The sequence below is a fragment of the Microcystis protocystis FBCC-A270 genome (assembly GCF_050500235.1).
Taxonomy (GTDB): domain Bacteria; phylum Cyanobacteriota; class Cyanobacteriia; order Cyanobacteriales; family Microcystaceae; genus Microcystis; species Microcystis ichthyoblabe_A.
On the sequence record NZ_CP191407.1, the window covers coordinates 2,653,775 to 2,883,920 of the forward strand.

Consider the following 230,146-nt stretch of genomic DNA (forward strand, 5'->3'; position numbering starts at 1 on the left):
GGAATCTATCGGCGACTACCTCGGCCGATGGCATCAATTCTTTCACCAAATTTTTATAGGGCAACCAAAGGTCTATGCTGACTTCTTCAATTTGCTCTAACACCTCTTTTCCCCACCCTGTAAGCGTTTCCCTCAATTCTTCTTGTGTTCGCTTCTCTAGAATAGCTATTAGTTTTCCCGTATCTAAATTTACTAAAACCGCACAGTAATTTTTTTGTCCTTTGACTAGAGCGATTTCATCAATTCCTAGTCTTTTTAATTTCGATAGGTCTGTCTCTGTAATTTCTTCAGCTATGTCCTCTATCATTCTTTGAATCTCTTCTTCCGTTACGTCATTTCTTCGGCTAACATTTAAAATATCTCCTTCTTTTAATTGTTCGAGTATATTCTCGGCTAGTCTTTTCGTATAGGTTTGTTTCTTGGCGACAAAATCTAACTCTTCGCTAAAGGGTTTCTGACAATTACCGCACTTAAATTGACGACGATTAACTTGTAGGTACACTGGTTGACCTGAGAGCGGTAAATCTTTGACTAAATGTCGATGATTTTGGTGAAGTTTATCGCTCTCTAACCCACAACGAGGACAGGCTGCTTTTTTATTTTTCGATTCGATTTGGAAAACTATACCGATATTTTCTAGGTGTCGATAGCCTTGAATACAGGTTCCTTGTAGGTTCAAAAATTTGTCAAGTATCATAAGTAAAATAATCTCGTTTTTGGCTATTATATCAAATCTTAACTCGATTGTCTATCTTTTGGTATTAACCTATTTGTGCCTTAAGTCCTTTCCTGTATGAATTTCAGCTACTTTTGAGCGTAGTTGCTCTCATCGAATTTTATTTTAAGTTAATTATTTGCATAACAATTCCCGAAGAGCCGCAATCATCTAGGAGTTCTCGTTACTCATGTAGATAAAGCCTCGAAATTTTTAGTAGCAGGATTAGCCAAAAACAAAACCGCATCGGAAATCAATAGAGTCACAGAAAAACTTTTTCAAGAGATTCACCCTGACAAAAGAAAAACCTTTACTTGTGACAACGGCAAAGAATTTTGTGGACATCAAGAGTTGAGTCAGAAACTAGGAGCAGATTTTTATTTTGCTACTCCTTATCATTCGTGGGAGAGGGGATTAAACGAGCATACCAATGGACTGTTAAGACAATTTTTCCCCAAGGGAACGAATTTTAAAATCGTTAAGCCAGAGGAGGTGGAAAGAGCCGTAAACTTGATTAACAATCGTCCTCGAAAATGTCTTGACTATCGTACCCCGAATGAGGTATTCTATAAAGGTAGATCAGACAGTGATGCAATTCAGACTTGAATTGGCCGAAATCCTTTGTCGAAAGGTATTATTTAATCTTTCAATAGGATTAGTTTGACCAGTTTCTTTCCCGACTGGTCGATGACGTTTACTGGGAATTACTGTCTTATATGACTCCCAAAAGTCTGTGTAAGCAACTGCACATTGTCGGTAAACGCCTGGTAAACTGGCCCCAAAGTTTTTTGGCTGATTGACGACTCCTATCTCCGCGCATAGCAGCCAATAATTTCCCTTGTATTTCTATCAATTAACCGCCAAATATAAACCTTTATCGTCTTAGAAAAAACAAAAGACCACATCTCATCACATTCTATAACCAATTTACCTTTTGGTTTGTCCGAAACCTTTATTTGACCGGGGACAGCCGCCAGTTTATTGTTGACATAATTTTGTAACCATGACCAACTTACCCCTGTTACTCTAGCAATTCCTCGCAAGGAAATTCGTTCGAGCAAGAGTTTATCAATTAATTGTTTGGTTTCGTCAGAGACGGTTTTATTAGTGGGATTGATCACAAACTGACGACCACATTCTTTACATTGACGTTTGGGTTTTCCATTATGAATAGAACCATTCTTAATCATATAATGAGAACCACAATTAGGACAGGGGAATAGAGGTGAACTAGGGGGAGGATTTTGTTCGGTGCTAGACTGATATTTCAGTAAGCCAGACAGAAGCCAGAAAAAGATATTTATCAGAAAAGTCATGATCAAGCTAGAGGTTTAAAGACTGATCGGGTTCCAAGTATTTTTATTCATAAATATTTTACACAATTCATACCAGGTAAGCAAGAGAGCTACGCCACTACTACCGAATCATTACCCTAATATTTTAGACTAAATCCAGTTATTAAAAACTCTGATTATCTATCCCCACTTTTGCCTTTTGCCTATTGCCTATCCTGATATGTTACCTATCCTCAACGGATTTAGTATTAGACGGTGTGGCGATGGAAGACTTGTGGCTCTTCTAGGTTCTGTGTGATCAGTTTAACTTACAATATGATCGATCGATCTTTGTGTCCTTTGTGTCTTTGTGGTTCGTTCCACCCCCTCGCTCTTGAGAAATGTATCTTAGAATACATTTTACCCACCAAACCTAGGAGAGCCGACTTGTTGGAGGAGTTGCTGCAAATTAAAACCAGTAAGGAACAATTAACTTTTTCTGTTTATAAATTAGTTAAAACCCTAAATCGTCCTGAAGTTTATGCGGGAGTAGCCACGGTTATTATTGAGCAAATCAGTAAATTATATAGTGATATTGCTGCCGCCTATGACACCCAATTATCACCATTAGAACCAGCAGTTAATCCTAGGTTTACCGCCGTTAATAATGCTGTCAACAACGAGGAAGATAATTCCTTAAGACGGGTGGTTAATAGCCTAGAAAATCATCTAGAGGCGGAGAGAATGCAAAAATTAATGTTTGCCGCCTATAAAAAATGTTGAGAAAATGATCGTATCGAGCTAATCTTAGTCAAGCTAATTTTCAAGCGGCAAGAATGAATTATGCTGACTTAAGAAAGGCTAATCTTTCAGGAGTTAATCTTAGGGAAGCGGATTTAATCGATGCTTTCTTTGCTAGAGCAAATCTCACCAGTGCTGATTTAAGTAATGCCAATCTAACTGGTGCCGAGTTAATGAGTGCTAATCTGATGGGAGTTAACTTCTGCGGTGCAATTATGCCGGATGGCCGGATTAATAATTGAAATTACTAGACAATTTTTTTAGCAGTTATTCTGGTATAATTTAGGGGTAGAATTGAGGGTAGTATTATGGTTGATCCAGCAATTATTACAGAAGATATGGGCAAAATCTACACCAGCATTACAGTTATCAATCGCGCCGATCAAATTTTAGCAGCAGCGGCTGTAATCTCTCCCGATCAAATTCGCTCTCTTACCCTAGAAAATGTCTTGGTGGATACGGGAGCAACCACTCTTTGTCTGGTGCCAGAAGTAATCTCCCGCTTGGGTTTACAGCTTTTAAAAGAAGTAGATGTGGCTACGGCTAAAGGCATAGGAAAAGCGAGAATTTTTCGCGATGCTACCTTGATTATTGCGGGACGGGAAGGGACTTTTGAATGTTTGGAATTACCCGGAGGTCAAAACAATTTATTAGGAGTAATTCCTTTAGAAGCTTTGGGATTAGAACCAGATCTTCTTAGCCAAAAATTGCGAGTTTTACCCACGGAATCCCACGAGACTTATTTAACAATTTTATCGAACCAAATAGCTCTATAAAATCACTTTTTGTCTGACTGTCCCGGCTCTTTCAGCTATAGCGATAACCTCGATTTCTTGACCAGAAACTCCCTTAATCACCCATTCCACCGTACAGCGATAATCTAAACCGTGAGCGAGGCTACTATATACTTTATTTGATCGCCCTTCTAAGTGACCGATTTCCTGCTCTAATTTTCCCACTATTAAACTCACCTCATCGGCCAAATTTAACTTGACTTGAATGGGACGAACGATCTTTCTTTCCAGTGCCTTTTTACTGGTATAAGTGGGTAAAAATCCCTGATTTTCTAACTGTAAAACCATATGATAAATACCATTTCCCTCCGACTTAAGATCAAGACGAGAGATAGCTAAAAGAGGTGACATTAAAGCATGGGCAATAGTAAACTGACATTGTTTTTCACATAAATCTGGTAAATACTTTTCTGGGGCATTTTGCCAGACATTTTTAAAGTCCCAACCGCCAATTTCCACCTCTCCCAATTGGGGATGATCAAAACTTTGCCAATTAATAAAACCCTTTCCCGCCAAATTCTCATCATTCCAATGCTGTAATTTCAATTCATCTTCAAAAGGATGCCAGCGAAACCATTGAATATAATCATCTTTTTTCACTCCTGCTTGGGTGGGTGCATCCCATAACTCCACCGTAAAACCATACCAACCAAAGTGATCGTAACCGTAATCATCCATGGCACCGTTAGTCACTTCTTTGGGATGATAACGAAAATCGTGATAGACAGAAACGCATTCATAACCAGTCATTGCTTTTCCCTTATCGGCAATATATTTATACATTTCTAAGTCTTCCACGGGGAAATATTCATCGGGATGGGTGCTATAGGGACGCAACATGACTGCTGAATAGGTATGATAGGTAACGAAGCCATTAATATTGGTGTTATTTGCCCAAAATTCGGCTTCCGCACGGGTTTCTGGCTCCGAAAAGGGAAAATCTCCGGCCCCCTTTTGTTCCCCTTCAGGAACCCAATAAACGGGATAATTGCGGTTAAAATCCAGTCCCTCTAGGGTGGGGGCAGTGGTAAAATTATAGCCATCGTAATCGCGGATTAAACCTTCGGTGAGCAAAGTGTAAAAAGTTCCCTCAAATTCCTCCGGTTCGCGACGCACCATAATGCGAGGATCTTGTTCGGAAATTTTCCAAGCGCCACAGGTGTCTTTTTGGCGCATTTGTAGGATTAAACCATCGCCGTTAATATCTTCAGGATATAGCCCCGGTTTCTCATCCGTGTGGGGATAGGGGCGAATACTCGATCGTAACATATAGGGAGTGGTGAGATATTTTTCCGCTCCATCCACGGCTAATCGCGGCAAAATATAGACAGTGTAATGGTCAAGAAGTCTGGTAATTTGGGAATTATGACCGTATTGGCGCAAAAGATGAGCGATAGTGTAGAGAGCGACGGCAGAGCCTGTTACTTCCCCCGCGTGGGTGTTAGCATCAATCCAATAGGCAGGTTTTTCTAAATAGGGGCCTGTGGCTTGATTTGTTAGGGTAGTTAACCAGATATCTCGATTTTCGTAGCTTTTACCGATCGAGGTGAGGCTAATTAAATTAGGATAGGATGAAGCTAGGTTTTTCAGGAAAGAAACTAATTCGGTGTAGGGGTAATAGTGGCTAAAATCAAACATAATCTTCTGCAACTAAAAAAAGGAGTCTTGGGTTAATTTGACAAAATATAGGATGATAACAGTAAAAACTATGGATAGTCAAGATATTGCTCGCTATATTGAAGAAACTAACGGTATTTCCAAGCCTTGGCTGTTGGTGCAATTGCGTCTCAAAAAACTGCAAGAACGTCGCGCCAGTCTTTCCCAACAGGAATATATCCAAGAATTGGATGATATTCAGCAAGACTTAATGAAATTGGGCGAATGGTGGCGAGGAATCGAGTCAGAAGTCTTTAAACCCTAAGCGGTGGCGATAATCTGTAATACTCGCGGTAAATCCTCAAATTCGCCGATGATGCGTTTCACCGGTTGCGGCCAAACCCGGACTAAAGTGGGAATAGCAGAGACATGATTAGATTCCGCTTGTTCTGGATGCTTAGAGATATCGATCACTTTCAGGGTATAGGGATGGTGTAATTCTCGTTCTAGAAGCTGATGGATCGATTCTAGGGTGTGTTTAGTATTGGCATTATTACCGGAGACAAATAACCGCAAAACATAACCCTTGGGACTAGGATTGGTATAGTCAGAGTCAGCACTAATCCCCGAAGTCGTTGGGGGGCGCTCCTGATAACGGAGAATCAGATCGTGGGATTGCCAAAGTTGGGGAAACTGCTGACGATAGGTTTCTAAGATAGTGGGATTAGAGGATTGTTCCTGCCAGGGTACAGTAAACCAAGCTCGATCGTCCGTGGCGAAAATAGCATTTAATAAAGGCTGATAGCGACGGACAAGGGGATAGACTTCGGCTCTAGTATGAATACGGTGACTGTAGGGATCTCGCCAGCGATCGATGGTAGCAGTAAAACTAGGAACTAAAAAATGGGGGGGTTCTGGCAACCCTAAAGCGGACTGGAGAGCAGCGCAGAGATTCAGATGCCAATGAGTTTGTTTATCAGGATCGATACAGTAAATTAGATCGCCCCCGGGGGTAAACAGGGCGATGCCTTTAAAAATATCGGGCAACACAATCGTGGAAGTGATCACTTGAGGGGTTCCCCTAGAGAATAAGTAGGAGCTTCTATTTTTCTAGCCTACTAAACTCTTGATCCCTCAAGGATTTCCTTCAGGGTTTTTCTAGATTCTACCCCGCAGCATCATGGCCATTTCATTGGGAACCGGGGACATTTCCAGGGCGACCTCATCGCTAATCCGTCCCTCTTGATAGAGGTTAAACAGAGATTGATTAGTGGTAATCATGCCGTGGTATTCGCCGTCTCTCATTAATTCGATAATTTCGTCATTTTTGCCGCTGCAAATGTAATCTTTGACGGTTTCTGTGTTGACGAGAATATCGTGAAAAGCCGTCCGTTTACCGTCGGTGGTACGACATAAACCCTGGGAAATAATACAAACTAGGGATTCTGCGATCGCCACCCGCGTCGATTCCCGTTCCTCGGCGCTATAAAGAGTTAAAATCCGGTCAAGGGTTTTTACAGCGCTGTTGGTGTGCAGGGTTCCCAGGACTAAGTGACCGGTTTGGGCAGCTTTCAGGGCAGTATTAACGGTGGCTTTGTCCCGCATCTCCCCCACCAGAATAATATCTGGGTCTTCCCGCAAACAGGCTTTTAGGGCATTATCGAACTCATGGGTGTGTATTCCCACTTCCCGTTGTTTGATCAAACTGCGACGACTTTTATGGACAAATTCGAGCGGGTCTTCGATGGTGATAATATGTTTGGCGTGTTCTTTATTGATGTAATCGATCATGGCTGCTAGGGTGGTGGATTTCCCTGAACCCGTCGGACCGGTGATTAAAATCAATCCCTTCTGCACATCGCACACATCCCGAAACACTATCGGTAGGCCCAATTGTTCCATCGTGGGGATTTTCATGGGAATCAGACGCAAAACCATCCCCGGACCGCGCAGACTTTCAAAGATATTAATCCGCGCTCTAGCGAATTGGTACTGAGTCGCACCGTCAAATTCTAGGTCTTTTTTAAAGCGAAGGATTTCTTCTTCACCGAGGATTTCGCGTAACCAACTATAAAAAGTGTTGATGTCAATTTCAGGATAGTCGAGAATAATCATTTCGCCACGATCCCGCATCCGGGGTTGTTCTCCAACCCCGAGGTGAACGTCCGAATAACCCCGCTCAAAGGCAATCCGAACCAAATACTCTAAGGTGGGTTGATTGGAAGCGCGACTTTGGGGAGAACGTGGTGGCGATATTTGACTATTTTGTGGCATATTAGGCACTTTTTTGGACTGCATCGCCACCTTTTGGCTCATTTCTTGATTTATCTCTGGTTTGGTTCCCTTGATTAACTCCGAGGGAGGTATCGGGATGGAGGGAACCGGCAGCGGCTGCAGTGATCGCGAGGAAGAATTGGGATTTTGACTCATGGTAAATAGGGGTTTTTCCTTTACTATTCCCCGATTGTACTAACATCTCATCCTCAATTTCTCAATTCCCCACAGATGTTATACCATTTCTCTAAATGAAAACTACACATCGAATTTAAATCCCCCTTTAAGTTCCCCTTTTTAAGGGGGATTTAGGGGGATTAAACTTCTGTAGTCAGACTTTGGAGAATTGGTATTAGATTGAGGAGTCGGGAGTCAGTAGTCTCCGAGTCAGGGGAATTAAGAGTGAACGGTAATTAATCTATCTCCCTCAGAGGCTATAGTAACTATAATCACCCTTTCAGACCCCAAAATTGTTACAATGGAGGTTTAGGGCTGATAATTTTGACTACTCATTTCTGTTTGATCGTCAGTCTTAGGAGAGGTAAATACGATGAATAGTCTGCAAACTTCAGTCGAACGGGAAAATTTAGGACAATTTTTGTTAGAAAATCTGCAAGATATTACAGATAAACTCGATCAAATTGTCACCGATTCTGATCGGATAATACTGGATAATTTACTACAAGAAACTAAGATTTTAGTTGAGCAAGTTAAAGATAACTCTAAAACTTATCAAGCAAGAGCCGATATATTTTATCAAATTAATCAACTATGGTTTCAGGTATGGGAACAATATAAGAATGAGGTTTCGGCAATAAATTTGATTGAGATTATCAATGAATTTACCGATAGAGTAACTGCCTATGCTAAATTATTTATCAGCCTTGCTCAGATCAATGAGGGAAAGACGGGTGAAGAAAAAGCCGATTTAATCAGAGTGGTGGAAGGTTCACTCCTTCTCTCGGAAACGATAGATGTGTTTATTGATATGTTTGCCGATTCAGAACTAGAGCAAATTTACCAGGGAGCTAAAAATGCTCTATCGGTTTCTAATCGTACTATAACCGAATATTTCCAAGATACTGACAAATCTTTAGTCACCCAACTGAGAGCCTATTATAGTTTAATAATTTTCAGAATTAAAGAGCGATTTAATCCTAGTAATGTATCCTCAGAAAATACCTCTCATTCCCTAACAGATGATTTAAGCGATCTTGATCCTTGGACAAGAGACTTAGTGGGGGTTGTCGATTTAGGATCAGAAGACCCAAAAGAATCGTATATTGATTATTTAGTGGAGAAGTATCGGTGAAACGAGTCCTATTCGATAGTGATGTATTGCTAGATGTTTTGTGTAAGCGTGAACCACATTTTCAAGCATCTGTACAAGCATTAAATACAGTTAAGACAGGTAAAACTCAAGGATATATTTCTGGTCATGCCGTCACTAATATTTATTATATTTTGTCTAAACAAAACGGAAGGGAAAGCTCAAGAAAATTGGTGATAAGTCTTCTAGAGAATTTGCAAGTTGCTAGGGTGACAGATGCAATAATTAGGCAAGCATTGACAAGTCAGATGAAAGATTTTGAAGATGCCGTTACCAGTGCCGTTGCTGAATCAGAAAAGCTAGAAATAATCATAACGCGAAACCTAAGAGATTTTGCCGCTTCCCCTGTTCCCGCAATGGTACCAGCCGATTTTTTATCGATTCTTTAACTAATGCTTCGGTAAACGTAAACCATCCGATCGCATAGGGATTAAAATCTGAGTTAAACTGCGTAATTGTTCGGCCGTTCCCATACAAATTAATAAATCCCCGGCCATTAATTCCGTATCGCCAGTGGGTCCCCCGATTAGCGTACCATCAGCGCGACGTATTGCCAAAACTAACGCCCCCGATCGAGATCTTAAATGTGCTTGACTAAGACTTAAACCCACACAGGGACAAGTCCTCGGATCGATTAAAAATTCCTCCATATAAAACGATCGATCGGTTCCAGTTAAAATACCATCGACAAAATCCATCACCTGCGGTCGTAGGGCTGCGGCTGCTAATCTTCTGCCGCCGGTAATATAGGGAGATACTACCGCATCGGCCCCGGCCCGTTGTAATTTTTGTACTGCTTCCTCGGTACTGGCCCTAGCAATAGCACGAATTTTCGGATTAAGAGTTTTAGCAGACAAAACTGTATATAAATTCTCCGCATCGGAAGTTAAAGCGGCCACAATACAAATAGCGCGTTCAATTCCTGCCATTTGTAAAGATTTATCTAAGGTGGCATCTCCTTGAACAACAATATAATTTAATTCTTTGGCCCGATTTACCTGTAGGGGGTCTGTATCAATAACTACAAAAGGAATATTTTCTGCGTAAAATTCGATCGCTACCTGTCTGCCTGTGCGACCCAAACCACAGATGATATAATGTTCCGATAGTCGATCGATCAAGCGTTTCTCCTGTCTCTGTTTGAGTCCCTCTTGAAAATAGCCTTGAATTAAAGCTTCGGTCAAGCGATTAACAATATAACCGATGCTGACTACTCCCATGATAATCAAAACCATCGTGAATAGTCGTCCCCGTTCACCTAGGGGATTAATTTCGCCAAAACCGACGGTAGCGAGGGTACTAATCGTCATATAGGCCGAATCTAGCAAACTCCAACCCTCGATCAGATGATACCAAAACGTACCCAGCAAAAACACCACGACCAGGGCAAAAATTCCCCCGATTAATTCCTGACGCAGACGACGATATTTATCTTCACTGATAGACAAGCAAAATTCACCCCTAACACTGTCTAGTAACTTACAATGAAATCAGTTTTTAATCTAAATAACCCGTCCTTCTCAGACGGATTTGATTATAATTTCCCCTATGTCTAATCGCGCAGGAGTTCCCCAGTGAGTCCAAAAACCCTTTTAGAACCAACCCTAGTTGATCCCACTCCCAATTTAAACCCGAATCAACCCTTCGATCCAGATAGTTTTAACAGCTATGTGATGAATACTTATGGTCGTTTTCCCATTGCGATCGCAAAAGGGTTAGGCTGTCTCCTCTGGGATACTTCCGGGAAACAATACCTTGATTTTGTCGCGGGAATTGCCACCTGTACCCTCGGTCACGCGCACCCTGCTTTAATTGAAGTGGTTAGTCAGCAAATCCAAAAACTCCATCATGTCTCGAATTTATACTATATTCCCGAACAAGGAGAACTAGCTAAATGGATTGTCGATCATTCCTGCGCTGATAAAGTCTTTTTCTGTAATTCTGGTGCGGAAGCGAACGAAGCGGCGATTAAATTAGTACGAAAATATGCCCATACGGTGCTAGATTTCCTCGAACAGCCGGTTATTCTAACCGCTCACGCTAGTTTTCACGGCCGCACTTTAGCTACCATCACCGCAACCGGTCAACCGAAGTACCAAAAAGACTTTGAACCCCTGATGCCGGGGTTTGCCTATATTCCCTATAATGATATCGAAGCGGTGGAAAATGCGATCGCTGATCTCGATGAGGGTAATCGTCGGGTGGCTGCGATTATGTTGGAACCGCTGCAGGGTGAAGGGGGAGTTCGTCCGGGGGATATCGAATATTTCCAACGTTTACGGCAAATTTGCGACGAAAATAACATTTTGCTTGTCTTTGATGAGGTACAGGTGGGAGTCGGAAGAACCGGTAAACTCTGGGGTTATGAGAATTTAGGAGTGGAACCGGATATTTTCACTTCTGCTAAGGGTTTAGCGGGTGGTATTCCCATCGGTGCGATGATGTGCAGAAAATTCTGTGATGTGTTTGAACCGGGTAGTCATGCGAGTACCTTTGGAGGTAATCCTTTCGCTTGTGCCTCAGCTTTAACAGTATTACAAACCATTGAACGGGATCATCTTCTCGAAAATGTCCAGCAGCGAGGGGAACAGTTACGCAGCCGTTTACGCGTGATTGCTTCTCAATATCCCCATCTATTTGTCGATGTGCGCGGTTGGGGTTTAATTAATGGTCTGGAAATTAATTCAGAAAGTGAGTTGGTTTCATCTACTATTGTTAATGCAGCCTTGGCAGAGGGTTTATTAATTGCTCCCGCAGGTCCGAAAGTTCTCCGTTTTGTACCTCCTTTAATTGTCTCGGAAACAGAAGTAGATGAGGCGATGGATAAGCTGGAAGCAGCCATCGCTAAAGTGGTTTAATTTCAGTTATCAGTTATCAGTTATCAGTTATCAGATGTAAGTTTTAAGTTGACAGTTTCCAGTTATGAGTCAATTCTTTTTGAGCTTTATCCCCCCTAACTGTCACCTTTTCACTGGACTAGGGGAGGATAAATCTACTGTTGTTCGGGGCAAATAAAATGATCACTTCTGAACCTATTTATTCTCTCCCTAAAACCCCTCCTTTAGAAAATGGTGATCAACTAAGTCGCCAGGAATTTGAGCGCCGTTATCAGAACCTTTCTGAAATAAAAAAAGCCGAATTAATTGAAGGAATAGTTTATATGTCTTCTCCTGTACGAGTGCAGAGTCATGGAGAACCTCATTCTGATATTTTAACTTGGTTAGGGGTCTATAAAGCCGCCACAATTGGGGTAATGTCTGCGGATAATACTACAGTGCGTCTGGACGCAGATAATGAGGTACAACCGGATGCTTTACTAAGAATTAAAATTGCTGGACAATCAACTATTAGTGACGATGATTATATCGAAGGTGCGCCGGAATTAATCGTAGAAATCGCCGCTTCTACTGCTTCCTATGATCTCCACAATAAATGGCGAGTTTATCGTCGTAATCAAGTGCAAGAATATCTTGTTTGGCGAGTTTATGAACGTCAATTAGATTGGTTCCGATTAAATGCTGGAGAATATATTAAACTTGAACCCGATAGTCGAGGGATAATTTACTCGCAGGTTTTCCCCGGTCTTTGGTTAGATGTTAATGCTTTATTAGCGGGTAACTTGGGACAGGTTTTGACTGTTTTACAGCAAGGTTTAGCCAGTCAAGAACATCAAGATTTTCTGAAAATATTATCTCAAAAAACTGATAACTGATTTATGTGGCATCCTGACGCTTATCAAGCTTTAATTGCCGAAGATTATCCTCAAGTTGCGGCAATCTACGAGGAACTAATCGATAACAATCCCGAAAATATTTCTGACTATTGGTACTTGGGAGTTGCCTATCTTTTGCAAAATTTAGAAGCAGAAGCGCAGGTAATGTGGCAAAATGTTTTAAGAGGAGGTAATCCAGAAAAAGTCAAGCAATAGCAAGCAGAATTAGAAGCAGTTTTAGATACAGAAGCGCGACGACAACAAAGAAAAGGTGATCTGGCAGCTGTAGAATATTTTCGCTATCATCTACAGGAAATTGTTCCCAAGTCAATTAATAATTTATTAGCTTTATTCGACTTAGCTTTAGATTTAGAAATATTCGATCCAGAAGAACTACTTAATTATCCTATTCAAGACAATCTCAGATCTAATCCCGATCGAGAATTGCTTTTAAATGTAGTTCTCAAAAGTCTTTTATATCCCCATGAATTAACTTTAGATTTAGCTCAAGCAAGTTTACCCTACCTGGAGGAATTAGCCGATAGTTTTATCCCGCAAGCTTTTCAGATAGCAGCACGAGTCACCAACGAGCAACAAAGTCCCACTTTTGGAGTGGAAATTATTAAACTTTGTCTGCAATTAAGACCAAATGATCTGAGTCTTTTGGAACAATTGGTTAACCTCTATATTTTAGCAGAAGACTTTGATAATTCTTTGATAACTGCCTATCAATTCCGAGAAATTTGTCTAACCCCAACCCTAAAGTTATACAGTAATTATCTGATTTTGTTAATACTTTTGCGCTGGGGAGTTTGGCAAGAAATTGCTCATATTTATCAAGAATATCATGATTTATTACAGGAATTAACCCGTCAGAAAAATATCACTTTAGAACCGATTATTAAAACTAGCTTTCTCAATATTTGTAGTCCCCTACCCTACCTAGGCGATCAAGCTTTAGCCAATCGACAATTAACTAATCGCGTCGTTGAGGAATGTTAGTGAAGATTCCCAATGTTTAGTTTAAAATATAGGGGCAAAAGTTGCAACTGGGTCAAGCCAATGATAGTGGGATCACCCCAGTACAGCAAAGAAGAATTTGCTCGACGTGGCAATGAGATTTATTAGACTTAGGTGCGCTCTCAAGTCGAGGAGGGCAATTATGGCAAAATACCAGTATATCCTTTTTCCTTTTTCCCTTGAAACTTACTCTCGAATTATATGAGCTAACGACTAAGGGTGATAATTTTCTGAAAATCCCTTTGAATAATAGCAAAATTTTTATCAGTTAAAAGCGGGACATGAACGAATAAAGCCCTTGGATGATATTTTAAGACTTGAAAATATAATTCTTCGCAGACAAACTGACCGGCATTATCGCTGATATAACTATAGTTAAGGTTTTTAATTAAATCTGGCAAGGGAATTGGTGTCAATAACTTTTTTGTACTACTCTTAGCCTGAGATTCTAAACTTAAACGATAACGACTTTCCGCCATGCCACAACAAATAACTAAATCGGTTTTTTTGTCTTGAATAGCTTTGATAACTCGTTCACTGGCTCGATGAGTATTAACGGGAAGTTGACGCAAAAATAAAAGATTTTTTGGACAATTATCTTGAATAGATACTAACAAATCATCGGAGGAATTACTCTGGTGATGGCATAACCAAGGTGCAAAAGAAGTTAAGAGAATTGTCAAGTTATCTCCTTAGGGTTACAACAAAAAAGCGATCGAAGGGACAAAAATTGCTACACTAACTGACATGACCTCAATTAAAGACGAGATTGATATTCTATGCAACGCCGTAAATTTTTGCTTATTAGTGGCAGTTTAGGCGGTTTTAGCTTGGCAGCTTGCGCTCATCAGATTTTACAGCCTGTTACTTCCAAAAATCCCCCTGAGTCGGCTGTTAAACAAGCACAAAAGGCGAAAAAAGTCAAGATAATCGTGATTAGTGACCTTAATAGTCAATACGGTTCCACTACTTACGATCCCGAAATCGATCGAGCTATCCCTTTAATTATCAATCATAAACCCGATCTGGTTCTCTGTGGTGGCGACATGGTGGCAGGACAAAAAAGCAGCTTGACAGAGGCAGCAATTAACGCTATGTGGTCGGCCTTTGATCACCATATCGCCGCGCCCCTGCGAGCTGCTAAAATACCCTTTGGTTTTACCATCGGTAATCATGACGCTTCTGGAGCTTTATCCGCAGGAAAATTTATCTATGCTAAGGAGAGAAAACTAGCCCAAGATTATTGGCAAAACCCCCAACATAATACAAGTTTAAATTTTATCGATAAAACTGGCTTTCCTTTTTATTATACTTTCACTCAAAATGGTATATTCTATCTAGTTTGGGATGCCTCCACTCATTTAATCTCTCGGAAACAACTAAATTGGGCGGCAAAAAACTTGAGTAGTAGCGACGCTAAAAATGCTAAAATGCGGCTAGTAATCGGTCATTTACCCCTCTACGGTATTGCCGTGGGCAGAAATCGACCGGGGGATTATTTAGCCGATGCCGAGCAATTAAGAGCGTTTTTAGAGGCTCATCAGGTGCATACTTATATTAGTGGCCATGCTCACGCTTACTATCCGGGTAAACGGGGGCAGTTACAATTATTACACGCAGGAGCTTTAGGCAGTGGACCGCGACGGTTATTGAAGAGTGAACAAGCACCCAGAAAAACCCTAACAATTGTCGATATTAATCCCCATCAACAGGAGACAGTTTACACTACCTACGACATGAAAACCCAAGAAGCGATCGATATTACCAGTTTACCTCCTCTGATTATGGCTCCCAATGGGCAAGTTTTACGTCGAGATATTCCATCGGTTAACTAGAAAGGAATTCCCATAATGGCCACTGTCATCAGCACCGTTAATATGAAAGGAGGAGTAGGAAAAACTACCCTTACCGTCAATCTTGCCACCTGTTTAGCTAAATTTCAGCAAAAACGAGTCCTTGTCCTCGATTTAGATGCTCAAATCAGTGCGACTCTTAGTTTAATGTCCCCCCATGAATTTGCTCAACTGCGTCGCAAAAAACGCACTTTAAGCTATTTATTAGAAGCAATTATCAAACCCAATCCCTACAATAAATTAACTATTGATGATATTATTGTACCCTCAGTCTGTGAAATTCAAGGCTTAGATCTACTGCCGGGAGACATCGAGCTTTATGATGAATATGTCGTCTCAGAAACCCTGCACCATCAAGCAATTTTACAGGAAGACTTAGGCTTTGATCATGCTTGGAACAACCTAGAAAGAATCCTAATTCAAAAAATCATTGACCCCATTCAAGACCGTTATGATTATATTATCATGGATTGCGCTCCGGGCTATAATCTTTTAACTCGTAGTGGTCTATGTAGCAGTCATTTTTATTTACTACCCGCCCGTCCCGAACCTTTATCAATTGTTGGCATTCAGCTATTAGAAAGAAGAATAGTTAAACTGAAAGCTAGTCATCAAGAAACTGACCCTATTAACCCCGGTTTACTCGGTATAGTTTTTATTCTTTCCGGTGGTGGTTTACTCAGTCGCTACTATAATCAAGTCATGCGCCGGGTACAACAGGATTTTCAAGCCCATCAAATTTTTGCTAATGCGATTCCTATGGATGTTAATGTAGCTAAAGCTGTGGATATGTTCGTGCCTGCGGTGGCAGCCATGCCCTCTTCTAGTGGTTCTAAAGCTTTTATGAAACTCACAGAAGAATTCTTGATCAAAACCAAAAAATAGGAGATAATTACTATGGTCATCGAGTGGTTAGAATTTCAAGTTAAACCCGAAGCTAGGGAAAAATTTATCCAAAAAGATCAAGAAATTTGGACAAAGTTTTTAGCAAAACAACCTGGTTTTTTAGGTAAGGAAATTTGGATTAATCCCGCCATTGAGGAACAATTAATTATCGTTGTCCATTGGCAAACGAAAGAACAGTGGAAAGCTGTACCCCAAAATTTACTTGATGACACCGAAGCGAAATTTTACTTGGCCATGGGAAAGGATAATTATCAATTAACCAAAGTCAAGGAATTTCAAGTCAGAAAATTCCGAGAAAATTGTCAGAACCATTTAGAATCTATGCAGCCTGGATAAAAAATCAATTCATCTTTTTGTCCCCTGTCAACCTAGCCAAACTTGTCCCCAGTGACTAAAGTGTGCTATAAGCAGTCAGACTCTTTATATGGTCTTTATTCTTTCCGATTAGGTAAATTACTGATGACTGAAGCTAAACGCGCCCTAATTACCGGCATCACCGGTCAAGATGGTTCCTATCTAAGCGAATTATTATTAGAAAAAGGCTATGAAGTCCACGGTATCATCCGTCGTACTTCAACTTTTAACACCGATCGCATTGATCATATCTACACTGACCCCCACCAGCCCGATACTAAATTATTTCTTCATTATGGCGACCTCACCGATGGGACAACCCTGCGGCGTATCCTCGAACAAGTGCAACCGGTAGAAGTGTATAATTTAGGGGCCCAATCCCATGTGCGAGTTAGTTTTGATGCTCCAGAATACACCGTTGATGCTGTGGGGGTGGGAGTTTTAAGATTACTAGAAGCAATTCGGGATTACCAAAAAAGAACCGGCATCGAAGTGCGTTTCTATCAAGCAGGTTCCTCGGAAATGTTCGGGAAAGTCATGGAAGTTCCCCAAAAAGAAACCACGCCATTTTATCCTCGCAGTCCCTACGCTTGCGCCAAAGTTTACGGTCACTGGCAAACAATCAACTATCGGGAATCCTACGACTTATTTGCCTGTAACGGCATTTTATTTAACCATGAATCCCCCCGTCGGGGAGAAACTTTTGTCACGCGCAAAATTACCCGCGCCTTGGCCCGAATTATTGCCGGACAACAGAAAAAACTCTATCTAGGAAATCTCGATTCTAAAAGGGATTGGGGTTATGCTAAGGATTATGTGCGGGCGATGTGGTTAATGTTACAACAGCAAGAACCGGATGATTATGTAGTGGCGACCAATGAAACCTATTCTATCCGGGAGTTTCTCGATATTTCTTTCCAATACGTTAATTTAAATTGGCAGGATTATGTGGAGTTTGATCAACGTTATTTGCGTCCAGCGGAAGTGGATTTATTGATAGGAGATTCTACAAAAGCCAGAGAGAAATTAGGTTGGCAGCCGTCGGTGACGTTCGAGGGACTGGTAAAATTAATGGTAGATGCGGATTTAGCGGCTTTGGGGATTAATCTTAATAACGGTGGTGATAGCGGACAGTTATTAAAAGATTTGGCTTATCTTCGCAATCGTTCGATGACAACTGTGGATTAAAGAGGTAAAAATATGCTGAATTTAAGCGAACAAAGAATCGTTGTCACCGGGGGGGCTGGATTTTTAGGTCGGCAAGTAGTTAATCAATTAATTGCAGCGGGGGCAAATCCCGAAAAAATTACCATTCCTCGGTCTAAAGATTGTGATTTAAGAGTTTGGGAAAACTGTCAACGTTTAGCTAACGAAGAAGATTTAATTATCCATTTGGCTGCCCATGTGGGAGGTATCGGTCTTAATCGGGAAAAACCCGCCGAATTATTCTATGATAATTTGATGATGGGAACCCAATTAATTCACGCTGCCTATCTAGCAGGAGTGCAAAAATTTGTCTGTGTGGGGACAATTTGTGCCTATCCAAAATTTACTCCAGTACCTTTCCGTGAAGACGATTTATGGTCAGGATATCCCGAAGAAACCAATGCGCCTTATGGTATCGCTAAAAAGGCTTTATTGGTACAATTAGAGTCCTATCGTTTGCAGTATGGTTTCAACGGAATTTATCTTTTACCGGTGAATTTATACGGGCCGGAGGATAATTTTGATCCGGGTAGTTCCCATGTAATTCCTGCTTTAATTCGCAAGGTTTATGAGGCACAACAACGGGGGGATAAACAACTTCCTGTCTGGGGAGATGGTAGTCCAACCCGGGAGTTTCTCTACTCCACCGATGCAGCGCGAGGCATTGTCATGGCCAGTCAATTCTATAATGAATCAGACCCGGTTAATCTTGGTACAAATTATGAGATTTCTATCAAAGATTTAGTCGAATTAATCTGTGATTTAATGGGTTTTGATGGCGAAATTGTTTGGGAAATAGATAAACCGAATGGTCAACCGCGACGCTGTTTAGATACAACCCGCGCTCAGGAAAAATTCGGTTTTGTTGCTCAAATGGAATTTAAAGAAGGTTTGCAAAAAACCATTGAATGGTATCGGCAAAACGCCGCCTAGTCTCGATAGCTGGTGTGTTAGATTAATAACTAACACACCAGATTTTTTTAAGCTTACTGACCGGTAAAATCAGAACGAAGGGTTAATTTTAAATCTTCCTTGGGGTTAATTGACAATAATTCCACCGATTCTCCTCGTAATAACCAACCGGCTAATACTTCTAATCCTCCTCCTCGTATAATCTCGCTAACCGGTTGGTCAGAAGTAAAGGAAGCGAGGACAGAAGCGGCGGATTTTCCTAATACTGCACCCTGAATAATTTTATCGGGGTTAACTCCTTTAATTAGTCTTTCTAGACGGGTGAAAACTGCCGAAATAGCATCAATAGATTTTTCTTGGGGTTGACGGGTTTTTAAAAAGATTTTTTGGGATAGAAAACGGGAACCTTGACCGTCAGGTTTAATTTCTCCGATAATCTGACTACCATCGGGAATAATTGTCTGTCCTTGGGAGTTTTTAATATTATCGGTTACGGTCAGAGATAAAGAAAAAGTTTCCTGTTTGGTTAAAAGAATTTTTTCCCCTTGCTCGTATTTTACAGGGATATCTGTGCCAGCAGGAATTAATCGATCATTCCCCAAAGGAATCGGTTTAATCTGGTTAATCGGGGCGAATTGACGTGCGATCGCAGGAGTCAAGGAAAGGGAGACCACAACGAAAGAAGCACTTAAAAGCATTGTTAATAGGGTCAGAGGATGATGACGACCCTGCTTTTGAAAATTTAGCATCTTACCCTTGAGTTTCCTAGTGGGAGCGAGTTAAAGATAGAGACGAAAGCGGAAAAAAGTTTGTTTCCAAGCAAGAAAATGAGGTAAAAAGGGGAATCTTAGCAAAAAATAGCCGATATTTTCTACTAATTGCTAGTTATTAGTTTATTTGGTCTATTGGAACGCCAAAACTCTTGATTTGTCCGCAGTTCTTAGTTTGGCACGGTTAATGGAGAACAAGAACTATTTATGATAGGATTATAGGTTCAATCCTATCAAAAAAAATCACCCGATCGAATTAGAATCTGTGAAAAAATGTAACAATTGTGACAAAAAACTGAAGAAACCTCTGATCGGGTTGCCACCGATCCCAAACTCAGGACAAGGGGTCATCTAAACCTGGCCCCACAGAAACGGCACACCTTCGCTTTCGGTTGAATTAACTCAGCACAATGAGGACAAGGAACCCTATCCCTGTCCTGTGATCGAACAGAAACAGTTCTCTCGCTATTCCAAGTCACGATCAACCCAAAAAGAGCCACTAGCACCCCAACTGCTGGATTAAAGGCCATCATTACAAACCCAAAAATCAGCATACTCAAACCAATAAATTTATCCATAAGCTCCTCTTGTAGATAACCTTGCTCATAAACCCGAACCACCCCCAATGCCTATGAGCCAAATCACACATCGGCCACCCTACCTCAGAAAGATGAGAAATAAGCCAACTAAAGATAGAAATAGAGAGAGTGAAAGATTGCTAGACTCACAGAGGTGGATAGCTAAAAAAGTCTCGCCTCTAACCCCATAATGACACAATTAACTTTAAGTTTTGCGATCAAGTAAGCCAAAAATATTCTCCCCCATCACCCGCGAACCGGATGCTGTTGCTAAAATAATCTTCATAGGGGAGAGCGCGGGAAGTTTCCAAATATCATCCTTTTTGTCCTGTACTTAGGAGTAGATTATGTTTACTAAACTTAATAATTTGTGGAATCAGTTTTTCAGGAGATCAAGAAGGATTAATGATAAACCATTAAATAAAGTAAGTTTATTGGTAATAATAATTGTTGATATTTTCATCTTAGTTAATGTTTTTACAGGATTAGATGATATTAGTAGGTGGCATTTAAGCCCCCAACAAGTATATCCTTGTTACAGCGCATGGCAAAGTTACAAGAAAAATAATAGTCCAGATAGAGATTATGATTTAATTACAACTTTTTTAGTTGATTATAAAAATAATTATCAAGATGAAGAAATAGGACATTTAGGTAAAGTTTCTCCAATTTGTTTGCAATATGCTGATATTAAAAATAAGTTAAATAATAAAGAAAATAAAACTTTATTAAGTAAAATACAAACAAAACAAGATAATATTAATATACTAGAAAATAATAATAGAATTATTAGAAGTCAATATGATTCTACCCTATTAGAGAAAATTGCTGGACAGTCTGCCAACAATTCGATAAACTGGGTAAAAGCGGAAGAGGCAAAACAGAAACTAGAGGAAAATAATAAAAAAATATCAAAAATCAAAGAAGAAATTGTTAAGCTAAAAAATGAACTACTACAAAAACCATCGAGTCAAAATTTACTTGCTTTCATGAGAAATGAAAGTAAATTTAATGATGTGGAAGCTGGTTATAAAAATGCGTCTTTTTGGTATCCTAGCATTCAATTAGGTTTTCAGGTTTTATTTTTAGCACCATTAATAATTATTGCGTTATTAGTGAATCAGTATGCCCAAAGTCGCGGCTATGGTTTAATAGCGTTAATTAGTTGGCATTTATTAGTTATTTTCTTCATTCCTTTAATTTTCAAAGCTTTTGAATTTTTGCAAATTGGTATTATTGCACAATTCATTTTTGATATTATCGGTGCTATCTTTGGAGGTTTAGTATTTTTAGTTCAATATGTTTATATTCTGTTAATCCCTTTGTTCGGTTTTGCTGTTATTAAATTTTTGCAAAAGTTTGTTTTTAATACCAAGTCTCAAGCAGCAAAACGAGTACAAAAATCACAATGTATTAACTGCGCTAAAACGATTAAAAATCAAGATGCTCATTGTCCCCATTGCGGTTATTATCAATATGTAGAATGTCATCATTGCCATGAGTTAACTTATAAAAATTTACCTTATTGTTATCATTGTGGTACTGCACAAACTTATGATAGTTAATAGTCCCCAAGCTACCGAAACGAGCAAAGAGAGAACCGCCACTTTATCAACTAATCAATTATGGATTTACTCGAATACCAAGCCAAGGAAATATTTGCTCAAGTCGGCATCCCCATTTTACCTTCCCAACCAATCCACGAACCGGGGGGACTAAAAAGATTAAACATTCCCTATCCGGTCGTGCTAAAGTCCCAGGTACGAGCGGGAGGACGGGGAAAAGCAGGAGGAGTAAAATTTGTCGCTAATACCATTGATGCGATCGCTGCTGCCCATGCTATCTTTCATTTACCGATCGCCGGAGAATATCCAGAGGTAATCTTAGCAGAAGCCAGGTATAATCCGCAACAGGAGATATTTTTAGCCATTTTACTCGATTATCATCTGCAAAGACCGGTTTTACTCGGTGCGAGTCAAGGGGGGATGGATGTGGACAGTTTACTGGCAACCATGCAAAAAGTGGTCATTGAAGAGAGATTTTCCCCCTATCTCTGTCGGCAATTAGCCGTATCTATGGGTTTAAGAGGGTCTTTGATCGAGTCTATCAGTCAAATTCTCGAAAAAATGTATAGTCTCTTTGTCAGCAAAGATCTCGATATCATCGAGATTAATCCCTTGGGTATCAACGAAACTGGGGAAGTGATGGCCCTAGATGGCAAAATAAGTGTTAATGATGCCGCTTTAGCTAGACATCTCGATCTTCTGGCCCTGACCCCACCCCAATTACAATCCCCTTGGTCGATAATTGATCAAACTGGCCAAATAGCCGTGATCAGTAATGGCCAGGGTTTGATGTCCACTGTCTGGGATGCCTTGGCAGGCAAAGGGGCAAAACTAGCAGCCTGGCTTATACTGGAGGAAAGACTAGAATTAGAGCAATTAAACGAGCAAATAGAGGCCGGTCTGCAACAATTCCAACTATTGGCCGATTTAAAAGTGGTTATCGTTGATATTGTCAGTTATCCCGACTTTGGCCAAAAAGCGATCGAGACTATTAGCCATTACTACCGCAGTTATAGCCCATTATCACCCAGCCGGGGCAGTGGTGAACGAATGATCCGGGCCACCCGACAGGAAAGACAAACCTTGGAACCCCGATCTTTTCTCAATCCCACCCTACCACAAATAATTTTTCGCGTCCTAGCTGACAGCAAAGCGATCGATCTCAGTCAGAGTTTAGCTGATGTTAACTTTCATTGGTTAGAGTCTTTAGAAGAGGTAGTCACTGCAGCCATTAAATTAGCCTAGAATCAGTGATCAGTGATCAGTTATCAGATGTGAGTTTTCAGTTCACAAGGGACGAATCTAAAACCTTTGACTCTTGCCTTCAGAAGCGGATTACTGTTCACTGATTACTGTTTACTGATCACTGATTATTGTTTACTGATTACTGAAACAACTCCCAACACTTAATATATGAAATGGACAGATAAAGATCAGATAATTATGCAAGGGATCGATCGACCCCTAGGCAAATATTATGCGGCACGATTGAAAGCTCAGGGAACCTGTTTAGTAGCCGGGGTGGCTAGTGGCCACGGTGGTGAGATAATCGCAGAGATACCAGTGTTTGATCTAGTGGCTGAGGCCGTTGCTGAAGCCGGAGAAATCAAGACCAGTTTAATTTTAGTCCCCCCCAATCAAGTCCTAGATGCGGCCTTAGAAGCGATCGCAGCAGCCATCCCCCAATTAATTATCGTCACCCCCGGAGTTCCCCCCTTAGATCTGGTGGAATTATTAAAGATAGCTAGTACCACCGGAACATTAATTCTCGGCCCCGGCAGCCAGGGTGTGATTATTCCCAATTATCTTTGGTTGGGTATTTGTGAACCGAATTTTTATCAATCGGGGACAATCGGTCTGATCACCCGCGGCGATCGCATAGGAGATGAAGTGGCGAAAACTTTAACAGCAGCCGGGTATGGTGAATCTATGGCGGTAAATTTGGGGACTGACGGCATTATTGGCTCCAATTTGTCCCAATGGTTGCAGGTTTTTGAGGAAGATGACAATACCGAGGCAATTCTCCTCGTCAGTCAGGTGGGGGGAAAGGCCGAAATCGAGGCAGCCAAATATATTGCCTCGGCAATTGAAAAACCAGTGATTGCCTATCTTGTCGGGTTAAATGCAGCGATTGAAACCAATTTCGGCGATACAGAAACAATTATTTCTAACCAACTTTCCTACTCTGTTGCCGCTAAGAATACCAGAAAAGATAGCTTACGTCATTTTCAAGAAGCTGGGGTGACAGTGGTAGAAAAATTAGCCGATTTACCTGCCTCTTTAGCTAAAGTCTTGTCCTGAATTTGACCCCATTGCTCCAATAATATTTATAATCAGACAATATTCTGTCAAAATAAGCACCTAACAGGATGTTTCACCCCATCCAGGGGATTTTCGATGACAATTCCTGAGAGCTACTATATCATGGTAGATCACCTGTGATTCCTCAGACCGGCCAAGATAAAGACGGCAACAGGCAAAAATTAGGAAAAATCAGCGACAATCGAAACGGCAAGATCAAAAAAAATTCTATTCTAGATTGACCCTTTCAGCAGACCAACTATCCCACCCTTCTAGACAACGACCCTAAGGATAACTTCTATGGCGCAACAAAATAACCTAAAAACCGACAATATACACCAAATCGATCCCTATTGGGGTCTCCCATGGCTCGTAGAGGAACGGGACGCTTGCGGAGTCGGTTTTATTGCCGATGTGCGCGGTTCCGGCAGCCATCAACTGATTGAACAGGCACTTTTAGCCTTAGGTTGTTTGGAACACCGGGGAGGCTGCAGCGCCGATCAGGATTCCGGTGACGGTTCTGGTATGATGACCGCTATCCCCAGAGATGTCCTCGCTCCTTGGTTCGCCGAAAATGGCTTAAATATGCCAGAATCTGAGCGACTAGGAGTGGGGATGGTCTTTCTTCCCCAAGCGGACCAAGAACGCGCCGACGCTAAGGCACACATCGAAGAAATTGTCAATAAATATAATATTAAGATTTTAGGTTGGCGTGCTGTTCCCGTCCGTCCCCAAGTCCTCGGAAGACAAGCAAGGGAAAATCAACCCTACGTCGAGCAAATTCTGGTGACTTCCCCCGATTTAGCTGGTTCTCAATTCGATCGCCTACTCTATATTGCCCGTTCTGAAGTGGGTAAGCAACTGGCCGATGATTTCTATTTCTGCTCCTTTTCCTGTCGCACCCTTGTCTATAAAGGCATGGTACGGGGCGAAATCCTGCGAGAATTTTATCTAGACCTGCAAAATACCGCCTATAGCAGTCAATTTGCCATTTATCACCGACGTTTTAGCACCAATACCCAACCCAAATGGCCCCTCGCTCAACCGATGCGCTTATTGGGTCATAACGGCGAAATTAACACCCTTTTGGGCAATATTAACTGGATGTCGGCCCGGGAACCCGCTTTAGAAACCCAAGGTTGGACCCACGAAGAATTACAATCCCTGACCCCCATTGTTAACCCCGCTAACAGCGACTCCTATAACCTCGATAGCGCCCTAGAATTATTGGTGAGAACCGGTCGCAGTCCCCTAGAAGCGGCTATGATCCTAGTGCCGGAGGCCTACAATAATCAGCCGGATTTACAGAATTATCCCGAAATTATCGACTTCTACGAATACTATAGCGGTTTACAGGAACCCTGGGACGGTCCGGCTTTACTGGTCTTCAGTGACGGGGGAATCGTCGGCGCTTGTTTGGACCGCAACGGTTTGCGACCGGCCCGTTATAGCATTACTAACAACGGTTATATCGTCGTTTCCTCGGAAGCGGGAACTATTCCCCTCGATGAAACCACCATTATCGAAAAAGGTCGTCTCGGCCCCGGTCAAATGATCGCAGTGGACCTAGAAAAAGGCGAAATTAAGCGTAATTGGCCGATTAAACAGGAAATTGCCCGAGCTAATCCCTACGGTGCATGGGTGAAATCCCAACGCACCTTTATTGACAAAGAAACAGCGATAGACATTCCCGCTCCTAGTCATCTCCTTCCCCTGCAAACCGCTTTCGGTTATACTGCCGAAGATGTGGATCTGATTATCGTCCCCATGGCAGAGCAGGGAAAAGAACCGACTTTCTGTATGGGTGATGACACTCCCCTAGCGGTCCTCTCCAGTAAACCCCATCTTCTCTACGATTACTTTAAACAACGTTTTGCCCAAGTTACTAACCCCCCCATCGATCCCTTACGGGAAAGTTTAGTCATGTCCTTGACTATGTATCTAGGACGACGGGGCAATATTCTTAAATTAGGGGTTGATGACGCACATTTACTGAAATTAGACTCTCCTCTGCTCAATAATGCGGAATTAGTCAAAGTTAAAACCTCTAGCTACAAAACAGCCGAACTTTCTACCCTTTATGATCTGACCACCGGCCCCCGGGGATTAGAAACCGCGATCGCTAATTTGTGCGCTGAGGCCGCCAAGAAAGTAGCATCGGGAGCAGAAATTTTAATTCTCAGTGACAGGACTGCTTCTATTGACGAAAAAACTAGCTATATTCCCCCTTTATTAGCTGTTGGTGCCGTCCATCATCACCTGATTCGCTCACACTTGCGTTTAAAAGCTTCGATTGTGATCGATACGGCCCAGTGTTGGAGTACCCATCACTTCGCTTGTCTAATTGGTTATGGCGCTTCCGCAGTCTGTCCCTATCTTGCGTTAGAAACGATCGCCCAGTGGTGGATCGAGCCAAAAACTCAGAAATTGATGGAAAATGGCAAATTAGAAGCTATTAGCCTCGAAAAAGCCCTAATTAATTACCGCAAATCCGTAGAAGCAGGATTACTGAAAATCCTCTCGAAAATGGGTATTTCTCTCCTATCTTCCTACCATGGGGCGCAAATTTTCGAGGCGATCGGATTATCGGCAGATTTAGTTAAACTAGCTTTTAACGGTACTACCAGTCGCGTCGGGGGTTTAAGCATTGCGGAAGTGGCCCAAGAAGCGATCGCATTCCACAGTAAAGCTTTCCCCAATCTTACCGCTAAAAAACTAGAAAACTACGGTTTTGTCAACTACCGTCCAGGGGGAGAATACCACATGAATTCCCCGGAAATGGCGAAAGCACTCCATAAAGCCGTGGCTGCTCACTCCCAAGGTGAAGGATATGACCATTACGAAACCTATCGTCAAATCTTGCAGCAAAGACCCGTTACTGCATTGCGCGATCTATTAGAATTTAACAGCGATCGAGCCTCAATTGCCATCGAAGCAGTAGAATCGATCGAAAGTATCCTGCAACGCTTCTGCACAGGGGGAATGTCCCTCGGTGCCTTGGGCCGGGAAGCACACGAAACCCTAGCGATCGCCATGAATCGTATCGGAGGTAAGTCCAATTCTGGAGAAGGGGGAGAAGATCCGATCCGTTACACCAGCTTAAACGATGTGGATGCAGAAGGACATTCCGTGACCATGCCCCATCTAAACGGCTTAAAAAACGGTGATACAGCCAATTCTGCCATTAAACAGATAGCTTCGGGTCGTTTTGGAGTCACTCCCGAATACTTAATGAGTGGAAAACAGCTAGAGATTAAAATGGCCCAGGGAGCAAAACCGGGAGAAGGAGGTCAATTACCCGGGAAAAAAGTCAGTTCCTATATTGCCATGTTACGGCGATCGAAACCGGGAGTAACTTTGATTTCTCCCCCTCCTCACCACGATATCTACTCGATCGAAGATTTAGCACAATTAATCTACGATTTACACCAAATTAACCCCCGGGCCAAAGTTTCCGTCAAATTAGTGGCCGAGATCGGTATCGGCACAATTGCGGCCGGAGTTGCCAAAGCTAACGCTGATATTATCCAGATTTCCGGCCACGATGGTGGTACAGGTGCATCACCCCTAAGTTCGATCAAACACGCGGGTAGTCCCTGGGAATTGGGAGTGACGGAAGTGCATCGGATGTTAATGGAAAATCAACTGCGTCATCGGGTGATTTTGCGCGCAGATGGAGGACTGAAAACCGGTTGGGATATCCTCATGGCTGCTCTGATGGGTGCGGAGGAATTCGGTTTTGGTTCCATTTCCATGATTGCCGAGGGGTGCATCATGGCCCGCGTCTGTCACACGAATAATTGCCCTGTGGGAGTCGCTACCCAGCAGGAACGTCTCCGCACTCGTTTTCCAGGAATTCCCGCTCATGTGGTCAATTTCTTTACTTTGGTGGCCGAGGAAACGCGGCAATTATTGGCGAAATTAGGCTATCACAGTTTAAATGAGGTGATTGGCCGGGCAGATCTGTTAAAAGTGCGCTCCGATGCTCGTTTAACTAAGACAGAATCCCTCAATCTCGATTGTTTGTTGAATTTACCCGATGGCCGTAGCGATCGCTCTTGGTTGCAGCACGAGGAAGTACATAGTAACGGTGCTGTCCTCGATGACGATATTCTAGCCGATAGCGAGATTAAACAGGCGATCGAGCAACAGGGAACCGTCAGCAAAACCTACAGGATTGTCAATACCGATCGCTCCGTCGGGGCGAGAATTGCGGGGGTAATTGCCCAAAAATACGGGAATGACGGCTTTGAAGGCGAAATTAAGCTCAATTTCCAGGGTGCGGCCGGTCAAAGTTTCGGAGCATTTAATTTACCCGGTGTCAATCTCCATTTAGAGGGAGAAGCTAACGATTATGTGGGTAAAGGCATCTACGGCGGCGAAATTGTCATCTTACCGCCCCAAAACGCCAATTATCAGCCCGAAGATAACGCTATTATCGGTAATACCTGTCTCTACGGGGCCACCGGTGGGGTATTATACGCTAATGGTCGCGCTGGTGAACGCTTTGCTGTCCGCAATTCCACTGCGAAAGCGGTTATCGAAGGGGCCGGGGATCACCTCTGTGAATATATGACCGGTGGGGTAATTGTCGTGCTTGGTTCCGTCGGTCGCAACGTCGGCGCTGGGATGACGGGAGGATTAGCTTATATTCTTGATCCGTCCCTACCGGAGAAACTTAACCCCGAAATTGTCAAGATTCAACGGGTTGGCACGGTTGCCGGTGCGGAACAGTTAAAATCTTTAATTGAGGCCCATATAGAACGCACTAATAGCCCCAAAGGTAAGTTAATTTTAGCTAATTGGGATAGCTATCTCGGTCAATTCTGGCAAGTGGTCCCTCCCTCGGAAGCGGATAGTCCCGAAGCGCAAATTAGCGCGGAGAAAACCTTAACTTCGGTGTAATTTCTTTGGGGTGCGTTACTCTTGGTTAACGCACCCATTGATTAATTTCTTTGATGTCATAATTTGGCAATGACAAACGAAAAACTCAGATTTATCGATCTTTTTGCTGGTATTGGAGGGTTTAGATTAGCTTTTGAGAGCGTTGGTTATGACTGTGTATATTCTTGTGAAATAGACGAAAACTGTCGAAAAGTATATTTCAATAATTTTCAAGAAATTCCCGATCAAGATATTAGAAAAATTGCTATTCATGACCTGCCTGATTTTGAAGTGTTGACAGCAGGATTTCCCTGTCAACCCTTTAGCATTTCTGGAAAACGAGCTGGATTTAGAGATACAAGGGGAACTCTATTTTTTCACATCTGCGAAATAGTAGAATTAAAAAAGCCGAAAATAATTCTTCTGGAAAATGTTAAACACCTAATTCACCTCGACAAAGGCAAAAACTTAGATATTATTTTGCATTCTTTGGAAGAACTGGGTTAAGTAGTCATGCAAAATAAATTTCCTAGTGAAGACAGGCAAGAGGCAATAGGCAAGAGGCAAAAGCTTTATCGAAATGTGTAATTAATTTTGCTTAGGTACTTATTTAGTTGATTATAAGCTCTTAAATGCCAAGGATTTTGGTGTGCCGCAAAATCGAGAAAGAATTATTATTATTGCTACCCAAAATAAAAAATTTAATTTCAACTCATTAAAATATACTTCACCAATACCTAAGTTACGCGATTTTCTGTCTCCTCAAGGCAATTTTGAATACTTAGATAAAAAAGAATATACTCTCATTGATAATCCTACCTTACAACCATCAGGATTAATTTTTGTCGGTTATCGCAATAAAACTATCTGGAAAAAAGGTATCAGGCCAAATACAGAACATTTATCCCGGGTTCATCATCAACCTAACCGAATTTATTCGATCGATGGAGTACATCCTACTATACCATCTCAGGAAACATCTGGACGTTTTTTTATTTATATACCCGAACAAGATCAGGTGCGTAAATTAACTATCCAAGAATGCTATCGACTGATGAAGTTCCCCGATAGCTTTCAAATTCATCCTAACTTAGCTGAGTCTTATAAACAGGTGGGTAATTCGGTTTGTATTCCCATGATTCAAGAGTTGGCTATTGCCATTAAGAGACATATTTTTGAAAACAATTCTAGAGTATCCTTAAAGGAGTTTTCTTTTTCTCGTCAGAATATTCAATTGGAAATTATCGGATTAGATTTTATGAACCATAAAGAAAAGTTATTAGACATTTATGACCAATCCTTAAATTTAGATGATCGGCAACCACTGCCCCCTCAACTCTATCAAAACTATATCCAACAAATTGCTACTAATTGCTCAAAACAAAAGGGAGTTTATACGGTTTTAATAACTTTATTAGTTCATAAAATTCTCTATCCTAATCAAGATATTAGATACCATCAAACTAATTTACCTGGAGGATTTTCAGGAAGAACTATTGATACTCAGTATATTACTCCCACCTTGAAACAATTGGGATTACCAGCTATGGCAGAAAGTGGCTGGCTAACTCGTTCTTTAGAACAACCCTTTCCCTATACTTTAGATTATCAAGGTAAAATTAGTAATCAAAAAACCAAAGATGCTTTTCTGGGTTTAATTAATTTTATTGAAACTAATCCTCAACAAGCTGAAGTTATTTTAAGGCTTTTACTTCATCAAGTTAATCAGATTATCCAGACCCAAAAGATTAAAAAATTTTGAAGATAGATAATCCTGAACCTTTTGATATCAACACTTTGAGCAGTTGCCTAGAAAATCATTTTAGTTTCAATTATCAAACTCGCGGAGCTTCCAAATTACCTGTTTTAGCACTATATGCAATTTATCAAAGGTTAATTATAGAAGTAGAAAGATACAAATCCTGCACATTAAAACCCCTAGGCAGTCACACAGCTTATGATCTAACTTCTGGTAGTGCAGGAGATATTGAGATTTTTGATAAAAATAAACAATTAGTAGAAGTTATTGAAATTAAGCATGGTAAGTACATTGATTTACAAATTCTCCGAATTGCCAAAGATAAAATTATCAAATTTAATCCGAGAAGATATTATATCCTATCATCGTTTGATGTTAAACCCCCAGAAGTGGAGTTAATCATGTCTGAGATTCAAACTATCAAAAACAATCATGGTTGTCAAATAATTACCAATGGTATTATACCGACAATTAAATATTATCTGAGACTGATATCATCTCCAGAAGAATTTGTCAATAGCTATTCCCATCTGATTGAAATAGATTCGGAATTACAAACTATTCATAAATTAAAATGGAACGAAATTTTATCTAATCTTATTTCTCCAATTGAACAAATCTAAACTAGCGAGCTATACTATGGCCAAAATATACCATCGCTGGTGATAGCCTTTCTTAATGAGTAGGTCTAATCAGCAGCGAAATTTCCAAAATTCTTACTAGCAGTTGTCGGCGCTGCTCCAGTGTAATGTGCCTCTCGAACTTTGAGAGAAGAAGTTTTGTGACCAACTCGCCTATGGTTGCGGGACTTTGCAGAATAATAAAGTTATTAATCGCGTATTCTACAGCCAAAGCTGGTGTTGTCGTACTGCTTAAGGCGAAGCTTATAAAGACGTTCGTATCGATAACTATGGGTTCACGATTCATCTACTAAAAGCTCTTCCAACTTCTCATCAGTCAATCCCTGACTCTTGGCATAAGCACGAATTTCATTCACCACTTCCATCAAGGTTTGGGTGGTTTCGTCCTGTTCGTTCCCCGTCATCTCATGATTCTCGATGGTGAAATCGACACACGCATGAGCGGACAAGCCTAACTGCTCGATCGCTGTGGGGATTTCGCTAATTTTAACGTTTCGGATCGTTGCTTTCATATTTTTAAAGTAGCACAAATACAAATTGAATTATTATTCTTCAGCTTGTAGGTTGGGTTGAGCGATTTAATACTTAGGAGAGGAGAAAGGAGAAAAGGAGAAAGGAGAAAACTGCTCAATTCAATGGTTTGAGCGAAACCCAACATTCTTGACGATATTGGTGTGGTTGGGTTTCGCTTAAGCGTCGCTAACGTTTGACAGACAAGAGTTATTATTGCTCAACCCAATCTACGGCTTGCCAGAACATGGCAAACTTGACAATCAAGACAGTCGCTACAGGCGAGGCTAGTGTGCGATGTTTTCAGTATAAGAGTCTCCGATGGATACTCCTCTCATCAAGCTTTCATTGTAAGCTATGTCCTTCCTAATCCTCTCCTTGATTTCATGGGAAAGAGAGAAGATGTTTGCCACGACATCAATACCATGAAGAAAACCCTGTCCACCCAGTCTATCCTTGAACTTTCCTTTTAGCTTTTCATAAAAAAATTTACCTGCTTCTTCATCTAGAAAAAATTTTTTTCCTGTGCGGCTATCGGTATAATCTCTTGGGAAATTTAACCAACTGTAGTATAATTTATATTCTAAATTATCTATTGCCGTCCATCCCTCCTTTCCGGATACCCTTTCTAATATCTCGTCAACTTGCCGTGAAATATATTGTTCTATTTCTGGATAGAATTTATCATACATTTCGTTAATATCTCTACGGCGACGCTCAGCTTCTTGACGGCGACGCTCAGCTTCTTGTTTTTCTCTTTGTTCTTGTTTGTCGAGTTTCTCTAGTTTCGGTTTGACTATAAAATTTAAGTCGGGAAAGGTATGTGCGATTTCGGTTAGCTCGTCCCGAGACATTGAGACATTCGCTAATTCTGTATAGACAATTTTTTTAAACTCCGGCAAAGCATTAATGACCTCAGTTAAACCATTTTGATGTATTAATAGTAATCCATGTCGTTCCACAAACTCCTCGACCGCAAACCGAAAATCTGGGTACTTATCTAGGAGCATCCTAACATCGGCAACAGATAAACCTCCGTCAAGCATCTGTAACCATTGCTGGCGAACAGAATTCCGTTGAACAGGATCAGTAATGTGGTCAAAACAGTCATCGTAGTATGACATATTTTTTTCTCCGAATCACTCATAATCTCATTTTAACCGTTCAGGGGGCGGTTATCAAGCCGCCATTAGTTTTGTAATGGGGATTTATGCCCCGCTCCAAAAACTTTTCGCCTTAAGGCGAGGTTTTAGACCCGATTTTTTCGATAAAAGCAGACCACGGGGGAATTTTTCGCATCACCAAAGCTCTGCAAGAATTATCACTTTAAGCGGTGACATTTTCTGTTTCTACTGGTTGAATTTCTGGCATTTCTACTTTAATTAAACTCACTTTAGCACGATAAAGTAGTTTTTCCCCATGACGATAGCCCCGATAACGCACTAGAACAGGTGTACCTGTTTCCGCTTGACCATCGATCAATTGATGGATTTGCGGATCATAACTAACATGATCACCGACACTGTCAATTGGTTGCACTCCCCAGCGATCCAGTAACTGCATAATCGGTTTAACTAGGGAGAGGATTTTGACGGCTGCTAGGTCGGGATTTTTGCGGGCAACGGCCTCGGCCGTGGGCCATTGAACTAACCAAGATTCGATCGCTTCGATGCTTTGACGTTGAAATTCTGCGGCTAATTCTTCTTTTTGCTGGTCTAATTTTTGCTGTAAATTTTGATACTCTTGTTCGAGAATTTTTAATTCCCCTGAATGATCCTCTGGCCCCATCGTCGGAATTTGAAAATGAGCGAGGAGATCGCTAACTGGCAGCTGCAGCCCATTAGCTAATTTAACCAAAGATTCAGAGGATAATTTAGCGATTAAACCATGGCAAACTCTCTGCAATTGCCAAGAAGATAGATCCGATAACTGACTCAATTCTTCCAGATTTTTACAGCCAATTTCTGCCATTAACTGCTCTAATTTTTGCCGATGATATTTATATAAGGACTCATTCATGGGACTTCTCAGCTTAAGCGATGTGTTTAGCTAAAACGGATTTAGGAGCGCGACGAACTCGACAGAGAATTGTTTCTTTACCGAGACGCTGATGAGCTGCAAAGCGATGGCAACCAGAAAACCCGTAGTAGTTACCATCCACCTCCAAAACATCGATCGGTTCTCGTAATCCCTCCTCAGCGATCGATTGCATCAACTGATTAACTTTTTCGGGATCGGTTTGTCGCGGTAAAGGACGACGAATTTGGGACAGAGGAATATTTTTAATTTCCATAGTGTCTTCACTATAGCACATTTAGGCTAAACTGAAGATAAGTTAACTCGGTTGCTGATGCAGTGGTCTGGCTCCCTACTGGCAGTTTTCTGGCCACAGACAAGATTCTATCACCCAATCCTCTCCTTTTCTGACTATGACTATTCCTCCTATCAATGAAAAAATTATCCGGCAAAATAGCACCAATGCTTCCTATCAGCGCGGTCAATATTATTACGATAGCGGTGCAGTTATTTCTCTTTGGCAACGGGGGCAAAATCTACAAGCTTTAGTGAGTGGTAGTGAGGTTAAACCCTATCGAGTTGCCATAGATTTTAACCAAGAAAATCTTGAGAATGTCTCCTGTTCCTGTCCCTACGATTATGAGGGTTGGTGTAAGCATATTGTGGCGGTTTTATTAACCTGTTCTCGTCAACCAGAATTAATTATTAAAAAAGCCTCTCTAGAGGAGTTATTGACACCGATCGATGAAAGTAAATTAAGAAAATTGCTTAATCATTTAGTGGCTAAACACCCAGAAGTTATCGAGACAATTGATAAGTTTTTAGTGCCAGCTACCCCACTTAATAAAGCGGTAGGGAAGATAACTGTTAATGTCAAAGCTTATCGTAATACTGTCCGTAATGAACTGCGGCAATCCCTACGAGCGATCGAGGAAGATTACTACGAAGAAGATCCAATTTCTAATGAAATTTATGCCCTAGTGGATGAGGCCAAAGATTATTATCAAAAGGGAGAACCAGATAATGCGATCGCTATTTTAGAAGCAATTATTAGCGCCTGTATCGAGGAATGGGATGATTTAGAAGATTACGGTGCTGTTAATGATGATTTAAGTGCTAGAATCGATCGAGTTCTAACGGCAGCAATTTTAAGCAAAGAATTTAATCCCCAAGAAAAGCAAGATTTAAGGGAAAAAATCGAGCAATGGCAGCATGAATGGAGTGCCGATTTTGAGATGAGTTTAGCAGCCTTACAACAGGGATGGGACGATCCAGTTTTAGAGAAGATTTTACGGGGAGAATCGGCTAATTTTTCAGAAATGTGGTCAGGAAATATCCCCTATTATGCCCAAGCATTAACTTCTATTCGCTTAGAAATTTTCGAGCAACAGGAAAAAGATCAGGAGTATTTGAATCTAGCTTTAGCTTCAGGACAAGTGGTAGAATACCTAACTAAGTTAGTCTATCTTGATCGCATTGAGGAAGCGATGGCAGCGGCAAAAAACATGATAACTAAAAACGATGAAGCCTTCTTTTTTGCCAAAGCTTTACGCGATGAATCCGCACCAGAATCCGCTCTCATAATTGCCAGGGGTGGTCTAAATTTCCCTGGAAATTATTATTATCAATTAGCTCTCTGGACAAGTGAACTAGCGCAATCTTTAGGGGATATAGATACAGCTTTAGCTGCTAGAATTAAGGCATTTCAAGACCAACCTTCCTTTTCCCATTACCAAAAAATTGAGTCTTTAGCGGGGGAAGATTGGCCCGATTTAAAACTAGACTTGTTAGATTACTTGCGCGAGTTTAGCGGTGGACGTTCCACAGAGGCTAAAATCGATATATTTCTCCACGAAAATTTAGTTAGAGATGCAATTAAAGTCGTTTCTGATAATTCCTATGTGCAGTCTCACCTAATTTGGCGGATAATGGATGCGGCTGCTACCGTCGATCCTGACTGGGTGATCGATCACGCTCGTCCTCCTGCGGAAAAGATACTGGACGAAAAAAAGGCAGATCGCTACGAAGAAGCGATTAAATGGCTGAAAAAAGCTCGTAATGCCTTTTATATGTCGGGAAGACGGGAAGAATGGCAAACTTATCGGGAAAGTTTAATTAAGGAACACGGACGCAAATCAAAATTTATGGGGTTATTCAAATATCAGGATTTACAATAATTTAAGCTTGTAGCCGTCAGTTATCGGCTAAAAGGAGGCTTTTTTTAGCTTGTAAAGCGGGAATTTGTCCTCAGCTTAAGTCTAGTGATGTTTCGACGCAAATTCTTTTATGCTACAAATTGAAGTGCGGAATGTAGGTTGTAGTAAGTAGTCATGCAAAATAAATTTCCTAGTGAAGACAGGCAAGAGGCAAGAGGCAAAAGCTTGATCGAAATGTGTAATTAATTTTGCTTAGGTACTTATCTTCTCGACTATAGCAGTTTTCATCAGAATGAGGTATGGGCAAGGAGCTTAAACCCTTTGTTGGCAAAACTTGTCGATACCTCAGTAACGTGAAAAGCGCTATCCTTTATCGGGAAATTTCAAATCTGCCTTGGCTATTACAAAAATTCATATTTATGTCTTGTGAACCTGCTACAGCTAAACGCAATGTTAGTTACTGGTCAGTTGTTTCTGGTACTATCGTCACCTCCATCATATTGTCCTTCTGCCCCTTCACGTTAATCTTCCTCACCGTCCTAGAATAAGACGATTGCACCTCACCCAACCCTTTGATACTAAATCCGTTGAGTATAGGATACATATCAGGACAGGCAAAAGGCAGCTGATAACTGCTCACTGATAACTGCTCACTGAAAAGGCTAACGGTTATAAAACGGGGACGGGTAAATAAACCTTTTCTACCGTAGGAGAAAAACCTAGCCATTGACGAGATAAACGAGCAAAAGTGTCAGGATCACCGCTAACTGCGAAGTTAGTAGGTAGGGATGTTTCGGGGTTTTTGAGACCTAATAATTCTAGTTCTTTTTCCGCCGCTCGGACAACGGCAGCGGCGGGATCTACCAAGCGCACGGAACTAGGTAAAAGACGACGTAAAACTGGGGAAAGATGACGATAATGGGTACAACCATAGACCAGAGTATCAATATTTTCCGCCAGTAAAGGCTGAAGATATTCCCTAGCCACTTGTGTGGTATAGGGGTCAAAAATGCGGTTAGCCTCGATCAAAGGGACAAACTCAGGACAAGGAATTTGCCAAACTTGGGCAGTAGGATCGATTTCTTGAATTGCTTGTTTATAGGCATTACTTTTAGCCGTAGCCGGGGTAGAAATCACCCCTATGCGCTTTCCTTGTTTAACGGCAGTTTTGGCACCGGGTAAAATTACCCCCAAAATTGGTAAATCTTTAAATTCGGCCCGTACTTCTTCTAAAGCCAAGGCGGAACTGGTATTACAGGCCATAATCACCATTTTCACCCGGTGCTCGCCCATCCAAGTGAGAATTTCCCGGACAAATTCGATAATTTCCCCTTTAGAACGGGTTCCGTAGGGAAGTCTAGCGGTATCGGCGAAATAGAGAATCGATTCTTGGGGCAGCTGTTTATACAACTCCCTTAAAACTGTCAGTCCACCCACACCACTATCAAACACACCAATCGGACTAAATTGTGATTCTCTCATAGATATCGAGGAAAACGCTGATCTAAAGTAGCTTTATTTGATGATATTAAAACACGGATTTTTTGATTGGTAAACTAATGCTCCAATGATTTAATCATTAACGGAGATTTCGTTGAATATATTCAATAATCCCTCCTGCGATCGCCGCCGCCATTTGTCGTTGAAAGTTGGCATTGGCTAATTTAGCAGCATCCTCAGCGCCAGTAACGAAACCCACTTCCACGAGGGTAGAGGGCATTTTCGAGGTTCTCAGCACATAGAAACGGGCCCGACGCACCCCTCGATCGCGCATATCGACACTGCGGACAATATTGCGATGGATGGTGTCCGACAAACGGCGATCGCCGAAGTAGTACACCTCTAGGCCGTTGACATCCGGTCGTGCTTTCCCCATAGAGTTAGCGTGGATACTGACAAATAGATCGGCATCGATCTGGTTAGCCAGATCCGTGCGACCTTGCAGGGTGACAAAAAAGTCGCTATCCCTAGTTAGACGCACATCGATGCCCTGTTGTTGCAGAATGCGGGTAACTTCTAGGGAAATGGGCAGAATTACGTTTTTTTCCTGAAGGCCACCAATTCCGATCGCCCCCGGATCCTTACCACCGTGGCCCGGATCGATCACCACTAAAAAGCGGCCATTGCGTTGTCGAGGATTATTAGGAGTGGGGTTAGAGGGGCGCGGCGGTGGGTTAAATTGCCCCGTATCTGGGGGTAAAGGGACAGGTATAGTGGTGGAGTCAGGAACCTGAGAAACGGGGCCAGAATTGCGGGAGGAAAGCAATTCTAGGACTAGGGTTTGACCTTCCGACTGATTGAGGCGACCGAATTGAAATCCTGCCGCGGTCTGTACCAAAATCAGCACCTTATTGACACTTTCCTGACGTACCCGTAATTGATAGATGGGACTAGAGCGACCAAAGCGCGGACCGCGAAAAGACTCGGCTAACTTAGCATTTTCGATGCGTAGTTCATAGACCCCATCCCGGTTAACACTGCCGTTAGCTTTCAGGGGTGAATCCCCACGAATTAACAGGCGATCGTTATTACCCGCCAGATCGATCGAGGAGATCGTCGCCAAACGATTGCTAGAAGGGGGATTATTGGCAGTTTTCGGGGGGGGATTATTGGGACGAGGATTGGGATTGGTCGCTCTAGTGGGGGGAGGTGAGGAGATATTATCCACGGCACCCAGACCGCCCCTAGGCAGTAAAACCAAGCCACCAAAACGACTATAGAGAGCTTGCCAATCGGGACTATCTCTATTAACACTTAGGGAAATCTTGGCCCGTTGATTGGCAGTCTGACTGAATTGAATATCGCCGACCCCATAGCGATTGACGGGGATAGTTTGACCGGTGAGACTGCTGGGTAAAGTGGCCCCGGGTAATTCAAATTCGATTTTTTTGCCGTCCCGGCTGCGTTGACTGCGAATCGATCGCTCATCACCATTCTGCTCTAAACGGACAAAAAGACCATTGCGAGTGACTTGAAAATCATCGTTGTTGTCCGTCTGGCTAACTGGAGGTGGGGGAGTGGGACGGGTGGAACCGCGATCGGGGGGAGGTGTGGGGTCAGGGGTAACGGGTGGTTGCGTTTCCTCCCTAATCGGTTGGGGATCTGGCAATTCCACTGTCCATTGGGTGGGCGAAATTCCGCGAATTTTTACCTGTTGAGGATCGACAGTGTAGCCGGGGGCTAATTCAATCACTAAACGGGTAGTTTCCGCATCAAATTGACCGATACGGACACTTCTGACGATATTGCCAATGGGCCGGTTAATATTGGGTTGCCCTAACTTGATCCCGGGCAGATCGATCACGATCCTGGTGGGGTTAGTGATCATTTGCGCTCGCGGTTGCACTCGATTGTCGGTAGTGAACACCAGACGATTCTCATTGGTGTCGAATCGCCAAAAGACGAGCTTGCCAGCCCAAGCAGGGGCCGCCACCAGCAACCAAGTTAATGCGCTTAGGAATAACCAATGAAATCTCACGATCGATGCTCCCGTTGCTCAGTTATCAATTACCTTTTTTCGGTAAAAATGGACTATTTTGTTGATTTTTTGCCATCCATAGCTCCGTTAATGCTCTGAGAATAACTATCAATAAAAACAAGCTTATGGGACGTTGGCATGGTCTGCTATGTTTCTGATCAGTTATCAGTCATCAGTCATCAGTTATCAGCTTCTGAAGGTAAGAGGCAAGAGGCTCCAAAAAAGAATCTGGCAATTCTCCTACCTAAAAATAAGGTTAGAAACTAAGTACATCAAAGCTTTTAGCTTAACAAATTAGGATTTGGATTCGGCCCTTGTTATCAATGAAAAGACGGCACTGTTAGTGCCACTTAATACTGCTCACTTAACACTACCACTGGTAACTGCTCACTGCTCACTGATCACTGATTGAGGGCTGGCGGTAGGTTCTTTAAATACTAACCTTAACAGGGGCGGAGCGATAAAGGTAGTCAAGATCACCATCATAATAATCGCCGCGTCGGCAGCGGGGGACAAAGCACCACTAGCAGCCCCGACTCCAGCAAAGACTAAACCCACTTCACCCCGGGGAATCATGCCAACTCCGATCGCCAAGCGATTGAGTTTTTCCTTACTGAAAACGGCCAACCCCGTCACCACTTTACCCAAAATCGCGACGACAATTAGGAAAGCCGCTAAGACTAATCCTTCTCGATTGCTGGGAATAGTGGGATTAAGCACACTTAAATCGGTTTTTGCCCCCACACAGACGAAAAATATCGGTACAAATAAATCGGCGATCGGGAACACTTGCTCTGCCAATTCCGATCGCTTTTCCGTTTCCCCTAGGACTAGGCCGGCAGCAAAGGAACCGAGAATCGCTTCTAGTTGGATAACTTGGGCAATATAGGCAAGAATAAAGGCGAAAATCAGGGAAACTAAGAGCAATTGTCCCCTAGTTTTCATTCTATTAACTAATTGAACGTAAAAAGGGCTTAAAAAACGACCGATCAGGATCGCCCCGATCACAAAAGTGCTAGAACTAATAACTAGATAAATTACCTTGCTAATCTGCACTTCTCCAGTCTTCACCAAAGAAGCAACGACAGCGAGGACGATAATACCGAGAATATCATCGAGAACCGCTGCCCCGATGATAATTTGACCTTCTTTCGCCGATAACTGCCCTATTTCTGCTAAAACCTTGGCGGTAATGCCGATACTGGTAGCGGTTAGAGCTGCCCCGGCAAAAATAGCGGGAATGGTGGCCAGATGGAAAATGTAGATTAAACCCAAAGTACCCACCAAAAAGGGAACCGCAACCCCCACCACTGCCACAGCAGCTGCCTGGGGACCGACGCGAATTAATTCCTGCAAGTCTGACTCTAAACCAATCTCGAACAGCAGGATAATTACCCCCAATTCCGAGAGGACGGAAATCACCTCACTGGCAGCACTAAAAACGGCGGGAGATTGCTCCGGGGTGAGGGATGAGGTGGATTCTAGGAAATGAATGAGGAGAGAATCCTCGAATCCCGCTCCTCCTTCTGGAAAAACCAGTAATTTTAGGGCAGAAACTCCGATAATCACGCCACCGACTAATTCTCCTAACACGGGAGGCAAGTTGAATCGGACGCATATTTCTCCCCCCAGTTTACAGGCGAAATAAATAACGGTCAAACTCAGCAGCACGCAGGCTAAAACTAAGGCACTATCGGCAGTTTCGGCCGTAGCTGCCGAGGCTAACAGGGTAAGATTAGGACTCCAAGCGGAAGAAAGGAAAGGCTGTAGTATCATCGCTCGCTCAAAATTACTCCCAATACTCTAACAAGCTGGCGGCCTATTCAGTGATTCCCTATTAAACTTTGCCCCTTGTCCAACTTCTACGAGGGTTCAGCCGTGGCCGGGTGAGGATCAGATAAATTGTCAGACTTGCTATTATCGGTGAATAGGAGGCAAAATATACTTTAGACGTTCATAATCTGAGATTTATTAAACTTCTGAAATCGTAGAGTCAGCAAGGAATCCAGTTCTTTTTTATGTTTCAGATGGGCATCATTCAGACATTCATAAATGGCTGAAGAAAAGTCAGAAAAGTTTTCATAATATTTACCATGTAAACATTTCTTTTTGACAAATTTCCACAGCCTTTCAATTAAATTTAGATTAGGCGAATAAGACGGCAGATAGAGTAGCTCTATTGACAAAGAAAGAGCCAATTCTTCAACAATTTTACATTTCTGATAGCGGGCATTATCTAAGACTAGAGTGATGGGAATCATTAGTCCTAAAGCAGCTATTTTTTCAAGAAGTTCACAGACTTGAGTTGCCGTAATATAAGTGTCATTAGTAACTAGAATAACTTCATGAGTTATTGCATTTAATGCTCCTAAAACATTGAAGCGTTTACGCCCGCTCGGTGACTTAACAAAAAGTCTCTCAAAACACCAAACAAAACCGAGAAATGCTCCCATGACGAAGTGAGCGGCATCAACAAAAAAAACAGCCCTTTTTCCTTCTTTAGCCTCATTTAGTCTGGGTTCTAGCTTTTTTTCTTTGTAGTCTTCTTGTTCATCTGGGTCAGCTTTAGAAGGAAGAGAACCTATTTTTAAACATTTCATTCCCAAGGATTTTAAGAATTTCCTCACTTGGGTAGGACTTCGTTTTATCCCTGTCAATTCTTCTATTCTATATACAGCTTCATTTATTGTGGCTGGTGGATTTTTCTCGAAATATTTTTTGAGTGTTTCTCTTTGAGACTCTAATTCACTTTTAGGGCGATAGAAGTTGATTTCTTTTAATTTTTCTATTCCGCCCTCTTGATAATCTCGAAGATAGGTTAATAAGGTATTTGGCGAGATTCCTGCTAACTGACAAATTTTTTTGTGCGGTATCTTTTGGCTTTTTAACCAGAGAACTTCCATCTTCAGTTGAACCCGGGGATGAGGATGATGAAATCTTTCATAATACAGTGAGTTCTTTTCTTCTTCCGTGAATTCTAGGTTAATCATGTTTTTAATGAGTGCTTTGCTTCTAATTATGACTCTTGAACTATATTATTGTCTTTGAGTAAAAAATGCAAGTTATAACCGTGCAAAGTATAGCTAATAGTTGACTCCATATTCCGATTTTTGACGACTACCGCCGCAATCATCGCTTTACCACCGTCTGACCCTTCTTCCGCTGGTTGGAAAATAATTTTTGCAGACCCCTTGACAAGATGCTTATTTTGTGTAATGAGTCAGGAGCCGGTCGTTTCAGGCTTTGTTGCCCTCTTTTTTTGTACCAGTTTATGTACTAAAAGAAGGATAATGCAAGGTTTTTGAGGATCCTAATACTATTCTAGACCTCTTGCATAATTTTTTTATGGTATAATATAAGGTTTTGCTTTTTTCTCAATTCTTAGATTGAAGTGGAAAAAAGAATAAAATGTGATCTTAGGTCAGGAAATCATCTATAGTTTTGCTATGTTTATTAGCAAAATTATGGATTATCAAAACTTATCAGATGAACAATTCAAACGCCGTTTCGGTGTGTACAAACAAACATATAGAAAGATGGTAGAATCAGTAAAAAGTGTTGAAGCCGACTCTAATTCACCATCTAAAAGGGGACCGAAACCTAAACTATCTATAGAAGAACAAGTTTTAGTAACGTTAGAATATTGGCGAGAATATAGAACATATTTTCACATTGGTACAAGCTGGGAACTATCAGAATCAACTATATGTCGGATTGTAAATAAGACGGAAAAAATGCTTTTACAATCGGGAAACTTCCGTTTAAAAGGAAAAAAAGCTTTACTCAATCAAGCAGAGATACCGGTCATAACGGTAATGGATGTAACGGAAACTCCCATTGAACGCCCCCAAAAGAAACAGAAAGATTTTTTTTCGGGTAAAAGAGGTTATCATACTTTAAAATCCCAATTAGTAGCTGATCAAAATACAGAGGAAATTATCTGTGTTTTTTGTGGGAAAGGTAGAGGTCATGATTTTAGTTTATTTAAAAAAAGTCGAGTTCGTTTTCATCCTTTAACTACCAGCATAGAAGACAGTGGTTATCAGGGAATAGCTGCATACCATAGTAATAGTTATACACCGAAAAAGAAATCGAAAAATAGAAAATTAACAGAGTTAGAAAAAGAGTATAACAAGGCTTTAGCCAAAGAAAGGATTATCATTGAACATATAAATAGGAAACTCAAAATCTTTAAAATCTTATCCTGTAAATATCGGAATCGTCGTCGAAGATATAGTTTAAGAGTTAACTTGTTGGCGGCTATTTATAACTGTGAGTTAGGGATAGGTATAGCAGCTTCTTAAAAGTTGCCTAAAGATTAATCAAGTCAAGGAGAATTTATTCTCAATTTTTATAATTGAGATAGTTTGTGCCGCTTAAATAAAGAGGTTTTGATAACCAAATTAAAGCAGCTCTAAAGAGTTTTGAGTTAAAAGTTAAACGGCTCTTCGTTACCCTTTATGCTAAATCAACAGACAAGATGCCAAGACAACATACTTCTAACCCAAAAATTCCGAAAGTTTCTAAAGCCATAGCCTCTCCGTTTTATTAGTTTAAGTTTATTGTTGATTCCCTCGACCACCCCATTAGTTGTCCTTCGCTCGAAATAACTAATGATTTCTCCAAACCAGTTTCGGATTGTTTGACAACTCTTGGTAAAAACACTGGAGGATTTTGCCAACCAGTCCGAGATGGATAGCAGTCCTTCTGTCGGATTCTCTGAGGTTTCATAAATCTTTCTAAATTCTTCCTTTAACTCGTGCATCTTTTTCAAATTTGGGAAATTTTCTTTGATAGCTTCTAGTTTGATTTTTTGGGTTTCCGTTAAATCTTTTTCATTTTTTAACAAGCTATATTTACTTCGCTTTAAAACTTCTAGCTTCGCTTCTTTTTCCGCTTTCTGTTTTTTATTTCTCTGCGCTTCTACGGCTCTTTTTTCTGCTTTTCTTTGTTCGTCTAACTCTTGATTAATTTGTTTCATTACATGGAATCTATCGGCGACTACCTCGGCCGATGGCATCAATTCTTTCACCAAATTTTTATAGGGCAACCAAAGGTCTATGCTGACTTCTTCAATTTGCTCTAACACCTCTTTTCCCCACCCTGTAAGCGTTTCCCTCAATTCTTCTTGTGTTCGCTTCTCTAGAATAGCTATTAGTTTTCCCGTATCTAAATTTACTAAAACCGCACAGTAATTTTTTTGTCCTTTGACTAGAGCGATTTCATCAATTCCTAGTCTTTTTAATTTCGATAGGTCTGTCTCTGTAATTTCTTCAGCTATGTCCTCTATCATTCTTTGAATCTCTTCTTCCGTTACGTCATTTCTTCGGCTAACATTTAAAATATCTCCTTCTTTTAATTGTTCGAGTATATTCTCGGCTAGTCTTTTCGTATAGGTTCGTTTCTTGGCGACAAAATCTAACTCTTCGCTAAAGGGTTTCTGACAATTACCGCACTTAAATTGACGACGATTAACTTGTAGGTACACTGGTTGACCTGAGAGCGGTAAATCTTTGACTAAATGTCGATGATTTTGGTGAAGTTTATCGCTCTCTAACCCACAACGAGGACAGGCTGCTTTTTTATTTTTCGATTCGATTTGGAAAACTATACCGATATTTTCTAGGTGTCGATAGCCTTGAATACAGGTTTCTTGTAGGTTCAAAAATTTGTCAAGTATCATAAGTAAAATAATCTCGTTTTTGGCTATTATATCAAATCTTAACTCGATTGTCTATCTTTTGGTATTAACCTATTTGTGCCTTAAGTCCTTTCCTGTATGAATTTCAGCTACTTTTGAGCGTAGTTGCTCTCATCGAATTTTATTTTAAGTTAATTATTTGCATAACAATTCCCGAAGAGCCAGTTAAACTTCAAGTTTTCATTCAGGACGAATGTACTGATTAACTATTTTTTTGGGGAAAATTAGTTAACCCATCATTATAACATATAATTAATTTGCAAGAGTTCTATTCTTGCACTAACATCGGATTTTAACAGGTCAAAAGCCTTATTTTAAAAGGGTTTTACCATTATTCAGCAAGCCCTAAATAAGTAGGTAGGCGTTAAAAATTGTCAGATACCCCCCTTATGGCTCTCTTATTCTTTGTGTGATAAGTTTAGATTATCTAGAAGCGATCAATCTTTGTGTCCTTTGTGTCTTTGTGGTTCGTTCCAGTTGATTGCCAGCAGGAATGTATCCTATAATACATTTTACCCACCAAACCCAAGAGAGCCCCCTTATCAAGGGGGGATTAAGGGGGGATCAGCGCCCCCCTTATCAAGGGGGGATTAAGAGGGGATCAGCGCCCCCCTTATCAAGGGGGGATTAAGGGGGGATCGAACCTAAAATCCATTTTTAATTTAATTATAACCAGCTACTTACATCTTAGTTTATTTACTAAACACCTAGTTTTTGCAATGTTAGTAAACGTTCTTTACTAAACTGCTCGTACACTGTTTTCAGATGAGCAATATTTTCCTCCTCTGTTTCCAAAGTTTTCCCATCTTTAACCACTTTTTTGCCTTGACTTGCCAAAATTTGCCAGACAAATTGTACTGCATCTTGGTTAGAGGATTTAGCCAAGAGGAATAATTGTTCTAAACGATTGACCACTACTCCAGTCCCAATCAAAGGAGAAGCTAAAAAGCTTAATTCCTCACTATAGACTGCTTTCGCTTTCACTGCATTATTAAAAGCATCAGTAGATGGTTTCCGTTGTTGGCAAGTTTGCTCATTCACAGCAGGATGAATATAGCCAATACCAGTTAAAATCACGAGAGCTTGGTAAAGACCATTTAAGTTAATATTTGAGGTTTTGGGATGATTTTGCAGTTGCTGTAAAGTTTGGGGAGATTCTGCCAAAACTTCACAAATTGGCTGATAAATTGCCTCCTGTAACTTAACTTCTCCCACGGGAAACTGCTGCTCGAACTTGATAATTGCGGGATTAACAATCAGAGCAAACCGGGTTTCTTGTAGTTGTTTAAGCTGTTCTTGGTTGGTTAAACTTAAGGAGCCTCGACTAAAAATATCACGACGGAATTGACTATTAACAAAGAAATCTCGCACCACTTCTCGATAGATTGGGTCGCTGATTTTGGCTAATTTCTCTTGGGCTGCTGGTGAGAGATTGACCATATCAATATGGTCATTAATATGGGCGGAACCCACATATTTAAGTTTAGCATCCTCTAATTCTTTCGCCACTTCATCGAAGTAAAAAGAATTCCATTCCTGATTGAAATACTCGTGAGCTAAATAATAACGATTTTGTTCCTTTAGGCGCTCGTAACGATTTTTTAAAATTGGATTTTGGGCAAAATAACTAGCATTAGCCTCTAATAATTCTCCTGTAAAATTAAGTGCCTGTTCAATGCGGGTTAAAATTGGTTCGGAACTGTGTTGACCATGACGTAACATTAAAGCTTGCATCGGCATCGCTGCTGACCAACCCGGCAGGGCATTATAGGAGATATAAACTAATCCCCCCACCTTGAGATTGCGGCGCATAAAATCAACTATTGCTTGGCGGTTTTTGGCACTAATCCAGCTATAAATTCCGTGCAGACTGATGAAGTCAAATTGAGGTAAATCTCTCTCTAAAAATTCCTCAAAACTATCATCAAAGAAAAGAATATTCTTCATTCCCGCCTTGGCCGCTAAATCTCTAGCTGTGGCGATATGGCTAGGATTGAAATCATTGGCATAAAATTGGGCGTGGGGATAGGTTGCCGCTAGAATATTCGTGGTAAAACCCTGACCACAGGCCAATTCACAATAGGTAAATTCTTGGCTGGAATCGGGGGGGTGAATGGATTTAATCAGAGTGGCTAAACCTAATTTTAGGGGACTTAACTCGCCGTAAAAGCCGCTAGTGTAGTTAACTTCCGATACATATCCTTCTGTCCAACTCATAGATTTTCCTCAAATATAATGACAATTCCTAAAATTAAGACTTGATTATACAGGAAAAGAGCCATGTCCCCTAGATTGGCTCTTTTGGATTTGGTGGGTAAAATGTATTCTGAGATACAGTCCTGCTGGCGAGGGAGTGGAGGGAACCACAAAGACACAAAGGGCACAAAGATTGACCGATCATATAGTAAGTTAAACTTATCACACAGAACCTAGAAGAGCCCTAGATTTTTGTTGGTGACAGCAAGGAGAAAAAATTATACAACGTCTATTAATACTAGAGTATTAACCGTTTAGCCAAATGATTCGGCAACTGCCAATAAACCCTAGAAGCGAGATTTCTCGTGAAAACTGACAGTCTCTTTTACCAAATATTCCTGCGTTTTCCGGACAGTTTCTTTGACTTAATCGGACAAACGCAACCGGGAGCAGCAAACTATCAATTCACCTCCCAAGAGGTGAAACAACTCTCTTTCCGTCTCGATGGCTTATTTATACCACTCAGAGAAGATATTCAGCAACCCCTCTACCTAGTGGAAGTGCAGTTCCAAGCGGACGACACCCTCTACTATCGACTTTTTGCGGAATTGTTCCTATTTTTAAAACAATATCAACCACCTCACCCCTGGCAAATTGTCGTCATTTATCCCCATCGTCGGGTGGAACGGGAACAATCCCTGCATTTTGGCGAAATCCTCAATTTATCGAGCGTCAGACGCATTTATCTCGATGAATTGCCCCAGGTGTCCCATCCCTCCTTAGGAATCGGTGTGATTAAATTAGTAGTAGAGTCGGAAACGGCAGCGGTGAGGACTGCTCAAACCCTAATCGAGCGGACTAGAGAAGAAATCACCGACCAGTCCAGTCAACGGCAGTTAATTGACCTAATCGAAAGTATCATCATTTACAAATTACCCCAGAAAAGTCGCGAGGAAATTGAAGCTATGTTTGGACTAAGTGATTTAAAACAAACGAGAGTCTATCAAGAGGCACTGGCCGAAGGAGAAGAACGGGGTCTAGAACGGGGTCTAGAACGGGGTTTAGAACGGGGTCTAGAACGGGGTCTGCAAGAGGGGGAACGTCTGGTGGTGGAAAACCTGCTCCGAGTCCGTTTTGGTGAGTTAGACCCACCACTGCAAGCTATTATCAGCCGGATTTTACAACTGTCTCCGGAAGAATTTACTCCTTTACTCCTACAGTATTCCAAGCAGGAACTCTTAAAGCGATTTCCCCCAGAAAAGTCGCAGGGAAATTGAAGCTATCACCCCCCTTATCAAGGGGGGAAGGGGGGATCGACACCCCCCTTATCAAGGGTAGGGTTAATTCATGAATTAACCCTACTACTTCCCCCAGAAAAGTCGCGAGGAAATTGAAGCTATGTTTGAACTAAGTGATTTAAAACAAACGAGAGTCTATCAAGAGGCACTGGCCGAAGGAGAAAAACAAGGTCTAGAACGTGGTCTGCAAGAAGGTCTAGAACGGGGTCTAGAACGGGGTCTAGAACGGGGTCTAGAACAAGGTCTGCAAGAGGGGGAACGTCTGGTGGTGGAAAACCTGCTCCGAGTCCGTTTTGGTGAGTTAGACCCAGAAATTCAAGCTATTATCAGCCGGATTTTACAATTGTCCCCGGAAGAATTTACCCCTTTACTCCTACAGTATTCCAAGCAGGAACTCTTAAAGCGATTTCCCCCGGAAAAGTCGCGAGGAAATTGAAGCTATTACCCCCCTTATCAAGGCTGTCCTTTAGTCACATCTTTCTTAACATTTCAAACCTTTGTAGCACAAGGCTTTCAAGACTCGGTTAACAATTTGTAATATTCCTTGTTGACACCCTTACTGACAAAGAAAAAACTGAAATCAAGTCAGGATAAGGGTTGGAGTGCTTACTGCAAAAATTGTTAAGAAAGATCCCTATAAGGGATAGTTATCAAGGGGGGAAGGGAGGGTTTCCTTGGAGAATAAACGAAAAAAGACCACCCTTTTTCTGGGTGGCCTTTCTCTAAACTCTTAACTTAAAACCAATCGGGGTCTAAGCAAAGTTAATCGAGGTCAGCGTCAAGCTACCAGTGAGTTCGATAAACAAATCACCAGCATCGACTACGTTTACGTTAGAGTTATTTGTTCCCAGAACGTAGGTGTTGCCACCAAACTTGAAGGAAGCCAGTGCGTTTTTACCGATCTCTACAGAGGCCTGTTGTGCTGCATCTAGAATATCAACAGGGAGAATAATAAAGGGAGTCACATCGCCCAAGAACTGGGTAGAAGTAAAGCCAACTGCCGTCAGGTCGAGGACATCACCCGCCTCCTGAAAATTGTTGATGGTATCGAAGGCAACGGCACTATCAAAGTTCGAGTCAGCAATACTCTTATACACGAAGGTATCATTGCCAGCGCCACCATCTAAAATGTCGGCAGAACCACCACCAGTCAGGGTGTCATTCTTGGCACCACCTATGATATTGTCTTTTAAAGCTCCACCGATGATATTCAAGGTACCATTGGTTTCGAGGCCGCCATTGTATGTAAGTTTTGAAACCGTGAAAGAGGAGGCATCAACGGTGGCAGACTTGCCACTGGCAACGAAGGAGTCATTGGGTGTAACAAGCGTATTCACAAAAGACACTTGCTTGAGAACAACCGTCTCTACATTCGTTACCTTATCCAGAGCAAAAATACCACCGGCTCCTAGAGTTGCAGTGATGGTATCTTTACCGTCACCGCCGTTGATAGCAACACCAACCAACTGGTCGGTAACTGCCGTCAAGGTGAAAGAGTCATCGGACTTACCACCGACAATCTGTTTGACACTCTTACCGTCAATGATTAAACCGATGTTAGCTAGATCGAGGGTCAGCTTACCGGTTAAAGCACTGGCATCTAATTGAGCGGGGGAGGAGCCAATAGCCATTCGAACGGCACCCTCAATGGTGAGGTTTTTGTCGCCACTGATGACGAAATTAGTATTACCAGCGCTATCAGAAATAGTGGGGTTAGTAGTAGTGTCACTAGCTTTGAGGACACTATCGGCCTTGACCACTAGGTTGATATCACTGGCGTTGTTAAGGTCAACAATTGTCGTCCCCGCTACCGTACCATTTAGGTTAATAGTGGTTTTGTTGTTAGCATTGGCCTGGCTTAAGGTCAAGGTTCCGCTGTAGTCTTTCGCTAGATTCAGGGTGTGCTTTTCAGAGGTGTTAACCTGGAGATTACCTGTAACAACTTCTAAATTCTTGACATCGCTGATGTTGGCAATCTGGATAGCCGCACCGGGGGAACCCGTGAGCTTGATGTCCTCGATCTTACTGATAAAGGGGATGGTTACTATACCCAAGAAATTGGTAACGGGCACGATGGTCGCCGATAAGACATCATTATCGGAGGTACTGGAGTCTTGGATAACACTGCCATCCAAGAAAACTGTACCGTTGATCTTATCGTTAGAGTTGGAGAGAAACTTATCGGCAGGGGAAACATGGGTGGAAGCTTCGTTCGTTAAAACGGCTCCTGTTTCTAACAAGGTAAAGGTAATTCCCGTACCGCCACCACCAGCGACATATTCAGCAATTTGTGCGTTAGCCGCCGTTACGGTAGCGGCATTGGCAGTGACCGTATTCACAATGGCCCAGCCAGCACTATACTGGGCTGAGGTAAAGGTGGACGAGCCAGCAGCCGCCATGGCAATCGCGAAGTTTTCCGATACCTCAGCGCGGTTCGTCAAAGCCTGTTGCCGTGAGGCGGGGGAATACTGATTTAAAACGACCGGAAAATCAAAAACCGCCTGGGGGGAGGACACAAGATAGGTATCAGCCCAGTAGGTTAATTCTGCCGCCGGAATGTCAGCCGCTGCAATCCCGTAGAGATTTTCGAAAGCTTGGGTGACATACTGACGACGAGCGGCCGCATTCTGAGACAGCACCGTAGGGGATGCTAACATCGGATAGGCTGCCTTGGCTGCACTAGAGGTAGAAAATGCCTGCACCGCCTGATTCCAAGAAACTGACTGACCTTCGGGACTCGCCCAATAGGTAAGGTCAGAAGCTGACGGGGGCAGCTTGGTGTACATCAAGGACAGAGCAATGATTGAAGATTGGGGAATAGCCATAATTTTGTTACCTAAAACTCCTCACACTAGGAAACGAGGTCAAAAATCAAAGAAGCTGAAAACGTCTCTGAAGTATCACAACTAATCATAGGAGAGGCATTATCATTTTGTCAAGCAGAGCTATAGCAATGGGAGGTAGAGTTAAATCCACTTTTTTTCGTGTTACCGAAGATACCGGTGCTAGAAATGCTTGCTAACTCATTAAAAAACCATTACTAGCATAGCGCACGGAATTGCAGATTTGAGAGATAGGCGGTCAAATTTAACATTATGTGACGATTTGCCTTAACCCTATTCGATTTGTTTGCACGAAAAAGACTAATAGTGCCAAGCGGGACAGAGCTCTGAGGCCACATTAAGAAAGAGACAGTCCACCGTCGCCAACCCCCCTCCCTCGTCCCGGTACTCATCCCCTAGGTCCCAAAGATGAAAACCGAAGCCTAGTAGCCAATTGGCCAATTCCGTTAACAGAGGTGTCTGGGGTCCATAGCCTCGGTATAACCAACACTCTAACAATAAGACTGAAACCTGGGGGAGGATCTGGACTGCTCCCTTGAGAATAGACCACTCGTATCCCTGGGTATCTATCTTGATGATTTGGGGGATTGGTAACTCTCCCCGCTCCACTAAACCATCTAGGGTGAGAACCGGCACCGTCACGGTTGATAGTGCTAAACCTGACCCCTCCATCGGGAGAGCGGTGCTGGCCACCAGATTAGGAAAAACATTAAGGGTTACAGTTCCCTCCCGTTCTCCTAATGCCACCCCATAGAGGTGAAAATTGTCATGAAGCTTTAAACTTTCGGTCATAAACTGCTGATAAGCCGGCGCGTGGTTCACTAACGGCTCAAATAGATAAAACTGAGACTGGGGAAACACCTCAACAATATCCCTAGACCAGGAACCATCCGAGGCCCCTACATCATAAATAACCTGGGGGGATAGCCCTTTAGCTTGCAAACGCTGGAAAATTTCTAGGTCTAACTGAGCAAACTTTTCCCTCGTTTTATAGGTATCGGCAACGGACTTGTAGGCAGAATTCGTCATGGGTGGCTCTGGTAGTATCAGTTAGGGATTAGTTCTAAACGAGTGTTGTTGACAACAACACAGTCTAGGGCGCTAAGGGTAGCATCGGGGTCACTTAAATCTAAAGCACTACTGGCCACCATATGGGGGAAGATATTCATGGTGACTTCGCCACTTTTTTCGCCTAAAGCAAGGTATAAACGGAGATTTTTTGGGATAATCGCTCGATAGGTGGTATCATAGTTGATTAGAGGCTCAAATAGATGAAATTCCGCCGTGGGAAGCACTTCATGGCTGTCCTTTGACTAAGAGCCATTAGAAGCACCAATATCAAAGTTGACTTGCGGTTGGTAGCCCAAGTTTTTCAGTCTTTGAAATACGTCTAGAGCTAATTGGGCCAATTTGGCTGTGGTTTTATAAGTTTCCCCCACGGATTTATAATTGGTAGCTTCCATAATTATCCTTGAGTATAATTAAGCATAGTGCCAGTCGGGAGTTATTACAGATTTTGTGTTAACAAAAACACAGTCTAGAGTGGCTAAAACACCCTGTTCGTTACGGTAGGGTTCGACCACATCCCAAAGTCGAAAATTAAAGGGTAGTAGCCAATCAGCAATTTCCGTTAACAGAGGTGTATCTGGTCCGTAGCCCCGATACAGCCAACATTCTAAGACTAAAATATCAACACTGGCGAGGGTTTTTTGCGCTCCCTTCAGGATCGATAGCTCACTGCCTTGGGTGTCAATTTTGATTACCTGGGGTATGGGCAAATTTAAGGAAGTTATCGCTTCATCTAGGGTAAACATTGGCACGGGAACTGGTATAGTTTTGATTCCCGTGCTGGTCATATCTAGGGCAGTGCTACTGACGACGCTATCGGCAAAGACATTGATAGTTGTATCACCACTTTTTTCACTAAGGGCAATTTTATGCAAATGAAAAGAAGGATACATTACCAAAGTTTTTTCGATAAATTCTCGATATTCAGAGCAGTAATCAATTAGAGGTTCAAATAAGTAAAATTCGGCTAGTGGAAGGACTTTTTTAATATAACAAGACCACCCACTATTAGAAGCGCCAATATCAAAGATAACTTGGGGATGGTAACCGAGATTGGACAATCGTTGAAAAACCTGACGAATCTCTTTGAGGACTCGCTCGTCACTCAACTTTTCTAATACTTCTTGATAATTTTGGTTAATTTGGACTGGGTTATCATTCATACCAGCTAATGGAGAAATTTTTATGAGTTTTTTCAGTTTTATTTAATGGCTACATAAGTATGAGATACAGATAGAACTTCATCTTTACTATAGCCTTTACTGTTTAATTCTGCCAGAATAGCATCGGTGAGATATTGTTCTCCATCTTGCCAAATATCATTGCGAATAACATAGGAAACATCAAGGGAAAGAGCCGTTTCTATATACCGATTTGAAGGTAGAAAATTAAAGTAGTCAGAGAACATAAAATCTGCTAGATTCTTAGCATAAATGTCCTGGTTTTCTGATTCTAAAGAAGTTAATAACAATCCTTCTTGCTCTAGTATAGCTACCAGAGGTTTTAAATTTTCTAATTGTTTATGTTTTTGCAGATAGAGAAATATGTCATCTTTTGATAGTCTTAAATGAATCCAAGGATAATCGGCAAATAAACCGTATTGATGATGACCTTCGTAGGAATTCCACAGAGGCGCAGCCACACAGTAAATTAATCCTCCTGGTTTTGTCACTCGCCATATTTCCGAAAAAGCCGCTTCAATATTGGGAATATGTTCCATAGTAGCGGCGGAAAAAACTAGATCGTAGTAGTTATCGGGTCTTGTCGTCGATTCGACTGATTCTTGAAAGTAGGAAACTTTTTCATGAGTTAAGCCTTGGCCGATATCTTCGCAAACATCAAGACCGTGAACGACGGCCGCTTCTAGAAAAAAGCGGCAATCCCTGCCATTGTTACAACCCACCACTAAAACTTTTTTGTCCCTTAGCTTGTGGCTGGGTATATATCTTAGGCAATCGTTAGCAAAATAGTTGAGATAATCCATAAACTTTTTCAATATGGGGAGTTTTTTTGCTATAGCCCCGATAGAGCCAGCATTCGAGAAAGAGAACATCGACTTTAGCTAGGGTTTTGACGGCTCCTCTAAGTATAGACAACTCCGAGCCTTAGGTATCAATTTTGATCACTTGGGGATGGGGTAAACCAAGTCGGGCAATTGCGTCATCAATTGTTAACATTTGCACCGAGATGGGAGTGGTGGGCTGACTCTCATCACCAGTCTGCAAGAGACTACTGCTCACCACGTCCGTGGAAACATTCATCGTCACCTCGCCGGAGGTTTCACCGAGGGCGTATTTATACAGATGAAAGGAGGGATAGACTCGCAGGATTTTTGAGATTAATTCCCGATAGTCGCTGCTGTAGTCGATGAGGGGTTCAAAGAGATAAAATTCAGCTTCCTGCAGCACCTGTTTGATATAAGTAGTCATGCAAAATAAATTTCCTAGTGAAGACAGGCAAGAGGCAATAGGCAAGAGGCAAAAGCTTTATCGAAATGTGTAATTAATTTTGCTTAGGTACTTAGTAGGACCAGCCACTATTAGAAGCACCCACATCAAAGATCACCCTCGGGGGATAACCTAGGTTTTGTAACCGTTTAAATACCTGTCGATCCAATTGGAGGACTTGAGGATCTAAGTCATCAAGCATTTTTTGGTAATCAGACCTTAATTGCAGTTTTTCAGAGTTCATATCCTTTGAATTTCTCCAGGTTTATCTTTTTCGGTACAATTTCATCCCATAAGTGCCCGTATCTAACTGTTCTCCTGTATCGTACCACTGGGGGAGTGAGTCGCCAACAATTTCTGCTAATCCGGGATTCCAAGATGCTCTAGCACTGGCCCTAGGATCAATGACAATTAATGAAAGATTATCCCTATCCTCTGGTGTCATCTGCCCATTATAAAGGGGGAAATAAACTCGTTTAGCCCGAGACTTGAGGGCGTAGAATGTTTGAAAATCAGCATAGATGTGATCCTGAGGATTAATTTTGTTATCGAGAAAGTTTTGTACTTTAGTATAGTCATTGTTCTCCCATTTTTGTAAGGTAATTTGCGCTAGGGAAGGTAGTCCTAGTAAGTTGGCATACAATAATAAAACTAAAAAAGCTATACTAATAATTGTCGTCTGAATTTTGCCCTTATTTTTTTCTAAAATATTATTAAAACTCCAGCAGATACAAATGATTAAGGGAAACATCGACATCCAACTATAATAAAGTGGATATTTCCCCAGAAAACACATAGTAGTTGGTATGGTAATAACGGTGATCAAAGCAAAAAAGGAAGGAGAACGCCACCGGAAAGATTTGGTCAATAGTTCATAAAATATCAAGATGATCAGCAGTAGTGACAGTGGTGGAAAAGACGGATGCAAGCAGCCACCACACAGATAATCTTTCTGGTCAAAAAGTTTGCTCACTCTGGAAAATATTATATCAATGACACTTCTGTTAAGGTTGGCATTGGCAACACTATGACCCAAAGTCAGACTAACAAAATCATCCCAAACACCATTGGTTGAGTAAAGTGCATAAAGAAATAATATTCCTAAAATAAATCCCCCACTTAGAGCGACAAATTCCCGCCAAAATCTCTGAAAGTTGAAAAGGAGTAGGATAACGCCAAAAATTGTCGCAAAGACCACTGCTGACAATCCAGAAAGGGGAAAGAAAAATCCAATAATTGTCATAGTAAACCATCGAATTTTAGCATCTTTTATTAAAAAAGCCCCCAAAACCAGTGCTGATAAGAAAATGCAGGAAGTGTCGTACCTTCCCGATGTATAAATAAAGGTAATTCCTGCTGGCAAAAGACAACTAACCACTAGGATAATTCTTAGCCAAGAAAACTTAATTAAAGGCAATTTCTTGATGAATAACCAGATTACAGTGATGCTAAGAAGCATTAACACATAATTAAAAAGCCTAACTTTTTCAATACTAAATCCCAAAACTTTTATCCATAAAGCCAGCAAAACCGTATAAAGAAAAGAAGTGCTAACATGGAATTCCTGAGCATTTTGATGATACCAAGCAGCCGAGGTAAAACTGTCGTATAAAGCTAGATTAGCTGCTGGTTCTGCCAATACTACTTCATCTATCCACACGGGTTGTAATCTAGGTCCAAAGAATATGCCTACTAGCAAAAAAGCGATTCCCAAACCGATGAGAATCAAAATTTCACTGGTTAAGGAAATATTTTTTTTCATAATCATTACTCACCTAGTTAGTTAGTTTGTGAAAAAAATGATTGATGCCTAAGTTTCTAGGCTGAAAAATAAGTAGCTGGCATAACGGAAGCAGACCAAAGTAAGGCTTGATGGAAGACATGATAATCTTGGAAAAAGAAAACATTGCCCCAAGAATTATCGAGGGAATAGGCAGAATTACAGTAATAACTAACGTCGGAACTGCCCCAAATACGATAGATAACTAGATGCCAGTGATAATCTCTTGCTTTCATAGCATTGACTAAATCTGGTAATTGATTCATCGCTCCCGAACGTCCAAAGGGGAAATTTTGATCCCAAAATTCCGCGACTACCACGGGATAACGATAGTTACCCATACCTTTGATTACTTCTAAATCAAAGCCTTCTGTGTCAATTTTAACTAAACCAATATCTTTAGGTAATTCCTCACCATCGTGGAGACTAGCTAGGGTTTTAACAGTAACGGGAATAGTATCGGTAAATACTAAACCTTCCGAGAGAGAATGCTTAGTTAAGCTGTTATAAAAGCTGGCATCTTGATAGGTGTTGTCTGGGGTTTCATCGGTGGCTATATGGAGTTCTTGGGTTTGATTTTCGGAACCGAGAGCAAAGGGAAAAAGCCGAAAGTTAGGATGATCACCGAGGCGATTTTTGAGCTTATCGATTACAGCAGGAAAAGGTTCAAAGGCATAAACTTGATAACCAACTTGTAGGAGACGACTAGAAACATCGCCCCGATTAGCACCAATATCTACTGCAAGACGATGGGGAAGATAGGAATATAAATAAGTCATTAATTCGATGTCTAAATCTTGAAAATATTTTTGATCGATAATGACTTTGTATTTTTGAGAGTGAATATCTTCAAAGATTTGGCGGTTATCTTCGCTAATTTGCTGGAGATTTTCTTGTATTTTTTGTATGGTTCCAAAAACAGCATCGCTTTGCTGTTGGTAAGCTTCATAAATTCTCTGGAAAGAATCGATAATTGTATCACTATGTTTTTGGGAGTCTAATCGCACATCGCTGGCTATTTTTTGGAAAGTGTCCAGAGTTAATTCGTGCTGTTTTTGAGATTGGCTGGCTATTTTTTGGAAAGTGTCGAGAGTTGATTCGTGCTGTTTTTGAGATTGGCTGTGATTTGTCTGGAGTTTTTCCGTCAAGACTTGAATATTTTTAATTATATCTACGGAAAATTTGAGCAAGAAGGCTTGATTTTCCAGTGATAAATCAGCCTTTCGCTTGGCTTCTGCATTTTCTTGTCGGATTTGCTCCGTGGAGTTATTAAGTTGCTCAACCTTAAAATCTAAGGGATCAAGCTGATTAAGTTTCTCCAGTTTCTCCAGTTTCTCCAGTTTTTGGAGTTGGTCAAATTGGACACGACTGAGTGAATCAAGTTTTTCTAGAAATAAATCTTTGACTGCTTTAACTCGCTGAACTATTTTATTTTTGGCTAATAATTGTTTGATCATTTTGGCTAGTAATTGGGTAAATTGTCTTAAGCTTGACTGGGAGAATTTTCAATTTTACGGCTAGTTTCAGGAACTAACAAATCTTGACGAATAAAGACCACTTCTTTTTGGAGAAGTGTGCCATCAATGGGGGATCTCCATTCGCCGGTTTCGTCATAATAACGGAAACCAAGCTGATCCAAAAGATTAAGCATTTCATTGAAAACGAGAGCGTCCTGATCATAGCGAATAAAGGAGAGTTCAGCAACGACTAAATCTACCTGAGCGATAAATTCTTTCGCTCCTTCTAAGACGATATGCTCGGCACATTGCACGTCTAATTTTAATATTCCTCTGCCAGAAATTTGCTCATCTGTCGCCACCTGATCGAGGGTTTTTACTGCCACTGTAATCGTTTCATAGTTTCTAAAATCAGCGGGAGTGAGCAAGGAACTACCGTACAAATCGGGGGAAACTTGAAAACTTAACTGACCAGCTTGATTAGAAATGGCAATTTCTAGTAATTCCGCTTTAGGAATATTACAGATATAGTAATTTCTGGCCGATTGCTCGTATTTTGAGATTAGCGGATCAATGAGTATAAAGCGAGCTTCTGGGAATAATTGACTAGCGGTATGAGACCAAATACCGTGGGAAGCTCCCACATCAACCACAAAATCGGGCTGATATTTTTGCCCTCGTAAACGTCGCATGACTTGATATACTTGAGCATAATCTTTATAAATAATTGCGGGAACGGGTGGTTCAATAAAGTGAACCAAATCGATCGGCGATCGAGGTAAAATCGCTTCAAATCTGTCATCGGCTGCTTGTTCTTTTTCTAGGGACTGCCACACCCATTGATCAATACCTTGATCGGAGAATTTTGCCGCTACCTTAACGGCATTTTCTCGCATTCTTTGCTGATTTTCTGGTTTAAGAACGTAGTCCACGGCTGCTGCCAAACTTTCAGGTGTATAATCACAAACCACACCAATTTGAAAGCGATTAATAAAGTTAGCCGCCGAGGTTTTATTACTGCCTAAAAGAATTACTGGGGTGTTAGCGGTGGCGAGGTTAAAAATAATCCGGCCGGGTAAACTAAGGCGAGATAATTCTGTCCGATCATCTCTTTCGTCCATGGTCCCCGTTGGAACAATAACAAAGGGATATGCTTGTAGTTGTTGTCCTAGTTTTTCTTCGGGATAAAGTCCTCGGCTATAAAGTCCCCATTTTTCTAATTCTGCGGCAGATTCTTTGAGCCAATAATAGTTAGAATTGCCATACCAATCTAGTTTAATTCCTGCTCCTTGAATACTCTCTAAAAGAGATTGGAACCATTGGGGACTCCAAATGCTCCCTAATAAAGCTCCCCATTTTTCTTGACAGCGTTGGGGAGAAACTTCGGCAACTTCACTATTAATGAGACGGTGAGGAACGATCGCCGGTAGGAGCCAAAATTTGTAGCCGTACTTATTTTCGTAAGCGTCGCGGAGTTCGGGATGGGTGGCAAAACGAACGGAACATTTGCCTAAAAACTCTTTCATCAAATCATCGGGAATCTCCTGAACGCAGATATTCTGATCGTCCATGATGTAGGTGGCAAGGGGAACGTTAAATAATTCCTTAATAGCGATCGATGTCAGAATATCGCTGGCGTAATAAGGGACACAAAAAACTTTTTGGACTTGATGGTGTCCGAGAGTTTGTAGAATTGATTGAAATATCGCTGGTCGCGACATTTTCTTGTGGTCAAGATGGAAGCTCAAGACCCCGAATTGTTGTTCACCACCATAGTGATTATCGGAACGGATGGAAATAATCTCGCTATCATCGGGAAAGATTCTTCTGACCAAGGCTCCTGTCCCGTGACTTTGATTGACTTCACTAGCGGTAACGATCACACCGCACTTAAGGCTATTTTTCTCGAATTGTTCAAAGCGATTATCGATGGGTTTTCCCTGTTCTAACGATCTCCAGAGCCAATCATCAAAATGATCGGCTTTTAAGCTTTTGGCTAATTTTTGACTGGAATAACGGAGCCGCAGTTGATTGCTTTCTATTCGTAGTTTCTCTATTTCTGCTAATAAGCTTTGAGCTTTATAATCACAGACAGTTCCTAGGTCGAATTCTTTGACGAACTGAGCGGCGGCACTATCTTCACGACCAACAATAATGATCGGAGTATTAGCAACGGCGGTAATAAAGGGAATGCGGGATGGCAAACTCAAACAGGCGAATTCGGGACGCTCTTGCTCGTTTTCAGAACTGGCGGTGGGAACGATTGCAAAAGGGGCTTGACGTAAGTAGTAGATGAGAGCATCTTGGCTGCAGTAACCTTTAAAGAAGATACCATCTTGTTCTAACTCTGCTTCTTGGAATTGCAACCATTGACGGTTAGGATTGCCATACCAATCTAATTTGATCTGGGATTCTCGACATAATTGCCTGAGATTTTCTAGCCAAGTCTGAGACCAGATATTACCGATCAAAATCCCTCTTGCCATAGAATCGGGTGCGGTAATTTCTGGTGGCATTAAATAACTTTCCACTAGAGGCGGTACAAACCAAATTTTCCTTTCGTATTTTTTGCTATAGGCTTGACAAAGGGGCTTAGAAATGCCTAAAATTAAATCGCTGCTATCGAGTAATTTCTGAACTGCTTCATCGTCAACGCCATCAACATAGACATTCTGATCATCCATCAGGTAGGTACAAACGGGGACTTGAAAGAGAGATTTAATCGCTGTGGCTACATAAAAATCTTCGACAAAGTAGGGAATTACTAAGACTCTTTTCGGTTTTAAATAAACAAATAAATTTTGAATTTTTACTAAAATTTCCCCGTAGGAACAACCGCGCACATCTAGGCAAAAATTCTGGACACCAAAATCTTGATCTCCTCCGTAGAGATTGGTGGTTCGTAGGGAGACTATCCCACTGGTATCAGGGAAAATTCTCTTTAAAAGAACCCCGACACCGTGATTCTCATTGATTTCGTTTGAAGATACTATAATATCATAACTTTCTTGGAATTTGTCGGCAAAACTATTTAAGTCTTGTAACGACAAACTAAGTTCTTTTTGTAGTTCCTGATAAGAAGTGAGCATAATGATTAATTTTAATAGGCTTTAGCTATAGACATTTCATTGACTCTGACAGGTTTTCTCTGAAAAACAAGGTATAAACTCGTTTCGCCTACGGCCTCGTCATTAAGATAACTGCCGTATTTTTTCTTGGTTATCCCTCAAGAAATTTTATATTTTTCGATATACCCTGTCAAGTTCATTCTCATCCATCCCACAAAACCGAGATTGATCCTTGCAGGTCTTAATGTTTTAAGATTGTTCATCTCCTTTTTACTGACTTCGGCAACTGCTCTCACAATGACCTTTTGATATCACTTTTTGTTTCCCCATCGGGAATTATCATCTTACCTTGGCAGACCAGAACTGATGCACCACCCAGAGAAACTTCCGTGATTGACCGGTTGTTTTTCTGAAACTTTAATTGTAAACTGCTGGGTCTGCCCATTTCCACTCCTGAGATTATCTTCCATTGATTCATCCCTTCCCTAGAAGATTCTAATCCCCTTAGTTTGAGAATTCCGAGACTAATTTGGGGCAGTATAGCACTAGGATAATCTTATGGAACCCTTCTGTCATTTTTTGCCAGAAAAGGGAGAGATGAGCCAATAAAAGCCCATCTCTTGGTAATTTATCGCTCTACCTTACTGACAGCCAAGAAGACTTTACTTGTTACCATTACCCTGCATAGCTAAAACCGCATCGCGTAGTTTATCTGGCAATTCTTGCAGGTGATCCTCATCCCACTGGAAGAAACCAACCCCCATAGTCAAAGAACGCAATTCAACGATGAAATCGTGCATTTCCGCTTGGGGGAGATAGGCCGTCACCTGATCCCAACCTTTCCACTCCGCAGAAGCTTCAAAACCCTGAATTTGACCGCGTTTGCCACTGATTAACTGTAAAACCTTGGCGGTGTATTCTGAGGGAGCGAGAACCGTCACCGATAGAATTGGTTCTAATAAGACCGGATGACATTTAGGCAGTCCTTCCGTCATCGCTAGACGGGCCGCTTGTTTAAAAGCTTGTTCGGAACTATCGACACTGTGATAGGAACCATCGGTGAGAGTAACATCGATATCCACCACGGGGAAACCCAAAGGACCATGACCAAGATATTCCCGCACTCCCGTTTCCACCCCGGGGATATACTGTTTGGGGACAACACCACCGACAATGCTTTCATGGAAGTGGAAACCTTCCCCCCGGGGTAAGGGTTTAATATCGAGATACACATCACCAAAAGCACCGTGGCCGCCGGTTTGGTGTTTATAGCGTCCGTGGGATTTGGTGCTGGTTTTGATCGTTTCCTTGTAGGGAACTTGGGGTAAATGGGTGGTCATCGGTAGATTATACTTGCGTGCTAGGCGATCGAGGGCCACTTGCAGATGAATTTCTCCCTGTCCCCAAAGAATCACTTCTTTAGTATCACCGTGTTGTTCCCAGTAGAGGGAAGGATCTTCTTCGATCAGTTTCGTCAAAGCTGAACTTAATTTAACTTCATCCTTGCGATTTGCGGCGGCAATAGCGAGAGCAAAGACGGGTTTAAGCTGTAATCCTCTGGGAAGATCGGGTTTTTGACTGCCGCTGCTCACCACGTCTCCGGTGCCGATTCCTTCCAAACGACCGAGAGCGATAATTTCCCCCGCTTGGGCCTGCTGTAGGGGTTGTTGTTGTTGTCCCATGAGACGATAGATACCACCAATCCGCACACCGTTCAAGGCCATGCCATCGTTAAGGGTTCCCTGCCAGATTCGCGCTAGGGACAGGCGACCGCCCTGGGGAGTAAAATAGGTTTTGAGGATTTGTACCACTGCATCTCCATCCGCACTGGGATCGAGACCGCGACGGTTGGCAGTAATTGTCGGGGCCGGTGTTTCTTCCACTAAAGCGGTAAGGAGATGACGCACACCATAGTCCCGTTCCGCCATACCGAAGAACACGGGTACTATCTGATCGGCTCCCAGTTCTTGTTTTAAGTCTTGGAGAATTTCTTCCCGGGAGGGGTTAATATCTTCGAGGAGTTCTTCTAAAAGATGATCGTCAAATTCGGCGATCGTTTCTAGCATTTCTTGTCGAGCAATCTGTTCTTCTTCCTTGAGGTGGTCGGGTAAAGCTACAGGGTCGGCGGGACTGTTAGCATGGTAATGATAAGCCTGTTCGTTGATTAAATCGATGAATCCGATAATTTCGTTGTTCTGACGGATAGGATATTGCTGGGGAACGAGGGGACGACTAGAAACGGATTTGAGAGCTTGTAGGACTTCGTTAAAGTGACTATTACAGCGATCCATCTTGTTGATGAAGATTAGATGGGGAATTTCCCAATCATCGAGGAATTTTAGCAAGGGAGCCAGGGTGAGAACTCGATCGACCACCGGTTCACAAACGATAATAGCAGCACCGGCCCCGACGAGGGTATTATAGGTTTCACTGGCAAATTCGATCGAACCGGGACAATCGAGAAAGGTAAAATTTAGGTCTTGGTATTGACTATGGGCAACGGAAACTTCTACACTCATCTGTCGATCCCGCGCTTGCGTGGAACTATCACCAACGGTGTTGCGATCGCTAATTTTACCTTTTCTGGTGATCGCTCCTGTGACGAAAAGTAAACTTTCCAGTAAGGAGGTTTTTCCACTGGAGTAGGGGCCGACAAGGGCCACATTACGCGTGTTTGCTCCGATACTTTGATTCATACAGATACCCCCAAGAATGATTTAGTGATTAGTTGCGGCGATTGGGCGATATTTACACTCGATCGCCCTTGGGAAATATACTGTCATAGCACTGAAAATTACTCTCAGGACGTATTTAGAAGTGAAAGGCCTGTCTTGCCATAATTTTGCCCAGTGCTACAGGTGTATTCTTTCCTACTCTTCACCCTAACTCAGTCTCAAGCATTACATCCCATTCTCGCAATCTCTTGTAAAATCTTGCCTACTTTTAGTTAAGGAACTTGAATAAATGTTAACTAAGCTGTTAACTATCGAGAGTCTTTCTCATCAACCGGATTCACAAAAACGAGGGGCAGCCTGATATAGTGAGAGGTCGGGATGATGTTTATCAAGCAATTTTTATGTTAAAAGCTGGAATCGTGGGACTGCCAAATGTGGGAAAATCGACCCTATTTAACGCTCTGGTGGCTAATGCCAAGGCCGAGGCCGCTAATTTCCCTTTTTGTACCATTGAACCGAATGTGGGTGTGGTATCCGTCCCCGATGAACGTCTGGAGGTTTTGGCTAAAATCTCTAATTCTGAGAAAATCGTGCCGACGCGGATTGAATTTGTCGATATCGCCGGATTAGTCAAGGGTGCGAGTCGGGGGGAAGGATTGGGTAATCAATTTTTGGCTAATATCCGGGAAGTGGACGCGATCGTTCATGTGGTGCGCTGTTTTGATAATGATGATATTATTCATGTTTCCGGTTCTGTGGATCCGGCCCGGGATATCGAGGTGATTAATCTAGAGTTAGCTCTAGCGGATTTGGGACAGGTGGAGAAGCGGGTGGAACGTTTACGCAAACAGGCGAAAAATAGCAAGGAAGCCGCCGAAGAATTGGCTATCCTTGAAAAAATCCTAATTTGTCTTAATGACGGTATTTCGGCGCGAAAAGTGGATTTAAGCAAAGAGGAAGAAGAATTAATTAAAAATCTCGGTTTATTGAGTCGGAAACCGATTATTTATGCCGCTAATGTGAGCGAAGATGATCTGGCCACGGGTAATGATTGGGTAGAAAGTGTCCGTCAAATTGCCCAAGAGGAACAGGCCAAAGTTGTGATCGTTTCTGCTCAAGTAGAATCGGAATTAGTGGAATTGTCGGAGGAAGAAAGAAAAGATTTTCTCGGTTCTTTAGGAGTAGAAGAAGGGGGATTAAAATCTTTAATTAAAGCTACCTACGAGTTATTAGGACTGCGTACCTATCTCACCACTGGTCCCCAAGAAACCCGCGCATGGACGATTATTTCTGGTATGAAAGCACCCCAAGCAGCCGGAGTTATTCACTCGGATTTTGAACGGGGTTTTATTCGTGCAGAAACCGTGTCTTATCAGGATTTAGTTAATAGTGGCACGATGAGCGCAGCCAAAGAAAAAGGTTTAGTCAGAAGTGAAGGCAAGGAATACATTGTTCAAGAGGGTGATGTTTTACTATTCCGTTTTAATGTATAGCTAAAAATAAATCAGGTGAGTGTCACCCACCTGATCAAAAGGCTAAACAATTTTACTAAAATAACAGGAGAGCATGACTGAATAAATTCAGTCTTCCTCAATGTTTTGATATAATCCCTCAAGATTTCTGCCCTAAACAATCTCTCAGCTTTTTTCAATCACTTTGGTTAACATTAAACTGAATTTTTTATCTCTTGACATCCTCTAATTTATATTCTATAATCAGGTATAGGGGCAAGTTCTTGTTTAATCAAGATGGCGATTATCTCTGTCCACTAAAAGACTGGTTTGCTAGGAATACAGTCAAGGCTAAAAATAGTCTATCTATTCAACTCTGGGAAGGTTTTTCTCAACAATACAAGACGAAAATATGACCATTTTTGAACGATTGACTAATTTTGTTCACCGAGTATTTAAGACTAATTTAGAAATTTTTCTTGAAGCATTAAAGCACAGCCCTAATGCACAGGGATATGTCAGTGGTTCAATCACGGAGTTGTTGCTAAAAAAGAAACTTGAAGAAGAATATGGATTTGAAGTTAAACGAATTCGTGAAAAATGGGAAGGTAGGAAGCACCCAAATCACCATGGAGATTTTTATTTTCGCAAACCAGAATCTAATCTTTGGTATGTTGTGGAATCTAAAGGCGTAAAGTCAAATTCTGAAAAGTGGCATAAATTGTACAACTTCGAGAAATTAAAAATTTTTCTCATTGCACATTCTGGAAAAATTGATTGGATTGACCAGAATGGCAACATCGAAGAACAAGTTATCGAATGGATACATCGAGAATTGCCAAAGTTTCAAGATGAATTTTCAACAACCATTTATGAATATGAAGAAATTCAAAACTACAACCCACAACGAGAAACGGCAAAATCACGCGCAGTAAAGCCATTGAAGCATCTTTCAAGAGAAGAAGTAAATGCGTTATTTGACAGCCGCCTCAATTATGTTATGTCAAAAATTCGGGTCTTGGAAACTCACTTTGTTTCTGGCAAATCTGCTTCAAGCAACAGAACTCAAGCAACGCCTCGAAAAGATGAATTTAACGTTATTTCGATTGACATTTTTCTTCGGTATTCAGAGCATAAATTTCTTTTTGCCAACCCCCAACACCTAGAATCATCTGGTGAGGATGAAAATCACTTACAGCAAAATTACATCATGGGGTTTGTGTTTACTGATGAATCTGGCAACGCAAGATTAAGTATCACTGATGACTGGTATGAAAATCTAAATGATGTTTACCAAACATTGAAGGAGAAAGATAGTGTCAAAGAAGACGAAATGCAGGTTGATAATAGATATTTAATTACAGAAGAAGCAAATGGAGAGTTGTAACAAATGGACAGAAGACAGCAGCAAACTGGAAAAATGAAAGAGCAAGGATTGTTATTTTCTGAAGACAGCCTGTTACCTGAAAAACTCCCGCAAATTCAGGAATTACGACCTTCTAACAATCTTTCAGCAGTTTTTGAAGAGTGCCATAATTATATTTATGCCAACGAAGGAATGCTCAAAGACAAGATTTTTCACGAGATGGTTAAACTAATCATCATCAAACTTCATGATGAAAAATCTGCCAAGCAATCTGTAAACTTTGGCGTTACAGCAAGTGAATATAAAGCCATCGGAGCAAATAAGTCCGATGAATTTATGGCGCGTCTTAGTCAATTATTTACCTCCATCAAGAATCATTATCGGGGATTTTTCACCGATGACACATTCAAGTTAAAACCTTTGACTCTTGCTTATATTGTAGGCAAGTTACAGTACATTAATTTAACTCAAACATCTGGCGATATAAAAGGTGAAGCCTTCCAGACTTTTGTAAATAGACACCAGCGTGGAGATAGGGGAGAATTTTTTACCCCTCACCCAATTGTACGCCTTGCGGTTGAAATGATAGACCCCAAACCAAACGAAAAAATTATAGATCCTGCTTGCGGAAGTGGTGGTTTTTTAATTCAAGCAATAAACCATGTTCGACAAAATAATCCAGAGTTCGATATAGCAAGTTTTGTGCAAGAAAGTATTACAGGAATTGAATTTAATCCCGATGTCGCCCTTTCGGGAATGATTCGTTTAGTTTTTGAAGGTGGCACAGGTTCAGAAATTATCTGCACTAATGCGCTTATCGAAGATGAAAAATTAAATAATTCCTTTGATGTTATCTTGACCAATCCTCCTTTCGGAAATAAAGGCAAAGTAGAAGACCAGAAAATTCTTAAATCATATCTTCTTGCCCGAAAATGGCATAAATCAGCGTCCAATGGTTGGGAAGTTTCCCCAACCGTTTTAGCGGGTCAGTCGCCCGATATTTTATTTATTGAGAAATCTATAAAATTATTGCGGGCAGGTGGACGCATGGCGATTATTCTGCCCGATGGTCTATTACAAAATATCTCTAATGGACCGATTCGGCATTGGTTGCGCTCCCAAACAAAAATATTAGGTGTTGTTTCCATCCCGCCGGAAGCCTTTGTACCCTACGGCACTGGAATCAAGACATCACTTTTAGTAGTTCAAAAATTACCAGCAGACAATGATTCTTGTTTTATGGCACAAATCAAAAAAATAGGCTATGACGTTAAAGGACAAACAATATATAAGCGCAACGAGTCGGGAGTTATAGCCCGAAAAAAATCAGGTTTGCCAATAGTTGACGATGATATAGATGATATTTCTCAATCTTTTAGGTCATTTATTAATGGCGAATTTGCACAAAACAGCGATTGTATTTATACAGTTAAGAATACCCTGCTCAATTCGAGACTGGATGCCGAACATTATTTACCCAATGACCAAAAATTATTAGAACATCTAAAATCTATTGGGGCGAAACCTTTAGGTGAAATTGCCGATATTTTGAGAGATGCGGCTGATTTTCGTTTAGCTAGGGACAGTAAAATTAGATATATCGCTATTTCCGATGTTGATTATCGTACAATGCAAGTTGTTTCCCAACAAATAATCAAGGCACACGAGGCCCCATCTCGCGCAACTTATAGATTGTACAAAGGCGATATTATTACAGCAATTTCAGGAGCAAGCACGGGAACACCACGCCAAGCAACAGCCCTAATCACGGAAGATGAAGACGGAGCAATTTGCTCAAATGGATTTTCAGTATTAAGAAATATTCAGGGAGTCGAGCCTTTGTTTTTATTAGTATATATGCGAACAGACTTTTTTTTGCGTCAGATTAAAAGGTACATGACAGGTCATGCTATTCCTACTATTTTAGTAGATGATTTGTCAAAAGTTTTAGTGCCTATTCCACCCAAATCCGAACAGCAGAGAATAGCAAAAAGTATGACCGAAATTCAAGCAATTAGAAAAGAAGCGTTAAAAGCAAGTGAGAATGTTGTTAACCAAATGAGTCTTCTACTTGGCCAATTTGAGTAAGGCAAAAAGCAGGTTAAGCTTAGAACAAGTCTTAAGGTGGTTGATTTATCCCAACCTTAAGACAGGACTAGAATAGCTAGGATAAATCAACAGAGATTCTCAATTTGCTCGGGAAATGTGCGTCACCAGGGCCGCCGATTGTAGGATGGGGGTAGTGGTAACGGAATCCGTCGCTAGGGTAAAGAGAGGATTGGAGAGGATACCGGCCAGGGAAGTCGCCACTAGGGAGAGGACAATACCCACCTGTAGGGGACGCATCCCGGTAAGGGTCCAATTGATAACGGGGTAATTTTTCACCGCATCGGACATCTCTTGGGGTTCCTTGACCACCATCATTTTGACCACACGGATATAGTAGTAAATCGAGGCCACACTGGTGACTAAACCAACGAGGACGAGGGCATAAAGTCCCGCTTGCCAACCGGCCCAGAATAGATAAATCTTACCAAAGAAGCCCGCTAGAGGCGGAATTCCTCCTAAAGACAGCAGACAAATGCTTAAACAGAGGGTTAGGAGCGGATCTTTCTGGTAGAGTCCCGAATACTCAGCGATCTGATCGGTTCCAGTTCTGAGAGCAAAGAGAATCACACAGGCAAAAGCCCCTAGGTTCATGAACAGGTAAATTAACAGATAGAAAATCATGCTAGAGTAACCCGCGTCAGTACCGGCGGTTAAACCAATCATGACAAAACCCGCCTGACCGATCGAGGAATAGGCTAACATCCGTTTCATGCTAGTTTGGGCCAAGGCGACCACGTTGCCGAGGATCATACTCAAAATTGCTAGAGCGATAAAGATAAACCGCCATTGTTCGCTCACTAGACCGAAAACCGTCACTAATAGGCGAATTGCTAGGGCAAAACCGGCCGCTTTGGAACCTACCGAGAGGAAAGCCACCACGGGAGTGGGTGAACCTTCGTACACATCAGGAGTCCACTGGTGAAAGGGAACCGCCGAAATTTTGAAGGCGATACCGGCAATTACAAACACTAATGCGATCGCTAAGGCCAGGGACTGACCACCGTTAACAGAGGTTAATTTTTGGGCAATGGCACTTAAACTGGTTTCACCTCCGGATAAACCGTAGAGAAGGGAAACACCATAGAGGAAAATCGCCGAGCTAGAAGCTCCAATTAACAGGTATTTTAAAGCGGCCTCGTTCGATCGAGGATCCCGCTTCATGTAACCGGTCATTAGATAGGAGGAAATACTGAGCATTTCTAGGGAGATGAAGATCATCACCAATTCACTAGCGCCAGATAGGAACATTCCCCCGAGGGTTGCGGTGAGCATAATGGCCAAGAATTCCGCTAGGGAGGTTCCCGCTTGTTCCACATAACGGATAGACATCAGCACTGTGGAGGCGGTAGAAAGAGCAATAATCCCCCTAAAGACGATACTGAGATTATCCCCCTCAAAAGCCCCTAAAAAAGCCACCGGTTTCGGATTGTCCCAGGCAAAATAGAGAGCAGCCACAGCAGCGAGCAGACCAGCGATCGCAACGTAGGGCAGCCAACTTCTGGCACTCCGTCCCACAATTAAATCGCCGATTAAAATCACCATCAGGGTAATAATCAGGATTCCTTCGGGCCAGATAACGCCGGCGTTTAGCTGACTGGCAACAAGACTAGAAAAATCCATATTGATTGAGGTTAAAGGAATTTGAAGTTAAAAAAGGCTTAATACAAGCTTAGGGCATTTGATCAGCGATTCAGTGATTAGTTATCAGTGATCACTGATCCGGTGTCAGTTTTCAGTTCACTGATCGCCGCTATCGGGTTAAAATTTCTAAAAAACCAGATAAATTTGAGATAATCTTAGCTTTTATGGGCATTATAGTTGTCTCTTGTCTTTTTTATCCTCCTGTCTCAGAGTCTCCTCTGCAAAGGGAAAATCTTTGATTTTTGCAGCAGAGCTAATTTCTGATGGTGACAACTTGTCACCGAAATGTATCCAAGTTAACAGGGAAAAAGTGAAAACTCAGGAAATCATGACATAGACTGGCATCGTTAGTTGTAATTGAAGGATTCTGGTAAAATCAAGCTAGGGAAACACCCGAAAAATCAATTGTTTTTGAGCCATCCGCTTGATTTTATTGTGGAAAAACTTTCTAGTTCGCTCAATCCTTTTCCTTTAGCGATCGCTTGAATGAGTAACGAAACCTATCTCAATCATCCTACTTTCGGTCTATTATACAGAGTGTGTCTATTAGAAGAACATCGGGAATTATTCACCACTCTTTATGCCCAACGTCTTTTTTTTCTGGTGACGGTGGGACCCAAAAAAGTCTCGTTCGATCCGATTAGTCGTTCCGATGCTCGTCTTTTAGTGGAAAACCGGCTGCGGAATTTGCGCCGGGGCAGTAATGTGCAAGAATTTAACAGTCTCAACCAAACTTATCAACAAACCTTTTCAGTCTAGTTCATGACGATCGCTAGTCGTATCGAGTCCATCCGTCTTACCCTACCCCCCTGCACGCGTCTGATTGCCGTCAGTAAACAGGTATCAAGCGATTATATCCGTCAAGCTTACCGAGCAGGGGTGAGAGATTTTGCCGAAAGTAAGCTACAGGAAGCAATCTCGAAGCAGCAAGAACTAAAAGACCTCCCAGATATTTCTTGGCACTTTATTGGGCATCTACAGGCAAATAAAGCGCGCAAAGTCCTAGAATCTTTTGATTTAATCCATTCCCTCGATAGTTTAAAATTAGCCCAAAGACTCGATCGCCTGGCCTCAGAATTAGAGATTAATCCCCAAGTTTTGCTACAGGTGAAAGTTGTCCCCGATCCCGATAAGTTCGGTTGGGACAAGGCCGAACTCATAGCAGATCTTCCCGCTTTAGTCAACTGTCAACAGCTAAAAATTCAGGGTTTGATGACAATTCTGCCCCAGGGATTATCGGCTGGGGAAAAGTTAGCCGCCTTTGAAAAAACCAGCGATTTAGCCCAAATCATCGAGAATAGCTCTAGTTTATGCCTGCCTCATCTATCCATGGGGATGTCTAACGATTATCCTCTGGCCGTCAAGGCCGGAGCCACTTTGATCCGGGTGGGAACTGGCATTTTTGGCGAGCGCATTTACTGAACCATCTGCGTAAATTCACAGAAAAAAACCCCAGAAATTTTAATCATTGGTGATAATATATCTTAAAATTACAGCGTCTAGTCTAGAAACTGGTGGTTAGAAATGAGGAATTGACTTTTTCCCAATCCCTGAAAACTATCCCCTGATAACTAATAACTGAAAAGAGGGAACTAACTGCTGCTTCCAGACGACTAAAATGACGAACCCTTAACAAAATAGTTCCCCTGTACCAAGCGAGAGCAAAGATTGTTAAAGGCCACCAAATAACCCCGACTCTAGACAAGACCACCAAAAAAAATCTTTTGAAGGACATTAGACTGTGAACAACATTTTTACCAAGCTCAAAGATTTTGTCGGTATCTCCGAACAACCGGAAGATGAAGATGAAACCGACTACGAAGAAATGAACTGGGAAAAGTCTTCCCCCCAAGATAGGGATCAAAACGAAGAAGAAGAACCCCTTAATCGTCGTCAACGCGAACCTTTAAATCTCAATACAGCCACATCTATGGGACTCAACAGAAGCAACGTGATCGGTATGCCAGGTATTAACAACAATAATGCAGAAGTGGTCGTGATCGAGCCCCATTCCTTCGAGGAAATGCCCCAAGTTATCCAAACCCTGAGAGAACGCAAATCGGTGGTTTTAAACCTCAACGTCATGGACCCGGAAGAAGCACAAAGAGCCGTGGATTTTGTCGCCGGTGGCACTTATGCAATTGATGGTCATCAAGAACGCATCGGTGAGAGTATTTTCCTGTTTACCCCCAGCTGCGTTAAAGTTAGCACCCTTTCTGGAACTATTCACGATATCGCTGATAACCCGAAAATGGCTCGTCCCGTTTCCTCCGCACCTGCTTGGGCAGCCGAAAGCAGTCGATTAGCTCAATGAATCTTTCCATAGTCCTCTCGTCAGGTTTGTCGAAGCTAGAAATCGATCAATTTATCGAGAGGATGCGTTTTTTCTTGGTAGGATAGCTAAATCTCTCTTTTTTACTTTTTACTTTAAAAAATACTGTGTCTATTCGTTTAGGAATTATTGGCGGTGGAGTGATGGCCGAGGCCATTCTCAGCCGTTTATTAAAAAAAAATGTTTATAGTCCGGAAACGGTGTTAGTCAGTGAACCCCAGTCCCAACGGCGCAACTTTTGGGTTAATACCTATGGAGTGCAAGTCAGTGAGGATAACCGGGAAGCTGCTAGGGCAACTGAGGTGTTAATCTTAGCGGTAAAACCGCAAACTTTAGAGCAAGTAGTGAATAGTTTGCTAGGAATACCCGAAAAACCCCTAATTATCTCGATTTTAGCGGGAGTTACCCTCAATCGCTTAGAAATGGGCTTTCCCGATCGCCCCGTAATCCGGACGATGCCCAATACCCCGGCTACGGTGGGACAAGGGGTTACAGCGATCGCATCCGGTCGTCATGCGGAACCGGAACATCTGGCCGTAGCTAGAGATATTTTTGCTGCGGTCGGTTCGGTGGTGGAAGTTCCCGAAGCTTTGATGGACGCGGTAACGGGATTATCGGGATCGGGCCCGGCATTTGTGGCCCTAATGGTGGAAGCTTTAAGCGATGGTGGTGTGGCGGCCGGATTACCGCGAGCGATCGCCTCTCAATTGGCCATAGAAACAGTTTTAGGGACGGCAACCCTATTAAAAGAATCGGCCATACATCCGGGGGAATTAAAGGATCGCGTCACTAGCCCTGGGGGAACCACGATTGCTGGGGTGAGACAATTAGAAAAAGGCTCTTTTCGCTCAACTATTATCGAGGCAGTAGTGGCGGCCTATCATAGATCTAAAGATTTAGGGCGTAGTTCCGAAAAGTAATCTTTTTATCTTTTTTAACCCATAATTAGGTAGGCGTTAAAAATTATCAGACACCCCCCTTATCAAGGCTGTCCTTTAGTCACATCTTTCTTAACATTTCAAACCTTTGTAGCACAAGGCTTTCAAGACTCGGTTAACAATTTGTAATATTCCTTGTTGACACCCTTACTGACAAAGAAAAAACTGAAATCAAGTCAGGATAAGGGTTGGAGTGCTTACTGCAAAAATTGTTAAGAAAGATCCCTATAAGGGATAGCTTATCAAGGGGGGACTAAGGGGGGATCGGCACCCCCCCTATCCATTAGTCGGATCTTTCTTAACAAAAAGAGAAGAAACTTAAAAAAAGGGGAAACGATTGATAGGTATAGTTTTGAAAGAAGGAATTAAGGTGGAGGTAAGCAAAAAAATGGAGAAATGGGCAGCCCAAGAATTACAATATGCAGACCTGGGGGACACCAGAAGAAAGAAAAGGTTAATCAGTATCGTAGAAAACTTGGCCAGCCAACCTAGTACAAGTGTGCCACAAGCTTCGGGAAATCTAGCCGCAGCGAGTGCCACCTACGACTTTTGGAATTCCCCCTATTTTCACCCCTCAGATATAATTGCCGCCCAAGCCAAAAGTACAGTAGAAAGAATCAAAGAACATCCAATAGTTTTGGCAGTGCAAGACACAACAAGTTTAGACTTTACGACGCAAAAAGCCAAAAAAGGAATGGGTTATCTAGATTATAAAAAATCCTTTGGTCTCAAAGTTCATACCACCTTAGGAGTGTCAGCGCAAGGAATACCTTTAGGACTGATTAATCAATATGTCTGGGCAAGAGAAGAAAAGAATTTAGGGATTGCCAAGCAAAGAAAAAAAAGAGAAACCGAAGAAAAAGAAAGTCAAAGATGGTTAGATTCTTTGTCAGAAACACAACAACAAATACCCGAAGAAATTCAAGTAGTAACAATCGGAGATTGTGAGGCAGACATATTTGATTTATTTGCCCAATCAAGAAGTCCTAACTCTCATTTATTAATTCGAGGAACTCATAACCGAAAAGTTAACTATCTCGAAGACAAGCAAAGGTTAGGGCATCCAGAGACTAAATATTTACATCAATCCATCAGAGAAATAAAAGCCTGTGGTAGCCTAGATGTGCAAGTAAAACGCAATCCTAATCACGAGGCTAGACTAGCTAAACTAACAGTTAGATTTGCCAGTTTTGAAATACAAGTACCTAAGCATCACTCGAAAGCGAACCCTCGTCAACCGGTCAAATTACAGGTAATTTTAGCTGAAGAAGAAAATCCGCGTCCTGGAGTTAATCCTATCAGTTGGCTCCTCTTAACTAGCCTAGACATTAGTAGCTTTGAATCAGCGATAACCTGTGTGCGCTGGTATAGTTATCGCTGGTTAATAGAACGCTATCATTTTGTTTTAAAAAGTGGTTGTGGATTAGAAAAACTGCAATTAGAAACGGGTCGTAGAATTGAGATGGCCTTAGCTACCTATTCAATTGTAGCTTGGAGATTACTTTGGTTAACCTATCAAGCACGCTTACACGGAGAGGAGAGTTGTGAAAGTTTTTTGGAAGAACATGAATGGCAATCTTTGTGTGCCACTATTCATAAAAAGAGTCCGCCACCTGAAAAGCCGCCCTCCTTTCGAGAAGCGGTCAGAATGATTGCTTCTCTTGGGGGGTTTTTAGGTAGAAAAGGTGACGGTGAACCAGGTGTTAAAACTATTTGGTTGGGACTGCGAAGGTTACATGATATCAGCCAGACTTGGAAACTATCTCATCAAATTAGTCCCCCCATAGAACCCCCTTGAGCCATCTTGCACACTTTTCTCTTTTTGTCAAATTTTATGTTAAGAAAGATGTGACTAATGGATAGGGATTAAGGGGGGCAGGGGGGATCGAACCTAAAATCCATTTTTAATTTAATTATAACCATCTACTTAACTGATGTCTCGATCTGTGATAAGATACGCAGCAATTCTTGTCCAGAAAAGTTATGAATAGGAAATCTGATCGTTTTGATTTAATGGCATTAATTGCCATTGCTGTTTTTTTCCTAGGGATCGTTTTCTGGAAAGTCCCGCTTGATTATCCCTATATAGTTAATTTTGATGAAGCGGTGGCTCTGGTACTTGCCTACGTCACCAAACAAGGTTATCGTCTCTACGAACAAGTTTGGCACGATCATTTATCGGGTTTATCTCTTTTACTAAATGGTTGGTTAAGCGTGACAGGATTTACTATCCATGCGGCGCGCATTATGGTGCTTTCTTTGTCCACAATTATGTTAGGAATTTTTTATCTAATTCTGAGAGTTAATTGCGGAATATTAGCCTCTTGTTTATCAGTATTCATTCTCTCAACCTGTCCAGTGTATATTAACCTGTCAACGACAATGTTGCGGGAATTACCCTCACTTTTTTTTACAATCTTAAGTATTTTTATGATCTTTAAAGCCGTTCAATCCATGGGTAAGCTTAAGTATGGACTCTATTTAGTCAGTGCCATTGCTTTTGTTTTTTCCCTGCAAATTAAACTTTCGGTGATTACTATTATCCCAACTGTAGCTTTAATTATTTTTCTCAATCAACAGAATAGTTTTATTAAAAGAATCATTGATATTATTATTTGGTCAGTCGCTGTTATTTTAGTCTTTGTCTTGGGTTCCCTGACTATTTTTCCTTTTTCCTACGAAAATGTTATTAAATCTCATGTCAGTGTTGCCGCTAGTTTCGCTCAAGACAATCTCACCTTATGGACTCTCTTACAAAGCGCCCTACAGTACGAACCAATTTATCTAATCGTCACAGCGATAGCTATTATAGCGATGGTTTTTACTCGCAACATAATACCACTTTTACCGCCCTTGGTCTGGTTAGGTTCTAATCTGTTCAGATTTGCTACAGTCGCCCCAATTTGGCCTCATTATTATATCCATTTAATTATTCCCGCCGTTTGGATAATTGCCTTGTTTGTCGAACAGTTAAAAATTACTGATAGCCTCGGAGAATTTAGGCAAAATCGAAAAATAACCCAGAAATTAGTTCTCAAAATGCTAATTTTTCTACCCCTATCTGGTCAATTTCTCTTTAATACCTTAAGAATAATCACCAATCGTGATCCTGGAATTAATGCCTACGTTCAATATAATAAAAAGTATAAACCTCTTTTAGCAGAAGCTGTGTTTGAAAAATTTAAAAACTCCGATAAACTTCTGTTAACCGATAATCCTCACTACATATATAAATATTTCTTGAAAACACCCCCAGAAACGGCTGTCATCACCAGAAAGAGATTTCTCAATCAGAATCTCGATGGGGATTTTATCCTAGAAGTTATTGAAAAAAGACAGCCAGATTTGGTTTTCCTCTATCGATTTGAAAAGGAATTTCTCCAATCACCAAAACTCAAGGATTATCTAGAGAAAAACTATATCCAGTTCCCCGACCAGCAAGAAAAAGGAACTCTCTTTATCAGTCCAAAAACTTGGCAAGAATATCAAAGTAAGGCTAATTAGAAATTGTGGACGGGGATTATTAACGTTTTTTCTTTTTTACCGGTTTTTGAGCCACTTTTCGAGAACTTTTGTAGGCAGATCCGATCCAATCACTACAACTATGACTCATCGCTCCTAATTCTAAACCTAGGAAAATAGCGATCGCTACCCGGGGATACTGTTGCCATAATGCGATCGCTTGCTGCGGCCACAGTCGCCAATCCCAGTCTATACCCCAGAAACTTTGCAGGATCGGAATGATCACGATCGCCGCTAGTAAAAGAAAACTACCAAGATAAAATAACCGAAAAATTGTGCCGATCAGTAAACCGTGGGATAACCAACCGCGATGACGGATCATAGAACGATAGGGTAGCCACAACCAGCGCAGATAACCCCAACGTTTGTATTGTACCGAGTGGATGTCCAGATCTGGCCCAAACAGGAATCCGCTAAACAAATAACTGGCCAACAGTAATAGGGTTAAATTACCACTGCCACTGACCAAAAAACTCGCCCCCGCAATCGGTGGCAACAGAATTAGGGTAATGCGATCGTGAGTTCGACCAGAGGGCATCGGAAAAAAATTAACTCGCTCAAAAAAATAATATACTTTTTTGAAAATATATGTTATACTGAGAAAATACGAAATTGATTCGGGCGTTTAGCTCAGTGGTAGAGCGCCTGCCTTACAAGCAGGATGCCGTAAGTTCGACCCTTACAACGCCCATTTTATTAGATTCTTGCCTCGTCAAGCTCTCACTCCCGATCGCAGGTTGAGATTAAAACTATTGAGGGTAATTGCTGCTGGAACGGGAAATAGGGACTATTTGCTAGTAAGCTAGTCAGTAGGTACTAGGATTAATTCATCGCGGCACACCGGTTATATGGCCAATTGGAAATGTATTAAAAATTGTGGAGCTTGTTGTCAACTAAATCCCGATGAGCGTCCTGACTTAGAAGAATATCTTACTCCCGCACAATTAAGTCAATATCTCAGCATGGTGGGGGAAGATGGTTGGTGCATAAACTTTGATCACCAAACCCGTCTCTGTACCATTTATGACCAGAGACCAGAATTTTGTCGTGTTCAACCCGATATTTTTGCCAAAATGTATCAAATTGAACCGGGAGAATTCGATCAATTTGCGATCGATTGCTGTCATCAACACATTGAGGATCTTTATGGGGAAGATAGCCTAGAAATGAATAGCTATCGTCAGCAAGTAGGCTAAGATTTACCCCTATCCCAGAAATAACTCAGACGGAGAAGAAAATAAGTGGTCTGGTTAGGCTCTTCTAGGTTCTGTGTGATCAGCTTAACTTACCATAGAAGCGATCGATCTTTGTGTCCTTTGTGTCTGTGTGGTTCGTTCCACCCCCTCGCTAGGAGGAATGTATCTTAGAATACATTTTACCCACCAAATCCAAGAGAGTCCTGGTTATTGTCCCGATCCTCTCCATCGCTAAACCAGTGACCCACTTTCCGCACTTCTTAACATTCAATTAATGATTTTACTCAAATATTGCTTACAACCCTTTGCCAGTAAGGATTATAGCTACAATCATCGATTTTTATCAATGTAAAGAATTGTAAACTTCTTTCCCAGAAACAACCAATTATTGAAAATGTTCTCAATAGTAGTTTCTACAATGAAGGTTTTTCGTTAAAACATCTTGGGGAATGTAAAAATATATACAAGTATATGAAGATGTGCGGAATGTCGGCAAAAATTACGGAATCGATTGTTTCCCTGTTGAGGAGAAGTCTATAGGAAACTCAAAACCTCTAGGGGTGCAGAGTTTGAGTTCAGGACAGGGAAAAACTATCATGAAAAAACCAGAAAAACAGCGCCGCAGACGCGGGGTTATCCTCACCTCCACGGGACTAGAAAAAATACTTACTGCTAAACAAGAAGCGGAATATCGGGATAACCGTGGTCATCGTTTCACCCTAGAAGTCCTCAGCGAGAAAACTCTTTTAGGGGTAGATACTCTGATGAAGGTATTTGCTTGTGAATCGGGAGTGGATAAACAAACCCTAAAACATTGTTTTCAGGCTTTTAATTTAACTCTAGAAAATAGCGATTATTATCGTCCTAACTTACCAGAAACTGATACTATTAATCCTCAACTATTGCCTGAGTTACCAGAGGGACAAGTCCCCCTCAATTCCCCCTTTTATATTAACAGAAACAATCTGGAACAGACTTGTTATCAAGAGATCTTGCGCGGAGGCAGTCTGATCCGGATTAATGCGGCCAGAAAAATGGGAAAAACTTCCCTGATAACCAGAATTATTAATTATGCACAACAACAGCAATACCATACGCTTTATTTCAGTTTTCGGTTAGCAGAAAGATCAATTTTTCAAGACTTAAATCACTGGCTGCACTGGCTTTGTGTTAGTATTAGTCGCCAGTTAGATTTAGATAATCATCTCCCAGAGGATTGGGATGAATTCTTAGGGGGTAAAATTAACTGTAAAATCTATCTAGAAAAGCATATTCTCTCCCATCTCGATCGACCTTTAGTGATTGCCTTTGATGATCTTGAATATCTTTTCCCCTATCCACAGCTAAGGGAAGAATTTTTTAGTATTCTGCACCTCTGGCACGAGGAAGGCAAAAACAAACCCCTCTGGCAAAAATTACGTTTAATTGTTGCCTATTCCCCTGCACAGGAGCTTGATAAAACCTCAGATACCTATCAATCTCCTTTTAGTCTTGGTTTACCGATCGAATTGCCTAATTTTACCAGCGCACAAGTAAGAGAATTAAGTCAAAGACAGGGATTAGATCAGAATTTTGACTCCGAAAAATTACGGATATTTCTAGGGGGTAATCCCTATTTAATTCGTCTTGCTTGCTATCATATTGTTCGGGGTGATTGTACCCTAGAAACCATTCTAGCTACTTCTATCGGCGAGGAAAATAATATTTTTGCAGACCATCTTAAACGTTTACTGTGGCATCTGCAATACTTAAAGGGCAATTTAGCGGCTATCTTTGCTAAGGTGGTGATGGCGGAAAAAGACATAGAAATTGACTTAATTGCCGCTTTTCACCTAGAAAGTCTCGGACTGGTTCACCGACAAGGTAAGTTTTGCCGAGTCAGTTGTCCTCTCTACCGTCAATATTTTGGCGAATATTTCCGGCAACGTTCTGTTTTTTTGCCGCAAAAAACTTCTCTCTTCGCCAAAAAAATTACGCTTGCTCACTTTGATACTTCCGAAAAAAGTCGCTATGCCATCTAGTTTATCGAATGTCATTATGAGGGAGTGATACTAAATACTGTTTAAAAAGTATAGGAGAGTGGCAAGGGGGTTTTTAAAGTTCGAGTGGAATAGGCTTGTAGTTCCTCTGTTTTACGAATAAAACTTTTCGTACTCATCATGATCGCCAATCCAAAACCAGGTCACTGTATCCCCTGACAGTACCCCCAAAGCTCGATGACTCTTCGTTACACGCACTGACCAAATATCTTCGTCGCTGTCAATACACTTAAAATGTAACGATGGATGAAACGGATTCTCTACCCATAACCGATATGCTTTCTTGGCTCCGGCTTTGACTGCTGGTTTCAAGTCGCGATACTTCTGCCAAAATGAGGGCAATGTCGCGGAATTCATAGCTGCTCATAATCCATCGGTGCGGACAATCCTGCCGCAATATCTTCTTTGGCTTTCCGTGCTGCTGCGACTAGATTATTCTTCGTCTGTTTAAACGACTGATCCCATCGTTTTTCTTCTTCAATTTCTGCAATATAAGCTCGAACATACTCTACTAACTGCTCTTGAAGCTCATCAGGCAGAGACTCAACCATCTTGATGATCGTGGTAATAGCAGGAGAGGGCATGGTATCTATCAGCGTAGTAGGTTTTCTCTATTCTACAACGTCCACCGCAAACCCAAAATGATATGATCTTTGTTTCCTCTGTGTCTGGAGTGGTTTTTATTAATGAGCCTTGCTCAAAACCAAACAATTCATAATTCAAGAGCGAGGTATTTATGGGTAAAGAAGAAGAAATACTTAAACAATGGCGAGAACTGACACCGGAAAAGCAACAAAAAGTTTTACAATTTGTTCAAACACTGAAATCTAAGTCAGAAACAACAGCACCAATTAATTAGGAGTCTAACCCATGAGCGGCCTCACCATCGAAACCGATTTAGGAAAAATCCTAGACCAGATTAATCAGAATCTTAAAGAGACCAATCAGAAGCTAGACGCGCTCCAGAAAGATGTCACAGACATGAAGATTGTTCAAGTCAGATTTAAGGCCGAAGTCAAGGGAGACCTCAAGGCATTACAGGGAGAATTCAACACCTTACAAGGTGATTTAAAAGAGATTAAAGGCTCCCAGAAAGCCAAAATTTGGGCATTAATCACCATCTTGGCAACAGCAGTTATCGGAACTATTATCCGCTTTGTCATCACTGTTCCCCCTGTTAGCAACCCCTAACTCCCACTGCCGCGGAACAGGCTTCTGGTTCCTGTTTGATATTCAGGTAGAATTAATCATATAATTGGTGCGTTACGGCGGATTATTAATTTTGGTTTTTTGACGGGATTTGTAACCGCCTAATCCACCCTACACTTTACTAATTCTTAAGATTCCCATAGTTCACCTACTTCAAAAATTTAGGAGGCTTGAAAAAATGTCAAAAAGATGGTCGCGCCGTAAAGTTTTAAGACAGTTGGGGTTAGTTACAGCCGGGAGTGTCGCTAGTGTTGTTTCTTCATGTCAGTCTATACTTTAGACGTTCATAATCTGAGATTTATTAAACTTCTGAAATCGTAGAGTCAGCAAGGAATCCAGTTCTTTTTTATGTTTCAGATGGGCATCATTCAGACATTCATAAATGGCTGAAGAAAAGTCAGAAAAGTTTTCATAATATTTACCATGTAAACATTTCTTTTTGACAAATTTCCACAGCCTTTCAATTAAATTTAGATTAGGCGAATAAGACGGCAGATAGAGTAGCTCTATTGACAAAGAAAGAGCCAATTCTTCAACAATTTTACATTTCTGATAGCGGGCATTATCTAAGACTAGAGTGATGGGAATCATTAGTCCTAAAGCAGCTATTTTTTCAAGAAGTTCACAGACTTGAGTTGCCGTAATATAAGTGTCATTAGTAACTAGAATAACTTCATGAGTTATTGCATTTAATGCTCCTAAAACATTGAAGCGTTTACGCCCGCTCGGTGACTTAACAAAAAGTCTCTCAAAACACCAAACAAAACCGAGAAATGCTCCCATGACGAAGTGAGCGGCATCAACAAAAAAAACAGCCCTTTTTCCTTCTTTAGCCTCATTTAGTCTGGGTTCTAGCTTTTTTTCTTTGTAGTCTTCTTGTTCATCTGGGTCAGCTTTAGAAGGAAGAGAACCTATTTTTAAACATTTCATTCCCAAGGATTTTAAGAATTTCCTCACTTGGGTAGGACTTCGTTTTATCCCTGTCAATTCTTCTATTCTATATACAGCTTCATTTATTGTGGCTGGTGGATTTTTCTCGAAATATTTTTTGAGTGTTTCTCTTTGAGACTCTAATTCACTTTTAGGGCGATAGAAGTTGATTTCTTTTAATTTTTCTATTCCGCCCTCTTGATAATCTCGAAGATAGGTTAATAAGGTATTTGGCGAGATTCCTGCTAACTGACAAATTTTTTTGTGCGGTATCTTTTGGCTTTTTAACCAGAGAACTTCCATCTTCAGTTGAACCCGGGGATGAGGATGATGAAATCTTTCATAATACAGTGAGTTCTTTTCTTCTTCCGTGAATTCTAGGTTAATCATGTTTTTAATGAGTGCTTTGCTTCTAATTATGACTCTTGAACTATATTATTGTCTTTGAGTAAAAAATGCAAGTTATAACCGTGCAAAGTATATTACTCAATTTCGTCCTCAACCGATTACAGAGAAACTACCCAATGGAGTAACACTGGAGATGGTGGGCTTACCAGCAGGTCAATTTCTCATGGGATCTCCTGACAGCGATCCCGATGCTGAAAGTTGGGAAAAGCCTCAACACCAAGTTAAATTAAACAGTTTTGCTATTGGCAAATATCCTGTGACTCAGGCACAATATGAAGCAGTAATGGGAAAAAATCCCTCTTGGTTTCAAAACAATCCCCAAAATCCGGTAGAAAAGGTTAGTTGGTACGATGCTCAAGCCTTTTGTCAGAAATTGAGTCAAATAACAGGGAAAACCTATCGCCTACCGACAGAAGCGGAATGGGAATATGCTTGTCGTGCGGGGACAACTACTCGCTATTATTTCGGTGATGATGCTAATCAGTTAGGAGATTACGCTTGGTATGTAGGAAATTCTCGGCAGACAACTCATCCTGTTGGCCAGAAAAAGCCCAATGCTTGGGGACTGTATGACATGAGTGGCAATGTTTGGGAGTGGTGCGAAGACAATGGGCATGATAGCTATGAGAATGCGCCAAAAGATGGCAGTGCTTGGCTGACAAATGATAATGATTATCGAATACTGCGGGGCGGTTCTGGGTACACCATTCCAGATCGCTGCCGTTCCGCTTACCGCTTCAAGGAGGCCCGCCGCGACGACTTCTTCAACTACTACGGTTTTCGGGTGGTGTGCGGTGCTGGGAGGACTCTGTAACCCTTATTTTCTTTTTACCCTTTTTACCCTTTTTTACTTTTTTCAATTTTTCTCTTTTTCCCGCCTAGCGGCGGGTCGATTTTTTTGGAAAAAATTGAGGTAGTAATCTGTAGGTTAAGTTAAGGTTCGTAGTTGCGCTGAATTCGCCAACTTCTGGGGAAAATCGGGCTAGAGCCTCGACAACGAACCTAGTTTTATTACATAGTGAATCTGTGAATGATAATGCTCTCATCGATCAACTCAAACAAGCAGCGATCACCGATCTCGTAAGGTGCGTTAATATTAATGTAACGCACCAGCCAACTTGACATGGTGGGTTACTGTAACCTGTAATATATATAGCGGTATTCAAAGTCATGAAGTACGCCGATTTTCTGGCTTGTTACCTGTTACCTCGCTCCCCATTCATAATTCATAATTCAAAGGACTAACCGCAATGTCATCGATCATTACCGAAGAAAAAACCAAAGAAATCCTAACCGAAATCCTCATTGAAATGATGCAAAACAAACGGGAACTATTTTATGAAATTGTTATCGAAGCCTTAGAAGATATTGGTTTAGCTAATGCTATTATGGAAGGATTAAATGGTGAATTTGTTCCAGAAGAAGAAGTTTTTGCTATTCTCAATGGAGAAGCTGAATGAAAATTCAATTTGTAGCTAAATTTTCCAAAGACTTAAGAAAAATTAAAGATCAAAAACTATTATCTGAGATCAAAACTGTTGTCAATGAATGCAAATTAGCTCAAACACTGGATGATATAAAAAACCTCAAAAAGCTTAAAGGTTATCAGGGTTTTTATCGTATCAAAATAGGAGATTATCGCATTGGTGTTGCAATTATTAACGATGAACTGATCTTTAGTCGATTCTTACACAGAAGAGAAGTTTATAGATTTTTTCCCTAATCCAATCCATAAAATCGTCCATTCTTTGGATAAGCCTGACTCTTTTGATAGCTTGTAGGGTGCGTGTTTGCGAGTACTTAAAGGAAATTTGTTAATAATTAAATTATGATTGCGCCGTAACGCACCATCTTAAGAAAATTGCTGCGTTACGCTATCACTAACGCACCCGACAAGAGCCGCCACTATGCCCTCTGTGTCTGGAGTGGTTTTTATTATGATTATTTAACTGCTACCGAATATCCCCCCGTAGCAATCTCTCCCTAGTAACAGGTTTCTAGTTCCTGTTTGATATTCAGGTAGAATGAATGATATAATTGGTGCGTGGGGCGTGGCTCTTTCGTTTAAAAGCTTGTTACCTGTAGAATATAACGATCTCAGGTTTTTTGTCAAGTCTAATTTTAGGGATTTTGCTCCCGTAAACATCAGCTTTTGGGGAACTCGATACTTAACGATGTTGATGTCTATTATCGCGGAATTTCTAAGTTTAATTTAGGGGATAAACAAGGGGCGATCGCATAATTCTTTTCAACGAGGTTATGAGCTATCCAGCAATTCGATACCCATCACCATCACCTGATTACATTTATTGATTTTTCATCGCATACTATTTCAAAAGAAACGTGCCAAAGACAAAAATCATCTTTTATCAAGAAGCAGAAGGCATCTCACCCGTTGTTGAGTGGCTTCAGAAATTACTCAAAACTGATAAAAAAGGATTTGCCAAATGTATAACCAAAATCGAACAACTTGCCGCACAAGGTCATGAACTGCGCCGCCCTGCTGCCGATTATCTCAGAAATGATATCTGGGAGCTTAGAGCCAAACAGGGAACCATACAATATCGAATCCTCTATTTTTATCATGGTCAAAATATAGCAATTATTGGTCATGCTCTTATCAAAAAAACTTCCGCCGTTCCCTCACAAGACATCGAGAGAATTATCCAAAGAAAAGCACAATTTAAACAAAATCCAGAACTTCATACTTATCAAGGAGAAATAAACAATGCCTAAAACCACAGATGCCGTAAAAATCATTCACCAAATGATTGCAGACGATCCCACAATCAAAGAACAAATTGCCCTAGAATCCCTCAACTCAGAAATCGCACAATTGATTTATGACGCTCGTATGAATGCTGGATTAACTCAACAACAACTAGCCGACCTAATCCATGTTGAGCAATCCGTTATTGAAGATCTAGAAGACGCTGACTATCAAGACAATCCCCTAATAATGCTACAAAAAATTGCCACTGCCCTTAATCAACGAGTCAAAATGAGCCTTGTTAGTAGCTTGTAGGGTGCGTGTTTGCGCGTATTTAAAGGAGATTTGTTAATAATTAAACTATTACCGCGCCGTAACGCACCATCTTAAGAAAATTGGTGTGTTACGCTATCACTAACGCACCCGACAAGAGCCGCCACTGTGTCTGGAGTGGTTTTTATTATGATTATTTAACTGCTACCGAATATCCCCCCCGCAGTAATCTCTCCCTAGTAACAGGTTTCTAGTTCCTGTTTGATATTCAGGTAGAATGAATGATATAATTGGTGCGTGGGGCGTGGCTCTCTCGTTTAAAAGCTTGTTACCTGTAGAATATAACGATCTCAGGTCTTTTATCAAGTCTAATTTTAGGGGTTTTGCTCACGGAAACATCAGCTTTTGGGGAACTCGATACTTGACACTATTTAATTTATCATTTGTTAGAAACCTCACATATATAAAAGCTTTAATATGCCAAAAATACAACTTATTTTTTACCAAGATGAAAGAGGTAATATACCAATTATAGAATGGCTTGATAGTCTTCCTGGCAAAGCTCAAAACAAATGCTTTATCAAATTACAAAGACTGGCAGAACTAGGATATGAATTACGCAGACCAGAAGCAGACTTTTTGCGGGACAAAATTTATGAATTGAGAGTTAATTTTAAAGGAATAAATTATAGAATTCTTTATTTCTTTTATAAAAACAAAGCTGTGGTCATTTCTCATGGTATAATTAAAGAAAAAGAAGTTCTACCACTGGAAATCGAGCAAGCAATTAAAAACAAAGCTAAATTTGAAAAAAATCCCGAATTACACACCTATTTTCAGGAGTTGATATGAATACACACCAAACGACAGCCGATGGCTTACAAATTCTTTACCAACGTTATTATGCTAATAATCCAGAACGTCAATTAGAATTAGAAAAGGCTCGTATTGATGACGAAGTAGCCAGAAAAATATTTAAGATTAAGGAAACACATCATCTTTCAACAAAAGCTTTAGCAGAATTAATTAATACTGATGAATCTATTATTGAAGCCTTAGAAAATGCTGACTATGAAGGAAACTCTTTTTTGTTGCTAAATCTCATCGCTACAGCCCTAAAAATAAAGGTTAAATTTGAATTAGTTTCAGCCTAATTGTTTCAGTAATAAGATTTGACATTTCCCCGACCCGCTCCACCTCCTCAAGGAGGGGAAATCAAGGATATAATAGTATTAAGCTGTAGCGCATTTAAACTGGGTATTAGGATGTTATAAAGCAAACTGCGAAACTCACTCTCTCCCTGCTCCCCCGCAACCTCAAATACCAATTTAAATGATGAACAGCTTATCTCCCTAAATCATCGCAGCCAATTTTCTACGGTTAATCTCTGAACTCTCAGCATATCTGAGTCATCAGAAATGAGGATGAGATTATGGCTAATAGCTGTTGCTGCAATGAGAATATCAGCCATTTGTATGGGGGTTCCTTTGCGCCTTAAATCAGCACAAATTGCTGCGGCTTCATGGACAATTTCCATTGTATCTAATAACAATACTCTTAAATCAGTGCGGCACAAATCCTGAAATCTTGCTAACTTATTCGTTGCTTTAACTGCTAATAATCCAGCCTCAGTTTCTAAATAGGTAATACAGCTTATAAAAACATCATTTCCTTGTAGTCTTACTTCACTTAATTTCTCAACAACTACTTGGTTGTCTTTGAGAATAGCTGTGACGATGTTAGTATCGAGTAGATAACCCACGACTATTTAATATTTTTGTCTAAAACTTGCGATCACTGCGTCAAACTCTGCCATTTGTTCCGCAGTTAAATCCTTCAGCATTCCCGCCATTGCTTGTACTCCCAAAACTTCCCTAATTTTCTGAGTTAGATTTTCATCGGACATCATTTCTAATTCTGAAGAAGAAAAATTTTGGCTTAGTAACTTCATTAAATACGCAACCATTTCGTCTCTATTTAAATCTTCTAATAAGCTCTCATTCTTGATAAAATAATCAATAATTGAGGCGACGCGATGAACGAGCCTAGCCTGAATTTTATCCTCGACCAGATCTGATTGAATAGAGAGTTGAGACATCTTTTCCTCCTTGAGACTGGTGTAGTGAGTTTTTTTAGTTATTATAACAATTTTCTCTCGCACTGCTAAATCGGCACTCGCACCGATACTGTCACTACTAGGGAGTGATACCATCGTTAATCTTCATCTCTCAACCAATAACCCCCGCAGCAATCTTTGTCAATCTGGTAATCACCATTTAATTGATCCCCGTAATATGTTGTAAAATCGTATCTAATTTTTGGTTAATCTCATCACGAAACTCTTCAAAATTCGATTGAAGCCGATCAACTTTATCTTCAAGATGATCAATTTCCTCATAGATCCGATCAAAACTCCGGTTTAGCTCTCTTCCTGTCACTTGGGTATCTTCCAGACGCTCCAGGCGCCGATTAAGACTCCTCAATTGACGCTCCACTTCATAATTTTTATCGTTCGGTTCCTGAGCTTGTGGCATAGGGAAAATCGTTGAATGAGAATGTCTTAACTCAATTATATGTTAACTTATTGACTAAATAAAGGATTCTACTTCTCTTAAATCAGCTTCTAGGGTGTGTTAGGCGCGTATTTAAAGGAAATTTGTTAATAATTAAATTATGATCGCGCCGTGACGCACCATCTTAATTTGTAGGGTGCGTTAATGTTCTCGGTTCTTCTCTTTTTCTCACCTAACGGCTGGTCGATTTTTTTGAGAAAATTGAGTTAATAATCTCTAGGTTGAGTTAAGGTTTGTAGTTACGCTTTAGCGCCAACTTCTGGGGAAAATCGGGCTAGAGCATCGACATTGCTTGTATTCCCAAGACTTGCCTGACTTGCCTTTACTGTTCTTTGTGGCGAGAAAAAGCCAGATCAGCAGTCTCGATCACCTTTAATAGCTGTTCGACGCGGTTTTCCGTTGGGGGGGCCAAACAGGGAAAAACGGCTAAACCGGGGATTTGATTGGCTACCTCGGTGACAGCCACATCAAGGGTGACTAGGGGTAAATTAGCGAGGGTTTCCGACTCGCTCAAGGTTTGCAGATAAGAGTATAAATCTTCTGCGATCGAACTATCAATTAAGATAGCGTCCACCTCCCAGACAGTAGCTAAAAGTTCCGCCTGTTCGCAACTATCGGCCTCGATAAAACGATAATTCTCCCGAACTAATTGATTATTCCAAATCCAGCTAAAGGAAGATAAATCGGAGAAATTGGGGGCATAATGACCGTGTAAACGCAGCAGAGTCGGAGCAGTGCGCCGTTTGCGGCTAGGAACGGGGGAAACGGTCAGATTTAAGCAAGCTTGCAGCGCAGCCGAGGTGATCGGCGGAACCAGAAAACTATCGGCCCCTTGCTGTTGACTGCGGTTGCGCTCGGAATCGGCGGCGGTGACAATAACTTTTATATCTTTGGTTTGGGGATGGGATTTCAGCAGCGTTAACACATCCCAACCGGACAAGAGGGGTAGATTGGGATTGAGAAAAACACAACGGGGTTTTAACTGCCGGGCTTTTTCGATCGCCTCAGTGCCGCTACGGGCGATAATGGCTTTTAATCCCAATTCACTCAAGCGATCGACAAACTGTTCGATCACTTGGGGATTAGCTTCCACCACCAACACCAGACGCTGGGGAGTAGCGGACTCCTGCTCGGCACCTTGGGGATGAACCGGCAGTAGTAAAGTAAATTCACTACCTTCCCGGGCCCTGGAGACAAAGGATAGATCGCCACCGTGACAGCGTGCTAATTTTTGGCTGAGGACTAAACCTAAACCTGCGCCCTCAAATTGACGGGTGAAAGGACTTTCTAGCTGTTGGAATTTCTGAAAAATCAGATGCTGGGATTCTTCCGGAATACCGATCCCCGTTTCCCAGACGGTAAAAGCCAGCCAATTTTCCCAACGATTGACTTTAATGCCCAAATTACCGCCATCAACGGTAAATTTTACCGCATTATCTAACAAATGCACTAACATCTGTTGTAAACGGGTTTCATCGGCCAGGACATAATCTAACCCCGATTCGATGTCAAGACGATAGCTGCTGGGGAGATCAAGACGTTGGGGATACTTATCGACGATGATATCGTACACCCGTTGACAGAGGCGATTGATTTTGACTCTAGATAAAGTTAATTGTAGTTGTCCTGTCTCTAGGCGGGTTAAATCGAGGAGATCATTGACCAGAGCCATCAACTGGCGACCGCTGCGATAGATTAAATCGGCATATTTGGACTGTCGGGGGTTAAGTTCACCGATTTTTTGTTCCCGGAGCAGACTGGAGAGACCGATAACGGCGGTGAGGGGCGATTTAAACTCATGGCTAACACAGGCGAGAAATTCATCCTTAAGACGATTTAAATGGACTAGATCGGCATTTTTAACCGCTAATTCCTGACAATATTGCTGTTGTTCGGTGATATCGGTGGCTAACAGTAACCACAGTTCTGAAGCTTTCTCGATCAAAGGATAATTATCCGTTAAATTTAACGGCACGGACAACAGGCGCCAAGTCTTGGTTAAACCCGATGTCACTGTTTCTAGACGCTGGGGAAACAGGGGGGGAGTGGGGGATGGGAGGGTTAGGGGGTCATTAACCAAAGCAAAGGGAGATTTATCAATATTAGCGGGGAAAGCTGCCCCGATTTGTTGACACCAAGCCTGATTTTGGTATAAAATCCCTGCTTCTGGACTGTAGAGCAGCACCGGCAGCGGTAATTGTTCCAGAAATTCCAGAGGATGATCGCTGCGGGGGGGGGTAATGCGATCGCTGATGCGGAGCCGCGGGGGGGGATCATCGAGAATCGAACGCCCGAGACAAAATTGGAGAAGTTTGCCCGTGTCTAAGCGTCCTAACAGTTTCCCCTGAGCATCGACTAAAATAGGGGCTTTTGCGATCGCTTCTCCCGTCAGGGTGGCCAGAAATTCACTCACGGCCATGCGCGAGTTAAGAGGGATAATTGGACGCAGCCAACCGCTCAGATCCAGACAGTTGGGGGAGGGGTTTCTGGTTTCGGGGTACTGCTGTTGATAGAGGAGGTAAGCGATCAGGGCTTGACTCTCAATCAGTCCTAGGGGACAATACCTCTCATCCACCACCACGATCGCTTCTGGATTGCCGATGTTAATTAAATCTAAAAGACTAGCCCTGTCAATAATTAATTCACAGGCAGTGACGGATTGATTAAAGTGATGGAGACTGAGGGTAACGCTAGGCATGGGGATAATTGGAGGGGCGGTGGCGGTAACTTTAGGGCATAATTAACAAACTGATGGCCAAACTATTAGTCGTCCTAGAACTTGAATTTATCTTGATTATGACGCTCGCTCATCTAGAGAACCGCTCCATTGATTACAATTAACTACGATACCCACTGCCAAAAAGCAAAGTTAACCTTTAACTTCCCTTAGCTGATGGCGGGGGGTTGTCTTCTCAACAGAGAAAGCCTAACCTATTGTTTGTCAATTTCTATCTACCTTGCGGGTGAGAAAACGTTGCCTCCGAGACTGACTATTTATGCTTTTGTCCCAACGGACTCACCCTTAACGGGGGTGAGTTCACCTCTGGGGCTGGTTAATTCTTTGACGGCTTTATTGGCTAATGAACGGTATAATCTAACCCTGGGGTCATCTTCTAGCGAACTATTGGCTAATATCGAGGCAGAGAAGGAAAAAATCGATTGTTTGCTGGTGGTCTTTCATCCTTCCCTACAGCCGACTTTTAATCAACTCTACGAAGGGGGGATTTTACTGCCAGTAGTGATCATTGTCGCTGACAAGAACATCGCTCCTGAGATGAATGACTCTCCCACCTGTCTCTATCATAGTGCCGAATTACAAATCACCGTCAAGGAATTAGACAGCATCACCTCGGTCATCGACCAAGCGATCGCTCGATTTCTCCATTTAGCTCCTAATTGCTCTTTTTCCGAGCGTACTACGATTGTTAACCAACCGAATCCCGTGGAAAATAATCACAGTTTTCTCCTCCTACAACAGCGCCGTTTAGCAGAAAAATTAAAAGAAAGACTCGGCTATTTAGGTGTTTACTACAAACGCAACCCGCAGCTATTCTATCGCAATCTTGCCCCGGAGGAAAAAAAAGAATTACTGCGGGAATTAAGAAGAGATTATCGGGAGATTATTTTAAATTACTTCCAACAGGATTATCCGATTAATCAAGCGATCGATGAGTTGGTTAATAATGTCTTTTTTACCGATCTCTCAGTGTCGCAAATTCTGGAAATTCACATGGAGTTAATGGACGAATTTTCCCAACAGTTAAAATTAGAAGGCAGAAGTGAGGAAATTCTCCTAGATTATCGTCTCGCTCTCATTGATATCCTTGCTCACTTGGGGGAAATGTATCGTCGTTCCATACCTCGCGAGGATATCCCTTATGATTTATTATTGGGAATAGACTAAAATCTCCCCAATAAATAACAATAAACTCCTATCCCCAGCCCCTTTGATCTTAACCTATGAGCGTCTTTAAAAAAACCTATGTTTTAAAACTGTACGTCGCCGGGAACACCCCCAACTCCGTGCGTGCCTTAAAAACCCTGAAAAATATCCTAGAAGAGGAATTTCAGGGAGTGTATGCGCTCAAGGTGATTGACGTGCTGAAAAACCCGCAACTAGCGGAGGAAGACAAGATTCTCGCTACTCCTACCCTTGCGAAAGTCCTCCCTCCCCCGGTGCGGAAAATTATCGGTGATTTGTCCGATCGAGAGAAGGTTCTGATCGGTTTAGACTTACTATACGAGGAAATTCGTGAACGAGAAAATGATAGCTAGGTCTTTGTCCATAGTTGATTAGACGGGTTATATTGATTGAAGAAGAAATGATCGGGGCTTAATATAGTACCTCTATGGGAAAGTCAAGAGTCAATGGAAATCGAGATAGTGTAAAGTGTTTAGTCAGGCTTGATATGTTTCTGTGGAAAAATTAGATAAAAATCCTACTCTTTAAATACTCGCTGGATAAATAATGACTCAATCTAACTCTAATAGCCAATCGAATCCACCGATTAAACCGAAAGGTGTTCGCAAAATTAGAACCCTAATTGAAGGTTTTGATGAGATCACTCACGGTGGTTTACCCATGGGGAGAACTACCTTAGTTAGTGGCACTTCTGGCACGGGAAAAACCCTGCTTGCTGTGCAATTTCTCTACCATGGGATCAAGTATTTTGACTATCCGGGCCTGTTTGTTACTTTTGAAGAATCTCCCACCGATATTATCCAAAATGCCTATAGTTTTGGTTGGGATTTAGAAGAATTAATTGACCAGGGTAAATTATTTATTCTCGATGCTTCCCCGGATCCGGAAGGTCAAGAGGTGGTGGGTAGTTTTGATCTTTCGGCCTTAATCGAGCGCATTCAATACGCAATTACCAAATATAAAGCCAAACTGGTATCAATTGACTCTGTAACTGCCGTTTTTCAGCAGTACGAAGCGGCATCAGTGGTGCGGCGAGAAATTTTTCGGCTCGTGGCCCGGTTAAAATTATTAGAAGTGACTTCAATTATGACCACGGAACGTATCGAAGAATACGGAGCGGTGGCCCGTTTTGGTGTAGAGGAATTTGTCTCTGATAATGTGGTAATTATGCGGAACGTGCTAGAGGGAGAAAGGCGACGCAGAACCGCAGAAATCCTCAAATTACGGGGAACAACCCACATGAAGGGGGAATATCCCTTTACTATCACCAATGATGGCATTAATATCTTCCCCCTCGGTGCGATGCGTTTAACTCAGCGCTCTTCTAATGTCCGCATTTCTTCGGGAGTAAAAACCCTTGATGATATGTGTGGAGGCGGTTTTTTCAAGGATTCGATTATTTTGGCCACAGGAGCAACAGGTACGGGTAAAACTCTCTTAGTCAGTAAATTTCTGGAAGAAGGCTGTAGGCGCGGTGAGCGGGCGATTTTGTTCGCTTATGAAGAATCTCGCGCTCAATTGTCCCGAAATGCTTCTTCTTGGGGGATCGATTTTGAGGAGATGGAACGCAAGGGATTATTAAAATTGTTGTGTTCTTACCCGGAATCGGCGGGATTGGAAGACCATTTACAGATGATTAAGTCGGAAATCTCGGAATTTAAACCCTCCCGCATTGCCATCGATTCTCTATCGGCGCTCGCTCGCGGGGTGACAAATAATGCTTTTCGGCAATTTGTGATCGGGGTGACGGGATACGCCAAACAGGAGGAAATTACGGGATTTTTCACCAATACCACCGACCAATTTATGGGAGCGCACTCGATCACTGAATCCCATATTTCTACGATTACCGACACGATTTTAATGTTGCAGTATGTGGAAATTCGTGGCGAAATGTCGCGAGCGATTAACGTCTTTAAGATGCGCGGTTCTTGGCACGATAAAGGCATTCGTGAATATACTATCAGTCAGGATGGGGCGGATATCAAGGATTCTTTCCGCAATTACGAGCGGATTATTAGTGGTTCTCCGACTAAAATTAGCGTCGATGAAAAGACTGAATTATCGCGGATTGTTCGCAATGTACGCGAAAAATTACAGGATGAATAATCGGGAGTTGACTGATGGAGATTATTTTGAAGAGCGATCGGGTAAAGTCGGTCTTAGGGAAAATAACCACCAGATCAATAAACCTAATATAATCCAGAGAATATCTTTAACCCGGCGAATTACAGAAATCGCTAAACCTAATTCTAGACTGCCGGTTAAGGAAGCACTCAGCAGCACTAAAGAACCTTCTAAAGTACCGATATTAGCGGGAATAAAAAAGGTTCCAGCGCGTACCAATTGGGCAACAGAATCAAATAACCAAGCATCGGCAAAACTGATCGGATGTTGGAGAAACTGCATTAAAACATAGATTTCTAAAACTCCGAGGGGCCAATTGAGAAAACCGACGATCAAGCCATTTCTAAATAGGGGCAGATTCCGGTAAAATTCTCCTAAACGATCATCGACACTGCGAAGATTTTCTAAAGGTTTGGCTAGGCGATCGCCTAAAAAAGAATGACCTAATCGATTAACTATTCGGGAGGATAAACGGAATCGCTGAATCAAGAAAAATATCAGAATACAACTGGAGAATATAGCGAGACTTAATCCAGTAAAAGTTTTAAAAGAATTAGAAAATTTTGGGGAAGCTAGGAGCAGAAAAAAACCGATAATTGCAAAGAAGACAAGGGAAACAGTATTTAACGTTTTTGTCAGAATAATCGAGGCACTGGTTTCTTTATAGCTAATCTGATAGTGAGTTTTTAACATCACTGCTTTAAAACCTTCTCCTCCCAACGAAGCGAAGGGAGTCACGCGATTAAAGGCTGCCCCTACCATGTAAATTAATAATAGGCGAATTGTCCATCTAGGTTGGATAGGAATACTTTTAAAAGTTAGTTGCCAAGTAAAAACATCGGTGAGAAATTCTAGGAAGTAAAAAATAATCACTAATGTCATTCCCCACCAACCGACTAGGGTGATTTGTTGCCAAACTTCTTGCAGATTTGTTTGGCGCAAAATTACCCCTAGTAAAACAAAACCTAAACCCAGAAAGATAAATTTAAGATATTTCATATTAAATTATGAGTTATGAGTTATGACTGATAACTGATAACTGATAACTGAAAAAGCTGATAACTAAAAATAATTCCAACGTTGAATAAATGGCAGCCAATGGGATTCGACTAACTCGATCGCTTTTGCATCTGGGGGATAATTATTTTTTTTATATCCTTGCAGACTGGCGATATATTTCTCAAAGCGAGGCATAGCTATTTTTAAGTCGGGAAGTTGCAGTTGATCGTAAATTTTCTCGATTTGTGCTAGGGGGTCTTTTTCTAAATCTTCAAAACGAATTTCTACAAAACTATCGGCGGGTAAATCGGCACTATCTCGCAGGAGAGAATTGATCATTGGGGGATAACTTTTCAGAATCGCTTGCTCGATGACATCAATAGATAAATTATCGTAGGGTTGCAGTGCTAGTTCCGGTAGGATGCGGGTGAAAAAGTGGCGGGTTGAGGGAAAAACTAGATAGGGATTGCGGTAGATATGAATAAATTTAGCATCGGGCCAGATAGCTCGCAATCTGGCGATGTGTGCCGTATAAACGGGGTTTTTGAGTAGTAATTGTTTGCCTTTTTGATGGATGGAAACTTTTTTTAATAGATGAGTATGCCAACGCTGCCAAGTGGCGATTTCTTTCTCGCTGCAGCCTTGAAAAAAAACCCCTCGATCGAAATGATACTGAAAACGTTGGGGAAAGTATAAACCATGGTAGTAGGAAAGGGGGATCATACTGGCCAGGGCGATCGAGTCTTCTTGGGGGGAATCGGGAGTAACAGCGACGTTATCCACATGGCGATCGCTAGGTAGGGCCAATTCTAGCAGCGGTTGAAATAAGCGGACGATACCGAGGATATCCCAGGGTAATCCCACCGCTAGGGGTGAAATATAGCCAAAATGCTCCGATTGACCGAGTAAATTGTGCAGATGGGTCGTGCCGCTGCGCCAATAGCCGACAATAAAAATGGGTGCTTTTACCTGCACGCGGCGCTCATAAAACCCTGTCATTAAAATTCGTTCTAGGGTAGAAAAAGGCAGTCGCGCTAGGGTAACTGCCAGCGCCAGGGTTGCTGGGGCCAAATTGGGGCGATCGATGCCGCCATTAGTCAAAAATAAACGTAATAGGGTACTAAGATTACTACCGCAGAGGGGATGAAACAAACTGGACATATTAACTATTTTTTGGCGGTTTTTTGGCGGATAGCTTGACTGGCCAAGGTTTTGCCGAATTCCCAAGCGGCCCCTGGGAAGCGATGTGCATCAGCGACCACATCTTTAACGGCGGTGACAAGCCAACGGCAATCCTCATCGGAGAGGGTGAGGGGGGGGATAAACTTGATGATATTCATGCCGTGGCCGGAAACCTGGGAGAGGATTTGATGACGGGTAAAGAGGGGAACGACGATTAACTGGGAAAATAGCCCTTTATTGGCGGTTTCTAGCATTTTCCAGGCGGCTTTTAGTGACCAACTGCTCGGCTCGGCAAATTCCAAGGCGATCATCATACCCAATCCCCGCACTTCCTGCAAACATTCGTACTGATCTACGAGGGGCTGCAGTTCTGCGATAATTTGTTGACCGATCAAAGCCGATCGCTCGACTAATTTTTCCTCCTCAATCACCTGTAAAGTGGCAATACCGGCGGCCATGGCCAGATTATTTTTACCAAAAGTGCTACCGTGAACCACAGAACGATCCATGCGATCGAATACTTTATCAAAGATCCAGCGACGACAGAGAACCGCTCCCACTGGCACAAAACCACCCGAAAGAGCCTTGGCAACACATAAAATGTCCGGTTCTACCCCCCAATGTTCCACTGCCCAAATTTTGCCGGTCCGGCCCAAACCGGTCTGCACTTCATCGGCCACAAAAAGAGTGCCATAACGACGACAAAGGGCCGCCGCCGCCGGGAGATAGTTCGGTTCGGGAATTCTCACCCCGTGACCTTGGATCGGTTCGGTAATAAAAGCCGCTACGTCTTGGTTAATTAGAGCTTTTTCGAGTGCGGTCAGATCGCCGAAGGGTATTTCCTTAAAATCGGCGACAAATGGTCCAAATCCCTGGCGATAATGGGGATCGCCGGTGGCGGAAAGGGAACCCATGGTTAACCCGTGGTAGCCTCCCTGACAGTAAACAATTTGGCTGCGTCCGGTGGCGTAGCGGCTGAATTTAATGGCGGCCTCGACAGTTTCTGTGCCGGAATTAGCAAAGAAAACTCGTTCCAATCCGGGAGGGGCGATCGCTGCTAACCGTTCCGCCAGCAATCCCGCTAGGATAGAAGCATCCAATTGGACTAAATTGGGCAATGCTGCCGTCAATACTTCTTGTAAAGTTTGCACGATCTTGGGGTGATTGCGTCCGAGAGCGAAAACACCAAAACCACTCAGTAAGTCCAGATACTTTTCCCCCTGATTGTCGAATAGGTACGGACCTTCAGCTTTAACGTAGTGGCGATCGTAGCCGATCGTTTTTAGTACCCTAACCATCTGGGGGTTTAGGTATTGTTCGTGGAGGGCAAAGTTCTCTTCTAGTCTTTTTTCTATCAGTTCTAAAATGCTCATAAATTCCAGATTTGATGACTGAAAAAATATTTTTCAAACACCTCAAAACCGATTATGTTGACAGCACATTATCATATTTTTTGGTTATTTAATATTATAAATTATTGAATGTATTTTGTCAAGTATTTAAGAACTTATCTAGGACAATTAAACTAATTCACTCTTGTTGGCTAAAGGTTAAAGCGACTTTTAGATAATTTATTAGTCAGTTTTTATATGGTTGGGGCGCAAGCGATGCGCCCAAAATGTAATATCAGTAAACTGTTTACTGTTCACTGATAACTGATTACTGATAACTGATTACTGATAGCTATAAAAAAACCGACCAACAAGAGAGAATTCCTGTCAGTCAGTCGGTGATGATAGGCTGAATTTTAGTCAGCTTTATTTCTTAGCGGGGGCAGCCTTAACGAGTTCCAATTCACTTTCAGCGAAGTTATTGGTATTCAGTCCACCAGCGCTACCACTAAAACCGTGGTAGTTAACAGTGTTAAAACGGACGATAACGGGATAGAGGATACCACTTTTGTCAACACTGGCTACGGTTCCTACATCGTTGTACCAGTAAGACTCTTTCCGTTTGACTCTAACTTCGGCTCCGCGTTCGATTCCAGGCATAGCTGTTGTTTTTTTTTAAGGGTTTAGTTAACAGGTTACAATCAGAGCGAGTTTGCCGAAAGGGTTTTTACTTTAAGTTTTATTGCAAATCTTGCCACTCCACTGCCACGAAATGCCCCGAACGTCCCCATAGGTCTGCCTTTGGTGCAATGTTAACGATTGTTAAGTTAAAGGGAATAGCCGTAGTCAGGTATTTTTGGGCCGACATTCCCACATCTGGCCCGATTTGAAAAGCGGTGGCAGTGGCTAAACCTAAGCCTAATAACTGAGAAATCGGACCTCTGGGGAAGATAAGATGAGTTCCTAAGACTAAGCCGGCGGTTAAGGCTAAAGTTACCGATAAATTGGTGCCACAACGCGGATGTAATGCCAATTGCCCCTCGCCATTTTTGAGACGACGGAGCGCCTGTTTGGCCGCAATTTGCAGTTCATTTGTATTAATCTGTCCGTAGAGATAAAAACCCCTATCGGTGGACAGTCCCCCCAGGGCCTCGTTATCTGCGGGGGAATGGTCAAAAGGCGATTGACGACGGGCAGCCATTTCGCTTAATACCCAGACGGTGGCGTGTTCCAAAGCGTGAACCTGTCGCAGGGTGAGAAATTCTTTGACACCGGGGATAAAGCCGATTTGTGCCAGTAAATCGCTGTCTTGCTGGGGCGAGGGGTTAAACCAGTCAAAAGAGGGGTTAGAAGGGCTACTAGAGGTCATAAAGTTGCGCTAGGGCGAGTTTTTTCGAGGAATATGAGGGTGCTATCGGGTTGCAAGGCGGTATCCCAGTCGGTGTCTTTAATGGGAATTGACCAGGGTGGTTTCGACAAAAAAGGGAAAATCTGACCACCGGGGAACTGCTGCTAGTTCTTGCTTTGGGTAAGAAGCGAAAGGATTTCAGTTATCTCGATTGCTAGTCTTGGTCATAAAAACTGTAGTCAATTAGCTGTCTAAATAGGCGTTAATGATAGCGAGAGCCACTAAGGGAGCGGTAATTGTTCTCAAAATGCGTTTTCCCAGTGATACAGGTAGAAAATCAGCGGCGATTGCTTGTTCTATTTCTGCCTCCGTCCATCCCCCTTCCGGTCCGATGGCCATGGTTATCTCGGTTGATGTTTGCAATTGAGAAAGTAGCGGGGCCACTGTTCTACGCGTAACACCAATATAACAAGTTGTCTGTGGGTTAGCTCCCCGCTTAAGGATGGCTAAAAATGGCTGTGGTTCTTCGATTATGGGAATAATCTGTCTTTCTGATTGTTCTACAGCTTCCAGGGCAATTTTTCGCCAACGGTCAATTTTTTGAGGACTAGGATTGACTAAACCGCGTTCTGTCAGCAGCGGGATAATCCGATAAACTCCTAATTCGGTGGCAGCGCGAACGATATCATCAAAGCCATTTTTGGGAATTGCTACCATTAAATTCACTTGTACTGGTAGTTCGCTAGTTTCGTTTATCGCTTCTAAAAGATGGGCAGAATTATCAATTATTTCCGCTAACCACGCTTGTCCTTGTCCATTTAGGGCAATAAAACGGTCATGGGATTTTAAACGAACAACTTTTTTAAGATAATGACTTTGTTCGGGTGTTAAGGCAATTAACCCGTTTTCTAGGGTATTAAAATCGAGAAGAAGACGATAATACAAGGCGGTTTAGTATATATTGCTATTGTGTTCAGAATCACTGTCAGCTATCTATTTTAGCTTTTATGGTGTTTTTGTGTAGGGTAGATTAGCCTAAAACCTTGATCATTAACAAACACGGGAATTGATTAATGAATTTACTAGGCATCGTTTTATACTCTTTTACTGGGGTGCTTTTGTTGGGGTTAGCTGTAGCTATCTGGTGGTTGGTCGATACCCTATCTTTATCCCCCACTAAACCGAAAAGAGCTACTTCTAAAAATAATCGTCAAAATTTGCCAATCAGTCAGCAGCAACTTTTCTACTTAGAAAGAGAACTTTTAACCCTCGTGAATGGAGATAAAGCTTTAGCGACTAGATTACTTTTAAGTATTAGATTGAGAAATCCCCAACGTAGTAAAAGCTGGTGTTATGAAAAAGTTATTTATGATCTAAAACGAGATCGAGGAGGAATTTAAATTGCCACTACAACAATTAGACTTATTAGAAGAATACCGTAGTGATCGCCATAATCTCATTGCCGATTTTTATCTACCTTGTTTAGATTGGTACCCGATTGGTGCGTCAGGGAAAAAGAATCGCTCGCTCTAGTTCCTTAGACAGCGATCGAGTTGTGTTATTATCACAGTTGTCTTCGGGAAATACTGACGCATTAGTGACAGTAAAATGTATTGATGAGAGAGTTGATATAACACAAGTCAGTCCAGGAATTATCCTCGCTGCTGATGCTTCTCCTCGTCAATTTATTCAACGTCGCAGCAAAATTATCCCGGCAGCTGGTGGCCAAGAAAAAAGCAACTTGAATCGATGTCTTAACCCTTGGAGCGATAGTGAGGTAAAATTAATTACATCGGAGATCAAAAGAGTTATTGATTTTGCCCGGGCAGCCAGCAATCAAGCTACAGTTATTAACAGATTAGTCCAAGAATTAAGTTACTATGGTCTTACCTACTCAGATCTGTTATAAAATTTCTCCTCATCAAGGTATCTATTGGCCAATAGGAATTAAGACTTGACAATACCCACTCCCCAACCCACAAAAAATTCATGGACATAACTGCTAAAATTGAAGAACTGGCACAAAAATATGAGATACCTCCCCAACTGCTAAAGGAAGCCATGGCTTTAGAAGTAGGAAAAATTACTCTAAAAAATCGGCGGCTATCACCTAAAATTGTCGAACTTATCGAAAAATATACCGACTCCTCACAATAAATAAACTCTATGACTTTGAGACTGAAACAAATTCGCTTAACTAATTGGAAATGTTACCCTAGTCAAAATATTACTTTTAACCTGCATCCCGACAGAAAAATTCAGATTATTTTTGGTAATAATGGCCACGGTAAAACTTCTCTGATGACAGCGATTTTATGGTGTCTCTATGGGGTAGATATTGTATCTAAAGAGACTCTGAAAACCTATTTTTATAGAGGTAAGGATGATTCTTCACCGGCAAGAGAAATGCGGGTAGAATTAAATTTTACTAGAAACGAGAAAAATTACTTTATCAGTCGCACAGCGAAATTAAACGTTAATGGTAGCACTTCTTCTCTCAGCTTAGAGGAAGCATTATTTTATGAAGATGGAACCATAAGAAGTAACTCTAGGGAATATATCGAAGCATTGCTTCCTAAATCTATTCGAGATTTTTTCTGTTTTGATGGCTTAAAAATTGAACAATATACCCAGATAACTCAAACTAAAGAAGCAAAAGAAGCAATTGAAAAAGTTTTAGGTATCCCGGAATTAAGAAACCTGCGCGATGATACAGAAAAAGCCTTACAAGACTTAGAAACCCGTTTAAATAAAGCCAAGGGAACCAGTCAAACTTTTAAAGATAAGCTGCAACAATTGCGAGAATTAGAAGAAGAAATTGATCTGCAACAAGGTCAGCGTAAAAATGCTAAAGATGAGGAAAAAAATGCTAAAATTATCCATCATGATGCTCAAGACAAGGCCGCTCAGATTGAAAGTTTACGAGAAAAACTAGAGGAAATTCATAACTTAGAGAAAAAGCGTATCGGGTTACAAACTCAGTTAAATAACCTACAAAAGTCTATTGATTCTTGGTTAAAAAAAGCTTCGATACCTTTGCTGATTAACTTTGTGCAGGAAATGGCCGATGATTTGCAAGTTACTAGCTTAAAAAGCAACTATAAAACTAATTCTACAGCAATTTTTAAAGCAATACTTGACGACGAAAGCTGTCTATGTGGTCGTTGTTTAGATAAAAGTTCTCGTGATTTTATACTTCAACAAATTGCCGAACTAGAGTCCTTAGAAGTGGACAACACCACCAGAATAGAAAAAGATCAAATTAGAATTGATTTACAGGGAATTATCCGAGATAATGCCAAATTTAGCAATTATAGTCAATTGCTTTTGCAAAGAGATCTTTTAGAAGAAGAAATCGAAGAAATTAATCAAGATATGAGACAGCTAAAACAGGAAACCACGGGAATAAATCAAGACTCGGTTAGGGATATTTGGCGAAAAGTTGACGAATCGGAACAAAAAGTTAAGGAGATTGAAGAAAAGATCGAACGCTTGCAAAAGGACATTGAAATCAAAGAAAAGCAATTAGAAAATTTACGCAAAGAAGTGGAAATTTTAGCTAGTGAAAATCAAACCACACTGATGTTATCTAATCAGGTTAAAATGGCCAGAGGTTTAAAAAATGCCACTAACGAATTAATCGAATGGCATATCGATAATTCTCAAAAAATGATTAATCAAGTAACCAGCGATCGCTATTTACAAGTAACCAACAAACCAGAGGAATATAAAGGAGTAGAAATCACTCCCGAATATACTTTAGGAATCCGTACCATCACGGGAAAATTATTAAATCCCGATGTCTTAAGTGCGGGAGAAAAGGAAGCTTTAGCTTTTGCTTTTATCACTGGTTTAAATCAAATAACCGATAATTGTGTTCCCCTAATTATGGATACACCTTTTGGCCATTTAGACAAAGAACATCAAAAAAATATTATTAACTCTCTCCCTAATTTAAACTCCCAAGTGATTATTCTAGCTACCGATCGCGATCTTCCCGATCCACTTTTAAATCTGCTGCTCCCCTACACTACTGATATTTTTAAAATACACCGTTTAGCTGCCGATAAAGATGCTTCCGTGATTGAAGTGATGGAGAGTTACTAATGCAGAGAATCGATTCCAGTTTGAAGATTTATGCCTCGGAAACTTCCAGAAATTATCTACAGGTACTAAAAGATAATAAAACCTTTGAGCGCATGGTAGATGCTTATTTATTCGCCGCTGCTTTTGCCATTAAACAAGACTTCAGTATCTACGGAACCACTTTGAGCAATCGACAAGATTTAATTAATATTAGCCAAATCGAGCCAGAAGTTATTTTAGCTTTAACTGCCGGAATTTATATTATCTGTAAAAAGAATTCCTATCCTCAACCCAGCGATGGCAAAGAAATTTTAGATAAGATCTGTCAATACGCAGAAGTGGGATTAAGGGAATTAAAAGAACGCTGGCAAGGCAAAGTCAGCAATCAAATCCAAGCTGACATTGAGAGAATTATCAATAATCTCTAAAATTCTCCCTATCTAACTATCTTTTTTAGGGATAACGACAAATTAGATTCTTTCCACACTGCCAAAAAAGACGGGTTCCACGCGAATAGCAACGATACTAGCTGGACGTAAAACCATATATTCCCCTTGAATATTTCTGATCGGAACATTGATAAAATCCCTGGAATCGGCTTTCGGAACTAATTCGTTACTGTACCACTTTTGAAATTCTTGGATAGTCAAAAAACGGACTTCCTCGCGATGTCCACTGCTCAAGAACAAATGTACAGCGTACTCGTCAGCTTTTCTACTCATTTTTTTAACTAATCAGATTGAATTTTTGTAATAAAGTTGCCATTAAAGGCGGAAAAGTGAGACGCAATTCGCTCAGATCCGAGAAGATTAATTTTTGGTAGCTTGGCAGGTCAAAAGCTAGTTTACCCTTTAATTCCGCCCGATTTTGATAGGTTAGCAGAATTTGTCCGCCCTGTTTACAAGCGATCGCATAACCTAATTCTACACCCACTAGGGGACTGGGCAGTAATTCCGTTTCCTTTTGGCTAATCGCCGTAGCATCGGCAATAAATAATAAACTTTTGCGAATTTTGCGTAATTGACTATCACTCAACCGGGTGACATTGCCCTCAGTTCGAGGCGTTTCTTCCATAGTTAAGGGCAAACGGGAGCGTTTATTGAGATTTTCGACGGTTTCGGTCAAAACTGTTTTTAAAGCGGTGCTAGAGTCCTTAAATTGGCTTTGGGAGCTAAAATAAATGACGGGATCCAACCAAGCGCTGAGGTCCTGTTTAGTAAAGTAAATTTCTTGGGAAATCAGGTCAATATTCGAGATGACGTAACCGCCACTACCTTCGAGGTAAAATTCCACCCTTTCCCCTTCTAAATAGCGTTGGAACCAGACAGAACCCTGTATTGTCAGACTATCATCGAGAAAATCGGCTCTTAAACCCGATTTTAAGAGACTATTGCGACTTAAGCGCAAGTCGTGGGGACGTTTGACAACCTCGCGGATAGGTTCGTATTTGTCCAGATACCAAGCTTTCAGAGCGATGATGGCCATAGGTGTGGCGATTAAAGACACTCTCCTATTTTAGCAGTAAGCACCGATATCCTCTCCACATTCATCGGCCAGGTAAGAAAGAGCGCGAAATCTTAACATCATCAGGTTTTCGTAGAGGGGATTTAGCTTGCAAAGGGGGGGAATCTCTAGAATTGTCCAGCTAAATAGGTTAATTTTCCGCGCAAAGGGACATTGAGCCGGAATTAGACGACAAATCCTGTGAGCTAGTTCAGGTGTATTGATTTCTAGGCGATCAATTCGTTGCCGCAGGGGTTGCCATAAATCCCATTTTGGTTGCGGTGACGGATTTTTCCGATTGCCTTTCGACCAAGGGGCGATCCAATTAGAGACAATTATTTTATTTGTGGTATAATCTGATACATCAGCATCGGCCATAGCTTTATCTTCAATTGATTGACTCATAAGGTTCTATCTGAGATTACGACAGGGCAAATGCTCTTTCCCGAAAATCCTCTAGGACGTTCGGACATTTGACCGCTTTAACGATAACATCTCTGGGATAAAATTACTCGTTAAGACTACACAGGAACGCTGGGGCTGCGGAGAGGAAATCTGAACTTTTGTACTAATTCCCGATCTCCGAGTTATCACCTGAAAGCTAATAGGCAACAGACGACAATAAGATAACGTCATGAGTCAGTTTAACTAGATTAATCTCTAAGCTTCCCCCAAAGATATTGGCTCTGATTAGAGCTATATCTAGGTTAGCAAAAAGTCGGGTTTTTTCACGTCAGCATAGTACACTTTTTCTGGGTATAAAATAGCACCCAGTTTTGTCAAGGATACGCAATGCAAGGGGTGTAGGGTGTAGGGTGTAGGGTGTAGGGTGTAGGGTGTAGGGTGTGGGGTGTGGGGTGTGGGAATTATGAATTATCAATTATGAATTATCAATTATCAATTATGAATTATCAATTATGAATTGGGTCGTTTTTTGCTGTCAACTGATAACTGATAACTGATAACTGATTTACATTCTTTCCAAAACGGGAATTCCCAGGAGAGATAAGCCTAATTTTAGGGTTCTTGCCGTTAAATCACACAAAACTAAACGAGAGGTTTTAATCGGTTCTGCTGCTTTCAGAACGGGACAATTTTCGTAGAAACGATTATACTTTTTACTGAGTTCATAAAGATAATCACATAAACGATTGGGTAATAAATCCTCTTCCACGGCACTAATTACTTCCGGCAGTTGCAGTAATTGTTTAGCCAGAATTAATTCGCTTTCATCCTTGAGAATTAGCGGTGAATTGGCACTTAAATCCTGAAAATTAATACCACCTTCGCGACTGATACTCTGGACCCTAGCGTAAGCGTACAGCATATAAGGGGCGGTGTTGCCTTGCAGATTGAGCATTTTGTCGTAACTGAAAACGTAGTTACTATTGCGATTTTGGCTGAGATCGGCGTATTTAACGGCACTTAAACCGACAGTTTCGGCAGTCTTAGCGATAAAATCGCCAGTTTCTTCTCTTTCCTCGCTTGCCAGTCTTTTTTCTAAGTCAGCTAGGGAATAGGCGATCGCTTGATCGAGTAATTCTTGTAATTTTACCGTCTCCCCGGAACGAGTTTTTAATTTTTTACCATCTTCCCCTAAAACTAATCCAAAAGCGACGTGAACCACTGCCACATTATCGGGTAAAAATCCCGCTTTTTTAGCCACCTGAAATACTTGGGCAAAATGGTTAGCTTGTCCAGCATCGGTAACATAAATTATTCTTTCGGCCTTATCTTCACGCACTCGATAACAAATTGCCGCTAAATCGGTGGTAGCGTAATTATAACCGCCGTCGGATTTCTTGACAATTAGGGGCAGAGGATCCCCCTCTTTGTTGGTAAAACCATCGAGAAAGACGCATAAAGCGCCGTTGTCTTCTGTTAGCAATCCCTGTTGATCTAATTCTCTGATTACTGTCTCAAGGTAGGGATTATAAAAAGATTCCCCCCTTTCGGTTAGTTTTATATCGAGAATATCATAGATTTTCTGAAATTCCCGTCGTGATTGTTGACAAAGTAACTGCCATGCTTGACGACTTTGAGGATCACCTGACTGTAATTTTACTACGGCTTGACGGGCAGTTTCTTTAAAGTTTTCGTCTTCATCAAAACGAATTTTAGCCTTTTTATAAAAGCTAACTAAATCCCCTAAATCAAGAGCATCTGCTTGGGTTAAAGCACTAGGATAAGCTTCTTGTAGATAGGTGATTAACATCCCGAATTGAGTACCCCAATCCCCGACGTGATTAAGACGAATTACTTGATGATGACGAAATTCCAAAATCCGAGCAATACAATCACCAATTATAGTCGATCGCAAGTGACCGACGTGCATTTCTTTAGCAATATTGGGACTGGAAAAATCGACAATAATTTTTTGACTGGGGTTAGCAGTGGCAACTCCTAAACGGTTGTCAGTAATTAGGTCTTTTAATTGGGTTTCTAGATAACTGGGTTTAAGGGTAAGATTGATAAAACCAGGTCCGGCAATTTCGGGGGGTTGACAGAGATCATCTATCTCTAGATTTTTTAGTAAAGTTGTCGCCACTTCCCGCGGTTTTTGTTTTAATTCTTTGGCTAAAGAGAGGGAAATATTACATTGATAATCGCCAAAACGGGGGTTACTAGCGGCGACAATTAGAGGATCGGTAGCGGCAAAGTTTTCCCCAAAGGATTTAACTAGGGATTGGGAAAAACGCTCTTTTATTTGTTGGATAATGGCAGTCATAGAGAGAATTTAGCAGTTAGGGATTAGACAAAAATTGAGAAGGAATCAATTAGCTTCCTAGCAGTGACCAGATTATGGGTCGAATTAGCTACTGAAGATGCCGATTGATGGTATTCTTTCAAGACCTTTTTGCTCATCTTTTGTGGTGTATTCATTATAGTTTCGAGCCAACGAGATTAACAATCCAGATAACTTGGGTGATTGACCATCTTACCTGATCATAATCTGAAGGCGAATCCAATGCAGCTGGCTGCTGGGAAACATTTGCTTTAATATAGTAAGTAAGCTTTACCAATAGTACAACCATGTTAGCCAGTTATATTGATCAAGCGATGGCATTAGCTCGATACGAAATCATTGAAGAAGATGGCACTTATTGGGGTGAAATTCCACCCCTTCAGGGAGTTTGGGCAAATCACGCCAATCTAGAAGATTGCCAGCAAGAATTGCGCGAAGCTTTAAGCGATTGGATTGCTTTGCGTCTGTGTTTAGGTTTGCCGATTCCAGTGTTAGCAGGAATAGATCTTAATCTCCTTCCTCAACCCATGTCTTCAATTTAAGATATGTCTAAATTAACCGCCGTATCATGGCTTAATCTAGTTCAAAGACTACGAGAACTTGGGTTTGACGGTCCCTACGCTGGGGGTAAACACCCTCAAATGCGTCGGGATAATTTAACGATAATTATCCCCAATCCCCATCAAGGAGAAATAGGGGTAGGACTGTTAAAACGCATTCTCAATCAAGCGGGTATTACCAGAGAAGAATGGCTGGGAAAATAGCAGGGAAAACACCGCATTTAACCTACTGCTTAACCAATAAAACCACGGCATAAACTGCGATACCTTCTTCTCGTCCTACCGGTCCCAATTGTTCGTTAGTAGTGGCTTTAATTCCCAGCTGTTCCGGATTAATCTTGAGAGTTTCTGCTAACTTGGCTCGCATCGCGCTGAGGTGGGGTTTCATTTTCGGTTTTTCGGCAACAATTACCGAATCAATATTATTAATCTGCCAACCTTTATCGATAATTAATTGATTAACTTGTTCTAATAATTTTAAACTATTCGCCCCTTGCCATTGTGGGTCTGTGGGGGGAAAATAATGACCGATATCGCCTAAACTAAGCGCACCCAGCATGGCATCCATAATAGCATGGGTTAAGACATCGGCATCACTGTGACCCAATAAACCGACAGTATGGGCAATTTCTACTCCTCCTAAAATTAAAGGTCTTCCTGTTACTAATCGGTGGATATCGTAGCCGTTACCAATACGAATATTCATAGAGCAGTCCTCATTGTCGGTGTTTCTGCAAATGTGAGATGCACCCAAATTGCGGTAGAATTTTCTTGGGGATAATCTCCTAAATTCTGACTATCCACTGCCGATTGCCGCAAAGGATAGCCATTTATTCTATCAGAATGAGAAGATATTAAATATGATAACACTTGTGACTATATTTTTCACTGCCTTGCTGGCAGTTACGGATTTTACTTACCAAGTTTTGATTCATTTTCCCATACAAATCCTCAATTCTTTGGGGTCGTTGCTGTCCTATGGAGTAATCGGACTGATAATTTTAGTCCTAGTGTGGATTGTAGGTGACTGATTTCTCGGTAGAAAAAAATGAGAGAATCAGCCTTAGCCAATTCTCCCCAATTTAAACCAACCTTTAATTTTTACTGTTCACTCACTAGCCACTGCTTGGGGTTGTCCTTGCGGTTGGAATTGGAACAGGGAATAAACCACGTTACGACGGATATCAATCATCATTTCTAAAAACATCTCGTAGCCTTCCTGTTTATACTCAATTAGGGGGTCTTTTTGACCGTAACCGCGTAAACCAATCGACTCGCGTAAAGCTTCCATAGCTTGCAGGTGTTCGCGCCATAACATATCGATTTGTTGCAGGATAAAATAACGTTCGGCATCGCGCATGAAACCGGCGCGAATATTATCCACTTGACGTTCTTTAATTTCGTAGGCTTTGCGAACTTCTTCGTGTAGGAACATCTTGATATCATTAACACTCATCTCCTCGATATCTTTAGCGGTAATATCTGCCAACAGATAGACAAATTCCTGAGATTTACTAATCAGTTTTTCTAAATCCCATTCTTCTGCCGGCAGTTCGGGATTAATATAAGCCATGACGATTTCATCCATGGTTTTTTCGGCGTATTGCAGCACCTGTTCTTTTAGGTCCATCCCCTCCAAAACCCGACGACGTTCGGCATAAATAGCGCGCCGTTGATTATTCATCACCTCGTCGTATTCAAACACCTGTTTCCGGGCATCATAATAGAAGGTTTCCACTTTTCTTTGCGCTCCTTCCAGGGAACGAGTTAACATTCCCGACTCAATGGGCATATCTTCTTCCACCCGGAAGGCATCCATTAAACCGGCCACGCGGTCGCCCCCAAAAATCCGCAATAAATTGTCTTCTAGGCTTAAAAAGAAGCGTGTGGAACCGGGGTCGCCCTGTCTGCCCGCCCGGCCTCGCAATTGGTTGTCAATGCGGCGGGATTCGTGGCGTTCCGTCCCGATAACGTGCAGTCCGCCCCTTTCTACTACCTCATCGTGTTCTTTGCCTGTGTAATCTTCATAACTTTTGCGAATTAATTTATAGACTTCCCGTAACTTTTGAATAACCGGGTCATCCGTGGGGGCTTTTTCGGCTGCGATAGCGATTTTTTCTTCTACTTCTAATTCGGGTAAACTTTGAGTTCCGTGGGTATCAACGGCAAATTTAACCGCTTCTTTCAGGGCATTTTCTACCTCTTTCGGTAACTCGGTGGGAAAAATTTCCGCCGAGGCGCGCCAGTTTTTTTTCTTCTTACCCGGGGCGAATCCTTGGGGGCGATTGCGTTCTCCTAAACTGGGTAAACTAAAGGCCAAATTGTCATCCTCGGGCATAACTAATTTCGGCATTAAATACTCGCGAATTTTCAATCGGGCCATATAATCGGAGTTACCACCGAGGATGATATCGGTTCCCCGTCCCGCCATATTCGTAGCAATAGTTACGGCCCCGGCCCGGCCTGCTTGGGCGACGATTTCCGATTCCCTTTCCACGTTTTCCGGACGAGCATTAAGTAAGTTATGGGGAATCTTTCTTCCCTGTAATAACAGCGAAAGCACTTCTGATTTTTCCACACTGGTAGTACCGACTAAAACCGGGCGACCCTGTTCGTGCATTTGTTGACATTCTTCGGCGACGGCGTTCCATTTTGCCTGTTCATTTTTATAGACCACATCGGCTAAATCTTGCCGACGAGAAACGCGGTTAGTGGGAACAATTGTTACTTGCAGGTTATAGACTTTTTCTAGTTCCGTTTCTTCGGTTTTGGCCGTCCCAGTCATGCCAGATAATTTCGGATAGAGTAGGAAAAAGTTTTGATAGGTAATCGTGGCTAAGGTTTGGGTTTCCTGTTGAATTTCCACCCCTTCCTTAGCTTCCACTGCCTGATGTAAACCATCGCCCCAACGTCGCCCCGGTAATACCCGTCCCGTGAACTCATCAACGATAACAATTTCACCACTGCGGACGATATAGTTAACGTCTTTTTTCTGGAGTTCTTTGGCACGAATAGCGTTAGAAATATAGTGCGCCCAGGGATTTTCTTGGTCGTATAAATCAGTAACTCCTAATAGTTCTTCCGCTCTTTTAAAGCCTTCATCGGTCATTAAAACGTTACGGTCTTTTTCGTTAACTTCGTAGTCTCCCGGTCCGTCTTCTACTTTTTGGCGCACTAATTGCTTGGCGATTTCGGCGGCGAGAATATATTTTTCTGTGGGTCGATCGATCGGTCCTGATATAATTAATGGAGTTCTGGCCTCATCAATAAGAATGGAGTCCACTTCGTCGATAACGCAGTAGTTAAAGGGTCTTTGGACAACTTCCCCCATCACTGTAGCCATGTTATCGCGCAGATAATCAAAGCCGAGTTCGCTGTTAGTGGTGTAGGTGATGTCACAGGCATAATTTTTCTTTCTTTCTTCCGGACTCATGCCGGCTTGAATTAGTCCCACACTTAACCCTAAAAAGCGGTGTACCTGCCCCATCCATTCCGCGTCACGACGGGCGAGATAATCGTTAACGGTGACGACGTGAACCCCTTTTCCGGTCAATCCATTCAAATAAGCGGGGAGAGTGGCAACCAGGGTTTTTCCTTCCCCGGTTTTCATCTCGGCGATTTGTCCTTTGTGCAGTACCATTCCCCCCAATAACTGCACGTCAAAGTGACGCATCCCTAAGACTCGGATTCCCGCTTCCCGGACAATGGCGAAAGCTTCGGGGAGGATTTCCTCGAGAATCTCCTCTCTTTCGTCATAATTTCTCGCTTTGTCTAATCTTTCCTTAAATTCGCCAGTTTTGCCCCTTAATTCCTCATCGGACAGGTTTTTAATGTCTTCTTCCAGCAGGTTGATTTCGGTGACGAGGGGCTGAAATTTTTTAATTTTGCGGGCGTTGGGATCTCCGAGTAGGGCTTTTAACATAGCAGTTTTTATTCTCTCGCTTCGATTGGCTCTTGGTCTGTGGTGTTAACAATTGTATCACTCTCGTTGGGAGTAGAGAGTCATTTATCGCTGAAAAGGGACTCTTGCCAGTGGGCAAAAATTAAGTTAATCTTCTCTCACCGGTGGCTTAACTAAAGGGGAAACCACCATATTTATTGATAATTATATCTATAGTTTCCATAATTGCGATCGATTCGCCTAAAATGGAGATAATTTGTTGATAATGTTCTAGGTCATCGTAGCTAAGGTGGCGACCTTTGCGGTCTTTTAGCCACTTCTGACACACTTGATAACCGCCGATATAAAAGTTCCAAATTTGGGGCGGAATCCCCGCAAAATACTGGTCAGAATTAATCGAAATTTGTTGTTTATTTTCGTCATATTTCACCTGCTCGACTAGATTAGAACCCGCCACGGGATAGCTACTAATTTCTTTTCCCGTTGCTTTCATTAGGTGTAACTGCACTAATCTGTCACCTTTTTTGACTAATTCCCAGAATAATTCTTGATTACTGGTGAGAGGAACACGAGGAAAGTCTATTTTTAAAAATTCGGCGTAACGTTGGCGATATTGGGGAGAGTGAAAGACGGTATAGATATAGTTAAAAATGTCTTCCGGTCCAAAGGTTTTCTTTTCGTCTCCTTTGCCATCATTGATAAATTCTAATTCAAGTTTTGCCGAAAGTTTGTTAATAAATTCTGGCGCTAGATTAGGACGGCGACCATTTGGCGAGTTGGTTGCTTCTGTTTCAAATAGGGTTGGGGTATTGGTTGGGTAAAGATAAAGGGGGAAAACATTAGTTCCCCTATCATGAGAACAGGTTTTCATTTCTATTAATAACTCTGTACACATTACATGGTTAAAATTCAGGCTGGTAACTTGACGAGTTGTAACTAAACCTAAATTGTCAAAGTTTACAAAATGATGCATAACTTCTTGTCTTGGACGTTCCACTGCATTTTGATGGTGATAATATTCTCTTATATCAAATGGACGATACAAGCATTTAATAAAATATTGCTCCCACTGAGCATTATTAGATAAAGACTTCCTACTTGGATTGATTTTCCAATCTCTTGTATCTTTTATATTATATATTTCCGCAATTTCTTTGTCGGCGATTTGAGTATTTCTAAAATCTTCTATTCTTTTATAAAGAGATTCAAAATCAAAATCGAAAACAAAATGATCTCTGTGAGTTTTTAAACCTGTTGAATTAACGGACATAATATCAACTACTTTCCAGCCTTTTTCGTACTCTGACAACAAATCTACGTTTCTATCTTTAAATAGATAAAAACTTGCTTCAGGTTTAATAATTTCCCATTCAGTTGAACTAATATCATTTTCATCTAACCAATGATACTTACCCCCAACTAACTCCTTATGCTCTTTAACCTCTCTAACACCCCACAAATCAGCATGATAAACCTTGGCTAAATCTTGCTGACTATCTTGATACTTAATAAAAAACGCAATCGCTACACCTTGCTGAATATCAAACACATTTTGATCGGGTGAACCATCGGGACAAACTTCTTTTTTCTTGCTATTCCCATGCAAATCTAAAACATAAATCTCATCAAAAGTCTGCATCAAATTTTGACGCATTCCCCGAAAAGTGGGATTATCCAAATAACCATGATTTGTAATTAACGCCACAACTCCATAACCAGTTTCCGCTACCCGATACTGAGCAAAGCGAATAAACTTCACATAATCATCTAATAAACCTTTAGGGTTTCTCTCTCCCAATGGTTTTCCATCTAATTGATAATAATCCTTAACTAAATTCACAATCCAAGGGTCAGTATTCATCGACTGATAGGAATAGGGTGGATTGCCTAAAATAACCATGACTGGCATTTCTTGCTTAACATCTTTTGCCGCAGCTGCTTCATCGCGAATGCGATTTAAAAAACCATCAGCAGCGGGAATTTGAAAAGCTTCCTGTAGGGTGTTGGTGAGATAGATTCCTAAGCGTTCATCGGCACTAAAATCATAGCCTAATTCCTGAAGTTGTAAACCTAATTTCATGTGTGCTACGGTGTAGGGAGCCATCAGTAATTCAAACCCAAAGAGACGGGGTAATAAATGTTTACTGACATAACTAGACCACATCCCTTTCTGTTGACGAAAACTATCATAGATATGGTCGATAACAGAGTGTAAAAAAGTGCCAGTTCCCACAGCAGGATCGAGAATCAAAACTTGGTGAACTTCCTGAGTTTCTTGGCTATTATTAGGATTTTTAATCGTAATTTTTTTAGCATCGGCCAAACCTTTAGGAATCTGAAACTTATTTTTTAGAATATAGTCCACACTGCGAACCATGTAAGAAACCACGGGTTCAGGGGTATAATAAACCCCCCTAGACTCACGCATTTTGCTATCGTATTCTGCTAAAAAAGTCTCATAAAAGTGAACCACAGGATCCTGCTTGCGCGTGCGTTTTCCAAAGCTGCTAAGAATACCATCCATGTCGGTTTGTTGTAAAATAGTGGCTAGAGTATCCACGGCCCAAGTAATCCGCTCATCTAATTCTGTACCAGCAATTTGATGAAAAATTCCCCGCAAAAAAGGGTTAGTTTTCGGTAGTCGAAATGCTGCCGTTTCCCGGGAAAAAGAACTTATTTGATCCGTATTACAGCGTGCTGCGAATAAACCATAACAGATTGTTTGTGCATACATATCCGCAAACTGCGCTTCATTGAGATCACTAATTAAAACTCGTTGAAAAGATTGCAATTGTTGCCGCAACATTCCCCCGCAATCTTGATCTTTTAAAGCTTGGCCGATTGCGTCTCTAATTAACTGCGCTAAAGCGGCCATTTTTTTCGCTAATTCTCGCGGTGTTGTTATCTGAATAACTTTTGAGAGGAAAAACTGACAGAACAATTGTTCTACTTGTAAAATACCCTGGGAATCAGGTTTAATTTGCTTTTTTTGATTAAGACTTGCCACGGCAGCTGATAGACGCAATTCTCCCGATACATACCAACGAAATTCTAAATGATCGGTGATAATTAAATTACCCAAAGCCTGTAAATAACGTTTTATTTGGGGAGTATTTTCAACCTTTTTGAGAGAAGTTCCGATATCTTTTGCTTCCAGATGGCCAATTTCTACTATACCCTGATTAATCACAAAATCTGGAGCGCCACAAGCAATCCTTTTGGGTTCATTGAGAGCTTGTAGGTTATTATTTAGGGATTCAATTAATTTTTTTAAAGCAGGACGATAACTGTGTTCTGTGGCCTTACCCTGTTGATAAATGCCTGTGATTTCCTCTAGATATTTTGGCAGTGAGTTACTCATTATCAGTGTTGCATACAAACGTTCTTCTCTAGATAAAATATAACCTCATTTGCCCCCAATGTCCACTGAGATGCCCTCATCCTGCTTTATCCCTATCCTCAAGGATACCAAAATTAGCTAGAATGAAATAATAGGCGATAATCTCATCTCAACAACTTCACCAAAATATTAACGATGGTCAAAGCATCATCTCCCTTATCTCTAGAGCATCTCTATCATGTTCCCACCTACACTATAGCCGATACTGCGCGCTATCTCCATATTCCTTTGCCCACTCTGAGAACGTGGGTACGAGGACGCACCTACCCCACAAAAAAAGGACAAAAAGAGTTTTTACCCCTCATTCAACGACCTAATCTGAATATTCCGCAACTTTCCTTTACTAACTTAGTGGAAGCGCACGTTTTAAGAGTTATTCGCAAAATTCATAACATCCCTCTCGATAAAGTTAGACTGGCCCTAGACTATATTAGTGAACAATTTAACACCGATCATCCTCTAGTTCAAAAACAATTTAGTACCGATGGAATTGACCTTTTTATTGAACAATTTGAACATTTAATTAATGCCTCCCGTTCGGGACAATTGACGATGAAACAATTCTTAAATAATCTCTTAACTCGTATTGAATGGGATGAACAAGATATCGCCACACGGCTTTTTCCCACTATCGACATAAATGGGGAAGACTTCAGCAATAAAGTCCTAAAGATAGATCCTAATATTTCCTTCGGAAACCCCGTGATCACAGGAACAGGAATTCCCACTAAAGTTGTCACAGAACTTTATGATGCGGGGGACTCTATAGAAGATATTGCCAATGATTATAATTGTCAACCTTGGCAAATTGAAAAAGCGATTTTATTCGAGTCCAATTGGCAAGCGGCATGACCTATCAATACACCTATTTTATCGACCGCGCTTTAGGAAAGTCTATCGGTGAAGCTTTGCAAGAAATAGGGGTTAAAATTGAATTTCATCATGCCCATTTTGCGCCAGATGCACCGGATACGGAGTGGCTACCTATTGTTAGTCAAAGAGGATGGATAGTATTAACTAAAGATGTAAACATTGGTAGAAATATTTTAGAAGTTCAACAGATAGCCCGTTATCAGGCTCAAGTATTTGTTCTAGTTTCTGGCAACTTACCTCGTCAAACCATGATTAATATTTTTGTCGAAACAATCGATAAAATCGAAAAAATAGTTCAAGGTAATCAAGCCCCTTTTATCGCCAAAATATACCAAGATTTTCAAGTAAAATTGTGGAAAAATAAAAATGAATTAACCAGAATACTAGAAACTATGTAAAACTTATTAAAATATTTTTTATTCAGTAAAAAATTACAGCTAAATTTGTTGACAATATTCTCACCATTACCTTTGAGGCAATTGTCGAAATTGTCTGAGCAGTGAACCGGTTTAATCAACTTCTTAATCCCCCCACTTGCTGTTAAATTTATCTCCGTTCACTTCACCCAGGGGAAGGGGGGGACTTCTGGCGAGATTTGAGTTAAACTAGAAAGGTTGACTATTGACAAACATCGATCGCACAGGAGTAAATTATGTCTAGAGTCTGTACTATGACGGGGAAAAAGGCCAATAACGCCTATGCGGTGTCCCACTCCCACCGTCGCACCAAAAAATTACAAGAAGCTAACCTACAATGGAAAAGAGTTTGGTGGTCGGAAGGCAACCGTTGGGTAAAACTACGCATCTCCACCAAAGCTATCAAAACCATTGAAAAGAAAGGATTAGCCGTCTTCGCTAGAGAAGTAGGCTTAAACTTGAATTTGTACTAAGCGAGTAGTTCGGAAGTGGAAACGAATCGGCTGTATGGTTGACTCCTCTGCTTTTGATTATTAAGTATTGCAACAGGGCGTGATGTGGGGTGAAAACTACCTTTAAGATTAAAAACTTAAAACGACCTGTTCAGGAGAATTTCAATGTACTCAACCCTATTAATGGCCGCCACCGCCGTGCAAGGTTCCAGCGAATGGAGTCCCAAAGTGGCGATTGTCATGATTATCTGCAATATTCTCGCTATTGCTTTCGGTAAAGCGACTATTAAACAACAAAATGTCGGTCCTGCTTTACCTTCCCCCGCTTTATTCGGTGGTATGGGATTAGGCGCTTTACTGGGTACTACCAGTTTTGGTCATGTCCTCGGCGCCGGTGTCATCCTCGGTCTCTCCCGTCTGGGGGTTATCTAAATATTTTTTGATTTTCTCAATCGGTGGCCAAAAGTCACCGATTTCTTTTGTGAAAAATTAACAATTATCCAATCAATATGACTGGGTGCATCTTATCTTTGTGACTTTCTCTCACATATAGGTTAGCAGCAGAAGTTATTAAAAGAGGGCGAATGCCATTCGCGCCTACAATAATATTATCGTGCCAATGGTAGGGGCGCATCGCGTGCGTCCAAATGTAATATAGATATTTCGACAAAATTGAGATGAACCCATTATGACCTTACCTCAAAAAAACTCTTTTTGGTACGATGAGCGATTTCAGAAGATTTTTTTACAGGTAATTATCCTGCTAATTGTCTGCCTAATTTTCTGGTTTTTGGGTCGCAATTTAGTGATTAATTTCCAACGCTTACGCTTAAGTTTTGGCTTTGGCTTTCTCTTTGATACTGACCGACCAGCCTCTTTTGCTATTGGTGACTCTCCTATTGCCTACAGTCCCACCGATACCTATTTTCGCGCTCTTTTGGTGGGATTAGTTAATTCCCTCCGCATTATGATTACTGGCATATTTTTGGCGATTAGTCTGGGAATAGTCATCGGGTTAGGTCGCTTGTCGGATAATTGGTTAATTCGTCAGTTAGCAACAATTTATGTGGAAACTATTCGCAATACTCCCCTATTATTACAATTATTTTTCTGGTATTTTGCTGTATTTTTGAAACTGCCGAAAATTGAGGAATCTTTAGAGTTTTTTGGCAGGGTATTTTTAAATAACTCAGGAGTCTATTTACCTTTTCCCGCTAATAGTTTCAGGACATGGTTAGCCTTAGCTATCATTATTTTAGGAATAATTATCTCAGTATTTTTATACCTAAAAAATAAACTTAGTTTATGCCTAACTAGCCTACTAATCCTAGTTATAATTCCCCTAATTTGGGGTTTACAATGGCAAAGTCCCCAAGTTAATCCTCTTAATCAAAATATTGACTTCGGTTTACATCTTTCTTCCGAGTTTGCTACTCTCCTAATCGGTTTAACTGTTTATACAGCTGCCTTTATTGCGGAAACGGTACGGGGAGGGATTCAATCGGTTAATCGGGGACAATGGGAAGCAGCTAAAGCCTTGGGATTAAAACCTTTATTAGTAATGAGATTAGTGATTTTTCCCCAAGCTTTGCCGGTGATTATTCCTCCTTTAACTAATGAATGTTTAAATCTGGTTAAAAACTCTAGTTTAGCGATCGCTATCGGTTATAATGATATTTATGCTATCTCTAGTACCATCGCTAATCAGACAGGAAAAGCTGTAGAGATGTTAATAGTAGTTATGGCCACCTATTTATTCTTTAATCTGGTGATTTCCTTGACTATGAATCAATTAAACAAACGGGTAAAAATTCAAGAAAGGTAGCCTAATGCACCAGAATTTAGCGATAAATTAATTAATGAGCATTAGCAGAATATAAAGCGGTGATAATTGCTGTCACCGCAGGACTAAGACTAGATAAAACCACCACAGAAGCGGTGGCAATGATGATAGTAGTAGCCATTCTCACCATACCATCTGTACCTTTTTGATAGGCATCAAATTTATATTCTAAGCGGTCAACTTTTTGACCAAGTTCTTCTCGCAATTGAATCAACGCTTCTCTGATGTCATCATTACTGGGATTTTCGGGAATTTGCATGACCTTGATTAGCAATCAACTAACAACCGCATACATTATAGCAGTTCTTAGCCATAAATTACAATTTTTTATCAGGAGGAGGAGTCAATCGCCAGCGCACTAAAAAACTATCAATACTTTCTAAACATTCCAAGTCATCTTTAGGTAAATAAGAATCTTTTAACAAGAAAGAAAAAGCCTGGCGAAACTCTTGCCTATCAGCTTGAATTGGACTAGCAAAATGACAAGGAATAACCTGTTTAATCGGCCATTGGGCAATTCTATCAACCCATTGACTAACCTCGTCAGTATTGCGATTAAGAATCAAAGTTTGCAAAATTGGCGCGACTATTAACCTACCCTCGCGACGCAAATTTAAAAAAGTCTTTTGCCAATCATCCCCCCATTGAAAAGGGAATAAACCAAAATAGGCTTTTTTACTCTTTTCCTTAGCAGTAAAAGCATCTAGAAAGACCTTAATCCAATTGGGAACAGCTAAAACAGGAGGTTGAAAATAAAGAGCAAAAAGACAAATTCTTTGCCAACCCCGACGGCGATTTTCTGGGGTATCCTCCACCAGATCCTTAGCCGTATTTTTAGCGTGAAACAGCAGCGGATAGGGGTCTAATTCTAAAATAGCGGGAGGATTTTCTGGGATAGAAATAATGCCATCGGTTAGCAGCAGAGTTTGAGAGTAGTGATGAAAAAAAGCCACTTCCGAGAAGTACCCCACATTCAGATCAATTGCGGGTAAAATTTCATAACTAAAATCTTTTCCTAAAGGAGTAGTTGTCGAGTCAGCAGGTAAAATTTCCGTTCGTTTTGCCGGTAAACCCAACCAACTCAAAGGTAAATTAAGAGGAAAACTCCATTGATTAGGAGCAACATAAACTATAGCCTTAGGAAAATAACGGGCAAAAGGACCAACAAAAACCTTATGTTCAATCCCAGAAATCGTAGGCAAAATAATATATTTAACTTCCCCGTGTTCACTTTCCAACTCACGCATTAAGCGAATACATTCCGGAGTCTGGGCCACAGGTGCATAAACAAATAAACCCCCGGATGCTAACCTAATTACCGTCATGCGAATCGGCACAACCACATAGAAAATACCCTGCAATTGCTCAAATGTCCAGAGCGTATCTTTCACCACTTCTTGGCGAATTGTCCGTCTTTGACCGTAGGGATAAAGTGGTACAATTGGCCAAAAAGGCCATGATAAATCTTGCGGAGTTATTGCGGCTTTTGTCATCGTCTGATTCTATTGCTGAAAATCTCTATTTTAGTTATCATAAACCTTTCTAATCCCCATGACTGATAAACTGCCCATTGATTCTTTGGTCAATACTTGGAATAGTCTCACGGGGGAAGTGATGAAAAGACTCCCCATCGACCAGTTGACTAATACTGTCCTCCAGTGGTTTAGTGTTAGTGACACTCAAGTGGCGGAAATTTTAGAAAAAGTCCGTCAAGAATTGCCCACCACCGAGGCGCTGTTAATCGGCAAACCGCAAACGGGAAAAAGTTCGATTATTCGGGGAATAACGGGAGTTTCGGCGGAAATCGTCGGGCAAGGTTTCCGTCCCCACACCCAAAACACCCAGCGCTACACCTACCCCGCGGAAGACTTACCCCTGTTGATTTTTACCGATACGGTGGGGTTAGGGGATGCCTATCAACACACAGACAGGGTAATCGCGGAATTATTAGCAGATTTAGCCGAAAATACGGGACGCGCCCAGGTTTTTATCGTGACGGTAAAAATTGATGATTTTGCCACCGATAGCCTTCTGGAAATTACCAAACAACTGCGGCAAAAATATCCTAAAATCCCCTGTTTACTGGCTGTAACCTGCCTTCATCAGCTTTATCCTCCTAATATCGCCGATCATCCCCCTTATCCTCCCGATTTCGAGGATATCAATCGCGCCTATCAAGAAATTAAAGAAATTTTTAAGGATTTATATGACAATTCTGTGCTAATAGATTTTACCCTAGAGGAAGACGGTTACAACCCTGTTTTTTACGGTTTAGAGGCATTTAGAGACAATTTAGCTGATTTATTGCCAAAAGCTGAGGCTAACACCATCCACCAACTTTTAGATCGGGAAACCAGCGATAAATTAGGCCATCTCTATCGGGACGTGGCCCGACGCTATATGTTAGCCTTTTCCGTGATAGCGGGAACCTTGGCGGCGATTCCCTTACCCTTAGCGACTATGCCCGTGTTAACCGCCCTACAAGTGTCAATGGTGGGGGTTTTAGGCAAATTATACGGTCAAGTCTTAACCCCATCCCAAGCCGGCGGAGTCGTCAGTGCGATCGCTGGCGGCTTTTTGGCCCAGGCCATCGGTCGGGAATTAGTGAAATTTATCCCCGGTTTTGGCAGTGTCATCGCCGCTTCTTGGTCTGCTGCCTATACCTGGGCCCTAGGAGAGGGCGCTTGTGTCTATTTTGGCGATTTAATGGGGGGTAAAAAACCCGATCCTAAGAGGATTCAAAGGGTGATGAAAGAGGCTTTTTCTGCTGCCCAAGAAAGATTTAAAAATGTCGCTACGGGAGGAGATAAAATCTAGTTATTAGCCCCTTAATTGTTGGAGATAAAGCAGCCTAAGACAAGTAGCATATCTTCAAGTTAGCGAGATTTTAGTAATATTTGTCAGCTTTAGCCCCACTGGAAATTTACTTGTGCTTCTGAACCAGATCTATGGTTCAATACAGTTGAATATATTACGTTCAAGTAATAGACAAAATATATCAAAAATGTGCCATCAGTTTCAGTGAGTAGCAGTATAATGGCTTTATGCAGTTTGACTGGGATAAAAATAAGGCAGAACGCAATCTATCAAAGCACGAAGTCTCAATTGAGGAAGCAAAAACTATTTTTGATGATTCTCTCTATGTTGAATTCTACGATACAGATCATTTAGAAGGAGTTGATATTATGTTAGTTAAAGGAATTAAAAAAGGCAAAATTATTGAGTTATTAGAGGAAGTTGATTTTCCCGATAATGAAGAGATATTAGTAGAAATTAGAGAGGTTAATGATTTTTGGTCAGCCTTGCAAGATTTTAGGCAAAGGGTAGATTTGGCAAGTCTTGATGATGATACTTTTGATAATTTACGGGACAAGTCAACGGGGAGAGATGTTCATTTATGACTCTCAAGTATTTACTAGATACTAATGTTTTGTCAGATCATGGCTCTTATACCAGTTATCTTAGCCGTTGTTGTAGTACCTTGAACCCTATACTTTACCCACAGTTAAAAACGAAAGGAAAAAGGCAGTAAATCCGAGAGATTAAAACAATAATTTTGCTGGGTTCCACAGACAATAATCTCTGCTTGCGGTGCTAATTCGGCTATCCATTGACGACAGGCTCCGCAGGGAGTTAACTGACTAATATCATTCTTCCCATCGATACAGGCTATAGCGATCGCCCGTACTTCTCGATCGCCCGCTGCGATTATTTGCGCTAAAGTTGCCCTTTCCGCGCACAAACTCAAGCCATAACTAGCGTTCTCCACATTAGTACCAGCATAAATCTTTTTATTTGTCAAGACCGCCGCCCCCACCCGAAAACGGGAATAGGGAGAATAGGAAAGTTTCGCCACTTCCCGAGCAGTGTCACAGAGTTGTTGTCTTTCTTGTTCAGATAGGGTCATCGGCTGCCGATAGCAGGGAGTGGGGAATTGGGGAATTGTGGAAGTGGGGTGTGGGGTGTAGGGTTTAGGGTGTAGGGTGTGGGGAGTTTTCTCAGTGAACTGATAACTGATAACTGATAACTGACTCCTAACCCAATGGTAGATGTTGGATTGTTGCGAGAGTTCTATTTTCCGACAAAGATAAGCAAAAATTATTTATTGACTGCAAAAACTTGAGAATATTTAAATTAACATTCCGCAATATTTATAAATTCTTAAGAATTAATTGAGAAAGATTTTTATTTAACAACGATGTTATCAAGGTTACAGCGATTTGATAGAATTTCATAATGGGTTTTTCTGTGCTTTTTTGGGCAGCAGTGGTTGAAACCCTTGCCATACCTAGAAGGTGATCCTAATCAAGACGGGTAAATCAGTCAATTTCACCCACAACGATGATCTTTTTTTTATGTAGTTTTATTGCAAAAAAAAAGTTTTTTTGACAAAAAGCACAAAGTATGATATTAACCCAACGTATTTCTGGCTGCGAGTAATTATTGTAGAGAGGGGAGAGGGGAGAATAAATAAAAATAATCCCCTGACTCGGAGAATACTGACGACCGACTCCTAACCCCATCAACAAACTTTTTCAGCCAACCCTAACTTATCACTTAACATTTCCCTGACGATTTTAGCGGTAGCAGGGGCCAATAAAACCCCGTTGCGGTAGTGTCCCGTGGCCAGAATAACGTTATCGTATCCGGGCAAATATTCGATGATGGGAGCGGATTTTTTCTCCGGTCGCGGTCGCTTACCGGACCAAGTACGCACGATCGCACCCGCAGCCAAAGAGGGACAAAAAGTGATCGCCTGTTGATACACTTGCTCTAATAGGGCAGTATCGGCGATAATTTCGCCCTTTTCGTCCATAAATTCCACCGTTGCTCCAATCCAGTATTCTGCTCCGGCCAAAGGCAGAATATGCAGGTCATTTCCCGTTAAAATCGGCTTAAAATCGGAACTTTCTAAGGTTTGCGTCAATTTTATCTGTAAAGCTTGCCCTAAAACCGGTCGGATCTCCACTGGATGGGTAAGAGTTTCAGTTAAAGCAGTGGAACCGATTCCCGCAGAAAGAATCAAAAAGTCGCTTTCCTCTATACCATTAAAACTATAAACGTGGGTGCATTGCCTCAAATTAGAGCCATGAAGCTCTGTCTTCCCAAAATTTTCAACTTTTACCCCAAATTGACATTTAACCCCCCTTCTTGCCGCAGCAGTGACGAGAGCCTCCGTGAGCAGGACTGGGTTAATTTGATGATCACTGGGAGAATAGATAGCACCCTGGAGATGATCGCTGGCCACTTGGGGACATTTTTGGTTTAAAGTCTCTTTATCCCAGATTTCTAGACAATATCCCTGTTCTTGGCGTATTTGGGCTAACTTGCGCCAATTTTCTTCGTCTTCGGCACTCGATCGCAGTAGGACAATACCATCACGGTTACAGGGAATAGTCAGTCCGGTGAGGGATTCTAGCTCAGGAAGGAGGGTTTCGTAACGTTTTAAACTTTCTTGCCGCAGTTTCCAGGCTCTACCTTTAGTTTTATGGCTGATAATCCCCATTAAAATCCCTAAAGCTGCCCCGGTTGCTCCTTGTCCCGGTTTTTTTTCATCGATGAGGGTAATTTCTAATCCTTCGATGGCGCTTAATTCGTAGGCAATGGTAGCCCCCACTATCCCCGCACCGATGATGACAATTTTAGTCATAAACTCCAGAGGCTATTTTTCTAGTGGGAATAGGACTAAAAAAGGGTTGAACAGGTTTCAACCCCGATAATTAATTACAGAACCCGGAAAATAAAAGGATAACGGAAAACCTTATAAGCATCTTTCCAGACTTGCAGGATAGCAAGAATGGGAAGAACAATATTCACCACAGCAAGAATCGGTAAGAGCAAATAACCGATTAAAACCCAAACCAGAATCCCAGCAATTAGGTAGTATAACCACATATTCAGGTGAAAGTTTAAAGCTTCTTTGGCGTTTTCCTTCACCGTTCCATCATCAGAATTGACATCCTCACCGCCGTAAACGGACGGCGATTCCCAAACCTCACGATTTGAGTTTCTGCTTCTTTCCCGAAGGATTTTTCGCACCTGCCTTAACAGATTTACTCTGTTCTGGTCTTATGGTCGCTCTACAGACTGACACCGCAAGCCCTGCGGCCAAAATATTTTTACTGGCGTTAATATCTCGGTCATGGTGTGTCCCACAGTCTGGACAATCCCATTCTCGAACATTTAACGGCATTTTCTCAGCAATATACCCGCAATTACTACACCTTTTAGAGCTAGGAAACCATCTATCTATTTCGATGTAATTTCTGCCATACCAACGGCATTTATAGGCTAATTGTCGAGTGATTTCTCCCCAACTAACGTCAGATATTGCCTGAGATAACTTGGGGTTTTTGACCATATTCTTGACGGCTAAATTCTCAACCACAATCGTTTGGTTTTCCCGAACTAATTGAGTGGTTAGCTTATGTAAATGGTCTTTTCTGCTATCGGTGATTTGAGCGTGAATCTTGGCTACTTTGATTCTCGCTTTTTCCCGATTTTTTGACCCTTTCTGTTTTCTAGAAAGGCTTTTTTGGGCCTTTCGCAGTCTCCGATAATGTTTCTTAAAATGCTTGGGATTAGATACTTTATCGCCATCGCTGGTAATCACGAGGCTACTAATTCCTAAGTCAATTCCAATGGCTTTATCTGTTACTGGTAATGGCTTAATTGTTGGGTCATCAAATCTTATTGAGATATGCCAACGTCCACAAGGATGTAATCTGACTGTTACTGTACTTGGTTCACAGCTTTCTGGGATTTGTCTTGACCATCGAATAGGTAAAGGTTCTGTGCATTTAGCTAAATAGATTTGTCTGTCTTTAAATTTAAAGGCTGACTTGGTAAATTCGGCACTTCCTCCCTGATGTTTTTTCTTAAAGTTAGGATACTTAGTACGACCAGCAAAGAAATTAGTAAAAGCTGTTTGTAGGTGTCTTAACCCTTGTTGTAAGGGTACACAGCTAACTTCGTTTAAAAACTCTAATTCTTCTTGTTTTTTCCAATCGGTTAGCATTGAAGAAGTTTGAGCGTAGCCTACTCTTTCTTGCTTTTCGTACCATGCTTGTGTTCTGAGATGGAGAGCCTTATTGTAAACTAATCTTACACATCCCAAAGTGCGCCGCAATAGCGACTCTTGTTCGGGTGTTGGGTAAAATCGGTAAGAATAGGCTTTTTCCATGTCTCACATTTTAGCATATATCGTGTAAATGCGCTAATATTTAACGGTAAAGCCGTCGTAAAACGGCGGGGTTTCAGACCCAAATTTTCGATGACAAGCCACGGATAGGAGTCTTTTTTTGGTTAAATCTTCACTCTTGACCATCGGGTTTATCCCCCTAAAATTGGCGGAGAAAGCGGATATCGCTATTATAACAACGGCGAATATCGTCTATCTCATGTAATACCATAGCAAATCTTTCCACGCCAAAACCAGCAGCAAAACCCGTATAGATTTGGGGGTCATAACCGACTGCTTTTAAGACATTGGGATCCACCATACCACAGCCCATCACCTCCAACCATTTGCCTTTCCACTGCACATCTACCTCGGCCGAGGGTTCAGTAAAAGGGAAGTAGGAAGCGCGGAATTTAACTGGTAAATCGGCCCCAAACATTTGCTTAAGAAATTCTTTAATTGTTCCTTTCAAATCCGTAAAAGTTAATCCCCGGTCCACCGCTAATAATTCCACTTGATGGAAAACCGCGGAATGGGTTGCATCCACGGTATCGCGACGATAAACCCGGCCCGGGGCCACAATCCGAATCGGGGGTTCGTGACTTTCCATGTAGCGAATCTGCACCGGGGAGGTATGGGTCCGCAATAAACGACCATCCCTCAAGAAAAAAGTATCCTGCATATCCCGGGCCGGATGGTCAGCAGGGATATTTAAAGCCTCAAAATTATAATAATCGCTTTCTACCTGCGGCCCAGTGGCGATGCTGTAACCCAGACCGACGAAAATATCGATCATGCGATCAACTGTGCTATTTAAGGGGTGAATTCGCCCTAAAGGACGGCTAAGAGCAGGTAGGGTGACATCGAGGGTTTCCGCCGCTAATTTCGCCTTAATTTGGGCATTCTGGAGACTTTCTCGCTGGGATTCCAGCAGCGATTGTACTAATTCTTTTACCTCATTAGCGATCGCACCGAGGCGCGGTCTCTCTTCGGGGCTTAATTTGCCCATTTCGCGTAAAATCTGCGATAATTCTCCTTTCTTACCGAGATAATTCACCCTTAGCTGTTCTAAGTCTTCTAGGGTTGTTGTTTGTTCGATGGAATTTTCCGCTTTCCCTGCCAGGGTTTTTAGGGCAGTTTCGATCGGATGGGGGGATAAACTCATAATTAGGGCATTTTATAGGGCAGCATTCTAGTCTAGTTTATCTGCTCCGGTGGCGGGAGCGGCAGCATCGATCAAAGCTAATAGCTATGTGCTAGGATGGAAGTTGAGAATAAAAGTCGGCACTGCGGCTCGTTGTCAGTATTAATGGTCAAAGCGTTTCTGTTTAGTATTGGTTCAGCTAGTTCCCGAAATCTTCGTTCTCTACAAATCTGTTGTTTTTATCTGTGCAAGGATAGGTTTTATGTCAATTTATGTTGGTAATCTCCCCTTCGAGGTTGACCAAGACGACGTAGTTGAGGTTTTTAAAGAATACGGTAAAATTAAGCGCGTTCACCTCCCCATGGATCGGGAAACGGGAAAAAAACGCGGGTTCGCTTTCGTGGAAATGGAAACCCCAGAGGAAGAAACGAAGGCTATTGCCGCTCTTGACGGCGCTCAATGGATGGGGCGAGAATTAAAAGTCAATCAAGCTCGTGAAAGAGAACCCAAATCTTCCTTCGGTGGTGGCAATCGCAATCGAGATCGTCGCTACTAATCCCCAATCGTAACCATTCTAGGCTATGATTACCTAACTTCTTTTCATTGTCAACAGGGGAAGCGATCGCTCGTTTCCCCGCTTGTCTATCTAATATCCCAAGGAGATTCTTGTGGCTAAACGTCGTAATTTGAAAAAAGAAAAAGCTGAACGCAACCGTGCCTACGCTCGTCAATTCCGGGCTGCTTCTAATCGTACCACCACCAGAGGAGGTAGAGGCGGTTATTCCAGCGATCAAAGACAATCTTCGGAAAATGAAGGGGCAGCCGATACCTAATCTGCTGACTTAGTTAGGGTCTGCGGCAAAAAGTTTTTCGTGGGGACAGGGTGTAGGGTGTGGGGTGTGGGGTGTAGGGTTTTACCGATTCTCATCTGGTCAATTACCTAATTTTCAGAGAAAAAGTCCCAGAATTTTCCCCCTATCTCTCCCACAACTGGTACTTTTTGATTGACAAAAAGTCTAAAAGTCTTACCCAATAAGGTTTTTAGATTTATTCAGCAAGCCCGAGTTAATCTAGCAATAAAAGCCATAGCTTCGCTTTTATTGCTGACCATTCCATCTAAAGTCGCCCCCAATACCGCCGCAAGTAACGATTTAAACTGGGGACCCGGTTGATAACCCAAAGCTTTTAGGTCATTGCCGTCGATAGGAGCCTCAATCTGCGACCATTTAGTTAAATATTGCCAGATTAAACCCCGAATCCTAGTCTCACTCCTCACCGCCACCAATAACAAACTAGGAACCTGATAACCATTGAAAAAGCTGACAATTTGACTAACGGGTCGATCATAAGCAAAATTATTGCTAATCTCCCTTTCCATAACTTCTAGTTTTTGTAAACGCTCCACAGTATCTTTAGGCAATTGTAAATTATTAGCGATCGCTATTCTTTCCCCCACAGCCAGAGAAGCGATTAATAATTCCAACCGCATTAACCAAGCATTCACCGGCAATTCCAGACTTAAACAATCTAACCAACGACTGAGACAGCGCAATTGTCGCCATAAAGCCCGATTTAAACTTAAATCCCCGTGTAAACAGTGCAAAGCCCCCAAATCGGCCAACTTTTCTAAGGCACTTTCCCAGTAATCCGCCTCTAAAATATAATTCAACTCCGCTTTTAAACGGGACTGTAAAGCGGGTGCATTCTGATTTTGTTGCCGTGAGCGATCATAAACTCCACTTTCGATCGCATACCTAATATAGTTTTCTGTCAAGGGTTCAATAACAAATCCTAACCGAGTGGCAAAACGCACCGCTCGATAGATGCGCGTCGGATCCTCGATAAAACTATTAGCGTGTAAAACCCGGATATTTTGGGCGCGTAAATCCAACATACCGCCAAAAAAGTCGAGTAATTCCCCCTCTTTCGGCGAAGTTAGGCGAATTGCCAGAGCATTAATTGTAAAATCCCTTCTATACAAATCCTGTCGAATCGAACTAGCCTCCACTTGGGGATTACTGGCAGGATAGGGATAGAATTCCGTGCGTGCCGTGGCGATATCCACCCATAACGAGCCAAAACGCTCATCTTTGTGCCATAACAAAGCCGCCGTCTGAAATTCCCCGTGAATCGATAACCGGGCCCTCGGATAAATTTCCTGTAAACAATTAGCCAATTCTACCCCCGCACCCACACCGGCGGCGCGATGGCAGCCATCCACCACTAAATCGATATCCTGTAACAATAAAGTATCCCTTTCTGTGGCTAACAATAAATCCCGCACCGCACCCCCAACCAGATAGAGATGCCAACCGCGTTTTTGAGCGGCAGCGGCGGCAGCTTGCAGGAATGACCATAAAATCGACTCTAAACGCTCTTTAATCGCTGGTAAAAGACAGGAAACCAAAGCAAACCCTTCAAAACGCACCCGCTCATTTTGATGAATCTGTCTTAATACATCTGTACGAGTGACGATACCGACTAACTGCCCGTTTTCTAGTACAGGTAAACGCCCTAAATCATACGTTACCATCAGCGACTCGATTTCCTGAAGAGAAGTGTCGGGGGTAATAGTTTTCGGATTACAAGTCATGTATCCCTTCACAGGAGAGCGAGAAAAGCCGTGATGGAGAGCTAAATCGAGGTCACGACGAGAAATCACCCCAACTAAGCGATCCTGCTCATCTACCACCGATAACCCCGAATGGCCGTAACGGAAAAGGATGCGCTCGGCTTGAGATATGGAAGTATCGGGACGAATTGTCCGCACCGGAGAAGACATTAAATCCCTAGCAGTGGGAGAAGGAGGAATTTGAGCAATTAAGTCCCCCAGCAGTTGGTTTAACTGTTGAACTGGCTGAACATCGCGAAAACTTACCGAAGCGGCCTGAGCATGACCACCGCCGTTATAGGGGGAAAAAAGCTGACATAGATTCACTCCATCGATTCTAGATCGACCAATCACAGTTAAACGCTGTCGGGACTTATCTTCCTCGTCTTTACTATAACTATGGCCGAAAAGTAGTGCATCACTATCGGATAATTCCAGTAGGCGCTCGGCCACACTAGACAAACCCGGGATAAAATCGGCAGTATGGAGAAGAACGTGGGCGATTTTACGGTCATGGATCGTTTTAATCTCTAGATTTTCCCAAGCAAGGCTAAATAACTCCTGTAAGCGCGGGGAAAAACTCGGTTGACAGTATTGGGCGATCGTTTTAATGTTAGCAGCACAGGTCATTAACCAAGCCAAAGCATAGGCATCCCTGGGGGTACTACTGGCAAAAGTCAGGGAACCCGTGTCAACGTGAATACCGAGTGCCATTACCGTCGCTGCCATCGAGTTTGGTTTAATCTGGGCTTTTTGTAAAGCTTCGACAATTAAAGTCGTGGTGGCTCCCACCGCTTCTAAATGGACGCTAGAGGCATGAATATCACTTTCACTATCCAAATGATGATCATACAATTCGATCGCCTGTAAATGCCCTAAATCGAGCCACTGGGAGGCTTTTCCCAGACGCTCTCGCCACTGATTATCAACGATAATTAAAGAGCGAATCTGGGACGGATTGACACTACGCATTTCAATTAAAGCGAATTCATCCCGATGCAGGGCTAAAAATTCCCTTACTGTTGGGTGCGCTCCCCCCGTTAACACAATGCGACTACCCGCTTTCAGCAACGATAAACCCACCGCTGCCCCCAAAGCGTCAAAATCCGCCGTTTGATGACATAAAATTAAATCCATATTTTTTAGTAAGGAGAAGTTATCGGGATTTTTTCTGTATCTATTGTTACTAAATGCTCGGCAATAACCGGGTCAAGAACTATAAGTTAGCAAATCATGACTGAGAGAAACCGATGTTGTTCAAAATTTTAGTAATTCTCCACACCCTAGGGGCGACCGTCTGGGCCGGTGGGCATTTATTGTTGGCAGTCACCGTTCTACCCCAGGCCCTCAAAAACCGAGAACCAGACCGAATTCGTCAATTTGAGCAATATTTTGAAAGTTTTGGGTTATCTGCGCTATTGTTGCAGGTAATAACAGGCCTGGGACTGACTTGGATTTATTTGCCCGGATTTCGTGATTTTTGGTCATTTGATAGTTTTTTATCGGTTTATATAGGAATTAAGTTAGCTTTACTGTTATTAACTCTCATCTTGGCCCTTCATTCCCGCTTTTTTCTCATTCCTAAACTGAGCGAGGAAAACTTAAATGTCCTCGCCCTGCACATAGTCGCCGTCACCACTCTAGCAGTATTGTTCGTCATTTTTGGCGCTGGCATCCGTTTGGGGGGCTTAACCATTAGCTTTTAGCAGTTCAGCAGTCTGGACATCTTTCTAGGGCAGCTTTGGCGAAAACGCAAAAATAGGGTAATCTGAGCAGGGTATCACAGAGAGTCAATTCCCCCACCTAACCCTTGCCATGCTGCTTTTGACAAGGATAGACACTGGAAAAAAGTTTTCAGCCCCGCTGGGGCTGGGTAGTCACTGGCAGTAAAATTAAAATGCTCGTGGATTCAGTCTGACAGGGATATCTCCTGGGAAACCCTGATTCAGGGAGGACTTAGAGAAAGGATCGTCCAGTTAAGTTGAGTGGAAGCGAGGCTCTTCCATACAAGTATCAAATCTGGGAGAATTATCTAGATAAAGATCAACTGCTTTAGGAGAACCCAATCATGTCTATTGTTTTTCAATTTTTTCTCATTGCCTTAGTTTTATTTTCCTTGCTGATGGTGATTGGTGTCCCCGTTGCCTATGCTTCCCCCCAAAACTGGGATCAATCGAAACCCCTTCTCTATGTGGGTTCGGCAATTTGGGCGATTTTAGTCGTTGCCGTCGCTATTTTAAACTTTTTAGTGATTTAGTCTTGATCAGGGGGACGGGGGACAGGAGTCAGGAGCCAGTCGTCAGGAGTCAGTCGTCAGGAGTCAGTATTCTCCCCACACCCCACACCCCACACCCCACTTCTCCCCAACCCCTAACCCCTTTTACCTATGACTGTTTTTGAGGGAAATTTTACCGAGGATATATCGTCCTTGCACTTTGCGATCGTGATTGGTCGTTTTAATGATCTGGTCACTGATAAACTGTTATCAGGCTGTCAAGACTGTCTCAAGCGTCACGGGGTTGATGTCAATCCCGATGGCACCCAAGTCGATTATATCTGGGTACCGGGTAGCTTTGAAGTGCCAATGGTAGCCCGTCAAGTCGCTCTTTCCCACCGTTACGATGCCGTTATTTGTCTAGGGGCAATTATTCGCGGACAAACGCCCCATTTTGACTACGTTGCTGCCGAGGCTGCTAAAGGCATCGCTGCGGCCGCTTTTCAGACAGGTGTTCCCGTTGTCTTCGGTATTCTCACCACTGATACTCTACAACAGGCCCTCGAACGGGCCGGGATTAAAAGTAATTTGGGCTGGAATTATGGCCTATCTGCCCTAGAAATGGCTAGTCTCATGCGTCAATTGCGCCCCCGGGATGAAGATAAACCCCTAGAATTATTGGAAAATAATCCCCCACAGGCACTGATGGAAGGCTAAGAAAATTCCCCCAGCATTTAGGGTTTTAGTTGTCCCCACTCCCCGCTGTCGAGAGAATCAAGACTCTGGAATTAGATTTAGAACCAGAGGGGCCGATTACGGCAGCTTTTGAGGCTATGGAACGCCCTATCACTGAAAAATTCGCCGCCATTGACAAGTGCTTTGATCGCTTGCAACATCAGTTCAACCGACTACAGGCTAAGATAGAAGTGGTTCTCGAAGCTATTACCGGTTTGGGGGATTGGCCAGAAGATGAATTATTGTAAAAAAATGCTCCAAACCACTTGACAAATGCTCTGAGATTTGGGATGCTTAGGGAAGTGTAAAAAAACGGCTTGCGGGCATAGCTCAGTGGTAGAGCGTCACCTTGCCAAGGTGAATGTCGCGCGTTCGAATCGCGTTGCCCGCTTGAAAAAATCTTGAAATAGCTCTTAAGATTAGTAGGAATAATTTAGGGATATCCCTTAAGATGGGAATTATCCGTGAGCAATAGGGTTGAGGATTTTGGGCAACCATTGAATCCCTGAGCTATTGACCACGAGCGACTAAAAACAACCGTTTATAAACAAAAATTTAGCTTGTGCGACCGCATAAATATACCAAAATCGACCTACACCAAGACTATCCTTGTCCCTGTCGTCGGAAAGGGACATTATGCCCGATTTTATTGACCGATGCCTTTGGCTGCGATCGCTGTCAACAGATATTTGTGGTACAGGAAAACGGCCAAATTATCGAACAATTAGCCCCCCACTATCCCTATAAACGCAGTTGGCGCTGGACGGGATTTCGTTGGGTGAGTACGAATCGGCGCCTTGCACAAGAGGTATTACCCCTGATGGTGGGGATAATTCTGTTATTATCGGTCGTCTGGCTACCCTTAATTTTAAAATCACCGCCAGGGGTAAGCGTGATTTTTGGGGCAATTCTAGTTATGCTATTAGTTATTTTGCCCGCGTTAATCTTTTGGTTAGCCTATCGACGCTAGACAAGAATCTATGATCGAAAGTTCCTCCATCCCCCCCCTGACGATCTTTAAGCAAGCATACAATGCTTTTCTGGCTCTAGGTCAATTTAATGGCAATGAAAGAAATCGCGGAGTAATTGCGATCGCTAATGCCATTAAAACTGGCTTTGATCGTATTTTAGAAGCCAATACCCTCGATTTAGAAGTCAGTCGAGAGATGGCTGTCTCAGAACAAATGATTCGCTGGCTACGGTTAACTCCCGAACGTTTAGAGACGACGGTGGAGGTATTACAACAACTAGCGGAAGCATCGGATCCGCTGCAACAGGTAATTAACGCAGCCTATCAACTCAATCCTTCCCAAACCTATTGCCAAAGGATGCCTTTAGGAGTGATTGCCTTCGTCTATGAAGGTTTTCCGGAATTAGCGATGGTAGCGGCGGGATTTTCCCTAAAAAGTGGCAATAGTTTGATTATTCGCGGTTCCAATGCCTCTAGTCATTCCGATGAGGTGATTACGGAAATTATCCAAGAAGCATTGGAAGATGTGGGTTTACCCGTGGATTGTGTGAGTGGTTTACCCTGTGATTCTAGTCCCTCCCTAGAGGAGTTGCTGACCCAGGAAAATTATGTTAATTTGATTATTCCCTACGGTCGCCCTAGTTTAATCGGTCGCGTGAGTCAATTGGCTACCGTTCCCGTTTTGCGTGCGGCCATGGGAAACTGTTATTTGTACTGGTCTCCTAGTGGCGACTTGGAGTTAGCTCGTCAGGTAATTATCGATAGTCATGGCAGCATACCAGATCCGGTTAACGCGATCGAAAAAGTTTTAATTAGTCCCCATCACAATTCTTCAACTTTAAGTCGTTTGTTTAAAAGTTTGCAGGAAAAAGGCTTTAAATTGCGGGGAGATACCCGATTAGCGGCGGATTTTCCCGAACATTTAACTATTACTACCGATAATGATTGGCAAAGACCCTATTTAGAAAAAACGGTGGCCTTTAGGTTAGTGGATACCCTCACTGATGCGATCGCTTGGATTAATAAGTATAGTAGCGGTCATGCGGATTGTATTGTCACCGAATCCTATCGAGAAAGTCGTCAATTCGCCATGGAGTCCGATAGTGCTTTAGTTTATATCAATTCTTCACCCCGATTTGATCGCAATCCCAAACAGGGAGAATCGGTATTTTTGGGCATTTCCAACCAAAAAGGCCAGCGCCGGGGGTTAATCAACCTAGAAACCTTTACCACCCTTAAACAGGTAGTGCAAGGCTAGTTTTTTTCAGTGTTGCCAAAGGCACGGCGTAGCCGTCCAGTGAACAGTAAACAGTAATCAGTGAACTGAAAACTCACATCTGATAACTGATAACTGGTAACTGAAAACTGAAAACTGGTAACTGGTAACTGAAAACTGGTAACTGGTAACTGATAACTGATAACTGATAACTGATAACTGATAACTGAGGGATCGAACTTGCCTCGACCGTACTTTTTTAACAGCAACCGCCCCCATTATAGTGCCAAGTGGACTCGGTGATGAGGATATCTTGGGGAGACAAACGAGCTAAGTTGCTCGCAGTTTTATCACAGACGGCCACTGGTAATCCTTTGGCTAAAATATGCCCAGCACCATCATCAAAAATTGCCTCCGTACCAGTATAAATAGCAGTTTTGCCGGTAAAAATACAGGCCCCATCTTCGGGAATAGCTACTTTAAAAGCAACGGAATCCAAACTTTCTAAGAGGAGCGGCTTGGCTAAATTATAACTCTGACAGTCCAGTAAACGATAGGGACGACGGGCCCGAATTTCTACCTGACCAAAACCAGCAGCAATCAACTGTTGAATATAATCATCGTAGGTCAAGGCCCCCGATAGACACATAGCCCTTAAACGCTGATCTTCTTGCAAATGTTCAGGAATTGGACGAGGGGCGATCGGATCACTCATCAGTAAACGTCCTCCCGGTTTTAAGACGCGAAAAGCCTCGCGTAAAGCTAACTGTAAATCGGCTGGTTTAAAGATATTAAAAAGACAATTCTGCGCCACTACATCGACGGAGGCATCCTCCACCGGCAATTCAAAAGCGGAACCATCTTTAATTTCCACAAAATCGAGACTAAACCAGGGATTTTCTGGCAGTGCTTCGCCGAGATTTCTTTGGGCTGCCCAACGCATTTCCGGCACTGGATCCACCGCAATGACTCCCCCCGGACGACGGGAAAAATAGGCGAATTGCAGTGCTTCTAAACCACCACCCACACCCACATACAAAACCCTGGGAGAATTGCCCAATTCATTAACCTGCACCGTCGTGCCACAACCATAGTTCATCTCCTGCATAATGGCGGGGATTTTTAACCCCGGCAGTTGCAAAGGACTGCTTTGAACACAACATAGCCCCACTTCGGGAGCTTGGGCTACTTCGCTGTAAAATTTGGCAGTAGCTTCCAGATAAGTCATTTTCATCCTTTAAACTCCTTTTCTCTGATCAATTCAAGGACTTACTTCGCATCCTCGCCCAACGCTATCTTAGCAGGGTAGATCGGCACCCCCCTGATCAAGAGCGGATTTCAGGAGGGATCGAACCTAAAATCCCTTTTTAATTTAATTATAACCAGCTACTTAGCTGCATATCGAGGGATTTCTTCATCCCCAAACCGATCGAGAAGTTACCGGGTTAATCTAGGATTAGCTCCTGTTGACGGCTGTAGAGAGGACAGAAATATGATACTGACAATAATCGATCGCCTTACGGAAACCAACCCGCAAATTATGCGAGAATGGCAAGGAAGATTAACCCCGAAAAATATCTCGATCGCCTCGATTATCTCCCTTGTTGGTCAATTATTAGTTTACTTGTACTATCAAAATCTCTTGCCAGTAGGAGCGGGATTTAGTCGTTACTGTACCGCTAATCCCCCCAATAACAACGACTATTATCCCTATAGTGGGCTTAAATACTGTATCCAAGACTTAAATGGTCAATGGATGATTATCTCCCGGTTATGGTGGTTAGATATCTTCACTTTTCTGAGTATTACCGGCATTTTCGCTCTTTTAGTGGTGGGAACCTATCAATTAATTGCCGATCTTTCTGGGGAAGAGCGCCGAGGTACACTTAATTTTATCCGTCTGAGTCCCCAACCCGCCAAAACGATTTTTATCGGCAAAATTTTCGGGGTTCCCATTCTCCTCTATCTCGTCTGTCTTCTCGCTTTACCCTTTCACTTGGGGGCGGGTTTATTAGCAGGTATTCCCTTGTCGTTAATTTTAGCCTTCTACGCGGTTCTGATCGCTAGTTGTGCCTTTTTCTATCATGCTGCCCTTAGTTTCGCTTTAGCCACGCCATGGTTAGGAGGATTTCAACCCTGGTTAGGCAGTGCTACAGTCTTAATCTTTGTGTTTTATAGCAGTATTTTTACTTTATCGGGCTATGGCGGTTCCCGTACCCCCTTTGATTGGTTAATTCTCTTTAATCCTAGTTTTTTCCTTCCCTATCTAGTTAAATCTACCTTTCTCCCCCCCGATGCGGTACGCTATCTAGGAATCTCACAAATCTTCGATCTGCGTTGGTACGGTCAATCTCTCTGGCAATCGGTTATAATGGGTATTGGCTTAATTTTGCTCAATTTCGCCCTCTGTACCTACGGTTTAACCAGAATTATCCAGCGTCGCTTCCATAATCCCCTCGTTACTCTTATTAGTAAACCCCAAAGTTACTGGATGATGGGCTGTTTTAGCGCCATTAGCCTAGGTTTTGTCTTCCAAACTCTGGAACCGAGCTATCTTTTCGATAATTTTGTCATTCTTAGCGTTTTTGTGGCAATTTTTGGCTTGTTAATCCTTTTTGCCCTCACTCCCCCCCGTCAAACTCTCCAAGATTGGGCGCGCTATCGTCATCTGCAAGGAAAAACGGGCATTAGTCTGGGGAAAGCTCTAATCTTTGGCGAAAAAAGCCCTTCTACCCTAGCCATGGCTGTTAACGTCGCCATTGCCATTTTATTCATCCTTCCCGCTATTTTTATCGCCCCTCTCCATCAATATAAACTAGCCACTGCAGCCGGGTTTCTCTTGGCAATGAACATGATTTTAGTCTATGCCGCTATCGCCCAATTATTGATGTTAGGCAGCACAAATAAACGCGCTTTGCTGGCAGCCACTAGCATCGGCATTTTGATTATTTTCCCCTTCCTCTGTTTCGCTGTCCTGCGAGTTGATCCCAGTCAATCTCCGCTTTTATGGTTTTTTACTTTTCTTCCCATTGCCGCTACTCAATACGCTACACTTCCCTCTTTCGCTTTGGCAATCTTCGGTCAGTGGTTGGGTTTAACCCTCCTCGGATGGCAAATTAATCGGCAATTAAATCGCCTTGGTGCCTCGGCAACTAAAGCGTTAATGCCAAGCTGAAAAATACCGACTCACATCGGTTAAATTTTTTTCCAAAAAAGCTTGACAAAACCCCACGACTTGACAGATAATTTCTTATAGAATGGGAATCCGTGCCTACCTGCGAACCCCTTATTTTCAGGTCAAATAAAGCCCCAAAAAATTAAGCATTGTTAGATCAGAATAGGAAAGATGCAGTGCAATCCTTAGCTATCACAGTAATTTTAGTTCCGGTGCTGATTCGGAGCATCTTTCAATTTGACAACGCCTATTGTAGGGCTAATTCTGGAATTAGCCCTACACCTAGTAATTTCAGTGGTCAGTAAACAGTGAACAGTAATCGGTCAACTGATAACTGATAACTGATAACTGATTTAACCCACCACCGATAAACTATCAACAATTAGCGAGGGGGTATAACAGGAACCATTCCATTGATTATCGGACCCCAAAGCGATTAAATTCTGCAAAGCGGTATAAACATTTCCCGTCACCATTGTATCTTTAACTCGTCCGGTGATTTTGCCCTTTTCTATGCGATAACCCAGATCGATATTGACAGAAAAATCGCCCGAAATATCGGCCCCATGACCTAAAATTTGGTCAATAACTAGACCTTCATCTATTTGCGAGATTAAATCCTCTAAAGTTCCCTCTCCCGGTGCCACGATTAGATTAACTAAATCTGGCATAGGATAAACCCCTAACCCGGGACGAAAACCGTTTCCCGTCGGAGTAGTTTTTAATAGTCTGGCTGTGGTACGATCGCTATAGAATTCTTTAACTCTACCTCGTTCAATTAAAGATAAAAATTTGGTGGGAGTTCCCTCATCATCAAAGGGACAACTATAGGGTTCTCGCTCCGGTTGTTGAGATAAAGTCAACTGTTCTGACATAACCAATTGACCGATTTTATCACTCCAGGGCGAGGATTTTTCTAAGATCTGTTTACCATTTAAAGCCATCGCCACCGTACCCCATAACAGGGTAACTGCATTAGCAGTCAATAAAATTGGTAATTTACCTGTGGGACTATCCACATTATTGGCGGCCCATTGTAGTCGCTGCAATAACTGTTTAATTACGGTTTCGGGATGAGGTGTACTGCGAGTATATTCCCCATCATAAACCGCGAGAAAATCCTCCCCCCGCACCCATTCAATCCCCAGATAATAACTCAAAGCTGTATCGGTATATTGACAATATAAACCCTGGGAATTAACTAAACGGGTGATTTCCCGTTCACATTCCCATTCACCACTACAAATAACCTCAGGATAAACTTGGCGAATTTGGCCAATCATTTGATTACCCATCTCGATTAAAGATTCTACCGCCACATCCTGGCCAATCGGGTCATAAATTGCCTGTCGTGGTGCCGAAAATTCGATTTCTTCGGGGGCATTGAGATAGGATAAATTTAACGCTGTTTCTACTAAAATTTCCGGTTCCACATCACCATAACCCACCGCTAACCCCGGACAACCCTCGCGCCATAATCTTAAGGCAGTTCCCACAGATTCGGAACTTTCTAGCTGTTTGAGACGATTAGCCTCAAAAAAAACGGGATGGGAAAGGGAGGAAGATTGATAAACTTCGGCTGCCACTGCTCCCGATTTGAGAGCCAGTTCGATGAGTTGTTGCGGATCGATCGTCATGGTGATAGTTTTTGAGATAATGGCTATCTGATTAGCGAAAATTTGGGTTTAAAACCCCTTCGTTTCACGACAGTTTTTCTTGATCTCTAATATAGCACTTAAGAACTGCCAATGGCACACCTCCCACAGAAGAAACAAAATAACTAGGAGACCAAAGAGCATCTTTCCCATCTGATTTAGGATAAGCAGCTTGTTTATATCTGCGACTAGAAACCGCTCTTTCTACCTGCTCTGGTTTAAGGATTTTCAAATTCGTTCTTTTGGCAAAAAATTGTCTCAATAGTCCATTGGTATGCTCGTTTAATCCCCTCTCCCACGAATGATAAGAAGTAGTAAAATAAAAATCTGCTCCTAGTTTCTGATACCATTTCTCTAAATGAAAACTACACATCGAATTTAAATCCCCCTTTAAGTTCCCTTTTTTAAGGGGGATTTAGGGGGATTAAACTTCTGTAGTCAGACTTTGGAGAATTGGTATGACTCAACTCTTGATGTCCACAAAATTCTTTAACCTCGTCACAAGTAAAGGTTTTTCTTTGGTCAGGGTGAATCTCTTGGGAAAGTTTTTCTGTGACAAGGTTTGATTTCCGATGCGGTTTTGTTTTTGGCTAATCCTGCTACTAAAAATTTCGAGGCTTTGTCCATATATGTAACGATAATTCCTCGATAATTTCCTCCAATCATTGTGTCACTTTCCCAATAACCGATTTCGGTTTTATGGTCAGCAATTGCTGGTCGCTCGCTGATATCTACACGACTAGGATCAATATATTTTGAGTAAATACCCAGAAAACATCAAGAAGGGAGTCAGGTTTAAACCTTGTCCGTCAACTATCCATTCCCCTATTCTGGCGCTCCCCGCTTCAACGTGGGGGACAAAATGAGGTAAGGTAAAAAAGCTGTGCCTATAACCGAGACTATGAGCGTTGAATGGCAATCCGTCAAAACCTACGAGGATATTCTTTACCATAAATGGGGGGGAATCGCCAAAATTACCATCAATCGCCCCCATAAGCGTAATGCCTTCCGTCCGAAGACAGTTTTTGAGCTTTACGACGCTTTCTGTGATGCTCGCGAGGATGCGCGCATTGGGGTGGTATTGCTCACGGGTGCAGGTCCCCACAGCGATGGCAAATATGCTTTTTGTTCCGGCGGCGATCAGACGGTGCGCGGTCAGGCGGGTTATATTGGCGATGATGGCGTACCCCGGCTCAATGTGCTGGATTTACAGAAATTAATTCGCTCCATCCCCAAGGTAGTTATCGCGCTGGTGGCAGGTTATGCGGTCGGGGGCGGTCATGTTTTACACTTGGTTTGTGATTTAACCTTAGCAGCGGATAACGCCATTTTTGGCCAGACCGGTCCGAAAGTGGGCAGTTTTGACGGCGGTTTTGGCTCTAGTTATCTGGCCCGGGTAGTCGGTCAGAAAAAAGCTCGCGAGATTTGGTTTCTCTGTCGGCAGTATAACGCCCAACAAGCGTTAGCAATGGGTTTGGTTAACCATGTCGTCCCGGTAGAGGAATTAGAGCAGGAAGGGGTTAAATGGTCCTTAGAAATTCTCGAAAAAAGTCCCTTGGCGATTCGCTGCCTAAAATCGGCTTTTAATGCTGATTGTGATGGTCAAGCGGGTTTACAGGAGTTAGCGGGTAATGCCACTTTACTCTACTATATGACCGCCGAAGGGGCTGAAGGTAAACAGGCTTTCCTCGAAAAACGTCCCCCCGATTTTAGTCAATATCCTTGGCTACCCTAATCAGTGAGCAGTAAACAGTAAACAGTAATCAGTGAAAAGAAAGCAGAAAACTGCCCTATAATACTGCTCACTTAATACTCCCTACTCCTACTGATAACTGATCACTGATAAGCTATGCTAGTTTAGAGAGAGTAGTTAGGTTCGGTAGCAGCATTGGTTTCAAACAGAAGTGGTTTTTCCCTGATGGCCTTGACTGGGTTGTGTCCGATCTCCTTCTCGAAATGGCTGTGATATTGGGAGACAATCCATGACGATTTACGTTGGTAATCTGGTTTATGACGTCACGACAGATGACTTGAAAGAGGTATTCGCTGAATACGGCACGGTTAGTCGCGTTTACTTGCCCGTAGATCGGGAAACGGGTAAAATGCGCGGTTTTGGTTTTGTGGAAATGTCCTCCGATGAGGAAGAAGCAAAAGCGATCGAAACTCTTGACGGGGCCGAATGGATGGGACGACAGATGAAAGTCAACAAAGCTCGTCCCAAAGAAGATAATTTTGGCGGTGGTGGCGGTGGTGAGCGCAAAAACTTCGGGCGCCGGGAACGTTAAACAGATTCTTGGAAAATTCCAGAAGCGGTTATTTCTGATAACCGCTTTCTTATCGATAATTAATAAATCTGCGTTTGTTTTCTAACATCCTAATACCCATTTTAAATGGGTAACAGCTATGAATGATCAATCCATTGCTCTGACCTCGTCCTCGCTCGAGGATGAACCGCTCCACCGCACATCGGAGCTGCCGATCTGGCTCGATAATTTCGCTAATCTGGCACAGGCCTACGAGGGAAAGCTCAACGAGTCCGATCCCGTAATAGAGCCTAACGATCTTCGTCTGCATCTATTAACCACATTGCTCGGCACGCCTCCTTCAGAGGCCTATTATCTCGTGCAGGGTTTAGCCCGGTGTCGGGAGGTAGAGGGCGATGTGTGCGAGTTTGGTGTGGCGCAGGGAGAAACCTCCGCACTGATCGCCAATGAAATCGCCGGAACAGACAAGACCTTACATCTATTCGATTCCTTTCAAGGTTTGCCCGCCCCCTCGGAAAAAGATCACTTGCTCCACGATATTTTCGATTTGGGGAATATGGAAGCCTATAGGGGAAAAATGCGATGCCGTGAGGGAATGGTTCTAGAGCGATTACGGAAGATTTCTTTTCCCGAACATCGCTATGTAATTCACAAAGGATTTTTTGATCGAATCCTCGAGCGAGGGGAAAATTTACCAGCGAGGGTTTCTTTCGCCTATGTGGATTTCGATCTGTACGAACCAATCAAACAGGTACTAGAGTTTCTCCACCCGATCACCCCCCCCGGAGCGATTATCATCGTCGATGACTACGGTTTCTTTTCTTCGGGCCCAAAGACGGCTGTAGATGAATTTATTCAAGATAAAAATGATCGGGAAAAGGTCTATGAGTACATGATTCCAGATACTCGATACGGACATTTCATCGTTTTGACGAAAAAAGGCTAACAGACGCAAAGATATCCGTTCGTCTGTACCCGTAAATTGCCTGTGAATATCCGATGTGTCGGGGGTAAATACAGAACCAAACCCTATTTAGGGTTTGCGGCAAAAAGTTTTTCGTGGGGGTAGGGTGTGGGGTGTGGGGTGTAGGGTTTTACCGATTTTGAGGGGGTCAATTACCTAATTTTCAGGGAAAAAGTCCCTGAATTTTCCCCCCGATCACTCCCATATTTGGTACTTTTGGATTGACAAAAAGTCTAAAAGTCTTACCCAACAAGGTTTTTAGATTTATTCAGCCAACCCTATTTAGGGTTGGCTGAATATCAGTTTAAGCCTTGCTATAAAATGGTTTTGGGACTTTTTTGGCTAAAAAAGTCCCAGAAACGAACGTTGAGAAATGGGAATGGGGACTCAAAACCCTTGCACTTTCGCTCTTCGATTGGGAAGGGTTCCACTTGCAGACGTGCGAGGTCATTCTGTTATTCTGACTTCCCCTCCCGACGACCGGCTACTGACGACCGACTCCTGACCCCAGCCTAGTACTTTTTCAGCAAACCCTAGGTAGTTGGGGAATCTGCCACAACCAATCGATATTCCGACGCAACAAACGCACCAGCTCCCCGTCATGGCCTTAAACCGCCGTTTTCCGTGACTCAAGGATGGGGTGAATAATTGTCCAGGCTAGGACGATAATTAAAGCCAAGATACCAAAACGAGCCATAGAACTGACTAACTGGTGCAAGGGGAACAAACGGCCTAAAAAGAAAGACAATGTCACCATAATCGTCGCCCACACCGTCGCCCCACCGAGATTACAGAGGAAAAAGCGACCGTAGGGCATTCGGGCAATTCCCGCCATGGGACCGGCAAAGATTCTTAACAAAGCCACGAAGCGACCGAAAAAGACCGCCCGGGGTGCATTTTTACTAAATTGATCCTTGGCTAATTCTAGTTTTTGAGGCGGAATCCGAAAGAATTTGCCAACTTTTAACAAAAACGGCCAACCTCCAGCGCGACCGAGCCAATAGCCAAAATTATCGCCCAAAACTGCTCCTGTAATTGCGCTGACTAAAACTAACCAATAGTTTAAATCACCGCTACCGGCAAGGAAGCCGCCGACAATGGTGATGGTTTCTCCCGGGATGGGAATCCCCGTATTTTCCAGGGTGATGCCGATAAATACTGCCCAGTATCCGTATTGGTGGGCGATTTCTTCAATATTTTCTAGGGATAATAGCTCTAGGGACATGGAGCGCTTTCTTAACAAAGGTTTACGAATATTCTAAGATATTTTTACAGTATTTAACCGTGGCTGAACATGACTTTTCCCAGTATTGATTTATTAGCAATTCGTCAGGGTGAGATAAAAGATTTAGCGGGCATGAACTTGGCAGGGGCTGATTTAGCGGGTGCAGACCTAGCAGGGGCGAATTTACGCGCAAATTTACGCGGTGCTGACCTCACAGGGGCAAATTTAAGGGGAGCAGATTTTCGTAATGCCGATTTACGCGGGGCAATTCTCCTCGATGCGATCGTGACTGGGGCAAGTTTGGCCGGCGCTTTTTTAGCCGGGGCGGTTTTTAATCATCTAGATTTGTCCGGGGCGGATTTTCGCGGTGTCGATGGCCGGGGAGTGAGTTTTGTCGGGGCGATTTTAACCCAAGCGGATTTTACTAGCGCTAATCTGTCCGGGGCAGATCTGTCGGCTACCGATTTAGAGGAAGCAATTTTTTTCGGGGCGATTTTACGCGGAACAAATTTTACTGATGCCAATCTTCTTTGTGCTAGTTTAGCCTCGGCAGTAACCACGGGGGCAATTTTCGATCGAGCTTGTTTGGAAGGGACAGGATTAACCTAAATGGCTGATAGATAAAAGAAGATGAGTTTCTAATCGGTTGCTATCTACCTCCATAGCTCCAGCTATTCTGAACCATTTAACCCCTTTTCTACCCTAAGTCTTCCTCTTGGCCAAATTGGTCAAGTTTTTGCCATTCTCCACCAGAAAATTTAGTTTAATTGTCTGGGTAATCAGTGCAGTTATTGAAGAATTTTACCCAACCAATTAAGCAATCAACCCAGTTCCTTAAGAGAACCTAGTAGAAAAGATTATCCTCAAAAATGATAGGATTGATCGATACCTAGCTGCCGTTAATCGCCCTCGATGAGATCTTTACGCCAACTTTACCGCTATTTAAGTTTATTTTGCCTCTGTCTTCTTCTGACCGTGGGCTGTCAGTCCACTAATTCCAATTTACCCCAGGGGAATAGCGATCGCCTGATAATTGGGACAACCCTAAAACCACGCTCGATCGATCCTGCCGATAGTTATGAGTTAGCGGGACTTTTTATTATTTATAATCTCGGTGAAACTCTCTACACCTACGCCGAAGGAACCACTAATTTAAAGCCTCTCCTAGCCACGGAATTGCCGCAAATTAGCCCCGATGGTTTGACTTATACTATCCCAGTACGTCGAGGAGTTATCTTTCATGATGGCACGGTTTTTAACGCAGAGGCGATGAAGTTTTCTCTAGAAAGATTTATCAAAAATGGTGGGGAACCTTCCTTTCTTCTCCGGGATACAATTGATAAAATCACCGCTACCAAAGAGGACGAAATTACTATTAAATTAACCAGACCTTTTGCCGCTTTTCCCGCTCTTTTAGCTTATCCCGGAGCCTGTGCGGTTTCACCCAAATTTTATCAAATTGGCGAAGGTAAATTTAAACCCGAAGAATTTATCGGCACAGGACATTATCGATTAAAAGCAGTTACCAGCGATTCTTTTAGTTTAGAAGCCTTCGATCGCTATTGGGGAGAACCGGCCAAAAATAAGGGAGTTAATGTGCAAATTTATCTCTCGAATCCTGCCAATTTATTTAACGGTTTTCAAACAGGTGCGGTGGATATTGCCTATCAATCTTTACTGCCTCCTCAAGTGAGAAAATTACGCACAGAAGCAGTCCAAGGAAAATGGCAAGCGATCGAATCTTCTGGGGCAGCAATTAACTTTATGAGCGTCAATCTCAAAAGTGAACCCACCGATAATATTTTAGTGCGACAAGCAATTGCTTCTCTAGTCGATCGAGATTTACTTAATGATCGCATTTTACAAGGTCAAGGCATCCCTCTTTTTAGTCTCATTCCTACTACTTTTTCCGAGTCACAACCGGTGTTTAAAGAGCGCTATGGCAACCATAATATAGAACAAGCCAAACAATTACTAAAAACTGCTGGTTATAGTCCAGAAAAACCAGCAATTGTAGAAGTTTGGCACTCCTCGGGATCGATCACTTCCAGCAGCGTGGCGGCAGTGATGAAAGCTCTAGCAAAACGGGATTTAGATAATATGATTCAATTTGAACCCAATAGTATCCTAGGAGCAGCCTTTTTCCGTAATATTAGCCGGGGACTTTATACCACTGCTCTATCCAATTGGTATCCCGATTTTTTGGATGCAGATAACTATATTTATCCCTTTTTGGATTGTGCTAAAGGTTCCCCAGAAACTGGCTGCGAAGAGGGAGGATCACAAAGTCAAGGCTCATTTTTTTATAGTCAAGAAATGAATCAATTAATCGCCCAATCCCGTCAGGAAAGTAACCCAGCCAAAAGAAAGCAGATTTTTGGTAAAATTCAAGAAATTCTCGCCGATGAAGTTCCCTATATTCCCCTTTGGCAAACCAAAGAATATGCTTTTGCTCGCCATGGCATCACGGGAGTTATCATCAATCCCAGTCAAACTTTTCCCTTCTGGACAATCGCCAAAAAATCCCGATAATTAATCATGAGTCAGCCGTCAGCTTTTGGTCCCTGCCTCGCCATGCTGGTAGGGGGTTTTATCTGTTAAAATTTCTTATCGTCGTGAGGCGAAAACAAACTGTTCTGGCCTTGCCTCCTGTCTTACAATAGTTAAATATAGGTTGTGTAGATAAATCGCCATGAAACACACATTATCCGTATTAGTTGAAGATGAAGCGGGAGTTTTAACCCGTATTGCTGGATTATTCGCCCGTCGCGGCTTTAATATTGAAAGTCTAGCCGTCGGTCCTGCTGAACAAATGGGAGTTTCTCGCATTACGATGGTAGTGCCAGGGGACGAGGACAGCATCGAACAGTTAACCAAACAACTTTACAAATTAATTAACGTCCTCAAGGTGCAGGATATCACCCAAACCCCTTGCGTGGAAAGGGAATTAATGCTGATTAAAGTTAATGCTACCGCCGAGCGCCGAGCAGAAGTGATCGAATTAGCGCAGGTATTCCGAGCGCGAATTGTGGATATTTCTGAGGAAACCCTGACCATCGAAGTGGTGGGGGATCCGGGTAAAATGGTGGCGATTATGCAAATGCTGAATAAATTTGGCGTTCGCGAGGTGGCGCGTACCGGTAAAATTGCTCTGATTCGCGAGTCGGGAGTCAATACGGAATACCTGAAAGCTTTAGAGGCTAAAATGTCAATTTAGGGATATTGGGGATGAATTGGGGTGTTAGGGTGTTAGGGTTTTAGTTGAAATTCCCCACTTCCCCGCTTCCCCTATTGCCTTCAGAAGCTGATAAAAACTATGTCTAACCAGTCGCCGAAAACCCAAATTAGTCAACTTGTCACCGTTGCCGTGCAGAAATTGCAAGGAAAGGTAAATTTTCAGGCGGTAAATCTCAAAAAAGGGGCGAGAGTTCCCGAATTACGCCTTAAAAACGAGAATGGCAGCGGGGAAAGCAAATATCCCCTCATTGGCGATCGCTATTTGTTAGGCCGTAGTTCCAGTTCCTGTGATATTACTATCCGTAATAATGTGGTGAGTCAGATTCACTGTTCCCTGCAGCGGGACCCGAAAAATCCCCATCATTTCCTGCTCACAGACGAAAACTCCACCAACGGGGTTTATATGGGTAAACGTCGTCTGAAAAGCGTTTCCCTGCGTCATGGTGATACCTTTACCCTGGCCCCCCCAGACTTAGCCAATTGTGTCACCATCTCCTATTACTGTCCCCCTCCCCTGTGGGCGCGACTTTTGCGCTATGGTTTCTACGGTGCGGGGGGTATTTTCAGTTTATTGGTTCTAGGGATTATCTGGGAAAGTCGCAGAGTTAATGTTTATCCACTCCCTTCCGGGGTGAGCGGTCCGGTGGTGGTTTACCCTAGGGATGGTCAAACTCCCCTCAATCCCATTCGACAGGAAACTCACCAAGAATTAGATAATCTGGGCGATTTTTCTCCCTATTTGCCCAAGGCGCTTGTCGCTTCCGAAGATAGTCGTTTTTACTGGCATTTTGGCGTTGATCCTTTGGGGATTGTCCGGGCTGTTATGATTAATCGGGAACGTCAAGGCATTCATCAGGGGGCCAGCACCCTGACTCAACAGTTAGCGCGTAGTTTATTCCCCGAAGTCGGTCGCCAAAATACTGCGGGTCGCAAAATCCGGGAGGCTGTGGTCGCTTTACAATTAGAGGCGGTGTATAGTAAGGATACAATTCTCAAAACCTATCTCAATCGAGTTTATCTCGGTCTGGCCGGTTACGGTTTTGAAGATGCGGCCCGCTTTTATTTCGATAAATCCGCTAGGGATTTAGATATCTCCGAGGCTGCCACCCTTGTGGCTATGTTACCCGCTCCGAATCGATTTAATCCCATTCAAGATTACGACACTTCCGTACAATTACGCAATCGTGTCATCGATCGCATGGCCCAATTAGGCATGATTTCCCCAGAAGAGGCGGCCAGCGCTCGCAGATCCCGCATTGAAATCAGTCCCCAAGCCAAAAAATCCCTATCTAGTACGATTGCACCATATTTTTATAGTTACGTTTTCGAGGAATTACAGGATCTTTTAGGGGAAGAAGTAGCGAAAGAGGGCAATTTTATCGTTGAAACCAGTTTAGACCGCCGGCTGCAAGCGATCGCAGAAAAAAGCTTAAAAACTCATATTTTAAACCAAGGCCCTCGCTATCGATACTCCCAAGGTGCTTTAGTTACCCTAAACAGTCAAACTGGGGAAATTCTCGCTTTAGTCGGGGGAGTTGATTATCAAAAAAGCCAATTTAACCGCGCTATCCAAGCTAAACGTCAACCCGGTTCCACTTTTAAGGTATTTGCTTATACTGCCGCCCTAGAAAAGGGAATATCGCCCTATAAAACCTATACCTGCGCTGGACTCTCTTGGCAAGGACAGGCCTATTCTCCCTGTGAACGCAGTAGCGGGGCCATCAATATGTTTCAAAGTTTAGCGCGATCGGAAAATAGTGTCGCCCTTCGCATTGCTCGTGAGGCAGGATTAAGCAATGTGGTCAATGTAGCGGAACGTTTGGGGGTAAAATCATCTTTAAATGCTGTACCGGGGCTAATTTTAGGACAAAGCGAGGTAAATGTCCTAGAAATGACCGGCGCTTATGGGGTTTTTGACCATGGTGGACGCTGGAATCGTCCCCACGCTATTAAACGCATTCTCGACGCTTCCGACTGTGAAAATGTGGAGGATTTGAGTACCTGTCGGGTTATTTATGACTATGGCGAGGATAGCGAGAGAAATCAGCAGGTAATCTCCCCTAAAACCGCCGAAACGATGAATAGCCTATTGCGGGGGGTGATAACTAATGGTACAGGAGGCGCTGCCAGTGTTGGTATGGGAGAAGCGGGTAAAACGGGAACTACGAATAATTATGTGGACCTCTGGTTTATCGGTTATCTTCCCCGTCGCCACTGGGTGACAGGCATTTGGTTAGGGAATGATAATAATTCTCCCACTTCCGGCAGTAGTCAACAGGCAGCCCGGTTATGGGGCGATTATCACCGTCAGTTAATCACTACACAAAATTAATCCCAATAAGTAGTCGTGCAAAATTAATTTCCTAGTGAAGATAGGCAAGAGGTGGTTAGATATGTGTAATTAATTTTGCTTAGGTACTTAGGGTTTGCTGAATAAATTTGAAATGTAGGCAAAGTAAAGGTTTTGGGGCTTTTCTCGCTCCCACAGGTGCAAGATTTTGAGAGAATCGTCGTTCAAAACCTTGCGTCTTCATCGGCCCGCGTCCTGTAGGGGCGAAGCATTCGGACAATAACCTATCGGTGAAAAGGTAGATTTTCTATCCGAATGCTTCGCCCGTACTTATTCAGCAAACCCTACTTAGGACTAGCTACCGTTGCCGTTGCCTGTTCCAGAGTTCCCTCAAACCAGAGACTTCCTACATAATAAGGGTGTCCTAGTCCTAGCTAACACACCCGCAAATATTATTTCTGGTGGCTTGATTTTACCCCAAAAATCCACAACTGCCCAACCCACCGCAGGGGAGGGACAGGCATAGATTAGGCAATAACCTCAATCCTGGCTGCAGTTAGGATCGGCGAAAGATTAAGGGTTGCGATTGTAACCAGACCACCAGAATTAGCCAGGTCTGAGTCAAACGATAAAACACCAGCACTGTAGATAAATTTGGCAGTGCCACCTTCAACTGTCGCGAATAGGCTAGGAGTCAAAGTACCGCCAACGGTAGTCAGTCCACCACCGAAACCAGCGGAAGAAACTTGGATAAAATCCTGAGAGATGTTAAAATCCGCGATCAAGTCACCGCCTTCGTTGGGATTGTTGTAAACAAAACGGTCATTACCATTAGCACCATTTAGGGTGTCGCTTCCTAAGCCACCGATTAGGGTATCCGCTCCCCCGATACCGGTTATTCTATCGTTACCATCGCCACCGATTAGGGAATCGAAACCATTACCACCATCTAGGGTATCGTTACCATTACCACCAATTAGGGTATCGGCACCCTCGCCACCATTTAGGAAATCGTTACCATCGCCACCATTTAGGAAATCGTTACCATCGCCACCGTTGCTCGTGTCATTGCCAGCAAGACCAAGGATGACATTGGCGGCGGTGCTACCAGTCAGGTTATCGGCAAAACCAGAGCCGGTTAGGTTTTCAAAGTTACTAATGGTGTCGCCCGCAGCATCCCCACCGGATACGGCACCGGTGGCGAGGTTGACGCTAACAGCCGCTACAGAACTGGCATAGGTGAGGGTGTCAGTGTCAGCCCCACCGTTGAGGCTGTCAGCACCAGCGCCACCCTCGATCGTGTCATTGCCAGCCCCACCATCGATCGTGTCATCGCCAGCAAGACCAAGGATGACATTGGCGGCGGTGCTACCAGTCAGGTTATCGGCAAAACCAGAGCCGGTTAGGTTTTCAAAGTTACTAATGGTGTCGCCCGCAGCATCCCCACCGGATACGGCACCGGTGGCGAGGTTGACGCTAACAGCCGCTCCAGAACTGGCATAGGTGAGGGTGTCATTGTCAGCCCCACCGTCGAGGCCGTCAGCACCGGCCCCACCCTCGATCGTGTCATTGCCAGCAAGACCAAGGATGACATTGGCGGCGGTGCTACCAGTCAGGTTATCGGCAAAACCAGAGCCGGTTAGGTTTTCAAAGTTACTAATGGTGTCGCCCGCAGCATCCCCACCGGATACGGCACCGGTGGCGAGGTTGACGCTAACAGCCGCTCCAGAACTGGCATAGGTGAGGGTGTCATTGTCAGCCCCACCGTCGAGGCCGTCAGCACCAGCCCCACCATCGATCGTGTCACTGCCGGCGCCACCGTTGATGGTATTGGCATTGCCGTCGCCAGTCAGGGTATCGGCAAAAGCGGAGCCGGTTAGGTTTTCAAAGTTACTAATGGTGTCGCCCGCAGCATCCCCACCGGATACGGCACTGGTGGCGAGGTTGACGCTAACAGCCGCTCCAGAACTGGCATAGGAAAGGGTGTCAGCACCAGCCCCACCGTCGAGGCTGTCAGCACCAGCCCCACCAAGAATGCTGTCATCGTCAGTGCCACCATCAATGGTGTCGTTGCCATCCTGACCGTCGATGAAGTCATTGCCAGCCTCACCAGAGATGGAGTCATCGCCAGTCGCCGTATCTTCCTCAAACCCAAACGCACCAAAGAGGGTGTCATTGCCACCCCCACCAGCGAGGATGTCATTGCCAAGGCCACCATAGATGATATTTGCCCCACCGTCGCCAGTCAGGGTATCGTTATAATTGGTGCCATCCAAGTTTTCAAAGCCAGCAATGGTGTCGCCTGCAGCAAACCCCGATACGGCACCGGTGGCGAGGTTGACACTAACACTAACACCATTAAAAGAGTTGCTATAGCTGAGAAGGTCAATACCAGCCCCACCGTTGAGGTTTTCAGCGGCAGCTCTTCCGTAGATCTCGTCATTGCCATCCCCACCATTGAGGGTGCTATTGCTGGTATCCCCACCACCGAGGATGTCATCGCCAGCCCCACCATCGATGACGTTATTGCCAAACCCATCGATGATGTAGTCATTGCCATCCCCACCAAAGAGGGTATCATTGCCATCACCGTCAGTGATCGTGTCATCACCATCCCCACCATCGACCGAGTCATTGCCAAACCCAGGAAGGATACGGTCATTGCCAGCCCCGCCAAGGATGGTGTCATTGTTTAATGCACCAAATGTCTGCGTAGTGCCACCGTTGAGGAGGTCATCACCATCCCCACCCTCGATGAAGTCATTGCCATCGAAACCCAAGAGGGTGTCATTGTCAGCCCCACCATTGAGGCTGTCTTTGCCAGCCCCACCATTGAGGCTGTCTTTGCCATCCCCACCGGTAATAGAGTCATTGCCAGCGCCACCGGTAATGGTGTCATTGCCCCCCTCACCGTTGAGGATGATGCTGGTAACGCCGGAGGCTGTGGTCAGCCCGGCTGCGCTGATCGTGTCATTGCCATCGCCGGCGTTGACGGTCAGCGTGGTATCAGAAAAGTTGCCATTGGGAGTGACTGAGCCGGATGTGGCGGTGATGTTGTAGCCAGGGACTAATGGGGTGCGGTTCTTAATGACGATGTTGTCATTGCCAGTGCCGCCAGCATGAGTTGCCATGTTTTTTTTTCTCTAAAGATACAGGTGAAGGTGATCGAGGCCATGCACGGGCCTCAGTCTTGAATATTAAATCAACCCATCAGCAAGGTAGGCTTACCCTCCGGCTGGGGCCAGACTAGAGTGACCAGTGGCGACTACTGAAGTTAAGTGATGTGATCAGTCGAGTTACCTACCCCCCACCTGTCGCCGTCCCCCCAAAAGGGGGACTATAGGGACTGGACTCAAGCGGTTTGCTTAGAAGGTGAAAAGTAGATGGATTTTACATCCCTAGTACATTGATACCGCTTCGCCGGTCGGGTTTACACCGTTGCAGATGCCGTATCGATAAAAGTAGAAACCAAGGACGCAAGATAGCCACCTTGTTAGGGCGTTCTAAGAAAACTCTAACCTAGGTAAGGCGATCTGCCTTGGCATCAAGAAATCAAAACTCATACATCAAATATTCACAATTGACGGTATTTTACCAATCCCCAAAATTGGGGAAGCGATAAGAATTTCATGAAATCTTTAGCACATTAGGATTGATTGTAAGCTATCGGGATAGGGAAATGTTTGCCATACCCCTCATCTTTTATAAAAACTACACAATTGCTATAAAAACTACACAATTGCTATAAAAACTACATAATTGCCCGGATTCAGCTGGTTGGAAGTACTCAGCCCCGCCTCCCCCTTTTACTGTCCCCCTCCCCTGTGGGCGCGACTTTTGCGCTATGGTTTCTATGGTGCGGGGGGTATTTTCAGTTTATTGGTTCTAGGGATTATCTGGGAAAGTCGCAGAGTTAATGTTTATCCACTCCCTTCCGGGGTGAGCGGTCCGGTGGTGGTTTACCCTAGGGATGGTCAAACTCCCCTCAATCCCAGGCGACAGGAAACTCACCAAGAATTAGATAATCTGGGCGATTTTTCTCCCTATTTGCCCAAGGCGCTTGTCGCTTCCGAAGATAAGAACTCTTGCAAATTAATTATATGTTATAATGATGGGTTAACTAATTTTCCCCAAAAAATTAGTTAATCAGTACATTCGTCCTGAATGAAAACTTGAAGTTTAACTTTTAACTCAAAACTCTTTAGAGCTGCTTTAATTTGGTTATCAAAACCTCTTTATTTAAGCGGCACAAACTATCTCAATTATAAAAATTGAGAATAAATTCTCCTTGACTTGATTAATCTTTAGGCAACTTTTAAGAAGCTGCTATACCTATCCCTAACTCACAGTTATAAATAGCCGCCAACAAGTTAACTCTTAAACTATATCTTCGACGACGATTCCGATATTTACAGGATAAGATTTTAAAGATTTTGAGTTTCCTATTTATATGTTCAATGATAATCCTTTCTTTGGCTAAAGCCTTGTTATACTCTTTTTCTAACTCTGTTAATTTTCTATTTTTCGATTTCTTTTTCGGTGTATAACTATTACTATGGTATGCAGCTATTCCCTGATAACCACTGTCTTCTATGCTGGTAGTTAAAGGATGAAAACGAACTCGACTTTTTTTAAATAAACTAAAATCATGACCTCTACCTTTCCCACAAAAGACACAGATAATTTCCTCGGTATTTTGATCAGCTACTAATTGGGATTTTAAAGTATGATAACCTCTTTTACCCGAAAAAAAATCTTTCTGTTTCTTTTGGGGGCGTTCAATGGGAGTTTCCGTCACATCCATTACCGTTACGACCGGTATCTCTGCTTGATTGAGTAAAGCTTTTTTTCCTTTTAAACGGAAGTTTCCCGATTGTAAAAGCATTTTTTCCGTCTTATTTACAATCCGACATATAGTTGATTCTGATAGTTCCCAGCTTGTACCAATGTGAAAATATGTTCTATATTCTCGCCAATATTCTAACGTTACTAAAACTTGTTCTTCTATAGATAGTTTAGGTTTCGGTCCCCTTTTAGATGGTGAATTAGAGTCGGCTTCAACACTTTTTACTGATTCTACCATCTTTCTATATGTTTGTTTGTACACACCGAAACGGCGTTTGAATTGTTCATCTGATAAGTTTTGATAATCCATAATTTTGCTAATAAACATAGCAAAATTATAGATGATTTCCTGACCTAAGATCACATTTTATTCTTTTTTCCACTTCAATCTAAGAATTGAGAAAAAAGCAAAACCTTATATTATACCATAAAAAAATTATGCAAGAGGTCTATAGTCGTTTTTACTGGCATTTTGGTGTCGATCCTTTGGGGATTGTCCGGGCTGTTATGATTAATCGGGAACGTCAAGGCATTCATCAGGGGGCCAGCACCCTGACTCAACAGTTAGCGCGTAGTTTATTCCCCGAAGTCGGTCGCCAAAATACTGCGGGTCGCAAAATCCGGGAGGCTGTGGTCGCCCTACAATTAGAGGCGGTGTATAGTAAGGATACAATTCTCAAAACCTATCTCAATCGAGTTTATCTCGGTCTGGCCGGTTACGGTTTTGAAGATGCGGCCCGCTTTTATTTCGATAAATCCGCTAGGGATTTAGATATCTCCGAGGCTGCCACCCTTGTGGCTATGTTACCAGCCCCGAATCGATTTAATCCCATTCAAGATTACGACACTTCTGTACAATTACGCAATCGTGTCATCGATCGCATGGCCCAATTAGGCATGATTTCCCCAGAAGAGGCCGCCAGCGCTCGCAGATCCCGCATTGAAATCAGTCCCCAAGCCAAAAAATCCCTATCTAGTACGATTGCACCATATTTTTATAGTTACGTTTTCGAGGAATTACAGGATCTTTTAGGGGAAGAAGTAGCGAAAGAGGGCAATTTTATCGTTGAAACCAGTTTAGACCGCCGGCTGCAAGCGATCGCAGAAAAAAGCTTAAAAAATAATGTCCTAAAGCAAGGACCTCGCTATCGATACTCCCAAGGGGCTTTAGTTACCCTAAACAGTCAAACCGGGGAAATTCTCGCTTTAGTCGGGGGAGTTGATTATCAAAAAAGCCAATTTAACCGCGCTATCCAAGCTAAACGTCAACCCGGTTCCACTTTTAAGGTATTTGCTTATACTGCCGCCCTAGAAAAGGGAATATCGCCCTATAAAACCTATACCTGCGCTGGACTCTCTTGGCAAGGACAGGCCTATTCTCCCTGTGAACGCAGTAGCGGGGCCATCAATATGTTTCAAAGTTTAGCGCGATCGGAAAATAGTGTCGCCCTTCGCATTGCTCGTGAGGCAGGATTAAGCAATGTGGTCAATGTGGCGGAACGTTTGGGGGTAAAATCATCTTTAAATGCTGTACCGGGGCTAATTTTAGGACAAAGCGAGGTAAATGTCCTAGAAATGACCGGCGCTTATGGGGTTTTTGACCATGGTGGACGCTGGAATCGTCCCCACGCTATTAAACGCATTCTCGACGCTTCCGACTGTGAAAATGTGGAGGATTTGAGTACCTGTCGGGTTATTTATGACTATGGCGAGGATAGCGAGAGAAATCAGCAGGTAATCTCCCCTAAAACCGCCGAAACGATGAATAGCCTATTGCGGGGGGTGATAACCAATGGTACAGGAGGCGCTGCCAGTATTGGCATGGGAGAAGCGGGTAAAACGGGAACCACTAATAATTATGTGGACCTCTGGTTTATCGGTTATCTTCCCCGTCGCCACTGGGTGACAGGCATTTGGTTAGGGAATGATAATAATTCTCCCACTTCCGGCAGTAGTCAACAGGCAGCCCGGTTATGGGGCGATTATCACCGTCAGTTAATCACTACACAAAATTAATCCCATTGACTCTCAAGCTCAGAGGCATTTTAACCGTCTATCCTTAAGATTGGTGGCAGGAACCACAAAGACACAAAGGACACAAAGATTAAACTTATCACACAAAGAGTAAGAGAGCTGCCGAATCTCTCCCCAATCTCTTTACTGTTGCCTCTTGCCTTATCTCAACCAGCAATTTAAATGGTTCACAGTAATAAGGGTGTCCTAGTCCTAGCTAACACACCCGCAGAGATTATTTCTGGTGGCTTGGTTTTACCCCAAAAATCAACAATTGTCCGACTCACCGCAGGGGAGGGACAGGGATAGATTAGACAATGACAATCTCAGTATTGGTGATAGATGGCGCACCAGTGAGGATTGCGATTCCGAGCAGACCACCAGCGGCAGCAAGGTTTGTGTCATACTGTAAAAGACCAGTACCACCATTGTAGATAAATCTGGCAACGCCATTTTCAGCTGCTGCTAATTGGTCAGCAGCCAAAGTACCGGTAGGCAGTCCACCGAAAGCAGTGCCAGTAAATTGCAGACGATCATTTTGAGCGATGGTAAAATCGGTGATGCTGTCAGTACCCTGATTGGAAGCAGTGTAAGCAAAATGGTCAGCAGCAGCACCACCAGTTAGGGTGTCGTTCCCGTCGCCACCGATTAGGGTATCGTTGCCGCCGACACCAAGTAGGGTATCGTTGCCGCCGCCACCAAGTAGGGTATCGTTGCCGCCGCTACCATCTAGGCTATCCTCGCCGCCGCCACCATCTAGGCTATCGAATCCCGAGTTACCCAATAGGGTATCGTTCCCGTCGCCGCCGATTAGGGTATCATCTTCACTGCCACCATCTAGGGTATCGTTCCCGTCGCCGCCGATTAGGCTATCGGGTTCGCTGCCACCATCTAGGCTATCGTGGCCAAGGCCCCCATTTAGGGTATCAGCTTCGTTTAAACCACGTAGGGTATCGTTTCCGTCGAGACCGGATAGAATATCCGCTCCATTGGCACCGGTTAGGTTATCGTCGTACGCAGTACCTGTAATGCTATGGGATTCGTCGAGGTTGAATGTTCGGATTCGATTTGATGTCGTACGCGACGCTTTCGTGTTAATAATGCCGCCGCTTAGTTGATAAGTGCCGGCAGCCCCACCTCTAACAAAGATAAGGCTATTTGCTGGCAGGTCAAAGGTCTGAGGTGTAAAGCCTCCACCGTACCTGGAAAGGGTTGCGCTATCAGCAATGCCTGCGTTGGTTATTCTCCAAGCTGTAGTACCGTCGAGTAAAACGCCTTCGGAAGTGAGATTATCGCTTGGAAGGGTTGTTGCTGATAATATAGCAAAGGCGACAGTAGGATTGTCCGTCAGGAAAGTGCGAACTGACGTAGCAACATCGAAAACAACACCAGTGTTGGCACCAGGGAAGATTATAGTGGCCATGGTTTTTCCTTTGTAATGATATGTTTGAATGTGAAGAGTCTGATAGTCTTCCTCCCGATTATTATATACCGAGAAAAAAAATACAACCCTGTTTTCTAGGCTTGTTTCTGGAATTATTGCTAATGGTTAAGTTTTTATCAATTCTAGGTTAATTTTTGGCTGGGTATGATATAAATCACCCCAGAAATTAAAGTTAATGTTACTGATAGCCAAAAAGCCCCCTGAGCAATTAAATTATATTCAGAAGGCAAGGGAGCGATTAAGAGAGCGATAGCAATAATTTGGCTGACTGTTTTGCTTTTTCCCCACCAATTAGCCCCTTTTATGTCGCTATTTCCCGTTAAATTGGGATTAATGCGCCAACCAGCGATCGCTAATTCGCGAGCAAGAATCAAAAATACTCCCCAAGCGGCAATTACATCCATTTCAATGAGAGCTAAAAGAGGAGCGAGAACCAGCAATTTATCGACCAAAGGATCGAGAAATTTCCCTAATTCGGTGATTTGATCCAATTTTCGCGCTAGATAACCATCGAGCCAATCGGTACTGGCAGCAATCAGAAAGATAATTAAACTTAACCAGCGATCGATTTCTGTGCCTTGATGCAACCAGTATAAAATTAATGGCAGTCCCAAGAGTCGCGATAGGGTAATCGAGTTGGGTAGGTTCATTTTTCAGTTATCAGTTATCAGTAAACAGTGATCAGTAATCAAGCTCTCTTAGGTTTGGTGGGCAAAATGTATTCTAAGATACAGTCCTGCTGGCGAGCGAGTGGAAGGAACCACAAAGACACAAAGGACACAAAGATCGATCATATAGTAAGTTAAACTTATCACACAGAACCTAGAAGAGCCAAAACTGATAACTGAAAACTGAAAACTGATTTTAGCTGGCTAATTTGAGATCGAAATTACTTTGTTTATTGCCTAATTGCCTGAGCCAACGATAATTATAAGTTAAAGCACCCCAGCAGGTGGGATAAACGGCATAATTAACGCCAAATTCTTGGCAAACTTCCGCTAAAATTGGGGCAATTTTGGGGTAGTGAATATGACAAATTTGTGGGAAAAGATGATGAACGACTTGATAATTTAATCCCCCTAAATACCAATTTAAAAAGATATTTTTAGGGGCAAAATCTACGGTAGTTCGCACTTGAAAAATTGCCCATTCGTCTTCGATTTGATTAGCTGTCGAGGGTTGAATAAATTCGGCGGGTTCCAAAACGTGAGCTAACATAAATACATGACAGGCAAGCACTCCATAGGTCATAAAAACAATGAGAAAACCGATCGCTATTTCTAGGGGACTATAACCAACTAAGAGAGGAATGCCAATAAACCAAAAGAGATAAACAACTTTTCCGCTCAATAAAACAAATAGATCGATCGCTTTAGGATTGGGAATTTTAATCTCGCCAAAACGATGACGAAAGAGGATAGAGCGCACATCGGAGAATGACCAATAGATAGGAATTATGCCGTAGAGAATCGGGATAAATAAATGTTGATATCGATGATACCATTTATGCTCGGCATGGGGAGTCATTCGCACCACACCATCGCCGTGAATTTCCAGATCGTACCCTAAAACATTGGTGTAGGTATGATGGAGATAGTTATGACGAAAACGCCAGAGATAACTGGAAGCGCCGATGATATAATCGTAGGTCATGCCAAGGAGGGAATTAACCCATTTTTTACTAGAATAGCCGCCATGGTTGGCATCATGACCAATGCTAAAACCAATCCCTGCTAATCCTGCTCCTAAAACCAGACAACCGATGATTTTTAGCCACCAGATATCCGGACCAAAAAGCACAAATAACCAAGCGGCAATTACCCAAGTTAAAATCGTGATTGTCTTCAGGTACATGGCCAAATTATCTCTGGTGGGGATGCCGTTTTCGGTAAAATAAGCATCAACCCGTTTATTCAATTCCTTTCTAAAACCCTGATTTTCGGTAAAGGTTACTCGCATTCCTATTTTTGTCCTAGAAGTTGGTATGACGGCAATTTGTGGCAGCTCAGAGTGAATTTATGAGTCTTTGACTGGTTTGCTAAGGCTGTCTCACTACAACTGACAGTTTCTCATCAGTCTCTCATCTATTGTCAGAGAAAGAGGTGCGCTTGGCAAGGGAATCGCTCAATTTCTTTGCTACGCTTGCAAAAAATCCTCGGTTTTTACCTAATCAGATAGCAGATACCTGTAGCCGGTGATAGGGATGAGCATTAGGTACTTTTGTACTAGGGACTTGCGCTTTGATAATGTACCTTTTGGGCGAACGCAGTTCGCCCCTACATTGTGGACAAAATCCGTTACTGTAGGGGCGCAATGCTTGCGCCCTCCGATCGCTCAGGTTTGCTGATCACCTTAAGTAGGGGGAGAGCCTTCGAGGTGTTAGGGACTTGCGCTTTGATAATGTGCCATCTGGCTGGTCTGGTTCTTCTACAGAGCGATTTCTGGCTGGGATATTATTCCTACGCAAGTCCCTAAGTAGTCGTGCAAAATTAATTTCCTAGTGAAGATAGGCAAGAGGCAAGAGCGGGGTTAGATATGTGTAATTAATTTTGCTTGGGTACTTATTTTGGCTCTTCTAGGTTCTGTGTGATAAGTTTAACTTACATAGGGCTTGCTGAATAAATCTAAAAACCTTGTTGGATCAGACTTTTAGACTTTTTTGACCTCAAAAAGTGCCAGCCGTTGCGGGGATCGGGGGGAAAATTCAGGTACTTTTTCCCTGAAAATTAGGTAACTGGCTACCTCAAAATAGGTAAAACCCCACACCCCACACCCTGCCACCAGGAAAAGCTTTTTGCCGCAAACCCTACATAGGATGGATCAATTTACTTCATCGAAAATATTGCCAGATAATTTAACCAACACCAATTAATGAACCCTGGAATATAACATCGTCGCTATTCTTGGATATATCAGCTAATTGACTAATATTTTCTAACTCAATTGCGGGAGCAGTTCGTTTAATTAAACCAGTTAAAACCTTACCTGGACCCACTTCGATCGCTTTCTTCACACCCACATCTGGCAATCTTAACATAATTTCTCGCCAGCGAACCGAGCTAGTCATCTGCCGGATCAGATATTTTTTTAATTCTTCCCCGTCCTGGGTAGGATTGCTGGGATCGACATTAGAAATCACAGGAACTTTTGCAGACCGAAAATTAACTAATTCTAAAATTTGCTGAAATTGAATAGCGGCATTTTCCATCAAGGGAGAGTGAAAAGCACCGGATACTTTTAACTGGATAACCCGCTTAACTTTCACTTGACCTAATACTAAATCCACCGCTTCAGGAGTCCCAGAAATCACCACTTGTTCAGCACTATTATCATTAGCAATAACTACATTTTCCGTCTGATTAACCACTGTTTCTAGACTGGTGCGATCAAATTTCATTAAGGCGGCCATTTTACCACCTTCGGCCGCATCCATCAAACGGGAACGGTTTTGAACTAGATTTAATCCTGTTTCAAAATTAAACACCCTGGCCGCATATAAAGCGGAATATTCACCAAGACTATGACCGGCAACTAGATCGGGAAAATGACCTTTTTCTTGCAACAAATCCGCTAAAATACTCTCCACCACAAATAAACAGGGTTGAGTATAAAGAGTACGAGATAGGGTTTCTTCATCCCCTTGACATTTTTCTAAAACCGACCAACCAAGGATTTTTGCTGCTCTTTCTAATCTCTCTTGGCCAAGTGCGCTTTCCGCTAAATCTCCAATCATTCCTAACGCTTGCGATCCTTGTCCCGGGAATATCCACGCTGTTTTCATAAGTTCTTAAAATAGATAGATAGTTGTGTTTTGGTCAGTTATCAGTTATCAGTTATCAGTTATCAGTTATCAGATGTGAGTTTTTAGTTTACTGGTTACTGGTTACTGGTTACTGAATTAATCTCCCCAACGGAAGATAATCCCACCCCAAGTTAAACCGGCACCAAAGCCGGAAGAAGCAATAATATCACCTTTTTTGACCTTACCACTCCTGACAGCTTCATCGAGGGCTAGAGGAATCGATGCCGCGGAAGTGTTGCCATACTCGCTGAGATTGCTGATCACTTTTTCGGGAGACAGTTTCAGGCGATCGCTCACCGCGTCCATAATTCTTTGGTTAGCTTGGTGCAGAACTAACCAATCGATGTCACTGGTGGTTAAATTAGCCCGATAGAGGGCTTTTTCGATGACCTCTGGCACTTTCGCCACGGCAAAACGATAGACTTCCCGTCCGTTCATCGTTAGAGGCTTATAGGTCCCTTTTTGAACCCTTACCCCCTCCTTAAGGGGCAATTCTTCCCCCTGATAGGCGAGATTAAGAGAACCATTCTGGCTGCCGTCGCTATGGAGTTCAAAACCGAGAATGTTATCTTTTGTATCATTTGCTTGACAAAGAACCGCCCCTGCCCCATCACCAAAAAGGACACAGGTAGCGCGATCGTTCCAATCCACCCAACGGGAGAGAACATCGGCCCCGATAACCAAGACATTGCGGTAAGTACCAGTACGGATAAACTGGGTGGCGGTGACTAATGCCACCAGAAAACCCGAACAGGCGGCGGTGAGATCAAAAGCGATCGCCCGATTGGCCCCGATCCGACTTTGAACCTGGGCCGCACTACCGAACAGATCATCGGGGGTAGAAGTAGCCAAAAGAATCAAATCGATGTCCCTAGGCGACACCTGAGCCATTTCTAGAGCCTTAATAGCCGCTTGGGACGCTAATTGGCTCAAAGACACCGATTGATCCGCTAAATGGCGTTTACCGATGCCAGTACGACTTTTAATCCACTCATCGGAAGTCTCGACAATTTGGCTGAGTTCTTCATTACTGAGAAATTGCCTTGGTGTGGCCGATCCACAACCAGTAATGACGACTGCTGCCCCGAATCCGTTCAAAATATTCCCCCTTTTTCAGTTATCAGTGATCAGTTATCAGTTATCAGTGGGAAGTGGGAAGTGGGAAGAATAAATAAAAATAGTCTCCCGTCTCCCGTCTCGGAGTCTCCTGACCGCTTCAAGATGGCTGACGGCTTAATCTTCACCGTTCACCGACAACTTTTTTAATTGATGATGTCAGTTATCAGTGATCAGTGACCAGTTATCAGTTATCAGCTCACAGCTTAATCTTCACCGTTCACCGACAACTTTTTTAATTGATGATGGTGGTCATTGTAGGCTTGAATGCGCTCAGAAACGCGATTATCGACGGCATTTTTCGCCTGTCGGATGGCGTTAAAAATCGAAGGCGCTTGGGAACTGCCGTGACTGATCACGCAGACCCCATCGACTCCAAATAACAGCGCACCACCGTGTTCCGCGTGATCCATGCGTTGTTTAATCTGTTTAAGATTGGGTTTAATTAAAGCCGTCCCGACTTTACCCTGTATCCCCCTAGGTAATTCCTCTTTGAGAATTTGTAGGATAACTCCTCCCACCGCTTCGGCAAATTTTAACAGGACATTACCGACAAAACCATCGCAGACGATCACATCAAATTGTCCCGATAGCACATCCCGGCCCTCAGCATTGCCGATAAAGGGAATTTGCTGGTTATTTTCCAATAATTCGTAGGTTTTTAGGGCGAGATCGTTACCTTTGCTGGCTTCTTCGCCGATATTGAGTAAACCGACTTTCGGATCTTCAACCCCCATAACGTATTTACTGTAAATTGTCCCCATTAGGGCAAACTGCTCTAAATATTTGGGTTTACAGTCCACATTCGCCCCGACATCAAGGATAATCACCGATTTACCCGCCAACATCGTCGGCAGCACCGCACCGATCGCCGGGCGATCGATTCCTTTTAAACGACCTAAACGCAGTAACGCTGCCGCCATGGCTGCCCCGGAGTGACCGGCGGCCACCACCGCATCGGCGCGATTTTGTTTGACTAAATCCATGGCCACATTAATCGAGGCCGCCGGTTTACGACGGATAGCGGTGATCGGCTCTTCGTCCATAGCCACCACTTCCTCCGCGTGGACGATCGTGAGATTCTTGGGACGGGGATGATGCTGGAAATAAGCCTCAATCCGTTCAGAATCGCCGACTAATAATACTTCTACATCTAATTCTTCGGAAGCTCGCATCGATCCCGCGATAATCTCGTTGGGAGCGTAGTCACCTCCCATCGCATCTACCGCGATTCTTGCCCGATTTAATGCCGTTTCTGCCATTGAGTCAGTGGGATAGAAATCTTTAATAAGTTGAGCGGCAGCTCTTGAGAAAAGCTGGCCGATCGAGGATTAGTGTTTTCTGATCGAGCAATTGTTAAAAATTACCAATCATTTCTATACAATAAGGCATCATTGCGATTAAGGAAAAGATGTTCTCAGTTTTTAATTTGGCAGTTTTCGGCTTTCTCTTGGGTTGGCTGGGGGGGCAATCCCAACCGATCGCCAATATTCCCCTAATTTCTTGGCAAAATCAGCCTATTTTTGACCTTCCCACCGCTCCCGATCCCCGGGTGGCGGCGATCGTGGCCGATTATTTGCAAGACTTGACTAAAAAAGGTTTAAACTCTCGTCAACAACGGGTCTTAATTGAGACGGAATGGGCTGATTTAGCCGATCATCAGGGTAATCTACCCGCTTCGGGGGCTTCGTTGACTAAAATCGCCACTACTCTCGCGGCCGTGGAAACTTGGTCTCTCGATCATCGTTTTGCTACTCGTTTTTACAGCACGGGAGAGGTAAAAAACGGGGTGTTAGAGGGAGATTTAATTATTGAAGGGGAAGGGGATCCGCTTTTTGTCTGGGAAGAAGCGATCGCAGTGGGCAATGGCCTCGATCAATTAGGCATCCGTCAGGTCAAAGGCGATCTGATCATTACGGGTCAATTCGCCATGAATTTTCAAACCGATCCCCTCAAAGCGGGAGAATTGCTAAAAATTGGGCTTGATCAATCGAAATGGTCAAAAGAAACCCAAAAAGCTTTTCAGAGTCTTCCTGGCGGCACACAAGCCCCACAGGTGAAGATTTTGGGCATGGTTCGAGCCAGTCAAATTCGCCCCGAAAATGCCCGATTATTATTGCGTCATCAGTCCTTAACTTTAACGGAACTGTTGCGTCAAATGAATATTTATAGTAATAACGTCATGTCAGAAATGTTAGCGGAACTGCTCGGTGGCCCCGCGGCAGTGGACGCAATTAATACTAAAATTACCGGGGTAGGAGCGGAAGAAATTCAATTAATTAATGGTTCGGGATTGGGGGTAGAAAATCGCTTGTCTCCCCGGGCAGTTATTGAGATTCTGAAAGCATTGGATCGCAAGTTAGCCAATCAACCGATCAAAGTAGCTGATTTATTTCCGGTGGGGGGACGCGATACCAAAGGAACTATGCAGTGGCGGGCCATTCCTAAAGGAGTGATGATTAAAACTGGAACTTTAGCCCAAGTTAGCGCCTTAGCTGGAGAAATTCCCACCCAAGAAAGGGGTAAAGTTTGGTTTGTAATTATGAATGCCGGTAGTAGCAATATCGAGGGATTCAGAAATCAGCAGGATCGGGTGTTACAAGCTTTAGATCAACACTGGCAAATTCTCCCAGAAGCGACTCAAGGATCGATTTCTGCAAGGGCCTTTCTAGGTGATCCCAGTCGAATAAGTCAAGGTTTCTAGAATTGATTGGCTAAGAGGTTATGGTGATGAGCGAATCTGATCGAAGGGAGGGCGTACACTATGGGTTCTCACCAATCATACTGGCTGCAATGTAGGGGCGCAAAGCTTGCGCCCAAGCCGAATTTTTAAGGATAAAAACACATTTGCGGTAAACCAAGGGATTCTTCCCAACCCATCATGAGATTGAGACATTGTACCGCTTGTCCCGATTGTCCCTTAACTAAATTATCGATCGCTGACATCACTATCACTCGATCGGTTCTCGGATCCACTTCAATACCGAGATAACATAAATTAGTACCACAGGCCCACTTAGTTTGTGGATAGACTCCCCCTGGTAGGATTTTGACAAAGGGAGAAGTGCGATAAAAAGCATTGTAGATAGTGATTAAATCATCCCGCACCAGATTGGGATCCCGCAATGTTGCATAGACTGTGGACAGGATACCCCGAACCATGGGCATTAAATGGGGAGTAAACTGAACGCGCACCTCATGACCAGCTAAATCGCTGCAAATCTGCTCAATTTCGGGAGTATGACGGTGTTTTCCCGCTACATTATAAGCCCCGATCGAATTATCTGCTTCTGCCAATAACATATTAATCTTAGCTTGTCTTCCCCCTCCCGAAGTTCCCGATTTGGCATCAATAATCGTGGTTTCCGGGAGAATTAAACCCTGTTTTAACAGGGGAGAAATCGCCATTAAACTAGCAGTAGGATAACATCCGGGGCAACCGATCAAAGAGGCATTTTTAATCTCTTCCCGATAAAGTTCCGGCAAACCGTACACAGCCGTAGATGCGATCGCTTGATCCTGACGTTCCTTGCCATACCATTTACTATAGGTTTCTAGGCTAGTAAAACGATAATCTGCCGACAGATCCAAAACTTTACACCCTTTAGCGAGCAAAGGAGGGGCTAAATCACAGGCTAAACCATTGGGTAAACCCAAGAAAACCACTTGACAACGGGAGGCAATTATCTCTAAATCGATCGCCTCCACATTAAGATTAATGCTATGACCGAGATGGGGATATAAATCACTGTAGGGTTTTCCGGCGCTACTATCGCCCCCCAGATAGGCTAATTCTACGAAGGGATGTTCTTTGAGCAAACGTACCAACTGTACGCCACCATATCCGGAAGCGCCGACAATACCCACTGAAACCTTCTGTTCTTGCGTCATTTCCCTTGTTCCTAAAAATTCTGATCGTTAATATAACGCTTTAGTATGGCTGAATTTTAGCCTAACCGGCAGGATTTAAATCAAAAAACTTCCTTTAAAAACCTAGTATCTCGGCCGGGTTGTCCATAAACCGTCAATTTCTTTTGATCAATAGGCAGTTATCTTAATGATGAGGTACAAGGTTTTCCTTTTATGATGCCAAATTAAGTTAAACTTCATCCTTAGGAGAAAGGCTGTAATTCAATCCCCCATATTTAAAATTTTGAGCGCACCGTAAATTCATAATCTCCTCCCGGTTCTAATTGATAATCGTAGCGTTCTAAAAACCGATTCAAGGGTTCAAAAATCAAAGCCCTACCTAGGGAAGGTTGTACTAATAACTTGCCTTGAAGAAAATGCCACTGAAAACGCCATTGATATTGTTCCGTCCGCACTTCTCCCTCTAATTTCCCCGTTTGCCAAGATTGCTTAATTATCCGCACATAAGCCGTGCTTTCTGGTCGATTGCCGCCACTCACCTGAACCCTACCTATAGATTAAATATCAAACATTAAGATAGCGAATTAATCCTTGTTTGTCATTACTTCAGCCAATTTTCTCGACGCTATTCCGGGGAAGTGACTTCATTAACCTTAGAAACCAAGACATTTAATTGAAAAGGTCGCCCCATTTCCTTAGTAATAAATTCTTCCAACAATTCTACCTGTCTGGGGGTAATACTTTCCGCAGTTCTTACGACTAATCTCACCCGGGGAGGCTGCTTGAGCCAATTAATCGAAGATTCCAATAATTCTGCCCGTTGAAAAGTAATCGTTCGTTGTAATAAAGCTTTTTTGATCAGCCTTTCTAAGCGAGCTTGATTAGCCAGAGTTGCAAAACTTATTCCTAAGGGAATTAGCAAAACCGCTGTCAGGATAGAAGTCAAAATTAGAGCGTTACGCGCCCGATGAAAACTAGAATAACCTGCCAGCAAAAAGACCAACAAACAGGCGAGAGCAATGCCTAATAAATTGGTAATATATAACAGAGTCGCCCCCAAACTTAGGATCCAATTGCCTTGGGATAATCCTAAACCAATCGTGCAAACTGGTGGCATTAAAGCCACGGCGATTGCTGTTCCCGCTAAAGTACCTGAAATTTTCGGTTCTATTTTGGCATAACCACTGATTGCCCCTGCCGTAATTGCCACTCCTAAATCTAAAAGATTCGGTTGAGAACGGGCTTGAATTTCACTACCAAATTCAGAAATTCCGATTAATAATCCTAGCAACCAAGCTATCGCTAAAGCGATAATCGTACCAACTAAAATCGCCAGGGCTGACTTACGAATTAATCGCCAACTACCAATTAAACCACCAAAAGCCAGACTACGAATCGGCAACATCAAAGGGGCAATAATCATCGCTCCAATAATCACGGCTGCACTATTGGCAACTAAGCCAAAGGTAGCGATCGCACAAGAACTAACAATCAAAGCTAGATAGGGAAAATCGAGGGACGCTTCTAACCATAAATCGCGCCACATGGCCCGCGATTGTTGCCAGGTCAAGGGTTTTCTTGAGAACCACGAGTGGGGCCGTTCTTTTCTCGTCATTGTGCTGAGGAAGATGGACTTTTATTTTACCGAAATAACACGGGAGCATGAAAGCCATTGTCTTTTTAAGCAATGGATGAAATGCGACTTTTCTAGAGAAAGATAGACTCTCTCTCACTAGCCGAGAAATCCTTTGTCGATAGGGAAGATATAGGAAAAGAACAATTAGCGATCTTTGAAAAGAGGGCGAACGAGGGGACTCGAACCCCCGAGTGGTGGAACCACAATCCACTGCCTTAACCACTTGGCTACGCTCGCCGTACACTTTTCCAAGTATAACACAAGACGAATGGTTGACAAGAGGTTTTTTATCCTAATTCAGGCTATGGTTAGGGTAAGTGAGTGATGATTTGAGAGCTTATGAAATTGGCGCGGTTAGGGGGAATGGTGTTAGGAGTGGTTTTAGGGGTAATTGCGGGTATATTGCTGACAACTAACCCTAATCGTCAAGATTACGAACAATACGCTTCCCAGAGGTTAACTAGCTATCTTAAGGATAATGTCTGCGCTCGGGCGCAAGCTTCCCCCGAAGTGCAAGCTCTCTTACGCGGTTACTGTAAAATGTTGGTGGATACGGGTCATCCTTTTTTACAAGAAGCGATCGCCACTAACACCACTAGAAAGAATTTTCTCATTTTCAGCGTTTATCAAACAGAATTATCGTTCCCTCCCCCTTTACCTAGTTATCAATTCAGCAGCGTCGGTTTTTTGAATAAATTATACATCTACGAAGCTTTAGAACTGTAGTCAGATAATTGAAATTTTCTGAGAGTAAATCCTGATGGTAGTGATTTTATTGTAGCTCAGTGATTGGGATTTCCTCCATTTACGGAAAAAAGCAGACTTTGCCATTCCAAAAGTACAGGAGTCGGGATAGTGAGAGCGCGGGGATTGTCTAGGGGTAGGGAAAGCTCGATCGCTTCGGTAACGGGTAGCTGCGTTAAGATATCCTGCATCTTGTATTGACCAACGTTAGCTGCGGGTGATTCTTGGGCAAAAGCATCCTCAGCCGCTAAAATTTGACCTTTAGCAGTGGTTATCGTTAATCTTTCCGGGTGAAGAAACTCAATCCCCTCTGGAAATCCCACCAAGCGCAAACTAATTTCTACCGTTTCCCCATCTTTAACTCGTTTGAATAACACCACCTGCCAAGGACTACCGACATCATCGCGCAAACTATGACGGGATTGATACAACAGCTGCCCCGGTCCTTCTAGCTGTTGTCGAGTTAGAGCTAGTGCGGACAAGGAAAAATCGATTTTAAGGCTGATAAATAGCAAAAAACTGACGAGAACACAAAATAATAACAGGAATCGTTTCATAACTTTATTGACATTAGCTAAAAAATATGATACGAGCTTCGGCACTTGAGCCAAATTAACATAATTAGGGTTTGCTGAAAAAGTTTGTTGGTGGGAGCAGGGTGTAGGGTGTAGGGTGTAGGGTGTAGGGTTTTACCGATTTTCAGGTAGTCAATTACCTAATTTTCAGGGGAAAAGTCCTGGAATTTTCCCCCTGAGTACTCCCGGTCTCGGCACTTTTGGATTTCAAAAAGGTCTAAAAGTCTTATCCCACAAGGTTTTTAGATTTATTCAGCCAACCCGAAATAAATCCTCGCCCTGCCATTGCCTTGATTCTCCCTGATAATTATGGGACTTTTTGCCCGTTACCAAAACCTCCGTCAGTGGTTTAAATCCCAACACTTCGGACGTAGCGCCACCGATAGTCGTTATGCTTTACTGGTCGCCTGTTTAATCGGAATTCTCTCCGCCCTTGCCGCTATTATCCTGAAATTGGGCATCGGTTGGTTAGGTGGTTGGCGGGTGCATCTAGTAGCCAATTCCTCTCCTTTCCTAGTTTTGCCCCTCGGCGGTTTTCTGCTTGGTTATAGCGCCGGCTGGATTGTGGAACACTTCTCCCCCGCAGCCGCCGGGGGGGGTATTCCCCAAGTAAAAGCAGCCCTAGCTAAATACCCTTTGCCCCTGTCTTGGCGCGTCGCCGTCGTAAAAATGATCGGGGCGATCCTGATCCTTGGCGGTGGTTTAACCCTTGGTCGTCGGGCCCCCACGGTACACATCGGGGCAGCCCTGGCGGCCCAATTAAGCGTCTGGCTGCCCACCAGTCCCGATCACCGTCGTCAGATGATCGCAGCCGGGGCAGCCGCCGGGTTAGCGGCCGGTTTTACTACTCCCATCGCCGGGGTCCTGTTTGTGATCGAGGAATTAATGCGCGATGTTTCCAGTATGACCCTAGAAACGGCGATCGTGGCTTCCTTTACCGGGGCCGTGGTTTCGATGATGCTGCAGAATACCCCCTCGATCATCACTGAATATGCCAATATTAGCTTCTCTGCCCAAGAAATACCCATTTATTGCCTTTTGGGGGTTTTAGCGGGCTTATTGGGGGCTTTATTCAATCAAGGCATCCTTTTTTGTAGCCAGATGCAGCGGCGTTGGCGGTTATCTTTAGCTTGGCGCATCGGTCTGGTCAGTTGCTTATCGGGAACGGTAGTGGCTTTTTTACCCGACTTTTTTCGAGATAATACCGGTTTACGCGAATTTTTGCTGGCAGGGGAATTAAGTTGGCAGAATACCGCCCTCGCTTTTGTGGTCTATTTTTTCCTGACGATGATTTCCTATAGTTCCGGCGCACCGGGAGGACTGCTCGCCCCTGCTTTGGTGTTGGGCTCCTGTTTGGGGTTTCTGGTGGGGGGAATCGAGACGAAAATTATGGGTTTCGGCAGCGAACCTAGTTATGCTTTAGCCGGTATGGGGGCCTTTTTTACGGGAGTAGTCAGGGTTCCGGTAACGGCGATCGTGATTGTCTTTGAACTGCATCACAATTTTAATGTTGTGCTGCCCCTGATGTTGACCTGTGCCGTTTCTTATATCACTGCCGAAAGCATTCTACCCGGTTCTCTCTATCAGCATTTACTTTCCGCTAGTGGTATTATTCTCAACGAGGAAACCCCTGCTAATGATGTGTTGGCCCATCTGTCGGCTATAGATGTGATGCAATCGCAGGTGGAAATTCTGCCGGCGGATTTACCCCTAGGGGAAGTGGTGAAAATTATGTCCCGTTCCCATCATCGCGGTTTTCCCGTGGTGGAACAGGGGCGACTATTGGGGATTTTTACCCAAAGTGATCTGGATAAATGGCGATCAAAAAACAGTCAAACTGTCCTGCGGGAGATCATGACTCCCAATCCGATTACTGTAGCTCCCCAAGCAGCTTTAAGCGATGTTTTATTTCTGTTAAATCGCTATCAGCTTTCCCGTTTACCCGTTACCGATGGTCAAAAACTGGTGGGGATCATCACCCGCACCGATATTATCCGGGTGGAAGCCGATCAATTGGGGGGGGTTTGTCAACTGCCTCAACCCACTACCCCTTCCTATGTGGTTTATCAAACTCGTTCTCCGGCTGTGGGAATAGGCCGGATTTTGTTACCTATTGCCAATCCCGACACCGCTACCGCTTTGTTTAAAATTGCCGCTGCTGTCGCCCGTGAACGCAATTATGAGATAGATTGTCTCTATGTGATTACTGTACCTCGTCTTAGTTCTCCGGCGGAAGTCCGGGTAGATACGCGGGAAGGACGCAAATTACTTCATCGTCTGGAAAGATTAGCGCGACAGCAGAATATCTCTGTTCATACACAAATTTCGGTGGCTCAGGATATCGCCGACGGGATTTTAGCCACGATTCGCGAACGACACAGCAATTTATTAATTATGGGTTGGACGGGGGAAAGATCCACCACTGGGGCGATTTTTGGGTTTTTAGTCGATACTTTGATCGCCCAAGCTCCCTGTGAAACCATTTTGGTAAAATTGGGTACAAAGGATTGTTTTCCCAATGATCCTAACCGGGAAAGGATTTGGCTGATTCCCACCGCCGGCGGTCCCAATGCCGAACGCGCCTTAGCATTATTGCCTAGTTTGCTGTCCTTGTCCGAGTCTTCGGATTATCCCAAACTTTGGTTATGTAAAATCTATTCTCCGACGGAGTTACTGCCAGATCTGTCTATTTTGGAAGTTTTACAAGCATCTTTACAGAAAGCGATCGCACAGCCGATTGTGCCTTTACCGATTCCTTCGGCCTCTCCAGCTGAGGCAATAATTAATCTGGTGGAATCGGAAGACTGTTCTTTGGTGCTTTTGGGTGCATCTAGGGAAAGTTTGCTCAATCAGTTATTAAATGGCAATATCCCCTCGACGATTGCCCGTGCGGTTAATTGCACTGTGATTCTCGTGCGAGGGGAATTATCAGATTAGGTTATTAGCTAGGCGGAAGCTAAAGTTAAACCGAAGGGTACGGTATTGTCAATTTTCGCCCCTTGACTTTCCCCTAGGGAATGGGGGTAGAATATTTCCCCCTCTAGTTGACCGTCGGAGTCATCGTCATCCCCATCGCTGATATAAAGGCGTTCACAGGGGATATTATCGGAAAGGATGGCACTGGCCATCATCCCGGTATGAATCTCTAAGAAAGCATCCGCTAGGGTCTCAAATACTAAACGCTGCCCGGGGAAAACCACCCTTTCAAAATACCAGTTAGCAATATTGGTGATGCGAACAATTTGAATATGATTGGTCGCATTGACATAGCAACAAAGAATACTATTTTTCTTGCCGTTGGGGAGGGGATCGAGAATCTGTGCCATAGCAATTGAGGTGATCTTAAAGTGGATTTGTCATCGCTCCTTCACCCTAACATCCTTTGATCCCCGATAGTTGTAAAGATGATTACATTACTCGGATAAAAATCTACCGATAGCTTTTTCTGGTGATAGAAGGCGGTTTTTATTAAAAAATCATTAAATTTAACTAATGCCTAGTTTTGGCTATTTGTCAAGGGGGTAACTGCGCTTTTTTGCTGTTTTTCTCAATTTTTTGCCCAGCTATTTAGGGTCAATCCTAATTTTCAGGGAAAAAGTACCTGAATTTTCCCCCTGCTCACTCCCAGCTCTGGTATTTTTTGATTGACAAAAAGTCTAAAATTCTTACCCAACAAGGTTTTTAGATTTATTTAGCCGGCCTTAAGTATGCGCTCTCTGATTCTATCTTTTCGTCCCTGTTCGGTAACAATATCAACTACATTGTCAAGTTCACTACCGTTTAGCGGACTAAGCTGCACTGAATTTAAACTGCGTATTGAAAATTTAGTACAAATGCTCTAACTGCCTCTCCCTGCTCATAGACAGTCTTAACGAGTAATTTAGATAGTCAACAGCTTACCACCTAAACTCGGTAGCTGGAAAAAGGTTAATTGTCTCAGTTGCTGATTTTAGCCTCTAGATTAATCATCGAGAATTGAGCAAGCGATCGCATTTATGATCTGATTTTAATTTATTGAGGGTCAGTAAGAATAGCGATAATTGACATTTCTTAATATCTTATCTCCGACCACTGATAATTAACATTAAGATAGAAAAAAACTTTCTAAAATCTGCTTAGATAAAGATAAATATTGACATTTGCCGTTAAATTAGTCAGCTTATCGCGCCAAATTTGCTAACCATGCCTTCCAGCAATCAAACCCCAGAAAACCAATCGCGTGAACTGATTGACGAAAAATTGCGTCAAGCGGGATGGTCTGTCCAAGATAAAAAAGAAATCCACTTCAATACCAGTTTAGGGGTGGCTATCAGGGAATATCGAACCGATACTGGATTCGCTGATTATGTCCTGTTTGTGGATAGAGAACCCGTCGGTATTATTGAGGCCAAACGAGAGGAAAAAGGCTTCTGTTTAACGGTGGCGGAGGAACAATCAAACAAATACGCTAATAGTAGGCTGAAATATATCAATAACCGGCCCCTTAACTTTATTTACGAAAGCACAGGCAAGCTGACGCGCTTTACCAATCGCCGCGACCCGAAACCTCGTTCCCGTCTTGTTTTTTCCTTTCACCGACCGGAAACCCTGCAAGAATGGCAAGATAAACCCAAAAGCTTGCGGGATAAACTGCAAGATATTCCCCCCCTTGACCCGAATGGACTGAGAGAATGTCAAATTAAAGCTATTACCAACTTAGAAGCCTCCTTTAAGCGAAATTTTCCCCGGGCCTTGCTGCAGATGGCCACGGGAAGCGGCAAAACCTTCACCGCTATTACCGCTATTTATCGCCTCCTAAAGTTTGCCGATGCCAAACGGGTGTTATTTCTAGTCGATACCAAAAACTTAGGAGAACAAGCTGAAGGGGAGTTTATGAATTTTGTTCCTAATGATGATAACCGAAAATTTACCGAACTTTACAACGTTCAGCGATTATCCTCCAGTTATCTGGCCAAAGATGCTCAGGTCTGCATCTCAACCATTCAAAGACTGTATTCTATCCTTAAAGGCGAAAGTCTCGATGAGGCTGCCGAACAAACCAACCCAAATGAATTAGTACAAGGGAAACAACCCGTCTCCGTGGTCTATAATCCGAAAGTTCCTCTTGAATTCTTCGATTTTATCGTCATCGATGAGTGTCATCGCTCGATTTACAACGTTTGGCAACAGGTTTTATTATATTTCGACGCTTTTCTGATTGGTTTAACCGCCACTCCCGACGTGCGGACATTTGCCTTTTTCCATGAAAATGTGGTTAGTGAATACAGCTACAAACAAGCGGTAATGGACGGCGTAAACGTAGATTATCAAGTCTATATTATTGAAACGGAGATAACCAAGAATGGCGGGCGTATTCTCAGGGAATACATCGAAAAAAGGGAAAAATTAACCCGTGAAAAACGCTGGGTACAACCGGACGAGGATATTGTCTATACCGGCAAGCAACTTGACCGAGATGTGGTCAATCCCAGCCAAATACGCCAAATTATCCGCACCTTTCGCGATAAACTGCCAGAATTATTTCCCCATCGCCAAGAAGTCCCGAAAACCCTGATTTTTGCCAAGGATGACAGCCATGCTGACGATATTATTCAGATAGTCCGGGAAGAATTTAGCGAAGGGAACGATTTTTGCAAAAAAGTTACCTATAAATCGCCAGAAGACCCGAAATCTGTGCTTTCTCAGTTCAGAAATTATTTTAATCCCCGTATCACCGTCACAGTCGATATGATTGCCACGGGAACCGATGTTAAACCCCTTGAGTGTTTAATTTTTATGCGGGATGTCAAATCTCGAAACTACTACGAACAGATGAAAGGACGAGGTACACGCACCCTTGACCATGATGGTCTCAAAAAAGTCTCTCAATCGGCCCTTTCTGCCAAAACTCACTTTATTATCATCGATGCTGTCGGTGTGGAACAATCAGCCAAAACCGATAGCCGGCCTCTGGAAAGAAAATCCAGTGTCCCCTTAAAAGACCTGATGATGGGCATTATGATGGGAACAGACGATAGCGATGCCTATATCTCCCTAGCCTGTCGTTTTGCGCGATTAGAACGACAAATCACGCCAAAAGAAGCTGAAAAGATAAAAGAAATCACCGGAGGGGCAACTTTGGGAGATATGGCCAAAGCCCTGCTTAATGCCACAGACCCCGATAATATTGAGGATAGGGCCAAAGAAACCTATCAAACCACAAATCCGACCCCAGAACAGTTAAAAGCGGCGGAAAAAGCCCTTACTCGTGCAGCTGCTGGCTATTTGACTGGGGAATTGAGTCATTACCTTGAGAATGTGCGGAAAGTACACGAACAGTACATAGATACTCAGAATCTGGATAGGGTGACATTCTCAGGATGGAGTGAAGCGCAACGGATAGACAATCAAGCCCTAATAAATGACTTTACAGCCTTTATTGAGGCAAATAAGGACGAAATCACCGCCCTGCGTATCCTCTATAACCTGCCCTATCAACAGCGTCCCGTCACCTATAAAATGGTCAAGGAAGTCTTAGATATTCTCAAAAAAGACCGCCCCAACCTAGCGCCGGTGAGGGTATGGGCAGCCTATCAACAGATAGAAGCGGTGCCAAGCAATCCCACCAGTGAGTTAACGGCGTTAATTGCCCTAATCCGGCGTGTTATTGGCTTAGATGAGGTTTTAACCCCCCATGAAAAACGCATCGATAAAGCTTTTCAAACTTGGGTTTTTCAAAAACAGGCGGGCGCATCAGTAAAATTCAATCAAGAACAGATGCAATGGCTACGGGCCATCAAGGAACATATTATCAGTTCTTTTGCCTTAGAGCGAGAGGATTTGGACTATACCCCTTTTGATAGTATGGGGGGAATCGGTAAACTCCATCAGCTTTTTGGCGATGAGATGGAGGCTATTATCGAGGAATTAAACACCGCTTTAGTGGCATAAAATACGAAATCAAAAGGACTCCTAAATCATGAAACATAAAATCATTCTCTATCAATCCGAAGAAGGCTGCATCGTCTGTTGTCCGGGGTTGCCCGGTTGTTGGTCCCAGGGAGAGACAGAGAAAGAAGGGTTAAGCAACATTCAAGACGCAATTACTGAATATTTGTCAGTTATTGAGGAATTATTTCCTACAAATTAAGGAGTAAATATGACCTTACAAGATGTGATGGAATTAGCCAAGCAATTATCGCCGATGGATAAAAAATGCCTCGTTGAACAGCTTTCCTCTGAACTGAAACCCGAAGAAGTTAAACCGAAAACTTTAGAGGAAATCAAAGCAATTTTAATCCTTTATAAGCCCTTTTTAATAGAGAGGTTTAAAATCCTTGAATTAGGACTTTTTGGTTCCTATGTCAGGGGAGAACAAACTAAAGATAGTGATGTGGATATTTTAGTAGAGTTTTCCCAAGTCCCCACCTTATTTGATTTAGTAGAAGTTGAGTATTTAATTAGTGATAAACTTGGTCTTCCTGTGGATTTAATTGATAAAAAATCCTTAAAAGCTGCCCTTCGTGAACAGATTCTCAATGAGACAGTTTATCTATGAAAAGGATTGTCAAAAATTATCTAGAGGATATTTTAAAATATGCTAAAATAATCCAAGAACAAACCATAAATTTATCTTTTGAGGAATTTGAACAAAATGAGGAGAGAGTTTTATCAGTGATGATGGCTTTGGCAATTATTGGGGAAGCGAGTAAAAATATTCCTGATGAGTTTCCCTGTCTCTATCCACAAATAGAATGGCGGAAAATGGCAGGAATGCGAGATAAAATTATTCATGACTATTCAGAGGTTAGATTAATCACGCTTTGGCAAACATCCCAAGACAATATCCCTGATTTAATTGCAAAAATGACAACTATTATTAATCATCAAGAGGAGTGATTTTTATTAATTATGACTGATTCAAACTCAAATTATTCAGATTTACCCCAAGGATGGAAGTGGGTAACATTAAATGATATCGCCAATATTAAATATGGGAAGAATTTAGCAATTAAAAGTTTATTAGAGAATGGAAAACATCCAGTATTTGGAGCTAATGGAATTATCGGCTATTATAATGTTTATCACTATGAAACTGAACAGGTATTAATATCCTGTAGAGGTGCTTACAGTGGAACAATTAATTATTCACCTCCTAAGTGCTTTATTACTAATAACTCTCTAGTTTTGGACATAATTAATAGAGATACTTATAAAAAGTATCTCTATTATAGCCTTCAGTCCATTGATAAAACAAAGCTTGTTACTGGAACTGCACAGCCTCAAGTAACCGTTCAAAATGCTTCTCATTTACTTGTTCCCCTCCCTCCCCTACCTGAACAACATCGAATTGTCGAGAAAATTGAAGAATTATTCTCGGAATTAGATAACGGGGTTGCATCCCTGAAAAAAGCGCTAGAACAACTAAAAACCTACCGTCAAGCGGTGTTAAAATGGGCATTTGAGGGCAAATTAACCGAAAAATGGCGCAACACACATCAAGACAGTCTAGAGGATGGTGATACCCTATTAGAACAGATTAAAGCTGAAAGAAAACGCCATTATCAGCAACAATTAGAAGACTGGAAACAAGCGCTTAAAGAATGGGAAAATAACGGCAAGGAAACCAAAAAACCCACCAAACCCCAACAGCCAAAAGATTTACCTCCCCTCACCAAAGAAGAATTAAGCAATTTACCCAGTTTACCTAATGGTTGGATGTGGGTGAAATTGGGTTACATGACGATAGGAACGGAATATGGAACATCATCAAAATCACAAAAAGAAGGAAAAATTCCTGTTCTTAGAATGGGTAACATCCAAAACGGAATTATAGATTGGTCTGACCTTGTTTTTACAAGTAATGAAGACGAAATTAGACAGTACCTTCTTCAGGAGAATGATGTTCTATTTAACCGAACAAATAGTCCTGAATTAGTAGGAAAGACAGCTATATACTCAGGAAAAGTACCTGCTATTTTTGCTGGATATTTAATTAGAATTAATCAAATTAACTCTATTGTAAATGCTAAATACTTGACTTATTTTCTTAACAGCACAATAGCCAAGAATCATGGTAATAAAGTAAAAACCGATGGGGTAAATCAATCCAATATTAATGGTGAAAAATTATGTAACTATCCTTTTCCTTATATTTCCCTCCAAGAACAAACGCAAATTGTGCAAGAAATCGAGTCAAGATTATCAGTATGTGACCAATTAGAAGCCACCCTCACCGAGAACTTAGACAAAGCAGAGGCATTGCGCCAAAGCATCTTAAAACGGGCCTTTGAGGGGAAACTCGTACTATGATTAGGAATGATTAAATGAGGACTATGATTGAGGGATTGATGGGGTGATAAAGTGGTCAAAAAATCTGATACTTGTAGTAAAATCTAATCATAGCCAATCAAAAAATCACATAAATCACAGTACGGGTGGTTAGAAAAATTATGCGACCCGTAGTAAAATCTAATCATAGCCAATCAAAAAATCGTATCAAGTCAATAGCATGAGTTACGTTTCTTCTCAATATCCAGACAGCGAATTAACAGGTAAAATAATCGGTTGTGCCATGGAAGTACACCGCATACTAGGAAACGGCTTTCAGGAAAAAATCTATCAGCGCGCCTTAGCCATAGAAATGACATATCAAGGAATTTCCTTTAGTCAAGAACACGAAATGAATATCATTTATAAAGGAACACATATCGGCACAAGACGAGTTGATTTTTTCGTAGAAGGAAGGATAATGTTAGAAATCAAAGCCGTCATTAAACTTGAAGATGTTCACCTCGCACAAGCCATTAATTATATAGAAATTTATAGACTTCCCATCGGTTTACTAATTAACTTTGGCTCAAGAAGCTTAGAATTTAAACGAGTCATGAAACCAAAACCAAAACTATGATTAGGAATGATTAAATGAGGACTATGATTGAGGGATTGATGGGATGCTCAATTCAAAAACTTTTGATATTCGTAGTAAAATCTAATCATAGCCAATCAAAAAATCACATAAATCACAGTACGGATTGATGGGGTGATAAAGTGGTCAAAAAATCTGATACTTGTAGCAAAATCTAATCATAGCCAATCAAAAAATCACACAAAATATAGTACAGAAATGGCACAAGCAATTCGTCAAACCACCTTCGTTCAATCCGATGGAACAATAAAAATCGACACCCCCCAACTTCCCCAAGGGGCAAAAGTCGAAGTTATTGTCATCCTCGAAGACAATCCTCAAACCCTGTCAGCCGAAGCTTTAGCTATAGAAAGACTGCCCCAATTAGATAATCCCAGTCAATTAATTACTCTTATCCAAGCAGACCAAGAAATTGACGAAGATGAGCTAAAACAGTGGGTTGCCAATGAGCAAAGCTAAAAATCCTTATATTGTTCAAAGCGTCAAAGAATTACAAAATGACATCTCGCAATTACCGCCAAAACTGCAACAAAAATGGCAAAACTATCAAAAAATACTCGCCTTAGACCCCTATCAAACGTTAGGATTTCCTAGTCATAACTTAACAGGAAAACTCAAAGGATGTCGTGCCTTAGAAATCGATTGGAATGGAACCCCCTACCGTCTTGTTTATCGCATCCATGACAAACCTTCTCCTAAACGAGTGGTTATTCTAAGCTTTGCTGAACATGACCCTGCTTATGAAAAAGCCAAAAAACGCCAATAAAACCCTAATAAACAAACCAATGTCATGAATACCGCCTCAATTGTCTCAAAAGTTTGGAGTTTTTGTAACACCCTGCGGGATGATGGGGTCAGTTATGGGGACTACCTTGAACAACTCACCTACCTCCTATTCCTGAAAATGGCTGATGAATACGCCAAACCGCCCTATAATCCCAAAATCGGCATCCCCTTTGAATACGACTGGCAAAGTCTGCGGAGCAAACGAGGGGCCGACCTCGAAGCTCATTACCTCGGCATATTACGCGAATTAGGGCAAAAAAAAGGCTTATTAGGGCAAATCTTCACCAAAGCTCAAAATAAAATCCAAGACCCTGCCAAACTGCTCAAAATCATCACCATGATAGATGAAGAAAACTGGGTGATGATGGAAACGGATGTCAAAGGCGACATATACGAAGGACTTCTAGAAAAAAACGCCGAAGACACCAAAAGCGGTGCCGGCCAATACTTCACCCCCCGGCCCTTGATTTGGGCCATGGTAGAATGCTTGCGTCCCCAACCCATGGCAACTATTGCTGACCCTGCCTGTGGAACCGGCGGCTTTTTTCTGGCAGCCTATAACTTTTTGGTCAAAAATCATCCCTTAGACCGAGAACAGAAAGAATTTCTCAAAAAAAGCACCTTTCACGGTAATGAAATCGTCGCCAATACAAGACGCCTGGCATTGATGAATATGTTTCTGCATAATATCGGCGATATTAACGATGAGCAATGCTTTATCGCCTCCACCGATGCTCTGATTGCTCCTTCTCCCCTTAGCGTCGATTATGTCCTTGCTAATCCCCCTTTCGGCAAAAAAAGCAGCCTAACTTTCACTAATGAAGACGGGGAACAGGACCAGGAAGACTTAACCTATAATCGTCAGGATTTTTGGGCAACCACTTCTAATAAACAACTCAACTTCGTCCAGCATATTCGTTCCATGCTCAAAAGCACAGGACAAGCTGCCGTGGTTGTCCCCGATAACGTCCTTTTCGAGGGTGGCGCCGGGGAAACCGTCCGCAAACAACTATTATCAACCACCGACCTGCATACTATCCTCAGATTACCCACCGGCGTATTTTATAAACAGGGAGTGAAAGCCAACGTCATCTTTTTTGATAATAAACCCGCCGCTAAAGACCCTTGGACAAAAGCTATCTGGTTTTATGACTTTCGCACCAATATTCACTTTACCCTCAAGAAAAACCCCTTAAAACCCGACGATTTACAGGACTTCATCACCTGTTATCATCCCCAAAATCGTCATCAACGCAGCGAAACCTATTCAGAACAGAATCCCGAAGGACGTTGGCGAAAATTCACCTATAATGAGATTATCGCCAGGGATAAAACCAGCCTCGATATATTTTGGCTGAAAGATAAAAGTTTAACCGACCTTGACAACCTGCCTGACCCCGATGTGTTGGCTTTGGAGATTATGGAAAACCTCGAAGCTGGATTAGAAAGCTTTCGGACAATTGTGGACAGTTTAGAAGTCACCGAGACTTAATGCTTCCAACTTCCATGGGGGAAGGTGAGAAATTCTCGATTAATACACTTGTTCGCACCATTAATTCTACCAAAAACCCCAGAAGGGAACCGTCTATCTGGCCACAAGCGATCGAGATTTTCCGGTATTGTAAAGTTTCAATCCAATTTTGATGGTTTTGCCATTGCTATTTTAGTCCCCCAGACGGGAATCGCCCTACATAATCTTGCTAGTGGTTTTACCCTCGAATTGGGTCATCCTAACCCCATTACCCCCGCTAAACGCCCTTTTCATCTGATTATCCCCAGTTTTCTCCGTTGGGATGATGGCAATTTTGATGGGTGCGCCGATGCAACCCCAAGGCCCCCGATAAATGGCGGTAAACATGGTTAACCATCATTTCAATCCTCAAACCGCCCTTGATGCCCCTAGATGGCGATTTTTACGGGGAAACAGCGTACTTTTAGAAAGGGGTGCAGCCCCCGAATTACTGCCCGGATTAACCCCCAGAGGCCATCAGGTAGCGATCGCAGATTCCTCCCATTTTGGCAAGGGTCAAATTATCCGGCAAATTGCGAACCTCGGTCCGATGGGTTAGCTTTGGGATATTGAGATAACGAAGGCGGTCGGCAGGGTGAGATTCAACATCAAACTAGGATATCTCTACACTCTAGAAAATCAATATCTTCAGAGCCACCGAATCAAAGAGAATTAAATCAGTCAATTTTGATGATATTTTGAATGATTAATCTAAACCCAGTTTCTTGGCGAAATTTTTCCATCCTCTCTGTTTGTGAAGTCTGAAAGGTAGGCTTTTTGTTATTGGCAATGTAGGCTTTTCTAGATGAATAATCCTCTATACCATGATTTTCAATAAATACCCGAATTGTGTTTCTTAGTTGCTCTTCTCCGTCTCCTACCCACCCCGAATTTTTCCCCTTTCGTTCTTTTAATTCTACAAAAATCAAACAATTGGCATAGGTCAGCATTCCATCACAGCGTTTATCCATACCACTACCATCGACTTTTCTAATTTCAATACATTTATCAATAGCGGTAAATGTCACTTCAATTTCTTGAGAGTTTTCCACAATAGCAATCCAATCCCTGGGATTTTCTGTATCTAAATAAGCGGGAGTTTCTGGGGGAGGTGGCTGATCACAAATTCCAAATTTATGCCGAGGGGTTTGACTCTGACATTTTTTATCAAAGAAATTTATCTTCATAACTGTTCTTCGATTTCCAGTAAATCATCAAAAAGCTGATTTGTCTCTCCCAGGGAAAGATTGAGATAATTTTCATCAGAAGGTAAACCATTATATGTAGCAAGTTCTCGGATTTTTCCTTGCTCTGTTAATTCATATACAATAGCATCTTCTGCCGCTATACAAGAGGCTTTCGGGACAATTTGGTTGAGCTTTTCTTGGAGATAATCGGCGTTAGAAATCGCTGATGATAGGATTTTTTTGATAACTTTATCCGCTTTGATAGCTAGGGTTAGATCGTTGATAATATAAGGACTATGAGTAGTTAAAATTAGTTTATTTCCCTGGGTTAAATTGGCAAATTCAAATAATTTATATAAAATCTTTTTCTGCGATTGAGGAAATAGATTCTGCTCGATTTCTTCCACAATATTTACAAAACACTCGTTGCGGTATTTAGAAGATAACACTTCTAGTGCTGCCCTTTTTAGGTCATCGGAAAGATTATCATTAGAGATAATTTTCTCGATTTCCATTTTTAATCTTTTTTGCTCCTCTCCACTGAGTTCATTGCCGGAAGTTTCTTGAGTTCGATTAATCGATAAAGCAATATTTCGAGAAACGAGAAATAAAGGAACAAAAGACTGAAAACCACTGGAAGCTTCTGATAGATTTAGTTGATAATCACTACCCACAATCTTGGCCAGTCTATTGAGTTTATCAAATTCCAATTTGACCTCACCTACTGGCAAAGTCAAACTGCCAGATAATTCCTGTTGTGAGCGATCCAATTCTTCCCAGAAAGTATATAATGATTCTGGCAGTCCTTTGAGTTTTTCTGGCCATCTTACTGCACTCAAAAAGTTTCGCTCTGCTGGTACATAAATAATTTTTGGTACTCGATACTTTGAATTATCAGTACGCTCGATCGATAATTTAGCATTTTCAAAACTAATTCGATAAACATCTCCATTGTATTCAATTTGGGTTTCGGGTAAAAAGTAATTGGTTAAATTTTGGTATTGACAAAAAGATTTAACAAAACGATTATATTTAGTCACATATTTTTCCTCTAAATTTCCACGATATAGAGCTTTTTCCAACCAGCTTAATGTTGATATTAATTTAGCAATGCTACTTTTTCCAGTTCCTTGATTACCGATAAAAATCGTTACTTTCCGAACGTCGATAAAACCATCATTTTCTACTAAACCCGCCTTAATTGGACCGAAGTTTTTAACTTTAATTTGGCTCATTGTTATCCCCTTGATTGACGATGATAAATTTTGGCCAGTAATTTGTCCTGAAAAAAAGCTCGTGTTAAACACGAGCTAAATTAACTAACTTCAAGGACTAACTAACCACCGACCTTAACTACTGGTTTAAAACTGGGAACAACCAGTTCACTATCCTGTTTAGTCAGCTTATTGTATAAGCGTTCCGTATTGGGGAAATTAGCAGCCGGTAGAGTTGGGAAACGACGATAGGGAACCGTATCTTCACCAAATAATTGTAGGTATTCCATGCTATTAACCATGGCACCAATAAAGGCCTTTAATCCCTTAGTTGCCAGAATTTGGTTATATTTCTGGATTTCCTTTTGATTCAAGGGAGCGCGACCTAAGAAGTGCTTGGTTCCCAATTCAATTACTTTCGTATTCGGATAGGGAGCATAGAATTCTTTCAGGTAAAGATCCGAACCACCTAAACCCTCAATAAACTCTTTCACCGTGATCTCAGCATTGCTTAATTTACTCTCTAAAGCGGTAAATTCGGCATTGATGATATAGGGTTCGAGATCCCGTTCAAAAATCTGACGATAGGCAGCGCGAACAGTATTTTGTACGGCAACTTTATCCAGATTAGTTAACAGTTTAAAGATCTTAGTTTGTTCCCGTTGAACCGTGACACCTTGACCGACACGAGATTGAATATCCGGTTCAGTGCGAATCGAACTCGACGGTGTACCCAATTCAATAAAGCGCGGGGTTTCCTCTTTATCAACTCTTTGGCCGATATCTTCGCGGAGATTGCCCAAACGCACCATCCGTAACTGCATCCCTTGGGGAGTTAGATAGCGCTCGTAGGGAACCGTATCTTCGCCAAAAGCTTCCGTATATTCAGGACTGTCGATAATGGCATCGATTAAAGCATAGAAGCCTTTTTTCGAGCAAAGATCGAAGTATTGATTCATTTCCTGACGACCGTAGGTGGGACGACCGAGCAGACGACGGTGAATATATTCGATCGCTTTCACCACATAGAGAGGAGTCCAGTAGATTTTCCGGAAAGCCTCCGATTTAGCTAGGGTTTTGATAAACTCGCGCAGAGTAATATCGCCATTTTCTAACTTAATCTCGGCCACGGATAAACGCTGACCTTCGTAGGGCATTCGACCGAAAACCTGACGATAAGCCGCTAAAATGACTCTTTGGGTGGAACTTTCGCCAAATTTAACGCTTACCCCATTGCTAGAACCGGGTAACTCGTTATTGAGACGGAAAACTTTCGGTCCCAAAGTACCGGGGAATTCACCTCGGGCGCCGGGGTTGCTATTTTGGTTATTAGTCGCCGGTCCGCGGTGGATGAGGATACGTTTGGTATCCTTACTGAAGGGAGCGGGACTAGAACTAGGTTCGCGGGTTTCTTTCGGGAAAATTGCCCCAAATTGGATTTCTAGGGGGTCATTTCCGGAACCGTAAACGTGCTGATCCGGTAAGGGGCGATCGTATTTAGCAAAGGTGGTGATAAATTGGGGAACTTTGCGGAAAGGTGCGCTGTAGTTAAACAGGTCGATCTGCATCCCCCAGTTACGACATTCCTGTGCTTCTGCACCCAAACCCCGGAGATAGGGAACGGTTTCTTCGCCGAAATAGTCGGAATACTCCTGAGAATCGACTAAAGCATCGATTAACGCCCCTAAACCGCCGCTAGAGACGATCGAGAAGTATTTCTGCACTTCTTCCCGGGAGGAAGGACCGCGACCGAGGAAATGACGGAAAGCCAATTCTAGAGCGCGACTATTGATAAAAGGTTCAAAGAACTGTTTACGATAGAGAGGCGATTTACCGAGACGACGGACGAATTCTTTCATCGAGATGTCGCCGTTTTTCACCTTCGATTCTAGGTCAGAAATGGACTGACTATAGGCGCGGGTGATGTCCCGTTCAAAAATTTGTCTGTAGGCTGCCTTAATAATCGAAGATTTTTCCGACTCCGATAAACCGGTTTTCATGACAAACTTTTGCCGTTTTTCGGCGCCATTGTAGTAGCTTTGGGGAAGACTTAAACCCTGTTGGTCACTACTGGGACGCTGACGCAGTTTATTAGAGGGGGTGGGGGCCTTTAATTCCCCCAGTAGGATATTGAAATAGTCACTGATTAAAGTGGCCGCATCCTTGTCTCTTTGGAAATACTCGATCGAAGCGGCCCGCATTTCCTGTAGGGCCACGATGGTGGCATCAATAGAACAGGCATTTTCGAGAACTTCCCTTAAACCGCGGGTATTAACGATCAGGATACTGGTATCACCGGCCACGATCGCGTATGTAATATAACGCAGGAACCAGGATAAATCCCGGAGGGACTTCTGCATATTGCTCGGACCGTAACGAGAGACGTTAATCGGTCGGAATCCGGGGGGAATCGGGCCGCTAGAGGCGAAAATCCCTTTTAAACCACCAAGGAAACCACCACCGCCACCAGACCCGCTTTCAGCGTAGGTAACGGTTCCTAATTTCATCCCTTCCTGGACGTTGATCATTTTACCCGCACCCACCAGGGCCAATTCTTCCACGGGGGGTTTTTCTAGGTAGGCCATGGGGGAACCACCGGTAAAAATCCGGTTAGCTGCCCGCGAGACGATCAAATCGGAGTTCCGGGTGAGCGTTTGGGCAATATCTAAACGCTTGCTCCCCGATTGGAAGTAGGCGATCAGTTCGTTGAGTTCGGGTTTATCGAGAAAGCGGTCTTGTTGTTCTGCTTGGGTAATGGCAGATACCGGGACGGTTTGATAGAGTTGGGGACGCGCTAAGGAGCTGCCACCGCTTGCCTTAAGACTCATTGGATTTTAACTATCTCCCTTGACGATGTGCTGAGTTCTCCAATCGTGGAGGCGATCGGTCTTAAAACCAGATGTTTAAACATTTAATCAGCATCTAGATTAAAACTTTTTGCGCTTCCTGAGATAGTTTATTAAGAATTATATAGATTTTTTTCGCTCAAGTTGCCGATTGGTCTATTCTGACACCCCACTGGTATGGGAGGCTAACCAGTCTAAATAGGTCTGAGAACCCGCCACAATCGGTAAAGCGATGATTTCTGGGACGGCATAGCTATGAAGTTCCTGTATCTTCGCCGATAACTGCTCAAACTGCTTTAAATCGGTTTTAATCACTAATTGCCATTCGCGCTCGTTTTCAATCTGTCCCTGCCAACGATAAATGGAACGCATCGGGTAAATACTGACACAAGCGGCCAGGCGCTCGTTAAGTAAGGCGATCGCTAGGTGTTCCGCTTCCGTTTCGCTGGCCGTTGTCACCAGCACCACTCCAAAACCGGTTAATTTTTCAGTCATAAGTAGTCGTGCAAAATAAATTTCCTAGTGAAGATAGGCACTCATGCAAAAGGCAACAGGCAACAGGCAATAGGAGGAATAGATAATCAGTCTTTAATAACCAGATTTTAGTAGGATAACCGATAACTGATAACTGATAACTGATAACTGATAACTGATAACTGATAACTGATAACTGAATTTAGGCGATCGCTTTTTCTAAAGCGGCCAGATCGGGAATACAGAGAGATTCCTGCTCTCGTTGAATCAGGCCTTTTTTCTCCAATTTAGTCAAGGATCGGGTCACGGTTTCCCGGGCCAGTCCACTAATACCACTCAATTCCCGGTGAGGTAAATTAGGAATTATCGCACCCTGACCGCTTTTTTCTCCTTGACCTTCGGCTAAAAAGAGTAAAGTATCGGCGACTCTGGAGAGACTATCGGCCTCGCGCAAACGTAAACGCTGGTTAACTTGACGCAAACGCTTGGCCATTAACTGAGAAAGACGAATTCCCGCTAAAGGCTCCGATTTGAGCAGATTAACAAAATCTTGGGCGGGAATACTGCTAATTGTGGCCGTGGTTAAGGTGATAGCATCGGTGGAGCGGGTAGATTCTTCTAAAGCGGCCATTTCTCCGACTATTTCCCCTTTACCGAGGATATTTAAGGTGACTTCTTTGCCATCCATATTGTAAGTACGAATTTTCACCCAACCATCCAGAATAAAGTAAACTGACCCCCCCCAATCATTTTCTAATAAAATCGCCCGATTAGGGGGATGAGTGCGGGTGACAACATGAGAAGTAACTTTATCGATGGTTTCAGGGGGTAAACCGACCAATAAGGTGGCTGTATCCAATAATTTTTGAATCTCTGCCGATTTTTCGGCAGGATAGCGTTTTTCTTCCATAGTTTAATATTTAAATTTTGTTCGTTTCAAGTGAGTGATTCTACAATAGACAGTTGTGGGTATTTTTATTTATCTAGTGACCGATAAACAGGATTTTTCCTCTCTACTGACCGAGATCGATCGGATTCTTGCCAAGGTGATTTCATCTCTAGTTAACCCGCAAGAAGTTACTTCCGAGACAATTATCGCCACTCGTCAACATTTAGAATCGGCCAAAGCGCTTCTTTTTCCTTTATTATCCCCCGATCGAACCCCTGAAGTTGTCCGTTGGTCCCTGGGAATGGAGGTACAACCACCAGGGGTGAAAATCGTCTTTTTTCGGGAAAGCCAAGGATTGATCGATTTTTATCCTCTTTCTTGGAGTCTGGCAACGGGAACAAGCGATCTCTTACCCTGCTCTCAGGTGGAAGAATATCTAATTAGCTGGCTATCTAATCGGGATTTTAGCACCGATTCTTGGCTCTGGGAAGCCCTAGAGCGATTAGAAGCTATTATTATTACCGATGACGGGGAAACCCCCACGGATGACCTAAAAAAAGCCCTTCTCACAGCGCAACTAATACCCCCCGATCGCCTCTCTAGTCTGGAAACAGCGATCGCTACTGCTCTGGCCTATATTCCCACTAGCGACCAACCCCAACCCCAAACCCTACTGGTGATCGAAGGTAAACGAGAGACTACCACTTTAGCGCTGCTGGAAGTACCACGGCAAACTTGCTCTTTATCCCGTCAAGCGATCGCTCTAAGCCATTTTAACTACGGGGAAAACACCTATGAACAGGCCATACTCTCTCAGTTAATTTATCCTCTCTGGCGTTCTTTTTTACCCCTTTCGCTCTCCGATCTCACCGATACTAATCCCTTTAAAAAATCTTTACTGGCAGCCGCTAGATTAACTAAATTAATCCTGCAAGAAGAAAGCGAATTTACCTCCTCTCTAGCTGGTCATACTTGGACGGTCAGTCGCCTGGATTTAAATAAGAAGGTCATTATGCCATATCTAGATAATTTAAGACAAAAAGTTAATGATTTGTTAGAAAAACAGCAAAAAAGTCTTAAAGATATCGATCAAATAATTTTTAGCGGTAATTTTTTCTTAACCATTTGGCCCTATTTTCTAACAGAAATTCAGCAAGAATTTGCTGGCTGCCATCTAGAGGCACCCAGTCAGGAAAACTTCTCACCAGCAATCTTGGGTTTAGGTCGTCTCTGTTTATTTTCGGCTCTTAGAGGTGAGAAGGTCAATAATGCTTAAAAAATCGACCTCAGCCTTATTTAAAAGTCAGAATTTAGGGGTGAATAGAATTTTTAGGGTAATTGGGTCGAATACTCAACAAAGGCGCTGGTAATTCGGTAGCAGTGATGGTGGTTTAATGCTTTGCCAGTTGGACATTATAAGCTAAGACGCATTTTAACCGCCTATCCTTAGATTAGCAACAATCTCCCCCAATCCCTTTACTATTGCCCCTTGTCTCATCTCAACAAGCAGTTTAAATACACGGACAGCTTATTATTCATAGCAGATAACCAATCATGGCTCTTCTAGGTTCTGTGTGAGCATGGTATATAATAGTAAAACAGAACAGGAGGTGGGTTATGTGGATAAATTTTGATCAACTCCTCGATTTACCAAATGTAACAGTGGTCAATTATCAAAAAATTGCTCAGACAATTTTCCTAAAGCTTGCTCTTTTAAATGAAACAATTGAATGTCCGATGAAATACAATTGCAATTTGCTTTATCCAATGGTCGCGTGATTTTTACTCAAGATACTGATTTTTTAAGAATCAATCAACTAGCACGTTGCTTCAAGTCAGAAAAATTCCCCTCTATCCGTCCCAACCTAATCGAGACTATTGGTCACTGGCTAAATAACGCGATCGCCGAACCATAAAAAAATGCCTGCCAAAGATATTTTCCATGATTGTGTAAAACACGCCCTAATCAAAGATGGCTGGATAGTTACCGATGATCCCTTAAGTCTTAAAATTGGCAAAAAAGACTTGTTTATTGATCTAGCAGAGGAACTGTTAACACAAATTGATCCCCCCTAGTCCCCAAAAGAAGAATCTCCCCATGAGTAACCCTATTATCATTGAAACTGACTTAAAAGATATTCTCGCTAAACTTGACAATCGGTTAGAGCGAATCGAAACAAAACTAGAAGTATTACCGAAAATAGAGGCCGAAGTTTCCCAACTCAAAGAAGATGTCAAAGACTTGAAAGAAAGGGCAACGGCTCAAATATGGGCTTTGATAGTCACTGTTATCGGTGCAACTGTTGCAGCAATTATCAAATTCGGTTTTCTGACTAAAACTTAAATCATCCCTAAAAACTAAGTTGGAACTAGACAAGTTCCAACCAGTAACAAAAAATTGACCTTGAAGATTAACGACGGATTGGTGCCATCGCACCGTCGGCAGCAGCACGAAAAGGTTCCACTGCCTCGCTATAATCGATCGGTAAAATAGCCACCACGTTATCATGAGGACGGGGAATAATTACCCAGGTTTCTAAAGCTGCCCCCTCGGTTTTATTGACGGCTTCAATGCCGGCAGCCATAGCGGTTTTTACCTCCTGTACATCCCCACGAATATTGAGGGTAAAACGGGCGCTTCCTGCCCTTAAATAACCAACAATCGTGATCCGTCCTGCTTTTACCATCGCATCGGCGGCCGCTAGAATACCGGGGAAACCTTTGGTCTCGATCGATCCCACCGCGGGTTGGGCTGTCATAAATTAACTCCTAATAACAAAAATCAGATAAGTTTAATTGATAGAATCCAATCTATTTTCCAGTCTTTAACTATAGTCTAGTTTGGGGCTAATCGCTAGGGAAATTAACTGCGAAAACGGTCCGACTTAGGCGTATGCTGCACTGGTAAAACCGCCAGTACATTTTCTGGAGGATTCGGTACGATGTAATGACTGACCACATTACCACCAAAAGCGGTCATCGCCGCCGCTAATCCTGCCTCTACTGCCGGTTTAACCTCGGAAATCGGACCGCGAATCGCCACCAAAAATTCGCCCCTTTCCGCTAGATCAAAATAAACTAGGGTGACTCGTCCCCCTTTAACCATGGCATCCGCCGCCGCTAAAACGGGGGGAAAACCCAACGTTTGAATGACTCCGACCGCCTCGGGCATTTTTCCTGATCTCCTGCGAAAGCAACTTTACATTATACCCCGAACCTGTATTTATATTTTCTTCTGGAAATCCGCGACCGATCGAGCCTGTTTTTTCTCCAAATACTGTTGATGGGACTGATCGGCCAGATAATAATCTCCTGCGGGTTCGATCAAAGTAACGATATCCTGCTGAAACTTTCCCGATAGTTGTAGTTGACGCTTGGAAGCAGTGGCGATTAACTTTTGTTCCGGGGTGTGATAAAAAATAATCGATCGATATTGTTCTCCTCTGTCCGGTCCTTGGCGATTTAACTGAGTCGGATCATGAATTGACCAAAAAACGGCTAATAACGCCTCGTAGCTTATCTCTTGGGGATTATAGGCAATTTGTGCCACTTCCGCATGACCGGTAATTCGCGATAAGACATCGAGATAACTAGGATTGGGAAAATTTCCCCCCATATAACCCACAGAAGTGGCTAAAACACCAGGTAAACGCCGAAATGCGTCCTCGGTTTTCCAAAAACAGCCGGCCCCAAAGGTGGCTTTTTCGCCGCTATTCATTTCTCCTCACATCCTTGGCAAATTCTACCACTGCTTTTGTAATTGTCTCGCTTAAATTAGCATAAACTTTGGCAAAAGGGGGAGCTTTTTCGGTTAATCCTAGGATATCCGCCGTTACTAACACCTGACCATCACAATCTTCCCCCGCACCGATACCAATCGTCGGGATAGTCAATTTATCGGTAATAGTAGCGGCTAAATTGGCGGGAATATGTTCCAAAACCAGGGCAAATACTCCCGCTTTCTCCAAGGCTAAAGCTTCCTCGATTAATCTTTGTGCCTCCGATGGAGTTTTTCCCTGCTGACGGTATCCTAACCGATGGACCGACTGGGGAGTTAATCCGATATGACCCATAACAGGGATGCCTATCTCGGTTAAACGGCTAATAGTCTCGATCATAGCGGGATAACCTCCCTCTAATTTTACCCCTTGCACTCCCGCTTCCTTTAACATCCTTCCCGCCGAGTGAATTGCCTGACTGACACTTTCCTGATAGCTGAGAAAAGGCAAATCACAGACAACTAAAGCTTGTTTTACCCCGCGAGACACGGCCGCCGCGTGGTGAATCATCGCCTCTAGGGTGATCGGTAAAGTGGTAGGATAGCCCAAAGCGGTCATAGCTAAGGAATCACCTACCAAGATAATATCAATTCCTGCCCGATCGAGCAGTCGCGCGATCGGATAATCCCAAGCTGTGAGGGTGACAATCGCGCGTTTTTGCTGTTTCCACTCGATTAATTTGCTGGTGGTGACTGCCATTATTTATTCACTGCGGACAGCTTCGAGAATACGGGAAAAATAGAAACGAGTGCTAGTCATACTCGTCCGTTCAATTTTAAAGCCATTTTCGTTTAAAGCGGCGATAATAGTTTTTTCCTTGTGTTGATAAGCGCGAGTGGTTTTACTCGGACCGGGGAAAAATTGACCAATTTTCTTGAGAATGGTTAATAAACAGGTTTTAGGGGCAAAACTGAGGATTAAACGGGATTGAGCTAGGGATCCCAAGTGTTTAATCATGCCTAAGGCTTCTTCTGTGGGATAGTGAATGAGAACATCAAGACAGATGACTGTGTGATATTGGCCGGTTAATGCTTCTAAATCTTGAACGGCAAAGGTGAGTTTACTGGTATCTGCTAACTCTTTGGCCGCTCTTTCCTTGGCTTCTGTCACCATTTTCTCAGAAATATCACTGGCGAAAATAGTTGCGCCCGCTTGAGCAAGGGGAATACTAAGACTACCGACTCCACAACCGGCATCACAGATCGAGAGATTAGGCAAATTGTCATCACTTTCTAACCAACCGATAACGGTATCGATCGTCTGTTGATGACCGATGCGAATATCTTTTTGTACTTTGTTAACTTCGCCATCCCCATAAATCCGGCGCCAGCGATCGAATCCCGTGGCGTTAAAATAGTCCTTGACTATGGCTTTATCGTCTAATGTGTTGGTCATAAGGAAATCTAAACGAGCGGAGATGGTTATTAGTTTATCCTACCGTGAAAGCTCTCAACGGTTGCTGCTGATAGCTGACTCCTGACTGCTCAGGAGAGGACCGGGAGCGATGGCAACTCTGTGGAAAAGCTTAATTTGTTTTTCGCTTCACCGTTAGTTAACCTAAAGTGAATATCATGTAATCGTCCCAAGATCGATTAGTAAGGGTTCCATGTCAATTATTACCCATAGAACTAAGATCGTAGCCACGATCGGCCCTGCCAGTAATTCGCCAGAAGTCCTCAAGGAAATGATCGGTGCGGGGATGAATGTAGCGCGGCTAAACTTTTCCCACGGTAGCTACGAAGATCATGCGAGAGTTGTTAGCCTTTTACGGCAAATTTCTCAAGAATTAGACAATCCTATCACTCTCCTGCAAGATTTACAAGGGCCGAAAATTCGCGTCGGTAATCTCCCCAATGGTTCGATTACCATCAACGACGGCGACTATCTCACCCTTGTACCCATGGATGAGTATCGGGGAGAACCGAACACCGTTTCGATCGATTATCCCTATCTGGCCGAGGAAGCACAGCTAGGTGAGCAAATTCTCCTTGATGATGGCTTATTAGAGCTAAAAATCGTTGAAATTAACGGAAAAGATCTAAAATGTCAAGTATTGGAGGGAGGAATTCTCAAGAGTCGCAAGGGAGTTAATCTACCCCGTCTCAATTTGCGCTTACCTTCCATGACCGAAAAAGACAAACAAGACCTAGAATTTGGTCTTGCTCAGGGGGTTGATTGGGTTTCCCTTAGTTTTGTTCGTAAAGGAGAAGATATCAAGGCGATTAAGGCATTTTTAGCCGAGAGAAATCATGGGGATGTGCCAGTGATGGCTAAAATTGAAAAACCGCAAGCGATCGAAAATTTGGAGTCAATTATCGAGGAATGTGACGGAATTATGGTGGCCCGGGGCGATTTGGGGGTAGAATTAAGTCCCGAAAAAGTCCCCATGTTGCAAAAACGCATTATCAAACTCTGCAACATGAAAACTATTCCCGTCATCACTGCCACCCAGATGTTAGAAAGCATGATTCACAGTCCCCGACCGACTCGGGCCGAGGCTAGTGATGTGGCTAATGCGATTATCGATGGAACCGATGCGGTGATGTTATCGGGGGAATCAGCAGTGGGAGATTTTCCCGTCAAAGCTGTGGCTATGTTGGCCAAAATCGCCCATGATGTGGAAGCGGATGTGAAGTTTGATAATGCTCCCCCCAATCAGTCCGATGAAACTCACGCTCTCAGTGAGGCTTTAGTGGCGATCGATCAAACCCTTGATCTCCGTTATATTGTCACTTTTACCACCTCTGGCTACACTTCGCTACTGGCTTCTAAGGAACGTCCCTCGGTTCCTGTCATTGCCATGACTCCCAACAAACGAGTCTATCACCGTCTCAATCTAGTCTGGGGTGTGATCCCGATTCTTCTTGATCATCAGGTGTCCGTCTTTGAGGATGTGTTAAAGCAAACGGAATCAATTCTGCTTCAGAAAAATCTAGCCCAATCCGGCGATAAAATCCTGATTATGGCGGGAATTCCCATGCAGAAAACTAAAGGCACTAATTTCCTCAAAATTCACAGGATTCCCTAAGTTCTAGGATTCGGGAGTCAGGAGTCAGGACACAGGAGACAGGAGATTATTTCTATTTATTCTCCCCACTTCCCCAAACCCCACACCCCACACCCCACTTCCCCACTTCCCCAAACCCCACTTCCCAAGAAAACCCATGTCAAAACTTGTATTAATTCGTCACGGCCAAAGTCTTTGGAATGCGGCCAATAAATTCACTGCATGGGTCGATGTTCCCTTAAGTGAACGCGGTAGGGCTGAAGCCTTGACATCCTCGCCGCCCTAAAAGTGCGGCGATTCCTAAACCTCACGATTTAAGTTTCTGCTTCCACCACCGTCGCATACCACAGTTAAAAAACCATGTACTGTCTTACACAGAGTCCACAGACTTTCGCCCCATTTCAGAAGCCCGATTCCGTGTGTCCCACGGTACGTTGACCGCCTATAGCTTCTTGTACTTGTTGCGCGCGACTTTTTACCCGGCCAAGCTTTTCTGGTCGGAACCCCCTAAGCCGAGTTTTCAAGGTGCTGCGCCGTCCACTTGGTTTTCGAGACTGGCCTTTTAATTCTAACGTAAAGCCAACCTAGAACGGCGGGGTTTCAGACCCAAAATTTCCGATGATCGCTGCCTGTAAACTGAAAGAGGCCAATATCACGATCTAGGGTTTGCTGAAAAAGTCCCCAGGGGGAATTTAGGAGCCACACAGTTGGCAAAATGGTAGTTTCGTGGCTTAGTTTCTCAATTTCATCTGGCGAGCGCTTTGCGTTCGTCTCCGGAAAGTGCAAGGTTTTAAAGTCCCTCGGATCGATTTCTCAACGTTTGTCTCTGGGACTTTTTTGACTAAAAAAGTCCCAAAACCGTTTTCTAGTAAGGCTTCTAGTAATTTTCAGCCAACCCTACTTAATTAAGCAGTTACTACCGGGGAAGCTAACCGTTTAAAGGTCAATCTTTCATCGGCCACATCGACAAAAATCGTGTCTCCCCCTTTAAATTCGCCGCGCAGAATTGCCTTAGCGATCGGAGTTTCCACATATCTTTGTACTGCCCGTTTTAGGGGTCGCGCACCGTACACTGGATCGTAACCAATTTCTGCTAGATAATCGAGGGCAATATCGGCAAGTTTCAGGGCTAATTTTTGTTCCATCAAGCGATCGCTGAGATTGGCTGTCTGTAGTTTGACAATCGATCGCAGTTGCGCTTTTTGTAAACTATGGAAAATGATCGTTTCATCGATACGATTGAGAAATTCGGGACGGAAACTATTCCGCATTGCTTCCATCACTCGTGCCTGCATTTCCTCGTAACGAGACTCATCACCAGCCACGTCTAAAATGTATTGAGAACCGATATTACTGGTCATAATAATGATGGTATTTTTGAAATCAACCAGATGACCTTGAGAGTCGGTTAAGCGCCCATCGTCAAGGATTTGTAACATAACGTTAAAAACGTCGGGATGGGCTTTTTCAATCTCATCAAAGAGGATGACAGAGTAGGGACGACGCCGGATTGCCTCGGTTAATTGGCCTCCTTCATCGTAGCCGACGTATCCCGGAGGCGCACCCATGAGACGGGAAACGCTGTGTTTTTCCATGTATTCCGACATATCGATGCGAACTAGAGCCTCTTCCGTGTCAAAGAGATTGCGTGCTAGAGCTTTCGCTAATTCTGTCTTACCAACACCCGTCGGACCGAGAAAAATAAAGCTGGCCGTGGGACGGTTGGGATCTGATAAACCAGCGCGGGAACGTTGAATCGCTTCGGCTACGGCTGTGACCGCTTCCTCTTGACCGATGACACTTTCGTGTAATTCGTCTTCCAGATTGAGGAGTTTTTCTTTTTCCGATTCGATTAATTTATTGAGAGGAATTCCCGTCCATTTCGAGATAATTTCGGCGATATCCGATTCGAGAACTTCTTCCCTTAATAAACTTTTACCAGTGGTTTGTTTGTCGGCCAATTGGGTTTCTAGGGCGGACATTTGCCGCTGCAGATCGGTTAATTTTCCGAACTTTAATTCGGCGGCACGATTATAGTCATAATCTCGTTCGGCCTGTTGAATTTCTAGATTAACTTGTTCGATCGCTTCTTTAACTCCACGAACTCTATCGATAATCTCTTTTTCTCCTTGCCATTGGGCATTTAATCCCGATTGTTCTTCCTTGAGGTTAGCCAGTTCTTTTTCTAACTTTTCTAACCGTTCTCGCGAAGCTGGATCGTACTCCCGTTGTAGGGAAAGTCTTTCCATTTCTAACTGGAGAATTTTGCGATCAATTTCATCGAGTTCTTCCGGTTTAGAAGTGATTTCCATTTTCAATTTGGCCGCTGCTTCATCAACTAAATCAATGGCCTTATCGGGCAAAAAGCGATCGCTAATATAACGATTAGAAAGCAGTGCCGCTGCCACTAAAGCATTATCAGCAATTTTTACGCCATGATGCACCTCATAACGTTCTTTAAGACCGCGAAGAATCGAAATAGTATCGACCACATTTGGTTCATCTACTAAAACCTCTTGGAAGCGTCTTTCTAACGCCGCATCTTTTTCGATATATTTGCGGTATTCATCGAGGGTAGTAGCCCCAATACAACGCAATTCACCCCGGGCTAACATTGGTTTTAATAAATTGCCCGCATCCATTGCCCCTTGAGTGGCTCCCGCACCGACAACGGTATGAATTTCGTCAATAAACATGATGATATTGCCTTGGGAATCGGTGACTTCCTTGAGGACAGCTTTTAATCTTTCCTCAAACTCTCCGCGATATTTTGCTCCCGCAATTAAGCCGCCTAAATCGAGAGAAATGAGAGTCCGATCTAAAAGAGATTCTGGCACATCGCGGTTAATAATCCGCTGGGCTAATCCTTCGACAATGGCGGTTTTTCCTACTCCCGGTTCCCCGATTAAAACCGGGTTATTTTTAGTCCGACGCGAGAGGATCTGAATGGTGCGACGGATTTCGTCATCTCGTCCAATTACTGGGTCTAATTTACCTTCCCGTGCCAATTGGGTTAGATCCCGTCCGTATTTTTCTAGGGCTTCGTATTTGCCTTCTGGATTCTGATCGGTCACTTTTTGACTACCTCTGACTTGTTGAATAATTTCTTTGAGTTTGTTTTCGGTAAGTCCGAATTCTTGAAAAATATTTTTCCCGAAGCGATCATCTTTAGCGTAACCTAAAATTAAATGCTCGATCGAGATAAAGTCATCTCCAAATTCTCGGCGATAATTTTCCGCTCGATCGAGTAAACTATCTAAACTACGACCTAAATAAATCGAGTCGCCGGGGTTAGAGATTTTCGGTTGACGACGGATAAAGTCATCGGTTCGATCCCGCAAACGGGCTAGACTAATATTAGCTTTACTAAAGACACTGCCCGCTAATCCCTCCTGTTCAAGAAGGGCTTTCATTAGATGTTCGCTTTCGATTTGTTGCTGGCTGTTCTGTTTGGCAATGTCCGGCGTTTTGACGATTGCCTCCCAAGCTTTTTCTGTAAATTGTTGTGGATTGGTTGGCTGCATTTTCTATAAGAGATTACTTTTATACTCTAGAGATTATTCTAGATTGACCAGTTCGTCGGCTCCTAGGGGCTTACCGTACCTAGTTAAGGGGGATTTCCCCTCAATGGTGCGATTTAAGAGGCTAAAGTTTCAAGTTTATAAGCTGTCAGGGATTTAAACTGCGTCTTGGAAATTTTAGTACAAATGTTCAAACTCTCAACCAAGCTAAAATCTTAATTATTGAAGATGTCCACTGATTACTAGAGTTCTTGCATAATTAATTTTGCTTAGGTACTTACTAAATCCGGTTATTAAAGACTGATTATTTATTCCTCCTCTTGCCTATCCTGATATGTAGCCTATACTCAACGGATTTAGTATTACCTAGCACAGTTGAGACAATCACAGTTACAGTAGCGGCTGCAATTAAGCTAAATGCTAACTGAACTACCCATTGTGTAGCTTTTTGATAGTTATCGAATTTTTAGTTAAATTGCTCAAGTTACTTTTTTAATTCTCGTAACTCAGTGAGTATCTGTTGTTGGTTGTCTTGAGTATCCTCAGTTGTCAATGTCATGGGAAATTCAAGGGTTTGTACTGTTTGCTATTTCAGATCATAATCTATCTTGATTGATAACCCACGATGATTAAAGTTAGCGGTGCGTTACACTACGTTAAAGCACCCTACAAAATCGGCGATCGCAATTTTTCGATAATAATCGCATAACGCACGATTTCTATTCCTCAATTATTTGATTTAATTTTTCCTTGAAAATCGTTTCTATTTCTTTATAGGACATCGTTTGAGGTGCGGGATAGTTAAACCCGTCTTTTTTTCGGCTTAATAATACTTCTAGTGCTTCACTAAAAATAGCTTCTTCGTTTCGATGTTCCGAAAGATACTGACGGAGTTCTGCGTTAGTCATTTCCGAAGGTGATTTTTTCATAATTCAAAGTTCCAATTTCCCTGTTCATCGATTAAAATGATTAGAAAGTAATTGACAGATAAAGATAGCGGTATTTTTCTATCAAGGAAAAGTTTTGTAAATTTCTCTACGATGTGCGACTCGTTGACAGATGATGGTTTGATTGGGTTTATCAATAGTCAGGCCAATCCTATAATCTGCAACTCTAATTTTATATTTATCTTTATGTCCTTTCATTTTATCGAGATAGTCTAATTCAAAAGGATTGTCAGTTTCTAACTGGTAAAATACGATCAACTCAATACGAGATTGTATGTGCTTTGGCAAGGAGGTTAATTCTTTTAAAAATCTCTTGTTGTATTCAACCTTCCACATTTTTCTTTTTAAGCGATTCTAAATATTGTAAGGCTTTTTCTTTGTCTAGGATTTGATCATTTTCAACTTCTTCGATGAGTTTTCCTAGTCCGTAATCCTCTAGGATTTCTTCGATTTTTTCAAATTCAGCAATGGGAATCTGAACGGCAATCGGCTTTTGATCTTTGTCTAATACATAGCTTTTGTTAATTTCTAGCATTTGGTTCTCTCAATAGTATCATTTTCGCTATTTTTTGTCATGTTTTGGGCGGTATTTAACCGAACTAATTTTCTACCACTTTTCGCTTGTCTCTCCCTCCAATCGGCGCAAATCGCTTTTATATCGTAGTTGAAAGACTTGGCGTGTTCTTCTCTAATCTTATGAATTTCTTCGAGTATTTCATCTTCGCACATGGCTCATTCTCCCATTAACTCGTAAGGTGTACAGATTAGCGGTAATTTGTAGCCGAAATCCGCGCATATATTGAGAAGTTTTTTCTGAATTTGAGCATTAGTAATATGTTTACAGTTCCATGTTAACAGATAAAAGTCGCGGACAGGATGCAGGTGATCGGTTACGCTTCGATATACTGGCAATAGGTGGCTGGTTGGGGAATTGGCAGCCCTTCCTCTTGTAATCCATCTAGATGAAATTGAATTGCTTCTTTCATATTTTCTGCGATTTCCTCTAGGGTTTTACCTGTAGTAACACAACCGGGTAAATCAGGAACATAAGCGGAATAGTTATTTTCAGCTTTTTCGATAATAATCGCGTAACGCATTAGTTATTGTCTCCTTCTTCTAGATATTTATTCAATTGAGCTTGTTTGAAAATACTCCGTAAAGTCTTAATCGCTAAATCATCGGATGGCTTACCCGGAACAGTAACTAAACCTGATTTCAGAGAATGTTTGAATTGTCGGTGGCTTCCCCTTGTTCTCGATAAATACCATCCATCTTGTTCTAGTAATCTAATTACATCTCTAACTTTCATGTTATATCTGATTCTTAAAAATTGGCTGTTACCTTTATATGTTACATTTTACAAGTCTCGACGCGAGAGAAGAAATCCCAAACCCGCCGCAGTACAAACCCACGCATAACACACCCGGGAGGTGTCCTAGGGGTGCTTTTAGGTCAAAAGTAACATCTTTGTAGTATATCCAGATATTATTCACTCGCCAGCCTACTCTATCTCCGAAAGCGTTCCAAACTCTTTCATTATACTCCCGCGTCCCACCGAGTTCGCGGTAGATTTTCGCCTGCACGGAAAAACCAAAGCGACCGCCACTATATTTAACCCATAATTGGTCAATGGTTCGCAAATCCTCGCAGGGAAAATTATCGATATCCTCTCCCTGTAGCCATCCCTCTTTTGTTCTATTGGCAGCCTGTAGCATCACTGTTGCGGTTTCTTCGTCCGCTTGCTTCCATTGCTGCCGTTTTAATAAATCTTCTAAGTCTCGATAATCGATTCCTTTGGCGCTTTTTAGTTCGATTTCTGGCGGTGCTGCGGGTTTCGGGGTTTCTGTTATCGTTTTCGCCGACTCACCATTTATCGGTTCCGTTTTAGGGGAAGGTGGTACGGGTTGTTGTGCTAATTTTCGATTAATTCTGTCGTAATCTTGCCAGTATTTAGGTCTGGTTGTATCCAAAGCCAGAACTCGTCTCATCAACTGTCGCGCTTCCTCTAGCTTTCCCTCCACTTCCAACTCTAAAGCTTCCACTCGCAATAACTCTATATCGGGAGTCTTTGCCTGTTTCGGTAACAGAATCAGATGATTTTTATAATGCGGTTCGACAATAGAATGGAGGGTTTGCGGGGGTTTGTTGTGTTGTCGGTTGATTTCTGGAATCCTTTCGCGGAGACGATTACAGAGTCTTTCTACCGTAGCGCAGTTATTTTCCCCTTGGATTCGTAAAGCCTCTAGAAGTGAATAGGTAAAGGAACCCTGTTGTAGTTCGGGAATTTCGTAGGATTCCTCCGTCGGACTACAGGAAGCGATGGTTATCACTCCCTGTTGCTTTTGCCAGCCTACGGATTTATTGCTAAAATCGTTCTCGTTGCGACAGGCATCGAGAAAGAGAATGATATTATCTGCACCACATCTCCGTAAACGTTGGGTAACGTAATTGAGGGGAATGGTCGTCTGTTCGATTAAGGTCGGGTGTCCCTCGCTGGGAACGAGGTAATCCTGTCCCTGATGGCGTAATCCGTGACCACTGAAGAAAAACCAGAAATTATCGCCGGTTTCTAAGCGTTGCGACTCGAAAAAGTCTTGCAGGAAAGCCATTAGGTTTGTGTACGTCGGTTTCGTCTCCTGTTGGGAACCATTCGGCGCGGTTATTGGGTCAGACTCATCGGTAAACAGGAAAACTTCGTCAAAATTAATTTCGTCACGACAATAACGCGCCATCTCTACCGCGTCCTGCTTGGCACATTTGAGCGGTTTCAAGCGTTTGTATTGATTTATCCCGATAAATAATCCCCAGTTCGTCATTAGTCTGCGGTCGGTGTGTTTTTCTCGTCTCGCTTGAATTTTAAGGTTAATCCGCCTTTGGTGCCGGTCTTAATCCCCGTCCCTAATAATTTTACTTCACCTTCCCCGGTAATCTCTACGCAAAGCTCTACTTCATCGAGTTTAAAGCCGGTTTGTTGGTTGACCTGTTTCTGTGCTTGATTGAAGACTTTGCCGATAAGCTGGAGAAAATGGGATAGTTCTGTCTCTAGCTTCTCTATGCTCACTTTTACGCCACGAGTCGCAGCTTCGGTGATAATTTTCTTCGTGTCCCAGGGATTGTCATAGGTGTCGTTTCCTTTGGCATCTTTATCGGGGGTGACGGGGGTATCTTCTGCGGTGATAATCCAAATAGTTTCTTCTGGCATAGCGCTCTCGTTTTTCGGCAATGGTTCTCCTTTATTATTCTAGTTACCCATTGCTAACTCACCTATAGAGATAGGGGTTAATAGTCCCAAAAAAGGCCGACGAGTGTAAAGTGCGTTAGAAGGCAACCAATTCTTTTAAAAAACCAACATTAACAATCCGCACCCCACCCAGCAACTTTATTGTTAAATTTATGTTTCTGTCTTGGCTTATTTTGTTAGCAAGAACAGCCGAGAAACCTATTTTCCGCTACAATCGGAACAGCGCTGTACTGCTTGCTCAATCAATGCTGACCCTCAAAACGAGTAAACTAACCCTTGCGGATGTTCAACGTCATCTCCATTTCCAAGAAAAGCTTGAGGATGTTTCATTTACAGAGCTTTTAACATTGGAAACCGTCAGCGACGCAGAAAAATTAGAACTTGTTCAAATCCGCAACGATTTTCGACCCTATTTGATGGAAGATAAAGCATCAGAAGGACAAGTTAAAGTTTTAACCCTATTTCCCCTATTGTGGTTAGCGGGTTTTTATCGTTATCCGATTAAGATTAGGGTTGAAGAAGGGATTGATAATATTATCCTTGTGGATGAAGATAAAACTATTAGCGGATGGTTTGATATTGTCACGGTGAATAATTCGATAGCAACTGTCAATGATATCCCTTTTTGGATTTTAGTCATTGAAGCTAAAGAGAGTGGAATCGAAGTGCGTCAGGGATTACCTCAATTATTGACTTATGCCTACAATAGCTTAGAAAGACAACCCTCAGTTTGGGGATTAGCGACTAATGGCTTACAATATATGTTCGTCTATCTCAGACAAGAAACTAACCCCACTTATCAGATAATGCCAGAACTTAATTTAATGTATCCTGAATCAGCAATTAATCTGCTCCAAATTCTCAAGGCAATGGGTCAGCTAATTTTAGAGATATAAATTAGGACTCAAACAAGCTATAATCTCCTAGTATTTTACTGTCTATATAGGGAATTAAAAGCGTCTTGAATAATTACCACTATCTAAAACTCCTAAGTCAAAAATAAACTTAATTAAGGTGTCGATTGAACGAGAATGAATTAGTTGATGCTTGCTCAATATCTAACCAAGACTCGATTACAGAATTAACCACAGCAGCTACGCAGGAAATCGCTACACTATTACCGGTTAATTTTCGCATAGTTTGATAACTGCCGACAATTTGATAATCATCGGGAAAACCTTGTAAACGGAGCATTTCTCTTGCTGTTAAGCGTCTTTTCCCATCCACTAACAAATAATTATAGGATGCTCCTGCTCGCAAGGCACAGGAATAGGGATAAGCGCTGACATTTCCTCCTTTATTTTCGTGCCAGATAGTCGGTTCACTATAAGGTTTTTTTCCCTCTCTTTTCAGCAGGCGACTTTTTTGAATTTTTTCGGAAGCATAATAAAAATCCGAAACATTTTCCTCTAAGATTTCTGTTAAACTTGTTCTAGATAAAGCTGGTTTTGGCCAGATAAAACCCCTAGTTTCTCGGAAACCAACGATAAAAATCCGTTCCCGTTTTTGCGGTAAACCAAAATTAAGCGCATTCAAAACCCGATAATCGGTATAGTAATCTAAATCTTGTAAAGTATCGAGAATAACTTGCAAGGTTTTTCCCTGTTGATGTCCCTGCAATTGCTTGACATTTTCCAGAATAAATGCTGCGGGTTGTTTGGCTTTTAAAATGCGAGCAATCTCAAAAAATAGCGTGCCTCTGGTATCTTCAAATCCCTTTAAATTACCACAAATACTAAAGGGTTGACAGGGAAATCCCGCCATTAAAATATCATGATTGGGAATATCTAGGGCAGCGATTTCGGTAATATCTCCCCGGGGTTGGTCGCCAAAATTAGCCTGATAAATTGCCTGAGCATCTTTATCTATATCACAGGAAAAAACACAATCAGATTCTAAGTTTTTTTGGCGACAAACTTGTTCAATCGCCACTCGAAACCCTCCCAAACCACAAAAGAGGTCAATAAAACGAATTTTTTTACTATCTTTCAGGAGATTCATCGATAGTTGAGATTGTAGCGATAGGGATATTATCTTTGATTTTAACTTATTCAAATTTCACCAAAGAGCGGACGGTAAATATTTCATTGGCGCTTGAGAGTAACAAACTGAAAACAGTCGTCATCCCTGGAGACATACACAAAAAAATGATGGTGGGTTAAGCTTCTTGAACCTCAGTTTTCTAGGAAATCACAGCGAAGAATAACAGAATTATATAATTTGAAATTCATCCTGTTTAAGATTTTGAATTGATTCAATCTTGGAAACTTCTACAGCGATAACTGTATAGGCTTTTCCCTGATTATTTAACACTTCTAAAACATAGCCATCCTCTTGGCCTTCGGGTCGAGGACAATAATCCACGATAATCGCGTGAGTGCCACGAGACAAATTAGATTCTGGCAAATCTTCGGTTAATTGAACTTCGGAAAACATATCAAATTTCATAGTCTAACTCTTTTAATCTGGTAATAAAGTCACAAATCTTGTTTCTTTCGTAAGTGAGTCGATAATCCAATAGGTAGAGACTCGTAAGTTTATCCCGTTCACCCCTTGTAAAAGTCCTTTAATTTCATAAATATCACCGAACTTTGTTTGTTTATTTAAGGTGGCCTCGTTGAGAAGAATACGTCTTAAATCTTGTTCCAATACCTGCCAGTTGTCTAAATTATATCCTGCTTGTGCCAGAAAGCCTGATTTATCATCTTTGGGTTGTAAAACTAGCAAATACCGGGTTAATTTAGCTGGTGGGATTGTCGCATTGGGATTTAAATAAGGCATTTATATTGTAATTTAGCCAATTTCTTTATAGACTTCTATAAAATAGATTTTACAGTATATGCGGGCAGTATTGCCAGGCTTTTTCTTTGTCTAGGATTTGATCATTTTCAACTTCTTCGATGAGTTTTCCTAGTCCGTAATCCTCTAGGATTTCTTCGATTTTTTCAAATTCAGCAATGGGAATCTGAACAGCAATCGGCTAGGGATTCTAGATTTGATAACTGCGGTGGATGATTAGCATTCCATGCCAGAGCTTGATCTAATTTTTCTCGAAAAGGCGATCAATTTATCCAGTCTTCATTTACAGGAGAGCGATCGATTAAATTTTGATAAAACTCATTCCACAGTTGACCCCATTCTTTTATATCGATAACAACTGCTGTTTTTTCTCCTGTTTCATCGACAATATACTGAATACCTTTCATGATTTAAATTGTTGTGAGATGGATATTAATCGATAACTATATTTTAATCGATTCACGAGAAGATATGGATTTTGCCAGTTCTTGTCTAGCATCTTCCGATAGAGAACAACCAAAATCTAGAATCTCGATTAAAACTAACTGATCGTCCTCGGAATAATGTAATATTGTTTTCCCTTCCTCCTCTGCGTAAGCAATTGGATTATTGTTTAACTCAATTAATAAAGCATCCACATCTGGGCTATAGTGTATCTTGTTCATATCGGGATATCCTACCAGGGTAAAGGGTGATGATTAAGAAAAAAGCACTGAATTCTCGATAAACTACTCGAATCACTAAATTATCATTGAACTTTTTTTGTGCGATTCGCTTGTTGTCTTCAGAGATTTCTATTTTGTCAGGAAATTGTACAGTTTCGAGGATAAATTCAGGAGTGATAAAAATTCCACGAGCGGATAGCAAATTCAATTTGATTCTAGAATGCTCACTAAATCGAACTTCTTTCATTTATCCAACCAATATTATATCGGCAACCTGTGACAGGCATCGAAACCCTATCAATTTTTTCGATAATAATCGCATAACGCACGATTTCTATTACTCAATTATTTGATTTAATTTTTCCTTGAAAATCGTTTCTACTTCTTTGTCTGACATCGTTTGAGGTGCGGGTTCATCGAATTGGAAGTTTACGAACACGCACAGAGTCATCGCTGATAGTAATTGCCGCACCTTCTGTCAGTTCCGTTTCCACAGTCAGTAAAACATCTAGAAGCCTTTGAGCAACTACATCAGGTCTGGCAGAAGATAACCGTAATGTAATCAAGCTAGGCAGTCCATAATTATTGAGGGCTACCAGCAGGGAAAAGTCTAAGTCTTGTGTTAAAATAACTTGACCTTCCACTCTGGCAAGTTCCAAAATCTCCGCGTCGGCAGCAGTGGCAGGTAAAAAGTCTGTAGTGCGTACTATGTCGTAGCCCTGTAACCTTAAAGCCGCAACTGTCAAAGGGGAGATATGAACATCAGCCAGTAAACGCAGACTACTCATGCCGAAGTGAAGCTAACGATATAATCGGATACAGCCCAAGCTGCATAATTAAGAGCCTGACGAATATCTTCCTCCTCTAACTCTGGATAAGCCTCTAAGACTTCCTGAATAGATAACTGACTAGCCAACAGTTTCAGAACAAATCCCACAGTGATACGCATTCCTCGAATCGTTGGCTGTCCAAGACATATTTGTGGATTAACGGTAATACGGTCTAGCTCTTTAATCACTGTGGAACTCCTGAGATAAACTCCTCTTATATTGTTACATACAGCAATGAATTGTTATCGCTTTAACTCTTGTGTCGGCAATGAATTGGCAATTAATCAGAATTAATCTCAGGTGCGTTACGCCATCGGGCGCACCCTACAAAATCGGCGATCGCAGTGTATTTTAGGATTTAGGGCAGATTTCAAAAACAAGTTGTGAACGATAGAAGCAGACATCAAATTCTAGAAAAAAATTCATCCGACCCAGTAGTAAAGGTGTATCATCAGACAAGCTCCAAGCAAAAACCAGCCGAACTGGGTTGAAATTACCAATCTGTGCCGAAACCAGTAAACCTCGCGCCTCGATCGAAGCCAAATTACCAGCTAAGATGACAGAGGTTGTCTGCTCTTCCCAAATCGCACCAAGTTGAACTCCAGCGCTGTACGGTAAGACATTAACACTTGCACCCGTGTCTAACAGTGCTGAAAACTCTACCGATCTATCTTGGTATGTCAGAGATATAGGTAGTTGAGGCAAGGCATCGGGGACACCAAACCCATCGAATCCTTCGGTAAAGTTAAATCGTTGGGCGTTACGCATTGTGCGTTGCTTGTTCCGAATCTAGGAGTTGAGCAAGTTTCTGCGCCGCTGCGTGTGAATTAAGCGGCGACGAGAGTAAATATGTTGCTCCTGGCTGTAGGCTTGGCTCCTCGTCTTTACTTAGTTCTGCGATCAGAAATTGCATCACCTTCAACTTGTCTGCACGAGGCAGACTTCTCAAAGTAGGGAATAGCTCTGCTATAGTCATCTGGCTTAGAGGATTGCATTACCTTTCCATTTTCTCATAAAGCTATCTATTCACCGTGGAAATTTATCATAACTGAGCCATTTTCGATCCAGTATTGTTTCGTTCCACCCCACCTACAAGATCTGAATTTGAGCGTTGGCAATATGTTTACAGTTCCATGTTAACAGATAAAAGTTGCGGACAGGATGCAGGTGATCGGTTACGCTTCGATATACTGGCAATAGGTGGCTGGTTGGGGAATTGGCAGCCCTTCCTCTTGTAATCCATCTAGATGAAATTGAATTGCTTCTTTCATATTTTCTGCGATTTCCTCTAGGGTTTTACCTGTAGTAACACAACCGGGTAAATCGGGAACATAAGCGGAATAGTTATTTTCAGCTTTTTCGATAATAATCGCGTAACGCATTAGTTATTGTCTCCTTCTTCTAGATATTTATTCAATTGAGCTTGTTTGAAAATACTCCGTAAAGTCTTAATCGCTAAATCATCGGACAGCTTACCCGGAACAGTAACTAAACCTGATTTCAGAAAATGTTTGAATTGTCGGTGGCTTCCCCTTGTTCTCGATAAATACCATCCATCTTGTTCTAGTAATCTAATTACATCTCTAACTTTCATGTTATATCTGATTCTTAAAAATTGGCTGTAACCTTTATATGTTACATTTTAAAAGTCTCGACGCGAGAGAAGAAATACTCCTTCCCCCCCCAGCACCCAGCAAAACACCCCTCCAGCAAAAACACCCGCAGGGAGGTGTCCTAGGGGTGCTTTTAGGTCAAAAGTAACATCCTCCAGTGATATCCAGCTATCATTCACTCGCCAGCCTACTCTATCTCCGAAAGCGTCCCAAACTCTTTCATTATACTCCCGCGTCCCACCGAGTTCGCGGTAGATTTTCGCCTGCACGGAAAAACCAAAGCGACCGCCACTATATTTAACCCATAATTGGTCAATGGTTCGCAAATCCTCGCAGGGAAAATTATCGATATCTTCTACCCGTAGCCATCCCTCTTTTGTTCGGTTAGCTACCTGTAGCATCACTCTTGCAGTTTCCTCGTCCGCTTCTTTCCATTGCTGCCGTTTCAGTAAATCTTCTAATTTCCGATAATCGATTCCTTTGGCACTTTTAAGCTGAATAGATGGGGGAGTTTGGGGAACGGAAATAACGGGATTAACGGGTTTTTGAATAGTTGTCTGGGGTATAGAAACCGATGTTTTTATCTGCAAAGCTTGCAACACTTCCGAAGCGGATTGATAGCGTTTTTTCGTGCCAAACTCGATTAATTTATCCAGAATATTCCCTGAATCATTACTAACAGGATTATTAACCAACCACTGTCGCCATACCCATTGGTGTTCCCCCCCATCGAATAAATCAAAGGGAGATATTCCAGTTAATAAATAAATGCAAGTTACACCCAAACTATACAAATCACTGGCATTAACTGCCTTACCATTTCCCTGTTCTGGTGCGATGTATTCCGCAGAACCGATAATTGTTCCCGTCATGGAACGATTTAAAGGACTGACAAATTTTGCTGCGCCAAAGTCCACTAAAATCAATTTATTATCGCTTTTTCTGCGAATAATATTTTCGGGTTTAATGTCGCGATGAATTACTTGTTTACTATGAATAAATTCTAGAATCGGTAAAATCTCTGACAAAAGATGTTTAATTTTGGCTTCGTTAAATACTCCTTCCTCTTTTAATTCTTGTTCGAGATTTTGTCCTTCGATATATTCCTGAACGAGATATTGTCGCCCGTCATTAGCGGTAAAATAGGCGTAAAGTTCGGGGATTTGTGGGTATCTTCCCAAACTATCTAAACGAATCGCTTCTTCTTTAAATAATTCTGCTGCTTTTTGTAAAGTTCCTGTTCCCTGTGCTGACGGGAAAAATTGTTTAATCACACAATAGGGTTTTGAAGGTTTATCCTCATCTATCGCTTGAAATGTTTTACCAAAACCCCCTTGACCGATTAATTTTAGCGCTCGATAACGTTCTCTGAGCAGTAATTGAGAACCGCACTTATGACAGAATTTATCCGTGGGGGTGTTTTTGTGCGAACAATCGGGATTGAGACAGAGACTCATAGCCGTTTGACAAGTATGGGAAGATTAACACTTATTATAGAAAAAGAGGTGACAGGTAGCAATTATTGTAGGTTGGGTTGACGCAAGGAAACCCAACAAAGAGTAACCTTTGGGGTGGTTGGGTTTCGCTTTTTCAGTCGAATTAAGCCATTTTCGACCCAGTATTGTTTCGCTCAACCCAACCTACGAGGCTCTATCTTATGACAGAATTTATCCGTGGGGGTGTTTTTGTGCGAACAATCGGGATTGAGACAGAGACTCATAGCCGTTTGACAAGTATGGGAAGATTAACACTTATTATAGAGTAACCTTTGGGGTGGTTGGGTTTCGCTTTTTCAGTCGAATTAAGCCATTTTCGACCCAGTATTGTTTCGCTCAACCCAACCTACGAGGCTCTATCTTATGACAGAATTTATCCGTGGGGGTGTTTTTGTGCGAACAATCGGGATTGAGACAGAGACTCATAGCCGTTTGACAAGTATGGAAAGATTAACACTTATTATAGAAAAAGAGGTGACAGGTAGCAATTATTGTAGGTTGGGTTGACGCAAGGAAACCCAACAAAGAGTAACCTTTGGGGTGGTTGGGTTTCGCTTTTTCAGTCGAATTAAGCCATTTTCGACCCAGTATTGTTTCGCTCAACCCAACCTACGAGGCTCTATCTTATGACAGAATTTATCCGTGGGGGTGTTTTGGTGCGAACAATCGGGATTGAGACAGAGACTCATGGCTGTTTGACAAGTATGGGAAGATAAGCCCTATTATACAAAAAGAAAGCAAGCTAGGGCGACTCTAGTGGGCAAATTTTCTCTGATAATTGGTTGAAAATATCGATAAAAATAGGTGAGTTAGCAAAGCGTAACCCACCCGATATCTATTTGCGGTTTTAAACCGTTTCTACCAAGGGACGGGTTAACTTATCCAACTGTTGGGTTAACAGACTCAGGAATAAACCCACATCGGTGACGATACCCACGGATTCTACAGAACCTCGATCGCTTAATTTTGTCACCACGGCCGGGTTAATATCAACACAGACCATTTTCACCCCCGCCGGTGTCATATTGCCCACACCGATGGAATGGAGCATACTAGAGAGCATGAGAATCATGTCTGCACCTTGAATTAAGCGCGAATATTCTTCCTGTGCTTTAATTAAATCCATCTCCGTATCCGGAAGCGGACCATCATCGCGAATTGAACCAGCTAGACTGAAGGGGACATTATTCTTGACGCATTCATACATTACACCTTTTGTCAATACCCCGGCCGATACAGCTTTGGCGATGCTGCCGTGGCGACGGATGAGGTTGATAATCTTGAGGTGGTGACGATGGCCACCGCGCACGGGGATGCCTTTCTGCATATCTACCCCTAAAGAAGTACCCATGATCGCCTGTTCCATGTCGTGAACTGCGATCGCATTTCCCCCCAGTAAAGCGTGAACGTAACCATCGCGGATTAAACGGGAGAGATGTTGCGCTCCTCCAGTGTGAATGACCACGGGACCTGCCGTTACTACCACTTTACCGCCCTGGTCGCGAATTTTACGCATTTCCCAGGCAATCTGCTCCACGGTTAACTCGACTCGGCGCTCGCTGGAAACCCCCGCACCCATAAAGGTAAATTCCTGGGTGCTGTTGCGTTGTTCCCTGGATTCCGCCTGTCGGATAGTACGGATGCCCTCAACTCCCACCATAACGCGATCGCCAGCTTTTAAATCCCGCAGCAGAGTACATTTCGCCGTTTTGCCTTCCGGACTTTCAGTGACGACGATGGCTGCATCCATGCGTTGATTTTCCACCCGCACCCATTCACAGTTAACCCGCACTTCCGTGGGATAGATGGTGCTGACATAAAAATCATCGGGAGCGACCCCATCTTGAGCGACAATGGCGGTATTGACATCACAGATTTCTTGGGGACGAGCGGCCGCACCGAGGTCGATCAATTGTACCATGATCTCCTCCATTACCTCGTGAGAGGGTGCAGAAACGCGCACTTCGGCCGAGGAGGTACTTTGGCGCTCAATCCCTAAGGTGAAGTTTAAAACCTTGAAGCTGCCCCCATTTCCCACCACAACATCGAGAGCTTTATTCATAATTCCCGCGTCGAGCAGATGACCTTCTAGCTGGAGAATGCGACTTTCAATGGTGACATTAGCGTGATGGTCTGGAATTAAGGGTTCGGTGGTACGCAGGGTTAAACATTTGGCGGCTCCTCCTGCTTTTAAGAACTCCGTCAGGGGAGTTTGTACCACTTCAAAGCTTTTTGACGCTAACTTATGTTGTAAATCGTCACTAATTTTATTCATGACGATTACTTGACCAATATTTACTGCATTACAAGCAAAGTTAACCGCATCGGCTTCTTCAACGATAATGCGTTTTTCTTCGGGAATTTTTAACTCAATTAACCGATTAGAATAGGCATCAAAAGCATCGGGATAGTAGAGTAGATAACCGCCACTAAGGGGACAAAAACAGGTATCAAGGTGATAGAAACGTTCATCGATTAAACGTAGGGATAAAACCTCGATATCGAGCCATTTAGCGATTAAAGGGTGGGAATCTAACTCAGTTCTGAAGCCATATCCTGCCCATAACCAACGTCCTTCCCGATCTAATAATGCGTCTCCTGCACCTTCAAAGGGTAAATCTTTGGGCAGTTCGTGAACTGTAAAACCGTTATCTTCAAACCACTGTTTAAAATAGGGTTCTTCTCCCTGTCTTTCTTTGTGTAAAAAGCGACTGAGAACGACTATTTTTTCCAGAACTAAACCTGCATTAGCGGTAAAAACCATGTCGGGCCAGCCTTTTTCTGGTGGGACTAAATCCACGAGCGCCCGATCTTTGAGAACATGATAAAGCTGCTGCCATTGTTGCCTAGCTTTTTCCTGGGAAGATTTGTGAATGTTGCCCTCCATCCAAGGATTAATCACATAATCCACATCGTAATGATCGGGAGAACACATCAAAAAGCGAATAGTTTCAGTCATATTTTTTGACAATGAATATTCAGTATAAGTAGTCTGGAGATAAGTTTAGACCAACCTTCCATTATACTCCACTTTGCCCCGAAATGTCACTAGGCCTAAGATTAGGACAATTCCCGTTCTACAAGCTAAAAACAGCCCGGTTTTAGCCGATAACTGACGGCTAGAAGCTTAAATTATTGTAAATCCTGATGTTTAAATAACCCCATAAATTTCGATTTGCGTCCATGTTCCTTAATTAAACTTTCCCGATAAGTTTGCCATTCTTCCCGTCTTCCCGACATATAATCAGCCATTTAATTGCTTCTTCCTAGGGATCAGCCCTTTTTTCGTCGAGTATCTTTTCCGCAGCAGGACGTACATGATCGATCAACCAGTTAGGATCGACGGTAGCAGCCGCATCCATTATCCGCCAAATTAGGTGAGACTGCACATAGGAATTATCAGAAACGACTTTAATTGCATCTCTAACTAGGGTTTGCGGCAAAAAGTTTTTCGTGGGGGTAGGGTGTGGGGTGTGGGGTGTGGGGTATAGGGTTTTACCGATTTTGAGGGGGTCAATTACCTAATTTTCAGGGAAAAAGTCCCTGAATTTTCCCCCCGATCACTCCCATATTTGGTACTTTTTGATTGACAAAAAGTCTAAAAGTCTTACCCAGCAAGGTTTTTAGATTTATTCAGCAAGTCCTAACTAAATTTTCGTGGAGAAATATATCGATCTTAGCCTCTGTGGAACGTCCACCGCTAAACCGGTTGGGTTGACCCAAGGAAACCCAACAAAAAGTCATGAGAGCAGGGGAATAGCGATCGCCATTCGGGAGAAGAATAATGTCTGGGGGAAGTTCAGTTATTAACCGAATTAAGCTGTTTTTGCAGTGCCACAATGCGATCGCTTGTAGCCGGATGGGTGCTGAGAATTGTCGGGGTAGAACCCCCCTGTTGTGTTAATTTTTGCATAAAGGAGATCATCGCCGTGGGTTCATAACCAGCCCTGGCCAAATTTGTTAAACCCAGTCGGTCCGCTTCTAATTCATCCTTGCGACTATTGGGCAGATTATAGGCGAGATTAACCGCCAATTGTACCCAAGTTTTTGTCTCTAATCCCGCCGCACTGAGAAGTCCTTGGGCGAGGGCAGTATTGCGTAATTGGGTGATAGAATGACGACCAACGATATGGCCGATTTCATGGGCAATCACGCTGGCTAATTCGGCCTCATTATCAGTAGTTTTAATCAATCCCGTGTGTAAATAGACAAATCCGCCCATAGTTGCGAAGGCGTTAATGCTATTGTCGCGCACCACTTGAAAAGTGTAGGGAAGGTCAGGGCGATCGCTAGTTGCCGCTAATTGCTGCCCGATTTCTTGGACATATTGGTTAATTCTGGCATCTTTGGACAGTTTCACCTTACCTGATTCTAATAAACCTTGATTAATCTGCCTACCGATGGCGACTTCCTGCTGAGGAGAAATAGTGGAGAGTTGAATAACTTGCACACCCCGAAAAAGTAAATCCATCCACGAGAGCGCGGAACTGTTTTGGGGATTGATAATCCCGATACTCAGGCTGAGCAGCAGAGAAATTATTGTTAATAGCCAAAAACGGGAGAAAATAAGGCGCATAGACGATTCGATCCCATAAAAACCTCATTCTTATTCTAGACATTGTCTATCACCCTTTGTCTGTTACTGTCCCCGATTGGTTTGATAGACGTAAAAGTTAAATAAATCGAATAAACTGCCAACAAAAGCAAAAGTAACAGCGATGGTTAACATTCCTTGTAGGGGATAACCGTCACCGAAAATGGTTAAAAATTGCAGAATTTGGCTAAAAACAGTCTGAGAAACCCAAGTAAAGCCGGGGACGTGACTGGTGGCGAATAAAGCAGTTAAAATCGAACCCACCAGGAGGACGGGAGCAACAAAACTTAATAGGGTGGAAAATAGCAGAGAACGGAGCAAAGTAAGCATGGGTGCTGATCTCCAGAGAATTGGGGGGCGATCGAACGGGAATAAGAATTTATACTCGCTCCCCTCTAGGATATACGTTCATCTCAGCTAGGGGCGGTTTTTTAAAAAATCTTAAAATATCATTAAGATTCTTGGTTAAGAAAAATATAGCAGAGGAATTCCCCACAGGAGCGTACACCGGTATGGATGCAGCGACTGCCTCCTTTCCGCTTGCTCAAATCCCGTGCTATAACGTTGACCATTAACTGCCCGAAGCGGATAAAACCAGAGGATGATAGAAAAGTTAGAATTACCCTTTCATCTATGACCCTAGATATTATCCCCGAAGGGGAAGAACGCAAAGTAGAAGCTGTCAGTAGTGCCGCTATTGATGGGGCGCCGATCGCCTATATTGTCGTCTTAGCGGCCATTGTCACTACCCTTTCTTTTATTCCCTTCTCCATTGTCCTCGCTTCCGGCGGTAGTATGCCCCTCAGTCAAGCGGTTTTTCCCCTTTTGGGTTGGTTACTCGGCCCGATCGCTGGGGCGATCGCTAGTGGCATTGGGTCCTTAATTGGGGCTTTTCTTGCCCCCTACACGGCAGGAATTCCCGCTATTTCGGTCTTTGGGGCAATTATAGCCAGTTTTGTGGCGGGAACGATGGTTTTAGGCAAAAAACGCCGTTATTGGTGGTTAGGATTGACGTTAATTTTTCTGATTCCCCTGTTTATCTACGCTAACCGGGCGATCGGACTGAACGGCATTTCGCCACAAGTCTTTATTGCTGGCGCTTTCGTCGATTGGTCGGCTTTGGTATTATTTATCCTACCGACCCGGACTCTTTTTCCCCATTGGATCAAAGGTAGCAATTTAGCCCTAGTAGCGGCGGGAATTTTTGGGGGTACCTGGACCGCCAGCGGCCTCTCCCATTTAGGAGCCGTCGCCATTACCTACTCGATTTTTAACTGGCCAGAAGAAGTCTGGATCGCTTTAATTGGGATCGTTCCCATAGAAAATCTGATTCGTTCCCTCGTCGGTATGGTGATCGGTTGTGGTGTCATTGCCGGTTTACGGGCGATCGGTCTGGTTAAATCAAGAGAGGCGATCTACTAAAATGGAAGTTTTCCCTTTGGGGAGTAGGGTGTCGGGGCGGACACAACGGTAAGAATTCTGGGGTCGCGTCCAACCCGACACCGAAAAAAAAGAGAACTAGCGTTTTAGCCAACTCATCATCGCCCGCAGATCTTGGCCGACTTCTTCGATCGAATGTTCTGCTTCTTGACGACGCATAGCGGTGAAACCCGGTTTACCAGCTTGATTTTCGAGGACAAACTCTCTGGCAAATTGTCCCGATTGAATTTCCAGGAGGATTTTCCGCATTTCGGCCTTAGTTGCTTCCGTCACCACCCGCGGACCGCGAGTGTAGTCACCGTACTCGGCTGTATTGGAAATACTATCGCGCATTTTGGCTAAACCGCCCTCGACGATCAGATCGACGATCAGTTTTACCTCGTGTAAACACTCAAAATAGGCTAATTCGGGCTGATAACCGGCTTCTACGAGGGTTTCAAAGCCAGCTTTAATTAAAGCACTTAAACCGCCGCATAATACTGCTTGTTCGCCAAAAAGGTCGGTTTCTGTCTCCTCGCGGAAAGTGGTTTCCAAAACCCCGGCCCGAGTGCCACCAATACCTTTAGCGTAGGCCATTGCCCGATCGCGTGCTTGGCCGGTAGCATCTTGATAGACGGCGAATAAACAGGGGACTCCTTGACCTTGTTCGTAGGTGCGACGGACGAGATGGCCCGGTCCTTTGGGGGCAACCATAACCACATCGACATTATCCGGGGGAACCACTTGACCGAAATGAATATTAAAGCCGTGGGCAAAAGATAACACCTTGCCTGCGCTTAAATTCGGGGCAATTTCGTGGAGATAAATCGTTTTCTGCACTTCATCTGGTAAGAGGATCATGATCCAGTCGGCAATTTTAGCGGCTTCGGCCACATCATAAACCGGAATACCGGCTTCTTTGGCTTTGATGGCCGATTTACTGCCGGGATATAGACCAACAATCACATTAACGCCACTATCCTTGAGATTTAATGCGTGGGCATGACCCTGGGAACCATAACCAATAATAGCGATCGTTTTCCCCGCTAATAAGTCTAAATTGGCATCCTCATCATAGTACATTCGTGCCATCGAACTCGCTCCTTAAATTTTTTTGTCACTGTGCAAACTCCTAATTATACGCGAAAATCACGCCCGTCAGAAGCATTTGATCGCCTATTTCTAGGAGTCAAGAAAAAATAGTGTCGAGAAAATTCAAATTTTCTCGAGATATTTGGGTACTCTAACTAGGGAAAGCTGACTTGATCTAGTGGAGCAGAAGGGGGGGATAATGGCCAATTTTTAGCTTGGACTTGGTTCTTTCACCAAAATTGATTACAATATCATCATCAATAGCTGCTTCCTCTGCTCCTATCCAGTTAGGATTAACCTCGGTCTGAACACAGATAATCAGGTTAATATTAGTGCAGAAATAGCTTCTCTCCCCCTCGATTTTCACCTGTTCTGGGTAAATTACCCAGTTAGGATCGTTTATAGACTGATTTACTGCCTTGATCGATACTAAATAAAATCAGGTGAAAAGATCAAGATTATTGGCTTTGTTGATCACCAATTCCCTTAGACCTGCCCCAGAAAATCTATGGTAAGTTTTTTTAAGAAGCTATTGACAAAAAAAACTCAAGGTATTGGGTTAGAGATTACCCCAGAGCGCCTTAACGTGGTTCAGATCGCCAAACAGAAACAAAATTATAAATTAGTTAAATGTTGTTCGTCGGATATCCCAGAAGGCATCTTTGAGGAGGGAAAAATCGTCGATTCCGTCGCTTTAGCGGAATTAATCCAAGAAGTCCTCAAGGAAAATAAAATTAACAGCAAACGAGTCGCTACTGCTGTCCCCATGCGCGAGTCAATTATCCGGATTATCCCTATTCCCTCGGAATTGGACGAGGAGGAATTGCGCGATCTGGTCTTAAATCATGAAGCTAATTTATACCTTCCCTATCCGCGGGAGGAAGTGGATATCGACTACCAAAAACTGGGCTACTTTCAGGATGAAGACGGCATCGAAAAGGTGCAGGTTTTGCTGGTAGCTACTCGTCGGGAGATCACCGATGCCTATCTGGAGACCCTGCAACGGGCAGGATTACAGGTAGATGTGCTAGAAATTAATAGTTTTTCCCTAATTCGGACGATTCGCGATCAGTTGCGACAGTTTAGTTCCAATGAAGCTACCGTTATTGTCGATATAGAATTTGATAACACGGAAATTGCCATCGTGGTGGACGGCGTTCCCCAATTTTCCCGCACTGTCCCCATCGGCACTTTCCAGCTACAAAACGCCATTTCCAGGGCGATGAATTTGCCCACCCCCCGCAGTCCTGAGATTCTTTTGGGGATGACAATCCCGATCACTGCCTTTGATAGTCTTGACACCAATACCGGTGCTTCCAGAACCTTTACTACCGCCGGGATTGCGGCACTGATGCGGGTTTTAGGGGAATTAACCGATGAATTGCGGCGATCGATTAATTTCTATCTTAACCAAAGTGATGAACTGGAAATGGAAATTGTCCAGTTACTTTTAGCCGGTCCCGGGGGCGGTTTAGCGCAACTAGACGAATATTTTACTCAACGTCTCAACGTCCCCACCACGGTAATCGATCCCATCACATCACTGAACTTAGATACAACTCAAGAGATTCCTAATGCCGAAAGACCTGGTTTAGGAACAGTCCTCGGTTTAGGATTGCGGGAGGTTGACAATTAGCTAACGTTTTGTTAACATACACTTACATACGCTACTAATTAGGGTTGGCTGAATAATAGTAAAACCCTTTTAAAATAAGACTTTTGACCTGTTAAAATCCAATGTTCATGCTGCGAAAATCGGATTGGGACATTCAAAAACCTGGCCTTATTCTTTTTTTAGTAGATAAACTGGTACAAAGAAGCAGGGCAACAAAGTCTGAAACTCCCGACTCCCGACTCCTGACGACCGGCTACTCACTCCTAACCCCACCAACAAACTTTTTCAGCAAACCCTAAATAAAGAGGTTTTGACAACCAAATTAAAGCATATCTAAAGAGTTTTGGGTTAAAAGTTAAACTTCAGGTTTTCATTCATAACAAATGAACTAACTAATTTTTTGGGGAAAATTAGTTAACCCATGACCATAACATATAATTAATTGGCAAGAGTTCTTTTGATGAAAGGCTATGGGTATCAGCATCCTGAGAATCTGGGCAATCGCAGCTAACAGTTTTCGCGAGGTTATTCGCGCTCGCATTCTTTACTTTATCGGGTTTTTTGCCTTGTTGATGGCCTTCGCTTGGCGTTTATTACCAGAAATTGCGGTGGGAACCCATCAGAAAATCTTTCTTGACTTGGGATTAGCCGCTATCGGACTATTAGGGGTAATTGTCGCGGTTTTTGTGGGTACAGGGCTAATTAATCAGGAAATTGACAAGAGAACTATTTTAGTTTTGATTCCTAAACCCCTGAGTCGGGCCGAATTTATCCTTGGTAAACACTTGGGTTTGTCCGGGGTTTTAGCGGTGATGTTGGGGGTAATGTTGGTGATTTACCTGCTGATGTTGCTGGGGATGAAAGTATCTTTTCAAGCTTTACCCCTGATTGTCTCGGTTTTCTATCTCGGTTTGGAATTAATTCTGATCGCAGCCGTGGCGATCGCTTTTGGGGTATTTACCAGTTCGATTTTAGCCACGCTAATGACTTTTGGGGTCTATCTAATGGGTCACATCAGCAAAGACCTGATCCAATTGGGTATAATCAGCAAAAATCCCAATATTCTCGCTATCACCAAAAATATTTATCTAATTCTCCCAGATTTGGAAAGATTAAATTTTAGAAATGAGGCCGTTTATGGTTTGCTCCCTAGTGCTGATGTCTTAATCGCTAATGCCCTCTACAGTCTCGTTTATACTGGTCTATTATTGGGTATCTCCATCCTCATCTTTTCACGACGACAATTTTAAATGGGGTTGCCGAATGTCATCGCCATCGATTAGTTTATAGAGATGATTAGCCATGAAATTAAAGGCCCAACTGCATATTTTAAGTCGAGAAGCGGTCAATTACGGACTGGCAACCGTGGTCATGGACGAAGCGGTTAATCCCGTCCTTGCAGCTTTTGCTAGACAGTTAAAACATTTACAATACTATGTAGTTCAGAATAGCCAAGGTGATTGGTTACTAACCACCTTAGCTCATCGGCAGCAGCCAGAACAGGAAAAAAGGGTGATCTATGCTTTTGCTACGGAAAAAATGGCCATATCTGCCCAAAATACTGCTAATTCACCCCTATCAACGCTCCTGATTCCTGTAACCCATCTTTTATTCCAATTATTTGCCGTAGAAAAAGTAGATAGTATTATTTTTCTGGAAAATGCACACACCGCTCAAACAGGAAAAGAAATCTCCCGGATCCAATTAAAGGCTAATATTGAAAAACAACTACAAAAACTGGGGACAATTCCTGCCAATCTTGCTTAATTAGTTATCCTTAATCAAGGCGAATTAGATGTCATACTAAATCCGTTGAGTATAGGCTACATATCAGGAGAGGCAATAGGCACTCTTGCAATAGGCAAAAGGAGAAATAGATAATCAGTCTGTAATAACGAGATTTAGCATTACCACCAGAGACTTTTTAAGCTGGCAACTTGAGTCTAGCCTAATCAGGGAGATTATTTAGAGCCGATCGTATAAACAAGCACCTGAGCCAAACGGCTAGGAGCATATCGGTTACTATAGAGAGTGTCTATTTTCTCAAAACCGACCTATGCTGCGAGAAGATCTTAAGAAAGAATTAGATAAACTAAACGATGATCAACTGAAAAAGATTGCTGATTTCATAGCCGACCTTGAGTTTCAGTCTGGACAAGTCCCATCGTCTGTTCCGCTTTGGCAAAGAGCAACACCATCCCAGAGAGCTAGGGAATTGCGTGAATGGGTGTTACAACTTCCCAAAGATAGTCCGAGTCTAGGAGATGAAGCCTTTAGTCGCGATAGTATTTACGAATGATGACGAGATATTTACTTGACACTAATATTGTTATGCGATTGTGCAATTGTTCCGACCTACAGCATAAGCTGGCAACCAATGCAGTTTCTCGTCTGCTCATGCAATCAGATGAATGTTTCCTTGCGACACAAGTAATAATTGAGTTTTGGGTTGTTGCCACCAGACCAACTGAAGTCAATGGTTTGGGTTGGTCTGTAGAACAAACCAGAAGCATGATAGATCAACTTCTCGCTCGTTTTCCAGTCTTGGCAGAATCTCGGCAGATTTTTACAAATTGGCTGAACTTAGTCACAACTAACAGAGTGATGGGTAAACGCACTCATGATGTTCGTCTCGTTGCGGCTATGCTTGCCAATGAAATGACACATCTGTTGACCTTTAATCCCAGTGATTTTGCGGGTATATCAAGTATTACCCTAACTCATCCACAAGATTTGAACCCGTTTGATACTAATGAGCCATAGTGTTGGCGAGCGCCGCATAACTCAATCGTTATCAATAGGGAAAAGTTAATTATCTGCAATGGCCTTTTTTACTCTTACTCAGATTACCATGACCGAGCCAACCCGATTAAACTATCACGATACCTATTCTTGTCCCGTCTGTCGCCATGGTAAAATTGCCACTTTACCCCTAATGGAAGCCTATGCTTGTAACTTTTGTCAACACATTTTTACTGCTAATTTAGAAAGACAGCTTTTAAAAATGGCCGATAGTCAATTACCCTTAACTTGGTATTGGAATGGTAAGTATTGGCAGGGTTTACCGAGAGAAGGAATCGAGATGGCAGGTTTTTACTTAATTATCGGTTTAGGATTTGTGATTTTTCCCACAGCAATTGTGGCTACGGGAGCCTATCTTTTTCCTCCGGTCGAGGGGAGTCCTTTGTCATGGGTGCCTCTATTTTGGTCGATTTTAACCTTTATTTGCCATGCTATTTGTTTACTCTGGTTAATTATCGAATATTATCAGTTTCCCGTTAATATGTATCTGCGGGCCATAGCTCGTCGTTGGCAAAATTCTTTTGTTACTAGATTATTATCCTAGGGTTATTTAACTGCTCCAAAGTCTGACTACAAAAATTTGCTTCCTCTAAATTTTCCTTTTTAAGAGGGACTTAGATTCAATCTGTAATTTGCCTAGAGAGAATTGGTATAAAAGAGTGATTAAAGACGGCAAAAACTTAATCAGAAAGGCTAAATTTTACTCGACATTGACTAACCTTAAAAAGGTTGAAAATAATTGACAGATTTTTTATTGTTAGGAGCGATTAAATAATCGTACAGATATACTTTATCGAAAGAATCTATAGTTGAATTAGTCAGGGGTTTAAAGGAAAATTTCTTAGCTCCTGCAACAATTGGGGTAGTTGTGCGGACAAGTTTCCCATCTTTTTCCTGTAACAAAATAATTTCCGAAGTTTTAACTTGGCGAGCGGGTTCCCAGGGATAATAAAAGAACAATAATCCATTGTCGTTATTTAAAGCTATTTCTCCATTGGCAGCGATTTTTAGCTGCCAATCAGGATTGAGTTTATATAGTTTAGGAACGTTTTTCCATTGCCAAGGAAATTGATAAAGTTGACCGACTACACTGGGCATAGACCAAGCAAAAGGATACAACTGACTTCCCCAAGGTAGACTAGGAGCATCGACTAAAATAACTTGTCCATCGTTCAGATCGGGGGCTAATTGTATAACATCAGCCCAAAAAGCTTGCTGATATTTCCAACTTAGTTTATTTTGCTGTTGCACGATAATTCCAAATCCAATCAACAAAGAAAAATAAGTCGCTAAGAGGAGAGCCGCAAGATTTTTTTGCCGATAACTATTGGCTAAATAAACAATCAAATAGCCAAGAATTCCCCCAAGAATAGAAGCTCCAACCACGGCAGCCGCATGAACACGGGAATCACGTCCACTAATGAGGGTAGCAGGAACGGTAAAAGTTAAGGGATAGGCCAAGAATAAGAGACTTATCCCCAAAAGGCTCAACTGTTTAATTATCGGCCAATTTTCCCCACTATTCAGTCCCGAAAAACGAGAATTTTGTAAGAATAGCCATAGCAACATAAGTAATGAAAGAGGCACAAAAATTAACAATTCTCCCCTGAGATTGTGCAAAGTTTGCCAAGGACGATAGACAAATGTTCCTAAACAGACAAATGGTCCGGTAATTATTTGACGAATCGGAGTAGAAATAGCGGTTGCTATATCTAAGTCTCCAACCCGGCCATCACCAGTCAACTTTCTGAGAATTAAAACCACTAGGAAAATCGTACCTAAGATGAATAGATGTTTAATTAATTCTTTAAATATCTCCGACTGAGGCTTTTTGGTTAGAAAAGGTGCGGTGATGAACAGCAAAAAACAGGTCTCATAACTAAGAAAAGAAGCAGTAATCAATAGGTAAGACCAAAATTTTTTATCGTTTAGATAACTTAAAAAAGCTAGTAAAAGAAAGGTTAAGGCGGGCAAAATGTGAATATGAGTGAGAAAAGCCCTAGTGTTATCGGCAGGAAATAAAGTAAATGCAAGGGTACCCGTCAGGACAAAAATAGGTTGATTCCAGAGACGTTGGAGAAATAGATAAAAGAGGATATTATTGGTTAATGCCAATAGATAGGCACTTATATAAATAAGCGGCAATCCTCCCAATTTTCCAGCAAAGTATGCAGAGAAGAAGAGGATGTTAAAGCCGACAACTCTACCTTGAAAAAATGCTAAATTCATGTTCTTAACAGAGTCAACAAATCTGGAAAAGTCCATGGTGAGTATGTTACCGATGAAAGCGTAATCATCTTCGTATAGACCCAAGTGATTAAAATACCAAAAGTGGGCGATCCAAGTAATCAATGCAATGGTTAAAAATGTAGTAATTTTCAATGATTTATTATTCAATAACGTCATTGATTTTCCTATAGCTTGTGTAGTCATAAATAAATATTTTATGTGAAATTTACAGCTTCAACAGGCTGAGCAATTGAATTACCTAGTGGTTCTTCGGTTTCTGTTATGCAATGTACGGGGGTTATAAGGGACGGAACCCTTATAGAGAAAAACGTTTGGCGATTTTTGTCAATTGTTTTTGATCTAGAGCGAACTAATCAATTAAATCTCTTGCCAGATAAGGATTTAGTTTATTTATGCCACCCTATCGAACCATAAAAAGTAACGAAGAGCCTACCTAGTTAAGCTTGCTTTCTCTTGTTGGAAGAATTATGGATTCTTTCTGATAATATATCAGTGTTTAAACTCTGTCAAGGCGAGATTGTACTAAATCCTGTTTAAAAGGTATAAGGTACAGGGGAGAAGGGAGCAGGGGAGAGGGGAGATAGGAGACAGGAGATAGGAGTCAGTAGTTAACTGTTCAGTGAAAACTCAAATTTGATAACTGATAACTGATAACCGATAACTGATTACTGTTCCCTAAATTGTCCCTAAAGGACAAAATTGACCCGATAATTCTAGTTTATTGTTTTGCAGCAGATATAAACCGTACTCAATTCCTTCTACTACTGCTTGATAGGAAGCTTCTAAAATATTACTAGACACTCCCACAGTAGTCCATCTTTGTTGACCGTTACTGGACTCGATTAAAACCCTAGTTTTCGCTGCCGTCCCCGAACCACTATCGAGAATTCTCACTTTATAATCGGTCAGGTGAAAGTTAGCAATTTCGGGATAGAATTTGACTAAAGCCTTTCTTAAAGCCCGATCTAAAGCAGCCACTGGACCGTTACCTTCGGCCACTTCTAATAAATCTTCCTCTTTTACCTGTACTTTAATTGTCGCAATCGCATTACCACTATCCCGGAGCATATCACAATAAACTTGGAATCCTTTTAATTCAAAAAGGTGACTTCTCTGTCCCAAAGCTTCCCGCATTAATAACTCAAAACTAGCTTCGGCTGCCTCAAATTGATAACCCTGACTTTCTAAGATTTTTAAACGTTCCAATATTTGCCGACAGGTGGGATCATCTTTATTTAAATCGATGCCAAAACTGCGCGCTTTCGCTAAGACATTACTTAATCCCGATTGGTCAGAAATGACGATGCGGCGCTGATTCCCGATCGCTTCTGGATTAATATGTTCGTAGGTGAGGGGATTTTTCGCCACCGCAGAAACGTGAATACCGCCTTTATGGGCAAAAGCGGAACGTCCGACGAAGGGAGCATGATCATCCGGGGCTAAATTGACCATTTCGCTGATTTTTCGGCTAGTTCCCGTCAATCGGCCTAATTGATTTTCTTCTAGGCAAGAAAAGCCCATTTTTAACTGAAGATTGGGAATTAAAGTACATAAATTGGCATTGCCGCAGCGTTCCCCATAACCGTTAATTGTGCCTTGAATCATGCGTGCGCCCTCGTTAACTGCCGCTAAAGAGTTAGCTACGGCGGTTCCTGCATCATTATGAGCATGAATGCCTAATTGAGGCGCATTTTCCTCATCAGGATCGATACCCAATTGCTCCCGCACTTTCTCCACAATAGGGGCGATTTCTTGGGGTAAAGTGCCACCGTTGGTATCACAGAAAACTAACCATTCGGCCCCGGCATCCCTGGCGGTTTTGAGGGTTAAAAGGGCGTATTCGGGGTTATTTTTGTAACCATCAAACCAATGTTCGGCATCATAAATGACTCGTCTTCCCTGACAGCGTAGATACTCGATCGTATCTCCTATCATGGCTAAATTCTCCTCCAAACTGGTTTTTAAGCCCTCTGTGACGTGCAGATCCCAAGATTTGCCGAAAATTGTCACCCAACGGGTTCTAGCTGCGAGAATGGCGGTTAACATCGGATCTTCTCGGGCTTCGACATGGGGGCGACGAGTGGAACAAAAAGCGACTAATTCCGCTTGTTTTAGGGGTTTTTCGTGCATTTTCCAGAAAAATTGACCGTCTCTAGGGTTTGCGCCCGGCCAACCGCCTTCGATAAAAGGAATACCCATCCGATCTAATTCCCTAGCGATTTTAATTTTGTCTTCTAGGGAGAGGGAAATACCTTCTCGCTGGGCCCCATCCCGGAGAGTAGTGTCATAGACCCAAATGCGCTTACCATTGTTCATAGAAATAGTCAATAGGTGTTAATATTAATTAATAACTGTAGCGACTTAAAATCACGCCCCTAATGCCTAGAATAACAGTTTACGGTCAAACAATCACCTGCGATCGAGGTGAAAATCTCCGTCGTATATTATTAAAACATGACATTTCTTTGTATAATGGCGGTTCCAAGTTAATCAATTGTCGCGGCATCGGCAGCTGTGGAACCTGTGCGGTGGCAATTGTGGGCGAAGTTTCTGCTATCAATTGGCAGGAAAAAGCTCGTTTTTCTTTACCTCCCCATAACCCCAATAATAACCGTCGTCTTGCTTGTCAAGTCAAAGTTTTTGGTGATATTGAAGTGACTAAATACGATGGTTTTTGGGGACAAGGAGACTCAGTGATCAGTGATCAGTTATCAGTGATCAGTGAGCAGTATTAAGTGTTAAAGTGTTAAAGTATTAAGTGGCAAGTTCGGAGCCTTCTTTTCACTGATTAATGATTACTGTTTACTGTTTACTGTTCACTGTTTACTGTTCACTGTTTACTGTTTACTGATTAAGGTTATCAAATGAACGAGACAATAACTTTTCGGATATCACCAATAATTCGGGTAACTTTATTAAGTTTATATGTGGCGTTAACCATCCCTTTACCCTTTTTAGCAAAAGTCACTAATTCCCCCGTTAATCCCAATTTTCTTTGGTTAGGAATCAGCTTAGGATTAATCGCTTTATACGGAGCTTTAAGTGAAAGAGTGATTTTATCAGAAACAGGGATACAAGTTACCTATCCCCAATGGTTTCCTGCTTTTCTTCGCTCTGGTTGGTGGTTAAATTGGACAGATATAAAAGAACTTAAATGTCGCAGTACAGGACAGGGTGGTTTAGTTTATTATTTCCTTGATCGCTCCGCAGAAAAAGCCTATTTATTGCCGATGCGAGTGGTGGGATTTAATCGCATGGTCAAAATAATCGAGGAAAAAACTAACTTGGATATGACCGATATTCGCCCCCTTTCTCAGCCTTGGATGTATGGAATTCTTTTTATTCTCACCCTATTTTTATTATTAGTCGATGGGTGGACTATTGCTACGGCGAGAACTATTATTCCCTAATAAATTCGGCTCAAAACGTAATCCACTAGCTCGATTAGCACCTCTTTTGAGGGAGAAGAAGCTAAACAGTCAAGGTGTTTTAAGGCACTTTGACCGTATTGACTGGCTAACTCTTTTGAGCGAGGAATCCCTTGGCTAGAGTGAATAAAATCAAGAGCTTTTTCGATGTCTCCTTCCTGACTAAATTCCCGTTCGATTAACACTTCTATATAGGGATTTTCCTCCATAGCAAAGAGAGCGGGAGCAGTGATATTACCACTGATCAAATCGGAGCCAGAGGGTTTTCCTAATACTTCCGTGGGGGAGGTAAAATCGAGAATATCATCGACGATTTGAAAAGCTAATCCTAAATTGCGACCATAATTATATAAATGATGATTAACTTCAGCCGATTGCTCGCTTAATACCCCAGCGGCTTTGGCACTATTGGCAATTAAAGAAGCTGTTTTGTAGTAACTTTTTTCTAGATAAGCTTCCAGGGAGATACTGGTATCAAAGCGATTAATTCCCTGTTGAATTTCCCCTTCAGCAAAATCGCGAATCACTTCTGAGAGCAATTTTACCACTTCTAAATTATCTAAATTAGCTAGATACCAAGAGGATTGAGCGAAGAGAAAATCCCCCGCTAAAACCGCCACGCGATTGTCAAATAAACTGTTAACGGTGGGAACACTGCGCCGCAATTCTGCCTCATCTACCACATCATCATGGACAAGACTGGCAGTGTGAATCATCTCCGTGATTTCCGCTAATCGACGATGACGGGGAGTGATATCCCGGTCTAACATGGTAGCGCGAGATACCAGCAACACGATCGCCGGTCGAACGCGTTTACCACCGGCCTCGAACAAATGTTCTGCTGCCGCCGCTAAAATGGGATGACGAGCGCCGACGAGATTTTTTAAGTTATCGGTCAAAAGACGGAGATCATCGTCAACGGGTGCGAATAAAGAAGTTGTTGGGATCATTGGTTAGCCAATTGGCGAGATAGTTACGAAAGTTTACATATCCTTACATTTATTTTAAGCTAACCGTCCAGACTAGGGAAGGGGAAGCATCAGTGATCAGTGATCAGTAAACAGTGAGGGGTTGGAGGTTGGGGTTTTGGGGTATTAGTTGAAATTTCCCCATCTCCCCCCACACCCCACACCCCACACCCCACACCCCACACCCTACACCCCACACCCCACTTCCCTCATCCCTAATTTTTTTCCTGACAAAACCCTTGTCATTGTCAAGACTCTAGGGTAACTTGTATATAAAAATTAATAAAGCGAGAAGTATTAGAACGATGTTGAGACTAATTAGCGACTTTGACGGCCCGATAATGGACGTATCGGAGCGATATTACCAAGTTTATCAATACTGTTTACAGAAAACCGCCTATAAAGGTCAAATTATCGGGGAATTATCGAAAGCGGAGTTCTGGCAGTTAAAACGGGATCAGGTTTCTGAGAAGCGTATCGGGGAAATGTCAGGATTAGATGAAGATCAAGCGCGTAAATTTGCCCATCTTCGTCGTCAAACTGTTCATACTTTACCCTATCTTGTCCACGATCGCCCGGTGGTTGGTTCTTTGGAAACTCTCCAGAAAATCCAAGAGTTAAAGATCGATTTAGTCGTGATGACGATGCGGCGGGTATCTGAGCTAGATCATGCCTTTAATCGCCACGATATCGGTCGTTTTTTCGCCGCTAATCGTCGTTATTGTCTAAATAACAATTACACCAAAACCAACGACGTGCGCGACAAAACCCTGCTTATGGCTAAGGCCGCTAAAGAACTGCCGGCGGCTGCCGATACTTGGATGGTGGGGGATACGGAAGCGGATATTGCCGCCGCTAAGAGCCAAAATATCAAGGTTATTGGCGTATTATCGGGGATTCGCAGCCGTTCCCGTTTAGAGAGCTACGAGCCTGATTATATCGTCAATAACCTTGGGGAAGCAGTGGACGTGATCTTAGGATCCCTACGAGCGTTCGGTTAACGGAAAAAACTACTAA

224 protein-coding genes, 3 tRNA genes and 15 pseudogenes (2 of these 242 cut by a window edge) are annotated in these 230,146 nt (G+C 42.5%); 117 read left to right on the top strand and 125 right to left on the bottom strand.

The window, feature by feature from the left end:
- A protein-coding gene (locus ACQY1X_RS12760) for an ISL3 family transposase (protein WP_430012873.1) crosses the window boundary here: on the bottom strand, positions 1-697 show its 5' portion. It extends 518 nt beyond the left edge of the window; 697 of the gene's 1,215 nt are visible here — the first part of the coding sequence; its start codon is at positions 695-697; its stop codon lies off the left edge, out of view.
- Between the two features lie 183 nt (positions 698-880).
- Between ACQY1X_RS12760 and ACQY1X_RS12765 the strand changes: the two are divergent.
- Positions 881-1,321 (top strand): annotated as a pseudogene (locus tag ACQY1X_RS12765) (IS30-like element ISMae39 family transposase); the annotation flags it as partial.
- Positions 1,322-1,327: 6 nt separating this feature from the next.
- On the opposite strand, the pseudogene ACQY1X_RS12770 reads toward ACQY1X_RS12765, so the two are convergent.
- Positions 1,328-1,905: pseudogene (locus tag ACQY1X_RS12770) on the bottom strand (IS1 family transposase); the annotation flags it as partial.
- A 420-nt stretch (positions 1,906-2,325) separates the two neighbouring features.
- Between ACQY1X_RS12770 and ACQY1X_RS12775 the strand changes: the two are divergent.
- From ACQY1X_RS12775 to ACQY1X_RS12785, 3 genes and pseudogenes are all read left to right on the top strand, one after another.
- Positions 2,326-2,772: a hypothetical protein gene (locus ACQY1X_RS12775; protein WP_430014718.1), complete on the top strand. Its 447-nt coding sequence runs from the start codon at positions 2,326-2,328 to the stop codon at positions 2,770-2,772.
- A gap of 14 nt (positions 2,773-2,786) precedes the next feature.
- A pseudogene (locus ACQY1X_RS12780) lies at positions 2,787-3,032 on the top strand (pentapeptide repeat-containing protein); the annotation flags it as partial.
- A 66-nt stretch (positions 3,033-3,098) separates the two neighbouring features.
- Positions 3,099-3,566 carry a retroviral-like aspartic protease family protein gene (locus ACQY1X_RS12785; RefSeq protein ID WP_069475210.1) on the top strand — a complete coding sequence of 156 codons (468 nt, stop codon included), beginning with the start codon at positions 3,099-3,101 and terminating at the stop codon, positions 3,564-3,566.
- On the opposite strand, the gene ACQY1X_RS12790 is transcribed toward ACQY1X_RS12785, so the two are convergent.
- Positions 3,561-5,222, bottom strand: coding sequence for a M14 family metallopeptidase (locus tag ACQY1X_RS12790; protein ID WP_430014760.1), 1,662 nt, complete (start codon positions 5,220-5,222; stop codon positions 3,561-3,563). The genes ACQY1X_RS12785 and ACQY1X_RS12790 overlap by 6 nt on opposite strands.
- Positions 5,223-5,292: 70 nt before the next feature.
- On the opposite strand from ACQY1X_RS12790, the gene ACQY1X_RS12795 reads away from it, so the two are divergent.
- A complete protein-coding gene (locus ACQY1X_RS12795) occupies positions 5,293-5,505 on the top strand; it encodes a hypothetical protein (protein ID WP_002751038.1) in 213 nt (70 codons plus the stop codon).
- Here ACQY1X_RS12795 and ACQY1X_RS12800 read toward each other — a convergent pair.
- Together ACQY1X_RS12800 and ACQY1X_RS12805 are read right to left on the bottom strand one after the other, a co-directional pair.
- Positions 5,502-6,248 carry a circadian clock KaiB family protein gene (locus ACQY1X_RS12800; protein WP_430012876.1) on the bottom strand — a complete coding sequence of 249 codons (747 nt, stop codon included), beginning with the start codon at positions 6,246-6,248 and terminating at the stop codon, positions 5,502-5,504. The two genes, ACQY1X_RS12795 and ACQY1X_RS12800, sit on opposite strands and share 4 nt — an antisense overlap.
- A gap of 90 nt (positions 6,249-6,338) precedes the next feature.
- Positions 6,339-7,610, bottom strand: coding sequence for a type IV pilus twitching motility protein PilT (locus tag ACQY1X_RS12805; protein ID WP_316576979.1), 1,272 nt, complete (start codon positions 7,608-7,610; stop codon positions 6,339-6,341).
- 394 nt (positions 7,611-8,004) lie between these two features.
- Between ACQY1X_RS12805 and ACQY1X_RS12810 the strand changes: the two genes are divergently transcribed.
- Entirely contained in the window at positions 8,005-8,766 is a 762-nt protein-coding gene (locus ACQY1X_RS12810) for a hypothetical protein (RefSeq protein WP_430012877.1), read from the top strand.
- Positions 8,763-9,173, top strand: a complete 411-nt coding sequence (locus ACQY1X_RS12815) for a PIN domain-containing protein (RefSeq protein WP_150977956.1) — start codon at positions 8,763-8,765, stop codon at positions 9,171-9,173. The genes ACQY1X_RS12810 and ACQY1X_RS12815 overlap by 4 nt, the downstream gene beginning before the upstream one ends.
- On the opposite strand, the gene ACQY1X_RS12820 is transcribed toward ACQY1X_RS12815, so the two are convergent.
- Entirely contained in the window at positions 9,174-10,232 is a 1,059-nt protein-coding gene (locus ACQY1X_RS12820) for a potassium channel family protein (RefSeq protein WP_002744445.1), read from the bottom strand.
- A gap of 126 nt (positions 10,233-10,358) precedes the next feature.
- Here ACQY1X_RS12820 and ACQY1X_RS12825 point away from each other — a divergent pair, with 126 nt between their 5' ends.
- The 4 genes from ACQY1X_RS12825 to ACQY1X_RS12840 all read left to right on the top strand — a co-directional run bounded on the left by ACQY1X_RS12825 (position 10,359) and on the right by ACQY1X_RS12840 (position 13,498).
- Entirely contained in the window at positions 10,359-11,642 is a 1,284-nt protein-coding gene (locus ACQY1X_RS12825; protein ID WP_272103510.1) for an aspartate aminotransferase family protein, read from the top strand.
- Positions 11,643-11,800: 158 nt separating this feature from the next.
- Positions 11,801-12,496, top strand: coding sequence for a Uma2 family endonuclease (locus ACQY1X_RS12830; RefSeq protein WP_194032837.1), 696 nt, complete (start codon positions 11,801-11,803; stop codon positions 12,494-12,496).
- Between the two features lie 3 nt (positions 12,497-12,499).
- Positions 12,500-12,712 carry a hypothetical protein gene (locus tag ACQY1X_RS12835; RefSeq protein ID WP_002751022.1) on the top strand — a complete coding sequence of 71 codons (213 nt, stop codon included), beginning with the start codon at positions 12,500-12,502 and terminating at the stop codon, positions 12,710-12,712.
- Positions 12,713-12,940: 228 nt separating this feature from the next.
- Positions 12,941-13,498, top strand: coding sequence for a hypothetical protein (locus ACQY1X_RS12840; protein ID WP_430012878.1), 558 nt, complete (start codon positions 12,941-12,943; stop codon positions 13,496-13,498).
- 224 nt (positions 13,499-13,722) lie between these two features.
- On the opposite strand, the gene ACQY1X_RS12845 is transcribed toward ACQY1X_RS12840, so the two are convergent.
- The gene (locus ACQY1X_RS12845; protein WP_430012879.1) at positions 13,723-14,199 is read right to left on the bottom strand and encodes a peptidase C15; all 477 of its coding nucleotides are present in this window, start codon (positions 14,197-14,199) and stop codon (positions 13,723-13,725) included.
- A 96-nt stretch (positions 14,200-14,295) separates the two neighbouring features.
- Between ACQY1X_RS12845 and ACQY1X_RS12850 the strand changes: the two genes are divergently transcribed.
- The 5 genes from ACQY1X_RS12850 to ACQY1X_RS12870 all read left to right on the top strand — a co-directional run bounded on the left by ACQY1X_RS12850 (position 14,296) and on the right by ACQY1X_RS12870 (position 18,768).
- Positions 14,296-15,351, top strand: a complete 1,056-nt coding sequence (locus ACQY1X_RS12850) for a metallophosphoesterase family protein (RefSeq protein WP_069475215.1) — start codon at positions 14,296-14,298, stop codon at positions 15,349-15,351.
- 15 nt (positions 15,352-15,366) lie between these two features.
- The gene (locus ACQY1X_RS12855; protein WP_193956835.1) at positions 15,367-16,254 is read left to right on the top strand and encodes a ParA family protein; all 888 of its coding nucleotides are present in this window, start codon (positions 15,367-15,369) and stop codon (positions 16,252-16,254) included.
- Between the two features lie 12 nt (positions 16,255-16,266).
- Positions 16,267-16,611: a TIGR03792 family protein gene (locus tag ACQY1X_RS12860; protein WP_002732771.1), complete on the top strand. Its 345-nt coding sequence runs from the start codon at positions 16,267-16,269 to the stop codon at positions 16,609-16,611.
- 123 nt (positions 16,612-16,734) lie between these two features.
- A complete protein-coding gene (gene gmd, locus ACQY1X_RS12865; RefSeq protein WP_430012880.1) occupies positions 16,735-17,817 on the top strand; it encodes a GDP-mannose 4,6-dehydratase in 1,083 nt (360 codons plus the stop codon).
- 12 nt (positions 17,818-17,829) lie between these two features.
- Positions 17,830-18,768 (top strand): GDP-L-fucose synthase family protein, encoded by a 939-nt coding sequence (locus ACQY1X_RS12870; protein ID WP_002733729.1) that lies wholly within the window; start codon positions 17,830-17,832, stop codon positions 18,766-18,768.
- 53 nt (positions 18,769-18,821) lie between these two features.
- Here the strand turns inward: ACQY1X_RS12870 and ACQY1X_RS12875 are convergent, their stop codons facing one another.
- Positions 18,822-19,496: a hypothetical protein gene (locus ACQY1X_RS12875; RefSeq protein ID WP_002733841.1), complete on the bottom strand. Its 675-nt coding sequence runs from the start codon at positions 19,494-19,496 to the stop codon at positions 18,822-18,824.
- Between the two features lie 946 nt (positions 19,497-20,442).
- Here ACQY1X_RS12875 and ACQY1X_RS12880 point away from each other — a divergent pair.
- The 7 genes from ACQY1X_RS12880 to ACQY1X_RS12910 all read left to right on the top strand — a co-directional run bounded on the left by ACQY1X_RS12880 (position 20,443) and on the right by ACQY1X_RS12910 (position 31,227).
- Entirely contained in the window at positions 20,443-21,660 is a 1,218-nt protein-coding gene (locus ACQY1X_RS12880) for a hypothetical protein (RefSeq protein ID WP_002751013.1), read from the top strand.
- Positions 21,661-21,720: 60 nt separating this feature from the next.
- Positions 21,721-22,905, top strand: a complete 1,185-nt coding sequence (locus ACQY1X_RS12885) for an ATP-grasp domain-containing protein (RefSeq protein WP_430012881.1) — start codon at positions 21,721-21,723, stop codon at positions 22,903-22,905.
- Positions 22,906-23,073: 168 nt separating this feature from the next.
- Entirely contained in the window at positions 23,074-23,961 is an 888-nt protein-coding gene (locus ACQY1X_RS12890; RefSeq protein ID WP_002751009.1) for a succinate--CoA ligase subunit alpha, read from the top strand.
- A gap of 300 nt (positions 23,962-24,261) precedes the next feature.
- Entirely contained in the window at positions 24,262-28,866 is a 4,605-nt protein-coding gene (gltB, locus tag ACQY1X_RS12895; RefSeq protein ID WP_430014761.1) for a glutamate synthase large subunit, read from the top strand.
- Between the two features lie 69 nt (positions 28,867-28,935).
- Positions 28,936-29,352, top strand: coding sequence for a DNA cytosine methyltransferase (locus ACQY1X_RS12900; protein WP_430012883.1), 417 nt, complete (start codon positions 28,936-28,938; stop codon positions 29,350-29,352).
- A gap of 142 nt (positions 29,353-29,494) precedes the next feature.
- A complete protein-coding gene (locus ACQY1X_RS12905; RefSeq protein ID WP_430012884.1) occupies positions 29,495-30,607 on the top strand; it encodes a DNA cytosine methyltransferase in 1,113 nt (370 codons plus the stop codon).
- A complete protein-coding gene (locus ACQY1X_RS12910) occupies positions 30,604-31,227 on the top strand; it encodes a hypothetical protein (RefSeq protein WP_430012885.1) in 624 nt (207 codons plus the stop codon). Before ACQY1X_RS12905 ends, ACQY1X_RS12910 begins: the two co-directional genes overlap by 4 nt.
- A 52-nt stretch (positions 31,228-31,279) precedes the next feature.
- Here ACQY1X_RS12910 and ACQY1X_RS12915 read toward each other — a convergent pair whose 3' ends face one another.
- From ACQY1X_RS12915 to ACQY1X_RS12935, 5 genes are all read right to left on the bottom strand, one after another.
- Positions 31,280-31,531, bottom strand: coding sequence for a putative toxin-antitoxin system toxin component, PIN family (locus tag ACQY1X_RS12915; RefSeq protein WP_024971065.1), 252 nt, complete (start codon positions 31,529-31,531; stop codon positions 31,280-31,282).
- Entirely contained in the window at positions 31,521-31,757 is a 237-nt protein-coding gene (locus ACQY1X_RS12920; RefSeq protein ID WP_002743252.1) for a hypothetical protein, read from the bottom strand. The genes ACQY1X_RS12915 and ACQY1X_RS12920 overlap by 11 nt, the downstream gene beginning before the upstream one ends.
- Positions 31,758-32,042: 285 nt before the next feature.
- Positions 32,043-32,879: a hypothetical protein gene (locus tag ACQY1X_RS12925; RefSeq protein WP_430012886.1), complete on the bottom strand. Its 837-nt coding sequence runs from the start codon at positions 32,877-32,879 to the stop codon at positions 32,043-32,045.
- A 202-nt stretch (positions 32,880-33,081) separates the two neighbouring features.
- Entirely contained in the window at positions 33,082-33,774 is a 693-nt protein-coding gene (locus tag ACQY1X_RS12930) for a hypothetical protein (protein WP_430012887.1), read from the bottom strand.
- Between the two features lie 13 nt (positions 33,775-33,787).
- Positions 33,788-34,069, bottom strand: coding sequence for a ParB N-terminal domain-containing protein (locus tag ACQY1X_RS12935; RefSeq protein WP_002765183.1), 282 nt, complete (start codon positions 34,067-34,069; stop codon positions 33,788-33,790).
- 115 nt (positions 34,070-34,184) lie between these two features.
- Between ACQY1X_RS12935 and ACQY1X_RS12940 the strand changes: the two genes are divergently transcribed.
- A complete protein-coding gene (locus tag ACQY1X_RS12940; RefSeq protein ID WP_123229954.1) occupies positions 34,185-35,948 on the top strand; it encodes an SWIM zinc finger family protein in 1,764 nt (587 codons plus the stop codon).
- Between the two features lie 648 nt (positions 35,949-36,596).
- Here ACQY1X_RS12940 and murI read toward each other — a convergent pair.
- From murI to ACQY1X_RS12960, 4 genes are all read right to left on the bottom strand, one after another.
- A complete protein-coding gene (gene murI, locus ACQY1X_RS12945; protein WP_002752872.1) occupies positions 36,597-37,409 on the bottom strand; it encodes a glutamate racemase in 813 nt (270 codons plus the stop codon).
- A 97-nt stretch (positions 37,410-37,506) separates the two neighbouring features.
- The gene (locus ACQY1X_RS12950; RefSeq protein ID WP_430014762.1) at positions 37,507-39,405 is read right to left on the bottom strand and encodes an N-acetylmuramoyl-L-alanine amidase; all 1,899 of its coding nucleotides are present in this window, start codon (positions 39,403-39,405) and stop codon (positions 37,507-37,509) included.
- A gap of 387 nt (positions 39,406-39,792) precedes the next feature.
- Complete coding sequence (locus tag ACQY1X_RS12955) at positions 39,793-41,181, bottom strand: cation:proton antiporter (RefSeq protein WP_430012888.1); 1,389 nt, start codon at positions 41,179-41,181, stop codon at positions 39,793-39,795.
- Positions 41,182-41,351: 170 nt separating this feature from the next.
- Entirely contained in the window at positions 41,352-42,395 is a 1,044-nt protein-coding gene (locus ACQY1X_RS12960) for an IS630 family transposase (RefSeq protein WP_069474877.1), read from the bottom strand.
- 456 nt (positions 42,396-42,851) lie between these two features.
- Here ACQY1X_RS12960 and ACQY1X_RS12965 point away from each other — a divergent pair, with 456 nt between their 5' ends.
- Positions 42,852-43,709 (top strand): IS5-like element ISMae4 family transposase, encoded by an 858-nt coding sequence (locus ACQY1X_RS12965; RefSeq protein ID WP_002732125.1) that lies wholly within the window; start codon positions 42,852-42,854, stop codon positions 43,707-43,709.
- Between the two features lie 164 nt (positions 43,710-43,873).
- On the opposite strand, the gene ACQY1X_RS12970 is transcribed toward ACQY1X_RS12965, so the two are convergent.
- Positions 43,874-45,088, bottom strand: coding sequence for an ISL3 family transposase (locus tag ACQY1X_RS12970; RefSeq protein WP_430012889.1), 1,215 nt, complete (start codon positions 45,086-45,088; stop codon positions 43,874-43,876).
- Positions 45,089-45,805: 717 nt separating this feature from the next.
- The gene (locus ACQY1X_RS12975) at positions 45,806-47,323 is read right to left on the bottom strand and encodes a class I SAM-dependent methyltransferase (protein WP_430012890.1); all 1,518 of its coding nucleotides are present in this window, start codon (positions 47,321-47,323) and stop codon (positions 45,806-45,808) included.
- 344 nt (positions 47,324-47,667) lie between these two features.
- Here ACQY1X_RS12975 and ACQY1X_RS12980 point away from each other — a divergent pair, with 344 nt between their 5' ends.
- Both ACQY1X_RS12980 and ACQY1X_RS12985 read left to right on the top strand, forming a co-directional pair.
- Positions 47,668-48,579 carry an Rpn family recombination-promoting nuclease/putative transposase gene (locus ACQY1X_RS12980; RefSeq protein WP_430014763.1) on the top strand — a complete coding sequence of 304 codons (912 nt, stop codon included), beginning with the start codon at positions 47,668-47,670 and terminating at the stop codon, positions 48,577-48,579.
- 121 nt (positions 48,580-48,700) lie between these two features.
- Complete coding sequence (locus ACQY1X_RS12985) at positions 48,701-49,036, top strand: hypothetical protein (protein ID WP_430012891.1); 336 nt, start codon at positions 48,701-48,703, stop codon at positions 49,034-49,036.
- A gap of 316 nt (positions 49,037-49,352) precedes the next feature.
- On the opposite strand, the gene ACQY1X_RS12990 is transcribed toward ACQY1X_RS12985, so the two are convergent.
- From ACQY1X_RS12990 to ACQY1X_RS13050, 13 genes and pseudogenes are all read right to left on the bottom strand, one after another.
- Positions 49,353-51,425: a hemolysin gene (locus ACQY1X_RS12990; RefSeq protein ID WP_430014764.1), complete on the bottom strand. Its 2,073-nt coding sequence runs from the start codon at positions 51,423-51,425 to the stop codon at positions 49,353-49,355.
- A gap of 318 nt (positions 51,426-51,743) precedes the next feature.
- On the bottom strand, positions 51,744-52,472 hold the full coding sequence (locus ACQY1X_RS12995) for an FkbM family methyltransferase (RefSeq protein ID WP_430012893.1): 729 nt from the start codon (positions 52,470-52,472) through the stop codon (positions 51,744-51,746).
- Positions 52,473-52,489: 17 nt separating this feature from the next.
- Positions 52,490-52,738, bottom strand: a complete 249-nt coding sequence (locus ACQY1X_RS13000; protein WP_430012894.1) for a hypothetical protein — start codon at positions 52,736-52,738, stop codon at positions 52,490-52,492.
- A gap of 18 nt (positions 52,739-52,756) precedes the next feature.
- Positions 52,757-52,906 (bottom strand): hypothetical protein, encoded by a 150-nt coding sequence (locus ACQY1X_RS13005; RefSeq protein ID WP_153245594.1) that lies wholly within the window; start codon positions 52,904-52,906, stop codon positions 52,757-52,759.
- A gap of 18 nt (positions 52,907-52,924) precedes the next feature.
- Positions 52,925-53,674: an FkbM family methyltransferase gene (locus ACQY1X_RS13010; protein WP_430012895.1), complete on the bottom strand. Its 750-nt coding sequence runs from the start codon at positions 53,672-53,674 to the stop codon at positions 52,925-52,927.
- Between the two features lie 38 nt (positions 53,675-53,712).
- Complete coding sequence (locus tag ACQY1X_RS13015) at positions 53,713-54,495, bottom strand: class I SAM-dependent methyltransferase (RefSeq protein ID WP_002778510.1); 783 nt, start codon at positions 54,493-54,495, stop codon at positions 53,713-53,715.
- A gap of 121 nt (positions 54,496-54,616) precedes the next feature.
- Entirely contained in the window at positions 54,617-54,940 is a 324-nt protein-coding gene (locus ACQY1X_RS13020) for an FkbM family methyltransferase (RefSeq protein ID WP_430014765.1), read from the bottom strand.
- Between the two features lie 91 nt (positions 54,941-55,031).
- Positions 55,032-55,202, bottom strand: a complete 171-nt coding sequence (locus tag ACQY1X_RS13025; protein ID WP_430012897.1) for a hypothetical protein — start codon at positions 55,200-55,202, stop codon at positions 55,032-55,034.
- Between the two features lie 21 nt (positions 55,203-55,223).
- Positions 55,224-56,720 carry a hypothetical protein gene (locus ACQY1X_RS13030; RefSeq protein WP_430012898.1) on the bottom strand — a complete coding sequence of 499 codons (1,497 nt, stop codon included), beginning with the start codon at positions 56,718-56,720 and terminating at the stop codon, positions 55,224-55,226.
- 56 nt (positions 56,721-56,776) lie between these two features.
- Complete coding sequence (locus ACQY1X_RS13035) at positions 56,777-58,195, bottom strand: FkbM family methyltransferase (RefSeq protein ID WP_430012899.1); 1,419 nt, start codon at positions 58,193-58,195, stop codon at positions 56,777-56,779.
- Between the two features lie 26 nt (positions 58,196-58,221).
- Positions 58,222-61,284 (bottom strand): FkbM family methyltransferase, encoded by a 3,063-nt coding sequence (locus ACQY1X_RS13040; RefSeq protein WP_430012900.1) that lies wholly within the window; start codon positions 61,282-61,284, stop codon positions 58,222-58,224.
- A 271-nt stretch (positions 61,285-61,555) separates the two neighbouring features.
- Positions 61,556-61,771 (bottom strand): annotated as a pseudogene (locus ACQY1X_RS13045) (PhzF family phenazine biosynthesis protein); the annotation flags it as partial.
- Positions 61,772-61,925: 154 nt separating this feature from the next.
- Positions 61,926-63,959, bottom strand: a complete 2,034-nt coding sequence (locus tag ACQY1X_RS13050) for an elongation factor G (RefSeq protein ID WP_430014766.1) — start codon at positions 63,957-63,959, stop codon at positions 61,926-61,928.
- A 380-nt stretch (positions 63,960-64,339) separates the two neighbouring features.
- Here ACQY1X_RS13050 and ychF point away from each other — a divergent pair, with 380 nt between their 5' ends.
- The 3 genes from ychF (at position 64,340) to ACQY1X_RS13065 (ending at position 68,843) form a co-directional block, all read left to right on the top strand.
- Positions 64,340-65,431: a redox-regulated ATPase YchF gene (gene ychF, locus ACQY1X_RS13055; RefSeq protein WP_002732084.1), complete on the top strand. Its 1,092-nt coding sequence runs from the start codon at positions 64,340-64,342 to the stop codon at positions 65,429-65,431.
- Positions 65,432-65,801: 370 nt separating this feature from the next.
- Positions 65,802-66,776, top strand: a complete 975-nt coding sequence (locus tag ACQY1X_RS13060) for a hypothetical protein (RefSeq protein ID WP_430014767.1) — start codon at positions 65,802-65,804, stop codon at positions 66,774-66,776.
- Between the two features lie 33 nt (positions 66,777-66,809).
- Positions 66,810-68,843 (top strand): N-6 DNA methylase, encoded by a 2,034-nt coding sequence (locus ACQY1X_RS13065; protein ID WP_430015739.1) that lies wholly within the window; start codon positions 66,810-66,812, stop codon positions 68,841-68,843.
- A 99-nt stretch (positions 68,844-68,942) separates the two neighbouring features.
- Here the strand turns inward: ACQY1X_RS13065 and ACQY1X_RS13070 are convergent, their stop codons facing one another.
- Positions 68,943-70,484: an NAD(P)H-quinone oxidoreductase subunit N gene (locus tag ACQY1X_RS13070; RefSeq protein WP_002778533.1), complete on the bottom strand. Its 1,542-nt coding sequence runs from the start codon at positions 70,482-70,484 to the stop codon at positions 68,943-68,945.
- A gap of 507 nt (positions 70,485-70,991) precedes the next feature.
- On the opposite strand from ACQY1X_RS13070, the gene pipX reads away from it, so the two are divergent.
- The 6 genes from pipX (at position 70,992) to ACQY1X_RS13100 (ending at position 77,279) form a co-directional block, all read left to right on the top strand.
- Positions 70,992-71,264, top strand: a complete 273-nt coding sequence (gene pipX / locus ACQY1X_RS13075; protein ID WP_002733869.1) for a transcriptional coactivator PipX — start codon at positions 70,992-70,994, stop codon at positions 71,262-71,264.
- A 3-nt stretch (positions 71,265-71,267) separates the two neighbouring features.
- Entirely contained in the window at positions 71,268-71,927 is a 660-nt protein-coding gene (locus ACQY1X_RS13080) for a YggS family pyridoxal phosphate-dependent enzyme (RefSeq protein ID WP_002731914.1), read from the top strand.
- A 319-nt stretch (positions 71,928-72,246) separates the two neighbouring features.
- Positions 72,247-72,819: a cell division protein SepF gene (locus ACQY1X_RS13085; RefSeq protein WP_002732272.1), complete on the top strand. Its 573-nt coding sequence runs from the start codon at positions 72,247-72,249 to the stop codon at positions 72,817-72,819.
- Positions 72,820-72,944: 125 nt separating this feature from the next.
- Positions 72,945-73,757: a pyrroline-5-carboxylate reductase gene (gene proC / locus ACQY1X_RS13090; protein ID WP_002733973.1), complete on the top strand. Its 813-nt coding sequence runs from the start codon at positions 72,945-72,947 to the stop codon at positions 73,755-73,757.
- A 406-nt stretch (positions 73,758-74,163) separates the two neighbouring features.
- Complete coding sequence (locus tag ACQY1X_RS13095; protein WP_430015740.1) at positions 74,164-75,573, top strand: IS4-like element ISMae7 family transposase; 1,410 nt, start codon at positions 74,164-74,166, stop codon at positions 75,571-75,573.
- Positions 75,574-75,758: 185 nt separating this feature from the next.
- Positions 75,759-77,279 (top strand): ArnT family glycosyltransferase, encoded by a 1,521-nt coding sequence (locus ACQY1X_RS13100; RefSeq protein WP_430014768.1) that lies wholly within the window; start codon positions 75,759-75,761, stop codon positions 77,277-77,279.
- A gap of 19 nt (positions 77,280-77,298) precedes the next feature.
- On the opposite strand, the gene ACQY1X_RS13105 is transcribed toward ACQY1X_RS13100, so the two are convergent.
- Positions 77,299-77,835, bottom strand: coding sequence for a metal-binding protein (locus ACQY1X_RS13105; RefSeq protein ID WP_430012906.1), 537 nt, complete (start codon positions 77,833-77,835; stop codon positions 77,299-77,301).
- A gap of 81 nt (positions 77,836-77,916) precedes the next feature.
- Between ACQY1X_RS13105 and ACQY1X_RS13110 the strand changes: the two genes are divergently transcribed.
- The 3 genes from ACQY1X_RS13110 to ACQY1X_RS13120 all read left to right on the top strand — a co-directional run bounded on the left by ACQY1X_RS13110 (position 77,917) and on the right by ACQY1X_RS13120 (position 80,514).
- A tRNA-Val gene (locus ACQY1X_RS13110) sits at positions 77,917-77,988 on the top strand.
- A 157-nt stretch (positions 77,989-78,145) separates the two neighbouring features.
- Positions 78,146-78,493: a YkgJ family cysteine cluster protein gene (locus tag ACQY1X_RS13115; RefSeq protein ID WP_430012907.1), complete on the top strand. Its 348-nt coding sequence runs from the start codon at positions 78,146-78,148 to the stop codon at positions 78,491-78,493.
- A 596-nt stretch (positions 78,494-79,089) separates the two neighbouring features.
- The gene (locus tag ACQY1X_RS13120; RefSeq protein ID WP_430014769.1) at positions 79,090-80,514 is read left to right on the top strand and encodes an AAA-like domain-containing protein; all 1,425 of its coding nucleotides are present in this window, start codon (positions 79,090-79,092) and stop codon (positions 80,512-80,514) included.
- A 111-nt stretch (positions 80,515-80,625) separates the two neighbouring features.
- Here the strand turns inward: ACQY1X_RS13120 and ACQY1X_RS13125 are convergent, their stop codons facing one another.
- Entirely contained in the window at positions 80,626-80,889 is a 264-nt protein-coding gene (locus ACQY1X_RS13125) for a hypothetical protein (RefSeq protein ID WP_002734998.1), read from the bottom strand.
- Positions 80,886-81,116 carry a hypothetical protein gene (locus ACQY1X_RS13130; protein WP_002733860.1) on the bottom strand — a complete coding sequence of 77 codons (231 nt, stop codon included), beginning with the start codon at positions 81,114-81,116 and terminating at the stop codon, positions 80,886-80,888. The genes ACQY1X_RS13125 and ACQY1X_RS13130 overlap by 4 nt, the downstream gene beginning before the upstream one ends.
- A gap of 152 nt (positions 81,117-81,268) precedes the next feature.
- On the opposite strand from ACQY1X_RS13130, the gene ACQY1X_RS13135 reads away from it, so the two are divergent.
- Both ACQY1X_RS13135 and ACQY1X_RS13140 read left to right on the top strand, forming a co-directional pair.
- Positions 81,269-81,391, top strand: coding sequence for a hypothetical protein (locus tag ACQY1X_RS13135; protein WP_002793566.1), 123 nt, complete (start codon positions 81,269-81,271; stop codon positions 81,389-81,391).
- Between the two features lie 11 nt (positions 81,392-81,402).
- Positions 81,403-81,723, top strand: a complete 321-nt coding sequence (locus tag ACQY1X_RS13140) for a hypothetical protein (RefSeq protein ID WP_430012909.1) — start codon at positions 81,403-81,405, stop codon at positions 81,721-81,723.
- A 294-nt stretch (positions 81,724-82,017) separates the two neighbouring features.
- Here ACQY1X_RS13140 and ACQY1X_RS13145 read toward each other — a convergent pair whose 3' ends face one another.
- Entirely contained in the window at positions 82,018-83,061 is a 1,044-nt protein-coding gene (locus ACQY1X_RS13145) for an IS630 family transposase (RefSeq protein WP_069474877.1), read from the bottom strand.
- A gap of 118 nt (positions 83,062-83,179) precedes the next feature.
- Between ACQY1X_RS13145 and ACQY1X_RS13150 the strand changes: the two are divergent.
- The 7 genes and pseudogenes from ACQY1X_RS13150 to ACQY1X_RS13180 form a co-directional block, all read left to right on the top strand.
- Positions 83,180-83,893: pseudogene (locus tag ACQY1X_RS13150) on the top strand (formylglycine-generating enzyme family protein); the annotation flags it as partial.
- Between the two features lie 436 nt (positions 83,894-84,329).
- Positions 84,330-84,539 carry a hypothetical protein gene (locus tag ACQY1X_RS13155; RefSeq protein ID WP_002733138.1) on the top strand — a complete coding sequence of 70 codons (210 nt, stop codon included), beginning with the start codon at positions 84,330-84,332 and terminating at the stop codon, positions 84,537-84,539.
- Positions 84,536-84,802, top strand: a complete 267-nt coding sequence (locus tag ACQY1X_RS13160) for a type II toxin-antitoxin system RelE family toxin (RefSeq protein ID WP_002734670.1) — start codon at positions 84,536-84,538, stop codon at positions 84,800-84,802. The genes ACQY1X_RS13155 and ACQY1X_RS13160 overlap by 4 nt, the downstream gene beginning before the upstream one ends.
- A gap of 620 nt (positions 84,803-85,422) precedes the next feature.
- A complete protein-coding gene (locus tag ACQY1X_RS13165) occupies positions 85,423-85,815 on the top strand; it encodes a type II toxin-antitoxin system RelE/ParE family toxin (protein WP_002775262.1) in 393 nt (130 codons plus the stop codon).
- The gene (locus ACQY1X_RS13170) at positions 85,808-86,104 is read left to right on the top strand and encodes a helix-turn-helix domain-containing protein (RefSeq protein WP_002731911.1); all 297 of its coding nucleotides are present in this window, start codon (positions 85,808-85,810) and stop codon (positions 86,102-86,104) included. The genes ACQY1X_RS13165 and ACQY1X_RS13170 overlap by 8 nt, the downstream gene beginning before the upstream one ends.
- Positions 86,105-86,539: 435 nt before the next feature.
- On the top strand, positions 86,540-86,914 hold the full coding sequence (locus ACQY1X_RS13175; RefSeq protein WP_002734817.1) for a type II toxin-antitoxin system RelE/ParE family toxin: 375 nt from the start codon (positions 86,540-86,542) through the stop codon (positions 86,912-86,914).
- Positions 86,911-87,216 (top strand): hypothetical protein, encoded by a 306-nt coding sequence (locus ACQY1X_RS13180; protein WP_002732780.1) that lies wholly within the window; start codon positions 86,911-86,913, stop codon positions 87,214-87,216. Before ACQY1X_RS13175 ends, ACQY1X_RS13180 begins: the two co-directional genes overlap by 4 nt.
- 203 nt (positions 87,217-87,419) lie before the next feature.
- Here ACQY1X_RS13180 and ACQY1X_RS13185 read toward each other — a convergent pair whose 3' ends face one another.
- The 4 genes from ACQY1X_RS13185 to ACQY1X_RS13200 all read right to left on the bottom strand — a co-directional run bounded on the left by ACQY1X_RS13185 (position 87,420) and on the right by ACQY1X_RS13200 (position 91,333).
- The gene (locus ACQY1X_RS13185) at positions 87,420-87,824 is read right to left on the bottom strand and encodes a type II toxin-antitoxin system VapC family toxin (RefSeq protein WP_002750899.1); all 405 of its coding nucleotides are present in this window, start codon (positions 87,822-87,824) and stop codon (positions 87,420-87,422) included.
- A 6-nt stretch (positions 87,825-87,830) separates the two neighbouring features.
- Positions 87,831-88,274 (bottom strand): hypothetical protein, encoded by a 444-nt coding sequence (locus ACQY1X_RS13190; RefSeq protein WP_430012910.1) that lies wholly within the window; start codon positions 88,272-88,274, stop codon positions 87,831-87,833.
- A gap of 64 nt (positions 88,275-88,338) precedes the next feature.
- The gene (locus tag ACQY1X_RS13195) at positions 88,339-88,596 is read right to left on the bottom strand and encodes a hypothetical protein (protein ID WP_002733843.1); all 258 of its coding nucleotides are present in this window, start codon (positions 88,594-88,596) and stop codon (positions 88,339-88,341) included.
- A 361-nt stretch (positions 88,597-88,957) separates the two neighbouring features.
- Positions 88,958-91,333 carry an ATP-binding response regulator gene (locus ACQY1X_RS13200; protein WP_430014770.1) on the bottom strand — a complete coding sequence of 792 codons (2,376 nt, stop codon included), beginning with the start codon at positions 91,331-91,333 and terminating at the stop codon, positions 88,958-88,960.
- 276 nt (positions 91,334-91,609) lie between these two features.
- Here ACQY1X_RS13200 and ACQY1X_RS13205 point away from each other — a divergent pair, with 276 nt between their 5' ends.
- The 3 genes from ACQY1X_RS13205 (at position 91,610) to kaiC (ending at position 94,666) form a co-directional block, all read left to right on the top strand.
- Positions 91,610-92,539, top strand: a complete 930-nt coding sequence (locus ACQY1X_RS13205; RefSeq protein ID WP_002750903.1) for a circadian clock protein KaiA — start codon at positions 91,610-91,612, stop codon at positions 92,537-92,539.
- Positions 92,540-92,595: 56 nt separating this feature from the next.
- Complete coding sequence (gene kaiB / locus ACQY1X_RS13210; protein WP_002733742.1) at positions 92,596-92,910, top strand: circadian clock protein KaiB; 315 nt, start codon at positions 92,596-92,598, stop codon at positions 92,908-92,910.
- 193 nt (positions 92,911-93,103) lie between these two features.
- Positions 93,104-94,666 (top strand): circadian clock protein KaiC, encoded by a 1,563-nt coding sequence (kaiC, locus tag ACQY1X_RS13215; protein ID WP_002743493.1) that lies wholly within the window; start codon positions 93,104-93,106, stop codon positions 94,664-94,666.
- Between the two features lie 21 nt (positions 94,667-94,687).
- On the opposite strand, the gene ACQY1X_RS13220 is transcribed toward kaiC, so the two are convergent.
- From ACQY1X_RS13220 to ACQY1X_RS13245, 6 genes are all read right to left on the bottom strand, one after another.
- Positions 94,688-95,683, bottom strand: a complete 996-nt coding sequence (locus ACQY1X_RS13220; RefSeq protein WP_430012912.1) for a lysylphosphatidylglycerol synthase transmembrane domain-containing protein — start codon at positions 95,681-95,683, stop codon at positions 94,688-94,690.
- Positions 95,684-95,746: 63 nt separating this feature from the next.
- Positions 95,747-96,844 carry a sulfotransferase family protein gene (locus tag ACQY1X_RS13225; protein WP_430014771.1) on the bottom strand — a complete coding sequence of 366 codons (1,098 nt, stop codon included), beginning with the start codon at positions 96,842-96,844 and terminating at the stop codon, positions 95,747-95,749.
- A 5-nt stretch (positions 96,845-96,849) separates the two neighbouring features.
- Positions 96,850-98,238, bottom strand: coding sequence for an aspartate aminotransferase family protein (locus ACQY1X_RS13230; protein ID WP_430012914.1), 1,389 nt, complete (start codon positions 98,236-98,238; stop codon positions 96,850-96,852).
- 384 nt (positions 98,239-98,622) lie between these two features.
- Positions 98,623-98,856 (bottom strand): photosystem I reaction center subunit IV, encoded by a 234-nt coding sequence (locus ACQY1X_RS13235; protein WP_002800416.1) that lies wholly within the window; start codon positions 98,854-98,856, stop codon positions 98,623-98,625.
- A gap of 79 nt (positions 98,857-98,935) precedes the next feature.
- The gene (locus ACQY1X_RS13240; RefSeq protein WP_002732841.1) at positions 98,936-99,565 is read right to left on the bottom strand and encodes a DUF6391 domain-containing protein; all 630 of its coding nucleotides are present in this window, start codon (positions 99,563-99,565) and stop codon (positions 98,936-98,938) included.
- 222 nt (positions 99,566-99,787) lie between these two features.
- Positions 99,788-100,489 (bottom strand): 16S rRNA (uracil(1498)-N(3))-methyltransferase, encoded by a 702-nt coding sequence (locus tag ACQY1X_RS13245; RefSeq protein ID WP_430014772.1) that lies wholly within the window; start codon positions 100,487-100,489, stop codon positions 99,788-99,790.
- Positions 100,490-100,617: 128 nt separating this feature from the next.
- Between ACQY1X_RS13245 and ACQY1X_RS13250 the strand changes: the two genes are divergently transcribed.
- From ACQY1X_RS13250 to ACQY1X_RS13270, 5 genes are all read left to right on the top strand, one after another.
- The gene (locus ACQY1X_RS13250; protein WP_016514887.1) at positions 100,618-100,944 is read left to right on the top strand and encodes a hypothetical protein; all 327 of its coding nucleotides are present in this window, start codon (positions 100,618-100,620) and stop codon (positions 100,942-100,944) included.
- Between the two features lie 101 nt (positions 100,945-101,045).
- Complete coding sequence (locus ACQY1X_RS13255; RefSeq protein WP_002775280.1) at positions 101,046-101,453, top strand: hypothetical protein; 408 nt, start codon at positions 101,046-101,048, stop codon at positions 101,451-101,453.
- Positions 101,454-101,533: 80 nt separating this feature from the next.
- Complete coding sequence (locus tag ACQY1X_RS13260; RefSeq protein ID WP_430012916.1) at positions 101,534-101,701, top strand: hypothetical protein; 168 nt, start codon at positions 101,534-101,536, stop codon at positions 101,699-101,701.
- Positions 101,702-101,710: 9 nt separating this feature from the next.
- Positions 101,711-103,651: an AAA family ATPase gene (locus ACQY1X_RS13265; protein WP_430012917.1), complete on the top strand. Its 1,941-nt coding sequence runs from the start codon at positions 101,711-101,713 to the stop codon at positions 103,649-103,651.
- On the top strand, positions 103,651-104,058 hold the full coding sequence (locus tag ACQY1X_RS13270; RefSeq protein ID WP_430012918.1) for a hypothetical protein: 408 nt from the start codon (positions 103,651-103,653) through the stop codon (positions 104,056-104,058). The genes ACQY1X_RS13265 and ACQY1X_RS13270 overlap by 1 nt, the downstream gene beginning before the upstream one ends.
- Positions 104,059-104,100: 42 nt before the next feature.
- On the opposite strand, the gene ACQY1X_RS13275 is transcribed toward ACQY1X_RS13270, so the two are convergent.
- From ACQY1X_RS13275 to argS, 4 genes are all read right to left on the bottom strand, one after another.
- On the bottom strand, positions 104,101-104,352 hold the full coding sequence (locus ACQY1X_RS13275) for a hypothetical protein (protein WP_002750923.1): 252 nt from the start codon (positions 104,350-104,352) through the stop codon (positions 104,101-104,103).
- 4 nt (positions 104,353-104,356) lie between these two features.
- Positions 104,357-105,115, bottom strand: coding sequence for a hypothetical protein (locus ACQY1X_RS13280; protein WP_103112535.1), 759 nt, complete (start codon positions 105,113-105,115; stop codon positions 104,357-104,359).
- Positions 105,116-105,145: 30 nt separating this feature from the next.
- Positions 105,146-105,538 (bottom strand): Mo-dependent nitrogenase C-terminal domain-containing protein, encoded by a 393-nt coding sequence (locus ACQY1X_RS13285; protein WP_002750927.1) that lies wholly within the window; start codon positions 105,536-105,538, stop codon positions 105,146-105,148.
- Between the two features lie 565 nt (positions 105,539-106,103).
- A complete protein-coding gene (gene argS / locus ACQY1X_RS13290) occupies positions 106,104-107,861 on the bottom strand; it encodes an arginine--tRNA ligase (protein ID WP_430014773.1) in 1,758 nt (585 codons plus the stop codon).
- A 305-nt stretch (positions 107,862-108,166) separates the two neighbouring features.
- Here argS and ACQY1X_RS13295 point away from each other — a divergent pair, with 305 nt between their 5' ends.
- Complete coding sequence (locus ACQY1X_RS13295) at positions 108,167-108,421, top strand: type II toxin-antitoxin system HicB family antitoxin (protein ID WP_002743455.1); 255 nt, start codon at positions 108,167-108,169, stop codon at positions 108,419-108,421.
- A 3-nt stretch (positions 108,422-108,424) separates the two neighbouring features.
- The gene (locus ACQY1X_RS13300) at positions 108,425-108,643 is read left to right on the top strand and encodes a type II toxin-antitoxin system HicA family toxin (protein WP_287234614.1); all 219 of its coding nucleotides are present in this window, start codon (positions 108,425-108,427) and stop codon (positions 108,641-108,643) included.
- 22 nt (positions 108,644-108,665) lie between these two features.
- Here ACQY1X_RS13300 and ispF read toward each other — a convergent pair whose 3' ends face one another.
- The 4 genes from ispF to ACQY1X_RS13320 all read right to left on the bottom strand — a co-directional run bounded on the left by ispF (position 108,666) and on the right by ACQY1X_RS13320 (position 115,701).
- Positions 108,666-109,145 carry a 2-C-methyl-D-erythritol 2,4-cyclodiphosphate synthase gene (gene ispF, locus ACQY1X_RS13305; RefSeq protein ID WP_430014774.1) on the bottom strand — a complete coding sequence of 160 codons (480 nt, stop codon included), beginning with the start codon at positions 109,143-109,145 and terminating at the stop codon, positions 108,666-108,668.
- Complete coding sequence (locus ACQY1X_RS13310; protein ID WP_187602907.1) at positions 109,142-109,309, bottom strand: hypothetical protein; 168 nt, start codon at positions 109,307-109,309, stop codon at positions 109,142-109,144. The genes ispF and ACQY1X_RS13310 overlap by 4 nt, the downstream gene beginning before the upstream one ends.
- A gap of 238 nt (positions 109,310-109,547) precedes the next feature.
- Positions 109,548-112,361: a preprotein translocase subunit SecA gene (secA, locus tag ACQY1X_RS13315; RefSeq protein WP_430014775.1), complete on the bottom strand. Its 2,814-nt coding sequence runs from the start codon at positions 112,359-112,361 to the stop codon at positions 109,548-109,550.
- Positions 112,362-112,509: 148 nt separating this feature from the next.
- Complete coding sequence (locus tag ACQY1X_RS13320; protein WP_430014776.1) at positions 112,510-115,701, bottom strand: type ISP restriction/modification enzyme; 3,192 nt, start codon at positions 115,699-115,701, stop codon at positions 112,510-112,512.
- Positions 115,702-115,875: 174 nt separating this feature from the next.
- Here ACQY1X_RS13320 and ACQY1X_RS13325 point away from each other — a divergent pair, with 174 nt between their 5' ends.
- The 5 genes from ACQY1X_RS13325 to ACQY1X_RS13345 all read left to right on the top strand — a co-directional run bounded on the left by ACQY1X_RS13325 (position 115,876) and on the right by ACQY1X_RS13345 (position 119,306).
- Complete coding sequence (locus ACQY1X_RS13325; RefSeq protein ID WP_430012923.1) at positions 115,876-116,592, top strand: DUF433 domain-containing protein; 717 nt, start codon at positions 115,876-115,878, stop codon at positions 116,590-116,592.
- The gene (locus ACQY1X_RS13330) at positions 116,589-117,011 is read left to right on the top strand and encodes a hypothetical protein (protein WP_002793510.1); all 423 of its coding nucleotides are present in this window, start codon (positions 116,589-116,591) and stop codon (positions 117,009-117,011) included. The genes ACQY1X_RS13325 and ACQY1X_RS13330 overlap by 4 nt, the downstream gene beginning before the upstream one ends.
- A gap of 254 nt (positions 117,012-117,265) precedes the next feature.
- On the top strand, positions 117,266-117,502 hold the full coding sequence (gene rpmB / locus ACQY1X_RS13335; RefSeq protein WP_002732080.1) for a 50S ribosomal protein L28: 237 nt from the start codon (positions 117,266-117,268) through the stop codon (positions 117,500-117,502).
- A gap of 144 nt (positions 117,503-117,646) precedes the next feature.
- Positions 117,647-117,913: a photosystem I reaction center subunit PsaK gene (gene psaK, locus ACQY1X_RS13340; RefSeq protein WP_002734065.1), complete on the top strand. Its 267-nt coding sequence runs from the start codon at positions 117,647-117,649 to the stop codon at positions 117,911-117,913.
- Positions 117,914-118,169: 256 nt separating this feature from the next.
- The gene (locus ACQY1X_RS13345) at positions 118,170-119,306 is read left to right on the top strand and encodes an amino acid ABC transporter permease (protein WP_430012924.1); all 1,137 of its coding nucleotides are present in this window, start codon (positions 118,170-118,172) and stop codon (positions 119,304-119,306) included.
- Positions 119,307-119,337: 31 nt separating this feature from the next.
- Here the strand turns inward: ACQY1X_RS13345 and ACQY1X_RS13350 are convergent, their stop codons facing one another.
- Together ACQY1X_RS13350 and ACQY1X_RS13355 are read right to left on the bottom strand one after the other, a co-directional pair.
- The gene (locus tag ACQY1X_RS13350) at positions 119,338-119,583 is read right to left on the bottom strand and encodes a hypothetical protein (RefSeq protein WP_004157920.1); all 246 of its coding nucleotides are present in this window, start codon (positions 119,581-119,583) and stop codon (positions 119,338-119,340) included.
- Positions 119,584-119,641: 58 nt separating this feature from the next.
- Positions 119,642-120,817: a DUF4336 domain-containing protein gene (locus tag ACQY1X_RS13355; RefSeq protein ID WP_430014777.1), complete on the bottom strand. Its 1,176-nt coding sequence runs from the start codon at positions 120,815-120,817 to the stop codon at positions 119,642-119,644.
- A 58-nt stretch (positions 120,818-120,875) separates the two neighbouring features.
- Between ACQY1X_RS13355 and ACQY1X_RS13360 the strand changes: the two genes are divergently transcribed.
- From ACQY1X_RS13360 to ACQY1X_RS13370, 3 genes and pseudogenes are all read left to right on the top strand, one after another.
- Positions 120,876-122,141, top strand: a complete 1,266-nt coding sequence (locus tag ACQY1X_RS13360) for a YcjF family protein (protein ID WP_430014778.1) — start codon at positions 120,876-120,878, stop codon at positions 122,139-122,141.
- 227 nt (positions 122,142-122,368) lie between these two features.
- Positions 122,369-122,452 (top strand): annotated as a pseudogene (locus ACQY1X_RS13365) (BrnT family toxin); the annotation flags it as partial.
- Positions 122,453-122,509: 57 nt separating this feature from the next.
- Entirely contained in the window at positions 122,510-122,725 is a 216-nt protein-coding gene (locus tag ACQY1X_RS13370; protein WP_024970209.1) for a hypothetical protein, read from the top strand.
- Between the two features lie 104 nt (positions 122,726-122,829).
- Here the strand turns inward: ACQY1X_RS13370 and cdd are convergent, their stop codons facing one another.
- The 5 genes from cdd to pheS all read right to left on the bottom strand — a co-directional run bounded on the left by cdd (position 122,830) and on the right by pheS (position 127,669).
- On the bottom strand, positions 122,830-123,231 hold the full coding sequence (cdd, locus tag ACQY1X_RS13375) for a cytidine deaminase (RefSeq protein WP_430012927.1): 402 nt from the start codon (positions 123,229-123,231) through the stop codon (positions 122,830-122,832).
- Between the two features lie 615 nt (positions 123,232-123,846).
- The gene (locus ACQY1X_RS13380) at positions 123,847-124,974 is read right to left on the bottom strand and encodes an NAD(P)/FAD-dependent oxidoreductase (protein WP_430012928.1); all 1,128 of its coding nucleotides are present in this window, start codon (positions 124,972-124,974) and stop codon (positions 123,847-123,849) included.
- 74 nt (positions 124,975-125,048) lie between these two features.
- Positions 125,049-125,363 carry a DUF4870 domain-containing protein gene (locus ACQY1X_RS13385; RefSeq protein ID WP_235614745.1) on the bottom strand — a complete coding sequence of 105 codons (315 nt, stop codon included), beginning with the start codon at positions 125,361-125,363 and terminating at the stop codon, positions 125,049-125,051.
- Complete coding sequence (locus ACQY1X_RS13390) at positions 125,320-126,507, bottom strand: RNA-guided endonuclease InsQ/TnpB family protein (protein ID WP_430012929.1); 1,188 nt, start codon at positions 126,505-126,507, stop codon at positions 125,320-125,322. The genes ACQY1X_RS13385 and ACQY1X_RS13390 overlap by 44 nt, the downstream gene beginning before the upstream one ends.
- A 157-nt stretch (positions 126,508-126,664) precedes the next feature.
- Positions 126,665-127,669: a phenylalanine--tRNA ligase subunit alpha gene (pheS, locus tag ACQY1X_RS13395; RefSeq protein WP_002732180.1), complete on the bottom strand. Its 1,005-nt coding sequence runs from the start codon at positions 127,667-127,669 to the stop codon at positions 126,665-126,667.
- A gap of 241 nt (positions 127,670-127,910) precedes the next feature.
- Here pheS and ACQY1X_RS13400 point away from each other — a divergent pair, with 241 nt between their 5' ends.
- Together ACQY1X_RS13400 and ACQY1X_RS13405 are read left to right on the top strand one after the other, a co-directional pair.
- Positions 127,911-128,204, top strand: coding sequence for an RNA recognition motif domain-containing protein (locus ACQY1X_RS13400; RefSeq protein WP_002731511.1), 294 nt, complete (start codon positions 127,911-127,913; stop codon positions 128,202-128,204).
- Positions 128,205-128,316: 112 nt separating this feature from the next.
- Complete coding sequence (locus ACQY1X_RS13405; RefSeq protein ID WP_002733784.1) at positions 128,317-128,481, top strand: hypothetical protein; 165 nt, start codon at positions 128,317-128,319, stop codon at positions 128,479-128,481.
- A 218-nt stretch (positions 128,482-128,699) separates the two neighbouring features.
- Here the strand turns inward: ACQY1X_RS13405 and ACQY1X_RS13410 are convergent, their stop codons facing one another.
- Positions 128,700-131,396 (bottom strand): CBS domain-containing protein, encoded by a 2,697-nt coding sequence (locus ACQY1X_RS13410; RefSeq protein ID WP_430014779.1) that lies wholly within the window; start codon positions 131,394-131,396, stop codon positions 128,700-128,702.
- A 113-nt stretch (positions 131,397-131,509) separates the two neighbouring features.
- Between ACQY1X_RS13410 and ACQY1X_RS13415 the strand changes: the two genes are divergently transcribed.
- The 7 genes from ACQY1X_RS13415 to ACQY1X_RS13445 all read left to right on the top strand — a co-directional run bounded on the left by ACQY1X_RS13415 (position 131,510) and on the right by ACQY1X_RS13445 (position 135,437).
- Entirely contained in the window at positions 131,510-131,965 is a 456-nt protein-coding gene (locus ACQY1X_RS13415; protein WP_069473918.1) for a CopD family protein, read from the top strand.
- 362 nt (positions 131,966-132,327) lie between these two features.
- Positions 132,328-132,516: a photosystem II reaction center protein PsbZ gene (gene psbZ / locus ACQY1X_RS13420; protein ID WP_002732865.1), complete on the top strand. Its 189-nt coding sequence runs from the start codon at positions 132,328-132,330 to the stop codon at positions 132,514-132,516.
- Positions 132,517-132,645: 129 nt separating this feature from the next.
- Positions 132,646-133,191 (top strand): 6,7-dimethyl-8-ribityllumazine synthase, encoded by a 546-nt coding sequence (ribH, locus tag ACQY1X_RS13425; RefSeq protein ID WP_002734236.1) that lies wholly within the window; start codon positions 132,646-132,648, stop codon positions 133,189-133,191.
- 29 nt (positions 133,192-133,220) lie between these two features.
- Positions 133,221-133,457, top strand: a complete 237-nt coding sequence (locus ACQY1X_RS13430) for a hypothetical protein (RefSeq protein ID WP_002775335.1) — start codon at positions 133,221-133,223, stop codon at positions 133,455-133,457.
- Positions 133,458-133,528: 71 nt separating this feature from the next.
- Positions 133,529-133,600: transfer RNA gene (locus ACQY1X_RS13435), tRNA-Gly, on the top strand.
- 171 nt (positions 133,601-133,771) lie between these two features.
- Positions 133,772-134,179 (top strand): hypothetical protein, encoded by a 408-nt coding sequence (locus ACQY1X_RS13440; RefSeq protein ID WP_002733508.1) that lies wholly within the window; start codon positions 133,772-133,774, stop codon positions 134,177-134,179.
- Positions 134,180-134,189: 10 nt separating this feature from the next.
- The gene (locus ACQY1X_RS13445) at positions 134,190-135,437 is read left to right on the top strand and encodes a glutamate-5-semialdehyde dehydrogenase (protein WP_002731517.1); all 1,248 of its coding nucleotides are present in this window, start codon (positions 134,190-134,192) and stop codon (positions 135,435-135,437) included.
- Positions 135,438-135,654: 217 nt separating this feature from the next.
- Here ACQY1X_RS13445 and arsM read toward each other — a convergent pair whose 3' ends face one another.
- Positions 135,655-136,629 carry an arsenosugar biosynthesis arsenite methyltransferase ArsM gene (gene arsM / locus ACQY1X_RS13450; protein ID WP_176721618.1) on the bottom strand — a complete coding sequence of 325 codons (975 nt, stop codon included), beginning with the start codon at positions 136,627-136,629 and terminating at the stop codon, positions 135,655-135,657.
- A 258-nt stretch (positions 136,630-136,887) separates the two neighbouring features.
- Here arsM and ACQY1X_RS13455 point away from each other — a divergent pair, with 258 nt between their 5' ends.
- The gene (locus ACQY1X_RS13455; RefSeq protein WP_430012931.1) at positions 136,888-138,570 is read left to right on the top strand and encodes a hypothetical protein; all 1,683 of its coding nucleotides are present in this window, start codon (positions 136,888-136,890) and stop codon (positions 138,568-138,570) included.
- Positions 138,571-138,923: 353 nt separating this feature from the next.
- On the opposite strand, the gene ACQY1X_RS13460 is transcribed toward ACQY1X_RS13455, so the two are convergent.
- From ACQY1X_RS13460 to ACQY1X_RS13470, 3 genes and pseudogenes are all read right to left on the bottom strand, one after another.
- On the bottom strand, positions 138,924-140,207 hold the full coding sequence (locus tag ACQY1X_RS13460; RefSeq protein ID WP_004157944.1) for a TldD/PmbA family protein: 1,284 nt from the start codon (positions 140,205-140,207) through the stop codon (positions 138,924-138,926).
- 64 nt (positions 140,208-140,271) lie between these two features.
- Positions 140,272-140,427, bottom strand: a pseudogene (locus ACQY1X_RS13465) (transposase); the annotation flags it as partial.
- Positions 140,416-140,969, bottom strand: a pseudogene (locus ACQY1X_RS13470) (hypothetical protein); the annotation flags it as partial. The pseudogenes ACQY1X_RS13470 and ACQY1X_RS13465, both read right to left, overlap by 12 nt.
- Before the next feature lie 157 nt (positions 140,970-141,126).
- Between ACQY1X_RS13470 and menB the strand changes: the two are divergent.
- From menB to ACQY1X_RS13485, 3 genes are all read left to right on the top strand, one after another.
- The gene (gene menB, locus ACQY1X_RS13475; protein ID WP_016514989.1) at positions 141,127-141,960 is read left to right on the top strand and encodes a 1,4-dihydroxy-2-naphthoyl-CoA synthase; all 834 of its coding nucleotides are present in this window, start codon (positions 141,127-141,129) and stop codon (positions 141,958-141,960) included.
- Positions 141,961-142,207: 247 nt separating this feature from the next.
- On the top strand, positions 142,208-142,510 hold the full coding sequence (locus tag ACQY1X_RS13480) for an RNA recognition motif domain-containing protein (RefSeq protein ID WP_002799864.1): 303 nt from the start codon (positions 142,208-142,210) through the stop codon (positions 142,508-142,510).
- Positions 142,511-142,628: 118 nt separating this feature from the next.
- On the top strand, positions 142,629-143,435 hold the full coding sequence (locus tag ACQY1X_RS13485) for a TylF/MycF/NovP-related O-methyltransferase (RefSeq protein WP_430014780.1): 807 nt from the start codon (positions 142,629-142,631) through the stop codon (positions 143,433-143,435).
- A gap of 625 nt (positions 143,436-144,060) precedes the next feature.
- Here ACQY1X_RS13485 and ACQY1X_RS13490 read toward each other — a convergent pair.
- On the bottom strand, positions 144,061-144,678 hold the full coding sequence (locus tag ACQY1X_RS13490; protein ID WP_002734739.1) for a DedA family protein: 618 nt from the start codon (positions 144,676-144,678) through the stop codon (positions 144,061-144,063).
- A gap of 69 nt (positions 144,679-144,747) precedes the next feature.
- Between ACQY1X_RS13490 and ACQY1X_RS13495 the strand changes: the two genes are divergently transcribed.
- The 4 genes from ACQY1X_RS13495 to ACQY1X_RS13510 all read left to right on the top strand — a co-directional run bounded on the left by ACQY1X_RS13495 (position 144,748) and on the right by ACQY1X_RS13510 (position 150,247).
- A complete protein-coding gene (locus ACQY1X_RS13495) occupies positions 144,748-145,287 on the top strand; it encodes a pentapeptide repeat-containing protein (protein WP_002775354.1) in 540 nt (179 codons plus the stop codon).
- 303 nt (positions 145,288-145,590) lie between these two features.
- A complete protein-coding gene (locus ACQY1X_RS13500) occupies positions 145,591-147,210 on the top strand; it encodes an ABC transporter substrate-binding protein (RefSeq protein ID WP_430012933.1) in 1,620 nt (539 codons plus the stop codon).
- 160 nt (positions 147,211-147,370) lie between these two features.
- Positions 147,371-147,895 carry an acetolactate synthase small subunit gene (gene ilvN, locus ACQY1X_RS13505; protein ID WP_002732118.1) on the top strand — a complete coding sequence of 175 codons (525 nt, stop codon included), beginning with the start codon at positions 147,371-147,373 and terminating at the stop codon, positions 147,893-147,895.
- A 99-nt stretch (positions 147,896-147,994) separates the two neighbouring features.
- Positions 147,995-150,247 (top strand): PBP1A family penicillin-binding protein, encoded by a 2,253-nt coding sequence (locus tag ACQY1X_RS13510; RefSeq protein ID WP_430014781.1) that lies wholly within the window; start codon positions 147,995-147,997, stop codon positions 150,245-150,247.
- 485 nt (positions 150,248-150,732) lie between these two features.
- Here ACQY1X_RS13510 and ACQY1X_RS13515 read toward each other — a convergent pair whose 3' ends face one another.
- A complete protein-coding gene (locus ACQY1X_RS13515) occupies positions 150,733-153,336 on the bottom strand; it encodes a beta strand repeat-containing protein (protein ID WP_430014782.1) in 2,604 nt (867 codons plus the stop codon).
- A 673-nt stretch (positions 153,337-154,009) separates the two neighbouring features.
- Between ACQY1X_RS13515 and ACQY1X_RS13520 the strand changes: the two are divergent.
- Positions 154,010-154,282, top strand: a pseudogene (locus ACQY1X_RS13520) (penicillin-binding protein); the annotation flags it as partial.
- A 238-nt stretch (positions 154,283-154,520) separates the two neighbouring features.
- On the opposite strand, the gene ACQY1X_RS13525 reads toward ACQY1X_RS13520, so the two are convergent.
- Positions 154,521-155,378: an IS5-like element ISMae4 family transposase gene (locus ACQY1X_RS13525; RefSeq protein WP_420065461.1), complete on the bottom strand. Its 858-nt coding sequence runs from the start codon at positions 155,376-155,378 to the stop codon at positions 154,521-154,523.
- 122 nt (positions 155,379-155,500) lie between these two features.
- Here ACQY1X_RS13525 and ACQY1X_RS13530 point away from each other — a divergent pair.
- Positions 155,501-157,066, top strand: a pseudogene (locus ACQY1X_RS13530) (transglycosylase domain-containing protein); the annotation flags it as partial.
- 307 nt (positions 157,067-157,373) lie between these two features.
- On the opposite strand, the gene ACQY1X_RS13535 reads toward ACQY1X_RS13530, so the two are convergent.
- The 6 genes from ACQY1X_RS13535 to plsX form a co-directional block, all read right to left on the bottom strand.
- Complete coding sequence (locus ACQY1X_RS13535) at positions 157,374-158,486, bottom strand: calcium-binding protein (RefSeq protein WP_430014783.1); 1,113 nt, start codon at positions 158,484-158,486, stop codon at positions 157,374-157,376.
- A gap of 143 nt (positions 158,487-158,629) precedes the next feature.
- Complete coding sequence (gene pgsA / locus ACQY1X_RS13540) at positions 158,630-159,157, bottom strand: CDP-diacylglycerol--glycerol-3-phosphate 3-phosphatidyltransferase (RefSeq protein ID WP_002743356.1); 528 nt, start codon at positions 159,155-159,157, stop codon at positions 158,630-158,632.
- Positions 159,158-159,371: 214 nt separating this feature from the next.
- Positions 159,372-160,466, bottom strand: coding sequence for a fatty acid desaturase family protein (locus ACQY1X_RS13545; RefSeq protein ID WP_430014784.1), 1,095 nt, complete (start codon positions 160,464-160,466; stop codon positions 159,372-159,374).
- 895 nt (positions 160,467-161,361) lie between these two features.
- On the bottom strand, positions 161,362-162,288 hold the full coding sequence (gene fabD / locus ACQY1X_RS13550; RefSeq protein WP_069474580.1) for an ACP S-malonyltransferase: 927 nt from the start codon (positions 162,286-162,288) through the stop codon (positions 161,362-161,364).
- Between the two features lie 117 nt (positions 162,289-162,405).
- Positions 162,406-163,407 (bottom strand): beta-ketoacyl-ACP synthase 3, encoded by a 1,002-nt coding sequence (locus ACQY1X_RS13555; protein ID WP_430014785.1) that lies wholly within the window; start codon positions 163,405-163,407, stop codon positions 162,406-162,408.
- 224 nt (positions 163,408-163,631) lie between these two features.
- Positions 163,632-164,687: a phosphate acyltransferase PlsX gene (gene plsX / locus ACQY1X_RS13560; RefSeq protein WP_002775371.1), complete on the bottom strand. Its 1,056-nt coding sequence runs from the start codon at positions 164,685-164,687 to the stop codon at positions 163,632-163,634.
- Between the two features lie 149 nt (positions 164,688-164,836).
- Between plsX and ACQY1X_RS13565 the strand changes: the two genes are divergently transcribed.
- Positions 164,837-166,129, top strand: coding sequence for a D-alanyl-D-alanine carboxypeptidase (locus ACQY1X_RS13565; protein WP_190538194.1), 1,293 nt, complete (start codon positions 164,837-164,839; stop codon positions 166,127-166,129).
- Between the two features lie 125 nt (positions 166,130-166,254).
- On the opposite strand, the gene argC is transcribed toward ACQY1X_RS13565, so the two are convergent.
- From argC to ACQY1X_RS13585, 4 genes are all read right to left on the bottom strand, one after another.
- Positions 166,255-167,316 (bottom strand): N-acetyl-gamma-glutamyl-phosphate reductase, encoded by a 1,062-nt coding sequence (gene argC / locus ACQY1X_RS13570; RefSeq protein WP_123230086.1) that lies wholly within the window; start codon positions 167,314-167,316, stop codon positions 166,255-166,257.
- Positions 167,317-167,570: 254 nt separating this feature from the next.
- Positions 167,571-167,834: a DUF3146 family protein gene (locus tag ACQY1X_RS13575; protein ID WP_002733391.1), complete on the bottom strand. Its 264-nt coding sequence runs from the start codon at positions 167,832-167,834 to the stop codon at positions 167,571-167,573.
- 86 nt (positions 167,835-167,920) lie between these two features.
- Positions 167,921-168,910, bottom strand: coding sequence for a DUF389 domain-containing protein (locus ACQY1X_RS13580; RefSeq protein WP_002775376.1), 990 nt, complete (start codon positions 168,908-168,910; stop codon positions 167,921-167,923).
- Between the two features lie 185 nt (positions 168,911-169,095).
- Positions 169,096-169,168 (bottom strand) — tRNA-His (locus tag ACQY1X_RS13585).
- A gap of 102 nt (positions 169,169-169,270) precedes the next feature.
- Here ACQY1X_RS13585 and ACQY1X_RS13590 point away from each other — a divergent pair.
- Positions 169,271-169,657, top strand: coding sequence for a DUF4359 domain-containing protein (locus ACQY1X_RS13590; protein WP_002793455.1), 387 nt, complete (start codon positions 169,271-169,273; stop codon positions 169,655-169,657).
- A 56-nt stretch (positions 169,658-169,713) separates the two neighbouring features.
- Here ACQY1X_RS13590 and ACQY1X_RS13595 read toward each other — a convergent pair whose 3' ends face one another.
- Positions 169,714-170,232, bottom strand: a complete 519-nt coding sequence (locus ACQY1X_RS13595; RefSeq protein ID WP_043998323.1) for a DUF3122 domain-containing protein — start codon at positions 170,230-170,232, stop codon at positions 169,714-169,716.
- A gap of 327 nt (positions 170,233-170,559) precedes the next feature.
- Here ACQY1X_RS13595 and ACQY1X_RS13600 point away from each other — a divergent pair, with 327 nt between their 5' ends.
- Entirely contained in the window at positions 170,560-173,187 is a 2,628-nt protein-coding gene (locus ACQY1X_RS13600) for a chloride channel protein (RefSeq protein WP_430012940.1), read from the top strand.
- A gap of 8 nt (positions 173,188-173,195) precedes the next feature.
- On the opposite strand, the gene ACQY1X_RS13605 is transcribed toward ACQY1X_RS13600, so the two are convergent.
- Positions 173,196-173,576, bottom strand: coding sequence for a DUF1830 domain-containing protein (locus ACQY1X_RS13605; RefSeq protein WP_002733612.1), 381 nt, complete (start codon positions 173,574-173,576; stop codon positions 173,196-173,198).
- A gap of 856 nt (positions 173,577-174,432) precedes the next feature.
- Between ACQY1X_RS13605 and ACQY1X_RS13610 the strand changes: the two genes are divergently transcribed.
- The 11 genes from ACQY1X_RS13610 (at position 174,433) to ACQY1X_RS13660 (ending at position 183,012) form a co-directional block, all read left to right on the top strand.
- Complete coding sequence (locus ACQY1X_RS13610; RefSeq protein WP_430012941.1) at positions 174,433-177,180, top strand: type I restriction-modification enzyme R subunit C-terminal domain-containing protein; 2,748 nt, start codon at positions 174,433-174,435, stop codon at positions 177,178-177,180.
- A 28-nt stretch (positions 177,181-177,208) separates the two neighbouring features.
- Positions 177,209-177,379, top strand: coding sequence for a type II toxin-antitoxin system HicB family antitoxin (locus ACQY1X_RS13615; RefSeq protein ID WP_430012942.1), 171 nt, complete (start codon positions 177,209-177,211; stop codon positions 177,377-177,379).
- Between the two features lie 9 nt (positions 177,380-177,388).
- Positions 177,389-177,787 (top strand): nucleotidyltransferase family protein, encoded by a 399-nt coding sequence (locus tag ACQY1X_RS13620; RefSeq protein ID WP_430012943.1) that lies wholly within the window; start codon positions 177,389-177,391, stop codon positions 177,785-177,787.
- The gene (locus tag ACQY1X_RS13625; RefSeq protein ID WP_316576919.1) at positions 177,784-178,128 is read left to right on the top strand and encodes a HepT-like ribonuclease domain-containing protein; all 345 of its coding nucleotides are present in this window, start codon (positions 177,784-177,786) and stop codon (positions 178,126-178,128) included. Before ACQY1X_RS13620 ends, ACQY1X_RS13625 begins: the two co-directional genes overlap by 4 nt.
- A 12-nt stretch (positions 178,129-178,140) precedes the next feature.
- Positions 178,141-179,541 carry a restriction endonuclease subunit S gene (locus ACQY1X_RS13630; RefSeq protein WP_430012944.1) on the top strand — a complete coding sequence of 467 codons (1,401 nt, stop codon included), beginning with the start codon at positions 178,141-178,143 and terminating at the stop codon, positions 179,539-179,541.
- Between the two features lie 199 nt (positions 179,542-179,740).
- Positions 179,741-180,139: a GxxExxY protein gene (locus ACQY1X_RS13635; RefSeq protein WP_430012945.1), complete on the top strand. Its 399-nt coding sequence runs from the start codon at positions 179,741-179,743 to the stop codon at positions 180,137-180,139.
- Positions 180,140-180,355: 216 nt separating this feature from the next.
- Entirely contained in the window at positions 180,356-180,616 is a 261-nt protein-coding gene (locus tag ACQY1X_RS13640; protein ID WP_002775395.1) for a hypothetical protein, read from the top strand.
- Entirely contained in the window at positions 180,603-180,923 is a 321-nt protein-coding gene (locus tag ACQY1X_RS13645) for a type II toxin-antitoxin system RelE family toxin (protein WP_002733533.1), read from the top strand. The genes ACQY1X_RS13640 and ACQY1X_RS13645 overlap by 14 nt, the downstream gene beginning before the upstream one ends.
- A 24-nt stretch (positions 180,924-180,947) precedes the next feature.
- Positions 180,948-182,435, top strand: a complete 1,488-nt coding sequence (locus tag ACQY1X_RS13650; protein WP_430012946.1) for an N-6 DNA methylase — start codon at positions 180,948-180,950, stop codon at positions 182,433-182,435.
- A 48-nt stretch (positions 182,436-182,483) separates the two neighbouring features.
- On the top strand, positions 182,484-182,807 hold the full coding sequence (locus tag ACQY1X_RS13655) for a gamma-glutamyltransferase (protein ID WP_430012947.1): 324 nt from the start codon (positions 182,484-182,486) through the stop codon (positions 182,805-182,807).
- Positions 182,800-183,012 carry a gamma-glutamyltransferase gene (locus ACQY1X_RS13660; RefSeq protein WP_016516397.1) on the top strand — a complete coding sequence of 71 codons (213 nt, stop codon included), beginning with the start codon at positions 182,800-182,802 and terminating at the stop codon, positions 183,010-183,012. Before ACQY1X_RS13655 ends, ACQY1X_RS13660 begins: the two co-directional genes overlap by 8 nt.
- 118 nt (positions 183,013-183,130) lie before the next feature.
- Here ACQY1X_RS13660 and ACQY1X_RS13665 read toward each other — a convergent pair whose 3' ends face one another.
- The 5 genes from ACQY1X_RS13665 to ACQY1X_RS13685 form a co-directional block, all read right to left on the bottom strand.
- Complete coding sequence (locus tag ACQY1X_RS13665; protein WP_190538091.1) at positions 183,131-183,640, bottom strand: hypothetical protein; 510 nt, start codon at positions 183,638-183,640, stop codon at positions 183,131-183,133.
- Positions 183,637-184,875: an AAA family ATPase gene (locus tag ACQY1X_RS13670; RefSeq protein ID WP_430012948.1), complete on the bottom strand. Its 1,239-nt coding sequence runs from the start codon at positions 184,873-184,875 to the stop codon at positions 183,637-183,639. The genes ACQY1X_RS13665 and ACQY1X_RS13670 overlap by 4 nt, the downstream gene beginning before the upstream one ends.
- 101 nt (positions 184,876-184,976) lie before the next feature.
- Entirely contained in the window at positions 184,977-187,682 is a 2,706-nt protein-coding gene (locus ACQY1X_RS13675; protein WP_430012949.1) for a phycobilisome rod-core linker polypeptide, read from the bottom strand.
- 174 nt (positions 187,683-187,856) lie between these two features.
- Positions 187,857-188,195, bottom strand: coding sequence for a divalent-cation tolerance protein CutA (gene cutA, locus ACQY1X_RS13680; protein ID WP_271936257.1), 339 nt, complete (start codon positions 188,193-188,195; stop codon positions 187,857-187,859).
- A 181-nt stretch (positions 188,196-188,376) separates the two neighbouring features.
- The gene (locus ACQY1X_RS13685; protein WP_002732437.1) at positions 188,377-189,084 is read right to left on the bottom strand and encodes a Crp/Fnr family transcriptional regulator; all 708 of its coding nucleotides are present in this window, start codon (positions 189,082-189,084) and stop codon (positions 188,377-188,379) included.
- 55 nt (positions 189,085-189,139) lie between these two features.
- On the opposite strand from ACQY1X_RS13685, the gene ACQY1X_RS13690 reads away from it, so the two are divergent.
- From ACQY1X_RS13690 to ACQY1X_RS13710, 5 genes and pseudogenes are all read left to right on the top strand, one after another.
- Positions 189,140-190,339: a hypothetical protein gene (locus ACQY1X_RS13690; protein ID WP_069474592.1), complete on the top strand. Its 1,200-nt coding sequence runs from the start codon at positions 189,140-189,142 to the stop codon at positions 190,337-190,339.
- A 341-nt stretch (positions 190,340-190,680) separates the two neighbouring features.
- Positions 190,681-190,818 (top strand): annotated as a pseudogene (locus ACQY1X_RS13695) (ISL3 family transposase); the annotation flags it as partial.
- Positions 190,794-190,979: a hypothetical protein gene (locus tag ACQY1X_RS13700; protein WP_002734259.1), complete on the top strand. Its 186-nt coding sequence runs from the start codon at positions 190,794-190,796 to the stop codon at positions 190,977-190,979. The pseudogene ACQY1X_RS13695 and the gene ACQY1X_RS13700, both read left to right, overlap by 25 nt.
- A gap of 4 nt (positions 190,980-190,983) precedes the next feature.
- A pseudogene (locus tag ACQY1X_RS13705) lies at positions 190,984-191,118 on the top strand (element excision factor XisH family protein); the annotation flags it as partial.
- Between the two features lie 43 nt (positions 191,119-191,161).
- Positions 191,162-191,407 (top strand): hypothetical protein, encoded by a 246-nt coding sequence (locus tag ACQY1X_RS13710; RefSeq protein WP_002775412.1) that lies wholly within the window; start codon positions 191,162-191,164, stop codon positions 191,405-191,407.
- A gap of 67 nt (positions 191,408-191,474) precedes the next feature.
- Here the strand turns inward: ACQY1X_RS13710 and ACQY1X_RS13715 are convergent, their stop codons facing one another.
- From ACQY1X_RS13715 to bchM, 5 genes are all read right to left on the bottom strand, one after another.
- On the bottom strand, positions 191,475-191,822 hold the full coding sequence (locus ACQY1X_RS13715) for a carbon dioxide-concentrating mechanism protein CcmK (RefSeq protein WP_002733188.1): 348 nt from the start codon (positions 191,820-191,822) through the stop codon (positions 191,475-191,477).
- Between the two features lie 104 nt (positions 191,823-191,926).
- Complete coding sequence (locus ACQY1X_RS13720) at positions 191,927-192,235, bottom strand: carbon dioxide-concentrating mechanism protein CcmK (protein WP_002732196.1); 309 nt, start codon at positions 192,233-192,235, stop codon at positions 191,927-191,929.
- A 51-nt stretch (positions 192,236-192,286) separates the two neighbouring features.
- Entirely contained in the window at positions 192,287-192,781 is a 495-nt protein-coding gene (msrA, locus tag ACQY1X_RS13725; protein WP_149987320.1) for a peptide-methionine (S)-S-oxide reductase MsrA, read from the bottom strand.
- Complete coding sequence (panB, locus tag ACQY1X_RS13730; protein WP_002792150.1) at positions 192,774-193,541, bottom strand: 3-methyl-2-oxobutanoate hydroxymethyltransferase; 768 nt, start codon at positions 193,539-193,541, stop codon at positions 192,774-192,776. The genes msrA and panB overlap by 8 nt, the downstream gene beginning before the upstream one ends.
- A gap of 3 nt (positions 193,542-193,544) precedes the next feature.
- Positions 193,545-194,237, bottom strand: coding sequence for a magnesium protoporphyrin IX methyltransferase (gene bchM / locus ACQY1X_RS13735; RefSeq protein ID WP_002775418.1), 693 nt, complete (start codon positions 194,235-194,237; stop codon positions 193,545-193,547).
- Between the two features lie 211 nt (positions 194,238-194,448).
- Here bchM and pyk point away from each other — a divergent pair, with 211 nt between their 5' ends.
- Both pyk and ACQY1X_RS13745 read left to right on the top strand, forming a co-directional pair.
- On the top strand, positions 194,449-195,870 hold the full coding sequence (gene pyk / locus ACQY1X_RS13740) for a pyruvate kinase (protein ID WP_430014786.1): 1,422 nt from the start codon (positions 194,449-194,451) through the stop codon (positions 195,868-195,870).
- A 136-nt stretch (positions 195,871-196,006) separates the two neighbouring features.
- Positions 196,007-196,135, top strand: coding sequence for a histidine phosphatase family protein (locus tag ACQY1X_RS13745; protein WP_016516390.1), 129 nt, complete (start codon positions 196,007-196,009; stop codon positions 196,133-196,135).
- 619 nt (positions 196,136-196,754) lie between these two features.
- On the opposite strand, the gene clpB is transcribed toward ACQY1X_RS13745, so the two are convergent.
- From clpB to ACQY1X_RS13790, 9 genes are all read right to left on the bottom strand, one after another.
- Positions 196,755-199,373, bottom strand: coding sequence for an ATP-dependent chaperone ClpB (gene clpB, locus ACQY1X_RS13750; RefSeq protein ID WP_069474593.1), 2,619 nt, complete (start codon positions 199,371-199,373; stop codon positions 196,755-196,757).
- 716 nt (positions 199,374-200,089) lie between these two features.
- The gene (locus ACQY1X_RS13755; protein WP_002734197.1) at positions 200,090-200,299 is read right to left on the bottom strand and encodes a DUF6887 family protein; all 210 of its coding nucleotides are present in this window, start codon (positions 200,297-200,299) and stop codon (positions 200,090-200,092) included.
- 81 nt (positions 200,300-200,380) lie between these two features.
- Complete coding sequence (locus tag ACQY1X_RS13760; RefSeq protein ID WP_430014787.1) at positions 200,381-200,653, bottom strand: type II toxin-antitoxin system RelE family toxin; 273 nt, start codon at positions 200,651-200,653, stop codon at positions 200,381-200,383.
- The gene (locus ACQY1X_RS13765) at positions 200,640-200,852 is read right to left on the bottom strand and encodes a hypothetical protein (protein WP_430014788.1); all 213 of its coding nucleotides are present in this window, start codon (positions 200,850-200,852) and stop codon (positions 200,640-200,642) included. Before ACQY1X_RS13765 ends, ACQY1X_RS13760 begins: the two co-directional genes overlap by 14 nt.
- Complete coding sequence (locus tag ACQY1X_RS13770; RefSeq protein WP_287637626.1) at positions 200,846-201,046, bottom strand: hypothetical protein; 201 nt, start codon at positions 201,044-201,046, stop codon at positions 200,846-200,848. Before ACQY1X_RS13770 ends, ACQY1X_RS13765 begins: the two co-directional genes overlap by 7 nt.
- 161 nt (positions 201,047-201,207) lie before the next feature.
- A complete protein-coding gene (locus ACQY1X_RS13775; RefSeq protein WP_002769524.1) occupies positions 201,208-201,414 on the bottom strand; it encodes a type II toxin-antitoxin system HicB family antitoxin in 207 nt (68 codons plus the stop codon).
- Positions 201,414-201,626 (bottom strand): type II toxin-antitoxin system HicA family toxin, encoded by a 213-nt coding sequence (locus ACQY1X_RS13780; protein ID WP_016516386.1) that lies wholly within the window; start codon positions 201,624-201,626, stop codon positions 201,414-201,416. Before ACQY1X_RS13780 ends, ACQY1X_RS13775 begins: the two co-directional genes overlap by 1 nt.
- Positions 201,627-201,660: 34 nt before the next feature.
- The gene (locus ACQY1X_RS13785) at positions 201,661-203,133 is read right to left on the bottom strand and encodes a GUN4 domain-containing protein (protein WP_430014789.1); all 1,473 of its coding nucleotides are present in this window, start codon (positions 203,131-203,133) and stop codon (positions 201,661-201,663) included.
- Positions 203,133-203,519, bottom strand: coding sequence for a Pepco domain-containing protein (locus ACQY1X_RS13790; protein WP_123230070.1), 387 nt, complete (start codon positions 203,517-203,519; stop codon positions 203,133-203,135). Before ACQY1X_RS13790 ends, ACQY1X_RS13785 begins: the two co-directional genes overlap by 1 nt.
- A gap of 284 nt (positions 203,520-203,803) precedes the next feature.
- Here ACQY1X_RS13790 and ACQY1X_RS13795 point away from each other — a divergent pair, with 284 nt between their 5' ends.
- Entirely contained in the window at positions 203,804-204,454 is a 651-nt protein-coding gene (locus ACQY1X_RS13795) for a restriction endonuclease subunit R (protein WP_430012955.1), read from the top strand.
- Between the two features lie 109 nt (positions 204,455-204,563).
- Here ACQY1X_RS13795 and ACQY1X_RS13800 read toward each other — a convergent pair whose 3' ends face one another.
- The 19 genes and pseudogenes from ACQY1X_RS13800 to ACQY1X_RS13890 form a co-directional block, all read right to left on the bottom strand.
- A complete protein-coding gene (locus ACQY1X_RS13800) occupies positions 204,564-205,559 on the bottom strand; it encodes a DNA cytosine methyltransferase (protein ID WP_430012956.1) in 996 nt (331 codons plus the stop codon).
- 210 nt (positions 205,560-205,769) lie between these two features.
- A complete protein-coding gene (locus ACQY1X_RS13805; protein ID WP_002731660.1) occupies positions 205,770-206,006 on the bottom strand; it encodes a DUF4926 domain-containing protein in 237 nt (78 codons plus the stop codon).
- A gap of 12 nt (positions 206,007-206,018) precedes the next feature.
- Positions 206,019-206,339 carry a DUF6883 domain-containing protein gene (locus tag ACQY1X_RS13810; protein ID WP_024968524.1) on the bottom strand — a complete coding sequence of 107 codons (321 nt, stop codon included), beginning with the start codon at positions 206,337-206,339 and terminating at the stop codon, positions 206,019-206,021.
- A 49-nt stretch (positions 206,340-206,388) separates the two neighbouring features.
- Positions 206,389-206,535 carry a hypothetical protein gene (locus ACQY1X_RS13815; RefSeq protein WP_238560409.1) on the bottom strand — a complete coding sequence of 49 codons (147 nt, stop codon included), beginning with the start codon at positions 206,533-206,535 and terminating at the stop codon, positions 206,389-206,391.
- Positions 206,510-206,764, bottom strand: a pseudogene (locus ACQY1X_RS13820) (hypothetical protein). Before ACQY1X_RS13820 ends, ACQY1X_RS13815 begins: the two are co-directional and overlap by 26 nt.
- 36 nt (positions 206,765-206,800) lie before the next feature.
- A complete protein-coding gene (locus ACQY1X_RS13825; protein ID WP_002769518.1) occupies positions 206,801-207,022 on the bottom strand; it encodes a DUF2283 domain-containing protein in 222 nt (73 codons plus the stop codon).
- Between the two features lie 413 nt (positions 207,023-207,435).
- Complete coding sequence (locus ACQY1X_RS13830; RefSeq protein ID WP_002733650.1) at positions 207,436-207,810, bottom strand: DUF5615 family PIN-like protein; 375 nt, start codon at positions 207,808-207,810, stop codon at positions 207,436-207,438.
- Positions 207,807-208,040, bottom strand: a complete 234-nt coding sequence (locus ACQY1X_RS13835; protein ID WP_002775448.1) for a DUF433 domain-containing protein — start codon at positions 208,038-208,040, stop codon at positions 207,807-207,809. Before ACQY1X_RS13835 ends, ACQY1X_RS13830 begins: the two co-directional genes overlap by 4 nt.
- Before the next feature lie 163 nt (positions 208,041-208,203).
- Complete coding sequence (locus ACQY1X_RS13840) at positions 208,204-208,620, bottom strand: aspartyl protease family protein (protein WP_002733137.1); 417 nt, start codon at positions 208,618-208,620, stop codon at positions 208,204-208,206.
- 407 nt (positions 208,621-209,027) lie between these two features.
- Positions 209,028-209,234 carry a type II toxin-antitoxin system HicB family antitoxin gene (locus ACQY1X_RS13845; protein ID WP_002769524.1) on the bottom strand — a complete coding sequence of 69 codons (207 nt, stop codon included), beginning with the start codon at positions 209,232-209,234 and terminating at the stop codon, positions 209,028-209,030.
- Positions 209,234-209,446 carry a type II toxin-antitoxin system HicA family toxin gene (locus ACQY1X_RS13850; RefSeq protein WP_430012958.1) on the bottom strand — a complete coding sequence of 71 codons (213 nt, stop codon included), beginning with the start codon at positions 209,444-209,446 and terminating at the stop codon, positions 209,234-209,236. Before ACQY1X_RS13850 ends, ACQY1X_RS13845 begins: the two co-directional genes overlap by 1 nt.
- 48 nt (positions 209,447-209,494) lie before the next feature.
- Positions 209,495-210,922, bottom strand: coding sequence for a GUN4 domain-containing protein (locus ACQY1X_RS13855; RefSeq protein WP_430012959.1), 1,428 nt, complete (start codon positions 210,920-210,922; stop codon positions 209,495-209,497).
- A 173-nt stretch (positions 210,923-211,095) separates the two neighbouring features.
- On the bottom strand, positions 211,096-211,185 hold the full coding sequence (locus tag ACQY1X_RS13860; RefSeq protein WP_322096481.1) for a 4-Cys prefix domain-containing protein: 90 nt from the start codon (positions 211,183-211,185) through the stop codon (positions 211,096-211,098).
- A 136-nt stretch (positions 211,186-211,321) separates the two neighbouring features.
- A pseudogene (locus ACQY1X_RS13865) lies at positions 211,322-211,387 on the bottom strand (4-Cys prefix domain-containing protein); the annotation flags it as partial.
- Positions 211,388-211,584: 197 nt separating this feature from the next.
- A pseudogene (locus ACQY1X_RS13870) lies at positions 211,585-211,650 on the bottom strand (4-Cys prefix domain-containing protein); the annotation flags it as partial.
- Positions 211,651-211,808: 158 nt separating this feature from the next.
- Entirely contained in the window at positions 211,809-213,920 is a 2,112-nt protein-coding gene (locus tag ACQY1X_RS13875; protein ID WP_430012960.1) for a TIGR00300 family protein, read from the bottom strand.
- Between the two features lie 307 nt (positions 213,921-214,227).
- Positions 214,228-214,404 carry a hypothetical protein gene (locus ACQY1X_RS13880; protein WP_430012961.1) on the bottom strand — a complete coding sequence of 59 codons (177 nt, stop codon included), beginning with the start codon at positions 214,402-214,404 and terminating at the stop codon, positions 214,228-214,230.
- Positions 214,405-214,760: 356 nt separating this feature from the next.
- Positions 214,761-215,537 carry a M48 family metallopeptidase gene (locus ACQY1X_RS13885; RefSeq protein ID WP_002775455.1) on the bottom strand — a complete coding sequence of 259 codons (777 nt, stop codon included), beginning with the start codon at positions 215,535-215,537 and terminating at the stop codon, positions 214,761-214,763.
- Positions 215,538-215,600: 63 nt separating this feature from the next.
- Positions 215,601-215,885, bottom strand: coding sequence for a hypothetical protein (locus tag ACQY1X_RS13890; RefSeq protein ID WP_002775456.1), 285 nt, complete (start codon positions 215,883-215,885; stop codon positions 215,601-215,603).
- Positions 215,886-216,188: 303 nt separating this feature from the next.
- Between ACQY1X_RS13890 and ACQY1X_RS13895 the strand changes: the two genes are divergently transcribed.
- Complete coding sequence (locus tag ACQY1X_RS13895) at positions 216,189-216,977, top strand: ECF transporter S component (RefSeq protein WP_024971296.1); 789 nt, start codon at positions 216,189-216,191, stop codon at positions 216,975-216,977.
- Positions 216,978-217,073: 96 nt separating this feature from the next.
- Here the strand turns inward: ACQY1X_RS13895 and ilvC are convergent, their stop codons facing one another.
- Positions 217,074-218,066 (bottom strand): ketol-acid reductoisomerase, encoded by a 993-nt coding sequence (gene ilvC / locus ACQY1X_RS13900; RefSeq protein WP_004158090.1) that lies wholly within the window; start codon positions 218,064-218,066, stop codon positions 217,074-217,076.
- A 508-nt stretch (positions 218,067-218,574) separates the two neighbouring features.
- Here ilvC and pilM point away from each other — a divergent pair.
- From pilM to ACQY1X_RS13930, 6 genes are all read left to right on the top strand, one after another.
- A complete protein-coding gene (pilM, locus tag ACQY1X_RS13905; RefSeq protein ID WP_002792188.1) occupies positions 218,575-219,702 on the top strand; it encodes a type IV pilus assembly protein PilM in 1,128 nt (375 codons plus the stop codon).
- Between the two features lie 449 nt (positions 219,703-220,151).
- Complete coding sequence (locus ACQY1X_RS13910) at positions 220,152-220,931, top strand: ABC transporter permease (RefSeq protein WP_430014790.1); 780 nt, start codon at positions 220,152-220,154, stop codon at positions 220,929-220,931.
- A gap of 52 nt (positions 220,932-220,983) precedes the next feature.
- Positions 220,984-221,448: a hypothetical protein gene (locus tag ACQY1X_RS13915; protein WP_002749361.1), complete on the top strand. Its 465-nt coding sequence runs from the start codon at positions 220,984-220,986 to the stop codon at positions 221,446-221,448.
- A gap of 289 nt (positions 221,449-221,737) precedes the next feature.
- Positions 221,738-221,980 carry a hypothetical protein gene (locus ACQY1X_RS13920; protein ID WP_002775464.1) on the top strand — a complete coding sequence of 81 codons (243 nt, stop codon included), beginning with the start codon at positions 221,738-221,740 and terminating at the stop codon, positions 221,978-221,980.
- Positions 221,977-222,444: a type II toxin-antitoxin system VapC family toxin gene (locus ACQY1X_RS13925; protein WP_016517320.1), complete on the top strand. Its 468-nt coding sequence runs from the start codon at positions 221,977-221,979 to the stop codon at positions 222,442-222,444. The genes ACQY1X_RS13920 and ACQY1X_RS13925 overlap by 4 nt, the downstream gene beginning before the upstream one ends.
- 88 nt (positions 222,445-222,532) lie before the next feature.
- A complete protein-coding gene (locus tag ACQY1X_RS13930) occupies positions 222,533-223,027 on the top strand; it encodes a hypothetical protein (protein ID WP_024968881.1) in 495 nt (164 codons plus the stop codon).
- A 176-nt stretch (positions 223,028-223,203) separates the two neighbouring features.
- Here ACQY1X_RS13930 and ACQY1X_RS13935 read toward each other — a convergent pair whose 3' ends face one another.
- Together ACQY1X_RS13935 and cimA are read right to left on the bottom strand one after the other, a co-directional pair.
- Positions 223,204-224,916 carry a hypothetical protein gene (locus ACQY1X_RS13935; protein ID WP_430014791.1) on the bottom strand — a complete coding sequence of 571 codons (1,713 nt, stop codon included), beginning with the start codon at positions 224,914-224,916 and terminating at the stop codon, positions 223,204-223,206.
- Between the two features lie 492 nt (positions 224,917-225,408).
- Entirely contained in the window at positions 225,409-227,049 is a 1,641-nt protein-coding gene (cimA, locus tag ACQY1X_RS13940) for a citramalate synthase (protein WP_002733550.1), read from the bottom strand.
- Positions 227,050-227,111: 62 nt separating this feature from the next.
- Here cimA and ACQY1X_RS13945 point away from each other — a divergent pair, with 62 nt between their 5' ends.
- Both ACQY1X_RS13945 and ACQY1X_RS13950 read left to right on the top strand, forming a co-directional pair.
- On the top strand, positions 227,112-227,468 hold the full coding sequence (locus ACQY1X_RS13945; RefSeq protein WP_430012963.1) for a 2Fe-2S iron-sulfur cluster-binding protein: 357 nt from the start codon (positions 227,112-227,114) through the stop codon (positions 227,466-227,468).
- A gap of 129 nt (positions 227,469-227,597) precedes the next feature.
- The gene (locus ACQY1X_RS13950) at positions 227,598-228,143 is read left to right on the top strand and encodes a hypothetical protein (RefSeq protein ID WP_430014792.1); all 546 of its coding nucleotides are present in this window, start codon (positions 227,598-227,600) and stop codon (positions 228,141-228,143) included.
- Here ACQY1X_RS13950 and sds read toward each other — a convergent pair.
- Positions 228,140-229,111: a solanesyl diphosphate synthase gene (gene sds, locus ACQY1X_RS13955; RefSeq protein WP_016517315.1), complete on the bottom strand. Its 972-nt coding sequence runs from the start codon at positions 229,109-229,111 to the stop codon at positions 228,140-228,142. The genes ACQY1X_RS13950 and sds overlap by 4 nt on opposite strands.
- A 323-nt stretch (positions 229,112-229,434) precedes the next feature.
- On the opposite strand from sds, the gene ACQY1X_RS13960 reads away from it, so the two are divergent.
- Positions 229,435-230,130 carry an HAD family hydrolase gene (locus tag ACQY1X_RS13960; protein ID WP_002775478.1) on the top strand — a complete coding sequence of 232 codons (696 nt, stop codon included), beginning with the start codon at positions 229,435-229,437 and terminating at the stop codon, positions 230,128-230,130.
- Here ACQY1X_RS13960 and ACQY1X_RS13965 read toward each other — a convergent pair.
- Positions 230,127-230,146: the end of a CPP1-like family protein gene (locus ACQY1X_RS13965; RefSeq protein WP_002732774.1), read on the bottom strand. The gene runs 601 nt beyond the window's last position; the window shows 20 of its 621 coding nt (coding positions 602-621); its start codon lies off the right edge, out of view; its stop codon occupies positions 230,127-230,129. The two genes, ACQY1X_RS13960 and ACQY1X_RS13965, sit on opposite strands and share 4 nt — an antisense overlap.

What these genes read in the sequence shown, in the direction of transcription:
- ACQY1X_RS12960 (WP_069474877.1), bottom strand. Translation starts at nt 42,395, where the DNA reads ATGATTAACCTAGAATTCACGGAAGAAGAAAAGAACTCACTGTATTAT.
- ACQY1X_RS13580 (WP_002775376.1), bottom strand. Translation starts at nt 168,910, where the DNA reads ATGACGAGAAAAGAACGGCCCCACTCGTGGTTCTCAAGAAAACCCTTG.
- ACQY1X_RS13885 (WP_002775455.1), bottom strand. Translation starts at nt 215,537, where the DNA reads ATGCGCCTTATTTTCTCCCGTTTTTGGCTATTAACAATAATTTCTCTG.
- msrA (WP_149987320.1), bottom strand. Translation starts at nt 192,781, where the DNA reads ATGAATAGCGGCGAAAAAGCCACCTTTGGGGCCGGCTGTTTTTGGAAA.
- ACQY1X_RS13535 (WP_430014783.1), bottom strand. Translation starts at nt 158,486, where the DNA reads ATGGCCACTATAATCTTCCCTGGTGCCAACACTGGTGTTGTTTTCGAT.
- ACQY1X_RS12775 (WP_430014718.1), top strand. Translation starts at nt 2,326, where the DNA reads ATGATCGATCGATCTTTGTGTCCTTTGTGTCTTTGTGGTTCGTTCCAC.
- ACQY1X_RS13890 (WP_002775456.1), bottom strand. Translation starts at nt 215,885, where the DNA reads ATGCTTACTTTGCTCCGTTCTCTGCTATTTTCCACCCTATTAAGTTTT.
- ACQY1X_RS13235 (WP_002800416.1), bottom strand. Translation starts at nt 98,856, where the DNA reads ATGCCTGGAATCGAACGCGGAGCCGAAGTTAGAGTCAAACGGAAAGAG.
- pheS (WP_002732180.1), bottom strand. Translation starts at nt 127,669, where the DNA reads ATGAGTTTATCCCCCCATCCGATCGAAACTGCCCTAAAAACCCTGGCA.
- ACQY1X_RS13140 (WP_430012909.1), top strand. Translation starts at nt 81,403, where the DNA reads ATGAGCGGCCTCACCATCGAAACCGATTTAGGAAAAATCCTAGACCAG.
- ACQY1X_RS13840 (WP_002733137.1), bottom strand. Translation starts at nt 208,620, where the DNA reads ATGCGTAACGCCCAACGATTTAACTTTACCGAAGGATTCGATGGGTTT.
- ACQY1X_RS13850 (WP_430012958.1), bottom strand. Translation starts at nt 209,446, where the DNA reads ATGAAAGTTAGAGATGTAATTAGATTACTAGAACAAGATGGATGGTAT.
- ACQY1X_RS12920 (WP_002743252.1), bottom strand. Translation starts at nt 31,757, where the DNA reads ATGAAAGCAACGATCCGAAACGTTAAAATTAGCGAAATCCCCACAGCG.
- pyk (WP_430014786.1), top strand. Translation starts at nt 194,449, where the DNA reads ATGTCAATTATTACCCATAGAACTAAGATCGTAGCCACGATCGGCCCT.
- ACQY1X_RS13925 (WP_016517320.1), top strand. Translation starts at nt 221,977, where the DNA reads ATGATGACGAGATATTTACTTGACACTAATATTGTTATGCGATTGTGC.
- ACQY1X_RS13380 (WP_430012928.1), bottom strand. Translation starts at nt 124,974, where the DNA reads ATGACTAAAATTGTCATCATCGGTGCGGGGATAGTGGGGGCTACCATT.
- ACQY1X_RS13670 (WP_430012948.1), bottom strand. Translation starts at nt 184,875, where the DNA reads ATGAGCCAAATTAAAGTTAAAAACTTCGGTCCAATTAAGGCGGGTTTA.
- ACQY1X_RS13040 (WP_430012900.1), bottom strand. Translation starts at nt 61,284, where the DNA reads ATGCTCACTTCTTATCAGGAACTACAAAAAGAACTTAGTTTGTCGTTA.
- ACQY1X_RS13625 (WP_316576919.1), top strand. Translation starts at nt 177,784, where the DNA reads ATGAAAAGGATTGTCAAAAATTATCTAGAGGATATTTTAAAATATGCT.
- pipX (WP_002733869.1), top strand. Translation starts at nt 70,992, where the DNA reads ATGAGTAACGAAACCTATCTCAATCATCCTACTTTCGGTCTATTATAC.
- ACQY1X_RS13360 (WP_430014778.1), top strand. Translation starts at nt 120,876, where the DNA reads ATGACTGATAAACTGCCCATTGATTCTTTGGTCAATACTTGGAATAGT.
- ACQY1X_RS12935 (WP_002765183.1), bottom strand. Translation starts at nt 34,069, where the DNA reads ATGTGCTATAGTGAAGACACTATGGAAATTAAAAATATTCCTCTGTCC.
- ACQY1X_RS13230 (WP_430012914.1), bottom strand. Translation starts at nt 98,238, where the DNA reads ATGAGCATTTTAGAACTGATAGAAAAAAGACTAGAAGAGAACTTTGCC.
- ACQY1X_RS13080 (WP_002731914.1), top strand. Translation starts at nt 71,268, where the DNA reads ATGACGATCGCTAGTCGTATCGAGTCCATCCGTCTTACCCTACCCCCC.
- ACQY1X_RS12985 (WP_430012891.1), top strand. Translation starts at nt 48,701, where the DNA reads ATGTTTGAACTAAGTGATTTAAAACAAACGAGAGTCTATCAAGAGGCA.
- ACQY1X_RS12975 (WP_430012890.1), bottom strand. Translation starts at nt 47,323, where the DNA reads ATGAGTTGGACAGAAGGATATGTATCGGAAGTTAACTACACTAGCGGC.
- ACQY1X_RS13190 (WP_430012910.1), bottom strand. Translation starts at nt 88,274, where the DNA reads ATGGTATCACTCCCTAGTAGTGACAGTATCGGTGCGAGTGCCGATTTA.
- fabD (WP_069474580.1), bottom strand. Translation starts at nt 162,288, where the DNA reads ATGAAAACAGCGTGGATATTCCCGGGACAAGGATCGCAAGCGTTAGGA.
- ACQY1X_RS13300 (WP_287234614.1), top strand. Translation starts at nt 108,425, where the DNA reads ATGTCTAAATTAACCGCCGTATCATGGCTTAATCTAGTTCAAAGACTA.
- ACQY1X_RS13250 (WP_016514887.1), top strand. Translation starts at nt 100,618, where the DNA reads ATGAATTTACTAGGCATCGTTTTATACTCTTTTACTGGGGTGCTTTTG.
- cimA (WP_002733550.1), bottom strand. Translation starts at nt 227,049, where the DNA reads ATGAACAATGGTAAGCGCATTTGGGTCTATGACACTACTCTCCGGGAT.
- ACQY1X_RS12810 (WP_430012877.1), top strand. Translation starts at nt 8,005, where the DNA reads ATGAATAGTCTGCAAACTTCAGTCGAACGGGAAAATTTAGGACAATTT.
- ACQY1X_RS13590 (WP_002793455.1), top strand. Translation starts at nt 169,271, where the DNA reads ATGAAATTGGCGCGGTTAGGGGGAATGGTGTTAGGAGTGGTTTTAGGG.
- ACQY1X_RS13410 (WP_430014779.1), bottom strand. Translation starts at nt 131,396, where the DNA reads ATGGATTTAATTTTATGTCATCAAACGGCGGATTTTGACGCTTTGGGG.
- ispF (WP_430014774.1), bottom strand. Translation starts at nt 109,145, where the DNA reads ATGAATATTCGTATTGGTAACGGCTACGATATCCACCGATTAGTAACA.
- ACQY1X_RS13135 (WP_002793566.1), top strand. Translation starts at nt 81,269, where the DNA reads ATGGGTAAAGAAGAAGAAATACTTAAACAATGGCGAGAACTGACACCG.
- ACQY1X_RS13600 (WP_430012940.1), top strand. Translation starts at nt 170,560, where the DNA reads ATGGGACTTTTTGCCCGTTACCAAAACCTCCGTCAGTGGTTTAAATCC.
- ACQY1X_RS13225 (WP_430014771.1), bottom strand. Translation starts at nt 96,844, where the DNA reads ATGTCCAGTTTGTTTCATCCCCTCTGCGGTAGTAATCTTAGTACCCTA.
- ACQY1X_RS13350 (WP_004157920.1), bottom strand. Translation starts at nt 119,583, where the DNA reads ATGCAAATTCCCGAAAATCCCAGTAATGATGACATCAGAGAAGCGTTG.
- ACQY1X_RS12990 (WP_430014764.1), bottom strand. Translation starts at nt 51,425, where the DNA reads ATGGCTATTCCCCAATCTTCAATCATTGCTCTGTCCTTGATGTACACC.
- arsM (WP_176721618.1), bottom strand. Translation starts at nt 136,629, where the DNA reads ATGAAAATGACTTATCTGGAAGCTACTGCCAAATTTTACAGCGAAGTA.
- ACQY1X_RS13665 (WP_190538091.1), bottom strand. Translation starts at nt 183,640, where the DNA reads ATGAAGATAAATTTCTTTGATAAAAAATGTCAGAGTCAAACCCCTCGG.
- rpmB (WP_002732080.1), top strand. Translation starts at nt 117,266, where the DNA reads ATGTCTAGAGTCTGTACTATGACGGGGAAAAAGGCCAATAACGCCTAT.
- ACQY1X_RS13265 (WP_430012917.1), top strand. Translation starts at nt 101,711, where the DNA reads ATGACTTTGAGACTGAAACAAATTCGCTTAACTAATTGGAAATGTTAC.
- ACQY1X_RS13700 (WP_002734259.1), top strand. Translation starts at nt 190,794, where the DNA reads ATGTCCGATGAAATACAATTGCAATTTGCTTTATCCAATGGTCGCGTG.
- ACQY1X_RS13855 (WP_430012959.1), bottom strand. Translation starts at nt 210,922, where the DNA reads ATGAGTCTCTGTCTCAATCCCGATTGTTCGCACAAAAACACCCCCACG.
- panB (WP_002792150.1), bottom strand. Translation starts at nt 193,541, where the DNA reads ATGGCAGTCACCACCAGCAAATTAATCGAGTGGAAACAGCAAAAACGC.
- ACQY1X_RS13775 (WP_002769524.1), bottom strand. Translation starts at nt 201,414, where the DNA reads ATGCGTTACGCGATTATTATCGAAAAAGCTGAAAATAACTATTCCGCT.
- ACQY1X_RS13415 (WP_069473918.1), top strand. Translation starts at nt 131,510, where the DNA reads ATGTTGTTCAAAATTTTAGTAATTCTCCACACCCTAGGGGCGACCGTC.
- ACQY1X_RS13525 (WP_420065461.1), bottom strand. Translation starts at nt 155,378, where the DNA reads ATGTTTATTAGCAAAATTATGGATTATCAAAACTTATCAGATGAACAA.
- ACQY1X_RS12940 (WP_123229954.1), top strand. Translation starts at nt 34,185, where the DNA reads ATGACTATTCCTCCTATCAATGAAAAAATTATCCGGCAAAATAGCACC.
- cutA (WP_271936257.1), bottom strand. Translation starts at nt 188,195, where the DNA reads ATGACTGAAAAATTAACCGGTTTTGGAGTGGTGCTGGTGACAACGGCC.
- ACQY1X_RS13825 (WP_002769518.1), bottom strand. Translation starts at nt 207,022, where the DNA reads ATGAACAAGATACACTATAGCCCAGATGTGGATGCTTTATTAATTGAG.
- ACQY1X_RS12955 (WP_430012888.1), bottom strand. Translation starts at nt 41,181, where the DNA reads ATGATACTACAGCCTTTCCTTTCTTCCGCTTGGAGTCCTAATCTTACC.
- ACQY1X_RS13390 (WP_430012929.1), bottom strand. Translation starts at nt 126,507, where the DNA reads ATGGAAAAAGCCTATTCTTACCGATTTTACCCAACACCCGAACAAGAG.
- ACQY1X_RS13770 (WP_287637626.1), bottom strand. Translation starts at nt 201,046, where the DNA reads ATGTGCGAAGATGAAATACTCGAAGAAATTCATAAGATTAGAGAAGAA.
- cdd (WP_430012927.1), bottom strand. Translation starts at nt 123,231, where the DNA reads ATGACCCTATCTGAACAAGAAAGACAACAACTCTGTGACACTGCTCGG.
- ACQY1X_RS13325 (WP_430012923.1), top strand. Translation starts at nt 115,876, where the DNA reads ATGGTCAAAGCATCATCTCCCTTATCTCTAGAGCATCTCTATCATGTT.
- ilvN (WP_002732118.1), top strand. Translation starts at nt 147,371, where the DNA reads ATGAAACACACATTATCCGTATTAGTTGAAGATGAAGCGGGAGTTTTA.
- ACQY1X_RS13455 (WP_430012931.1), top strand. Translation starts at nt 136,888, where the DNA reads ATGATACTGACAATAATCGATCGCCTTACGGAAACCAACCCGCAAATT.
- ACQY1X_RS13170 (WP_002731911.1), top strand. Translation starts at nt 85,808, where the DNA reads ATGCCTAAAACCACAGATGCCGTAAAAATCATTCACCAAATGATTGCA.
- ACQY1X_RS13115 (WP_430012907.1), top strand. Translation starts at nt 78,146, where the DNA reads ATGGCCAATTGGAAATGTATTAAAAATTGTGGAGCTTGTTGTCAACTA.
- ACQY1X_RS13845 (WP_002769524.1), bottom strand. Translation starts at nt 209,234, where the DNA reads ATGCGTTACGCGATTATTATCGAAAAAGCTGAAAATAACTATTCCGCT.
- ACQY1X_RS13500 (WP_430012933.1), top strand. Translation starts at nt 145,591, where the DNA reads ATGAGATCTTTACGCCAACTTTACCGCTATTTAAGTTTATTTTGCCTC.
- ACQY1X_RS13270 (WP_430012918.1), top strand. Translation starts at nt 103,651, where the DNA reads ATGCAGAGAATCGATTCCAGTTTGAAGATTTATGCCTCGGAAACTTCC.
- ACQY1X_RS13930 (WP_024968881.1), top strand. Translation starts at nt 222,533, where the DNA reads ATGACCGAGCCAACCCGATTAAACTATCACGATACCTATTCTTGTCCC.
- ACQY1X_RS13645 (WP_002733533.1), top strand. Translation starts at nt 180,603, where the DNA reads ATGAGCAAAGCTAAAAATCCTTATATTGTTCAAAGCGTCAAAGAATTA.
- ACQY1X_RS13145 (WP_069474877.1), bottom strand. Translation starts at nt 83,061, where the DNA reads ATGATTAACCTAGAATTCACGGAAGAAGAAAAGAACTCACTGTATTAT.
- ACQY1X_RS13320 (WP_430014776.1), bottom strand. Translation starts at nt 115,701, where the DNA reads ATGAGTAACTCACTGCCAAAATATCTAGAGGAAATCACAGGCATTTAT.
- ACQY1X_RS12930 (WP_430012887.1), bottom strand. Translation starts at nt 33,774, where the DNA reads ATGAATGAGTCCTTATATAAATATCATCGGCAAAAATTAGAGCAGTTA.
- ACQY1X_RS13790 (WP_123230070.1), bottom strand. Translation starts at nt 203,519, where the DNA reads ATGCCAGAAGAAACTATTTGGATTATCACCGCAGAAGATACCCCCGTC.
- ACQY1X_RS12805 (WP_316576979.1), bottom strand. Translation starts at nt 7,610, where the DNA reads ATGAGTCAAAATCCCAATTCTTCCTCGCGATCACTGCAGCCGCTGCCG.
- ACQY1X_RS13910 (WP_430014790.1), top strand. Translation starts at nt 220,152, where the DNA reads ATGGGTATCAGCATCCTGAGAATCTGGGCAATCGCAGCTAACAGTTTT.
- ACQY1X_RS13240 (WP_002732841.1), bottom strand. Translation starts at nt 99,565, where the DNA reads ATGACCTCTAGTAGCCCTTCTAACCCCTCTTTTGACTGGTTTAACCCC.
- ACQY1X_RS13495 (WP_002775354.1), top strand. Translation starts at nt 144,748, where the DNA reads ATGACTTTTCCCAGTATTGATTTATTAGCAATTCGTCAGGGTGAGATA.
- menB (WP_016514989.1), top strand. Translation starts at nt 141,127, where the DNA reads ATGAGCGTTGAATGGCAATCCGTCAAAACCTACGAGGATATTCTTTAC.
- ACQY1X_RS13610 (WP_430012941.1), top strand. Translation starts at nt 174,433, where the DNA reads ATGCCTTCCAGCAATCAAACCCCAGAAAACCAATCGCGTGAACTGATT.
- ACQY1X_RS13175 (WP_002734817.1), top strand. Translation starts at nt 86,540, where the DNA reads ATGCCAAAAATACAACTTATTTTTTACCAAGATGAAAGAGGTAATATA.
- gmd (WP_430012880.1), top strand. Translation starts at nt 16,735, where the DNA reads ATGACTGAAGCTAAACGCGCCCTAATTACCGGCATCACCGGTCAAGAT.
- ACQY1X_RS13685 (WP_002732437.1), bottom strand. Translation starts at nt 189,084, where the DNA reads ATGGAAGAAAAACGCTATCCTGCCGAAAAATCGGCAGAGATTCAAAAA.
- ACQY1X_RS13460 (WP_004157944.1), bottom strand. Translation starts at nt 140,207, where the DNA reads ATGACGATCGATCCGCAACAACTCATCGAACTGGCTCTCAAATCGGGA.
- ACQY1X_RS13755 (WP_002734197.1), bottom strand. Translation starts at nt 200,299, where the DNA reads ATGAAAAAATCACCTTCGGAAATGACTAACGCAGAACTCCGTCAGTAT.
- ACQY1X_RS13095 (WP_430015740.1), top strand. Translation starts at nt 74,164, where the DNA reads ATGGAGAAATGGGCAGCCCAAGAATTACAATATGCAGACCTGGGGGAC.
- ACQY1X_RS13615 (WP_430012942.1), top strand. Translation starts at nt 177,209, where the DNA reads ATGAAACATAAAATCATTCTCTATCAATCCGAAGAAGGCTGCATCGTC.
- ACQY1X_RS13595 (WP_043998323.1), bottom strand. Translation starts at nt 170,232, where the DNA reads ATGAAACGATTCCTGTTATTATTTTGTGTTCTCGTCAGTTTTTTGCTA.
- ACQY1X_RS13485 (WP_430014780.1), top strand. Translation starts at nt 142,629, where the DNA reads ATGAATGATCAATCCATTGCTCTGACCTCGTCCTCGCTCGAGGATGAA.
- ACQY1X_RS13480 (WP_002799864.1), top strand. Translation starts at nt 142,208, where the DNA reads ATGACGATTTACGTTGGTAATCTGGTTTATGACGTCACGACAGATGAC.
- pilM (WP_002792188.1), top strand. Translation starts at nt 218,575, where the DNA reads ATGGTAAGTTTTTTTAAGAAGCTATTGACAAAAAAAACTCAAGGTATT.
- ACQY1X_RS13160 (WP_002734670.1), top strand. Translation starts at nt 84,536, where the DNA reads ATGAAAATTCAATTTGTAGCTAAATTTTCCAAAGACTTAAGAAAAATT.
- ACQY1X_RS13515 (WP_430014782.1), bottom strand. Translation starts at nt 153,336, where the DNA reads ATGGCAACTCATGCTGGCGGCACTGGCAATGACAACATCGTCATTAAG.
- ACQY1X_RS12870 (WP_002733729.1), top strand. Translation starts at nt 17,830, where the DNA reads ATGCTGAATTTAAGCGAACAAAGAATCGTTGTCACCGGGGGGGCTGGA.
- psaK (WP_002734065.1), top strand. Translation starts at nt 117,647, where the DNA reads ATGTACTCAACCCTATTAATGGCCGCCACCGCCGTGCAAGGTTCCAGC.
- ACQY1X_RS13510 (WP_430014781.1), top strand. Translation starts at nt 147,995, where the DNA reads ATGTCTAACCAGTCGCCGAAAACCCAAATTAGTCAACTTGTCACCGTT.
- ACQY1X_RS13280 (WP_103112535.1), bottom strand. Translation starts at nt 105,115, where the DNA reads ATGGCCATCATCGCTCTGAAAGCTTGGTATCTGGACAAATACGAACCT.
- ACQY1X_RS13545 (WP_430014784.1), bottom strand. Translation starts at nt 160,466, where the DNA reads ATGCGAGTAACCTTTACCGAAAATCAGGGTTTTAGAAAGGAATTGAAT.
- ACQY1X_RS13800 (WP_430012956.1), bottom strand. Translation starts at nt 205,559, where the DNA reads ATGAATCTCCTGAAAGATAGTAAAAAAATTCGTTTTATTGACCTCTTT.
- plsX (WP_002775371.1), bottom strand. Translation starts at nt 164,687, where the DNA reads ATGGCAGAAACGGCATTAAATCGGGCAAGAATCGCGGTAGATGCGATG.
- ACQY1X_RS13710 (WP_002775412.1), top strand. Translation starts at nt 191,162, where the DNA reads ATGAGTAACCCTATTATCATTGAAACTGACTTAAAAGATATTCTCGCT.
- ACQY1X_RS13810 (WP_024968524.1), bottom strand. Translation starts at nt 206,339, where the DNA reads ATGCCTTATTTAAATCCCAATGCGACAATCCCACCAGCTAAATTAACC.
- ACQY1X_RS12860 (WP_002732771.1), top strand. Translation starts at nt 16,267, where the DNA reads ATGGTCATCGAGTGGTTAGAATTTCAAGTTAAACCCGAAGCTAGGGAA.
- ACQY1X_RS13745 (WP_016516390.1), top strand. Translation starts at nt 196,007, where the DNA reads ATGTCAAAACTTGTATTAATTCGTCACGGCCAAAGTCTTTGGAATGCG.
- ACQY1X_RS13220 (WP_430012912.1), bottom strand. Translation starts at nt 95,683, where the DNA reads ATGAAATATCTTAAATTTATCTTTCTGGGTTTAGGTTTTGTTTTACTA.
- ACQY1X_RS13950 (WP_430014792.1), top strand. Translation starts at nt 227,598, where the DNA reads ATGAACGAGACAATAACTTTTCGGATATCACCAATAATTCGGGTAACT.
- ACQY1X_RS13620 (WP_430012943.1), top strand. Translation starts at nt 177,389, where the DNA reads ATGACCTTACAAGATGTGATGGAATTAGCCAAGCAATTATCGCCGATG.
- ACQY1X_RS13155 (WP_002733138.1), top strand. Translation starts at nt 84,330, where the DNA reads ATGTCATCGATCATTACCGAAGAAAAAACCAAAGAAATCCTAACCGAA.
- ACQY1X_RS12795 (WP_002751038.1), top strand. Translation starts at nt 5,293, where the DNA reads ATGGATAGTCAAGATATTGCTCGCTATATTGAAGAAACTAACGGTATT.
- argC (WP_123230086.1), bottom strand. Translation starts at nt 167,316, where the DNA reads ATGACGCAAGAACAGAAGGTTTCAGTGGGTATTGTCGGCGCTTCCGGA.
- ACQY1X_RS13760 (WP_430014787.1), bottom strand. Translation starts at nt 200,653, where the DNA reads ATGTGGAAGGTTGAATACAACAAGAGATTTTTAAAAGAATTAACCTCC.
- ACQY1X_RS13065 (WP_430015739.1), top strand. Translation starts at nt 66,810, where the DNA reads ATGAAAGAGCAAGGATTGTTATTTTCTGAAGACAGCCTGTTACCTGAA.
- ACQY1X_RS13715 (WP_002733188.1), bottom strand. Translation starts at nt 191,822, where the DNA reads ATGACAGCCCAACCCGCGGTGGGATCGATCGAGACCAAAGGTTTCCCC.
- ACQY1X_RS13100 (WP_430014768.1), top strand. Translation starts at nt 75,759, where the DNA reads ATGAATAGGAAATCTGATCGTTTTGATTTAATGGCATTAATTGCCATT.
- ACQY1X_RS13025 (WP_430012897.1), bottom strand. Translation starts at nt 55,202, where the DNA reads ATGAACTCTGAAAAACTGCAATTAAGGTCTGATTACCAAAAAATGCTT.
- secA (WP_430014775.1), bottom strand. Translation starts at nt 112,361, where the DNA reads ATGTTAAAAGCCCTACTCGGAGATCCCAACGCCCGCAAAATTAAAAAA.
- ACQY1X_RS13960 (WP_002775478.1), top strand. Translation starts at nt 229,435, where the DNA reads ATGTTGAGACTAATTAGCGACTTTGACGGCCCGATAATGGACGTATCG.
- ACQY1X_RS13130 (WP_002733860.1), bottom strand. Translation starts at nt 81,116, where the DNA reads ATGCCCTCTCCTGCTATTACCACGATCATCAAGATGGTTGAGTCTCTG.
- ACQY1X_RS13945 (WP_430012963.1), top strand. Translation starts at nt 227,112, where the DNA reads ATGCCTAGAATAACAGTTTACGGTCAAACAATCACCTGCGATCGAGGT.
- ribH (WP_002734236.1), top strand. Translation starts at nt 132,646, where the DNA reads ATGACTGTTTTTGAGGGAAATTTTACCGAGGATATATCGTCCTTGCAC.
- ACQY1X_RS13635 (WP_430012945.1), top strand. Translation starts at nt 179,741, where the DNA reads ATGAGTTACGTTTCTTCTCAATATCCAGACAGCGAATTAACAGGTAAA.
- ACQY1X_RS12790 (WP_430014760.1), bottom strand. Translation starts at nt 5,222, where the DNA reads ATGTTTGATTTTAGCCACTATTACCCCTACACCGAATTAGTTTCTTTC.
- ACQY1X_RS13355 (WP_430014777.1), bottom strand. Translation starts at nt 120,817, where the DNA reads ATGACAAAAGCCGCAATAACTCCGCAAGATTTATCATGGCCTTTTTGG.
- ACQY1X_RS12850 (WP_069475215.1), top strand. Translation starts at nt 14,296, where the DNA reads ATGCAACGCCGTAAATTTTTGCTTATTAGTGGCAGTTTAGGCGGTTTT.
- ACQY1X_RS12995 (WP_430012893.1), bottom strand. Translation starts at nt 52,472, where the DNA reads ATGACGAATTCTGCCTACAAGTCCGTTGCCGATACCTATAAAACGAGG.
- ACQY1X_RS13070 (WP_002778533.1), bottom strand. Translation starts at nt 70,484, where the DNA reads ATGGATTTTTCTAGTCTTGTTGCCAGTCAGCTAAACGCCGGCGTTATC.
- ACQY1X_RS13200 (WP_430014770.1), bottom strand. Translation starts at nt 91,333, where the DNA reads ATGCCTAGCGTTACCCTCAGTCTCCATCACTTTAATCAATCCGTCACT.
- ACQY1X_RS12835 (WP_002751022.1), top strand. Translation starts at nt 12,500, where the DNA reads ATGTGGCATCCTGACGCTTATCAAGCTTTAATTGCCGAAGATTATCCT.
- ACQY1X_RS13895 (WP_024971296.1), top strand. Translation starts at nt 216,189, where the DNA reads ATGACCCTAGATATTATCCCCGAAGGGGAAGAACGCAAAGTAGAAGCT.
- ACQY1X_RS13295 (WP_002743455.1), top strand. Translation starts at nt 108,167, where the DNA reads ATGTTAGCCAGTTATATTGATCAAGCGATGGCATTAGCTCGATACGAA.
- pgsA (WP_002743356.1), bottom strand. Translation starts at nt 159,157, where the DNA reads ATGAACCTACCCAACTCGATTACCCTATCGCGACTCTTGGGACTGCCA.
- ACQY1X_RS13795 (WP_430012955.1), top strand. Translation starts at nt 203,804, where the DNA reads ATGCTGACCCTCAAAACGAGTAAACTAACCCTTGCGGATGTTCAACGT.
- gltB (WP_430014761.1), top strand. Translation starts at nt 24,262, where the DNA reads ATGGCGCAACAAAATAACCTAAAAACCGACAATATACACCAAATCGAT.
- ilvC (WP_004158090.1), bottom strand. Translation starts at nt 218,066, where the DNA reads ATGGCACGAATGTACTATGATGAGGATGCCAATTTAGACTTATTAGCG.
- ACQY1X_RS13345 (WP_430012924.1), top strand. Translation starts at nt 118,170, where the DNA reads ATGACCTTACCTCAAAAAAACTCTTTTTGGTACGATGAGCGATTTCAG.
- ACQY1X_RS12880 (WP_002751013.1), top strand. Translation starts at nt 20,443, where the DNA reads ATGTTTACTAAACTTAATAATTTGTGGAATCAGTTTTTCAGGAGATCA.
- ACQY1X_RS13030 (WP_430012898.1), bottom strand. Translation starts at nt 56,720, where the DNA reads ATGAAAAAAAATATTTCCTTAACCAGTGAAATTTTGATTCTCATCGGT.
- ACQY1X_RS13490 (WP_002734739.1), bottom strand. Translation starts at nt 144,678, where the DNA reads ATGTCCCTAGAGCTATTATCCCTAGAAAATATTGAAGAAATCGCCCAC.
- ACQY1X_RS12925 (WP_430012886.1), bottom strand. Translation starts at nt 32,879, where the DNA reads ATGTCATACTACGATGACTGTTTTGACCACATTACTGATCCTGTTCAA.
- ACQY1X_RS13020 (WP_430014765.1), bottom strand. Translation starts at nt 54,940, where the DNA reads ATGACTACTTATATCAAACAGGTGCTGCAGGAAGCTGAATTTTATCTC.
- kaiB (WP_002733742.1), top strand. Translation starts at nt 92,596, where the DNA reads ATGAGCGTCTTTAAAAAAACCTATGTTTTAAAACTGTACGTCGCCGGG.
- ACQY1X_RS13195 (WP_002733843.1), bottom strand. Translation starts at nt 88,596, where the DNA reads ATGCCACAAGCTCAGGAACCGAACGATAAAAATTATGAAGTGGAGCGT.
- ACQY1X_RS12885 (WP_430012881.1), top strand. Translation starts at nt 21,721, where the DNA reads ATGGATTTACTCGAATACCAAGCCAAGGAAATATTTGCTCAAGTCGGC.
- ACQY1X_RS13935 (WP_430014791.1), bottom strand. Translation starts at nt 224,916, where the DNA reads ATGACTACACAAGCTATAGGAAAATCAATGACGTTATTGAATAATAAA.
- ACQY1X_RS13765 (WP_430014788.1), bottom strand. Translation starts at nt 200,852, where the DNA reads ATGCTAGAAATTAACAAAAGCTATGTATTAGACAAAGATCAAAAGCCG.
- ACQY1X_RS13400 (WP_002731511.1), top strand. Translation starts at nt 127,911, where the DNA reads ATGTCAATTTATGTTGGTAATCTCCCCTTCGAGGTTGACCAAGACGAC.
- ychF (WP_002732084.1), top strand. Translation starts at nt 64,340, where the DNA reads ATGTTAAAAGCTGGAATCGTGGGACTGCCAAATGTGGGAAAATCGACC.
- ACQY1X_RS13180 (WP_002732780.1), top strand. Translation starts at nt 86,911, where the DNA reads ATGAATACACACCAAACGACAGCCGATGGCTTACAAATTCTTTACCAA.
- bchM (WP_002775418.1), bottom strand. Translation starts at nt 194,237, where the DNA reads ATGACCAACACATTAGACGATAAAGCCATAGTCAAGGACTATTTTAAC.
- ACQY1X_RS13785 (WP_430014789.1), bottom strand. Translation starts at nt 203,133, where the DNA reads ATGACGAACTGGGGATTATTTATCGGGATAAATCAATACAAACGCTTG.
- ACQY1X_RS13650 (WP_430012946.1), top strand. Translation starts at nt 180,948, where the DNA reads ATGAATACCGCCTCAATTGTCTCAAAAGTTTGGAGTTTTTGTAACACC.
- ACQY1X_RS13285 (WP_002750927.1), bottom strand. Translation starts at nt 105,538, where the DNA reads ATGAGTCAATCAATTGAAGATAAAGCTATGGCCGATGCTGATGTATCA.
- ACQY1X_RS13675 (WP_430012949.1), bottom strand. Translation starts at nt 187,682, where the DNA reads ATGAGTCTTAAGGCAAGCGGTGGCAGCTCCTTAGCGCGTCCCCAACTC.
- ACQY1X_RS13565 (WP_190538194.1), top strand. Translation starts at nt 164,837, where the DNA reads ATGTTCTCAGTTTTTAATTTGGCAGTTTTCGGCTTTCTCTTGGGTTGG.
- ACQY1X_RS13060 (WP_430014767.1), top strand. Translation starts at nt 65,802, where the DNA reads ATGACCATTTTTGAACGATTGACTAATTTTGTTCACCGAGTATTTAAG.
- ACQY1X_RS13445 (WP_002731517.1), top strand. Translation starts at nt 134,190, where the DNA reads ATGATCGAAAGTTCCTCCATCCCCCCCCTGACGATCTTTAAGCAAGCA.
- ACQY1X_RS13805 (WP_002731660.1), bottom strand. Translation starts at nt 206,006, where the DNA reads ATGAAATTTGATATGTTTTCCGAAGTTCAATTAACCGAAGATTTGCCA.
- ACQY1X_RS13640 (WP_002775395.1), top strand. Translation starts at nt 180,356, where the DNA reads ATGGCACAAGCAATTCGTCAAACCACCTTCGTTCAATCCGATGGAACA.
- ACQY1X_RS13105 (WP_430012906.1), bottom strand. Translation starts at nt 77,835, where the DNA reads ATGCCCTCTGGTCGAACTCACGATCGCATTACCCTAATTCTGTTGCCA.
- clpB (WP_069474593.1), bottom strand. Translation starts at nt 199,373, where the DNA reads ATGCAGCCAACCAATCCACAACAATTTACAGAAAAAGCTTGGGAGGCA.
- ACQY1X_RS13005 (WP_153245594.1), bottom strand. Translation starts at nt 52,906, where the DNA reads ATGGAAGCTACCAATTATAAATCCGTGGGGGAAACTTATAAAACCACA.
- ACQY1X_RS13920 (WP_002775464.1), top strand. Translation starts at nt 221,738, where the DNA reads ATGCTGCGAGAAGATCTTAAGAAAGAATTAGATAAACTAAACGATGAT.
- psbZ (WP_002732865.1), top strand. Translation starts at nt 132,328, where the DNA reads ATGTCTATTGTTTTTCAATTTTTTCTCATTGCCTTAGTTTTATTTTCC.
- ACQY1X_RS13015 (WP_002778510.1), bottom strand. Translation starts at nt 54,495, where the DNA reads ATGGATTATCTCAACTATTTTGCTAACGATTGCCTAAGATATATACCC.
- ACQY1X_RS13915 (WP_002749361.1), top strand. Translation starts at nt 220,984, where the DNA reads ATGAAATTAAAGGCCCAACTGCATATTTTAAGTCGAGAAGCGGTCAAT.
- ACQY1X_RS13035 (WP_430012899.1), bottom strand. Translation starts at nt 58,195, where the DNA reads ATGATCAAACAATTATTAGCCAAAAATAAAATAGTTCAGCGAGTTAAA.
- ACQY1X_RS13830 (WP_002733650.1), bottom strand. Translation starts at nt 207,810, where the DNA reads ATGAGTAGTCTGCGTTTACTGGCTGATGTTCATATCTCCCCTTTGACA.
- ACQY1X_RS12890 (WP_002751009.1), top strand. Translation starts at nt 23,074, where the DNA reads ATGAAATGGACAGATAAAGATCAGATAATTATGCAAGGGATCGATCGA.
- ACQY1X_RS12915 (WP_024971065.1), bottom strand. Translation starts at nt 31,531, where the DNA reads ATGAATCGTGAACCCATAGTTATCGATACGAACGTCTTTATAAGCTTC.
- ACQY1X_RS13875 (WP_430012960.1), bottom strand. Translation starts at nt 213,920, where the DNA reads ATGACTGAAACTATTCGCTTTTTGATGTGTTCTCCCGATCATTACGAT.
- ACQY1X_RS13125 (WP_002734998.1), bottom strand. Translation starts at nt 80,889, where the DNA reads ATGAATTCCGCGACATTGCCCTCATTTTGGCAGAAGTATCGCGACTTG.
- ACQY1X_RS13370 (WP_024970209.1), top strand. Translation starts at nt 122,510, where the DNA reads ATGTTAGTTAAAGGAATTAAAAAAGGCAAAATTATTGAGTTATTAGAG.
- murI (WP_002752872.1), bottom strand. Translation starts at nt 37,409, where the DNA reads ATGAGAGAATCACAATTTAGTCCGATTGGTGTGTTTGATAGTGGTGTG.
- argS (WP_430014773.1), bottom strand. Translation starts at nt 107,861, where the DNA reads ATGACTGCCATTATCCAACAAATAAAAGAGCGTTTTTCCCAATCCCTA.
- ACQY1X_RS13860 (WP_322096481.1), bottom strand. Translation starts at nt 211,185, where the DNA reads ATGAGTCTCTGTCTCAATCCCGATTGTTCGCACAAAAACACCCCCACG.
- ACQY1X_RS13660 (WP_016516397.1), top strand. Translation starts at nt 182,800, where the DNA reads ATGGTTAACCATCATTTCAATCCTCAAACCGCCCTTGATGCCCCTAGA.
- ACQY1X_RS12830 (WP_194032837.1), top strand. Translation starts at nt 11,801, where the DNA reads ATGATCACTTCTGAACCTATTTATTCTCTCCCTAAAACCCCTCCTTTA.
- ACQY1X_RS13050 (WP_430014766.1), bottom strand. Translation starts at nt 63,959, where the DNA reads ATGAATCAAAGTATCGGAGCAAACACGCGTAATGTGGCCCTTGTCGGC.
- ACQY1X_RS13010 (WP_430012895.1), bottom strand. Translation starts at nt 53,674, where the DNA reads ATGAATGATAACCCAGTCCAAATTAACCAAAATTATCAAGAAGTATTA.
- ACQY1X_RS12970 (WP_430012889.1), bottom strand. Translation starts at nt 45,088, where the DNA reads ATGATACTTGACAAATTTTTGAACCTACAAGAAACCTGTATTCAAGGC.
- ACQY1X_RS12965 (WP_002732125.1), top strand. Translation starts at nt 42,852, where the DNA reads ATGTTTATTAGCAAAATTATGGATTATCAAAACTTATCAGATGAACAA.
- ACQY1X_RS13260 (WP_430012916.1), top strand. Translation starts at nt 101,534, where the DNA reads ATGGACATAACTGCTAAAATTGAAGAACTGGCACAAAAATATGAGATA.
- ACQY1X_RS12855 (WP_193956835.1), top strand. Translation starts at nt 15,367, where the DNA reads ATGGCCACTGTCATCAGCACCGTTAATATGAAAGGAGGAGTAGGAAAA.
- ACQY1X_RS12875 (WP_002733841.1), bottom strand. Translation starts at nt 19,496, where the DNA reads ATGCTAAATTTTCAAAAGCAGGGTCGTCATCATCCTCTGACCCTATTA.
- ACQY1X_RS13605 (WP_002733612.1), bottom strand. Translation starts at nt 173,576, where the DNA reads ATGGCACAGATTCTCGATCCCCTCCCCAACGGCAAGAAAAATAGTATT.
- ACQY1X_RS13330 (WP_002793510.1), top strand. Translation starts at nt 116,589, where the DNA reads ATGACCTATCAATACACCTATTTTATCGACCGCGCTTTAGGAAAGTCT.
- ACQY1X_RS13780 (WP_016516386.1), bottom strand. Translation starts at nt 201,626, where the DNA reads ATGAAAGTTAGAGATGTAATTAGATTACTAGAACAAGATGGATGGTAT.
- ACQY1X_RS12785 (WP_069475210.1), top strand. Translation starts at nt 3,099, where the DNA reads ATGGTTGATCCAGCAATTATTACAGAAGATATGGGCAAAATCTACACC.
- ACQY1X_RS13630 (WP_430012944.1), top strand. Translation starts at nt 178,141, where the DNA reads ATGACTGATTCAAACTCAAATTATTCAGATTTACCCCAAGGATGGAAG.
- ACQY1X_RS13275 (WP_002750923.1), bottom strand. Translation starts at nt 104,352, where the DNA reads ATGAGTAGAAAAGCTGACGAGTACGCTGTACATTTGTTCTTGAGCAGT.
- ACQY1X_RS12900 (WP_430012883.1), top strand. Translation starts at nt 28,936, where the DNA reads ATGACAAACGAAAAACTCAGATTTATCGATCTTTTTGCTGGTATTGGA.
- sds (WP_016517315.1), bottom strand. Translation starts at nt 229,111, where the DNA reads ATGATCCCAACAACTTCTTTATTCGCACCCGTTGACGATGATCTCCGT.
- ACQY1X_RS13720 (WP_002732196.1), bottom strand. Translation starts at nt 192,235, where the DNA reads ATGCCCGAGGCGGTCGGAGTCATTCAAACGTTGGGTTTTCCCCCCGTT.
- kaiC (WP_002743493.1), top strand. Translation starts at nt 93,104, where the DNA reads ATGACTCAATCTAACTCTAATAGCCAATCGAATCCACCGATTAAACCG.
- ACQY1X_RS13120 (WP_430014769.1), top strand. Translation starts at nt 79,090, where the DNA reads ATGAAAAAACCAGAAAAACAGCGCCGCAGACGCGGGGTTATCCTCACC.